At 69.6% G+C, this 230,686-nt stretch carries 192 protein-coding genes, 2 tRNA genes and 4 pseudogenes (2 of these 198 only partly in view); 82 read left to right on the plus strand and 116 right to left on the minus strand.

Going from position 1 to position 230,686, the window contains the following annotated elements; genetic code table 11:
* Both ACZ69M_RS13215 and ACZ69M_RS13220 read right to left on the minus strand, forming a co-directional pair.
* A protein-coding gene (locus ACZ69M_RS13215; protein WP_470049443.1) for a hypothetical protein crosses the window boundary here: on the minus strand, window positions 1-47 show its start. The gene continues 1,447 nt to the left of window position 1, outside the view; only the first 47 of its 1,494 coding nucleotides appear in the window; it begins with the start codon at window positions 45-47; the stop codon falls past the left edge of the window.
* Window positions 48-306: 259 nt separating this feature from the next.
* Window positions 307-1,437, minus strand: a complete 1,131-nt coding sequence (locus ACZ69M_RS13220; RefSeq protein ID WP_470049445.1) for an alpha/beta hydrolase — start codon at window positions 1,435-1,437, stop codon at window positions 307-309.
* A 223-nt stretch (window positions 1,438-1,660) separates the two neighbouring features.
* Between ACZ69M_RS13220 and ACZ69M_RS13225 the strand changes: the two genes are divergently transcribed.
* From ACZ69M_RS13225 to ACZ69M_RS13250, 6 genes are all read left to right on the plus strand, one after another.
* The gene (locus ACZ69M_RS13225) at window positions 1,661-3,466 is read left to right on the plus strand and encodes a phosphatidylglycerol lysyltransferase domain-containing protein (protein ID WP_470049447.1); all 1,806 of its coding nucleotides are present in this window, start codon (window positions 1,661-1,663) and stop codon (window positions 3,464-3,466) included.
* 148 nt (window positions 3,467-3,614) lie between these two features.
* Window positions 3,615-4,475, plus strand: coding sequence for a dihydropteroate synthase (folP, locus tag ACZ69M_RS13230; protein ID WP_470049449.1), 861 nt, complete (start codon window positions 3,615-3,617; stop codon window positions 4,473-4,475).
* A complete protein-coding gene (locus ACZ69M_RS13235) occupies window positions 4,472-4,966 on the plus strand; it encodes a nuclear transport factor 2 family protein (protein WP_470049451.1) in 495 nt (164 codons plus the stop codon). Before folP ends, ACZ69M_RS13235 begins: the two co-directional genes overlap by 4 nt.
* A gap of 292 nt (window positions 4,967-5,258) precedes the next feature.
* A complete protein-coding gene (gene folB / locus ACZ69M_RS13240) occupies window positions 5,259-5,618 on the plus strand; it encodes a dihydroneopterin aldolase (protein ID WP_470049453.1) in 360 nt (119 codons plus the stop codon).
* The gene (gene folK, locus ACZ69M_RS13245; RefSeq protein ID WP_470049455.1) at window positions 5,615-6,226 is read left to right on the plus strand and encodes a 2-amino-4-hydroxy-6-hydroxymethyldihydropteridine diphosphokinase; all 612 of its coding nucleotides are present in this window, start codon (window positions 5,615-5,617) and stop codon (window positions 6,224-6,226) included. Before folB ends, folK begins: the two co-directional genes overlap by 4 nt.
* Before the next feature lie 55 nt (window positions 6,227-6,281).
* Entirely contained in the window at window positions 6,282-6,770 is a 489-nt protein-coding gene (locus tag ACZ69M_RS13250; protein ID WP_101399891.1) for a DUF3180 domain-containing protein, read from the plus strand.
* A gap of 37 nt (window positions 6,771-6,807) precedes the next feature.
* Here ACZ69M_RS13250 and folE read toward each other — a convergent pair whose 3' ends face one another.
* From folE to dacB, 6 genes are all read right to left on the minus strand, one after another.
* Window positions 6,808-7,413 carry a GTP cyclohydrolase I FolE gene (folE, locus tag ACZ69M_RS13255; RefSeq protein WP_054237481.1) on the minus strand — a complete coding sequence of 202 codons (606 nt, stop codon included), beginning with the start codon at window positions 7,411-7,413 and terminating at the stop codon, window positions 6,808-6,810.
* Window positions 7,414-7,557: 144 nt separating this feature from the next.
* Entirely contained in the window at window positions 7,558-9,585 is a 2,028-nt protein-coding gene (gene ftsH, locus ACZ69M_RS13260) for an ATP-dependent zinc metalloprotease FtsH (protein WP_075032448.1), read from the minus strand.
* A gap of 198 nt (window positions 9,586-9,783) precedes the next feature.
* Window positions 9,784-10,344: a hypoxanthine phosphoribosyltransferase gene (hpt, locus tag ACZ69M_RS13265; RefSeq protein ID WP_054237479.1), complete on the minus strand. Its 561-nt coding sequence runs from the start codon at window positions 10,342-10,344 to the stop codon at window positions 9,784-9,786.
* A 158-nt stretch (window positions 10,345-10,502) separates the two neighbouring features.
* Entirely contained in the window at window positions 10,503-11,510 is a 1,008-nt protein-coding gene (gene tilS, locus ACZ69M_RS13270) for a tRNA lysidine(34) synthetase TilS (protein WP_067373722.1), read from the minus strand.
* A 192-nt stretch (window positions 11,511-11,702) separates the two neighbouring features.
* Complete coding sequence (locus ACZ69M_RS13275; protein ID WP_470049458.1) at window positions 11,703-12,827, minus strand: zinc-dependent metalloprotease; 1,125 nt, start codon at window positions 12,825-12,827, stop codon at window positions 11,703-11,705.
* Window positions 12,828-12,947: 120 nt separating this feature from the next.
* A complete protein-coding gene (gene dacB, locus ACZ69M_RS13280; protein ID WP_470049459.1) occupies window positions 12,948-14,561 on the minus strand; it encodes a D-alanyl-D-alanine carboxypeptidase/D-alanyl-D-alanine endopeptidase in 1,614 nt (537 codons plus the stop codon).
* 79 nt (window positions 14,562-14,640) lie between these two features.
* Between dacB and ACZ69M_RS13285 the strand changes: the two genes are divergently transcribed.
* Entirely contained in the window at window positions 14,641-15,132 is a 492-nt protein-coding gene (locus ACZ69M_RS13285) for an inorganic diphosphatase (protein WP_054237475.1), read from the plus strand.
* Window positions 15,133-15,250: 118 nt separating this feature from the next.
* A complete protein-coding gene (locus tag ACZ69M_RS13290; RefSeq protein ID WP_470049461.1) occupies window positions 15,251-16,891 on the plus strand; it encodes a threonine/serine exporter family protein in 1,641 nt (546 codons plus the stop codon).
* 96 nt (window positions 16,892-16,987) lie between these two features.
* Here ACZ69M_RS13290 and ACZ69M_RS13295 read toward each other — a convergent pair whose 3' ends face one another.
* A complete protein-coding gene (locus ACZ69M_RS13295; protein WP_470049462.1) occupies window positions 16,988-18,022 on the minus strand; it encodes a DedA family protein in 1,035 nt (344 codons plus the stop codon).
* A gap of 166 nt (window positions 18,023-18,188) precedes the next feature.
* Here ACZ69M_RS13295 and ACZ69M_RS13300 point away from each other — a divergent pair.
* A pseudogene (locus ACZ69M_RS13300) lies at window positions 18,189-18,553 on the plus strand (YbjQ family protein).
* A 73-nt stretch (window positions 18,554-18,626) separates the two neighbouring features.
* Here the strand turns inward: ACZ69M_RS13300 and ACZ69M_RS13305 are convergent.
* The gene (locus tag ACZ69M_RS13305; RefSeq protein ID WP_470049463.1) at window positions 18,627-19,394 is read right to left on the minus strand and encodes a MerR family transcriptional regulator; all 768 of its coding nucleotides are present in this window, start codon (window positions 19,392-19,394) and stop codon (window positions 18,627-18,629) included.
* Between the two features lie 129 nt (window positions 19,395-19,523).
* Here ACZ69M_RS13305 and ACZ69M_RS13310 point away from each other — a divergent pair, with 129 nt between their 5' ends.
* Complete coding sequence (locus ACZ69M_RS13310) at window positions 19,524-20,789, plus strand: ion channel protein (RefSeq protein WP_470049465.1); 1,266 nt, start codon at window positions 19,524-19,526, stop codon at window positions 20,787-20,789.
* A gap of 137 nt (window positions 20,790-20,926) precedes the next feature.
* Entirely contained in the window at window positions 20,927-22,333 is a 1,407-nt protein-coding gene (locus ACZ69M_RS13315; protein ID WP_470049467.1) for a glutamate decarboxylase, read from the plus strand.
* 210 nt (window positions 22,334-22,543) lie between these two features.
* Here ACZ69M_RS13315 and ACZ69M_RS13320 read toward each other — a convergent pair whose 3' ends face one another.
* Complete coding sequence (locus tag ACZ69M_RS13320; protein ID WP_470049469.1) at window positions 22,544-23,185, minus strand: PadR family transcriptional regulator; 642 nt, start codon at window positions 23,183-23,185, stop codon at window positions 22,544-22,546.
* A 36-nt stretch (window positions 23,186-23,221) separates the two neighbouring features.
* The gene (locus ACZ69M_RS13325) at window positions 23,222-23,758 is read right to left on the minus strand and encodes a DinB family protein (RefSeq protein WP_470049471.1); all 537 of its coding nucleotides are present in this window, start codon (window positions 23,756-23,758) and stop codon (window positions 23,222-23,224) included.
* Window positions 23,759-24,123: 365 nt separating this feature from the next.
* Between ACZ69M_RS13325 and ACZ69M_RS13330 the strand changes: the two genes are divergently transcribed.
* From ACZ69M_RS13330 to ACZ69M_RS13350, 5 genes are all read left to right on the plus strand, one after another.
* Window positions 24,124-24,798 (plus strand): Abi family protein, encoded by a 675-nt coding sequence (locus tag ACZ69M_RS13330; RefSeq protein WP_470049473.1) that lies wholly within the window; start codon window positions 24,124-24,126, stop codon window positions 24,796-24,798.
* Between the two features lie 32 nt (window positions 24,799-24,830).
* Entirely contained in the window at window positions 24,831-26,990 is a 2,160-nt protein-coding gene (locus ACZ69M_RS13335) for a DNA methyltransferase family protein (RefSeq protein WP_470049475.1), read from the plus strand.
* A 98-nt stretch (window positions 26,991-27,088) separates the two neighbouring features.
* Window positions 27,089-28,729 carry a class I SAM-dependent DNA methyltransferase gene (locus ACZ69M_RS13340; RefSeq protein ID WP_470049477.1) on the plus strand — a complete coding sequence of 547 codons (1,641 nt, stop codon included), beginning with the start codon at window positions 27,089-27,091 and terminating at the stop codon, window positions 28,727-28,729.
* On the plus strand, window positions 28,726-29,871 hold the full coding sequence (locus ACZ69M_RS13345; protein ID WP_470049478.1) for a restriction endonuclease subunit S: 1,146 nt from the start codon (window positions 28,726-28,728) through the stop codon (window positions 29,869-29,871). Before ACZ69M_RS13340 ends, ACZ69M_RS13345 begins: the two co-directional genes overlap by 4 nt.
* On the plus strand, window positions 29,868-33,122 hold the full coding sequence (locus ACZ69M_RS13350; RefSeq protein WP_470049479.1) for a type I restriction endonuclease subunit R: 3,255 nt from the start codon (window positions 29,868-29,870) through the stop codon (window positions 33,120-33,122). Before ACZ69M_RS13345 ends, ACZ69M_RS13350 begins: the two co-directional genes overlap by 4 nt.
* Before the next feature lie 31 nt (window positions 33,123-33,153).
* On the opposite strand, the gene ACZ69M_RS13355 is transcribed toward ACZ69M_RS13350, so the two are convergent.
* Window positions 33,154-33,393 carry a hypothetical protein gene (locus tag ACZ69M_RS13355; RefSeq protein WP_470049480.1) on the minus strand — a complete coding sequence of 80 codons (240 nt, stop codon included), beginning with the start codon at window positions 33,391-33,393 and terminating at the stop codon, window positions 33,154-33,156.
* Window positions 33,394-33,513: 120 nt separating this feature from the next.
* Between ACZ69M_RS13355 and ACZ69M_RS13360 the strand changes: the two genes are divergently transcribed.
* From ACZ69M_RS13360 to ACZ69M_RS13380, 5 genes are all read left to right on the plus strand, one after another.
* Window positions 33,514-34,431, plus strand: coding sequence for a helix-turn-helix domain-containing protein (locus ACZ69M_RS13360; protein WP_470049481.1), 918 nt, complete (start codon window positions 33,514-33,516; stop codon window positions 34,429-34,431).
* Window positions 34,350-34,550 carry a DUF397 domain-containing protein gene (locus ACZ69M_RS13365; RefSeq protein WP_470049482.1) on the plus strand — a complete coding sequence of 67 codons (201 nt, stop codon included), beginning with the start codon at window positions 34,350-34,352 and terminating at the stop codon, window positions 34,548-34,550. The genes ACZ69M_RS13360 and ACZ69M_RS13365 overlap by 82 nt, the downstream gene beginning before the upstream one ends.
* 77 nt (window positions 34,551-34,627) lie before the next feature.
* Window positions 34,628-36,001, plus strand: coding sequence for an AAA family ATPase (locus tag ACZ69M_RS13370; RefSeq protein WP_470049483.1), 1,374 nt, complete (start codon window positions 34,628-34,630; stop codon window positions 35,999-36,001).
* A gap of 5 nt (window positions 36,002-36,006) precedes the next feature.
* On the plus strand, window positions 36,007-36,720 hold the full coding sequence (locus ACZ69M_RS13375) for an HNH endonuclease family protein (RefSeq protein ID WP_470049484.1): 714 nt from the start codon (window positions 36,007-36,009) through the stop codon (window positions 36,718-36,720).
* Between the two features lie 128 nt (window positions 36,721-36,848).
* Window positions 36,849-37,478 (plus strand): Uma2 family endonuclease, encoded by a 630-nt coding sequence (locus tag ACZ69M_RS13380; RefSeq protein ID WP_470049485.1) that lies wholly within the window; start codon window positions 36,849-36,851, stop codon window positions 37,476-37,478.
* A 39-nt stretch (window positions 37,479-37,517) separates the two neighbouring features.
* Here ACZ69M_RS13380 and ACZ69M_RS13385 read toward each other — a convergent pair whose 3' ends face one another.
* From ACZ69M_RS13385 to ACZ69M_RS13395, 3 genes are all read right to left on the minus strand, one after another.
* Complete coding sequence (locus ACZ69M_RS13385; RefSeq protein WP_470049486.1) at window positions 37,518-37,781, minus strand: type II toxin-antitoxin system prevent-host-death family antitoxin; 264 nt, start codon at window positions 37,779-37,781, stop codon at window positions 37,518-37,520.
* 50 nt (window positions 37,782-37,831) lie between these two features.
* Complete coding sequence (locus ACZ69M_RS13390; protein ID WP_403691828.1) at window positions 37,832-39,292, minus strand: aldehyde dehydrogenase family protein; 1,461 nt, start codon at window positions 39,290-39,292, stop codon at window positions 37,832-37,834.
* Between the two features lie 188 nt (window positions 39,293-39,480).
* Window positions 39,481-40,305: a helix-turn-helix domain-containing protein gene (locus ACZ69M_RS13395; protein WP_054237466.1), complete on the minus strand. Its 825-nt coding sequence runs from the start codon at window positions 40,303-40,305 to the stop codon at window positions 39,481-39,483.
* Between the two features lie 337 nt (window positions 40,306-40,642).
* Here ACZ69M_RS13395 and ACZ69M_RS13400 point away from each other — a divergent pair, with 337 nt between their 5' ends.
* Window positions 40,643-41,161 carry an ATP-binding protein gene (locus tag ACZ69M_RS13400; protein WP_054237522.1) on the plus strand — a complete coding sequence of 173 codons (519 nt, stop codon included), beginning with the start codon at window positions 40,643-40,645 and terminating at the stop codon, window positions 41,159-41,161.
* Window positions 41,162-41,285: 124 nt separating this feature from the next.
* Here ACZ69M_RS13400 and ACZ69M_RS13405 read toward each other — a convergent pair whose 3' ends face one another.
* From ACZ69M_RS13405 to rpmG, 3 genes are all read right to left on the minus strand, one after another.
* Window positions 41,286-41,555, minus strand: coding sequence for a DUF397 domain-containing protein (locus tag ACZ69M_RS13405; RefSeq protein WP_060896084.1), 270 nt, complete (start codon window positions 41,553-41,555; stop codon window positions 41,286-41,288).
* 850 nt (window positions 41,556-42,405) lie between these two features.
* A complete protein-coding gene (locus ACZ69M_RS13410; protein ID WP_470049487.1) occupies window positions 42,406-42,729 on the minus strand; it encodes a type B 50S ribosomal protein L31 in 324 nt (107 codons plus the stop codon).
* 5 nt (window positions 42,730-42,734) lie between these two features.
* Entirely contained in the window at window positions 42,735-42,899 is a 165-nt protein-coding gene (gene rpmG, locus ACZ69M_RS13415) for a 50S ribosomal protein L33 (RefSeq protein WP_030846000.1), read from the minus strand.
* Between the two features lie 96 nt (window positions 42,900-42,995).
* On the opposite strand from rpmG, the pseudogene ACZ69M_RS13420 reads away from it, so the two are divergent.
* The 3 genes and pseudogenes from ACZ69M_RS13420 to ACZ69M_RS13430 form a co-directional block, all read left to right on the plus strand.
* Window positions 42,996-43,159, plus strand: a pseudogene (locus ACZ69M_RS13420) (uS14 family ribosomal protein); the annotation flags it as partial.
* A 178-nt stretch (window positions 43,160-43,337) separates the two neighbouring features.
* Entirely contained in the window at window positions 43,338-43,802 is a 465-nt protein-coding gene (locus ACZ69M_RS13425) for a hypothetical protein (RefSeq protein ID WP_470049488.1), read from the plus strand.
* Between the two features lie 259 nt (window positions 43,803-44,061).
* Complete coding sequence (locus ACZ69M_RS13430; RefSeq protein WP_470049489.1) at window positions 44,062-44,610, plus strand: DUF4232 domain-containing protein; 549 nt, start codon at window positions 44,062-44,064, stop codon at window positions 44,608-44,610.
* A 24-nt stretch (window positions 44,611-44,634) separates the two neighbouring features.
* Here ACZ69M_RS13430 and ACZ69M_RS13435 read toward each other — a convergent pair whose 3' ends face one another.
* Window positions 44,635-45,783, minus strand: a complete 1,149-nt coding sequence (locus tag ACZ69M_RS13435; RefSeq protein WP_470049490.1) for a DUF2786 domain-containing protein — start codon at window positions 45,781-45,783, stop codon at window positions 44,635-44,637.
* A 126-nt stretch (window positions 45,784-45,909) separates the two neighbouring features.
* Here ACZ69M_RS13435 and ACZ69M_RS13440 point away from each other — a divergent pair, with 126 nt between their 5' ends.
* Both ACZ69M_RS13440 and ACZ69M_RS13445 read left to right on the plus strand, forming a co-directional pair.
* Entirely contained in the window at window positions 45,910-46,683 is a 774-nt protein-coding gene (locus tag ACZ69M_RS13440; protein WP_470049491.1) for a Clp protease N-terminal domain-containing protein, read from the plus strand.
* A 47-nt stretch (window positions 46,684-46,730) separates the two neighbouring features.
* The gene (locus tag ACZ69M_RS13445; protein WP_470049492.1) at window positions 46,731-48,422 is read left to right on the plus strand and encodes a bifunctional 3'-5' exonuclease/DNA polymerase; all 1,692 of its coding nucleotides are present in this window, start codon (window positions 46,731-46,733) and stop codon (window positions 48,420-48,422) included.
* 68 nt (window positions 48,423-48,490) lie between these two features.
* Here ACZ69M_RS13445 and ACZ69M_RS13450 read toward each other — a convergent pair whose 3' ends face one another.
* The 6 genes from ACZ69M_RS13450 to ACZ69M_RS13475 form a co-directional block, all read right to left on the minus strand.
* Window positions 48,491-51,724 carry an AfsR/SARP family transcriptional regulator gene (locus tag ACZ69M_RS13450; protein ID WP_470049493.1) on the minus strand — a complete coding sequence of 1,078 codons (3,234 nt, stop codon included), beginning with the start codon at window positions 51,722-51,724 and terminating at the stop codon, window positions 48,491-48,493.
* Window positions 51,725-52,061: 337 nt separating this feature from the next.
* On the minus strand, window positions 52,062-52,919 hold the full coding sequence (locus tag ACZ69M_RS13455; protein WP_470050155.1) for a glycosyltransferase family 2 protein: 858 nt from the start codon (window positions 52,917-52,919) through the stop codon (window positions 52,062-52,064).
* Window positions 52,920-53,060: 141 nt separating this feature from the next.
* Complete coding sequence (locus ACZ69M_RS13460; protein ID WP_470049494.1) at window positions 53,061-53,210, minus strand: hypothetical protein; 150 nt, start codon at window positions 53,208-53,210, stop codon at window positions 53,061-53,063.
* A gap of 94 nt (window positions 53,211-53,304) precedes the next feature.
* Entirely contained in the window at window positions 53,305-53,601 is a 297-nt protein-coding gene (locus ACZ69M_RS13465; protein WP_470049496.1) for a hypothetical protein, read from the minus strand.
* A gap of 127 nt (window positions 53,602-53,728) precedes the next feature.
* Window positions 53,729-54,484: an NPP1 family protein gene (locus tag ACZ69M_RS13470; protein ID WP_470049497.1), complete on the minus strand. Its 756-nt coding sequence runs from the start codon at window positions 54,482-54,484 to the stop codon at window positions 53,729-53,731.
* Between the two features lie 679 nt (window positions 54,485-55,163).
* Window positions 55,164-55,622: a MarR family winged helix-turn-helix transcriptional regulator gene (locus ACZ69M_RS13475; protein WP_470049498.1), complete on the minus strand. Its 459-nt coding sequence runs from the start codon at window positions 55,620-55,622 to the stop codon at window positions 55,164-55,166.
* Window positions 55,623-55,860: 238 nt separating this feature from the next.
* Between ACZ69M_RS13475 and ACZ69M_RS13480 the strand changes: the two genes are divergently transcribed.
* Window positions 55,861-57,324 (plus strand): MFS transporter, encoded by a 1,464-nt coding sequence (locus ACZ69M_RS13480; protein WP_470049499.1) that lies wholly within the window; start codon window positions 55,861-55,863, stop codon window positions 57,322-57,324.
* A gap of 100 nt (window positions 57,325-57,424) precedes the next feature.
* Here the strand turns inward: ACZ69M_RS13480 and ACZ69M_RS13485 are convergent, their stop codons facing one another.
* The 10 genes and pseudogenes from ACZ69M_RS13485 to ACZ69M_RS13530 all read right to left on the minus strand — a co-directional run bounded on the left by ACZ69M_RS13485 (window position 57,425) and on the right by ACZ69M_RS13530 (window position 65,667).
* A complete protein-coding gene (locus tag ACZ69M_RS13485; RefSeq protein ID WP_470049501.1) occupies window positions 57,425-58,105 on the minus strand; it encodes a DUF998 domain-containing protein in 681 nt (226 codons plus the stop codon).
* A gap of 99 nt (window positions 58,106-58,204) precedes the next feature.
* On the minus strand, window positions 58,205-58,834 hold the full coding sequence (locus ACZ69M_RS13490; protein ID WP_470049503.1) for a DedA family protein: 630 nt from the start codon (window positions 58,832-58,834) through the stop codon (window positions 58,205-58,207).
* 4 nt (window positions 58,835-58,838) lie between these two features.
* On the minus strand, window positions 58,839-60,452 hold the full coding sequence (locus ACZ69M_RS13495) for an ABC transporter permease (RefSeq protein WP_470049505.1): 1,614 nt from the start codon (window positions 60,450-60,452) through the stop codon (window positions 58,839-58,841).
* Window positions 60,452-61,366 (minus strand): ABC transporter ATP-binding protein, encoded by a 915-nt coding sequence (locus tag ACZ69M_RS13500; protein ID WP_470049507.1) that lies wholly within the window; start codon window positions 61,364-61,366, stop codon window positions 60,452-60,454. The genes ACZ69M_RS13495 and ACZ69M_RS13500 overlap by 1 nt, the downstream gene beginning before the upstream one ends.
* An 11-nt stretch (window positions 61,367-61,377) precedes the next feature.
* Entirely contained in the window at window positions 61,378-61,755 is a 378-nt protein-coding gene (locus ACZ69M_RS13505; RefSeq protein WP_470049509.1) for a hypothetical protein, read from the minus strand.
* A 176-nt stretch (window positions 61,756-61,931) separates the two neighbouring features.
* Complete coding sequence (locus ACZ69M_RS13510; protein ID WP_470049511.1) at window positions 61,932-63,137, minus strand: sensor histidine kinase; 1,206 nt, start codon at window positions 63,135-63,137, stop codon at window positions 61,932-61,934.
* A 96-nt stretch (window positions 63,138-63,233) separates the two neighbouring features.
* Window positions 63,234-64,106 (minus strand): acyltransferase family protein, encoded by an 873-nt coding sequence (locus ACZ69M_RS13515; RefSeq protein WP_470049513.1) that lies wholly within the window; start codon window positions 64,104-64,106, stop codon window positions 63,234-63,236.
* Window positions 64,107-64,216: 110 nt separating this feature from the next.
* Window positions 64,217-64,831, minus strand: coding sequence for a LuxR C-terminal-related transcriptional regulator (locus tag ACZ69M_RS13520; RefSeq protein WP_470049515.1), 615 nt, complete (start codon window positions 64,829-64,831; stop codon window positions 64,217-64,219).
* A 139-nt stretch (window positions 64,832-64,970) separates the two neighbouring features.
* Window positions 64,971-65,156, minus strand: a pseudogene (locus ACZ69M_RS13525) (MbtH family protein); the annotation flags it as partial.
* Between the two features lie 91 nt (window positions 65,157-65,247).
* Window positions 65,248-65,667 carry an ArsR/SmtB family transcription factor gene (locus tag ACZ69M_RS13530; RefSeq protein WP_470049517.1) on the minus strand — a complete coding sequence of 140 codons (420 nt, stop codon included), beginning with the start codon at window positions 65,665-65,667 and terminating at the stop codon, window positions 65,248-65,250.
* A gap of 121 nt (window positions 65,668-65,788) precedes the next feature.
* On the opposite strand from ACZ69M_RS13530, the gene ACZ69M_RS13535 reads away from it, so the two are divergent.
* The gene (locus ACZ69M_RS13535) at window positions 65,789-66,133 is read left to right on the plus strand and encodes an amidohydrolase family protein (RefSeq protein WP_470049518.1); all 345 of its coding nucleotides are present in this window, start codon (window positions 65,789-65,791) and stop codon (window positions 66,131-66,133) included.
* 33 nt (window positions 66,134-66,166) lie between these two features.
* Window positions 66,167-66,505 (plus strand): DUF4333 domain-containing protein, encoded by a 339-nt coding sequence (locus tag ACZ69M_RS13540; protein WP_470049520.1) that lies wholly within the window; start codon window positions 66,167-66,169, stop codon window positions 66,503-66,505.
* A gap of 108 nt (window positions 66,506-66,613) precedes the next feature.
* Here the strand turns inward: ACZ69M_RS13540 and ACZ69M_RS13545 are convergent, their stop codons facing one another.
* Window positions 66,614-67,336 (minus strand): response regulator, encoded by a 723-nt coding sequence (locus tag ACZ69M_RS13545; protein WP_470049521.1) that lies wholly within the window; start codon window positions 67,334-67,336, stop codon window positions 66,614-66,616.
* Window positions 67,333-68,595: a sensor histidine kinase gene (locus tag ACZ69M_RS13550; RefSeq protein ID WP_470049523.1), complete on the minus strand. Its 1,263-nt coding sequence runs from the start codon at window positions 68,593-68,595 to the stop codon at window positions 67,333-67,335. Before ACZ69M_RS13550 ends, ACZ69M_RS13545 begins: the two co-directional genes overlap by 4 nt.
* Before the next feature lie 188 nt (window positions 68,596-68,783).
* Between ACZ69M_RS13550 and ACZ69M_RS13555 the strand changes: the two genes are divergently transcribed.
* Both ACZ69M_RS13555 and ACZ69M_RS13560 read left to right on the plus strand, forming a co-directional pair.
* Window positions 68,784-69,521, plus strand: a complete 738-nt coding sequence (locus ACZ69M_RS13555) for an ABC transporter ATP-binding protein (RefSeq protein WP_470049524.1) — start codon at window positions 68,784-68,786, stop codon at window positions 69,519-69,521.
* The gene (locus ACZ69M_RS13560) at window positions 69,518-71,539 is read left to right on the plus strand and encodes an FtsX-like permease family protein (protein ID WP_470049526.1); all 2,022 of its coding nucleotides are present in this window, start codon (window positions 69,518-69,520) and stop codon (window positions 71,537-71,539) included. Before ACZ69M_RS13555 ends, ACZ69M_RS13560 begins: the two co-directional genes overlap by 4 nt.
* 131 nt (window positions 71,540-71,670) lie before the next feature.
* Here the strand turns inward: ACZ69M_RS13560 and ACZ69M_RS13565 are convergent, their stop codons facing one another.
* From ACZ69M_RS13565 to bldG, 13 genes are all read right to left on the minus strand, one after another.
* A complete protein-coding gene (locus ACZ69M_RS13565) occupies window positions 71,671-73,539 on the minus strand; it encodes a hypothetical protein (protein ID WP_470049528.1) in 1,869 nt (622 codons plus the stop codon).
* Window positions 73,540-74,137: 598 nt separating this feature from the next.
* Window positions 74,138-74,211, minus strand: a tRNA-Thr gene (locus tag ACZ69M_RS13570).
* A gap of 107 nt (window positions 74,212-74,318) precedes the next feature.
* Window positions 74,319-75,878 carry an alpha/beta hydrolase gene (locus ACZ69M_RS13575; RefSeq protein WP_470049530.1) on the minus strand — a complete coding sequence of 520 codons (1,560 nt, stop codon included), beginning with the start codon at window positions 75,876-75,878 and terminating at the stop codon, window positions 74,319-74,321.
* 316 nt (window positions 75,879-76,194) lie between these two features.
* Window positions 76,195-77,400, minus strand: a complete 1,206-nt coding sequence (locus ACZ69M_RS13580) for a DNA polymerase III subunit delta' (RefSeq protein ID WP_352052541.1) — start codon at window positions 77,398-77,400, stop codon at window positions 76,195-76,197.
* A gap of 77 nt (window positions 77,401-77,477) precedes the next feature.
* Window positions 77,478-80,819 (minus strand): dTMP kinase, encoded by a 3,342-nt coding sequence (tmk, locus tag ACZ69M_RS13585; RefSeq protein WP_470049532.1) that lies wholly within the window; start codon window positions 80,817-80,819, stop codon window positions 77,478-77,480.
* Between the two features lie 179 nt (window positions 80,820-80,998).
* On the minus strand, window positions 80,999-83,812 hold the full coding sequence (gene topA, locus ACZ69M_RS13590) for a type I DNA topoisomerase (RefSeq protein WP_470049534.1): 2,814 nt from the start codon (window positions 83,810-83,812) through the stop codon (window positions 80,999-81,001).
* A gap of 237 nt (window positions 83,813-84,049) precedes the next feature.
* Window positions 84,050-84,247 (minus strand): hypothetical protein, encoded by a 198-nt coding sequence (locus ACZ69M_RS13595; protein WP_470049536.1) that lies wholly within the window; start codon window positions 84,245-84,247, stop codon window positions 84,050-84,052.
* A gap of 108 nt (window positions 84,248-84,355) precedes the next feature.
* Window positions 84,356-86,959: a serine/threonine-protein kinase gene (locus tag ACZ69M_RS13600; protein ID WP_470049538.1), complete on the minus strand. Its 2,604-nt coding sequence runs from the start codon at window positions 86,957-86,959 to the stop codon at window positions 84,356-84,358.
* Window positions 86,960-87,115: 156 nt separating this feature from the next.
* On the minus strand, window positions 87,116-88,636 hold the full coding sequence (locus tag ACZ69M_RS13605; RefSeq protein ID WP_470049540.1) for a DUF7059 domain-containing protein: 1,521 nt from the start codon (window positions 88,634-88,636) through the stop codon (window positions 87,116-87,118).
* Between the two features lie 290 nt (window positions 88,637-88,926).
* Window positions 88,927-89,511: a small secreted protein gene (locus ACZ69M_RS13610; RefSeq protein WP_470049542.1), complete on the minus strand. Its 585-nt coding sequence runs from the start codon at window positions 89,509-89,511 to the stop codon at window positions 88,927-88,929.
* Between the two features lie 212 nt (window positions 89,512-89,723).
* Window positions 89,724-92,129, minus strand: coding sequence for a sodium-translocating pyrophosphatase (locus tag ACZ69M_RS13615; RefSeq protein ID WP_470049544.1), 2,406 nt, complete (start codon window positions 92,127-92,129; stop codon window positions 89,724-89,726).
* A 298-nt stretch (window positions 92,130-92,427) separates the two neighbouring features.
* Window positions 92,428-92,862: an ATP-binding protein gene (locus tag ACZ69M_RS13620; protein ID WP_470049545.1), complete on the minus strand. Its 435-nt coding sequence runs from the start codon at window positions 92,860-92,862 to the stop codon at window positions 92,428-92,430.
* A 117-nt stretch (window positions 92,863-92,979) separates the two neighbouring features.
* Window positions 92,980-93,321: an anti-sigma factor antagonist BldG gene (bldG, locus tag ACZ69M_RS13625; RefSeq protein WP_010986038.1), complete on the minus strand. Its 342-nt coding sequence runs from the start codon at window positions 93,319-93,321 to the stop codon at window positions 92,980-92,982.
* A gap of 80 nt (window positions 93,322-93,401) precedes the next feature.
* Between bldG and ACZ69M_RS13630 the strand changes: the two genes are divergently transcribed.
* On the plus strand, window positions 93,402-95,855 hold the full coding sequence (locus tag ACZ69M_RS13630) for a DEAD/DEAH box helicase (RefSeq protein ID WP_470049547.1): 2,454 nt from the start codon (window positions 93,402-93,404) through the stop codon (window positions 95,853-95,855).
* On the opposite strand, the gene ACZ69M_RS13635 is transcribed toward ACZ69M_RS13630, so the two are convergent.
* The 7 genes from ACZ69M_RS13635 to ssd all read right to left on the minus strand — a co-directional run bounded on the left by ACZ69M_RS13635 (window position 95,821) and on the right by ssd (window position 100,869).
* Window positions 95,821-96,267 carry an Rv3654c family TadE-like protein gene (locus tag ACZ69M_RS13635; protein WP_470049549.1) on the minus strand — a complete coding sequence of 149 codons (447 nt, stop codon included), beginning with the start codon at window positions 96,265-96,267 and terminating at the stop codon, window positions 95,821-95,823. The genes ACZ69M_RS13630 and ACZ69M_RS13635 overlap by 35 nt on opposite strands.
* Window positions 96,264-96,677: a TadE family type IV pilus minor pilin gene (locus ACZ69M_RS13640; protein ID WP_470049550.1), complete on the minus strand. Its 414-nt coding sequence runs from the start codon at window positions 96,675-96,677 to the stop codon at window positions 96,264-96,266. The genes ACZ69M_RS13635 and ACZ69M_RS13640 overlap by 4 nt, the downstream gene beginning before the upstream one ends.
* Window positions 96,664-96,870, minus strand: a complete 207-nt coding sequence (locus ACZ69M_RS13645) for a DUF4244 domain-containing protein (protein WP_470049552.1) — start codon at window positions 96,868-96,870, stop codon at window positions 96,664-96,666. The genes ACZ69M_RS13640 and ACZ69M_RS13645 overlap by 14 nt, the downstream gene beginning before the upstream one ends.
* A 72-nt stretch (window positions 96,871-96,942) precedes the next feature.
* Window positions 96,943-97,725 carry a type II secretion system F family protein gene (locus ACZ69M_RS13650; RefSeq protein ID WP_470049554.1) on the minus strand — a complete coding sequence of 261 codons (783 nt, stop codon included), beginning with the start codon at window positions 97,723-97,725 and terminating at the stop codon, window positions 96,943-96,945.
* Window positions 97,722-98,591 (minus strand): type II secretion system F family protein, encoded by an 870-nt coding sequence (locus ACZ69M_RS13655; protein WP_470049556.1) that lies wholly within the window; start codon window positions 98,589-98,591, stop codon window positions 97,722-97,724. Before ACZ69M_RS13655 ends, ACZ69M_RS13650 begins: the two co-directional genes overlap by 4 nt.
* Window positions 98,591-99,778, minus strand: a complete 1,188-nt coding sequence (locus ACZ69M_RS13660) for a TadA family conjugal transfer-associated ATPase (protein ID WP_470049558.1) — start codon at window positions 99,776-99,778, stop codon at window positions 98,591-98,593. The genes ACZ69M_RS13655 and ACZ69M_RS13660 overlap by 1 nt, the downstream gene beginning before the upstream one ends.
* Entirely contained in the window at window positions 99,775-100,869 is a 1,095-nt protein-coding gene (gene ssd, locus ACZ69M_RS13665) for a septum site-determining protein Ssd (RefSeq protein ID WP_470049560.1), read from the minus strand. The genes ACZ69M_RS13660 and ssd overlap by 4 nt, the downstream gene beginning before the upstream one ends.
* 596 nt (window positions 100,870-101,465) lie before the next feature.
* On the opposite strand from ssd, the gene ACZ69M_RS13670 reads away from it, so the two are divergent.
* A complete protein-coding gene (locus tag ACZ69M_RS13670; RefSeq protein WP_470049562.1) occupies window positions 101,466-102,299 on the plus strand; it encodes an HAD family hydrolase in 834 nt (277 codons plus the stop codon).
* Between the two features lie 359 nt (window positions 102,300-102,658).
* Here ACZ69M_RS13670 and ACZ69M_RS13675 read toward each other — a convergent pair whose 3' ends face one another.
* A complete protein-coding gene (locus ACZ69M_RS13675; RefSeq protein WP_470049564.1) occupies window positions 102,659-103,483 on the minus strand; it encodes a Fic family protein in 825 nt (274 codons plus the stop codon).
* Window positions 103,484-103,584: 101 nt separating this feature from the next.
* On the opposite strand from ACZ69M_RS13675, the gene ACZ69M_RS13680 reads away from it, so the two are divergent.
* The gene (locus ACZ69M_RS13680; protein ID WP_470049566.1) at window positions 103,585-104,565 is read left to right on the plus strand and encodes an ATP-binding protein; all 981 of its coding nucleotides are present in this window, start codon (window positions 103,585-103,587) and stop codon (window positions 104,563-104,565) included.
* On the opposite strand, the gene ACZ69M_RS13685 is transcribed toward ACZ69M_RS13680, so the two are convergent.
* A complete protein-coding gene (locus ACZ69M_RS13685; RefSeq protein WP_470049568.1) occupies window positions 104,555-105,817 on the minus strand; it encodes a polysaccharide deacetylase family protein in 1,263 nt (420 codons plus the stop codon). The genes ACZ69M_RS13680 and ACZ69M_RS13685 overlap by 11 nt on opposite strands.
* Window positions 105,818-106,151: 334 nt before the next feature.
* Between ACZ69M_RS13685 and ACZ69M_RS13690 the strand changes: the two genes are divergently transcribed.
* The 6 genes from ACZ69M_RS13690 to ACZ69M_RS13715 all read left to right on the plus strand — a co-directional run bounded on the left by ACZ69M_RS13690 (window position 106,152) and on the right by ACZ69M_RS13715 (window position 115,217).
* Complete coding sequence (locus ACZ69M_RS13690; RefSeq protein ID WP_470049570.1) at window positions 106,152-108,575, plus strand: bifunctional SulP family inorganic anion transporter/carbonic anhydrase; 2,424 nt, start codon at window positions 106,152-106,154, stop codon at window positions 108,573-108,575.
* 469 nt (window positions 108,576-109,044) lie between these two features.
* Window positions 109,045-111,045 (plus strand): acetate--CoA ligase, encoded by a 2,001-nt coding sequence (gene acs, locus ACZ69M_RS13695; protein ID WP_470049572.1) that lies wholly within the window; start codon window positions 109,045-109,047, stop codon window positions 111,043-111,045.
* 900 nt (window positions 111,046-111,945) lie between these two features.
* Window positions 111,946-113,346, plus strand: a complete 1,401-nt coding sequence (nhaA, locus tag ACZ69M_RS13700) for a Na+/H+ antiporter NhaA (RefSeq protein ID WP_470049574.1) — start codon at window positions 111,946-111,948, stop codon at window positions 113,344-113,346.
* Between the two features lie 117 nt (window positions 113,347-113,463).
* On the plus strand, window positions 113,464-113,940 hold the full coding sequence (locus ACZ69M_RS13705) for a phage holin family protein (protein ID WP_095853381.1): 477 nt from the start codon (window positions 113,464-113,466) through the stop codon (window positions 113,938-113,940).
* Complete coding sequence (locus ACZ69M_RS13710; protein ID WP_470049576.1) at window positions 113,937-114,887, plus strand: alpha/beta fold hydrolase; 951 nt, start codon at window positions 113,937-113,939, stop codon at window positions 114,885-114,887. Before ACZ69M_RS13705 ends, ACZ69M_RS13710 begins: the two co-directional genes overlap by 4 nt.
* A 150-nt stretch (window positions 114,888-115,037) precedes the next feature.
* A complete protein-coding gene (locus ACZ69M_RS13715; protein WP_079065266.1) occupies window positions 115,038-115,217 on the plus strand; it encodes a hypothetical protein in 180 nt (59 codons plus the stop codon).
* 34 nt (window positions 115,218-115,251) lie between these two features.
* Here ACZ69M_RS13715 and ACZ69M_RS13720 read toward each other — a convergent pair whose 3' ends face one another.
* The 3 genes from ACZ69M_RS13720 to nth form a co-directional block, all read right to left on the minus strand.
* Window positions 115,252-116,451 (minus strand): MarP family serine protease, encoded by a 1,200-nt coding sequence (locus ACZ69M_RS13720; protein WP_470049578.1) that lies wholly within the window; start codon window positions 116,449-116,451, stop codon window positions 115,252-115,254.
* A gap of 13 nt (window positions 116,452-116,464) precedes the next feature.
* Window positions 116,465-117,124 carry an NUDIX hydrolase gene (locus ACZ69M_RS13725; protein WP_470050156.1) on the minus strand — a complete coding sequence of 220 codons (660 nt, stop codon included), beginning with the start codon at window positions 117,122-117,124 and terminating at the stop codon, window positions 116,465-116,467.
* 253 nt (window positions 117,125-117,377) lie between these two features.
* Window positions 117,378-118,505 carry an endonuclease III gene (nth, locus tag ACZ69M_RS13730; RefSeq protein WP_470049580.1) on the minus strand — a complete coding sequence of 376 codons (1,128 nt, stop codon included), beginning with the start codon at window positions 118,503-118,505 and terminating at the stop codon, window positions 117,378-117,380.
* Window positions 118,506-118,808: 303 nt separating this feature from the next.
* Here nth and ACZ69M_RS13735 point away from each other — a divergent pair, with 303 nt between their 5' ends.
* On the plus strand, window positions 118,809-119,483 hold the full coding sequence (locus tag ACZ69M_RS13735; protein ID WP_006382668.1) for a Crp/Fnr family transcriptional regulator: 675 nt from the start codon (window positions 118,809-118,811) through the stop codon (window positions 119,481-119,483).
* Between the two features lie 140 nt (window positions 119,484-119,623).
* On the opposite strand, the gene ACZ69M_RS13740 is transcribed toward ACZ69M_RS13735, so the two are convergent.
* The 4 genes from ACZ69M_RS13740 to ACZ69M_RS13755 all read right to left on the minus strand — a co-directional run bounded on the left by ACZ69M_RS13740 (window position 119,624) and on the right by ACZ69M_RS13755 (window position 122,080).
* On the minus strand, window positions 119,624-120,454 hold the full coding sequence (locus tag ACZ69M_RS13740; protein ID WP_352051317.1) for an MBL fold metallo-hydrolase: 831 nt from the start codon (window positions 120,452-120,454) through the stop codon (window positions 119,624-119,626).
* On the minus strand, window positions 120,451-121,320 hold the full coding sequence (locus ACZ69M_RS13745) for an NUDIX hydrolase (RefSeq protein ID WP_470049582.1): 870 nt from the start codon (window positions 121,318-121,320) through the stop codon (window positions 120,451-120,453). Before ACZ69M_RS13745 ends, ACZ69M_RS13740 begins: the two co-directional genes overlap by 4 nt.
* A 131-nt stretch (window positions 121,321-121,451) precedes the next feature.
* A complete protein-coding gene (locus ACZ69M_RS13750) occupies window positions 121,452-121,922 on the minus strand; it encodes a RidA family protein (protein WP_470049584.1) in 471 nt (156 codons plus the stop codon).
* Complete coding sequence (locus tag ACZ69M_RS13755; RefSeq protein WP_075033571.1) at window positions 121,919-122,080, minus strand: DUF4177 domain-containing protein; 162 nt, start codon at window positions 122,078-122,080, stop codon at window positions 121,919-121,921. Before ACZ69M_RS13755 ends, ACZ69M_RS13750 begins: the two co-directional genes overlap by 4 nt.
* A 95-nt stretch (window positions 122,081-122,175) precedes the next feature.
* Here ACZ69M_RS13755 and bagA point away from each other — a divergent pair, with 95 nt between their 5' ends.
* Both bagA and bagB read left to right on the plus strand, forming a co-directional pair.
* Window positions 122,176-123,153, plus strand: a complete 978-nt coding sequence (gene bagA / locus ACZ69M_RS13760; protein ID WP_470049586.1) for an ATPase BagA — start codon at window positions 122,176-122,178, stop codon at window positions 123,151-123,153.
* The gene (gene bagB / locus ACZ69M_RS13765) at window positions 123,150-124,583 is read left to right on the plus strand and encodes an ATPase BagB (protein ID WP_470049588.1); all 1,434 of its coding nucleotides are present in this window, start codon (window positions 123,150-123,152) and stop codon (window positions 124,581-124,583) included. Before bagA ends, bagB begins: the two co-directional genes overlap by 4 nt.
* A 184-nt stretch (window positions 124,584-124,767) precedes the next feature.
* Here bagB and wblA read toward each other — a convergent pair whose 3' ends face one another.
* A complete protein-coding gene (gene wblA / locus ACZ69M_RS13770; protein ID WP_028799159.1) occupies window positions 124,768-125,106 on the minus strand; it encodes a transcriptional regulator WblA in 339 nt (112 codons plus the stop codon).
* Window positions 125,107-125,514: 408 nt separating this feature from the next.
* Between wblA and ACZ69M_RS13775 the strand changes: the two genes are divergently transcribed.
* Complete coding sequence (locus ACZ69M_RS13775) at window positions 125,515-127,821, plus strand: transglycosylase domain-containing protein (protein WP_470049589.1); 2,307 nt, start codon at window positions 125,515-125,517, stop codon at window positions 127,819-127,821.
* Window positions 127,822-128,076: 255 nt separating this feature from the next.
* Here ACZ69M_RS13775 and ACZ69M_RS13780 read toward each other — a convergent pair whose 3' ends face one another.
* Window positions 128,077-128,541 (minus strand): GatB/YqeY domain-containing protein, encoded by a 465-nt coding sequence (locus ACZ69M_RS13780; RefSeq protein WP_168494112.1) that lies wholly within the window; start codon window positions 128,539-128,541, stop codon window positions 128,077-128,079.
* A 153-nt stretch (window positions 128,542-128,694) separates the two neighbouring features.
* On the opposite strand from ACZ69M_RS13780, the gene ACZ69M_RS13785 reads away from it, so the two are divergent.
* From ACZ69M_RS13785 to ACZ69M_RS13800, 4 genes are all read left to right on the plus strand, one after another.
* Window positions 128,695-129,621, plus strand: a complete 927-nt coding sequence (locus ACZ69M_RS13785; protein ID WP_470049591.1) for a metallophosphoesterase — start codon at window positions 128,695-128,697, stop codon at window positions 129,619-129,621.
* Between the two features lie 168 nt (window positions 129,622-129,789).
* Complete coding sequence (locus tag ACZ69M_RS13790) at window positions 129,790-130,590, plus strand: Pr6Pr family membrane protein (protein WP_470049593.1); 801 nt, start codon at window positions 129,790-129,792, stop codon at window positions 130,588-130,590.
* Window positions 130,591-130,618: 28 nt separating this feature from the next.
* Window positions 130,619-130,692: transfer RNA gene (locus tag ACZ69M_RS13795), tRNA-Pro, on the plus strand.
* A 775-nt stretch (window positions 130,693-131,467) separates the two neighbouring features.
* Entirely contained in the window at window positions 131,468-132,547 is a 1,080-nt protein-coding gene (locus ACZ69M_RS13800) for a hypothetical protein (protein WP_470049595.1), read from the plus strand.
* Here the strand turns inward: ACZ69M_RS13800 and ACZ69M_RS13805 are convergent.
* Window positions 132,477-133,319, minus strand: coding sequence for a PE-PGRS family protein (locus tag ACZ69M_RS13805; protein ID WP_470049597.1), 843 nt, complete (start codon window positions 133,317-133,319; stop codon window positions 132,477-132,479). The genes ACZ69M_RS13800 and ACZ69M_RS13805 overlap by 71 nt on opposite strands.
* Before the next feature lie 713 nt (window positions 133,320-134,032).
* Here ACZ69M_RS13805 and ACZ69M_RS13810 point away from each other — a divergent pair.
* Complete coding sequence (locus tag ACZ69M_RS13810; RefSeq protein WP_470049599.1) at window positions 134,033-135,424, plus strand: SNIPE associated domain-containing protein; 1,392 nt, start codon at window positions 134,033-134,035, stop codon at window positions 135,422-135,424.
* 31 nt (window positions 135,425-135,455) lie between these two features.
* Window positions 135,456-136,349 carry a phosphorothioated DNA-binding restriction endonuclease gene (locus tag ACZ69M_RS13815; protein WP_470049601.1) on the plus strand — a complete coding sequence of 298 codons (894 nt, stop codon included), beginning with the start codon at window positions 135,456-135,458 and terminating at the stop codon, window positions 136,347-136,349.
* A 113-nt stretch (window positions 136,350-136,462) separates the two neighbouring features.
* Here the strand turns inward: ACZ69M_RS13815 and ACZ69M_RS13820 are convergent, their stop codons facing one another.
* The 3 genes from ACZ69M_RS13820 to ACZ69M_RS13830 form a co-directional block, all read right to left on the minus strand.
* Window positions 136,463-137,980, minus strand: a complete 1,518-nt coding sequence (locus ACZ69M_RS13820) for a LacI family DNA-binding transcriptional regulator (protein ID WP_470049603.1) — start codon at window positions 137,978-137,980, stop codon at window positions 136,463-136,465.
* Between the two features lie 48 nt (window positions 137,981-138,028).
* On the minus strand, window positions 138,029-138,394 hold the full coding sequence (locus ACZ69M_RS13825; RefSeq protein ID WP_470049605.1) for a helix-turn-helix domain-containing protein: 366 nt from the start codon (window positions 138,392-138,394) through the stop codon (window positions 138,029-138,031).
* Between the two features lie 89 nt (window positions 138,395-138,483).
* A complete protein-coding gene (locus tag ACZ69M_RS13830) occupies window positions 138,484-138,741 on the minus strand; it encodes a helix-turn-helix domain-containing protein (protein ID WP_470049606.1) in 258 nt (85 codons plus the stop codon).
* 487 nt (window positions 138,742-139,228) lie between these two features.
* Between ACZ69M_RS13830 and ACZ69M_RS13835 the strand changes: the two genes are divergently transcribed.
* The 7 genes from ACZ69M_RS13835 (at window position 139,229) to ACZ69M_RS13865 (ending at window position 145,605) form a co-directional block, all read left to right on the plus strand.
* Window positions 139,229-140,152, plus strand: a complete 924-nt coding sequence (locus ACZ69M_RS13835; RefSeq protein ID WP_470049608.1) for a hypothetical protein — start codon at window positions 139,229-139,231, stop codon at window positions 140,150-140,152.
* On the plus strand, window positions 140,149-140,844 hold the full coding sequence (locus tag ACZ69M_RS13840) for an ATP-binding protein (protein ID WP_470050157.1): 696 nt from the start codon (window positions 140,149-140,151) through the stop codon (window positions 140,842-140,844). The genes ACZ69M_RS13835 and ACZ69M_RS13840 overlap by 4 nt, the downstream gene beginning before the upstream one ends.
* Window positions 140,845-140,928: 84 nt before the next feature.
* Window positions 140,929-142,227, plus strand: a complete 1,299-nt coding sequence (locus ACZ69M_RS13845) for a hypothetical protein (RefSeq protein ID WP_470049610.1) — start codon at window positions 140,929-140,931, stop codon at window positions 142,225-142,227.
* Window positions 142,228-142,276: 49 nt separating this feature from the next.
* The gene (locus tag ACZ69M_RS13850; protein ID WP_470049612.1) at window positions 142,277-142,723 is read left to right on the plus strand and encodes a hypothetical protein; all 447 of its coding nucleotides are present in this window, start codon (window positions 142,277-142,279) and stop codon (window positions 142,721-142,723) included.
* Window positions 142,724-142,891: 168 nt separating this feature from the next.
* Window positions 142,892-143,410 carry a MobC family plasmid mobilization relaxosome protein gene (locus ACZ69M_RS13855; RefSeq protein ID WP_470049614.1) on the plus strand — a complete coding sequence of 173 codons (519 nt, stop codon included), beginning with the start codon at window positions 142,892-142,894 and terminating at the stop codon, window positions 143,408-143,410.
* On the plus strand, window positions 143,407-145,119 hold the full coding sequence (locus tag ACZ69M_RS13860; protein WP_470049616.1) for a relaxase/mobilization nuclease domain-containing protein: 1,713 nt from the start codon (window positions 143,407-143,409) through the stop codon (window positions 145,117-145,119). The genes ACZ69M_RS13855 and ACZ69M_RS13860 overlap by 4 nt, the downstream gene beginning before the upstream one ends.
* 63 nt (window positions 145,120-145,182) lie before the next feature.
* A complete protein-coding gene (locus ACZ69M_RS13865; protein ID WP_470049618.1) occupies window positions 145,183-145,605 on the plus strand; it encodes a hypothetical protein in 423 nt (140 codons plus the stop codon).
* Window positions 145,606-145,697: 92 nt separating this feature from the next.
* Here the strand turns inward: ACZ69M_RS13865 and ACZ69M_RS13870 are convergent, their stop codons facing one another.
* From ACZ69M_RS13870 to ACZ69M_RS13915, 10 genes are all read right to left on the minus strand, one after another.
* Window positions 145,698-146,396: a hypothetical protein gene (locus ACZ69M_RS13870; protein ID WP_470049620.1), complete on the minus strand. Its 699-nt coding sequence runs from the start codon at window positions 146,394-146,396 to the stop codon at window positions 145,698-145,700.
* A gap of 91 nt (window positions 146,397-146,487) precedes the next feature.
* Window positions 146,488-146,790: a hypothetical protein gene (locus ACZ69M_RS13875; RefSeq protein WP_470049622.1), complete on the minus strand. Its 303-nt coding sequence runs from the start codon at window positions 146,788-146,790 to the stop codon at window positions 146,488-146,490.
* 246 nt (window positions 146,791-147,036) lie between these two features.
* Entirely contained in the window at window positions 147,037-147,723 is a 687-nt protein-coding gene (locus ACZ69M_RS13880; RefSeq protein ID WP_470049624.1) for an SPDY domain-containing protein, read from the minus strand.
* A gap of 694 nt (window positions 147,724-148,417) precedes the next feature.
* Window positions 148,418-149,020: a hypothetical protein gene (locus ACZ69M_RS13885; protein WP_470049626.1), complete on the minus strand. Its 603-nt coding sequence runs from the start codon at window positions 149,018-149,020 to the stop codon at window positions 148,418-148,420.
* 386 nt (window positions 149,021-149,406) lie between these two features.
* Window positions 149,407-150,429, minus strand: coding sequence for a glycosyltransferase (locus tag ACZ69M_RS13890; protein ID WP_470049628.1), 1,023 nt, complete (start codon window positions 150,427-150,429; stop codon window positions 149,407-149,409).
* Window positions 150,429-151,721, minus strand: coding sequence for a serine--tRNA ligase (serS, locus tag ACZ69M_RS13895; RefSeq protein ID WP_470049629.1), 1,293 nt, complete (start codon window positions 151,719-151,721; stop codon window positions 150,429-150,431). The genes ACZ69M_RS13890 and serS overlap by 1 nt, the downstream gene beginning before the upstream one ends.
* Window positions 151,714-152,424 (minus strand): histidine phosphatase family protein, encoded by a 711-nt coding sequence (locus ACZ69M_RS13900; RefSeq protein WP_470049631.1) that lies wholly within the window; start codon window positions 152,422-152,424, stop codon window positions 151,714-151,716. Before ACZ69M_RS13900 ends, serS begins: the two co-directional genes overlap by 8 nt.
* Entirely contained in the window at window positions 152,421-153,347 is a 927-nt protein-coding gene (locus ACZ69M_RS13905) for an aminoglycoside phosphotransferase family protein (RefSeq protein ID WP_470049633.1), read from the minus strand. Before ACZ69M_RS13905 ends, ACZ69M_RS13900 begins: the two co-directional genes overlap by 4 nt.
* The gene (locus tag ACZ69M_RS13910) at window positions 153,347-154,597 is read right to left on the minus strand and encodes a methionine adenosyltransferase (protein ID WP_470049635.1); all 1,251 of its coding nucleotides are present in this window, start codon (window positions 154,595-154,597) and stop codon (window positions 153,347-153,349) included. The genes ACZ69M_RS13905 and ACZ69M_RS13910 overlap by 1 nt, the downstream gene beginning before the upstream one ends.
* A gap of 80 nt (window positions 154,598-154,677) precedes the next feature.
* Window positions 154,678-155,571 carry an aminoglycoside phosphotransferase family protein gene (locus ACZ69M_RS13915; RefSeq protein WP_470049637.1) on the minus strand — a complete coding sequence of 298 codons (894 nt, stop codon included), beginning with the start codon at window positions 155,569-155,571 and terminating at the stop codon, window positions 154,678-154,680.
* 215 nt (window positions 155,572-155,786) lie between these two features.
* Here ACZ69M_RS13915 and ACZ69M_RS13920 point away from each other — a divergent pair, with 215 nt between their 5' ends.
* Both ACZ69M_RS13920 and ACZ69M_RS13925 read left to right on the plus strand, forming a co-directional pair.
* Complete coding sequence (locus ACZ69M_RS13920; RefSeq protein WP_470049639.1) at window positions 155,787-157,007, plus strand: helix-turn-helix domain-containing protein; 1,221 nt, start codon at window positions 155,787-155,789, stop codon at window positions 157,005-157,007.
* A 10-nt stretch (window positions 157,008-157,017) separates the two neighbouring features.
* Entirely contained in the window at window positions 157,018-157,500 is a 483-nt protein-coding gene (locus tag ACZ69M_RS13925) for an NUDIX domain-containing protein (protein WP_470049641.1), read from the plus strand.
* A gap of 138 nt (window positions 157,501-157,638) precedes the next feature.
* On the opposite strand, the gene ACZ69M_RS13930 is transcribed toward ACZ69M_RS13925, so the two are convergent.
* The 5 genes from ACZ69M_RS13930 to pglX form a co-directional block, all read right to left on the minus strand.
* Window positions 157,639-159,774 (minus strand): DEAD/DEAH box helicase, encoded by a 2,136-nt coding sequence (locus ACZ69M_RS13930; RefSeq protein ID WP_470049643.1) that lies wholly within the window; start codon window positions 159,772-159,774, stop codon window positions 157,639-157,641.
* Window positions 159,771-161,102, minus strand: coding sequence for a BREX system ATP-binding protein BrxD (gene brxD, locus ACZ69M_RS13935; protein WP_383035811.1), 1,332 nt, complete (start codon window positions 161,100-161,102; stop codon window positions 159,771-159,773). Before brxD ends, ACZ69M_RS13930 begins: the two co-directional genes overlap by 4 nt.
* A complete protein-coding gene (gene pglZ / locus ACZ69M_RS13940; protein WP_470049645.1) occupies window positions 161,099-163,942 on the minus strand; it encodes a BREX-2 system phosphatase PglZ in 2,844 nt (947 codons plus the stop codon). Before pglZ ends, brxD begins: the two co-directional genes overlap by 4 nt.
* A complete protein-coding gene (locus ACZ69M_RS13945; protein WP_470049647.1) occupies window positions 163,942-167,907 on the minus strand; it encodes a BREX-2 system ATPase PglY family protein in 3,966 nt (1,321 codons plus the stop codon). The genes pglZ and ACZ69M_RS13945 overlap by 1 nt, the downstream gene beginning before the upstream one ends.
* A gap of 487 nt (window positions 167,908-168,394) precedes the next feature.
* Entirely contained in the window at window positions 168,395-172,156 is a 3,762-nt protein-coding gene (gene pglX, locus ACZ69M_RS13950; protein WP_470049648.1) for a BREX-2 system adenine-specific DNA-methyltransferase PglX, read from the minus strand.
* Window positions 172,157-172,318: 162 nt separating this feature from the next.
* Here pglX and ACZ69M_RS13955 point away from each other — a divergent pair, with 162 nt between their 5' ends.
* From ACZ69M_RS13955 to ACZ69M_RS13965, 3 genes are read left to right on the plus strand one after another with little or no spacing between them, the layout of a single operon-like run.
* On the plus strand, window positions 172,319-172,840 hold the full coding sequence (locus tag ACZ69M_RS13955; protein ID WP_387045989.1) for a hypothetical protein: 522 nt from the start codon (window positions 172,319-172,321) through the stop codon (window positions 172,838-172,840).
* On the plus strand, window positions 172,837-174,258 hold the full coding sequence (locus ACZ69M_RS13960) for a KGGVGR-motif variant AAA ATPase (RefSeq protein ID WP_470049650.1): 1,422 nt from the start codon (window positions 172,837-172,839) through the stop codon (window positions 174,256-174,258). Before ACZ69M_RS13955 ends, ACZ69M_RS13960 begins: the two co-directional genes overlap by 4 nt.
* The gene (locus tag ACZ69M_RS13965) at window positions 174,255-175,745 is read left to right on the plus strand and encodes a hypothetical protein (protein ID WP_470049652.1); all 1,491 of its coding nucleotides are present in this window, start codon (window positions 174,255-174,257) and stop codon (window positions 175,743-175,745) included. The genes ACZ69M_RS13960 and ACZ69M_RS13965 overlap by 4 nt, the downstream gene beginning before the upstream one ends.
* A 23-nt stretch (window positions 175,746-175,768) precedes the next feature.
* Here the strand turns inward: ACZ69M_RS13965 and pglW are convergent, their stop codons facing one another.
* The 5 genes from pglW to ACZ69M_RS13990 all read right to left on the minus strand — a co-directional run bounded on the left by pglW (window position 175,769) and on the right by ACZ69M_RS13990 (window position 185,393).
* On the minus strand, window positions 175,769-180,202 hold the full coding sequence (gene pglW, locus ACZ69M_RS13970; RefSeq protein ID WP_470049654.1) for a BREX system serine/threonine kinase PglW: 4,434 nt from the start codon (window positions 180,200-180,202) through the stop codon (window positions 175,769-175,771).
* A gap of 313 nt (window positions 180,203-180,515) precedes the next feature.
* Window positions 180,516-182,723 (minus strand): caspase, EACC1-associated type, encoded by a 2,208-nt coding sequence (locus ACZ69M_RS13975; protein WP_470049656.1) that lies wholly within the window; start codon window positions 182,721-182,723, stop codon window positions 180,516-180,518.
* Window positions 182,723-183,136 carry an effector-associated constant component EACC1 gene (locus ACZ69M_RS13980; protein ID WP_470049658.1) on the minus strand — a complete coding sequence of 138 codons (414 nt, stop codon included), beginning with the start codon at window positions 183,134-183,136 and terminating at the stop codon, window positions 182,723-182,725. Before ACZ69M_RS13980 ends, ACZ69M_RS13975 begins: the two co-directional genes overlap by 1 nt.
* Before the next feature lie 152 nt (window positions 183,137-183,288).
* The gene (locus tag ACZ69M_RS13985) at window positions 183,289-184,611 is read right to left on the minus strand and encodes a 7-cyano-7-deazaguanine synthase (RefSeq protein ID WP_470049660.1); all 1,323 of its coding nucleotides are present in this window, start codon (window positions 184,609-184,611) and stop codon (window positions 183,289-183,291) included.
* Window positions 184,608-185,393, minus strand: a complete 786-nt coding sequence (locus tag ACZ69M_RS13990; RefSeq protein ID WP_470049662.1) for a hypothetical protein — start codon at window positions 185,391-185,393, stop codon at window positions 184,608-184,610. Before ACZ69M_RS13990 ends, ACZ69M_RS13985 begins: the two co-directional genes overlap by 4 nt.
* A 445-nt stretch (window positions 185,394-185,838) precedes the next feature.
* On the opposite strand from ACZ69M_RS13990, the gene ACZ69M_RS13995 reads away from it, so the two are divergent.
* On the plus strand, window positions 185,839-187,920 hold the full coding sequence (locus ACZ69M_RS13995; protein ID WP_470049664.1) for a GNAT family N-acetyltransferase: 2,082 nt from the start codon (window positions 185,839-185,841) through the stop codon (window positions 187,918-187,920).
* Complete coding sequence (locus tag ACZ69M_RS14000; RefSeq protein WP_470049666.1) at window positions 187,917-188,486, plus strand: ASCH domain-containing protein; 570 nt, start codon at window positions 187,917-187,919, stop codon at window positions 188,484-188,486. The genes ACZ69M_RS13995 and ACZ69M_RS14000 overlap by 4 nt, the downstream gene beginning before the upstream one ends.
* A gap of 305 nt (window positions 188,487-188,791) precedes the next feature.
* Here the strand turns inward: ACZ69M_RS14000 and ACZ69M_RS14005 are convergent.
* Window positions 188,792-188,954, minus strand: a pseudogene (locus ACZ69M_RS14005) (site-specific integrase); the annotation flags it as partial.
* A gap of 477 nt (window positions 188,955-189,431) precedes the next feature.
* On the opposite strand from ACZ69M_RS14005, the gene ACZ69M_RS14010 reads away from it, so the two are divergent.
* Window positions 189,432-189,902: a GNAT family N-acetyltransferase gene (locus tag ACZ69M_RS14010; protein ID WP_470049668.1), complete on the plus strand. Its 471-nt coding sequence runs from the start codon at window positions 189,432-189,434 to the stop codon at window positions 189,900-189,902.
* A gap of 163 nt (window positions 189,903-190,065) precedes the next feature.
* Here ACZ69M_RS14010 and ACZ69M_RS14015 read toward each other — a convergent pair whose 3' ends face one another.
* The gene (locus tag ACZ69M_RS14015; RefSeq protein ID WP_099504217.1) at window positions 190,066-190,140 is read right to left on the minus strand and encodes a 50S ribosomal protein bL37; all 75 of its coding nucleotides are present in this window, start codon (window positions 190,138-190,140) and stop codon (window positions 190,066-190,068) included.
* 319 nt (window positions 190,141-190,459) lie between these two features.
* Between ACZ69M_RS14015 and ACZ69M_RS14020 the strand changes: the two genes are divergently transcribed.
* Both ACZ69M_RS14020 and ACZ69M_RS14025 read left to right on the plus strand, forming a co-directional pair.
* Window positions 190,460-190,735, plus strand: a complete 276-nt coding sequence (locus tag ACZ69M_RS14020) for a hypothetical protein (RefSeq protein WP_470049670.1) — start codon at window positions 190,460-190,462, stop codon at window positions 190,733-190,735.
* Between the two features lie 163 nt (window positions 190,736-190,898).
* Window positions 190,899-191,246 (plus strand): hypothetical protein, encoded by a 348-nt coding sequence (locus ACZ69M_RS14025; protein ID WP_470049671.1) that lies wholly within the window; start codon window positions 190,899-190,901, stop codon window positions 191,244-191,246.
* Window positions 191,247-191,304: 58 nt separating this feature from the next.
* Here the strand turns inward: ACZ69M_RS14025 and ACZ69M_RS14030 are convergent, their stop codons facing one another.
* Window positions 191,305-192,579, minus strand: a complete 1,275-nt coding sequence (locus ACZ69M_RS14030; RefSeq protein WP_470049673.1) for a glycoside hydrolase family 3 N-terminal domain-containing protein — start codon at window positions 192,577-192,579, stop codon at window positions 191,305-191,307.
* Between the two features lie 611 nt (window positions 192,580-193,190).
* Between ACZ69M_RS14030 and ACZ69M_RS14035 the strand changes: the two genes are divergently transcribed.
* Window positions 193,191-193,622 (plus strand): (2Fe-2S) ferredoxin domain-containing protein, encoded by a 432-nt coding sequence (locus ACZ69M_RS14035; RefSeq protein WP_470049675.1) that lies wholly within the window; start codon window positions 193,191-193,193, stop codon window positions 193,620-193,622.
* 111 nt (window positions 193,623-193,733) lie between these two features.
* Window positions 193,734-195,680: an NAD-binding protein gene (locus tag ACZ69M_RS14040; protein WP_470050159.1), complete on the plus strand. Its 1,947-nt coding sequence runs from the start codon at window positions 193,734-193,736 to the stop codon at window positions 195,678-195,680.
* A gap of 223 nt (window positions 195,681-195,903) precedes the next feature.
* Here ACZ69M_RS14040 and ACZ69M_RS14045 read toward each other — a convergent pair whose 3' ends face one another.
* Window positions 195,904-197,772, minus strand: a complete 1,869-nt coding sequence (locus ACZ69M_RS14045; RefSeq protein ID WP_470049677.1) for a S9 family peptidase — start codon at window positions 197,770-197,772, stop codon at window positions 195,904-195,906.
* A 153-nt stretch (window positions 197,773-197,925) separates the two neighbouring features.
* Here ACZ69M_RS14045 and ACZ69M_RS14050 point away from each other — a divergent pair, with 153 nt between their 5' ends.
* Window positions 197,926-198,777 carry an SURF1 family protein gene (locus tag ACZ69M_RS14050; protein WP_470049678.1) on the plus strand — a complete coding sequence of 284 codons (852 nt, stop codon included), beginning with the start codon at window positions 197,926-197,928 and terminating at the stop codon, window positions 198,775-198,777.
* On the opposite strand, the gene ACZ69M_RS14055 is transcribed toward ACZ69M_RS14050, so the two are convergent.
* The 4 genes from ACZ69M_RS14055 to ACZ69M_RS14070 form a co-directional block, all read right to left on the minus strand.
* Window positions 198,747-199,994, minus strand: a complete 1,248-nt coding sequence (locus ACZ69M_RS14055) for a hypothetical protein (RefSeq protein WP_470049680.1) — start codon at window positions 199,992-199,994, stop codon at window positions 198,747-198,749. The two genes, ACZ69M_RS14050 and ACZ69M_RS14055, sit on opposite strands and share 31 nt — an antisense overlap.
* On the minus strand, window positions 199,991-200,659 hold the full coding sequence (locus ACZ69M_RS14060) for a SigE family RNA polymerase sigma factor (protein WP_079065272.1): 669 nt from the start codon (window positions 200,657-200,659) through the stop codon (window positions 199,991-199,993). Before ACZ69M_RS14060 ends, ACZ69M_RS14055 begins: the two co-directional genes overlap by 4 nt.
* A gap of 600 nt (window positions 200,660-201,259) precedes the next feature.
* Entirely contained in the window at window positions 201,260-202,318 is a 1,059-nt protein-coding gene (locus tag ACZ69M_RS14065; RefSeq protein ID WP_470049682.1) for an aspartate-semialdehyde dehydrogenase, read from the minus strand.
* A gap of 34 nt (window positions 202,319-202,352) precedes the next feature.
* Complete coding sequence (locus tag ACZ69M_RS14070; protein ID WP_470049684.1) at window positions 202,353-203,630, minus strand: aspartate kinase; 1,278 nt, start codon at window positions 203,628-203,630, stop codon at window positions 202,353-202,355.
* Between the two features lie 298 nt (window positions 203,631-203,928).
* Between ACZ69M_RS14070 and ACZ69M_RS14075 the strand changes: the two genes are divergently transcribed.
* Both ACZ69M_RS14075 and ACZ69M_RS14080 read left to right on the plus strand, forming a co-directional pair.
* Window positions 203,929-204,660 (plus strand): response regulator transcription factor, encoded by a 732-nt coding sequence (locus ACZ69M_RS14075; RefSeq protein ID WP_470049686.1) that lies wholly within the window; start codon window positions 203,929-203,931, stop codon window positions 204,658-204,660.
* Window positions 204,657-205,952 carry a sensor histidine kinase gene (locus ACZ69M_RS14080; RefSeq protein ID WP_470049688.1) on the plus strand — a complete coding sequence of 432 codons (1,296 nt, stop codon included), beginning with the start codon at window positions 204,657-204,659 and terminating at the stop codon, window positions 205,950-205,952. The genes ACZ69M_RS14075 and ACZ69M_RS14080 overlap by 4 nt, the downstream gene beginning before the upstream one ends.
* Here the strand turns inward: ACZ69M_RS14080 and ACZ69M_RS14085 are convergent.
* On the minus strand, window positions 205,918-206,418 hold the full coding sequence (locus ACZ69M_RS14085) for an SgcJ/EcaC family oxidoreductase (protein ID WP_470049689.1): 501 nt from the start codon (window positions 206,416-206,418) through the stop codon (window positions 205,918-205,920). The two genes, ACZ69M_RS14080 and ACZ69M_RS14085, sit on opposite strands and share 35 nt — an antisense overlap.
* A 189-nt stretch (window positions 206,419-206,607) precedes the next feature.
* On the opposite strand from ACZ69M_RS14085, the gene ACZ69M_RS14090 reads away from it, so the two are divergent.
* Window positions 206,608-207,330, plus strand: a complete 723-nt coding sequence (locus tag ACZ69M_RS14090) for a TSUP family transporter (RefSeq protein ID WP_470049691.1) — start codon at window positions 206,608-206,610, stop codon at window positions 207,328-207,330.
* 267 nt (window positions 207,331-207,597) lie between these two features.
* Here the strand turns inward: ACZ69M_RS14090 and ACZ69M_RS14095 are convergent, their stop codons facing one another.
* The 3 genes from ACZ69M_RS14095 to ACZ69M_RS14105 are packed head-to-tail and all read right to left on the minus strand — an operon-like array spanning window position 207,598 to window position 209,248.
* Entirely contained in the window at window positions 207,598-208,257 is a 660-nt protein-coding gene (locus ACZ69M_RS14095; protein WP_402039237.1) for a DUF5063 domain-containing protein, read from the minus strand.
* Window positions 208,250-208,849, minus strand: coding sequence for a recombination mediator RecR (gene recR, locus ACZ69M_RS14100; RefSeq protein WP_055613476.1), 600 nt, complete (start codon window positions 208,847-208,849; stop codon window positions 208,250-208,252). The genes ACZ69M_RS14095 and recR overlap by 8 nt, the downstream gene beginning before the upstream one ends.
* A 57-nt stretch (window positions 208,850-208,906) precedes the next feature.
* Complete coding sequence (locus tag ACZ69M_RS14105; RefSeq protein WP_075033091.1) at window positions 208,907-209,248, minus strand: YbaB/EbfC family nucleoid-associated protein; 342 nt, start codon at window positions 209,246-209,248, stop codon at window positions 208,907-208,909.
* A gap of 316 nt (window positions 209,249-209,564) precedes the next feature.
* Here ACZ69M_RS14105 and ACZ69M_RS14110 point away from each other — a divergent pair, with 316 nt between their 5' ends.
* A complete protein-coding gene (locus ACZ69M_RS14110) occupies window positions 209,565-210,305 on the plus strand; it encodes an SLATT domain-containing protein (RefSeq protein ID WP_470049694.1) in 741 nt (246 codons plus the stop codon).
* 743 nt (window positions 210,306-211,048) lie between these two features.
* Here ACZ69M_RS14110 and ACZ69M_RS14115 read toward each other — a convergent pair.
* The 4 genes from ACZ69M_RS14115 to ACZ69M_RS14130 form a co-directional block, all read right to left on the minus strand.
* The gene (locus ACZ69M_RS14115; RefSeq protein WP_470049696.1) at window positions 211,049-212,578 is read right to left on the minus strand and encodes a substrate-binding domain-containing protein; all 1,530 of its coding nucleotides are present in this window, start codon (window positions 212,576-212,578) and stop codon (window positions 211,049-211,051) included.
* A 110-nt stretch (window positions 212,579-212,688) separates the two neighbouring features.
* Window positions 212,689-214,638, minus strand: a complete 1,950-nt coding sequence (locus ACZ69M_RS14120; protein ID WP_470049698.1) for a serine/threonine-protein kinase — start codon at window positions 214,636-214,638, stop codon at window positions 212,689-212,691.
* Between the two features lie 84 nt (window positions 214,639-214,722).
* Window positions 214,723-215,238 carry a MarR family winged helix-turn-helix transcriptional regulator gene (locus ACZ69M_RS14125; RefSeq protein ID WP_470049700.1) on the minus strand — a complete coding sequence of 172 codons (516 nt, stop codon included), beginning with the start codon at window positions 215,236-215,238 and terminating at the stop codon, window positions 214,723-214,725.
* Window positions 215,235-215,888, minus strand: coding sequence for a DJ-1/PfpI family protein (locus ACZ69M_RS14130; protein ID WP_470049702.1), 654 nt, complete (start codon window positions 215,886-215,888; stop codon window positions 215,235-215,237). The genes ACZ69M_RS14125 and ACZ69M_RS14130 overlap by 4 nt, the downstream gene beginning before the upstream one ends.
* Window positions 215,889-216,071: 183 nt before the next feature.
* On the opposite strand from ACZ69M_RS14130, the gene ACZ69M_RS14135 reads away from it, so the two are divergent.
* From ACZ69M_RS14135 to ACZ69M_RS14145, 3 genes are all read left to right on the plus strand, one after another.
* Window positions 216,072-217,427 (plus strand): aminotransferase class III-fold pyridoxal phosphate-dependent enzyme, encoded by a 1,356-nt coding sequence (locus ACZ69M_RS14135; protein ID WP_470049704.1) that lies wholly within the window; start codon window positions 216,072-216,074, stop codon window positions 217,425-217,427.
* Between the two features lie 232 nt (window positions 217,428-217,659).
* On the plus strand, window positions 217,660-218,355 hold the full coding sequence (locus ACZ69M_RS14140) for a GntR family transcriptional regulator (RefSeq protein WP_470050161.1): 696 nt from the start codon (window positions 217,660-217,662) through the stop codon (window positions 218,353-218,355).
* 158 nt (window positions 218,356-218,513) lie between these two features.
* The gene (locus ACZ69M_RS14145) at window positions 218,514-219,164 is read left to right on the plus strand and encodes a hypothetical protein (RefSeq protein ID WP_470049706.1); all 651 of its coding nucleotides are present in this window, start codon (window positions 218,514-218,516) and stop codon (window positions 219,162-219,164) included.
* A 100-nt stretch (window positions 219,165-219,264) separates the two neighbouring features.
* Here the strand turns inward: ACZ69M_RS14145 and ACZ69M_RS14150 are convergent, their stop codons facing one another.
* The 5 genes from ACZ69M_RS14150 to ACZ69M_RS14170 form a co-directional block, all read right to left on the minus strand.
* Entirely contained in the window at window positions 219,265-220,158 is an 894-nt protein-coding gene (locus tag ACZ69M_RS14150) for an esterase/lipase family protein (protein WP_470049708.1), read from the minus strand.
* Between the two features lie 256 nt (window positions 220,159-220,414).
* Window positions 220,415-222,247: a bifunctional metallophosphatase/5'-nucleotidase gene (locus ACZ69M_RS14155; protein WP_470049709.1), complete on the minus strand. Its 1,833-nt coding sequence runs from the start codon at window positions 222,245-222,247 to the stop codon at window positions 220,415-220,417.
* A gap of 288 nt (window positions 222,248-222,535) precedes the next feature.
* Window positions 222,536-222,751 (minus strand): cold-shock protein, encoded by a 216-nt coding sequence (locus tag ACZ69M_RS14160; RefSeq protein ID WP_470049711.1) that lies wholly within the window; start codon window positions 222,749-222,751, stop codon window positions 222,536-222,538.
* Window positions 222,752-222,769: 18 nt separating this feature from the next.
* Window positions 222,770-223,222 carry a hypothetical protein gene (locus ACZ69M_RS14165; protein WP_470049713.1) on the minus strand — a complete coding sequence of 151 codons (453 nt, stop codon included), beginning with the start codon at window positions 223,220-223,222 and terminating at the stop codon, window positions 222,770-222,772.
* A gap of 231 nt (window positions 223,223-223,453) precedes the next feature.
* Entirely contained in the window at window positions 223,454-224,737 is a 1,284-nt protein-coding gene (locus ACZ69M_RS14170) for an adenylosuccinate synthase (RefSeq protein WP_067374072.1), read from the minus strand.
* Between the two features lie 191 nt (window positions 224,738-224,928).
* Between ACZ69M_RS14170 and ACZ69M_RS14175 the strand changes: the two genes are divergently transcribed.
* A complete protein-coding gene (locus ACZ69M_RS14175) occupies window positions 224,929-225,888 on the plus strand; it encodes a diacylglycerol kinase (protein WP_470049715.1) in 960 nt (319 codons plus the stop codon).
* 143 nt (window positions 225,889-226,031) lie between these two features.
* On the opposite strand, the gene ACZ69M_RS14180 is transcribed toward ACZ69M_RS14175, so the two are convergent.
* A complete protein-coding gene (locus ACZ69M_RS14180) occupies window positions 226,032-226,559 on the minus strand; it encodes a GbsR/MarR family transcriptional regulator (RefSeq protein WP_470049717.1) in 528 nt (175 codons plus the stop codon).
* Between the two features lie 98 nt (window positions 226,560-226,657).
* Between ACZ69M_RS14180 and ACZ69M_RS14185 the strand changes: the two genes are divergently transcribed.
* The 3 genes from ACZ69M_RS14185 (at window position 226,658) to ACZ69M_RS14195 (ending at window position 229,497) form a co-directional block, all read left to right on the plus strand.
* The gene (locus tag ACZ69M_RS14185) at window positions 226,658-227,575 is read left to right on the plus strand and encodes an ABC transporter ATP-binding protein (protein WP_470050163.1); all 918 of its coding nucleotides are present in this window, start codon (window positions 226,658-226,660) and stop codon (window positions 227,573-227,575) included.
* Window positions 227,572-229,188: an ABC transporter permease gene (locus ACZ69M_RS14190; protein WP_470049719.1), complete on the plus strand. Its 1,617-nt coding sequence runs from the start codon at window positions 227,572-227,574 to the stop codon at window positions 229,186-229,188. The genes ACZ69M_RS14185 and ACZ69M_RS14190 overlap by 4 nt, the downstream gene beginning before the upstream one ends.
* Window positions 229,189-229,257: 69 nt before the next feature.
* Complete coding sequence (locus ACZ69M_RS14195; protein ID WP_470049721.1) at window positions 229,258-229,497, plus strand: hypothetical protein; 240 nt, start codon at window positions 229,258-229,260, stop codon at window positions 229,495-229,497.
* Here the strand turns inward: ACZ69M_RS14195 and ACZ69M_RS14200 are convergent.
* Window positions 229,481-230,686, minus strand: the 3' portion of a protein-coding gene (locus ACZ69M_RS14200; protein ID WP_470049723.1) for a cytochrome P450. The gene runs 69 nt beyond the window's last position; only the last 1,206 of its 1,275 coding nucleotides appear in the window; its start codon lies off the right edge, out of view — the gene reads right to left on this strand; it ends in the stop codon at window positions 229,481-229,483. The two genes, ACZ69M_RS14195 and ACZ69M_RS14200, sit on opposite strands and share 17 nt — an antisense overlap.

Consider the following 230,686-nt stretch of genomic DNA (forward strand, 5'->3'; position numbering starts at 1 on the left):
AGCAACCGGTGCAGAGGTGGGGAATGGCGGTGACGTCCACGTGGCATGGCCAGAAACTTACCGCGCGTAGGCGAATCTTGGAGCCCCGCCCGGTAAAAACACGGCTACCCCAGGGGCTTCACACCGCCTCAGCCGCCTATAGGGGCAACTCCTTGTCCCACAAGGGCTCCCGCTCGCCCCGCAAGGCGGCTACTTGTTGATCAATTCCCTTGAGTTCGCGTGATTCGAGAGATTCGAGGGACTCCATGAATTCCAGGAGGCTCGGCGCGGATCACAAGGGCGTCGCCACGTATTCGGGGACGACGGTCAGCGGTCGCTCAGCCGCCCGCTGAGCCACTGAAGCGTCGGCGGGATCTCCCGCCGCCACGTGTTGAAGTTGTGGCCGCCGCTGTCGAGGATGATCGACGCGATCCGGGTGCGTTGCTTGGACTGCACGAGGCTGATGAACTTGAGGGTCTCCTTGTAGTTGTGCTCACCCACCTTGCTGCTGGTGACCAGCAGCGATGTGTCGGGGGCGGGCTTGTGCTGCATGAACCAGCGCAGGTCCGCGCTGTTGCGCAGCTCCTTGTTCCCGTGGAAGAGGTCGCCCGTCGTGGGGTCGATCGGCGCCTTGTAGTACGGCGACAGTCCCGCGCCGGCGGCGTACGCCTCGGGGTGGTGAAGGGCCAGTTTCAGCGCGCAGTAGCCGCCCGTGGAGTCACCGACGATGCCCCAGCTTCCGGGCTTTTTGCCCACCCTGTAGTGAGCCGACACGGCATCGGGGAGGTCCTTGGCGAAGAACTTCTCGGTCTGCGGGCCGCCCGGGATGTCCACGCACTCCGTGTCCCGCGGCGGCGCGACCGTCGGCCTCATCATGACGAGGATCATCGGCTGCATCTCCCCGTTCTTGGACAACTCGTGGGCCGTCTGCGGATAGTGCAGACCCTTGATGAGCGCCGCGGCGGTGCCCGGGTAGCCGGTGAGGATCGTGACCGCCGGGAAAGTGCGCGTGCGGTAGCGCGACTGGAAGTACTCGGGGGGAAGGTAGACGAACGCGGGCGTGGCGATGTGCGTCGTACGGCCGACGATGTCGACCTTCTGGATCTGGCCGCCGATCTGCGGCCGGGTCCCGCCCGACACGCTCACCGGCTGGGTGCCGACCACTTGGAGAGGCCCGCCGCTGGAGCCGCCCCGGCCGCCGTGGTCGACGACCACGCCCTGGCCGTTCTCCTGACCGAAGAGGTCCGCCCAGCTCGCGTAGAACCCGAACGCCTGGTTGGCGAACAGGCCGATCGAAGCGAAGATCGCCACCTGGGTGACCAGAAGCAGCCCGATCCGCCCGCTGACGGCCCGCCAGTTCTGCCGCGCCAGCCGCGGCCACCACCACACCGTGCCGACGAACAGCAGTACGGCGAACAGAACCGCCAACACCAGCACCTTGTTGCTCGTGAGACCCATGAGCTGCCCTGCCTGCGCTTTCCGCCCCTGGCCGCCCTGCTGCTTCGCGAGGCCTTGCCCTGGACTTTCCTTGCCTTTTGAACCGGCTTTCCGCTGGGGAGTGAACCTGACCCCCCAAGACACCGTCCTAGAGGGCGCAATGTCGCCGGATGCCGGAATGGCGCCGGATTCAAGGTCTCTCGCAGAACTACGGGATGCGATGTCTGTCAGGATAGATGGGGAAATGTCGGGCGAGGTTCCAGACCGAACGGGCAGGACGCGACGCATACTCCGTGGTCCACGCCCGGATGCCGTTCCCGCCCTCGTCGCCAGGGCCTGCACCCTCGTAGGGGTCCTGGACATCGCCGCGGGGGTCTTCCCCCGTTTCCGGCGCAGTCGTATGCACGCCATCGCCGAGGTGCTGCCCGGCTCGTTCGGCCCCTTCGCCGCCGCGCTGTCGCTCAGTGCGGGCGTGCTCCTGCTCCTGCTCGCTCATGGGCTGCGGCGCCGCAAGCGCCGGGCGTGGCGGGCCGCCGTGGCCCTGCTGCCGGCGGGTGCCGTCGCCCAGTTCGCGTACCGCCATTCGATCATCGGCGTCGTCATCTCCCTCGCGCTGCTCGCACCACTGCTGCGCCACCGGAGCGAGTTCGCCGCCCTGCCCGATCCGCGCAGCCGCTGGCGCGCGCTCGCCAACTTCGTCCTCATGGGTGCCGGTTCCCTCGCCCTCGGACTGGTCATCGTCAGCGCCCACCAGAACCGGATGGTCGGCGACCCGAGCCTGGCCGACCGCATCACACACGTCCTGTACGGCCTGGTCGGCTTCGAAGGCCCCGTCGACTACGCCGGATCCACGTCCTGGACGGTCGCCTTCTCGCTCGGCGCGCTCGGCTGGCTGACCGCCGTCACCACGATCTATCTGGCCTTCCGGCCCGAACACCCCGCCGCCCGCCTCACGGAGGACGACGAGACCCGGCTGCGGGCCCTGCTGGACAAGCACGGCGGTCGTGACTCGCTCGGCCACTTCGCGCTCCGCCGCGACAAGGCCGTCGTCTTCTCCCCCAGCGGCAAGGCGGCCGTCACCTACCGCGTCGTCTCCGGCGTGATGCTCGCCAGCGGCGACCCCATCGGCGACGTCGAGGCCTGGCCCGGCGCCATCGAACGCTTCATGGACGAGGCCAAGGCCCACTCCTGGACCCCCGCCGTCATGGGCTGCTCGGAGACGGGCGGCGAGGTGTGGACCCGCGAGACCGGCCTCGACGCCCTCGAGCTGGGTGACGAGGCGGTGGTGGACGTCGCGGATTTCTCCCTGTCCGGACGCGCGATGCGCAACGTGCGTCAAATGGTGAAGCGCATCGAACGGGCTGGCTACGAGACCCGGGTGCGGCGCATCCGTGACCTCAGCGAGGGCGAGCTGGAGCGGATACGACGGGCGGCGGAGGCCTGGCGCGGCACGGACACCGAACGCGGCTTCTCCATGGCGCTCGGCCGCATCGGCGACCCGTCCGACGGCGACTGTCTGATCGCCACCGCCCACAAGGCGGACGACGCGCTCGGCCCGTACGGCGATCTGAAGGCCGTCCTGCACTTCGTCCCCTGGGGCACGGACGGTGTCTCCCTCGACCTCATGCGCCGCGACCGCTCGGCCGACCCCGGCATGAACGAGCTCCTCATCGTGGCGGCGCTCGAGGCGTCCCCGCGCCTGGACATCAAGCGGATCTCGCTCAACTTCGCGATGTTCCGCTCGGCGCTGGCGCGCGGCGAGAAGATCGGCGCGGGGCCGGTGCTGCGGGCCTGGCGTGGCCTGCTCGTCTTCCTCTCGCGCTGGTTCCAGATCGAGTCCCTGTACAAGTTCAACGCGAAGTTCCGCCCCCGCTGGGAGCCCCGCTTCGTCGTCTACCGCTCCTCCCGCGACCTCCCGCGCATCGGCATCGCCGCCATGCAGGCCGAGGGCTTCGTCAACCTGGCCCTCCCGAGCCTGCTGCGCCGCCGCACACCGGCTCCGCGCCCCTGCGCCCACGGCGTGGCGGAACGCGGGGTCAGGGCGGCGTAGTCCCCCTGAACAGGCCCGAGCGAGGGCCCCTACCCCAGCCCTGGGGACCCTCGCTCGGGCCGCGGCCCGCCGCGAAGCGGCCAAGAGACTCCCGCCGGAGCGAACCCGCAGACGATTCGGCCCCCCGCCGGAGGCCTAGGCTGGACGTATGAACTCCGAGCGCCGCCGCGGCCACGTCGCGGGACTGCCGACCTGGGACCGCTGCGCGGTCATGGGGGTCGTCAACGTGACCCCCGATTCCTTCTCCGACGGCGGCCGCTGGTTCGACACGACGGCCGCCGTCAAACACGGCCTCCACCTGGTCACCGAGGGCGCCGACCTGGTGGACGTCGGCGGCGAGTCCACCCGCCCCGGCGCGACCCGCGTCGACGAGGCGGAAGAGCTCAAGCGCGTCATCCCGGTCGTCCGCGGCCTCGCCTCCGAGGGCGTCACCGTCTCCGTCGACACCATGCGCGCATCCGTCGCCGAGCAGTCGCTCGCCGCGGGCGCCTCCCTCGTCAACGACGTGAGCGGCGGGCTCGCCGACCCCGCGATGATCCCCGCCGTCGCCGCGGCCGGCGCACCCTTCGTGGTCATGCACTGGCGCGGCTTCCTCGATGGCGGCAACGTGAGGGGGACGTACGCGGACGTCGTCTCCGAAGTCGTCGACGAGCTGCACGCACGTGTGGAGGCCGTTCTGGCGGGCGGCATCGCCCCCGACCGCGTCGTCGTCGACCCGGGCCTCGGCTTCTCCAAGGACTCCGAGCACGACCTGTCACTGCTCGCCCACCTCGACCGGCTGGGCGAACTCGGCCACCCCCTGCTCGTCGCCGCCTCCCGCAAGCGGTTCCTGGGCCGCGTACTGGCGGGCCCCGAGGGCGCCCCGCCGCCGGCCCGCGAGCGGGACGCCGCCACCGCCGCCGTCTCCGCGCTCGCCGCCCACCAGGGTGCCTGGGCGGTCCGGGTCCACGAGGTACGGGCCACCGCCGACGCCGTACGAGTCGCCCGGGCCGTAGAGGGAGCCCAGTGAGCGCACCCCGCACCGACATCGAGCAGGTCGAACGCGCCAACACCGCCTTCTACGAGGCACTCGAGCAGGGTGACTTCGAAGAGCTGTCGTCCCTGTGGCTGGCTCCCGTGGACACCGCCGACGACGACATCGAGGGCGACGGCGTGGTGATCTCCTGCGTCCACCCCGGCTGGCCGGTCCTCAACGGCCGCGGTGAGGTCCTGCGCTCGTACGCGCTGATCATGGCGAACACGGAGTACATCCAGTTCTTCCTCACGGACGTGCACGTCTCCGTCACGGGCGACACCGCGCTGGTGACCTGCACCGAGAACATCCTCAGCGGCGGCCCCGCCCCCGACGACAGCGACGAGCTCGGCCCGCTCGTCGGCCAGCTGGTCGTCGCCACGAACGTGTTCCGACGCACGGCCGACGGCTGGAAGCTCTGGTCGCACCACGCCTCACCCGTACTCGCCGAATCGGGCGAGGAGGAGGACGAGGACACCCCCGGCTGAGGACGGGAAACACCCCCGATGAGCCCCTGGACACCCCCGGTCGGGTGGGCAGGCGGTCCACCGGCACCAAGGAGTGGTTGGAATCACGAACCGCTGGGTAGGGGCGGCTACCAACCCGTGAGCCACCGTGTTCCCCAGGGGAAACGCCCGATGAAGCCTCGTGCCCATCATGTGGGCGCGTGTCCCCGTGGGCGAGCTCTGTCAGTGCCCGCAGGTAGATTCGTTTGAGGCCGGTGCGCCGACCGCACCCGGTGGACATCGGCCGCTACCGACGATTGCAGGAGTGATTCGCGTGGATCGTGTCGCGCTGCGCGGCCTCAAGGCCCGCGGGCACCACGGTGTCTTCCAGAAGGAACGCGAGGAAGGCCAGACCTTCATCGTGGACCTGACACTGGGCCTGGACACCCGGCCGGCCGCGGCCGAGGACGACCTGTCGAAGACCGTGCACTACGGCATCGTGGCGGAGGAGGTCGTGGCCGTCGTCGAGGGCGAGCCCGTCAACCTCATCGAGACCCTCGCCGAGCGCATCGCCCAGACCTGCCTGAAGCACGACGGGGTCCAGAAGGTCGAGGTCTGCGTGCACAAACCGGACGCGCCGATCACGGTGCCCTTCGACGACGTGACCGTCATGATCACCCGGAGCCGAGTATGACCGCCTACTTCACCGAGGGTCAGAGCGACCCGACCGTACAGCCGGTGCCCGCCTCCGTGGTGGAGCGGGTGGACGCCGCCGACACGACCCTGCAGAACCCGAAACGGGCGGTGCTCTCCCTCGGCTCGAACCTGGGCAACCGCCTGGAGACCCTCCAGGGCGCCATCGACGCCCTGGAGGACACCCCTGGCGTGCGCGTCAAGGCGGTCTCCCCCGTCTATGAGACCGAGCCCTGGGGCGTCGAACCGGGCAGCCAGCCGACGTATTTCAACGCGATCGTGGTCCTCAAGACCACCCTCCCGCCGTCCTCGCTCCTGGAGCGGGCACACGCGATCGAGGAGGCCTTCCACCGCGTACGGGACGAGCGCTGGGGCCCGCGCACGATCGACGTGGACATCGTGGCGTACGCCGATGTCGTCTCCGGCGACCCGGTCCTGACCCTCCCTCACCCGCGCGCCCACGAACGGGCCTTCGTGCTGGCTCCCTGGCACGACGTGGAGCCCGAGGCCCAGCTGCCCGGCCGCGGCCCCGTGGACCACCTGCTCACCGCCGTCACCCGGGAAGGTGTCCTGCCCCGGCCCGACCTGGAACTCCGGCTGCCCGAGTAGTCGTTAAGGTCAGGACGACCAAGACGGCTTACAAGAGGGGCAAAGGGACAACAACGTGAAACAGCTGCGCATCAGGACGCTGGCAGCCGTGTTCGTGGTGGCCGGTGTGCTGTCCTGGGCGGGCGCGCGCCTGTGGAGCGCGGTGGGGACCCTCCCGCGGGTCCCGCTGGCCGCCCCCATCGTCCTGGCCCTGATCGCCGTCGTCCTGCTGTCCACGGCGCTCTCGCTGCGCGCCCGCCTCAAGGCCCAGCGTGAACGCCGCCCCGGCGCCAAGGGCGTCGACCCCCTGATGGCGGCCCGCGCGGTCGTCTTCGGCCAGGCGAGCGCCCTGGTCGCCGCCCTGGTGTCGGGCATGTACGGCGGTACGGGCGCGTTCCTGCTCGAGTCCCTGGACATCCCCGCCCGTCGCGACCAGGCCATCTACGCCGGTTTCTCGGTCCTCGCCGGCATCGCCGTGATAGCGGCCGCCTTCTTCCTGGAGCGCGTCTGCAAGCTCCCGGAGGACGACGACAACGAACACGGCGGCGCGGCCCCCGTCGCCTGACGGACGGGGCGCGCAGCGGGGCGTCCGGGCCGGGGCGCTAACGCGCCATGATCAGGCTCATCGCCTCGTTGCGGGTGGCGGGATCGCGCAGCTGGCCGCGCACGGCCGAGGTGATGGTCTTCGCGCCGGGCTTGCGCACCCCGCGCATCGACATGCACATGTGCTCGCACTCCACGACGACGATCACCCCGCGCGGCTCCAGGATCTCCATCAGGGAGTCGGCGATCTGCGTGGTGAGACGTTCCTGCACCTGTGGCCGCCGGGCGTAGACGTCCACGAGCCGGGCCAGCTTCGACAGGCCCGTGATCTTGCCGTCCGTGGACGGGATGTAGCCGACATGGGCCACGCCGACGAACGGCACCAGGTGGTGCTCACAGCTGCTGAGGACCTCGATGTCCTTCACGAGCACCATCTCGTCGTGTCCGAGGTCGAAGGTGGTCGTCAGCACGTCCTCGGGCTTCTGCCACAGCCCCGCGAATATCTCCCTGTACGCCCTGGCGACCCGCCCGGGCGTCTCGCGCAGTCCCTCGCGGTCCGGATCCTCGCCGACCGCGATGAGAAGCTCTCGTACGGCGTTCTCCGCGCGCTTCTCGTCGAACTCGCCGATCACACCTTCGCCGTCCAGCGTCACGGGGTCGGTCATGTGGTCCTCGTTCCTGTGGATCTTGTGCGTGCTGGTCGACGCGTCCAAAACACGCGGTCGTGCAAAAATGCCGCGCCCCCCAGGCTAAAACACCTGGGGGGCGCGGCATTCATTCCGGGCCTGGTAGGGCCACCGGGAGCTGGGTCAGCTCTCGGAGCGGTCCTCCGGAGCCACTTCCTTCGCCGGGACGGACTCCGTCACATTGGCGATGGCCGGCGTCGATCCGTTCGCCCCGTTCGTCAGCGACAGCTCCTTGGGGGAGAGCACCGGCGGGCGGGTGGACGGGGTGCGCCGGGAGGAGCCGGTCCACGCGGGGCGGGCCGGGCGCTTGTGGATCGGAGCGAAGATCTCGGCGATCTGCTCCTTGCTCAGCGTCTCCTTCTCCAGCAGCTGGAGCACCAGCTGGTCGAGGACGTCGCGGTTCTCGACCAGGATCTCCCAGGCCTCGTTGTGCGCGTTCTCGATGAGCTTCTTGACCTCTTCGTCGACGAGCGCGGCGACCTCTTCCGAGTAGTCACGCGGGTGCGACATCTCCCGGCCCAGGAAGGGCTCGGTGTTGTCGCCGCCGAACTTGATCGCGCCCAGCCGCTCGGTCATGCCGTACTGCGTGACCATCGCGCGGGCCGTTGCGGTGGCCTTCTCGATGTCGTTCGCAGCGCCCGTGGTCGGGTCGTGGAAGACGAGCTCCTCGGCCGCGCGGCCGCCCAGCATGTAGGCCAGCTGGTCCAGCATCTCGTTGCGCGTCGTGGAGTACTTGTCCTCGTCCGGCAGGACCATCGTGTAGCCGAGAGCACGGCCACGCGACAGGATCGTGATCTTGTGGACCGGGTCGGAGTTCGGAGACGCCGCCGCGACCAGGGCGTGGCCGCCCTCGTGGTACGCGGTGATCTTCTTCTCCTTGTCCGACATGATCCGGGTCCGCTTCTGCGGTCCCGCGACCACGCGGTCGATCGCCTCGTCCAGCATGGAGTTGTCGATCAGCTTCATGTCGCTGCGAGCCGTCAGAAGCGCGGCCTCGTTCAGCACGTTGGCGAGATCGGCACCCGTGAAGCCGGGGGTGCGACGGGCGACGGCCGAGAGGTCGACGTCCTGCGCGACCGGCTTGCCCTTCTGGTGAACCTTGAGGATCTCCAGACGGCCCTGCATGTCCGGGCGGTCGACCGCGATCTGGCGGTCGAAGCGGCCGGGACGCAGCAGCGCCGGGTCGAGGATGTCGGGCCGGTTCGTGGCGGCGATGAGAATCACACCGCCCTTCACGTCGAAGCCGTCCATCTCGACGAGCAGCTGGTTCAGCGTCTGCTCGCGCTCGTCGTGACCACCGCCGAGGCCGGCGCCGCGGTGGCGGCCGACCGCGTCGATCTCGTCGACGAAGACGATCGCCGGAGCGTTCGCCTTGGCCTGCTCGAACAGGTCACGGACTCGGGAGGCACCGACACCGACGAACATCTCGACGAAGTCGGAACCCGAGATCGAGTAGAAGGGGACGCCCGCTTCGCCCGCGACAGCGCGTGCGAGCAGCGTCTTACCGGTTCCAGGAGGCCCGTACAGGAGCACACCCTTGGGGATCTTCGCCCCGACGGCCTGGAACTTCGCCGGCTCCTGGAGGAACTCCTTGATCTCCTGGAGCTCCTCGACCGCCTCGTCCGAGCCCGCGACGTCCGAGAACGTCGTCTTCGGGGTGTCCTTGGTGATGAGCTTCGCCTTGGACTTCCCGAAGTTCATGACCCGGGAGCCGCCGCCCTGCATCTGGTTCATCAGGAACAGGAAGACGACGACGATGAGGACGAAGGGAAGCAGAGACAGCAGGATGCCGAGGAACGGGTTCTGCTTGGACGGCGAGACCGTGTAGCCGTCCGGAATCTGCTTGTTCTGGAACTTGTCCTGGAGTGTGTTGGCGAGGTTGACGCCCTGGTCACCGATGTAGCTCGCCTGGATCTTGGAGCTGCCGGAGACCTTCTGGCCATCCTTGAGCTGCACCTTGATGACCTGCTCGTCACCGGTGGTCAGCTTGGCCTCTTGGACCTTGTTGTCATTGATCGCCTGGACGACCTGGCCGGTGTCCACTGTCTTGTAGCCGCCGGACGAGCCGACGACCTGCATCAACACGACCACGGCAAGGACGGCCAGCACGATCCACATGACCGGCCCACGGAAGTATCGCTTCACGTCCATCCATACGGAGCGGTGCCGCCCCGTCCCTCCTGCCATAGTGAGTTTGATAAAGACTTATAAAGACTGTTCTTCGGACGGTACCCCAGCATTGTCACCCGAAGCTGCAGGGGACGACTGGGAATCCCTCCCACGCATGCTCCAACGGCGCGAAACCCGCTGGGGTTCCCGATCGTCTTACGAGGACTGGGACCCGGAGGTTCAGCCGCCGTAGACGTGAGGCGCGAGCGTACCGACGAACGGGAGGTTGCGGTACTTCTCCGCGTAGTCGAGGCCGTAGCCGATCACGAACTCGTTCGGGATGTCGAAGCCGACCCACTCCACGTCGATCGCGACCTTGGCCGCCTCCGGCTTGCGCAGCAGCGTGCACACCTTGAGGGAGGCCGGCTCGCGGGAGCCGAGGTTGGAGATCAGCCAGGACAGGGTCAGCCCGGAGTCGATGATGTCCTCGACGATCAGGACGTGCTTGCCCTTGATGTCGGTGTCGAGGTCCTTGAGGATCCGCACCACACCCGAGGACTGGGTACCCGCGCCGTACGACGACACCGCCATCCAGTCCATCGTGACGGGGGTGGACAGCGCACGCGCGAGGTCCGCCATGACCATGACGGCGCCCTTGAGGACACCGACGATCAGCAGGTCCTTGCCCACGTACTCCGCGTCGATCTTCGCAGCCAGCTCAGCCAGCTTGGCGTCGATCTCTTCCTTGGTGATGAGCACCGACTTGAGGTCGGTGCCCATGTCTTTCGCGTCCACCCGCATCACTTTCGGTCGTCCGTCCCACTTTTCTCGGGCTCGTTCACCTACGGGGCGCCGATGTCGCTCCCCTTCGGCTCACTCGCTCCGCCGCCCGGACCGCCCGCGACCCGAGTCAGGGGTCCCGGAGAGCCGCGTGAGCGGTCCCGATGGAGGGTCCGGTTTCAGCCTTGCCGAATCACCAGTCTGCCACCCTGTCGCTGAGCGACGACTTTGCCCGGGAGATTGATGGCTCCCTGACCGCGCCAGCCGGTGATCAGCCGGTCGACTTCTTCGATGTGGCGGGCGAACAGCGAACCGGCCGGGGCGCCCGCCTCGATGGCGGCGCGGCGCAGGATGCGGCGACGTACGGCGGGCGGCAGGGCGTAGAGCTTCGCGCACTCCAGGAGGCCCGCCGTGTCGCGTACGGAGGCCTCGGCCTGGCGGGCCCAGGCGTCGAGGGCGTCGGCGTCGTCACGGGACAGCTGCGCCGTCCTGGCGAGGGCCTCGACGACTCCTTTGCCGAGCGCCTTCTCCAGGGCGGGCAGGCCCTCGTGGCGCAGCCGGGAGCGGGTGTAGGCCGGGTCGGCGTTGTGCGGGTCGTCCCAGACGGGCAGCGACTGGACCATGCAGGCCTTGCGGGCGGTCTGCCGGTCCAGGTGCAGGAACGGTCGGCGGTAACGGCCGCCGGCCCCCGAGACCGCGGCCATGCCGGACAGGGAGCGGATGCCGGAGCCGCGGGCGAGGCCCAGCAGAACCGTCTCGGCCTGGTCGTCACGGGTGTGGCCGAGCAGGACGGCGGAGGCGCCGTGGCGCTCGGCGGCGGCGTCCAGGGCGGCGTACCTGGCGTCGCGGGCGGCGGCCTCGGGGCCGCCGTCGCGGCCCACGGTGACGGCGAGGGACTCGACGGGGGTCATGCCGAGCTCGACGAGGCGGGAGACGACGTCGTCGGCGCGCAGATCGGAGCCGGGCTGCAGACCGTGGTCCACGGTGATGCCACCGGCGCGGATGCCGAGTTTGGGGGCTTCGAAGGCGAGAGCCGAGGCGAGCGCCATGGAGTCGGCGCCGCCGGAGCAGGCGACGAGGACGAGCGGGGAGGACTCGCCTGGGGGACGGGTGTGGTCGGTGAGGACGTCGTGGAGTACGCGGCGGACCGCCAGGCGTATCGCCGCGACCGCAGGATGGGGACCCATGTCCGGTTCCCTTCATGAAGTTTTCGGGGGGTGAGCCCGAGTCTGGTCACACAGAGTGTGTAGATGGTGACAGAAACGGGCCGTTCCCCGAGCATTGCACGCCTACCGTTGGCTCACGGTCCCTCGGACGGGTGATTGGAGGGGCGTTCACCTGCCGTCGGCCGAATTCGTTTCACGACCTTGCCGTAGGGTTCACGACTCCGTCTTGCGGTGCACCCGTGCGACCCAGTCCGCCGGTTTGGCGATCTCCGTCTTGGTCGGGAGGGTGTTCGGGGAAGTCCACACACGGTTGAAGCCGTCCATGCCCACCTGGTCGACGACCGCACGCACGAACCGCTCACCATCCCTGTACTGCTTCAGTTTGGCATCCAAACCGAGCAGCTTGCGCAGGGCGAGGTCGAGCCGCGAGGCCCCCTTGGCCCGGCGCTGCTGGAACTTCTCGCGGATCTCGCCCACGGACGGGACCACGTCCGGACCCACGCCGTCCATCACGAAGTCGGCGTGGCCTTCCAGGAGGGACATCACGGCGGTGAGGCGGCCGAGGATCTCCCGCTGGGCCGGCGTCTGCACGATCTCGACCAGGGACCGGCCCCCGTCGTCCTCCTCGCCCTCGGGACGGCCGCCCGCGAGCGACTGGGCCGCCTCCCTGATGCGCTCCAGGACCGTCATGGGGTCGACCTCGGTCTCACCCAAGAAAGACTGGATTTCGCCCTCCAGGTGGTCGCGCAGCCAGGGCACGGCCGTGAACTGCGTACGGTGCGTCTCCTCGTGCAGACACACCCACAGGCGGAAGTCGTGGGGCTCCACGTCGAGTTCGCGCTCCACGTGGACGATGTTCGGCGCGACGAGAAGGAGCCTGCCGCCGCCGTTCTCACCCGCCGGGAGTTCCCTCGTCGCCGGGGCGAAGGTCTCGTACTGCCCAAGGACACGCGACGACAGGAACGACAGGAGCATGCCCAGCTCCACGCCGGTGACCTTGCCGCCGACGGCGCCGAGGACGGCCCCGCCCGGGGTGGTCCCCCGCCGTTCCTGCATCTTGTCCAGCAGGGGCTTCAGGAGTTCCCGGAACCCCGCGACGTTCGCCCGGACCCAGCCCGGGCGGTCCACCACCAGGATGGGGGTGTCGTGGAGGTCGTCCGTGCCCATACGAGTGAAGCCCCGGACATGTTCCTCCGAGGCCTTCGCATGCCGGCGCAGCTCCGCGACGACCTCTCGGGCCTCGTCGCGGCTCACCTCGGGGCCAGGCCGCACAAGCCGTGTCGCGGTCGCCACCGCGAGATTCCAGTCGACCATCTCGGCACCACCGATGCTCGTCATGCGTCAACCGTACGTGAGCGGGTCCAAGTGCGGTGAGGGGTAAGGCGCTGGATGCGCCCGTGCTCCGGGGCGCACGGGGCTCGTGGTACGAGTGGTGCCCAGGACCTGGCCGGGCAGGCCCTAACGGCAGCCGCAGCCCGCCAGTGCCGAGGCCGTGCGGTCCAGGGCCGACTGGGCCGCCGACGGGTCGGTCGTGTCGGAGGCCAGGAAGGCGAAGGCCAGCAGGCGGCCGTCGGCGTCGACGACCGTGCCCGCCAGGGTGTTCACCCCGGTCAGCGTGCCGGTCTTGGCGCGTACGAGACCGGTGCCAGAAGCGTCGTCGGCGTAACGGTCGCTGAGGGTGCCCGTGAAGCCCGCGACCGGCAGACCGGTGAGGATGGGCCGGAGTTCGGGATGGGCGGGGTCACCGGCCTTGACCAGGAGGGCCGTGAGCAGGTCCGCCGTCAGTCTGTCGTCCCGGTTCAGACCGCTGCCGTCCGTGAAGTGCGCGCCGGACAACGGGAGTCCGAGCTTCTTCAGCTCGGCGTCGATCGCCGCCGCGCCGCCCGCGAAGTCGGCCGGTCGGCCGGTGGCGAGGGCGACTTGGCGGGCCATGGCCTCCGCGATGTCGTTGTCGCTGTTCGTCAGCATCCGCTCGATGAGGGCGGACAGCGGCGGCGAGGAGACCGAGGCGAGGGACTGTGAGCGGTTCGTCGCCCTGGAGGGGCCCGGGGTCGTCGTCTTGATGCCCTTGGCCTCCAGCAGCCCCGCGAACTTCACGGCCGCGTCCGCCGCCGGGTCCGCGGCGCGATTGACCGGGCCGCTGACCGAGTCGTCGGTGCGGGCCTCGTCGACCATCAGGGCGCTGACCGGCGCGAGGTTGGGGTTGGTGCCGATGGGGTGCAGGGCGGAGCCGGTGTAGAGCGAGGTGTCGTACGAGAGCGTCACCTGGTTCAGATGACGGGCCTTCAGGGCGGTCGCCGTCTCGTCGGCCAGGGTGCGCAGGCTCGCCCAGCCCGCCGCCTCCTTGCGGACGGTCAGCGTGGGGTCGCCGCCGCCGACGAGCACGACCTCCTTGGTGCCGGGCTCCAGGACCGCGCGGGTCTCGATGCGGTGGTCGGCGCCCGCCGCGGAGAGCGCGGCGACCGCGGTGGCGATCTTCGTGGTGGAGGCAGGGGTCTGCGCGTCATCGGCGCCCTTGCCGTACAGCCGCTCGCCGGTCGCCACGTCGACGACCACGGCCGTGCGCCGCCCGCCGAGCGCGGGGTCGCCCAGGAGCCGGTCCAGGGTGCTCGTGAGGGCCTTCTGGGTGGGCGCGGGCACCGAGACGGTGGAGCCGCCTAGACCGGTCAGCACGGAGGCGGCGCTGGGCGCGGGCTTCGGCGCCGTGGGGGACGTATCGGAACTACGTCCGTGATCTGCGCCACCCTCCCCTTCTCGCGATGCGGCCCAGTCACGCTCGGCCGTACGCTGGCCGGAGGAGTCCCAGGGGCCGGCGAAGGCCACCGCCCCGGCCGCGAGTGCCAGGCCCGCGGTGGCGGCGACGGCTGTGAGCCACGGGGTCGTGAACTTCACGGAACGCGGCCGCACGGCTTGAGCAGCCCGCACCACATGCGGTCGCACGGACTGCGCAGCCCTCGTCGCACGCGGCTGCACGGCCTGCGCGACCCGCGTCACGTGCGGCTGCACGGTCCGCTTGATCCGCACCACATGCGGTCTCGCGGCCCGCCAAGCCCTCAGCTCTGGCACGACCACCAGCCCCTTTCGCGATCACACACCTGCGTGAGGGACACTTAACCACCAGAACTATGTGTTGATCATGGAGGAGCCACCGGTGGAGTTCGACGTCACGATCGAGATTCCGAAGGGTTCGCGGAACAAGTACGAGGTGGACCACGAGACCGGTCGGATCCGCTTGGACCGTCGACTCTTCACCTCGACCAGCTACCCGGCCGACTACGGCTTCGTCGAGAACACCCTCGGCGAGGACGGCGACCCGCTGGACGCGCTGGTCATCCTGGACGAGCCGACCTTCCCGGGCTGCCTCATCCAGTGCCGCGCGATCGGCATGTTCCGTATGACGGACGAGGCCGGCGGCGACGACAAGCTGCTGTGCGTCCCGGCGCACGACCCGCGTGTGGAGCACCTGCGGGACATCCACCACGTGTCGGAGTTCGACCGCCTGGAGATCCAGCACTTCTTCGAGGTCTACAAGGACCTCGAGCCCGGCAAGTCCGTCGAGGGCGCCAACTGGGTCGGCCGCGCGGAGGCCGAGGCCGAGATCGAGCGTTCCTACAAGCGCTTGAAGGAGCAGGGCGGTCACTGATCCCTCCTGAGCCCCGCGGGCCGCGTGACCCCTCCCGGGGTGGCGCGGCCCGTTCGCGTATCCGTGCGCATACTGGGGCGTACGGGAGGTGCACGGTCGGCAACAGCGGGAGTGGTGGGTGACGGAGGCGGAGGACCGCAAACCGCAGTCGGACGAGGCGAGGAGTGCCTTCGCACAGCCGGACGGCGTGGCACCGGCGGTCGAGGACGAATCGGGGACCACGTCGGAGTTCGCGGTCCCCAGAGGGCTCGTGCCGCCCGAGACGGCCGGCACCGAGTCCGAGGGGTCGGCGTTCAGCACCCCGCGCACCTACAGCGCGAAGCACGCCCCGCCCGCCTTCACACCGGCGACCGGCATCCCCGTGGTCAGCCTGACCAAGGACGTGCCCTGGCAGGACCGGATGCGCACGATGCTGCGCATGCCGGTGGCCGAGCGCCCGGCACCCGAACTCCAGCACAAGGAGGACGAGGCCGGCCCGGCCGTCCCCCGCGTGCTCGACCTGACGCTGCGCATCGGCGAGTTGCTGCTCGCGGGCGGTGAGGGCGCCGAGGACGTGGAGACGGCGATGTTCGCCGTCTGCCGCTCGTTCGGCCTGGACCGCTGCGAGCCGAACGTCACCTTCACCCTGTTGTCCATCTCGCACCAGCCGTCCCTGGTGGACGATCCCGTGACGGCCTCCCGGACCGTACGCCGCCGGGGCACCGACTACACGCGGCTCGCGGCCGTCTACCGGCTCGTCGACGACCTGAGCGACCCGGAGACCGCGTTCTCCCTGGAGGAGGCCTACCGGCGCCTCGCGGAGATGCGGCGCAACCGGCACCCGTATCCCGGCTGGGTGCTGACCGGCTGCACCGGGCTGCTGGCGGGTGCGGCCTCGGTGCTCGTGGGCGGTGACGCGATCGTGTTCGTCGCGGCGGCGCTCGGCGCGATGCTGGGCGACCGGCTGGCCTGGCTCTGCGCGGGGCGCGGGCTGCCGGAGTTCTACCAGTTCACGGTGGCCGCGATGCCGCCGGCCGCGATAGGTGTCGCGCTCCAGCTCGCGCACGTCGACGCGAACTCGTCCGCGGTGATCACCGGTGGACTGTTCGCGCTGCTGCCCGGGCGGGCGCTCGTCGCGGGGGTCCAGGACGGACTGACCGGCTTCTACATCACCGCGTCCGCGCGCCTTCTGGAGGTCATGTACCTCTTCGTCGGCATCATCGTCGGCGTCCTCATCGTGCTCTATTTCGGCGTGAAGTTCGGCGCCGCGCTCAATCCGGACCAGGCGCTCAGCATCTCCAAGCGGCCCCTGGTGCAGATCGCCGCCGCCATGCTGCTGTCCCTGACCTTCGCCGTCCTGCTCCAGCAGGAACGATCCACTGTGCTCGCGGTGACCCTCAACGGAGGCGTCGCCTGGTCGGTGTACGGGGCGATGCACTACCCGGGGGGCATCTCGCCGGTCGCCTCCACCGCCGTCGCGGCGGGCCTGGTGGGCCTCTTCGGGCAGCTGCTGTCCCGCTACCGGTTCGCGTCCGCGCTGCCGTACACGACCGCCGCGATAGGGCCCCTGCTCCCGGGGTCGGCCACTTACTTCGGGCTGCTGTCGATCGCCCAGAGCAACGTCGACAAGGGCCTGGTGTCGCTCTCCAAGGCCGCGGCGCTCGCCATGGCCATCGCCATCGGTGTGAACCTGGGATCGGAGATCTCCCGGCTGTTCCTGCGGGTGCCGGGGGGCTCCGCCGGGGAGCGCCGGGCCGCGAAGCGAACACGGGGGTTCTGAGCGCCGGGCGCCCACAGGCTCGACGCGTGGTGCCGGGAGGCGGCTGCGGGTTCGTCGTGGCTGATCGCGCGGTTCCCCGCGCCCCTTTCGGGGCGCTCAGTTGCCGTACGGGTATTGCTGGTAGCTCTGGTCCTGGTTGCCGTAAGGCTGCTGGGGCTGCTGCTGCGGGTAGCCCTGCGGGTGCTGCTGGGGCGGGTAGGTCTGGCCTTGGCCCTGGTCGTAGTTCGGGTCGTAGTTCGGGTCGAAGTTCTGACCGTAGTTCTGGTCGTAGCCCTGGCCCTGGCCCTGGTAGTAGCCCTGGTCCTGGCTGGCGTACGGCTGCTGGGGCTGCTGCTGCGGGTAGCCCTGGGCGTACTGGTCCTGCTGGTGCCGGTCCTGCTGGTACGGGTCATGGCTCTGCTGCGGCTGGTGCATGCGCAGCGGGCGCGTCGCGTCGTCCATGGCGGGGGGCATGGACTGCTGCTGGTAGGCGGCCGGGCCCTGGGGGGTCTCCGGCGCCGGCGGGTTCTTCTTGGCCTTGGAACGCGCCCGCAGGAACTCGATGGCGATCGGGACCACCGAGACGAGGACGATCAGGATCAGGATCGCCTCGATGTTGTTCTTGACGAAGTCGATCTTGCCGAGCCAGGAGCCGAGCAGCGTGACGCCCGCGCCCCACAGGACACCACCGATGACGTTGAAGGTGATGAAGGAGCGGTACTTCATGCCGCTGACGCCCGCGATGATCGGCGTGAAGGTGCGCACGATGGGCACGAAGCGGGCGAGGACCAGGGACTTGGGCCCGTACTTCTCGAAGAACTCGTGGGCCTTGACCACGTTCTCCTGCTTGAAGAGGCGGGAGTCCGGGCGGGTGAAGAGCGAGGGGCCGACCTTCTTGCCGAACAGGTAACCCGCTTGGTCGCCCAGGACCGCGGCGACGCAGATCAGGGCGACGGCCCCCCACAGCGGGAAGTCCAGCTGGTTCGACGTGATCAGCAGACCGCAGGTGAACAGCAGCGAGTCACCCGGCAGGAAGAAGCCGATCAGCAGGCCGGACTCGGCGAAGACGATGAGCAGCAGGCCCCAGATGCCGAAGTTGTCCAGGAGCGTGTTCGGATCCAGCCAGCTTGGACCAAGGGCAAGCGTCGTCACGGTTCCGGGCTCCTGAGGGGTGAAGGAAGAGTACGGCGGTCCTGGGACGGCAGTACGGCAGTACATCAGTACTGTCGGCCAAAGCTATCAACGCACAGTGTCCGTGCCAGGTTCCACCAGTGCCCCCAGGATGCACTGTGCGCCCACTGGGACAAAGCTGTGGACCATGGGCATCGATGAGTACGGAGGCGGCCAGGGACCCCAGTCGGACGTCCTGGTCGTGACGACGAACGACGCGCCCGGTTACCGCGTCCAGCAGGTCATCGGCGAGGTCTTCGGCCTCACCGTGCGGTCCCGGCATCTGGGCAGCCAGATCGGCGCGGGTCTGAAGTCGATGATCGGCGGCGAGCTCAAGGGGCTCACCAAGACCCTCGTGGAGACCCGCAACCAGGCCATGGAACGACTCGTCGAGCAGGCACGGGGCGAGGGGCGAACGCGGTGCTGATGATGCGGTTCGACGTGACCGAGGCGGCGGATGTGGGCACGGAGGTGTGCGCGTACGGCACCGCGGTGGTCCTGGTGAAGGAGTAGGGCACGACCGGCCGCAGAACCGGAATCCGGTAAGGGGCACCCGCCCCTGCGGGTGCCCCTTACCGGATCGCTGTCAGGCTTCCTGGGAGTGCCGGGCCGCGTTCGCCGTGATCGCGTCCCTGAGGTGCTCGGCGAGACCCGGGCGCATGGAGTCGTAGTACGCCTTGAAGCGCTCGTCGGACACGTACATCGCGCCGAGGCAGCCGTGGAGCTCGTACGAGCAGTCGTAGTACCACTTGCCGATGTGCCGCCGGTGTTCCTCGGCCATGTCCATGGCCCGCTCGCCGGTCGCGGGTTCGCCCGCTTCCATGAGGGCGTCGTAGCGCTCGCCCCAGGAGGCGACCTCGGCCTGGATGCGCTGCCAGTCGTCCTTGGTGTAGCGGGCGGCGCGGCGCTGTGACTCGGCGTACTCCGCCGTGCCGCCCCACCGCCGTTCGGCCTCCTCCGCGTGCTCCTCGGGATCCTTGTCCCCGAAGACCTCGAACTTCTCCTCGGGCGTGAGGTTGATGCCCATCGTGCGTGCCTCCATGGCGTGCTCCACGGCCGCGGCCATCTTCTGCAGCTTCTCGATCCGGGCGGTCAGCAGCTCGTGCTGGCGGCGCAGGTGCGCGCGCGGGTCCGCGTCCGGGTCGTCGAGCAGGGCCGCGACCTCGTCGAGCGGGAAGCCCAGCTCCCGGTAGAACAGGATCTGTTGCAGCCGGTCGAGGTCGGCGTCGCTGTAGCGCCGGTGCCCCGCGTGGTTGCGCTCGCTCGGGACGAGCAGGCCGATCTCGTCGTAGTGGTGCAGGGTGCGCACCGTGACCCCGGCGAAACCGGCGACCTGGCCCACTGAGTAGCCCACTTCCGCTCCTTCCTCGGTACGCGTCCCACCATCAGCCCTCACGCCACGTGAGGTGCAAGCCGGAATTCCCGGGCGCCGGAGCGCATCTTTCGGGATGTTTCGCGGCTTTTGCCCGCTTAGGGTGTGGCCGTGAGCACCGATGCGTCCACGTCGACCCCCTTACGGCGCCTGCTGCCGTTGATCGTGCCCTCCGTGGTGGTCGGTGTGGCCGCGGCGCTCGTCCTGCTGGGCGTCAGCCTGCTCGCCGACCGGTTCAAGGACGTCCTGTGGGAGACCCTTCCGGACGCACTGGGCGTGGGCCGCTACTCCGTGCTGCGGATGGTCGTGATGCTCACGGCGACCGGCATCGCGGCGGGTCTGGTGGTGTGGAAGGTACCGGGGCACGCGGGGCCGGATCCGGCGACCACGGGCCTGGTCGACGCTCCCCTGCCGCCCCGCGTTCTGCCCGGGCTGCTCGTCGCCACCGTGCTGACGCTGGCGGGCGGGGTGAGCCTGGGCCCCGAGAACCCGATCACGGCCGTCAACGTGGCCCTCGCCTACTGGCTCGGCACCCGCGTGGTCCCGGGCTCCGCCGTGGGGCTGTGGGTGGGCCTGGCGGTCGCGGGCACGATCGGCGCCCTGTTCGGTACACCGGTGGCCGCCGCGCTGGTCTTCTCCGAGGTACTGGCCGGACAGCCGGGGACCGGCGCCCTCTGGGACCGGCTGCTGCCGCCGCTGCTCGCGGGCGGCACGGGCGCGCTGACCATGGCCCTGCTGGAGCACCCGAGCTTCGACCTCGCGCTGCCCGCCTACGCGGGCCCCCACTGGGGCGACCTGCTGAGCGCTCTGGTGGTCGCCTCGTCGGCCGCGGCGGTCGGGATGACCGCGGTGTACGCCCTCCCTTACGTCCACGGCGCCTTCTCGCGGCTCAGGCACCCCATGGTGGCGCTTCCCGCGGGCGGTCTCGTCCTGGGGCTGCTGGGGGCGCTGGGCGGGCCTCTGACGCTCTTCAAGGGCCTGGACGAGGTGAAGACCCTCGCGGCGAACCCGGAGGGCTGGTCGGCGGGACGGTTCGCGCTGATGTTCGCGGTGAAGCTGGCCGCGCTTCTCGTCGCCACCTCGTGCGGCTTCCGGGGCGGCCGGATCTTTCCCTCCGTGTTCGCCGGGGTAGCTCTCGGGCTGTGCGCGCACGCGTTGGTACCGCAGGTGAATCCCACGCTCGCCGTGGTGTGCGCGGTCCTGGGTGTGCTCCTGGCCGTCACCCGGCAGGGCTGGATCAGTCTGTTCACGGCGTCCGTCCTGGTGGCCCAGCCTGCCGTGCTGCCCGTGCTGGTGCTGGCCTCGGTACCGGCCTGGCTGATCGTCACCGGACGCCCGCAGATGCAGTTGCGCGCCGACGGGAGCTCGATCCGGTGAACCGACAGGCCCCTCCGATCCGATGAACCAGTGGGAACCCGATCCGATGAACCAGTAGGACCCCCGATCCGCTCAACCAATAGGAACCTCCGGCCAACCAGCAGGACCGTCCGACCGCCGACTCGATGGGAGATCCCATGCCGCTCCACCTAGGTCCCGAGAAGCCAGACGAACAACCGGTGTCCGTCAACCCCTTCTTCGGGGAGGCGAATCCGGTCGGGGGCATGACCGAGGCCCCGCCCAAGCACCGGCTTCCGGACGGGCCGCTGCCACCCAACACCGCGTATCAGGTCGTCCACGACGATCTGATGCTGGACGGGAACGCGCGGCTGAACCTCGCCACCTTCGTCACCACCTGGATGGAACCGCAGGCCGGGGTGCTGATGGGCGAGTGCCGGGACAAGAACATGATCGACAAGGACGAGTACCCGCGCACCGCCGAGCTGGAGCGGCGCTGCGTGGCGATGCTCGCGGACTTGTGGAACGCGCCGGATCCGGCATCCACCGTCGGCTGTTCGACGACCGGATCGAGCGAGGCGTGCATGCTCGCCGGCATGGCGCTGAAGCGGCGCTGGATGCAGCGGAACGCGGATCGCTACCCCGGAGCACGCCCCAATCTCGTGATGGGGGTGAACGTCCAGGTGTGCTGGGAGAAGTTCTGCAACTTCTGGGAGGTCGAGGCACGCCAGGTGCCCATGGAGGGCGACCGGTTCCATCTCGACCCACAGGCGGCGGCCGAGCTGTGCGACGAGAACACGATCGGGGTCGTCGGCATCCTCGGCTCCACCTTCGACGGGTCCTACGAGCCGATCGCCGAGCTGTGCGCGGCCCTCGACCAGCTCCAGGAGCGTACGGGCCTGGACATCCCCGTCCATGTCGACGGCGCGTCCGGCGCGATGATCGCGCCCTTCCTCGACCCGGACCTGGTCTGGGACTTCAGGCTGCCGCGGGTGTCCTCGATCAACACCTCGGGCCACAAGTACGGGCTGGTCTACCCGGGCGTCGGCTGGGCGCTGTGGCGGACCGCCGCCGAGCTGCCCGAGGAGCTCGTCTTCCGGGTCAACTACTTGGGCGGCAACATGCCGACCTTCGCCCTCAACTTCTCCCGTCCGGGCGCGCAGGTCGTGGCGCAGTACTACACGTTCCTACGGCTGGGCCGGGAGGGCTTCCGGGCCGTTCAGCAGACGACCAGAGACCTGGCCCGCGGGCTCGCCGCGCGGATCGAGGCGCTGGAGGACTTCCGACTCCTCACCCGGGGCGACGAGTTGCCCGTCTTCGCCTTCACCACGGCACCCCATGTGACCGCGTACGACGTCTTCGACGTGTCCCGGCGCATGCGGGAGAGCGGCTGGCTGGTGCCCGCGTACACCTTCCCGGCCAACCGGGAGGACCTGTCCGTCCTGCGTGTGGTGTGCCGCAACGGCTTCTCGGTGGATCTCGCCGACCTGTTCATCGAGGACCTGACCCGGCTGGTGCCCCAACTGCGCAGGCTGCCGCACCCCCTGACCCAGGACAAGGAGGCGGCGACGGGCTTCCATCACTAGGGCCTGTCCGGCGGATCAAGTCGCAGGAAACCGGCGGTGCTTCATCGACGCTGGTGAGCGGGGCTTGGTGCGTCCAGCTGCAAGGCGGAGGAGGGCGACGACGCGGAGCGTCGGCAACCGACGACAACGCCGCAGACGGGCGTGCCAAGCCCCGCGTCTGCGGCATGATCCGCCGGACAGGCCCTAGGGCCTGTCCGGCGGAGGGCGTGGCTACTCCTGGTCGCCGGGGTGCGGGGATCCCGTGGCGTACGGGTTCTCCTCGCCGTCGACCAGGACGCCGACGAAGGGTTCGCCCTCTCCGGCGAAGGTGTACGCGCCGCCCTGGATGCGCTCGATCAGGCCCCGGGTCCACTGTGCGCCGAAGTCGGCGGAGTGGACCCAGAAGTTCATGATCTCGCCGATGTGGCCGAGCTGCCCGGGGCCGTCCTCGGGGGTGTAGTACCCGGTGACGGACTCGCGCCACTCCTCGATGGCGCGCACCCGCTCCTGGAGGAGTGCGAGGGTCTCCGCACGGCGGAGGTCGACCATGAAGCCGAGCGCGGCCGAGAGGATGTCCGGTTTCTGGTCGTACGCGGTCAGCGACCGGCGCAGCAGCGTGAAGTACTCCTCGGTGCCCTGGTCCGTGATCTCATACTCGGTGCGCGGCGGGCCGCCCGCCGTGGACGGGGCGATCTCGTGGGCGTTTAGCAGTCCCTGTTTCGCCATCTGCTTGAGCGCGTGGTAGATCGAGCCGGGCTTGGCGTTGGACCACTCGTGCGCGCCCCAGTACTCGAGGTCGTTGCGCACCTGGTAGCCGTGGGCCCGCCCGTGCTGGCGGACGGCACCCAGCACCAGGAGACGGATCGCTGACATGGGGTCCAGGTTATGGGGCAGATGAGGGCGCGGAAGTCAACGTTCCTTCGCGCGGGCGACCAGCTCGAAGGCGGTGGCGCCGTCCAGGGACTCGCGGATGATGTCGGCGTGGCCGGCGTGCCGGGCCGTCTCGCGGATCAGGTGGAGCGCCACCCAGCGCATCGAGACCCGTTCCCGGGGGAACCAGGGGGCTTCGGGCAGCGCGAAGGTCTCGTCGAGGCTGGATGCCGAGCGGATGAACGCCTCCGTCTCGGCGGCGACCTTCTCCCAGTACCCGAGCTGCGACTCGACGGTCTCGTCGCCGACGAGCGTGAAGCACTCGTGCCAGGTCGACTCGTCCCGCTCGACGGCCGGCGACTCGCCCTTGGCGCGGGCGATCCAGGCCTGCTCGGTCTCGGCGACGTGCTTGAGCAGTCCGGCCAGGGACAGTTCGCTCGCGCTCGGCCGACTCGTGGCCTGTTCCGGCGTCAGACCGATCAGGGCCCGTCGGATCCCGCCGCGCTCGGCCTCCAGGAAGGAGAGCAGCGCTCCGCGCTCGTCGCCGGGAGCCCCTGCCGAAACGTGAGTAACCATGATCGCCGCCTTTCGTCGGTCCACCTGCCTGGCATCCCCTGCCTGGCACCGACGAACGTACGGGCCCTTGCGGTCAGCTTCTGTCCGGAACTGACACCCTTGCGGAAACAAATTCAGAGACCCAATCACTCATGAGCTTGCTGAGAAGCCGGGTTCTCAGCAATCACGTTGCGCGAGAAACCTCGCACGGTCTAATGTGATCAGGACTGAAGGTGAGGCCGCAGTCAGGTCACCGCGCGGCTGGCGTACGCCCACTCACCGGACTCCGGAAAGAGCTGTGCCCCGGGCTGTGTGCAATGCAGTGACAGTACTCCGGGGCGCACAAATCTGAGGCTAACACGGAAGCTTTCATTCAGGGGGCAGCGGTGACTGAGGACGAGGCCAAGCGGATCGTCGACGCAATCTCGGCCGAGCGGTTCCAGCCGTTTCTCGACGAGTGCGGCGGCGATGTCGTCCTGGCCCTGCGCCTGTACTGCTGGGACGGCGAGATCTCCCGGGCCTTCCTCGGCATCCTGCGGGATTTTGAGGTTGCCATGCGCAACTCGTTCCACGCCAAGTTAAGCGGGCGGTACGGGCGTACCGACTGGTGGCATTCGCCGCGTGTCCAGCTCACCACCAAGGGCAATGAGCAGGTACGCAGCGCACAGCAATCCCTCCAGCGTGAGTACGGTGCCGGATACAGCGCCGACGACATGGTGGCCCAGCTGACCCTCGGCTTCTGGGTGGGTCTGACCGGTCGCGGCGTCAACTACGAGATGCAGTTCTGGAACCCTGCCCTCCGCCATACCTTCCGTGGCTACCGAGGCCGCCGCGGCGCGCTCCAACAGCAGCTGGACTACATACGCAAGTTCCGCAACCGCATCGGCCACCACGAGCGCATCTGCCACCGCCACCTGCCGCAGGACTTCGACACACTTCTGCGGCTCATGCAGTACGTTTCGCCGGAGAAGGCCGAACTGCACCGACAGCACAGCCAGGTCCCGGCCGTCCTCGACCGCAAGGCGGACGTGCTCGCCGGCAGCGAGCCGGTGAGAGTCTGATGCCCCAGGCGAACCAGTCAGCGCAGCCGACCATGTCTGCTCCTTACGCGCCCGTCACACTCGGCGAGATCAAGGAACTCGCCGAAGTCGGACGCCCGACGGTCAGCAACTGGCGGCGCCGGTTCTCCCCCGCCGCCCTGGCTGCCACTAACGACCGGCGCCCCCCCTTCCCCGAACCGACCGGCGGCAGCGAGAGCAAGCCCCTCTTCGACGCGTTGGAGATCGCGGACTGGCTGGACCTGCGTCCCGTCCCCGACACGGAACCGGATGAGAACGGCAAGATCCCCACGTACGGGGACCGGTTCAGGCGAGGTCTGAGACTGCGGGGCCTGGTGGGGCTCAAGCATCGTCTGGGCTCGGCGGAGACGCTGATCGCGCGGGCCCTGGCGACCATCGCCATGTGGGCCGAGGGCCAGAATCTCCTGCCCGAGTACCTGCCGGAGTGCCTGCAGACCGACTATGACGCGGCCGGCCCCGATGTCCGGCAGGCCGTCTTGGCCCTCACTCACGAGATCGGCTCACCGGGCAAGGCGGCGGACGCGATTCTCGGCATCGACGAGGACGTGGAACTCGCCAAGCGTCTCGAATCCGACCTCGTCATGGACACCGTCCCCCGGGAGATCGTGGCTCTAGTCGCCTCGCTCATCGGGCCGAACGGGGGAGGTCCCGGCCAGCGTTCCACCATCAGCCTGTGCGCGGGCCTGGGCGAACTGCTCCTCGGCATGGACGGCGGCCCGCGTGGCAGGCTCCGCGGCCACGGCGAGCTGGTGGCGGTCGAGCCCGACCCGCTGCGGCGAAAGCTCCTGGAGTACCGGCTCCTTAGCCATGAGATGTACACGGACGTCTGCCCTCACCCTTCAGACCTGGACACCCCGCGCTGGTGGGGAGGGGCGCCGGGCGACGAACCCTGGACCTTTTCCACCGCAGACATCGTGCTGGCCTCACCCCCGTACGCCTCAGGGGAGCGGGAGCGGGACGAGAAAGGTCCGATGTGGTGGGCGCAGGAAGCGGCCCGGCGTCTCAACCGTGGCGGGCAGGGCTACGCCGTCGTACCGGCCTGGGCTCTGACACGTACGCGGGGTGCGTCGCCCGCGCCGACGGTCGACGCGCGCGAGCAGTTGCTGGCCATGGGAAGCGTCGCGGCGATCGTCCAACTCCCCCGCCGTATCCACCCGTTCCGTACGGGTGCCGAGTACGCGCTGTTCGTCCTGCGGTCACCGGCGCACAACCCCGCCGAACGTCAGGTCCTGCTCATCGACGCCGACCGCATCGCGCGGCGGACGGGCGGTCGGAAGTGGATCGGCGACGTGGCGCAGTTGATGCTCGGGGAGAGCGAACCGAACCCACAGGACGCGCGCTCATTTCCCCTACGATCCACGCGTCCGGGCGAGGAACAGCTGCTGGACGGCCGCTCGCTCCTGCCCGCGCACCGGCTCGCGGCACCCGAGGCCGACGTCGACCATTTCGAGGAGACCGTCACCGCGCGGCGGACCACCATGGCCGCGATGCCGCAACTGCGCGACTGGCTGGGCGACATGGGCATCGCGAAACGTCGTACGCCGATACGGCACCGGAAGCTGGACGAGCCCCTCACGGCAGGCCAGCTGAAGTCGTTCACCGGACACCGCATCAAGGACTCCGACATCTCGGACGCCGGCCTTCCGGTCATCGGCCGCGAGGAGATGCTGGGCGAGTTGCCGGTCGGGCAACGGCGAATCGATCCGGAAACGCTGGCGGCATACTCCTCCGCCAAGGTCACCGAGCGGGGAGATGTCATCGTGCTGGCCGAGCACGGGGTGCGGTGCCAGGTCGACCAAGCAGGAGGCTGCGTACTGCTGTCGCCTGTGCAAGGGCTACGGATCGCCAAGTACCGCGAGTACCTGGTGGCGGTGGCCAAGAGCGAGCCCATCCGCCCGGATGCCCTGTGGATGCGTCCGTACTCGCTGGCCCATCTGATCCAGGCCCCGCGCAACCAACATCGCGGCAGCGGCTCGCTCGTACGACGCGTCAGCGTCCGCGACCTGGACCTGCCGCAGCTGCCCCCTGAGGAGATCACCGAACTGGAGGCCATCCTGACGGAGACGGAACGGCTGCGAGCCGACGTACGCAGACAGCTGGAAGCGCTGGACCGCCTCGCCGCGCGCATCTCGGCCGGTGTCGCCGACGGCGACCTGGCGTTGCGGCGGCGCTAACTGGCATCGGCTGTAGGACAGTTCCCAGTACACAGCGCACGGCCGTAGGCGCCGCGCACTCGCCCCCCCCTCGACGCAGAAGAGAAGTGAGAACTCCCGTGCCCCCACGGAAGAAGAAGGAAACCAAGCCGGAGCCCATGAAGGCGATCCTCTGGAAGTCCGCGGACAAACTGCGCGGGACGTTGGACGCCGCCGAGTACAAACACTTCGTCCTCGGTCTCGTCTTCCTGAAGTACGTCTCGGTGGCCATGGCCGAGAAACGGGCACAGCTGGAGGCGGAGCTGAGGGACGGCAGCATGCTCGCGGAACTCGGCCTGGAAGGCCGGGCGTCGGAGGAGCTGATCCTCAGGACCGTGGAGGACCGCAGGCAGTACACGGGCGCCGGGCTCTTCTACGTGCCCCCGACCGCCCGCTGGGGAGAGGTGATGGAACGAGCCAGGGGGACCCTGGACGGCCCCTCCCTCGGTGAGGTCATTAACACCGCGATGGAGACCATCGAGAAGGCCAACCCCACCCTCAGGGACACCCTGCCCGACAACTACAACAGCCAGCGCGTCAACGAGACGACACTCGCCGGCCTGGTGCAGCTCCTCGACCGGCTGGAATTCCAGTCCCAGGTCGCCAAGGACGGCAGGCGTACCGGGGCACGGGACCTGATGGGCGAGGTGTACGAGTACTTCCTCGCGCAGTTCGCGATCGCCGAGGGGCGCAAGGGCGGGGAGTTCTTCACCCCGGAGTCCATCGTACGGCTGCTTGTGGAGATGCTGGAGCCGCAGGAGGGAGAACGGGTCCTGGACCCGGCGTGCGGCTCGGGCGGGATGTTCGTCCAGACCGAGAAGTTCATCGACACGCACGACGGCAACCGCTTCAACGTCTCCGTCTATGGGCAGGAACGCAACCTCACCACATGGCGCCTGGCGAAGATGAACCTCGCCATCCACGGCATCGAGGCCAACCTCGGGGAAGAGCCTGCCGATTCCTTCCACGAGGATCAGCACCCCGACCTGAAGGCCGACGTGGTGCTCGCCAACCCGCCGTTCAACATCTCCGACTGGGGCGGTGAACGGCTCGGTATCGACGACCGCTGGGTCTACGGCGTTCCCCCAGTCGGCAACGCCAACTTCGCGTGGATCCAGCTCATGGTCAGCAAGCTGCGCCCCGGCGGCCGGGCGGGCATCGTCCTGGCCAACGGCTCGATGAGCGGCAAGTCGGGCGGCGAGGGCGACATCCGGCGCGCGATGGTCGAGGACGACCTGGTGGCCTGCATGGTCGCCCTGCCGAGCCAGTTGTTCCGTTCCACACAGATCCCGGCATGCCTGTGGTTCCTCGCGGAGGGCAAGGGGCGGCGGCACGCGGAGTGGGTGCGTGAGCGGAAGGGCGAGGTGCTCTTCATCGACGCGAGCGGGCTCGGCGAGATGGTCGGGCGTACGTTGCGGGAGCTGTCGGGGGCAGACATCGAGCGGGTCGCTTCGACGTTCCGGGCGTGGAGGGGCGTGGAGGGAGCGGGGGCGTACGAGGACGTGTCCGGGTTCTGCCGGAGCGCTTCGCTGGAGGAGGTGCGGGAGAACGACTTCATGCTGACGCCGGGGCGGTATGTGGGGGTCGCGGAGGTGACGGAGAGCCCGGACGCGGAGACGGTGGAGGCGAAGGTGGAGAGGCTGACGAAGGAGTTGTTCAGCCTGTTCGAGGAGTCGGGGCGGCTGGAGACTGTAGTGCGGGAGCAGGTGGGGAGGCTGTGACGGGGCAGAAGAACCGCTTGAAAGACCTCTGCGAGCTGATTGTCGACTGCAAGAACCGCACGCCTCCGGTCGCGAGTAACGCAGAGGAAGCAGTTGCGCATGCGATTGGCACACCCGACATCCTCAACGGCAGAATCATCGTCGACGACGGCAAACGGGTAAGCCAGGAAACGTACAGCATCTGGACCCAGCGTGCGGTGCCCCAAGCGGGGGATGTCGTACTGACACGGGAAGCACCAGTTGGCCGAGTTGGACTCGTCGAGTCCAATATGAAGGTCTGCCTGGGACAGCGAACGATGCTACTCAGGGCAGATAGGGAGCGGGCCAACTCGCGCTATCTTAAATACCTTTTGATGGGTCCCCAGGTGCAGAGCGAACTGCACTCGCGGGCCTCTGGATCTACCGTCTCACACCTGCGCGTGGCACAAGTGCGAGAGCTTCCCTTGCCAGACGTACCATCCCTACCCGAACAGCGAGCCATCGCCGAAGTCCTGGGCGCCCTCGACGACAAGATCGCCGTCAACGAGCGGATCGCCTCTACGAGCCTCGCCCTCGGACATGCTCTCCTTGAGCAGGCCGCCCAGCAAGATCCCCTGAATACCGCCGTCGGCAACATCGCCGAACTCGTCTATGGGAAGGCTTTGCCCGAGCCCAAGCGGCGGGCTGGGGACACTCCCGTCTTCGGCTGCACTGGCCAAGTTGGCTGGCACGACACACCTTTGACCCCATCACGTGGTCCTGTAGTCGGCCGCAAGGGAGCAAACGCCGGGCACGTCTCCTGGATGTCCCAGCCCGGCTGGGTCATCGACACTGCCTTCTATGCTCGCCCGGTGGCAACAGACATGACGGTCGAGGCGCTCTACTTCGTACTCGCATCCGCGGGGCTCAAGTCACTGATCGGGGACTCAGCGGTACCCGGTGTTAATCGAGACCTGGCACTCAGGCATCGCATTCGTATTCCCGGCACGCGGTTTATGCAGCGGTTCTGCGACCAAGCAGGCAGTTTGCTGAATACCTCTGTGCACGTTGAGGCAGAGAACCGCACCCTCGCCAACCTCCGAGACACCCTGCTCCCCCAACTCGTCACCGGAAAGATCCGCGTCAAGGACGCCGAGCGCGTCATGGAGGATGCCACGTCATGACTGCCGAAAGTGCTGCCAATCCCCCGGAGTCCGAGGGTCATCCCACCGGCCGCCCCTCCGATGGTTCTTCCGAGCGAGACTGGGAGCTGCTCGCCCTGGATCAGCTCGCCGAGTTCGGGTGGCAGCACTTTCCCGGCAGGGAGCTCAATCCGAAGAGCGGGCACCGGAACGACTGGGGTGACCTGATCCTCTACCCCCGGTTGCGTACCGCCATCGCCACCCGCCACCCACAACTACCCGCCCACGCCGTGGAAGAGGCGATCGCGGAACTGCTGCGGCAAACGCCCGGCAGCGACGTGCGCAAGAACTGGCAGTTCTACAAGAAGCTCACCGGTGATCTGAAGGTCGAGTACAGGGACCCGCTCACCGACAAGACGCACAGCGTCACCGTCCGCCCGATCGACTTCACCGACCCGCACGGAAACGATCTCGTCGCCGCTTCGCAGGTCCGCATAGTCGCGGCCAGTGAGCGGGCGTTCGTCTTCGACATCGTGCTGTACGTCAACGGAATCCCGCTCGGCGTCATCGAGTTGAAAAAGGCGAGCGGGCGTGACGACTCGCGCGCGGCGTACGACCAGATCCAGAACTACCGGCGTGAGCTGAGGAGCGACGGTACGTTCCGCACCTTGTGCGTCGCTGTCGCCTCCGATGCGGTGACCGCCCGCCTCGGTACACCGTTCACGCCCTGGGAGCACATGGCGCCCTGGCACGCCGAGGACGGTGTCCTGCTGAAGCGGGAGGAGGAGCGGGAGGACGGCCGTGCGCTGGAGCGGATGATCGCCGGGGCGCTGGAGCCCGATCGCTTCCTGGACCTGGTCGCGAACTTCCTCTCGTACTCCGCCGAGGGCACCGGCGGGAACGTGGACACGGTGAAGCTCGCCAAGGCCCACCAGTACCTCGCCGTGAACACGGCACTGGCCGCCACCGGGTCCGCCGTCGCCACGGACGGCAGGGCAGGCGTCATCTGGCACACGCAAGGTGCGGGCAAGAGTGAGGAGATGCTCTTCTACACCGGCAAGGTGACCCGCATCCCCGAGCTGTCCAATCCGACCGTCGTCCTCGTCACCGACCGGATCGACCTCGACGACCAGCTCTCGAACACCTTCGCCGCCAGTCACAGCCTGCACCGGGTGATCGCCGGGGTGCCCGAAAAGGCCCGTAATAGCGCCGAGTTGAAAGATCTCCTCACCCGGCGTGAGGGCGGCGGCGGTGTCATCTTCACGACCCTGCAGAAGTTCCGTATCAGCAAGGCCGAGAAGGAAGCGGGGGCCAGACATCCGCTGCTCTCGGACCGCCGGGACATCATTCTCATCGTCGACGAGGCCCACCGCAGCCACTACGACTTCGAGGACGGCTTCGCCCGTCATCTGCGCGACGCCCTGCCCAACGCCACGTTCCTCGCCTTCACCGGTACCCCGATCGACAACAGGACCGGTAATACCCTCGCCGTCTTCGGGCCGACGATCCACACGTACGACCACACGCAGGCCGTCAACGACGGTGCCACCGTCCGTGTCTTCTACCAGCCCATCCTCCACAAGGTCGAGCTGCCCGAGAACGCCGACCTGGACGAGATGGACGCCCAGGCCGAGGGACTCGTCGAGGGACTGAGCGAGGCCGAGCAGGCCCGTGCACGCGCGGAGTTCGCCACTTTCGAGAGTGTGATCGGTTCACCGAAGCGCATAGGGAAACTCGCCGATACTGTGCTGTCCCACTGGGACGACCGCAGCCGGGAGATGACCAAGCTGACCGGCAACCCCGGCAAGGGAATGATCGTCTGCTCCTCGCGTCGGATCGCCGCCCGCCTGTTCAACGCACTCGCCGCGCGCCGCCCGGAGTGGACTGGTGAGCCCGACGAGAACACGGGGCTGCTGCCCGACGACAGCGGCAAGATCCGGGTGGTCTTCACCGGCAACCCCGGCAAGGACGTCGACGAGGTCGCACCGTACGTACGCAGCCCCGAGAAGCTCAAGCGCATCCAGGAACGTCTCACGAAGCCGAACGACGAGCTGGAACTCGTCATCGTCCAGTCTCTGTGGCTGACCGGCTTCGACGCGCCGCCACTGCACACCCTCTACCTCGACCGCCGGATGCGCGGGGCCGCCCTGATGCAGGCCATAGCCCGGGTCAACCGCACCTGGGGCGAGAAGCCGTCGGGCCTGGTCGTCGACTTCCTGGGGGTGACCCAGCACCTCACCGACGCCCTCGCCGAGTACACCTCGGACGACGACCAGAACGAGGGGATCCTCGGTGTGGACATCTCCGAAGCCGTCAAGACGGTACGGGAGATGCACGAGCGGATCCTCAAAGTGCTCGCCGACTGCCCGTGGCGCGAGACCCTCGACTCGGACGGCTATCAGGAGGCCCTGTACACCGTCCTGGAGTTCCTGAAGGAGGGCGAGCCCGATCTCCAGCCCGGCAAGTCCACGCGTCGGCAGCTCTTCATGCACTACGGCAAGCTGCTGGCCCAGGCGTTCTCGCTCTGCCCGACCCACCCGGGCGTGCAGGATCTCCTCCCGGACATCCAGTTCTTCGCCACCGTGCGCACCTCGCGCGAAAAGCTCGACGTGGACGGTCTCAAAGAGCAGGGCCTGGCCACCGCCGCCGACAAGCGCCGCCTCATCGAGCAGCTAAACGCCGAGGCCGTCGTCGCGGCCGATGTCGTCGACATCTACGACGCCGCCGGCCTGACCAAGCCCGATCTGTCGCACCTGGACGAGGAGTTCGTGGCCTCGCTCAAAGCGAGCCGCCACCCCAACCTCGCCCTCGAAGCCCTGCGCCGCTCGCTGATGAAGGAGATCCGCGACGCCAACCCCGGCAACGTCACCCGCCAGCGCGCCTTCACGGAGCGGATGCAGGAGACGATGAACCGGTACCACAACGGCCTGGTCAGCACCGCTCAGACTATGGACATCCTCGTCGAGTTCGCTCGCGAAGTCTCCGCCAGTCGCGCTCGCGCGGTCGAACTCGGCCTGAGCGAGGACGAGTTGGCGTTCTACGACGCGGTCGCCGCCAACCCCTCCTCGCTGGAGATGGGGCAGGGTGTCCTCAGCGACATCGCCCGCAGGCTGTGCGAACTCGTCCGTAAGGACGTCACCGTCGACTGGCGGGTCAAGAGCCAGGCCCAGGACCGTATCCGGGCCAGGGTCCAGTTCCTGCTGGACTTCTTCGGCTACCCGCCGGACAAGGCGCCGGACGCGATCGACCGCGTACTGAAGCAGACCGACGTTATGGCGGAGGAGTGGGCATGAGCGGCCTCCAGCCCACTCCTCCCGCCCGCTATCAAGGCCGGCGCGCCGGAGTCGGCCGACAGGCCGGCGCCTCGGCTTCGCCGAGCGCGTAGCACAGCTCGGCGTGCAGTTGTTCCGCCTCGGCCGGGCTGAGGCGGATCACGGTGTCGGCCTCGTGCTCACCGTCGTACAGCAGCCAGAGCGGGAGCCGCACACCCTCTTCGGTTGCCGTCACACGCTTGCCTGGGATGCGGTCGATTCGCCATCCCTTGGCGGGGTTTGAAGCACTCACGTGCACCTTCCTTTCGTTACGCGGAGTTGCCGAATGCCACTCCAGCGTGACGGGCGGCGGGCTACTCTCGGTAGTGGAGGGGCGTAGGCCCGCACGTCAGGACCACAGGGGGCGCGAGCGATGCCGCCACGCAAGGCCAATCCGAGCCGCAGTAACCATCACAACGGGTCAGCAAGGCTGGTGCTGGCCAAGGAACTCGCGCGGTTGCGCGAGCAGTCCGGCAAGTCGCTGAGCGACCTCGCCGGCGAGACGACGTACGACCGCACATATCTGCACAAGCTGGAGACGGGGGTGAAGCTGGGGTCTCCGGAGGTTATGGAGGCGCTGGACAAGGTGTACGGGACGGGAGAACACCTCATTGATCTCTGGGAGTTGGCGAGAAACGACGTCATCAAAGACAAGTACAAGCACTTCATGGACCGCGAGAAGGAAGCGACCATGCGGTACGAGTACGCCTGCTCTACGATCCCTGGCCTGTTGCAGACCGAACCGTACATTCGTGAGCAACTGCGGACCGCACGCCCCAAGGACGAGAGCGAACTGGACGAACAAGTAGCAGCCCGCCTGGGTCGGCAGGTTCTGTTGCACGGCGCCGACGCCATGGAGTTCCGAGCAGTACTGGACGAGTCCGCCGTACGACGCGCTCTGCGTGATCCTGCCCAGTGGAAGCAGCAGTTGGAGCGCCTTCTGGAGCTGGCTGAACTTCCGACCATCACGCTTCAGGTGTTGCCCTTCTCCGCCGGTCTACAGCACATTCTCGGTGGTTCGCTCACGCTGCTATGGCTGCCGGACGGAAGGAACATCGCGTACACCGAAGGCGCATACTCGGGACACCTCGTCGAGGATCCGACTGATGTGGAACAGCTCAGACTGTCCTACGATCTATTGCGAGACTCGGCGCTCTCGCCACGGCAGTCCGTGGCACTGATCCGAACAATCTTGGAGGCCAGCACATCATGCACCCCCCTCGACTCGACCTCAGCGGAGCCGTGTGGCGTAAGTCGAGCTACAGCAATGCCGACGGGGGCAACTGCGTAGAGGTAGCCGACAACTACCCCACCCTCACCCCCATCCGCGACAGCAAGCGCCCCGAAGCCCCCGCCCTGGTCGTCACCACCTCCGCCTGGACGGCCTTCATCGCCCACCTCAAGGACTGAAGCCACCGCACCTCCCCCGTGTCAGCCCCTCATGAGAGGCTGACCCCGCCCAGCGCACGAGGGCGAGGGGAGGACAGGTGTACGTATCCGCAATCGGCTTCTCGAACGTCAGAGGCTTCACCGCCGAGCGTGCCGTGGACGAACTCCGGCTGCCCATACCGCAGGACGGTGGCAGCTGGACCGTACTCGCCGGACGCAACGGCTCTGGCAAGTCCACGCTCCTCCGCGCCCTCGCGCTCGCCGTCGCCGGCCCCCAGGTGGCCCGCACCCTCGTGCAGGACTTCAGCGGCTGGATCACCAGCGGTGAGCAGTCGGCATGGGCGCAGGTGCACGTCCAGCCCGACTACGCCGTCGACCGACTCACCGGACGTGGCAGGGCACCCGACGGCCGCATCGTCCTCGGCCTCGACTGGGCAATCCCCGAGAACCAGACGGACGGGCCGCGCTACGGGGCACCACCGCAGCCCCAGCTGTCTCCCTTCGACGGTGAGGACTACGGCTGGAGAGGCGCCGCACGCGGTCCCTGGGCAACCAACCCACAAGGCTGGTTCTGCGCCGCCTACGGACCGTTCCGGCGGCTGGCGGGCGGAAGCGGCGAGGCGCAGCGGCTGATGCTCGCGCCCGGTCCCGCGGGACGTATGGCCTCCCTCTTCCACGAGGACGCGTCCCTGGCCGAAGGCGTCGCCTGGCTCAAGGAGCTGAGGCATCGGAGCCTGGAGGAGCAGCAGGACGCCGCCGAGTTGTTGGAGACCATCCTGGAGCTGCTCTCCGACGAACTGCTGCCCGACGGCTACCGCGCGCTGCGTGTGACCTCCGACGGGCTGTGGGTGGCCCCGGACGGAGATCCCGAACGCGCCTACCCCCTCCGGGAGATGAGCGACGGCTTCCGTACCGTCGCCTCCCTGGTCCTGGACATCGTGCGGCAGTTGCAGAACGCCTACGGAACGCTCGACGCGGGCAAGGACGACGAGGGGCACCCCGTGGTCCGGATGCCCGGTGTGGTGATCATCGACGAGGTGGACGCCCATCTCCACGTCACCTGGCAGCGGCGGATAGGCGGCTGGCTGCGCCTGCACTTCCCGCGGATCCAGTTCATCGTCACCAGCCACAGTCCGTACATCTGCCAGGCGGCCGACCCGGGCGGGCTGATCCGCCTGCCGGGGCCGGAGGAACGGCGTGGCCCCGAGGTCGTCGACGAGGCGCTGTACCGGCGCGTCGTGTACGGAAGCGGTGACGACGCCGTGCTGTCCGAGCTGTTCGGCCTGGAGACGCCGTACTCCAACGAGGCCGAGAAGCAGCGTGGCCGGCTCGTAGAGCTGGAGCGGAAGGTATTCCGTGACCAAGCCGACGAAGCGGAGCTGCGCGAGTACCGGGAACTGACCGAGCTGCTCACCAGCTCCCTGTCTGCGCGCGTTGACGAGGTGGCGGCGAGGCTCGGAGGCGGCCGGTGATCCCGGTGACGCGTCTGCCTGCCCCGCAGGAGTTACTGAAGCTGCTCGCGAGCGGCACCGACCGGGTCGTGAAGAAGGGGGCCGACAGTGCAGCCGCGGACTCTGTGTGGGGCAGCAGCCGCGCGGCCAAGCGCGAGATACGCGTCCTGCTCCACCTCATGGCCCCCGCCATCCAGCGCTGCATGTACTGCCTGGACAGCCAGGGCACCGACATCGACCACTTCCAGCCCAAGGCCCTCGCTCCGCTGCGTACCTTCGACTGGCTGAACCACCTGCTGGCCTGCTCGTACTGCAACAGCAACGCGAAGCGCGAGGCGTACCCCTGCGACGCGCACACCGGGGAGCGCCTGCTGCTGGATCCCAGCACCGACGATCCGGCCGACCATCTGGCGCTGCTGCCCGCGTCGGGGACGTACGACGGTCTGACGGCGAAGGGCCGGGAGTCGATCACCGTTTTCGACCTCAACCGAGAGGTCCTGAGACGCGGTCGGGTCCGTGCCTACCGGCTTTACCGTGATCTGCTGCCGGTGTGGCACGCGAAGGTGCTCCGGGGTGACCTGGAAGGAGCGGCCGAGACCGCCTTGGCCTTGCTTGAGGAGCCCTTCGGCGATGTGCTGCGCACCCTGTGCCTACGGGCCCGCACTGCCACCGTCGCGGAGCTGACGTATGGCCGGGAGCTGGGCCAGGCACTCGTGGCGTGGCGACAGGCCCAGCAGTGAGGCCGTGGCCGACTACCCACCACTAAGGCATCCGGCAAGGCCGCAGGAACGTTGCCCCCTCACTCGGGCGAGTGACGCTACCGTCGTACGGGGAACAGCTGAGAGCACCACCGCTCACGATCTCCTTCATGGGAGCAGTCATGGCCGCACAGGCACACACCGGGCAGGACCCGCGAGCTACTCCTGAGAACTGGATGTTCCCGCCCGAGGAGGGCTGGACATGGGACCAGGTCAAGGAGCTGGACGTCCCGTTCTACTGGGAACTCTTGGATGGGAACATCGTGGTACGTGGGGCGACGACATGGTGGCACGACCGGGTGCGGAACGAGCTGTACTTCCAGCTGAGGAGCGCACAGCGCCCGCCGTACGGCACCGAAGTCGAGCGCTGGACCCAGTTCGACGACAACAACGTCCCCAAGCCGGACATCGTTGTATACGACAAGACCGGGATCGACATCCGCACCCTGGACTGCACGCCGGTCGCCTGCGTGGTCCTTGCCGTTGAGGTGGTCTCCCCCGGGTCTCGCGGCATGGACCGTTTCCGCAAACCCGGCATGTACGCCGAGGCCGAAATTACCCATTACTGGCGAGTCGAGCGCGGCGCGGACGATGTTCCGGTGGTGCACCAGTTCTGGCGCGACGAGGACAGTGGGGTCTTCATCCCCCGGCCCGACCGGCCCGTTCACACCGACAAGCTCACCACTGTGGTCCCCTTCCCCGTCGACATCGACCTCCGCGCGCTGATCGAACTTGATTAGCACGCATCCCACGGACGAGGCTGACGCAGACCCGTCAGGTCAATCGCCTCTCCGGGCCGCTTCGAGCAGCGCGCGGCACGCCGCGTTGTGCGGGACGGGCGCCTCCGTACGTCCGAGGGCCCGGTCACGCTCTAGGCGGGCAAGGGCCAAGGCGTCCTCAAGTCCGTCAAACTCTGCGCAGGACATCAGAACAGCGACCGGAGCACCCTCGTCATTCAGAGTGATGTGCTCGTGCAGGGCAGCCCGGCGCACGAGATCGTCCAGCTTGCCCCTCGCCTCAGCGAGGGAATACGTGGCAGACATGCACCCTGTCTACACCTGGATGCATGTCTGCCGACGTCGAAACCGACGGCTCAGAACGGGAAGAAGCTTCGGCCGTGCTGGACCGAGATCCACTTCTGGGTGGTGAAGGCGTCGACGGTCGTCTCGCCGTTCAGGCGGCCGATGCCGGAGTGCTTCTCGCCGCCGAAGGGGACCAGCGGCTCGTCGTGGACGGTGCCGTCGTTGACGTGGAACATGCCGGTGTCGATCTGCTTGGCGAAGGCGACACCGCGCTCGACGTCGGCGGTGTGCACGGCGCCGCTGAGCCCGTACGGGGTGTCGTTGACGATGCGGACGGCCTCCTCCTCACCGTCGAAGGTGACGAGGAGCGCGACCGGGCCGAAGATCTCCTGCCGGAGGATGGCGGAGTCGGCGGGCAGGTCCGTCAGGACGGTCGGCTCGACGAGGTTGTCGGTGGTGGCGCCGCGCACCAGGGCCGTGGCGCCCTCGGCGATCGCCTGGTCGACCGCGCCGGTGAGCGAGTCCGCCTGGGAGGAGTTGATGACCGGGCCGATGATCGTCTGGGGGTCGCTCGGGTCGCCGACCTTCAGCGTCTTCACCTTGGCGACGAACTTCTCGGTGAACTCGTCCGCGATCGAGCGGTCCACGAGAACGCGGTTGGCGGCCATGCAGACCTGGCCCTGGTGGACGTAGCGGCTGAAGACCGCCGCGTCGACGGCGTAGTCGATGTCCGCGTCGTCGAGGACCACCAGGGCGCTGTTGCCGCCGAGCTCCAGCACCGCGCTCTTGAAGTGCGAGGCGCAGACGGTGGCGACATGGCGGCCGACCTTGTCGGAGCCGGTGAAGGAGATGACCTTCGGCACGGGGTGCTCGATGAAGGCGTCGCCGATCTCGGCGATGTCGGTGATGACGACGTTGAGCAGACCGCCGGGCAGGCCCGCGTCCTCGAAGATCTTCGCCACCAGGGAGCCGCCGACGATCGGGGTGTTCTGGTGCGGCTTGAGGACCACGCCGTTGCCGAGCGCCAGGGCCGGCGCGACGGACTTCAGGGAGAGCAGGAAGGGGAAGTTGAAGGGGCTGATCACGCCGACGACACCGACGGGGACGCGGTAGAGGCGGTTCTCCTTGCCGTCGATCGGCGAGGGGAGGATCTTGCCCTCGGGGCGCAGCGCCAGCTGGATCGACTCGCGCAGGAACTCCTTGGCGAGGTGGAGCTCGAAGCCCGCCTTGAGGTGGGTGCCGCCGAGCTCGGCGATGATCACCTCGGTGATCTCGGCCTCGCGCTCCTCGATGAGGCGCAGGGCCTTCTCGAAGACGGCACGACGGGCGTACGGGTTGGTCGCGGCCCATTCCTTCTGGGCGCGCCGGGCGGCGAGGTAGGCCTCGTCGACCTCGTCGACCGTGGCTATCGTGATCGACGCCAGTTTCTCGCCGTTGTACGGGTTGAAATCGATGATGTCCCAGGAGCCGGTGCCCTGGCGCCACTCGCCGTCGATGTACTGCTGGGCCAAGTCGGTGAAGTAGGACGACATGTGCTCCCTCAATCCCCTTGCTGCCGAGGCAGACATCCGAGTCTGAGTCAGCAGACACATCCGATCAACGTCTGATCAGACGTCATCGTACTTGCGTCCAAAGGGAGTTGGAGAGCACCTCCGAAGAGTCCACGAAGACTCACAGGCGAACAGACTGTGAAGACTCACCGGAGGTGGCGGGGAGAAGGTCAGGAGAGCTGGAGCAGTCCCCGCAGCAGATCGCGGCTCTCGGAGGGCCCGGGGCTGTCCTGCTGCAACTGCTTGAGCGCGCCTTCGTACTGGGTGACGTCCTCGCGTTTGTCCAGGTAGAGCGCGCTGGTGAGCTGCTCCAGATAGACGACGTCCGACAGGTCGGACTCGGGGAAGCTCAGGATGGTGAAGGAACCGCTCTCGCCCGAGTGGCCGCCGAAGCTGAACGGCATGACCTGAAGTCGTACGTTGGGGCGCTCCGACACCTCGATCAGATGCTGGAGTTGCCCGCGCATCACCTCGCGGTCGCCGTAAGGGCGGCGCAGCGCGGCCTCGTCGAGGACGATGTGGAACTCCGGGGCCTTCTCGGAGACGAGGTACTTCTGCCGCTCCAGGCGCAGCGCGACGCGCCGCTCGATGTCGGCGGGCGAGGCGCCCCGCATGCCGCGCGCGACGACCGCGTGGGCGTAGGCCTCCGTCTGCAACAGGCCGTGCACGAACTGGACTTCGTACGACCGGATCAGATGGGCCGCGCCCTCCAGGCCGACGTAGGTCGGGAACCAGCTGGGCAGGACGTCCGAGTAACTGTGCCACCAACCCGCGACGTTGGCCTCCTTGGCGAGGGAGACGAGCGACGTGCGCTCGGCCTCGTCGGTGATGCCGTACAGCGTCAGCAGGTCCTCGACGTCGCGCGTCTTGAAGCTCACCCGTCCCAACTCCATGCGGCTGATCTTCGATTCGGAGGCACGGATCGAGTAACCGGCCGCTTCCCGGGTGATTCCGCGCGACTCCCGCAGGCGCCGCAGATGTGATCCCAGCAGCATGCGCCGCACCACCGAGCCGCTCGACTCACCAGCGCTCACGTTCGTCCGCCTCCCCAACCGTCTTCAAGGGCCGAAGTCTGCCACTAAAACACTTCAAGCAGTACTCGTTCAGTTACAGAAACGGAAAGAGTCCAAAGGGGCCACACAGGAAAAGATCACTAGAGGGTCAACAAGCGGGAAGAAGGTGACAGAAGAAATGACCAAGAAAGGGTGGAGGAAGGTCCAATTCGGGCGCGTGCACGTGCATCTGCCCTTGCATCTGCTGTACGCATTCGGAACCATGGTCCTCGCGCCACCGCTGCATCGCAACGACCGCGAACACCCGGGAGTGCCTCGCATGGGGACGAATGGATCGACCATGCTCGAGCCCTTACGGCAGGGACTTCCGCCGCTCGACCCCGCGGCCGTGTCCAGCGCCGCTTCCTGCGCCCTGCCGGCGCGCTACGAAGCGGTGCGCGAAGCTCGGCAGTTCACCCGCAGAACGCTGGACCAGTGGGACATCGGCGAGCGCTTCGACGATGTCTGCCTGGTGGTCTCCGAGCTCGTGACCAACGCCCTGCGGCACGCCCTGCCCTCGGACACGCCCCGTTCGGACGACCAAGGCCCGCCCGTGCGGCTGCACTTGATGCGGTGGACCTCACGTCTGGTGTGCGCGGTGCGCGACCCCAGTCACGACAGTCCGGTCGCGGGCGACTCGGAGGACTTCTCGGCGGAGTCGGGCCGGGGCCTGTTCCTGGTCGACTCGTTCGCCGACAGCTGGGGCTGGCACCCGCTCGCGGGAACGCTCAGCGGCAAGGTCGTGTGGGCGCTCTTCAGACTTCCGCAGCCGGCCGCCGGCGGGGTTTCGGCCGAATAGAGAACCGCGGCGCTTTTTGGCGCCGCGGTTCTACGCGCGTTACGCGCCGCGAGAGGGTCGTTGCCGTCAGTTACGCCGGTTGCCCCGCCCGAAGGCGCGCCCGGGTGTGCGGCACCGACTCATGTCAGCCGGCGATCAGGTGGTCGAACTCGCCGTCCTTGATGCCCAGGAGCATGGCTTCGATCTCGGCGCGGGTGTAGACGAGCGCGGGCCCTTCCGGGAACCGCGAGTTCCGCACCGCCACGTCACCTCCGGGCAGCCTCGCGAACTCCACGCAGGAGCCCTGCGAGTTGCTGTGCCTGCTCTTCTGCCAGGCCACCCCGGTCAGCTCGGTCGCAGCCATGCCGTTGTACACGTCGTCCAGGTCATCCACGTCGTACACGTCGTGGTCCACAAGTCGCTCCCCGGTCGTGCAGTGGCCGATGTGGCCATTGATGCAGTGGCCAACTGCCCCGGATCATAGCTCTGTTCATGTGCAGATGCATGGGCAGATGCACGTGCACGGGGGGTGGTCCCACGGTTACAGCTTTTACCGCCATTTGACTACCGAGTGTTGACCGCCCGACTACTGCCTGGTACTCGCCGGGCCGCATCTGGTTCAGCGTCTGCCCCGGGGAACGCATGACATGCGCCCCCCGGCCCCCGTGCATGATCTTCCACGCCATCATCCGCGCTGGGTCGTCCGGGTCGAATCCCTCATGCAATAAGAAGAGACGCGTACCGGGCCCTTCGAGTTTCAACGTTCACGTAATGGCCCAATCCGGAGGGGTCACGGGATCGTTGTCGGCCCACCGGACGCGCGGCATCCGTTCCGGCTCGTGCGCGGGAATCCGCACGTCGACGGTGCCGGCGAAGCGGATCGCCCCTCCGGAGCGTGGGGCGGGGCTCTGTCCGGACGGGATTCACGACTTGCCGCCGCCTGGTTCAGTCTCAGCCTCGGTCCCGGCTTCGGCTTCAGTACCCATGTGGTCGAAGAGTTCGCCGAGACCCTTGGGACGGTCGCGCCGGAAGCGTTCGTACGGCGGAGCCCGTTCCGTTCGTGGGCGAGCGGGCGCTTCCCCTCCGCCTCTCCACGGAGTGGAGTGTGTCGGCCGGGTGGGATCAGCGGCCGGTACCGGAGTACGGCAGCAGCGCCATCTCGCGCGCGTTCTTGATCGCGCGAGCGAGCAGCCGCGCGTCGGCGGCCCGCCGCGCTTCCGCGTGCAGGCCGCCGACGGTCACGACGCAGAGGTGCGAGGACGGTGTCAGCCGACACCGCCGCGCTCGGCGCCCGCCTTACCGCCCGCCTCGCCACGCGCCCTGCCGAGCGCGTCGCCGGCCGCTCCGTAGCGGCGCTCGAAGCGTTCCACGCGGCCCGCGGTGTCCAGCACCCGCGCGTTGCCCGTGTAGAAGGGGTGGCTCACGTTCGAGATCTCGACGTCCACCACGGGGTAGGTGTGGCCGTCCTGCCATTCGATCGTCTTCTCGCCCGCCGTGGCGGCGAGCGTCGAGCGGGTGAGAAAGGCGTGGTTCGCGGCGCGGTCGCGGAAGACGACAGGGCCGTACTCCGGGTGGATTCCCTCGCGCATGACGGTCAGCGCTCCTCTCGGAAGTCGACGTGCCGGCCGGCGACCGGGTCGAACTTGCGCAGGGTCATCCGGTCCGGGTCGTTGCGCCGGTTCTTGCGGGTGACGTACGTGAAGCCGGTCCCGGCCGTGGACCGGAGCTTGATGACGGGACGGAGTTCGTTGCGTGCCATGGCTGGCATGTTAATGAAAATGACTCCCATTTCCAAGACGTTTCGGAGAGAGGTGCGTCACGTGCGGCTGCACGGCGGGCCGAACCGAAGGAGATCCTCCGCCGGCCGCGCGACGCGAGCGCCACCCTCGTCCGCGACAGCGACAGCGTGGACGGTCGTCGCCCCGTGGCTACCTGCGCGCCTTCGGGGTGTCCCGGGTGAATCTGCGGGAGCAGGCGTACGCCGGATTCCTGCCGGGTGTCCGCAAGTCGTCCTGGTAGACGGCTCCCTCAGAAGATTCGTAAGTTCTCCCGATGTCTCGCTCAGGGTGTTCGTGAGTGTGGCTGATAGCTTGCTGCGGTCGTTCCGGCGACCCCAGCCACACCATCACCCTTGGGGGCTTCAGTGACATCGGCGACTTCGGCGACTCTTCCGCGTCGGCGGACCCGGGGCGCGGCCATGGCCTTGGCCGCCGGTCTGGCGGGCACGCTCGCGCTCACCGGGTGCAGCAGCGACTCGGGATCCGGGGACGGGTCCGCGAGTCCCGGCGCGTCCGCCTCGGGGACGGCCGGCACGGGCGGCGACTCGGGCACCCCGTCGGCCGCCACCAGCAAGCTGGAGGGCAGTTGGGTGGCCACGACCGGCGGCAAGGCCGTGGCGCTGGTGATCACCGGCAAGCAGGCCGGGCTCTTCACGACGGGCGGCACCGTGTGCACCGGGACCGCCGGTGACGAGGCGGGCATGCAGATGATCCACCTCAAGTGCACGGACGGGAACAAGGACCGCGCGACGGGCATGGTCGACTCCGTGAACAGCGCGACGCTGAAGGTCACCTGGTCGGGGAACCTCGGCAAGGAGTCGTACACGAAGGCCGAGGGCGGTCAGCTCCCGTCGGGACTGCCGACGGCGAGCCTGGGCTCCTGACCGGCCCGACCCCTCCCTGACCTGCCCTGACCTGCACCGATCCACCCCAGTCGGCTCTTGGCGGCGGGCCGCGGAGTCCCTGGGACTCCGCGGCCCGTTCGTGTGTCCGTCGCTCATACCGGCGACGCGGGGCGGCCTTCGGGTCACATTCGGGATATATGCGGCACGGGAGAGGCGTGTGACAGGGGGGCCGCGCAACGCGCGCCCACCGGTCTGCGTGATGATCCATGAGCACCTTCACGAACCCAGGGGGAAACCCATGCGCGCCCTTCCGATCGCCGTCGTCGCCGCCGCGGCGGCACTCACCCTCACCGCCTGCGACAGCGGCGGCAGCAGCAGCGGCAGTGACGGCGGCAAGAAGGCCTCGACCGCCTCCGCCGCCGCCTCCACGGCCTGCAAGATCGACCAGATCGGCATCCAGGTCGGCCCCGCCAACGCCGCCCCGGCCGCCGGCGACACCGGCAACGTGCCCGTCACGCTCACCAACAAGGGCGCCGAGTGCACCCTTCAGGGCTTCCCCGCCGTCAAGGTGCTGGACGGGGGCACGGGTACCGACGTACCCGAGGAGAAGTCCGCGACCCCGCCGAAGCTGACGTTGGCGGCGAGCGGTACCGCCTCCTTCACGATCACCTACGTACGGGGCACGGCGGGCGACGGGAAGAGCCTCGCCGCGACCACGCTGAAGATCGGCCTGCCCGGCGCCGCCACCACCCAGAGCTTCAAGTGGTCGTACGGTCCCCTCGCGGGCAAGACCGGCCCCAACGACCCGAACGCCACCGTGAGCTCGTTCCAGCCCGCGGGCGACTGAGCGGCTCCCGGCGCAAGCCGGGCGTCAGCGAAGTGGCGGACGCGCCCTGACCTGGGCGCGGTCCGCCGCCGCGGCCCCTTCCTGCCATCCGGCCGCGTCGTTGACCCCGCGCAGCCGGGTGGTGACGGTGTCCGGGAACATCCGCTCCATGTGGTCGTTGACCGCCACGTCACGGGCCGCCAGGACGGGCAGCAGCTCCGCCACCGGGGCCTGCGACGCGGCCTCCCCCTCGGCCCCCTCGGCGGCGGTCGCCAGCCGGTCGCCGATCCGGTGCGCGTACGCGGCCAGGAACGACTGCCGGAAGCTCTTCGTCCGCTTCCTTCCCCCGGCCCGCTGGGCCGCCTCCGCCTTCGTCATCGCGGCCGTGGCCTGCACGAGCAGCGAGGTGTAGAGGAGTTCGACGGCCTCCAGGTCGGGTTCGAAGCCGACGACGGTCGAGAATCCGAGCGACTCGTTCCACACAGCGCGACAGCGGTTCGTGTCGGCCACCGCGTCCAGCAGCACCGCCTTGGCCGTCTCGTACGGCGGCTCGACACCGATGCGGCAGGCGCCGGGCGCGTCCTTGGCGTGCGTACGGGCCGCGAGCAGCGCCTCGTCGATGCTGTGCCGGGCCATCAGCTCCTGGGCCTTGGCGCTCAGCGCCTCCGCCTCCTCCGGGAATCCGGTCGCCTCGGCCTTGGCGAGCAGGGCGCGGATACGGGTGAGCATGCGGGATTCCTGCGGGGCGGCCGGGTGCCGTGACGCGCCGTCGGACAGGTGCGTGTCGAGGGGTTCGAGAGTGGGGAGGCGGAGCAGCAGCCGGTAGAGCTCCAGCGCGGCGGTCGCGAGCGAGAAGCGGTCGGTGCGCGGGGCGCGGGCGTCCAGCTCATCGAGCTGCGCCGCCCAGCGCGGGCCCCGGGGCCGCCGGTCCCGGCCGGCCTCCGCGCGCACCAGCTCCGACACCAGCTGCAGGTGCACCTCGTCCAGTTCGCGCCGCACGATCCGTACGACATCGGCGGGCTGCCAGCCGCGACGCCACGCCGAGGCGACGAACTCCTCGCCGCGGCGGGCGAGTTCGGCGTCGGAAGCGGGGTCGGCGGCGAGCAACGAGGCGCCCGTGTCGAGGGCCGCGTCGCTGTCGGCGTAGAGCGCGGTCTCGAAGGCGCGCTCCACGGCGCTGGGCGTACTGCTCATGCGTCGATCGTGTCACGCCCGCCGAAGCGGGCCGTCCACACCCTGTGGACAGAGAAGCGTGGACGGGAACCCGGAGAGTGTCAACTTCGGGTTGACACTCTCCACCTGTCAACCTACGGTTGACACATGACGACGAACCCACCTGTCAAGGCATCCGTACGTCTCGACGACCTCATCGAGGCCATCAAGAAGGTCCACACCGACGCGCTCGACCAGCTCCAGGACGCGGTGATCGCGGCGGACCACCTCGGCGACGTGGCCGACCACCTGATCGGCCACTTCGTGGACCAGGCCCGGCGTTCGGGCGCGTCCTGGACGGACATCGGCAAGAGCATGGGGGTCACCCGGCAGGCGGCGCAGAAGCGCTTCGTCCCCAAGGCCGAGTCGGACCTCGACCCCAGCCAGGGCTTCGGCCGCTACACGCCCCGCGCCCGGAACGCGGTCATGGCCGCGCACAACGAGGCGAAGGCCGCGGGCAACGCGGAGGGACTCACCGAGCACCTCGTCCTCGGCCTCCTCTCCGAGCCCGAGGGGCTCGCCGCGAAGGCGATCACCGCGCAGGGCGTGCCCCTGGACGCCGTCCGCGAGGCCGCGACCGCGGCGCTCCCGCCGGCGGCCGAGGAGGTCCCGGAACTCATCCCGTACGGCCCCGCCGCCAAGAAGGCCCTGGAACTCACCTTCCGCGAGGCCCTGCGCCTCGGCCACAACTACATCGGCACCGAACACATCCTCCTGGCCCTCCTGGAGTACGAGAACGGCAACGGCGTCCTCAGTGGCCTCGGCATCGACAAGACAGCGGCGGAGACCTACCTCGCGCGCGTGCTGGAGGTCATCGCGGTGGGGGGACAGCAGCAGGACCAGCAGCAGGACCCCCAGAAGGACCAGCGAGAAGATCAGTAGGGTCGCGTCCGCGGCCGTTGTCAGACCCCCCTGCGAGACTCGGAACCATGAGCGACCGGTGGGCTCTCGGGCCGGCCGAGGACGGTGGTGCGGAGGTCGCCCCCCTCGGCTCCGACGGGCTGCCCGCGGGGCCGGTGCGCAGGGAGGCGGACCTGGTCGAGGCCGTGCGGGGGCGACCCGACGTGGTCCGGTGGGTCTGGCGGTCCACGGCCGAGGTCTATCCGCGTCTGCTCGCCGCCGGGGTGCGAGTGGAGCGGTGTTACGACATCGAGGCCGCCGAGACACTGCTGCTCGGCCACGAGGGCCGGCTCGGCGAACCCCGGTCGGCGGCCGCCGCGCTGGCGAGGCTGCGCGGCGGCCCCGTACCGCCGGATCCCCCGCAGCGCTCCGCCGAGCCCGGCTCGCAGTCGTCCCTCTTCGAGCCGCGCCCGGTCCACGTACCCCTGGAAGACCTCCTGGCGGTGTACGCCGATCAGCGCCGCCGGCACGACACGACCGCGCACCCGGAGCGCATGCACCTGCTGACCACGGCCGAGTCCGCGGGCATGCTGGTGGCGGCCGAGATGAACCGCACCGGGCTGCCGTGGCGCGCGGACGTCCACCGCGAGGTTCTGCACGAGCTGCTCGGCGAGCGGTACGCGGGCGGCGGCGAGCCCAGACGCCTCGCCGAGCTCACGGACGAGGTGTCGGCCGCCTTCGGCAGACGCGTCCGCCCCGACCTGCCCGCCGACGTCGTCAAGGCCTTCGCACAGGCCGGAATCAAGATCAAGTCCACCCGGCGGTGGGAGATCGAGACCATCGAGCACCCTGCCGTGAAACCGCTGCTGGAATACAAGAAGCTGTACCGGATCTGGGTGGCGCACGGCTGGTCCTGGCTCCAGGACTGGGTGCGCGACGGACGCTTCCGGCCCGAGTACCTGCCCGGCGGGACCGTCACCGGCCGCTGGGTGACCAACGGCGGCGGCGCCCTGCAGATCCCCAAGGTGATCCGGCGTGCCGTCGTCGCCGACCCGGGCTGGCGGCTCGTGGTGGCCGACGCCGACCAGATGGAACCGCGGGTGCTGGCCGCGATCTCGCGCGACCCCGGCCTGATGGAGGTCGCGGGCCGGGAGAGCGACCTGTACCAGTCGGTGTCGGACCGGGCGTTCGCCGGCGACCGGGCACAGGCCAAACTCGCCGTGCTCGGCGCGGTGTACGGGCAGACGTCCGGCGACGGCCTGAAGAACCTGGCCGCGCTGAGAAGACGCTTCCCCCGCGCCGTCGCCTACGTGGACGACGCGGCGCGGGCCGGCGAGGAGGGCCGACTCGTACGGACGTGGCTGGGGCGGACGAGCCCCCCGGCGGCCGGTGCGTCGGACGCCTCCTCGGAGGAGGCGGGCATCCCGCAGGACGAACCCGCCGAGCCCCTCGGAGACCAGGGCTGGGTGCCGGGCTACGCCTCCTCCAACTCCCGTGCCCGAGGCCGCTTCGCACGCAACTTCGTCGTCCAGGGCAGCGCCGCCGACTGGGCGCTGCTGCTGCTCGCCGCCCTCCGGCGCACCTGCGCGGACCTCGCCGCAGAGCTGGTCTTCTTCCAGCACGACGAGGTGATCGTGCACTGTCCGGCCGACGAGGCGGACGCGGTCGTGGCCGCGATCCGGGAGGCGGCGGAGCTGGCGGGACGGCTGACGTTCGGCGAGAGCCCGGTCCACTTCCCGTTCACGACGGCGGTGGTGGAGTGCTACGCGGACGCGAAGTGACCCGGACGACGGCCCGCGTCTCACGCCCCCAGGTGACCGGCTCCTCCAGCCGGCCTCCTCCAGGCGGCCTACTCCTCCTCCAGGAGTTCCCTCAGCGCTCCCACCACCGAGGTGTCCGTCCCGTCCAGCGCCGCGAGCGCCGACTTCCACAGCTCGTGCGCCCCTCCGGCATCCCCCTGCGCATGCAGCAGCAGCCCCAGCTGATGCCGGGCGAGCCCGCCGGTGTACCGGTCGGCGCGCTGATCGGCGCGGGAGAGCAGCAGGTCGCACTCGCGCGTGGCCCGTTCGGCATGCCCCACCCCGCGCAGCGCGCGCACCAGCCCGAGCCGCGTCTGCGACTCCCCGTGCCAGTCTCCGTGACCGCCGAGGATGCGCAGGCTCTCCTCGAAGTGCGGTACGGCGGCGGCCGGTTCGCCGAGCGTCAGGTGGGCGTAGCCGATGTTGCAGTGCGCGGAGTGCCGGATGATCACGTCGTCCATCGCGTCGCCGATCGCCAGGCTGCGCTTGTGGTGGTCGATGGCGGCCCGGGGGTCCGTGTGCTCGTACAGATTGCCGAGGTGGCTGTAGGTGATGGCCTCGGTGTGCGGGTCGCCCAGCTCCCGGGAGAGTTCGAGGCTCTGCAGCAGCGCCTCGCTGGACTCGGCATGGCGGCCCAGCCCCTCCAGGAGCATGCCGCGGTTGTTCAGACCGCGCCGGATCCACGACAGCACCCCGAGCCGCCGCCAGATCGCCAGCGCCTCGTCGTTCAGCGTGAGCGCCTCGCTCGCGCGGCCCGTCATGAAGTGCAGCCCCGCGAGGTCCCCGAGCGCGTACGCCTGCGCGGCCTCGTCCCCGAGCCGCCGCGCCGCGCCCAGCGCGGCCCGCAGGAGCACCTCCGACTCCGGGACGCGCCCGCTGCGCTGGAGATAGGGGTTGAGCAGCCGCACCAGCACGGGAACGTACGCGGAGGTGTCCGCGTACCGCTCCACCAGCGCCACCACGTTCTCCAGTTCCAGGTCACCCCAGGTGAAGGCATCCCTGGCGGTGCAGAACGGCGGCGTGGCCGCGGCGTCCACCGTGTGCGCGCCCGGTTGCGCGGCGGTCGGCCGGCTGCGGTCCTCGCGGTCGAGGCCCGGCTCGACGATCGCTTCGAGGGAGCGGGCGGCGACACCGGCGTACCAGCGCAACGCCCGCTCGGACACGTGGATGCCCGCGCCCCCGTCCCCGGGCTCCCCGTCCGTCTCGCCCGCGATCTCCCGGGCGAAGTCGCGGACGAGGTCGTGGGGCGCGTAGCGGCCGTACGCCGTCTCCTCCAGGAGCGCGACGTCGACGAGGCGGTCGAGGGCGGCCTCGGCACGGAACTCGGCGACGCCGGAGAGCCGGGCGAGCAGGGGCGCCCCGTACACGGGGAGGTCGAGCGCGCCGATGCCGCGCAGCACGAGCGCCGCGTCCTGGTCGGCCTCACGCTCCGAGGCACGCAGCGCGTCGAGCGCGACGGCCAGCGATCTGCGGACACTCAGGTCGTCGTACTCCAGATGATGCAACCTCCCTTCGGTGGCGGTCAGTTGACTGGCGAGGACGTCCGGCGTGAGCGCGCGGCGCGCGGCGAGGCGGGCCGCGACCACACGCAGGGCGAGCGGGAGCCGACCGGTGAGCTCGACGAGGGGGTGCGCACTGTCGAGGCCGTCCACCCGCCCGGACACCGCGCGCAGCAGCGCCGCGCTGTCCTCCACCGAGAGCGGCGCGAGCGGGAAGCGCCGCGCGCCGTCCAGCGCGGTGAGCGGTGAACGGCTCGTCACGATCACCGCGCACCCTGCGCCCGCGGGCAGCAGCGGCCGTACCTGAGCGGCGTGCGCGGCGTCGTCGAGCACCATCAGGGTGCGCGTCGGAGCCAGCATCGAGCGGAGCAACGCGGCGGCCGCGTCCGGGTGTTCGGGGATCCGGCGCGGCTCGGCACCGAGGTCACGCAACAGCGCGGCGAGCGCCTGGCCGGGGGTGAGGGGCGTCATTCCGGGCGTGGCGCCGTGCAGGTTGACGTACAGCTGGCCGTCGGGGAAACGTTCCCGCAGGCCGTGTGCCACATGCAGCGCCAGGGCGCTCTTGCCGACTCCGGCCATCCCGCTGATGACGGCGACGGCCGGAGCGGCGGGGCTGGGGCGCCGGGCCGTGTCGAGGGCCACGTTCAGTTCCCGGCGTACGTCGGCGCGGCCGGTGAAGTGCCCGGGCGGAGGCGGGAGCTGGGCGGGCCGGGGCGGGGCCGGTACCGCCGGGGCGGCCTGCTCCGCACGGTCTGCGCCCGCGCCCTCGTTCCCGTCCCGGTCGGGTGCGGACGCATCGCTCTCCCCCGCCCGCTCACGCAGGATCTCCAGATGCGCCGCGCGCACCGCGGGCCCGGGCTCGACACCGAGTTCCTCCACCAGGCGAGCCCGTAGGTCGCGGTGGACGGCCAGGGCCTCGGCCTGACGTCCGGTGCGGTGCAGTACGAGCATCAGCAGCCGGTGGAAGGCCTCACGCAGGGGGTGCTCGGCGACCAGTGCGGACAACTCGGGTGCGAGGGCGGCGAGTCGGGTGACGCCGGGGGCGTTGGAGGTGTTGGAGGTGTTGGAGGTGTTGGAGGTGTTGGGAGCACCGGTGGCTTCCGTTGCTTTTGCGTCGGCGGAGACTCCGCTGGCCCCGGCGTCACCGCGGTCCCCGGTGTCACCGAAAACCCAGCCGACCCCGGTACCACCGGCGCCCCCGGCGTGCGCGGTGTCACCGGCGGCGCCCTCACCCGCAAAGGTCCCCCCGGCCCCCGGCCCCGCAAGCCGCAACTCGGCCTCGTACCGGCACTCAAGGACGAGCAGCCGCGCCTCCTCCAGGCGCTGGACGAGCGCGTGTCCGCCGAGTTCGGGCGGGACCCCGCCGAGCGGTGTGCCGCGCCACAGCACAAGCGCCGCCAGCGCCTCACGCAGCGCCCGCTCCCAGTCGCGCCCGGCGTGCGCGGCGCGCGCCGCCGTGACGTGGGACTCGAAGACGCGCACGTCCAACTCGCCCTCGCCGACCCGCAGGAGATACCCGGGCGGCATGGCCCGCAGCCGCTCCGGATCGTCGAGGAGCCGCCGCAGCCGGGTGACGTGGTTCTGCAACGAGGCCTGCGCTGACGCGGGCGGCGCCCCGCCCCACAGCGCGTCCTTGAGCGCGTCCACCGAGACGACCCGGCCCGGCTCCAGGAGCAGCGCGACCAGCAGGGCGCGCATCTTGCCGCCGCCGATCGAGCGGACCTCGCCGTCGGCGTCGTACAACACCGGAGGCCCCAGCAGCCCGAACCGCAGCCCGTACCGCATAGCCCGCCCCACTGCCTTTCCGTGCGACCGGCCCGACCGGTTCAGACCGGTACCGACCACACCCATGGCGACTTCGCGCCTTCTTGCGACGACTTCACGCCGACCGACTTCCGGTTTCCGGGTTTCCGGATGGAAACCCGTTGGCGACATGTTAGCGATCCGTTGGCGCGGGCTGATGGGATCACTGCATCGGATCTGGCCCGACGGTGCGCGCGTACGACGCGTAACTCGGGGGAGTGTCGCCGCCGTGGCCGGATCCGGGGACAGAGAGGGCCCCGGTCGTCGGAGGTGAGCGACCGGGGCCCTCGTCCGCTCCCGGCCGTCCTGCCGCTCGCCGTCAGATGACGGGCGGGCGTCCCAGCCGCGTGAGCCGCCACACCGTCCGCCACCGCATCGGCCGCCGCTCGCCGCCCGACTGCCGCAGGCCCTCCGCGAAGCCGCCGAACCAGGCCCGCAGTCCGCCGAGCGACCGCGTCCGTGCGAGCGTCAGCAGCATCCAGATCCCCAGGTGCACGGGGATGAGCGGGAGGGGCAGCCTGCGACGGGTGAGCCAGACCCGGTTGCGGGCGGTGACCCGGTAGTAGATGGCGTGCCGGGCGGGCGAGGTCTTGGGGTGCTGGAGCAGCAGTTCGGGCTCGTAGAGCACGGTCCACCCGTCGTCGATGGCCCGCCAGGCCATGTCCGTCTCCTCGTGTGCGAAGAAGAACTCGGCGGGCCAGTCCCCGATCCGGGCGAGCATGGGCATGGACAGCGCGTGTCCGCCGCCGAGGAACCCGGTGACCGGACCGCCCCGCATCGGGTCCTTGGCCCCGACCCGGGGCACATGCCGGCGCTGGGTCTCCCCGTGCTCGTCGGCGATGCGGAAGCCGACGATGCCCAGGCGCGGATCGGCGGTGTACAGGTCCCGCACCTTGCGCAGCACATCCGCGTCGACCAGCAGCCCGTCGTCGTCCAGCTCGACGACGACGTCCACGTCGGCGAACTCCCTGAGCCGGGCGAGGCCCACGTTGCGCCCGCCCGGGCAGCCGCGGTTCTCGTCGACCTCGATGCCGGTCACCTCACCGGGCAGTCCCAGCCGCTCGGCGAACTCGGGCAGTGGACAGCCGTTTCCCACGATCACGATCCGCGTGGGCGCGACGTCCTGCTTGGCCACCGAGGTGAGCAGCGCGTCGACCTCGTCGGGCCGGTTCCCCATGGTCACGACGGCAACGGCGATCCGAGGACCCTCCGACACGACACCACTCCATCCCAGGCCGACAACTCTGCCCGCGATGCTAGCCGTTCACCCGGAGTCTCCCTCGCGTACGCCGCGCTTCCCCGTGCTCTCCGCGTTTACTCACGTCGTACGAAGCTCTGTGCGCCGTACGAACTTCAGTCCCGACCAGTCCTCCCCCAGCGCGGCCACCTTCACGTCGACCACCCCGAGCGGCAGGAAGATCTCACGCAGGGCGTTCTCGAAACCTACTCGGCGCGGGGGCCACGGCATGGGTACGCGCCCGGAGCAGCGTCGACTCTCACCGACTCCTGCCGGTTCTTACCGTCTCTTCTCGACTCTTACCGGACACACACCCGCGCGACCCTCAAGCGGCGTAGGCGCCCCGCACCTCGAAGCGCTCGGCGGACGGCGGGGCGGCCAGCCAGTCCTTCAGGCCCGCCTGGAACTCACGGAACTCCTGGATCGCGGAGAGCGGATTCTCGGTCCCGTCCGCGATCTCCAGTTCCGCGAGGTAGGTGACTCCGTCGGGGAGCCGGTACGAGGCGTAGCGCACGCCCTCGGGCCGCGCGGCCTCGATCGCGGCGAACATCTTCCGCAGCGCCGCTTCGAGCGCGTCGACGCACTCGGGCCTCACCGTGGCACGCACCATCAGAACAGCCATGTCGTGATCTCCTTCTCGTCCCTGTCACACCTGTCACACCGCTACCGGGCCACGCGGGTGGCGCCATCTCCCTGACGCGCCCGGAGGCGCAGATGTGACAGGGACGCAGAAGAAAATCCCCGGGCGGTCAGGCGTTGGGGTCGAACGAGATGCCCGCCGGCATGGCCTTCGTGAGGTGGGCGGCGAAGTTGGCGTCCTTGAGTCCGAAGTTGGCGCTGCCGAAGTCGTAGGCGCTCAGCTTGTCGCGCAGACCCGCCGGGTAGCCGTTCCAGCCGACCAGGGCCGGGTACTGCCAGGTGTGGTAGCCGTTCTCCGGCGGCTCGTCGCCCGAGTTCGCGAGCCGGAAGTCGTGGGTGCTCAGACCGTCCTTGTGGTAGACGATCTTGGGGTGCGTGCCGTCCCACAGGACCTGGTCGGCGCTGTAGACGTTGAAGTCGCCGTGCGCGGACGTGGAGACGTACTTGGCCTGGTTGTTCTGCACCCAGACCGCCACGTGCTCCCAGTCGTGGCGGTGCCCGCCGATCGTGGCCTGGTCCTTCTCGAAGTAGAGGCCGTAGAGGATCACGCACCAGCCGTTGTTGCACTTCTCGCGCGAGTAGCCGTTGGTGTTGTCGAGGTCCGAGGTGTCGTGGCACTCGCCGCTGGGTGAACCCGAGGGCTTGAGGCCGCCGTTGATGGTCCCGTCGGGGCCGATGGCGGGCGTGGGGTAGCAGCCGTCCGTGTCGTAGTCGTACGCCGGCTGCCAGGTCTTCTCCAGGTCGTCCGCGTTGGCGGGCAGGGCCTTGGGCGGGGCGGCGAGCGCGCTGCTGGGGAAGGCGACGACCAGCGCGACGGCGCTGCCGAGGATGAAAGAGGCCCTGCGTACGCGCGAGGTCTTCTGCACTGCGTCCTCCTGAGGGACCGCGAGGGGGGTGGGGCAAGCGGTTTCATTGGCATGCCCGGATCACCCTCACCCGACTCGTTGAGCGCTCAAGTGGTGCGGGATGTCCCGAGGGTGAAGGATCAACCAACAAAGGGGACGGGGGAGTTGACGTCGATCTCGACCGACACCTCGGCCGAGACCCCTAGGCGGACACCCTGGTCTGCCAGGCGGACGCCCTGGCCTGTCGGGCGGACACCCCCGCCGGTGCCCCGGACACCCCCGCCGGCGTCACTGACACCGCCGTCGGCACCACTGACATCCCGGTCGGCGCCGCTGACACCCCGCTCCGCGCCCCGGGCACCCCGGTCGGCACCCCGGACACCCCGGTCGGCGCCCTGAAAACCCCGGTCGGCGCCCCGGACACCCCGCTACGCGCCCCAAACACCCCGGTCGGTGCCCCGGATACCCCGGTCGGCACCCCGAAAACCCCGGTCGGCACCCCGGACACCCCGCTCCGCGCCCCAAACACCCCGGTCGGTGCCCCGGACACCCCGGTCGGCGTCCCGGACACCCGGGGGTTCGGCCGCCGGTCCCTGGGGACGGCGCTCGCCGTCGCGGCTCTCGTCGCGCTGCTGCGAACCACACCGGGGCGGGCCGGTTCTCCGGCCCGCCCCGAGTCCCCGCCCTCCCCTTCACCCGCTCAACCGCGCGGCCAGGGACGCCCGTCGAGACGCTCGATGTCGCGGTTGAAACGGCTGAGATAGGCGGCGAACTCGGCCACGTCCTCGGGATCCCAGTCGGTCATGATCTTCTCCAGACCGTCCAGGTTCTCGGCGCGGTGGGCCTCCAGTCGGCGCCCGCCCTCCGCGGTGATGGCGAACTTCCGGGCGATGCCCCCCTCGGGGTCCGGCATGCGCTCGACGACCCCGGCCCGCAGCATCGCGGCGGTCTGCCGGTTGAGGGTGGAGGCGTCCAGGCCGAAGGCCTCTCTGAGCTCACCGATGGACATCGGGCCTTGCACCTGAATGCGGCTGAGCAGGACGTACGCGCTGCGGTCCAGCCGCTCCTCACTCACCCCGCGCCCCCGCGGGTTGAGCATGTGCATATGGCGCCCGAGCAGCATGGTCTCGAATTCCAGCAGGTCAAGTGGCTTGTCCACGCGAGGCATCCTTCGGCTCCCGGCTCGCTTCCCCTACAGGAAAGCTACCTCCCGCCAGGTATATCACCGCGATGTGTATGATGCATTAGGCGTGCATGATGCACATCGCATGCAGCATGCACCTCATGTGCGCCTTGCCCGCGACGCGGCGGGCCCGCAGACGCGGCAGGCCCGGATCCCCCGCGGGCCCGGATGCGCGGCACAGCGACAAGCCCGGAATGAGCAACAGGGAGTACCCGTGGACAGTTCCCAGCCCGCAGCCCGCTCCGGCGGTGTTGTCGGCATCCTCGCCTTCGGCGGCATCGTGGCCGCGATCACCCAGACACTGGTGGTGCCGCTGATCGGGGAACTCCCGACCCTCTTCGACACCACCGCCTCGAACGCCTCCTGGGTCGTCACCGCCACGCTGCTCGCGGCGGCCGTGATCACCCCCGTCTCCGGCCGCCTCGGTGACATGTACGGCAAGAAGCGCATGCTTCTGGCCTCCCTGGTCCCGCTGATCCTGGGCTCCGTGGTCTGCGCCCTGTCCTCCTCGATCGTCCCGATGATCGCCGGACGCGGTCTGCAGGGCCTCGGCATGGGCGTGGTGCCCCTCGGCATCAGCCTGCTGCGGGACGTCGTACCGGCGGAGAAGCTCGGCTCGTCCATCGCGTTGATGAGCGCGTCCATGGGTGTGGGCGGCGCGCTCGGCCTGCCGTTCTCCGCGGCGATCGCCGAGAACGCCAGCTGGCGCGTGCTGTTCTGGGTCGTCGCCGCACTGACCCTCGCGGTCGCCACGCTGATCTGGTTCTTCGTGCCCGCGGGCCGCGAGAACACCGCCTCGGGCAGCTTCGACCTGCTCGGCGCCATCGGCCTGGGCATCGCCCTGGTCTGCCTGCTCCTCGGCGTCTCCAAGGGCGCGGACTGGGGCTGGGGCAGCGTCACCACGCTCGGCCTGCTCGCCGCCGCGATCGTCCTGCTGCTGGCCTGGGGCTGGTGGGAGCTGCGCAGCTCCGAGCCGCTGGTCGACCTGCGGGTGACCGCACGTCCGCAGGTGCTGATGACGAACGCCGCCTCGATCCTGGTCGGCTTCGCGATGTACTCCCAGTCCCTCGTGATCCCCCAGCTGCTGCAGCTGCCCAAGGAGACCGGCTACGGCCTCGGCGAGTCGATGCTGGCCATGGGCCTGTGGATGGCGCCGGCCGGCCTCATGATGATGATCATTTCCCCGATCGGCGCCAAGCTGTCCGCCGCCAAGGGCCCCCGGATCACCCTGACCGTCGGCGCCCTGGTCATCGCCCTCGGCTACGGCATCTCCCTGCCGCTCATCGGAAACGGCTCCGCCGTGGGCCTGCTCGCCGTGACCATCGTCTGCAGCACGGGCGTCGGTTTCGCCTACGGTGCGATGCCCGCGCTCATCATGGGCGCGGTGCCCCAGTCGGAGACCGCCTCGGCCAACAGCTTCAACACGCTGATGCGCTCGATCGGCAGTTCCGTCTCGGCCGCCGTGATGGCCGTGGTCCTGGCCCAGATGACCACGAAGTTCGGCCCGGTCTCCCTGCCGTCCGAAAGCGGCTTCCGTGTCGCCATGCTGATCGGCTCCTGCGTCGGCATCGCCGCCGCGATCGTCGCCTTCCTCATCCCGGTCCGCCCCACGACCACCCGGCCGCAGGCCGAACCCGCCCAGGGCGCGGCCCCCGAGGCGGTCGAGGCCAAGGCCTGACCCTCACGGAACCAGAGAAACCGCAGGTCGGACTCCTGACCTGCGGTTTCTTGTTTCCCCAGGTCAGGGCCTCGGGACGGCTCCGCGCGGCCCTGGGACGTCAGACTCCCCGGGCCACCCGCGGCATGTCCGGCTCCAGCGACGCCGCACCGGTACGAGCCCGGTGGAGCAGTCCCAGGGCTCCGGCCGTGAGGGTCCACAGGAGAAGGGGCAGTGCCGCCACCCGTTCCATGCCTCCTATGCCGAATCCGGGATAGCGGTGGGACAGGAACAGGCACAGAGCGGTGAGCGCGAGGGCTCCCAGCAGGCCGGCCGACCACCGGAGTCCGGCCGCGACCTCACGCGACAGGCCCGCACCCGCCAGCAGGAGGCCGAGGTTGCCGGTGCCCATGACGAGCAGGGCCCCCAGGACGTGTCGGCTCTCGTAGACGTCGGCAGGAGCGAGCCCCACCATGACGAAGCCGATGCCGGCCCCCACGAGGAGCGTCCGGGCCACCGTCGCGGTCCGGTTTCCGCGCCAGAGGAAACCACCGAAGGCGGCGCCGACACCGAGGAGTGTTCCCAGCAGAACGAACGAGAGGTTCATGACATCGTGCGCCGGCGAGCAGACGTACCGTGGCTCGGGTTGCGCCTGCACGGTGCAGTACACATTGCCGAGGTCGCTGATGTTGTTCCGTGCCCAGCTGTACGGTCTCGGCCAGGCGGTCTCGACGATGGCGTGCGTCCAGAAGAACTGCAGGGTGCCCGCGATCCATGCGATGCAGCCGATCCGCTCCTTCAACTACCGCTCCTCTTCCCTTCGGTGTTCGGCTCATTGCCCCCAGGAAAAGTCCCGGCCCGGCCACCGCGGGGGATCGGTTCATGGCCGGGCGGGGACGACTCACCCCGTCCCGGGGTCCTCCGCTGTCGGACCACCGGTTCGGGCGTCCTCACGCGCGCCGTCGGGCGACGGGTGCGGGCGGTTCCGGCGACGCGTCGTCGACCGGGCCACCAGCACTCCCACCGCGATGAACGCGGAGACCGCGGGACCCACGGCGACAGCCGCGTATCCGTTCGCCGAGACACTTCCGCCGAAGTATCCGATCCCGACGACACACAGGACGAACACGGCTTCCGCCGTGCGCATGGCGGCTGCGTAGCGCCACATGGCGAAGCGGGTGAGGCCCGCCACCAGGCCTCCGAACAGCCGCCCACCGGGGACGAAACGGACAGCGATCAGGGCTGCGACGCCGTGCCGCCGTACATGACCCGCCGTCCGCTGGACGGACGTGTGCCGGCGGCGGTGCCGGAAGACCCTGCTCATCAGCCTCGGGCTGCCACGACGCCCGACGGCGTAGACGAGCAGGTCGCCGGCGAAGGCGCCCACGAGCGGAACTGCCATGACCAGTACGAGATTCAGACGGCCCGTCGCGGCGAAGGCCCCTGCCGTGGCCAGTGGGGCGGAGTTGGGGACCAGCGGCAGCACGGTGATGACGCCCAGCAGGGGATAGATCCACAGCGAGTCGCCCATGTGGTCACGCCGCTGCGCGACGTGCCGCGCTCGACAGGAAGACGGTGGCGAGCATCACGCCCACACTGACGATGAGGAACGCCGGTGACATGCCGGCCGGGGTGCCGTCGTCGGCCCGGATCGCGCCCATGAAGTCGACCGGTGCGATCCCGTTGACCGTGCCGTACCACAGGGGCAGATAGGCGAACTGGAACAGGCGGTGGGTCCGGCTGAGCGTGCCGAGGACGAGCGCGAAGGACGAGATGAACAGCGCCCCGAGGAACCAGTGGACCAGGCCCTGGGTGTCGGATCCGGTGACCATGCGCACCGCGGGACCGATGCCCGCGACCACCGTGAGCAGGAAGCCGGCTCCCCATTCCGCGGCCATCCGGCTGCGCGCCGCGGGATAGGCGCCGAGGATGGCTTCGACTCCGTACTCATGGCGCTGGGTACCCAGACGGGACCAGATGAGAACCGGCCAGATCCAGGCCAGTGGAAGCAGGAAGCGCGTGACGCCGGTCGCGGGCGTGACCATCTGGGCGACGAGCGTGAGGAGGAGGACACCGGCCCACCACCACAAGGGGGTGCCCTGGAGGAGGATACGGATCTCTCCGACCAGGAGACGCAGTCCCGGATTTCCGTACTTCACGGAAGCGCGGGGCAGATTCGTGAACCCGGCGGAACGCCCCACCGTCTGGTCGTCCCGCATGACCACGGCGGGTGTCCCGGATCCGTCCGGCGTGGTGGCGGTGTCCGTTCCCGGGGCCACGAGGCCCGCGGACCGGGCCGGGTCGAACCGGGGGAACCACAGGGCGGGAAGCAGCGCGAGCGCCACGGCGATCGCGAGGAGCGCGTACCGGCTGAGCAGAAACGCGGGGCTCGGGTCGAAGCCGTGCCACACGAAGGTTTTCAGGGGCTTGTGCACCAACGTCAGCCCCAGGCTGAACTCGCCCACGTTGTCGGGGTCGATGCCCTGCGCCTTCATGCCCGCACCCAGCGACTGGACGACGCTGTGGACACCGATGCCGCCGAGCGGGGCGTTGGGGGACTGGCCGCCGATCGCGATGAACGCCCAGATGAAGAACCACAGGACGTTGCCGAGCCCCGCCCTCAGCAGCGGGATGGCCTCGCAGAGCAGAGCCGCGGCCGCGGTGAACGCCATCAGCGGCAGCGCGATCACCACGAAGGGACTCAGCAGTTCCACGGGGTTGACCGTCATGGTCTCCCCGCGCGCCAGCTGCATGACCACCGCGGTGATCACGAGGACGCCCAGCATGGAGGCCAGCACCAGCACACTGCTGAGGAACTTGGCGAGCAGATACGCCCAGGTCCGCAGCGGCGTCGCCGCCAGGAGCCTGCCCACACCGGTGGCCTCGTCGCGCGAGATCGCGTTGCGCACGACGTAGAACCCGCCGAGCGAGAGCCAGACCGTGCCCGCGAGAGCGACGACCATGCCGATGTACGCGCTGTTGTAGGTGCCGCGGTAGGCACCCACCTGCATGACCACCCAGCCGGATTCCTTGGCCGGCGTGGCGAGATAGCCCAGCCCGACCGCGGCGATCAGGATGACGGCGTACGCCGGCCGGCGCACCCGGTCCCAGAAGTCGCCGATCGCAAGCCTGACGAGTACTTCCAGCATCACTGCCATCCCGTGGGCTCGGCGGGAGCGGCCAGCGGCGCGGACGGCTGCGCGGCCTGGTTCACGATGGCCAGGTAGGCGTCCTCGAGATCGGGGTCGACCCGCTCGGCGGTGGCGTACGGCGGTACGTGGGTCAGCAGACGTACCCGGACGCCGCTCGAGGTGCGGATCATCCTGCTGACGATCTGCCGCTTCTGGATGACGGGGACGTCCGCGGGGTCGACGAGGACCTCCCACACCCGCCCCTCGACCGCTGCGAGGAGGTCCTCCGGGGATCCTCGGCGCTGCAGCCGTCCGTTCGCGACCACCGCGATGTCCGAGGCCACCGACTCGACGTCGGAAACGATGTGGGTGGACAGCATGACGACCCGCTCCGCGGCAAGATCGCTCAACAGGTTCCGGAAACGGACCCGTTCCTCGGGGTCGAGACCGGCGGTGGGCTCGTCCACGATGATCACCTTCGGATCGGCGAGCAGCGCCTGGGCGATGCCCACGCGCCGCATCATGCCGCCGGAGTACTTGCCGAGGGGGCGCTTGACCGCCTCGGTGAGGTTGACCAGTTCCAGCAGCTCGTCGATGCGGGCGCGGGACGAGCGGGCCGAAAGGCCCTTGGCGGCCGCGAGGTAGGAGAGGAACTCCCGCGAGGTGAGGTTCGGGTACACGCCGAAGTCCTGCGGGAGGTAGCCGAGGGTGCGGCGCAGCACGTCGGGCTTGGCCACCACATCGGTGCCGTCGAAGAGAACCTGGCCGCTGGTCGGCCGGGTCACGGTCGAGGCGATCCGCATGAGCGACGACTTGCCGGCTCCGTTCGGGCCCAGCAGCCCGAGCATTCCGGTCTCCAGCCGCATGGTCATCCCGTCCACGGCCCGCTTGCCGCCCCGGTAGGTCTTGGTGATGTCAATGAGTTCCAGCATGATGTCTCCCCCTACGCCCCGAAGTCCCTGACACCGGCCGGCGGCGCCGAGACAGCCGCCCGCGCGCCTTTCAACTTCGTGGCGCGACCGTTGCGCAGCACCTTCACGGACTTCGGTACCTCGACCCGGAAGCGCACATCGCAGTTGGCGAACCGTGCGCAGCCCGCCTGGAGGTCCAGGGTGCCGTCCGTGAGCTTCCAGCTGGAGTGCGGCTTGGCCCCGGGCTGAACGTCGAACCACCGAGTGACCCTCACGTCCCCGCGGTCGCTCACGACGAGGTCGGTGGGAATGCCATGAGAGCGCACGTCGAGCGTCTTCCCGTCGAACGAGAAGGTCTTCTTCTCGGGTGTCGCATCGTCGGCATTGGCGCAGCCCGTGACAACGGCCACCGATATCAGGGCAATGGCTGCCAGGACGCTCCTTGATAAACCACGAGAGAACACGCGAACCTCCGGATAGCTCAGTAGACCTCTCAAGCATGGTTTTTCTGAGCCCGGCAGACATCTGCCGTTCGGCAGATATTCGGTGACCAGGACCGCGCGGGGGCCGTGACCGACCGGGTGGTTCAGCGGCCCGCCACGGTACCGGCGGGCAGCGGCAGGATTCCCGTGACCTGCCAGCCGTCGCCGAAGGAGCCGGCCGCGAGTGTCCCGCCGAGGACCCGGAAGCGCTCGTCCAGCCCGACCAGCCCCGTGCCACCGCCCTCGCGGTGGGGGTGCAGCGGCTTGCCGCTCCCGCCGTCGTTCGTGACGGACACCCGCAGCCGGGCGTCGTCCGTATGCCCGACGGTCACCCTGACCAGGCGGGCCGAGGCGGCATGGCGCCGGACGTTGGTCAAGGATTCCAGCACCAGGCTGTACGCGGTCTCGTCGACTTCTCGCGGGAGCGTCCCGACGGGCTTCTCGGCGAGGTCCAGTTCGGTGGCGACCGAGCTGGATTCGGCGAACCTGCGGACCAGGTCGGGCACGTCCGCCAGGCCGTACACCCGGGTCGGCGGCTGAGCGGGTTCCTGTCCCGGTGCGCCCTCGTGCACCTCCTCCGCCTCGCGCAAGGTCTGCAGGGTGCGGTCCATCGAGTCCAGGGCGCGCAGACCTGCCTGCTCCACCCGGCTCAGCAGCGCCTGGTGCTGAGCCGGTTCGTAGGCCGACGCCTGCGCGGCCTGCACCTCCAGCACCATGCCCGTCACCTCGTGGGCGACGAAGTCGTGCAGGACTCTGGCCATGTGGAGGCGCTGCTCCCGGCGGGCCTGCAGCACCGCCCGTCGTCGGCGGTGGTCCGTGGCGCGCAGATAGCCGCCGATGCCGACGGCGCAGGCCGTCGGCACCAGCGTGACCAACACCATGATCACCGAACCGTTCGTTCCCGACTGCGGGTTGCGCAGGGTGAAGCGCAGCGGCAGCGCGATCGTCGTGAGGGCGGCCACGAGTCCGGCGGGGACGACGTACCGAGGCCCCGACCGCCGGATGAGACGCCCGGTGAGGACCAGCAGCCCGACCAGTTCGAAGGGCATCCACAGCAGGGTCAGGCCCTGCTTGCCGACGTACCCGACGTCCACGAGGAGGGAGACCGCCATGACGACCAGTGCGGCGGTGTTCTCGGTGACCCTTCCCCACGGCCATCGAAGCAGCGGCACCGACACCGCCACGACGGCCGACACGGCGGGGAGCAGCGCGCTGGGCGGACCGAGCAGGGCCGGCAGTCCCAGACACAGGACCGCCACCAGTAACGATGAGCTCCGCCAACGTCCCAGTGCCGCGCTGCTCGTTGCCATGACCATCAGCCTATGCAGGCACCTGGGCCGACGCGGTCTTCGTCGTCCGGCGCCGGGCCCAGCGACGCACCGCCGGCTGTTCGACGCACACGTTCATCACCCAGGCCAGCGCCAGGGAGACCGTGAGGGCACCGGCCAGGAAGGTGAGGCCTCCGACGGTCCCCCAGACCTTTCCCTTGGGCATGCCGCCGTCCATCCGAGCGAGGCGGTCAGCAGCGCCACGGGGACCGCGATCAGTGCGGCGTACCGGTAGAGGAAGGGCAGTTGCTGGGCGATCGTGTACACCGCCACCAGCAGGGCCGCGGCGGGCAGCGGGCGCAGGCCGATCCACCGGCCGGTGACGACGATGCGGGCCATCAACATGCCCAGCGCGCACTCCATCATGCGCGAGAGGGGGAAGAAGTACACGAACCAGTACCGGCTCTCCGAGGTGTTCCACAGCGGCGTGGGCGGGGTGTCCGGCAGGAAGACATTGGCGGCCACGGGAATCAGCGCGATGACCACGGCGATGCCGCCGACGACGTACCACAGCCGCTCCGGCTTGATCCGGCGTACCAACGGCAGCAACAGCGGGAACAAGGCGTAGAAACCGATGTCCACGGACAGCGACCAGGTCGCGCTGTTGCCGACGTCGGTGAATTCGGGCGAGGGGAACCAGGACTGGATGAGCAGCAGCTGAGTCAGCAGGGGGAACAGACGCGGCAGTTGGGTCAGTGCCGCGATCAGGATCACGGTGAAGACGAGGGCGACTACGTGGTTGGGAAAGACCCTGACGACGCGTCGGCGCCAGAAGGCGCGGGCGGTGTCGTTCTCACGCCATGTCCACGTGAGAACGAAACCTGACAGGACGAAGAAGAACGAGACCGCTGTCTGGCCCGAGGTTCCTACGCCCTCGAGATAGGCCAGGCCCAAGTCGTAGGACTTGAAGACGATTTCGAAGGAACCGTGGACGGTGAAGACCAGAACCATGCCGATGACGCGCAGGCTGGTCAGGGAATTGAGCTGCGGCGTCTTTCACCAAGCTCGGAGGATATGTCTCCGACGGCCATGATGCCTCTTCCGGGTATGACGATGTGTGGCTAGCATTTCGTTGCGTATCCCATCTCCCACGCCCGTACGGCGATTCCGACCCTGTTCCGCACGCCGAGTTTTCGCTGAATGCTGGCCACGTGTGTTTTGACCGTGCCCGGTGAAATGAACATCTCCGTCGCGATATCGGCGTTCGTCAGCCCTTCGGCGACCTTCCCGGCGATTTCGATCTCCCTCTTGGTGAGGGGGTCGACGGGAGTCTCGCGCCGGGCCGGCGCACCGGAGCCGGGGCCGGTGACGTGCCTGAGCAGCCGTACCGTGACGGACGGGCTGATCAGGCTGTCACCGGCGACCGCGGCACGCACGGCCTCCACGAGCAGCGTCGGTCCGGACCGCTTGAGCAGAAAGCCCGAGGCGCCGTAGCGCAGTGCCGGATACACGTACTCGTCCAGGTCGAAGGTCGTCACGATGACGACCTTGCCCTGGAACCCGGTTGCCGGGGCGAGCAGGTTGCGCGTGACCTCGAGTCCGTCCATGCGTGGCATGCGGACGTCCAGGAGAGCTACGTCGGGTCGCAGCAGCTTGGCCGTCTCCAATGCATCCGCACCGTCGGCGGCCTCGCCGATCACCTCGATGTCGGCCTGGCTCTCGAGAATGCGCCGCATACCGCGGCGAACCATCTCCTGATCGTCAGCGATGAGCACACGAATCGTCACGGTCGGCCATTCTTACAGGCGAAGGGCGGTGGGAATCCGCGGACAGGGTGCCGGACCTGCTAGTTCCCGGCCATCCTTCGGCCGGCCGTCGAGGCCTCATGTCGGTCCAGTGCTCGTTGACGTAGGCGAGCGCCGACTGACGGTCCGTCGCCTCCAGGACAGTCAGCCAGCCGGCGGGAACCTCGGCGAAGGACGGCCACAGGGAGTGCTGGTGCTCGTCGTTGACCAGGACCAGGAACGTGCCGTCCGGGTCGTCGAACGGGTTGGTGCTCACGGTGTCTCCTCCATGGGATCGGACGGGAAATCGGGGTTCGGGTGGAATTCGGATGGAGGGCGGGAACCCGGATCCGGGCAGGAAACCGGATTCAGGCAGGAATCCGGACGGGCTTGAGCAGCGCGGGCCTTCGTGTGTCAGGCGTGCGGCTGTCGAGCAGGGCCACGCCGAGCGGGGTGAGGGTGTGCAGGGCGGTGTTCCTGCTTCTCGTCGTCATGATCAGGCCGACCCGGCGCAGTATGGAGGCGTGCTTGCTCGCTCCGGCCAACGAGAGGTTGAGCCGTTTCGCCAGTTCGCTGGTGGTGCAGCCTTCGGTCAGCACCTGGAGCGCCGCAGCCCGGGTGTGCCCCACGAGCGCGCCGAGTGCCTCCGCGTCACCGGCGCACTGCCTGCTGAACTCCGCCTTGGCCGGATTGTTGACCGGGAAGAGCACCGCCGGTCGTCCGTCGGCGCCTGCCGCCTCCACGAACAGGCAGGTCTGTTCGGGCAGGAAGAACGAGGGGCTGAGCACCAGCCCGCGGCCGGCCGGATAGACGTCGCGGTCCGGGCCGCGGTGCAGTTCCAGGACCGGGGCCTGCCAGCGGAGCCTTGGGTGCAGACTGCCGGGAGCGAAGTTCGGCGACTACGTCGGCATGCTCGGGTTCTTCGCGTCGCTCGGCTTCGACCACGCCGAGATCATCGACATGGCCACCGTCAACCCCGCCCATGCCCTCGGCCTGACCGACACCGGTGTCCTCAGCCCCGGCATGCGCGCCGACGTCATCGTCGTCGACGGCGACCCTTTGAGCGATCTGGACGCCCTGCGCCGGGTCAGGCAGTCTTCACGCCAGGCCACGGCGCGGCCTGAGCCGTGTCCTTCTGAGCCGTGCTCTTCTGAGCCGTCGTTCTTTCGGCCGAGGCCGGGGCTCGCAACCGGCCTTTGTGCCGAGGCGGCGGAGGTGGACGCGGGAGGAGGCTCTGAGGACAGCAGCCGGTAGGGACCGGCCACCACACGAACCGAGGAGCACCCCATGAAGCGCATCGTCATCGCCCTGGCCGTGGCCGCAGTACTGGCGGGAGGCGTCGTGGTGGCATGGCGCGTGTTCGACAACTCCTCGGTCGCCACCGCGAGCGGAACGGATCACACGGTGCCGCGCACCGAGGTCGAGAAGCTGGCCAAGGAGAACTACGCCATCCCCTTCGTCCAGGACGGCCCGCAGTCCGTGAGCTGCCCGCGGGGGCTGCGCCCGAAGATGGACGACACCGTGGCGTGCACCGCTGTCTTCAAGGGCGAGAGCAAGACGATGCTGATCTCCGTGACCGGAGTGAAGGGCGACAGGGTGAGCTTCGACTACGGCCTGTCGAAGTAGAACAGGATCGAAGCAGGACAAGGGGCGAAGCAGGACAACGGTCGAAGCAGAAGAAGGTCGAAGCAGAACAAGTGGGAGACCGAGAAGCGGCGTGGCGCGGGGACCGGATCAGCGGTCGCCGACCACGCCGCAGCGCCATGCCCAGGCGGCGATCTCCACGCGGTTCCGCAGCTTCAACTTGGCCTGGATGCTCGCCATATGGGTCTTGACCGTGGAGAGCGAGACGAAGAGCTCCTCGCAGATCTCCTGGTTGGTCCGCCCGTCGGCGACCAGCCGGACCACATCAAGTTCCCGGCTGGTCAACGGACTTGAGGACACATCCGCTCGGGCGGCAGCGGGCCGCTGCTCCCCGATCCGCTCCAGAAGCCGTACGGTCACGGCGGGCGAGACCAGCGCGTCGCCGCGCGACGCCGCGCGTACGGCCTCCACCAGCAGCCCGGGGCCCGCGTCCTTCAGCAGAAACCCGCAGGCACCGCCGTGCAGCGCCCCGTAGACGTAGTCGTCCTGGTCGAAGGTGGTCACGACCACCACCCGCAACGGGTCGACGGCCTTCGGGCCCGCGAGCAGCCGGGTCACCTCAAGGCCGTCGAGTTTCGGCATCCGGATGTCGACGAGACACACGTCGGGGCGCAGCTTCCTGGCCAGCTCCACACACTCCGCACCGTCGGCCGCCTCGCCCACGACCTCGATGTCGGGCTGTGTCTGGAGAATCAGCCGGAAGCCCGTGCGCACCATTTCCTGGTCGTCGGCTATCAAGACCCGGATACGTCTCGCTGAACCGCTGGATCCGCTGGATCCGCTGGATCCGCTGGATCCGCTGGCGTCGGTCATGCGGGTGATCCTGTCACAGCGCCACGCAGGGGGAACTCCGCCGTCAGCCTCCACCCCCCGTCCTCGGCCCGGCTCGCGTGCAGAGTTCCGCCGACGGCCTCCGTACGTTCGGTCAGCCCGACGAGGCCGAGCCCACCACGTCCGCCGAGAGGTTCGGCGTTCGGCGGCGTCTGCCGTGGCGACGGCGCGTTGTGCACCTCCACCCGAAGCCGCCGGGCCCCTGCCCCCGCCTCGCCGCCCGACAGGCCGACCCGCACGGAGACGGACGGTGAACCCGAGGCGTGACGGCGTACGTTCGTCAGCCCCTCGCGCACGACGTTCCGCACGGAGGTCTCCACCTCGGGGTCGGGCCGCGCCTGCCGGGCCTCGGCCGCGACCTGGAGGGTGGCGGGGGCGTCGCGTTCGGCGAACGCGGCGACCAGTTCGCCCAGTTCGGCGAAGAGATCCCCAGGACGTACCGCCCGTGCGTCGTCCTCGCGCAGCACACGGACGAGCTTGCGCATCGACTGCAGGGTCTCGGACCCGGCCTGCTCGATGCTGCGCAGCAGCGGGTCCACCTGCTCGGGCGCGATGTCGCGGATCGCACGGGCGGCCTGGGCCTGGACGACGATGCCCGTGACGTGGTGGGCGACGAAGTCGTGCAGTTCGCGGGCGAGTTCGAGGCGTTCGCTCTGGCGGGTGTCGGCGACGGCGCGCCTTCTGCGCTCGTCGAGGCTGCGCAGATAGCAGCCGAGGCCGACGGCGCCGCCCGTGGGGAAGGTCAGGAGGAAGGAGAAGACGACGCCGCCCTCGTCCAGCCGCATCGGTGCCGCGATCACGGCGACGCCGAGTGCGGTGCTCAACGCGGCGGCCGGCCAGAGCCGCGGTATGTCCTTCGCCGCGCGTGCCAGCAGGAGCAGCAGGCACAGCGTCTCCAGCAGACCCCAGCCGGCGAACGTCGGCGTCACGGACGAGAGGAGGGCCAGTGTCGTCACCCAGGAGGCGAGCACCGCGGCACCCGCGCCCCAGGTCAGCGCCGAGGGGCTGCCCGGCAGCAGCAGCGCGACGGCTGCCACGAGGCCCGGGACCGCCCTCCACCAGACACTGTTCCCTTCGAGCCCGGCGGTGCCCTCGATACCAACCGCGTCGAGCAGCCACAGCAGCGCCATGACCACCGTCAGCGCGCTGAGGGCGGTGCGGCGGGACAGCCGGGAAAGAGGCGTCTGATCGTCTCGATCTCGCAGGTCTCGTACGTCTCGCAGGTCTCGTACGTCTCTCACATCTCGTACGTCTCTCACGTCTCGTACGTCTCTCACGTCTCGTACGTCTTTCAGGTCTCGGTCTCGCACAACTGGCAGCGTAGGGGCGGCTCTTGCCGCACGGCCTCGGCCGAAAGAACGACGCGGCGGTGGCGAACCGGTCGGTCGGCCGAGGCGACGCCCTTTGCCAGGGCCCCATGTTGGAGGGCATGAACCCCACAACGTCTCCGCCGCCCGTGCTGAACGGCATCGGGCTGTCCAAGTCCTTCGGATCCACCCGCGCGCTCGACGCGGTGGACATCGCCGTCGGCGCGGGCGAGTCCGTGGCCGTCATGGGCCCCTCGGGGTCGGGCAAGTCGACGCTGCTGCACTGCCTCGCGAACATCGAGCGCCCGGACAGCGGCCAGGTCCTGCTGGACGGCGAGCGCATAGACCAGTTGCGCGAGCCGGACCGCAGCGAGCTGCGCCGTACCCGCTTCGGATTCGTCTTCCAGTTCGGACAGTTGCTGCCCGAACTGCCGGCGGTGGAGAACGTGGCCCTCCCGCTGATGCTCGGCGGGATGACCCGCCGCGAAGCCGAGCGGACCGCACGCCAGTGGTTCGCGCCGCTGGGCCTGGAGGGCAAGGAGCACAGCCGCCCCGGCGAACTGTCCGGCGGCCAGGCCCAGCGGGTGGCGATCGCACGGGCGCTGGTCGGGGGCGCCCAGGTCGTCTTCGCCGACGAACCGACGGGCGCCCTCGACCAGACGACGGGGCAGGAGGTGATCCGGATGCTGGTGGAGGTCACCAGGGCGCAGAACGCCGCGCTGGTCGTGGTCACCCACGACCAGTCGGTCGCCCGCTGGTGCGACCGCACGGTGCAGGTACGGGACGGGCGGATCGTACGAGAGACGGGCCCGTCCGTCTCCGGCTCCGTCGGCGCCGGTACCGCCGGAGTCACGCGATGAGGCCGACGAGAACGATGAGGCCGACGCGGATTCTGGACCGCACGACCTGGACCCTGACCTGGCGACTGCTGCGGGGCGGCGGGCGGCACGGCCATCTCGGCGTGGGACTCTCCGTCGCCGCCTCGGCACTCTGCACCACGCTGCTGTTCCTGTGCGTCGGTGCCAACCTCGGCTTCGGCGAACGCGCCGCGCACACCGACTGGCGCACTCCCGCCAAGGCCGGGCTCTCGAGCGCGGTGGCCGTAGAAGCGGTAGGCACCACCTTCATCGAGGGTGAGCCCGTGACCGTCGTCGACATCGCCGCGCTGCCGGGCAGGCAAGCCGAGGCACCCGCCCCTCCCGGCATGCCGCGCTTCCCCGAGCCCGGCGAAGTATGGACCTCACCGGCGCTCGGCAGACTGCCGGGCAGCGCCGCCACCACGGGCACCCTCGGCCGCGCCGCACTGGCCAGGCCCGGCGAGAAGGTGGCAGTCGTCGGACACCGGGCGGACGACCCGGCGATGACGACGAACCGCGGTACCGACCCGCGCCGCCCGGGAGACATCATGTCCCCCACGCCCGTCGCGGACTTCACGGGAAGGCGCACGACGGACGGTGTCGCCTCCCAGTACCAGGACCTGACGAAGCTCGCCACGGTCCTGGTGATCGTGCCGCTGCTGGTACTCGGCGCCTCGTCCGCCCGCCTGTCCGTCTCCCGCCGCGACTCGAGGCTGGCCATGCTGCGGTTGGTGGGTGCCGCGCCGGGGCGGATCGCGGGGATGGCGGCGGCCGAGGCGGCGCTGACCGGTGCGGCCGGGGCCCTCGCGGGCACGCTCGGCTACGCGGTGCTGCTGCCGCTCGCGGCCAAGGTACCCGTGGCAGGAGGCAGTTGGTACGCCTCCGACCTGTGGGTGGGCGCGCCCGTGCTGCTCACCGTGCTCGCCGGCGTGGTGCTGATGGTGACGGTCAGCGCGCTGGCCGGACTGCGGCAGGTGGTCGTGGGCCCGCTCGGGGTCGTACGCCGATCCCGCGCTCCCCGCATCAGAGCCGTACGCGCGCTCCTGTTCGTCGCCGTGCTGATCGGCTACTGGCAGATCTCCACGGACAAGGGGGCGGACATCAACACGGTGGTGTACTGCTGCGCCGCCGTCTTCGCCGCGCTGTCCGTCATCGGCCCCTGGGCGGTAGGTGTGCTCGGCGGTCTCGTCACCGGTCTGGCACGGCGCCCCACAACGCTCCTGGCGGGGCGCCGACTGCTCGACGACCCCAAGTCCGTGTGGCGTGCGGTCTCCGGGCTGACCCTGGCGGGCTTCGTGGCCGGTTTCTTCGCCCTGTTCAGCATCGCCGGCGCCTCGCCCTGGAGCAGCCCCGACCAACTCTCGCTGTCCGTACCGAAGGAGCGAGTCGCCGCCGTACGGCAACTGGCCGACGCCCGCCTGAAGCACGCGCACATCGACGCCATCGTCGGCACGAACACCAACTGGGTCGCCACCGGCACAGGCACCGGGGCCGAACGCCAGGTCACCGCGACGATCACGGACCCGGCCCGGCTCGACGCGGCACGCGCCGCGCTCACCGGCCTCGTACCCGGCCAGTACCCGATCACCGGCACGGACGTCGACTGGCAGTCACGGCAGTTCGACCACGACTTCCACCTCTCGACGCTGGCCGTGCTCGGCGCGAGCTTCACCATCGCCATCGCCTCGACGGGCATCACGGCCGCCTCGTCCGTCCTGGACCGCCGCCGCGCCTACGGCCTGTTGCATCTGGCGGGCACCCCGCTGCGGGTCCTGGACGCGGCCCGGCGTACGGAGTCGGTGCTGCCCGGCGCGGTGCTCGCGGGCGGCGCGGTAGTCACCGGCCTGTTCTGCGCGGCACCCCTGACATTCGCCGGGGGCGCCCCCCACCTGGACGCCCGCGGCGTCACCCTCCTCGCCGCCTGCCTGGCCCTGGGCTTCACCGGCCTGGCCGCCGCGAGCGCGGCAAGCCGCCCGCTGCTCCGCGAGGTGACGCGAGACGCGGGCCCACGCCCGGACTGACAGGACGAGATCGCCAGAGCGTTGCCCCGCCGTTCCCTGGTCGTCCCCTTTTTGCTCATCCATGCAGGTAGGTGAAGGGCGCCCCGGAGGTTCCCGGGGCGCCCTTCGTGGTGATCGTCAGAAAAGGCTGCTCAGCGCACGTCCACGTAGTCGTGGTAGCTCTCGGCGTCCACGTAGGAGCCGGACGCGAGGTAGACCCCGACCCAGGTGCCGTCCTGCTTCGCGGTGAAGCGGGCGGTGAAGCGGCCGTGCGAGTCGGCCTTGACGGAGCCCATCTGCGTCCAGGACTTCTTTCCCTTGGCCTGGAAGAGGATGTAGACGCGCTGCTTGCCGAACGCCACCCACTTCGTGCCGCTCAGCCGCTGCAAGGTGCCGGTGGTGGTCACGGTGTGGCCCTTGCGCACCGGCTCGGGACCGGCGTTGAAGCCGGTGATCCGGGTGGCGGTGCGGTTGAAGTGCACGGAGTTGGAGTAGCCGGACTGGTAGTCCGACGACCCCGCCGAGTACAGCCGCCAGTAGCCCTTCGGCACCGCGACATACCCGGCGAGGTTGAAGGTGCCGTCGGACTTCGTGTTGAACCAACCGAGCGACTTCCAGCCGGTCTTGCCGTCGGCCGACTGCTGGAGGTACAGCTTCCGGTTCGGCGGCACCTTGCCGTTGCTGCTGCTCATGCTGCCCTGGATGTGCAGGTCGGAGTACTCGTCGAGCCAGCTCGAACAGAAGCAGATGTTCGTCTGGTTGATGACGTCGACCTTGAACTGCGTGTGCGAGGCGGTCAGATACGGGTCGGCCAGGTAGCTGTCGCGGCTGGTCTCGACCGTGTACGTGCTGTCGTCGTACGGGATGTACGGGTAGGTGAGCGTGAAGCGCCCGCCGGCACCGCTGGTCGCCTTGGCGTAGTAGTCCATTTCGAGCGCGACACCCTTGGCCGGGCGCCAGGTGCCGTCGTACAGGTACTCCACGACACCGGACGAGGACGCCTTGGCACCGAACTTGATCTTCACGCTGGAGTGGTCCAGCCGAATCCGGCTCGGGCTGACCACGACCGGCAGGGTCTTCGTGTCGACGAGCACATAGGTGCTCGTGCCGTCGGGGTTGGCGATCCAGAAGGAGAGCGAGACCGGCACGGACGTGGCGTTGTCGCCGTTCAACTTCGGCGCCACGTCGACCGCGTAGCTGCCGTCGGCGGCGGTGACGGTGCTGAAGGCGTTCTCGGCGATCACGCTCAGTTGCTTGCCGGCCAGCGGCGAGGTGTCGCCGGTGATCGGGTCGAAGAGCGAGACGCGGCCGCTGAGCTGGACGTGCGTGTGCTCCACGTCCAGCACGGCGGGGCTGATGCTGCGATCGGCGAAGACCGGCTTCGGCTCGACGTCCACGGTGGTGGCGTGCGCCGACGAGGTGCTGTCGCCGTCGCTGTCCTGGGCGCTGACCGTCACGTCGTAGCTGCCGTACGACGGCAGTTGCGACATGCGCGGCGAGCGCCAGACGCCGTCCTGCGGCGTGCCGGAGACGAGCGTGAAGCCGGTGACCGCGACGGTCGCCGGGTTCGCGCCGCGCATCTCGGTCAGGTCGGCGGACACCTCGGTGATCGCCGAATCGGAGGAGACGGCGACCGTCAGGTAGCCGGCGTCGGAAGAGTCGGAGCCGACGCTGCCGAACACCGGGGCGCCGGTGCCGTCGGCGGGCGCGCTGCTGCTCGGGGTGGGCGTCGGGTCGCCGGAGGGCGGGTCGGACGGGGTCGGATCGGACGGGGTCGGGGTGTCCGACGGTTCGCCGGTGGGCGGGTCGGACGGGTTCGGGGTGTCCGAAGGAGTGCCGGACGGGGCGGTGGTGGGCGTGTCCGTCGACGTCGGATCTGCCGTCGGGTTCGTGGTCGCGGTGGCCGCCGGGTCCTGCCCGGGCGTGTCACCGTCGGCCGCGTACGCCAGCGACGGCGCGGCGAGGAGCGCGGCGCCCAGTGCGGCGGACACGGCCGCCGACACCAAAGAGCGTGTTCTCACTGCTGGATTCCCCCCACGGGAATGACGCGGCCTCGCTGCCCCGGATATCCGGAGGCCGGCCGCGCTCTTTGTACGGTTGCTGTGAACATCACGCAACGCATCGGACTCTAGCGCCTGCCCCCGACACGGGAGCAAGGGGGTTTACGGAACCGCCCGAGGACCTCAACTGCCGCCGCCCGCAGCGCTGTTAAGAGTCCCGCCCAGAGCAGTCCGCCGGTGTCAGGGCGACCCGACGACGACCGCTCGGGCCCAGCCGAACGGTGCGTCCGGTACGCGGTCAGGATCGTCCTCGATCCGAGACCGGCGCCAGCCCTCGACGAGAACGTCGAGCCCTACCGCGAGCGGAGCCGCCACACCGCCGACACGATCCTGAACGCGTTGAGCGTCGGCACGCCCCGGCGCGAAGGACTTCGTGATCCCTCTCGTACTCGCTGTGACCGGGTCAGCCGCGACTCGGCCGGGAACGGTTCACGAGCGCGGCGCGAGAGGAGCGGTGTGAGAGGCGCTCGGCAAGAATTCGGCACCGTACCCCACCACCAGCTCCGAAAAAAGCAAAAGCCCCAGGTCACGGCGAGTGAGAATCCTGGGGCTTCCACAGAGCCGCCTTCGGGATTCGAACCCGAGACCTACGCATTACGAGTGCGTTGCTCTGGCCATCTGAGCTAAGGCGGCGCGCTGTCCGCACTATGGTGCGATCAGCAACGTCGGTAAGTCTACACAGTTTCCGGGGGTGCTCCGTACACGCCCCGGGAGGACTGGTTCCGGGGCGTGCGGGAGGGCTATGCGCAGCGCTTTCCCTTCGCGGGAGGGGTGCCCTGGAGGAGGTAGCGGTCGATCGTGGAGTCGATGCAGACGCTGCCCCGGCCGTACGCGGTGTGGCCGTCACCGACGTAGGTGAGGAGGACGCCGGAGGAGAGCTGGGAGGCGAGGGCCTTGGCCCAGGCGTAGGGGGTGGCCGGGTCCCGGGTGGTGCCGACCACGAGGATCGGGCCCGCGCCCTTCGCCTCGATGCGGTGCGGCTCGCCGGTGGGCCGCACGGGCCAGTACGCGCAGTTCAGGGAGGACCATGCCAGGCCGTCGCCGAAGACGGGGGACGCCTTCTCGAACGCGGGAAGGCTCTTCTCCACCTGGTCGGGCGAGGAGAAGGCGGGCGGGAGGTCGAGGCAGTTCACAGCCGCGTTGGCGAACATGAGGTTCGCGTACTTGCCGTCGGCGTCGCGCTCGTAATAGCTGTCCGAGAGGGCGAGCAGGCCCGCGCCGTCCTTGTCCTTCATCGCCGCGGTGAGCGCCTGGCGCAGCTGCGGCCACGCCGCCTGGTCGTACATCGCCGCGATCACACCCGTGGTCGCGAGCGCCTCGCCGAGCTTGCGGCCGCCCGCGTCGCCTGTCGGGATCGGCTTCGCGTCGAGCCGCTTGAAGAAGGCGCTGAGGTTCTTGCCGACCTGGTCCGGGCTCGTGCCCGGGCCGCCCAGCGGGCAGTCGCTCTGACGCACGCAGTCCTTCGCGAAGGACTGGAACGCCGTCTCGAAGCCCGCCGTCTGGTCCTGGTTGAGCTTGCGTGCGGACAGGGACGGATCCATCGCGCCGTCCAGGACCATGCGGCCCACCCGGTCCGGGAACAGGCCCGCGTACGTCGCCCCGAGGAGCGTCCCGTACGACGCCCCCACATAGTTCAGCTTCTGGTCGCCCAGGACCGCGCGCAAAATGTCCATGTCCCGGGCCGCCTCGACCGTGGACACGTGCCGCAGCAGGTTCGGCGAGTGTCGGCCACAGCCCTCGGCGAACTTCTTGTACGCGTCGACCAGTTCACCCGTCTCCTTCTTGTCGTCGGGGGTGACGTCCGTCTCCGTGTACGTGTCCATCTGGCGGCCGGTGAGGCACTCGACGGGCTCGCTGCGGGCCACCCCGCGCGGGTCGACCGCGACCATGTCGTAGCGGGCGCGGACCTCCGCCGGATAGCCGATCCCCGCGTACGACTGCAGATAGCCCACCGCCGAGCCGCCCGGCCCGCCCGGGTTGACCAGCAGCGAGCCGATGCGCTTGCCGGGGCCGGTCGCCTTCTTGCGGGCCACGGCCAGTTTGACGTCGCCCGAGGCCGGTTTCGCGTAGTCGAGCGGCGCCTTCATCGTGGCGCACTCGAAGCCGGAGACGCCGCAGCTGCGCCAGGTCAGCTTCTGGTTGTAGTACGACGACAGCGTGGAGGGTGTGGCGCGGGGCAGTGCGGCCAGCACCGCGTCCGCCGACGTCGTGGCCGTCCTGGTCGAACTCCCCGTGGAGCAGGCGGACACGAGCAGCGTGGTGGCGGCGAGCAGTACGCCGCCCGCACGGACGGTACGCATCGCGCGGATCGCACCGCGGGGTCGGTTCGGCCGACGGGACCGGGGTGGCCGAGGGGTGCGCCTGAAGTACCTGGAGTACATCTCGCGAGCGTAACCCTGCGCGACGCCGTGATCACCAACAGTCGTGGATGTGCCTCGTACGAGTGATGACGTCAACACGGCGACTCAACTCCTGCTCCCCACACCTCGCCTCAGCTCCTCACTCCAGCTCCTCGGCACGGCCCCGGCTGCCGGCCGGTCGCGGCCGCTGTCGGCTGTTCGCCGGTCGCGGTCGGCTCCGGGTCCTCGGCCCGACCGCGCCTTCGAGCCTCTCGGCTCAGCCCGCCCGCAGCGCCATCGTCATCGCCTCCACCGCCAGGAGCGGGGCCACATTGCGGTCCAGCGCCTCGCGGCACGCGGCGATCGCGTCGATCCGGCGGAGGGTCGCCTCCGGCGAGCTGCCGCGGGCGAGGCGCTCGAGTACATCCTCGGCCTCGGTGTTGGCGAGGGCCACCCGGGAGCCGAGCTGGAGGGCGAGGACGTCGCGGTAGAAGCCGGTGAGGTCGATGAGGGCCAGGTCCAGGCTGTCGCGCTGCGTACGCGTCCTCCGGCGCTTCTGCCGGTCCTCCAGCTCCTTCATGACGCCCGCGGTGCCACGCGGCATACGGCCGCCCTGCGACGCGCCGAGGGCCGCCTTCAGGTCTTCGGTCTCCTTGACGTCGACTTCCTCGGCGAGCTGCTTCGCGTCCTCCGAGGCCGTGTCGATCAGCTCCTGGGCCGCCTTGAGACATCCGCCGATGTCGTCGACCCGCAGCGGGAGCTTGAGGACGGCGGCCCGGCGCTCACGGGCACGCTGGTCCGTGGCGAGACGGCGGGCGCGCCCGATGTGCCCCTGTGTCGCGCGGGCCGCGGCCGCCGCGACAGCGGGCTCGATACCGTCACGGCGGACAAGGATGTCGGCGACCGCGTCCACCGGCGGGGTGCGCAGCGTGAGCAGGCGGCAGCGGGAGCGGATGGTGGGCAGGACGTCCTCGATGGAGGGCGCGCAGAGCAGCCAGACCGTACGGGGGGCCGGTTCCTCGACGGCCTTCAGAAGGACATTGCCCGCGCCCTCCGTGAGGCGGTCCGCGTCCTCCAGGACGATGACCTGCCAGCGGCCGGTCGCCGGGGACATCTGGGCGCGCCGGACCAGGTCGCGGGTCTCCTTCACACCGATGGAGAGGAGGTCGGTGCGGACGATCTGCACATCGGCGTGCGTCCCGATCAGGCTGGTGTGGCAGCCGTCGCAGAAGCCGCAGCCGGGGACTCCGCCCAGCGCGCGGTCGGGGCTCACGCACTGGAGCGCCGCCGCGAAGGCCCGCGCCGCGGTGGAACGCCCGGAGCCGGGCGGACCGGTGAACAGCCAGGCGTGCGTCATCTTGGACGCCTCGGGGAGCGGGGTGTCCGCGGCGACCGCCGAGACGAGGGCGTCGGCGTCACGAGCGGCGGCGGCGAGCTGCTCGCTCACCTTGTCCTGGCCCACCAGGTCGTCCCATACCGGCACGGGGCACCGCCCTTTCGTCGCACTTTGCCTTGCCGCGTCCATTGTGCGGGTCGCCACTGACAACGGGGCCCCGGACCTCAGCGACGGCGGCGACCGCCCCGTCCCTCGCGCCCGTCGTCCTGCTCGTCGTCGTCACGCGGGCCCAGCAGTTCGTCCGCCAGGGTCGGGAGGTCGTCGAGCGGGGTCTCCTCCGCCCAGTCGGAACGGGGGCGGCGGCGCGGTGCACCCTCGGCATTGACCTGGGGCAGCTCGCGCGTGCGGTCACCGGCTCTCTCGGGCCTGGCCTCGGCCCGCTCGTCCCGGAAGAAGCCCGGCGGCACCCGGTTCGCGGGATCACCCGCACCGGCATCCGGGGCGGCACCCGCGCCCCCGTCGCGTACCGGAGGAAGCACCGCCGTCTCGTCGGCCGCGCCCGGCGCCACCGGCGGCAGCACGGTGGTCTCGTCCGCGGCCCCCGGAACCACCGGCGGGAGCACGGCCGTCCTCTCGGCCGCCTCCTCGGGCACGGGCGGCTTCGGCAGCTTGGCCGTCTCCTCCGAGTCGGAGCGGGAACCCTCGCGGCTCTCTCCGGAGCGCACGGGCCGCAGCACCGTCGTCTCGTCCACCGAGCCGCCCGAGGTGCTCGGGGGCGTCACGACCGGCGTGGGCACCGTCGTCTCGTTGTCGGCCACGGGACCCGCGGCCGCCGGCTCACCAGAACCCACCGGCGCCGAAGCGGAAGCGGGAGCCGACGTAGACGTAGGCGACGAAGCAGAAGCCGCAGTCGAAGGAGAAGCAGACGTCGAAGGAGAAGCAGACGTCGAAGCTGCCGTGGCCGCAGCCGCAGCCGCAGCCGCTGCCGCCGTCTCCGTCGCCGCCCGTCGCGCCTCCTCCGCCCGCAGCAACGCCTCCTCGGCCTTGCGCTGTTTCTCCAGGCGGCGCTCCTCGGCCTCGGCCCGCAGCCGTGCCTGCTCCTCGGCCAGCCTGCGCAGCCGGTCGTTCTCGGCGGCCTGGGCCTGCTCCTGGGCCAGCAGCCGCGCCCGCTCCTCCTCGGCCCGGCGGCGGGCCTCCTCGGCGCGCTGTCGGGCCTCCTCCGCCTGGCGCTCGGCCTCGCGCCGCTGCGCCTCCTCCAGCTCGCGCTGCTTGCGCTCCTCTTCCTCCGCACGCAGCCGGGCGAGCTGTTCCTGGCGCTCGCGCTCCAGTCGCTCCTCCTCGGCCTTGCGGGCGGCCTCTTCCTCGGCCTTGCGCCGGGCCTCCTCCTCGGCCGCCTTGCGTGCCTCCTCCTGGGCCTTCACCTCGGCCTCGGAGAGGGGCAGCATCACGTCGAGCCGGTGCCGGACGACGGTGGTGACCGCCTCGGGCTCCTGGGCGGCGTCGACGACCAGGTACCGGCCCGGGTCGGCGGCGGCCAGCGTCAGGAAACCGGACCGCACGCGCGTGTGGAACTCCACCGGCTCCGACTCCAGCCGGTCGGGCGCCTCCGTGAAGCGCTCGCGCGCCGCCTCCGGGGAGACGTCGAGGAGCACCGTCAGATGCGGCACCAGTCCGTTGGTCGCCCATCGGTTGATGCGGGCGATCTCGGTCGGGGACAGGTCCCGGCCGGCCCCCTGGTAGGCCACCGACGAGTCGATGTAGCGGTCGGAGATGACGACGGCACCCCGCTCCAGCGCGGGCCGCACCACCGTGTCGACGTGCTCGGCGCGGTCGGCGGCGTACAGCAGCGCCTCCGCGCGGTGCGACAGGCCCGCCGACGACACGTCCAGCAGGATCGACCGCAGCCGCTTGCCGACCGGCGTGGCGCCCGGCTCGCGGGTCACCACGACCTCGTGGCCCTTGGCGCGGATCCACTCCGCGAGCGCTTCCGCCTGCGTCGACTTCCCGGCCCCGTCGCCGCCCTCCAGGGCGATGAAGAACCCGTTCGCGGTGGAATTCTGCACCGGGTCGTCGCCGCCGCGCAGCGCGTCCAGCAGGTCGTGCCGCAGCGGCACTCCGGAGCGGTCGTCGACCTTGGCGAGCACCAGGGCGGCGACCGGCAGCAACAGGGCGCCCACCAGCATCAGGGTGAAGGCGGCGCCTCCGTGCGCGAACACGAACTTGCCGTTCTCGAGCCGGTGCGGGCCGATCGCCGCGGCCACCACGGGCGCCAGCAGGGCGCCGAGCGCCACGCAGACCCGTACGACCGCGTGCAGGTGTTCCGTCGTACGCGCCCGCCGGTACTCCTCGGTCTCCTGGTCGAGCAGTGCGTGCCCGGTGTTCGCGGCGACGCCCGCGCCGATGCCCGCGAGGCCGGCGATCAGCAGCTCCGTGGTGACGTCCGGGACCAGACCGGCGGCCAGCAGCGCGATCCCGGTGAAGGCGATCGCCAGCGAGAGCAGCCTGCGCCGCGACAGAGACGGCAGCACGGAGGGGGCTGTCCGGATGCCGATGACGACACCCCCGGTCAGCGCCAGCACCAGCAGGCCGTACGTGACCGGTCCGCCGCCCAGGTCCTTGGCCTGCAGCACGGAGACGGCGACAGCGGCGGCGATCGCCGCGGCGACGGCCGCGCAGGCGAGCACCAGGAGCGGGATCGCGCCGGTACGGCCGTTGTCGACGCCCGTGCCCGTCCTGGGGCGGCGCAGGCCCTCCAGGGGCGAGCGCGCACGCGGGGTGCGGGTGTCGGGCAGTTCGAGGGACGTGAGCACGGAGAGCGAGGCGGCGAACAGTCCGGCGGCGACGTACGAGGCGAGCGCCCCCTGGTGCTGGTCGAACCAGGCGATCCCGGCACCCAGCAGGTTGCTGACGAGTGACACCACGACGAGCGTGGCGGCCGCGATCGGCACCGCCACGAAGGCCGTACGCAGTGACAGGCGCCGCAGCGCGTCCAGGTGGTCCGGCAGCGGGCGCACGGTGGCGCCCTCCAGCGGCGGCGCGGGCAGCAGCGCGGGCGCCGCGCTCTCCCGGCACACCGTCCAGAAGCGCTCGGCGACGCCGGTCACGAAGGCGAGGACGAGAAGGGCGGCGAGTGCGTTGTCCGGGGTCCAGTCGATCCACAGGGGCGCGATGAGCATGAGCACGGCGCGCAGTCCGTCGGCTCCGACCATGGTCCAGCGCCGGTCGAGGGGCCCCTCCTGGGACGTCAGCGAGGTGAGCGGCCCGAGGAGTATGGCTCCGAAGAGCAGCGTGGCCAGGATGCGTGCCCCGAAGACGGCCGCCACGGCGAGGGCGACCCCGCGGTAGCCACCGCCGAAGGAACCCTCCGCGATCGCCGCCTGGAGGACGAGGATGACCAGCACGAGCAGGGCCAGGGCGTCACCGACACTGCCCACCAGGTGGGCGCTCCACAACCGTTTCAGCTGGGGTCGGCGCAGCAGCGCGCGGACGGCGCGCTCGCGGGAATCCGCGACCAGGGCGTCGTCGGGGGCCGGAGTGTGGGCCGTTGGCTGCTCGGCTCGCGTCATCCTGCAAGCCTATCCGGCCCCACTGACTGCCCGTAGGGGTGCCCGAACATGTGGACGCCCCCACACCGAAAGGTGTAGGGGCGTCCACATCTGCATCTGTCTGACAGAGGCCGCCACCTGGCAGGAACCGCGAGACCTGACGGAGGCCGCGAGACTGACGGAGGCCGCGAGCCCGGACCTCAGTTCTCCGAAGCCGCCGTCTTCTTGGCAACGGCCTTCTTGGCCGGAGCCTTCTTGGCAGCCGTCTTCGAAGTCGTCGTCTTCTTTGCGGCCGTCTTCTTGGCAGGGGCCTTCTTGGCCGGAGCCTTCTTGGCGGCCGCCTTCTTCGCGGTCTTCTTGGCGGGGGCCTTGGCGCGCTTCTCCGCCAGCAGCTCGTAGCCGCGCTCCGGAGTGATCTCTTCGACGCTGTCGGCGGAGCGCAGGGTCGCGTTGGTCTCGCCGTCGGTCACATACGGCCCGAAACGGCCGTCCTTGACCACGACGGGCTTCCCGCTGACCGGGTCCTCGCCCAGCTCCTTGAGCGGCGGCTTGGCGGCCGCGCGCCCGCGCTGCTTGGGCTGGGAGTAGATCTCCAGCGCCTCTTCGAGGGTGATGGTGAAGAGCTGGTCCTCGGACTGCAGGGAGCGCGAGTCCGTGCCCTTCTTCAGGTACGGCCCGTAGCGCCCGTTCTGCGCGGTGATCTCCACGCCCTCGGCGTCCTTGCCGACGACGCGCGGCAGGGACATCAGTTTGAGGGCGTCGCCGAGCGTCACCGTGTCGAGCGACATCGACTTGAAGAGTGAGGCGGTACGCGGCTTGACGGCGTTCTTGCCCGTCTTCGGGGTGCCCTCGGGGAGCACCTCGGTGACGTACGGGCCGTAGCGGCCGTCCCTGGCGATGATCTGGTGGCCCGACTCCGGGTCCGTACCGAGCTCGAAGTCGCCGCTCGGCTTGGCGAGCAGCTCCTCCGCGAGCTCGATGCTCAGCTCGTCCGGGGCCAGGTCCTCGGGCACGTCCGCGCGCTGGTGGTTCTCGGAGTCCTTCTCGCCGCGCTCGATGTACGGGCCGTAGCGGCCCACACGCAGCACGATGCCCTCGCCGACCGGGAAGGACGACACCTCACGGGCGTCGATGGCGCCCAGGTCGGTGACGAGCTCCTTGAGGCCGCCCAGGTGGTCCCCGTCGCCGTTGCCGGCCTCGGCGGCGCCCGTGGCGTCGCCCTCGCCGAAGTAGAACCGCTTGAGCCACGGCACGGCCTGCGCCTCGCCCCGCGCGATGCGGTCGAGGTCGTCCTCCATCTTGGCCGTGAAGTCGTAGTCGACGAGCCGCCCGAAGTGCTTCTCCAGGAGGTTGACCACGGCGAAGGACAGGAAGGACGGCACGAGTGCCGTGCCCTTCTTGAACACGTATCCGCGGTCGAGGATCGTGCCGATGATCGACGCGTACGTCGACGGGCGGCCGATCTCGCGCTCTTCGAGCTCCTTGACCAGCGACGCCTCGGTGTAGCGGGCCGGGGGCTTGGTGGCGTGCCCGTCGACCGTGATCTCCTCGGCGGACAGCGGGTCGCCCTCGTTGACCTGCGGGAGACGGCGCTCGCGGTCGTCGAGCTCGGCGTTCGGGTCGTCCGCGCCCTCGACGTACGCCTTCAGGAAGCCGTGGAAGGTGATCGTCTTGCCGGACGCGCTGAACTCGGCGTCGCGGCCGTCGGAGGCCGTGCCCGCGATCTTGACCGTGACGGAGTTGCCGACGGCGTCCTTCATCTGGGAGGCGACGGTCCGCTTCCAGATCAGCTCGTACAGCTTGAACTGGTCGCCGGTCAGGCCCGTCTCGGCCGGGGTGCGGAAACGATCACCCGAGGGACGGATCGCCTCGTGCGCCTCCTGCGCGTTCTTGACCTTCCCGGCGTACGTCCGCGGCTGGGCCGGCAGGTAGTCGGCGCCGTAGAGCTGCGTGACCTGGGCGCGGGCGGCGGAGATCGCCGTTTCCGAGAGGGTCGTGGAGTCCGTACGCATGTACGTGATGAAGCCGTTCTCGTACAGCTTCTGGGCCACCTGCATGGTGGCCTTCGCGCCGAAGCCGAGCTTGCGCGAGGCCTCCTGCTGGAGGGTCGTCGTGCGGAACGGCGCGTACGGCGAGCGGCGGTACGGCTTGGACTCGACCGAGCGGACCGCGAAGTTCGTGTCCTGGAGGGCGGCGGCGAGCGCACGGGCGTTCGTCTCGTCCAGGTGGAGCGTGTTCGCGCCCTTGATCTGGCCCAGCGAGTCGAAGTCGCGACCCTGGGCGATGCGCTTTCCGTCGACCGCGGCCAGCCGGGCGACCAGGTTGGACGGGTCGCTGGCGTCACCGGCGCGACCGGTGCCGAAGGTGCCGGTCAGGTCCCAGTACTCGGCGGAGCGGAAGGCGATGCGCTCGCGCTCCCGCTCGACGACGAGCCGGGTCGCCACGGACTGCACGCGGCCCGCCGACAGCCGCGGCATGACCTTCTTCCACAGAACCGGCGAGACCTCGTAGCCGTAGAGGCGGTCGAGGATGCGGCGGGTCTCCTGGGCGTCGACGAGCTTCTGGTTGAGCTCGCGCGGGTTGGCGACGGCGGCCTGGATCGCGGCCTTGGTGATCTCGTGGAAGACCATCCGCTTGACCGGGACCTTGGGCTTGAGCACTTCCTGGAGGTGCCACGCGATGGCCTCGCCCTCGCGGTCCTCATCGGTGGCGAGGTAGAGCTCGTCGGAGTCGCGCAGCAGGTCCTTGAGCTTCTTGACCTGGGCCTTCTTGTCGGCGTTGACCACATAGATGGGCTGGAAGTCGTGCTCGACGTCCACGCCGAGGCGGCGCACCTCGCCGGTGTACTCCTCCGGCACCTCCGCGGCGCCGTTGGGGAGGTCGCGGATGTGCCCGACGCTCGCTTCGACGACATAGCCGGGGCCGAGATAGCCCTTGATCGTCTTCGCCTTGGCAGGCGACTCGACGATGACGAGTCGGCGGCCGCCGTGTGCGGTGTCGCTGGTCGGGGACAACTTCGCTCTTCTCTCCGGTCGACGCAGGGGGTCTCCCCCAGGCCTTGGTCCCGGGGGTCGGGTCATGCTGACGCTGCGGAGTGTGACGGTACATCCCGCCCCCGTGTCAAACGGGAAAAGCCCGCAACGGCCACTCGAACGGTAACCCGACTACCGCCATTCCTGCCGCCCGGAGTGTCCAGCAGCCCTTTCGGGCCTATCCGGAGCGTGACCTCCCAGTTACCGGAGAGCCGCCTCTCACGCGCGCGTAAAACACCACATCCCGAGCGCCAGCGCACCAGCTCCGGCGACGCCTGCGAGCGTCGCCGATGCGACGCGGTTCACACCGACCGCGACGGGCTCGCCCTGCCGCACCCGCGCCGCGGTCCAGACCAGCAGTCCGCCTCCGAACAGGACGAACACCGTCCCCACGAAGATCGCCGGTCCGCTTTCCATTGATATGTCCTTCCACCCCGGAGCCCCAGGGTGGGGAGGCTGCCACCCCCCGGAAGCCGACGTACGAACCTGCGGTGAACGCGGGGGAGACGACGCCCCATGGACCGCTCAGACCGTGGCGGGATCGGGTATCCGCTCGCTCGTCCGCGTTCCGTCGGCCCGTCTCACGGTGCACAGGACTTTGTTGAATCCTTGATTCCACTCCTCCTCACTGGCCAGCCACCCGGAGACGGTGTGCTCGGTGTCGGACGCCCAACTCGACGCGAACTTGTTGGTACAGAGCTTGCCTCCCTGGGCGAGGGCCTTCTTGTAGTCCATGCCCGCCGCGGCCTGCGCGGTGCCGATCACCTGATCGGTGTGCGGCTCACCACAGTCCGCCAGGTGAGCATCGAAGCTCTTGCCCTTCTCCGCGTAGCTCCAGCAGTCCCCGACTCCCATCTGAGTGGGCCACAGATTCACCCCCGCGTCCCGGAACCGCCCCACTTCGCCGCCTATCGCGACATGGCGTCCGAGCACGAGACATGCCGTACCGCCCTTGGCCGCGTCGAACCCGTCCTTCGTCGGTGCGACGGCGTAGACACCCGCGTCGGGCAGGGCGTCGGCCGTCGCCGTGCTCTGGCTGGTGCAGCGCTGCGCGCCGTGGGCGAGGGCGTCGGCGTAGTCGTCGGCCGTGTCGACGGCCACGACCTGGCCGTCCGGCCAGTCCTTGGCGCAGTTCACGACGCCCAGGTTGACCGCCGACTTGAAGGCGGGTCCCGACCAGACCGCCTTCACGCAGTCACCGGCCTGCAACGGCTTGGTGAGGCCGACCTGTTCGCCGTACGGGAACGCCGGTCCCGTCGGTCCCGCCGACGGGCTCCCTGTGGGGCGCTTCTTCGCGGTCGCGTCCTTCCTGCCACCGTCGTCGCCGGTGAGTGAGACGGCGGCCCAGGTGCCGCCGACGACCACCAGAAAGACGCCCACGACGAGGGCGACGACGGGGACCAGGGGCCTCCTGCGGCGCGCCGGCGACAGGGGCGGACCGGCCGTGGACCGGGTGGGCGCACCGGTCCCGGCGTACGGATTCCACTCGTACGCGCCACTGGGAGTCGACGGACGCCAGGGGCCGTACGCAGGCGGGGTCCCGGAGGCCGGTCCGAACGGACCACCGGGGGCGGCCGGGCCGCCTGGTGGAGTGTGCGGGGTGTTGGGGTTGTGCGGGGCGTTGGGGTTGTGCGGGGTGTACGGAGTGTTCGGGGTGTACGGAGTGTTCGGGGTCGGGGGCGCGCCTGAGGTCTGTGGGACGCCGGGGGTTTGCGGGATGCCTGAGGTCTGCGGGACGCCGGGGGCTTGCGGAACGGCTGGAGCCTGCGGAGTGCCGGGAGCCTGCGGGACGCCTGGGATTTGCGGGACGGCTGGAACCTGCGGAGTGCCGGGAACCTGCGGGACTCCAGGGATTTGCGGGACGGCTGGAGCCTGCGGAGTGCCGGGAACCTGCGGGACTCCAGGGATTTGCGGGACGGCTGGAGCCTGCGGAGTGCCGGGAACCTGCGGGACGCCTGGGATTTGCGGGACGGCTGGAGCCTGCGGAGTGCCGGGAACCTGCGGGACTCCAGGGATCTGTGGAACCCCGGGTGTCTGCGGAACGCCGGGGAGTTGCGGGGTTCCCGGGGGCGAGCCCGTGACATGCCCGGGCGGTGCCCCGGCAAGGAACCCGGGCGGCGCTCCGGCGGCATACCCGGGTGACGGACCGGCGGCATACCCGGGTGACGGTCCCGCGGCAGACCCGGGCGACGGTCCCGCGACGTACCCCGGCGGTAGCCCCGCGGGATACCCCGGCGGGGGCCCGAACGCCCCGCCCGCCGCCGCCCGCTCCACCCGCTCGAGCCCCCGTGCGACCGCCTCCGACGACGACCGCCGCATGGGGTCCTTGACGAGCAGTCCGTGCAGCACGGAGGTCAGTTCACCCGCTCGGACGGGCGGGGTGGGTTCCTCGCCGAGCAGGGCCGTCAGAGTCGCGTACTGACCAGGCCGGTCGAAGGGGCCACGGCCCTCGACGGCGGCGTACAACGTGGCGCCGAGGGAGAAGAGGTCCGCGGCCGGGGTGGGCGGCTCGCCGCGGGCGCGCTCGGGGGCGAGATAGCCGGGCGTGCCGAGGATGCCGGCGGTGGCGGTGAGCCGGGGCTCGCGGGACTCGGGCTGGAGCGCGATCCCATAGTCGGTGAGCAGTACCCGCGCGTAGGGATCACCCGAAGAGTCGGGCGCCAGAAGGATATTGGCCGGTTTCACATCCCTGTGGAGGATCCCGATCCGGTGTCCGGCGGAGAGCGCGTCGAGGACGGCCAGCCCGATCCGGGCGGCCCGAGCGGGCGACAGCGGCCCCGACTGCCGTACGACCGCCTGCAGATCGACCGCGTCCGGCACGTACTCCATGACGATCCACGGCAGTCCCTCGTGCACCACCACGTCGTGCACGGTGACCACATGGGGATGCCCGCGCAGCCGCGCCGCATGCCGGGCCTCGCTGCGCGCCCGGGCCACGCGCTGCCCATGCTCCGCCGCGTCCATCGGCACGTCCGGCAGCGCGATCTCCTTCATGGAGACCTCGCAGGCCAACTCCGCGTCGTACGCGAGCCACACCCTCCCCATGCCGCCCGCGCCGAGCGTCCGCAGCAGCCGGTACCGGCCGCCGATGATCCTGCCCTCGCCCTGATCCGGCGTCTCCCCCGCCATGGCGCCTCCCCCGAGACAGCGCGCCTCCCCCGAGGACGCATGGAGCTTGTCTCTTGAAGGTAGCTTCGCACGCACCACTGACAGGAGCCCTTTTACCGACCAATCCTGATCAATATTGCGCAATCCCGTCAGAACAGGCACATGCGACTCAGCCCTTCACTCCGCGGGCTCGAGGAACCCCTGCTCCACCAGCAGCCGGATCTGCGCGGGCGTCCGGTCACGCAGCAACACCGGATCCTCGCCGACCAATTGGGCGATGGCGTCCAGAATCCGCCCGGCGCTCAGCGTGCCGTCGCACACACCCGCGAAGCCCGCGCCGACCGTGTCCACCTTGGTGGCCCGGCGCATCCCGCGGTGCTGGCGCAGCACCACGTGCTCCGGGTCCTCGGCACCGGGCAGCCCGACCTGCTCCTGGACGACCTCGGCCACGAGCCTGAAGTGCCCTGCGAGCAGGGCAGCGTCGTCGCTCGCCCGCAGGTAGTCGACGCGGTCGAAGTGCGCGCGCACGGTCTCGCCGAGCGGCTGCTCGATGGAGTGCGGCCACTCCTCGACCGTGATCGAGGGTTCGGCGGCCGCCGTTCTGCGCAGCGTGATCCATCCGAAGCCGACGGCCTTGACCTTGCGGGCCTCGAACTCGTCCAGCCAGGCGTCGTACCGCGCCTGGTACTCGGCGGGGTCGTCGCGGTGGTCGCCCGCGTCGCGCAGCCACAACTCCGCGTACTGCGTGACGTCCTGCACCTCGCGCTGCACGATCCAGGCGTCACAGCCGCGCGGCACCCAGGAGCGCAGCCGGTCCTGCCAGTCCTCGCCCTCCACGTGCTGCCAGTTGGCCAGGAACTGCGCATACCCCCCGTCGTTGAGCCGGTCCCCCGCCTGCTGAACGAGAGTGCGGCACAGATCGTCCCCGCCCATCCCGCCGTCGCGGTAGGTGAGCCGGGCGCCGGGCGAGATCACGAAGGGCGGGTTCGAGACGATCAGGTCGTACGTCTCGTCGTCCGCGATCGGTCCGAAGAGGGAGCCCTGTCGCAGATCGGCCGCCGGGGCACCGGAGAGCGCCAGGGTGAGCGCGGTGATGTGCAGGGCGCGCGGGTTGAGGTCGGTCGCGGTCACGCGCGTGGCGTGCTGCGCGGCGTGCAGGGCCTGGATCCCGGAGCCGGTACCGAGGTCGAGCGCTGCGGAGACGGGCGTACGGACGGTGATGCCGGCCAGGGTCGTGGACGCGCCGCCCACGCCCAGGACGACGCCCTCCTCGCGGCTGCCGATGCCGCCCGCGCCGCCGACGGCGCACCCCAGGTCGGACACGATGAACCAGTCCTCGCCGCCGGGCCCGCCGTACGGCCGGATGTCCACGGTCGCGGCGACCTCGTCCGCGCCCGCCCGGGTGAGCCAGCCGCTCTCCAGGCAGTCCCCCACCGGCAGCACGTCCGCCACGCGCGCGTGCGGCACGGGCTGCTGGAGCAGGAACAGCCGTACGAGCGTCTCCAGCGGTGTGTCTCCGCGGGTCGCCCGGAGCGCGGGCACGGTCTCGCTGCGCGCCAGCGCCGCGTACGCGGGGGCGCCGAGCAGATCGAGCAGGCCGTCGGCGGTGAACGAGGCGCCGAGCAGGGCGTCCCGCAGCCGAGCGGCGACGTCGACGCGGTCGGACGAGGGCAACGGTGACAGGCTGGTGTGACTCACGTACCCCATTGTGTCCGTTCCCGCCGAAAGGGACGTACACCTGTGGACAGAGCCCGTGCGAATGTGGACAAGCCCGCACGAGGAGTCCTGGGGCTTTGTACGGGGAACCCTGGGGGCGCTTGTGCCGGGAGCCATGGGCCATGCGTCGCCGAGAGCCGTGGGCTGTGCCGGGAGCCGTAGGGCACGCGCCACGGGCCCGGTACGCGCGCGTACCGGGCTCTTTCCGGGTGCCGGACCGAATCCCGCTCTACGGCCGCTCTGCGGTCGCTCTCAGGGCGCTCCTCGGCGGCTCAGCCCTGGGTGGTCGCCGGCGAGGCGGACGCGGAGGCGGACTTGCAGCTCACCTGCTTGGCCATCGCCTTGCCGACGTCGCCCGCTTCGAGCTGCCTCAGGGCGTCGGTCCCGGTCTTGCTGAGCTTCTCCAGCTGCTTGGCGACGCCGTCGAGACCGTCCGCGAACTTCGCCTGGTCCTTCGTGTTCAGCGCGTCTGACTGCTTCCCCAGATCGGCGTAGGAGGCGGAGAGGGCGTTGAGCTCCTTGACCGCGTTCTCCTGCTTGGTCTTGCCGCTGTCCACGTCCGGCGGGCCGGCCTTCTCGATGGCGGCCGCCATCGCCTTGTAGGCGTCGGAGATGTCCTGGAAGCCCTTGGAGTCGGCCTTCTGCACGTCCGCCGGTGCGCTCTGGTCCGTGGTCTCCTTCTGGATCGCGGTGTTGGCCGCCGCGATCTTCTGGACCTGCGGCTGCACCGCGTCACAGACCTGCTTGGCCCAGGGGTCCAGCTTGTCGTCCTTGCTGCTGCCACCGCTGCTGCATGCCGACAGCGCCAGCACCAGTACCGCACCGCCGGACAGTGCGGCCGTGAGCTTCTTGTTCACCGGATTGGTCCCTTCCGTGGCTCTCGGCCCCGGAACTTACACGCCGCATGGACGCCGCCCCTATGGCGAATTTCCGATTTAGTCTCTATTGCAGCCATTTGCTCCATACGAGAGAAGGCTCACGGCACAGGTCTGGACACACATGAACGACGGGCGGGCGGCACGTCGCTGCGTGCCGCCCGCCCGTGGGGACCTGCCCAAAGACCCGAACGCTACGAAACCACCGCGGCGTCGTGAGACTTGGACACTCGTTCCGCGTTGCCTTCGTCACCCACGGCGATCCCGCGCCGCTTGGAGATGTACACCGCGCCCACGATCACGAGGATCGAGAGCGCCGCGATCAGGATGCGCATACCGAGGTTCTTGTCATCGCCGTACGAGAACTTCACGACCGCGGGTGCGATCAGCAGCGCCACCAGGTTCATCACCTTGAGGAGCGGGTTGATCGCGGGGCCCGCGGTGTCCTTGAAGGGGTCGCCGACGGTGTCGCCGATCACCGTGGCGGCGTGGGCCTCGCTGCCCTTGCCGCCGTGGTGGCCGTCCTCGACGAGTTTCTTCGCGTTGTCCCACGCACCGCCGGAGTTGGCGAGGAAGACCGCCATCAGCGTGCCGGTGCCGATCGCGCCCGCCAGATACGAACCGAGCGCGCCGACGCCGAGCGTGAAGCCGATGGCGATGGGCGCCAGGACGGCGAGCAGACCCGGAGTGGCCAGCTCCCGCAGCGCGTCCTTGGTGCAGATGTCGACGACCCGTCCGTACTCCGGCTTCTCCGTGTAGTCCATGATCCCGGGGTGCTCGCGGAACTGCCGCCGCACCTCGTAGACCACGGCCCCCGCGGACCGGGACACCGCGTTGATCGCGAGGCCCGAGAACAGGAAGACGACCGCCGCGCCCGCGATCAGGCCCACGAGATTGTTGGGCTGCGAGATGTCCATCATCAGGTTCAGCGGCGCGCCAGAACCGGAGACCTTCTCGCCCACGTCGTTCGCGGCCGTGAGGATCGCGTCCCGGTACGAGCCGAAGAGCGCCGAGGCCGCGAGGACGGCCGTGGCGATGGCGATGCCCTTGGTGATGGCCTTGGTGGTGTTGCCCACGGCGTCCAGGTCGGTGAGCACCTGGGCGCCCGCGCCCGTGACGTCGCCGGACATCTCGGCGATGCCCTGCGCGTTGTCGGAGACCGGACCGAAGGTGTCCATGGCGACGATGACGCCGACCGTGGTGAGCAGGCCGGTTCCGGCCAGCGCCACCGCGAACAGCGCGAGGATGATCGACGTGCCGCCGAGCAGGAAGGCCCCGTAGACGCCGAGGCCGATCAGCAGGGCGGTGTAGACGGCCGATTCCAGACCGATGGAGATACCGGCCAGGACGACGGTGGCCGCGCCGGTGAGCGAGCTCTTGCCGATGTCCCGTACGGGACGACGGGTCGTCTCGGTGAAGTAGCCGGTCAGCTGCTGGATGAGCGCGGCCAGCACGATGCCGATGGCCACCGCGATGAGCGCCAGGATCCGCGGATCGCCGTCCTTCGCCTTGATCGCCGCGTCCGTGACGCCGTCGAGGTCGGCGTACTTCGACGGCAGGTAGACGAAGACGGCCACCGCCACCAGCACCAACGAGATCACCGCGGAGATGAAGAAGCCGCGGTTGATCGCGGACATGCCGCTGCGGTCGGAGCGTCGGGGTGCCACCGCGAAGATGCCGACCATCGCGGTGAGAACGCCGATCGCGGGCACGATCAGCGGGAAGGCGAGCCCGGAGTCGCCGAACGCCGCCTTGCCGAGGATCAGCGCGGCGACGAGCGTGACGGCATACGACTCGAAGAGGTCCGCGGCCATGCCGGCGCAGTCGCCGACGTTGTCGCCCACGTTGTCGGCGATGGTCGCGGCATTGCGCGGATCGTCCTCCGGAATGCCCTGCTCGACCTTGCCGACCAGGTCGGCGCCGACGTCGGCGGCCTTGGTGAAGATGCCGCCGCCGACACGCATGAACATGGCGATCAGCGCCGCGCCGAGACCGAAGCCCTCCAGGACCTTCGGCGCGTCGGCCGCGTACACCAGCACCACACAGGAGGCGCCCAGCAGACCGAGCCCCACCGTGAACATGCCGACGACGCCGCCGGTACGGAAAGCGATCTTCATGGCTTTGTGCGAGACGGCGGTGAGATCCTTTTCGGGTTCGCCCTTGGCGGGAGTCGCTTCCCTTGCCGCGGCGGCCACACGGACGTTGCTTCGTACGGCGAGCCACATACCGGTATAACCGGTGGTCGCCGAGAACACCGCGCCGATCAAGAAGAAGATCGATCGTCCGGCGCGCTGATTCCAGTCGTCCGCGGGCAGCAGCATGAGCAGGAAGAACACCACGACGGCGAATACACCGAGCGTGCGCATCTGCCGCCCCAGGTAGGCGTTCGCGCCTTCCTGGACCGCCGCCGCGATCTTCTTCATGCTGTCGGTGCCCTCGCCGGCCGCGAGCACTTGCCGTACCAGCACCCCGGCGACCGCTAGGGCCGCCAGGGCCACGGCACCGATGACCATCACGATCAAGCGATTGTCATTGGTCAGTACTGCGGCTGCGAAGGTTGTGGGATGGTCAAACTGATGAGGGGTAGAAAGCCCCGCCATTCGTCCTCCTTGACGCTTGGGCTGAGCTCAAGATGTGGACGGATTGTAGGTACCGGAACCTGATCAAAACAGTGCCCGGTAAACGGAATTCGCCTTCACATGCCCATCAGCAAATGATCGACGGGCCTCCATGGAACCCAAAAGAAGTAATGCCCCAAAAGCGTTGACGCTTGATCCAATAATCGCGTGATTGATCGTGAATGAATTCACGAAAGGCGGGGGCGGGACCCGGCCTGGAGCGGGCATACAAAAAGGGCCCTGCTGAGCAGGGCCCTTCGAGTGTGTTGCGGGGGTGCGATCAGGGAACGAGCACGGCCGGCGGCGTGGTCGGCCAGCTCATCTTGATCACTCCACCATGCTCACCGGCGGTGACTTCGACATCGTCGACGAGGCCACTGATGACCGCGAGGCCCATCTCGTCCTCCTCGGCATCCATGTCCGGATCACCCGTGGCACCGGGTGCCGTCTCACCGGGCGCCGAACGCGGCGCCTCGTCGCCGACCTCGATGGAGAACTGCTTCTCCTCCTCGATCAACGTCACCCGCACCGGCGCCGAGATGCCGCTGCTCTGGTGCAGTCCGACGGCACGAGTACAGGCCTCGCCTACGGCGAGTCTGAGCTCGTCGAGGACCGCCTCGTCCACTCCGGCCCTGCGCGCCACCGCTGCCGCCACCAGTCGGGCGGTCCTGACGTGCTCGGGCAGCGCGCTGAAGCGGAGTTCAACGGTGGCCATGCATCCCCCTCAACTACGGGCGTGCTGTCAGGGGACCGGGCCGCCGAGACCCAGTCCCCCGTCCATTGCTTCTACCGTCTCGGACACCACATCACTCGTGACGCCCAGGAGACGGGGTCAGTCGGTGGCCGCTACCGCTTCCTCGACCGAGGTGTGGATGGGGAACACCTTGGTGAGACCGGTGATGCGGAAGATCTTCAGAATGCGCTCCTGGTTGCAGACCAGTCGCAGCGAACCCTCATGGGCACGCACACGCTTCAGGCCGCCCACCAGCACGCCGAGCCCGGTGGAGTCGAGGAAGTCCACGCCCTCCATGTCGACGACAAGGTGAAAATTGCCGTCGTTCACCAGCTCGACCAGCTGCTCGCGCAGCTTGGGCGCGGTATATACATCGATTTCGCCACCGACCTCGACGACCGTACGATCGCCGACGGTACGGGTCGACAGGGACAGGTCCACGGATCCTCCAGCACCTTGCTATCGAGCGGTCATCCCAAGGGACACCTCGGCAGAGCCCCCGGGACGGTTCGCCAGCCGCGATGGCATTCAATCACTTACCGGCAGGCGTGCACGACGCCTTGGCCCCATTGTCCGTCACGCCAGTGACACACTCGGTGCCGATGGCCAAGAATCATCGATCCGATCGACCCTCGACGGACACCGCTTCCCGCCCCGATCCGGGCACTGTCCTGGACCGGCTCGCCTCGGGACCGAGCCGGGCTTCGCGCATCACTCATACGGAGCACTTGCCCCCGCGGGCGGGTCGCCATGCCGTGTGGCCCGACCGGATCCGTCCGGAGGTCATCGCCGCGGTACAGGCAGCGGGCGTCGAACACCCCTGGGCACACCAGGCGCTGGCCGCCGAGCACGCCCTGGACGGCGACTCCGTGATCGTCGCCACCGGCACCGCCTCGGGAAAGTCCCTGGCGTACCTCACACCGGTCCTGACGGCCCTCCTGGACGGCTCCGAGGCTCCGAACGGCCGCGGGGCCACCGCGCTCTATCTGGCCCCCACAAAGGCCCTTGCAGCCGATCAGCGCCGTTCGGTGAAGGAACTTTCACAACCTTTGGGCAATGCGGTTCGCCCAGCCGTGTACGACGGCGATACTCCGTTCGAGGAACGCGAGTGGGTACGGCAGTACGCCAACTACGTCCTGACCAACCCCGACATGCTGCACCGCGGGATATTGCCCTCCCACCCCCGCTGGTCCTCCTTCCTCCGCGCCCTGAAGTACGTCGTCATCGACGAGGTCCACACCTACCGCGGCGTCTTCGGCTCCCACGTGGCCCAGGTACTGCGCAGGCTGCGCCGCCTGTGCGCCCGCTACGGTTCCTCCCCCGTCTTCCTGCTGGCCTCCGCGACCGCCGCGGAGCCCTCGGTCGCCGCCCGCCGGCTGACCGGCCTCCCGGTCGTCGAGATCGCCGACGACGCCTCCCCTCGCGGCGAACTCGTGTTCGCCCTCTGGGAGCCCCCGCTCACCGAACTGCACGGCGAGAAAGGAGCACCCGTTCGGCGTACCGCCACCGCCGAGACGGCCGACCTCCTCACCGACCTGACCCTCCAGGGCGTGCGCTCCGTCGCCTTCGTACGATCCCGCCGCGGCGCCGAGCTGATCGCGGTGATCGCCCAGGAGCGCCTCGCCGAGATCGACCGCTCACTGGCCCGGCGCGTGGCCGCCTACCGCGGGGGCTACCTCCCCGAGGAACGCCGCGCCCTGGAGCGCGCCCTGCACTCCGGCGACCTCCTCGGCCTCGCCGCCACCACCGCCCTCGAACTCGGCATCGACGTCTCGGGCCTGGACGCCGTCGTCATCGCGGGCTACCCGGGCACCCGGGCCTCCCTGTGGCAGCAGGCGGGCCGCGCCGGCCGCTCGGGGCAGGGCGCACTCGCCGTCCTCGTCGCCCGCGACGACCCGCTGGACACCTTCCTCGTGCACCACCCCGAGGCCCTGTTCGACCAGCCGGTGGAATCCACCGTCCTCGACCCCGACAACCCGTACGTCCTCGCCCCGCACCTGTGCGCCGCCGCCTCCGAGATTCCCCTCACCGAAGAGGACCTGGAACTCTTCGGCCCGGCCGCCGCGGATCTGCTGCCACAGCTGGAGGCCGCGAAGCTGCTGCGCCGGCGAACGACGGCGTGGCACTGGACCCGTCGGGAGCGGGCCGCCGACCTGACCGACATCCGCGGCGAGGGCGGCAGTCCGGTACAGATCGTCGAGGCCGGGACCGGGCGGCTGCTCGGCACGGTCGACGCGGGCTCCGCGCACACCACGGTCCACGAGGGCGCGGTCCACCTCCACCAGGGCCGTACGTACCTGGTGAAGCACCTGGACCTCGAGGACTCCGTCGCCCTGGTCGAGGAGGCCAACCCGCCGTATTCGACGGTCGCCCGCGACACAACCTCCATCTCCGTCCTGGAGACGGACATCGAAGTCCCCTGGGGCGAGGGCCGGTTGTGCTACGGCTCCGTAGAAGTCACCAACCAGGTCGTCTCCTTCCTGCGTCGTCGTGTCATCACCGGTGAAGTGCTGGGCGAGTCGAAACTCGACCTCCCTCCTCGTACGCTCCGCACGCGCGCCGTGTGGTGGACGGTCACCGAGGACCAGCTGGACGCGGCCCGGATCGGCCCGGAGATCCTCGGCGGCGCCCTGCACGCCGCCGAGCACGCGTCGATCGGCATGCTCCCGCTGTTCGCCACCTGCGACCGCTGGGACATCGGCGGCGTGTCCATCCCGCTGCACCCCGACACGCTCCTGCCCACGGTCTTCGTCTACGACGGCCACCCGGGCGGCGCGGGGTTCGCGGAGCGCGCCTTCCACACCGCCCGCGCCTGGCTCACCGCCACCCGGCAGGCCATCGCGTCCTGCGAATGCGAGGCCGGCTGCCCGTCCTGCATCCAGTCCCCCAAGTGCGGCAACGGGAACGAGCCGCTGCACAAACGGGGCGCCGTGCGGCTGCTCACGGAGCTGCTGCGGGGGGCGCCGGAGGTCTAGGCGCCGGCTCCTGTGGTCTCGCGGGACCGGCTCTGGACCTGACCTCCACGTCGAACGGGCCGGCGCCCGACGCGGCCGTGACGTCCGAGATCTCGCCCTCCACGGCGCACCGCACCAGCCGGGCACGCTGGGCCCGCACCACCCGGTCCGCCTGGGCGCAGGCCGCCGTGCCGCCGTCCGCCCAGTGGTCCGCCGCGGCGAGCGCGGCCAGGTCGGCCGCCCCCGCCGCACGGTGCCGGACCACGACCGCCTGTCCCATGGCCAGGACGGCCCCGAACACGACACACAGCACGGCGATCGCCCCGACGGTCCAGACGGTGGCCGATCCTCTGTCCGGGCAACGGATCCGATAGGTGTGCCATCTGTTCCAAGCGGCCGTCCGCGCGACGTGACCGCGGCTGCGGACCCTCATCCCCTCACCACCCCCACCGTCTCCTCCGCCAGCGCCACGGCCTCGTCGCTGAGCTCCGGCGACAGTCCGTCCGGTCCCGGCGCACTCGCCTTGACCGTGACCCGGACGAGGTCGCCCTCCCGGGTCACCGTGACCCTGGCGCCGCGCGGTGCCGCGCGGCGGGTCGTCGCCAGCACCGTGTCCGGCGGGTCCTGGCGAGCCGCCGCGCGGGCGCCCGCCCTGGCCGCGTCCACGCACTGGATCTGCGCCGACGCGGCGAGCAGGGCCCAGACCAGCGCCATTCCGACGAGCACCAGCGAGGGCAGCACCACGGCGGCCTCGGCGGTCACGAATCCCCGGTCCCGACTCCGACTCCGGCCGCGGCTGCGATCCCGGTCCCGGCCCGCCGTCCCGCGTTCACATCGGCGCATTGAGCGCCCGCCCCACGATGCCCTGCAACTCCGCGCCTACCTGGCCGCTCGTCACCACCTTGTAGAGCACCGCCGCGAAGGCCACCGCCGCGAGGACCCCCACCGCGTACTCGGAGGTGACCATTCCCGCGTCCCTGCGCGCCGCCAGACCCAGCAGCCACGCCCGCATCCGTACGCCCACCGTCTTGTCCATCTCAACCCCCGTAAGGTTCGAACCTGTTGGTCGTCATTTGGTCGTCAGTCGTTCACCGCACGTCGCCGCCCGTCATCCGCCACCCCCTCCCAACACCCCGTCCGCCAGCCCGATCACCACGGGCAGGACGCCCATCGCGAGGAACGCGGGAAGAAAGCACAGCCCGACGGGCGCGGTGACCATGACGGCCGCCCGGCGCGCCCGCGCTGTCGCGGCGCGGCCCCGCTCGGCGCGGGCCTCCATGGCGAGCCGCCCGACCGGCACGGCCGCCGGTACGCCCGACTCCCCCGCCCGTTCCAGCAGCCGCGCCAGCGCCCCCGCGCCCGGGAGCGACGCCAACCTCCGCCATGCCTCGACCGGTTCGCCCCCGAGCCGCACCTCCGCCGCGCCCCGCGCCAGCCGCTCCCCCACCGGTCCGCCCAGGGTCTCGCCCACCGCCCGCGCCGCGACCACGGGGTCCGCCCCCGCCGCGATACAGGCCGCGACCAGGTCAGCTGCCAGGGGGAGTTGCCGGGCGGCCAGCGCCACGTCGTACTCCTCCACCGGCCCCGGTCTGCGTCGCTGCCGCCACCGCCAGGCCCCGATCCCGGCCAACAGCCCCACCACAACCCCGGCAAGACCCCCGACCAGCACCCAGCCGGCGCACACCGCGCCCGCCACCGGCAGCCACCGCCGCACGACGTCCCGGACCGCGAAGTGCCGCCTCTCGGGCGTCCTCTCCAGAGCCAGCAGCTCGGTCAGCCTTCCGCGCGCCCTTCGCTCACGCCGCGCCGCGCCGAGCGCTCGCGGCAGCCACCCCAGCGCCAGCGCCCCGCACATGAGCGCCCCCAGCCTGTGGACAACTTCCGTGCTCATGCCGCCTCCGCCCCTCTCACGATGCGCAGCGCCCACCACAGCCCCACGCCCTCCAGCACCCCGCCGACCACCAGGCAGCCCAGGCCCGGCCCGCTGTGCAGCAGCACGTGCAGCGGGTCGGCGCCCAGCGCGGTACCGAGCAGAAGGCCCAGAACGGGCAGCCCCGCGAGCATCACCGCCGTGGATCGAGATCCCGCCAATTGGGCTCGCAGATCGGCCCGTTGGTCCCGCTCCGCGCACAGGGCCCCTTCCAGGCGGTCGAGTCCCGTCGCCAGGCCCGCACCCCGGTCCACCGCCACCCGCCAACACGCGGCGAGCCCTACCAGGCCGTCGGCCCCCGGCTGCCGTGCGGCATCGGTGAGCGCGCCCGGCACATCACCGCCGAACCGCGCCGCCGCCAGCACCACCGCCTGCGCCTCGCCGAGCCCGCCCGAGTGGCGCGCGGCTCTCCGCAGTGCCTCACCCGGCTGATGCCCGGCCCGCACCTCGCCGGCCAGCGCCCCGCACAGGGCGATCACCGCCTCACCCCGGCGCTCCCCCGCGCGCCGCGCCTCCCCGGCCCGCCGTACTCGGCGGAGCAGCGGCATCCCGGCCGCCCCGAGGAACAGCGGCACCACGGACGCGCCCAGTACCGCGATCACCAGCCCGGCGACCAGTGACCACCCCTCGGGACGCAACCGCCCGCGCAGCCGCCGCCACTCGGCCTGTGCCCGCTCCCGCGCCGGCGGTCCGGTGGCGACCACCCCGACACCCGCGCACAGCAGCCGCGCCCTGCGTGCCCCTGCGTCCCAGCCGCCCATCAGCCAGGCCGCCGCCCCGGCACACGCCATGGCCGCTCCCACCGAGATGTCACCGGCCCCCGTCATCACAGCCCACTCCCCTCGGTCCCGTCCCGGAGCAGCCCCCGCAGCCGCTCCCACCCCCGCTCGTACGCGAACGCCTCCTCGTCCCACCGCAGCGCGGGCACCGTCACCACCCATCCCGTCGCATCGCGCTCCAGGACATGCACCTCGGCGATCCGCCGCCGCCCGGACCGGTCGCGTACGAGATGCAGGACCACGGACAGCGCCGCCGCCAACTGGCTGTGCAGCGCGGCCCTGTCGAGCCCTGCCGCGGTGCCCAGGGCCTCCAGACGGGCCGGCACCTGCGCCGCCGCGTTCGCGTGCACCGTTCCGCAGCCGCCCTCGTGGCCGGTGTTGAGCGCCGCCAGGAGCGACACGACCTCCGGTCCGCGCACCTCGCCGACCACCAGCCGGTCCGGTCGCATGCGCAGGGCCTGACGGACCAGGTCCTGCAGCGCCACGAGTCCGACGCCCTCCTGGTTGGCGGGCCGCCCCTCCAGGCGCACCACATGGGGATGGTCGGGCCGCAGTTCCGCCGAGTCCTCGGCCAGCACGATCCGCTCCCCGGCACCGACCAGCCCCAGCAGCGCGCTCAGCAGGGTCGTCTTGCCGCTTCCGGTGCCACCGCTGATCAGGAACGACAGCCGGGCGTCCAGCAGGGCTCTGAGTACCCGGTCCCCGCCGGGCGGGACTGTCCCCGCCGCCACCAACTCGTCGAGGGTGAACGCGCGCGGCCGTACGACCCGCAGCGACAGGCAGGTGGAGCCGACGGCCACCGGGGGCAGCACCGCGTGCAGGCGGGTGCCGTCCGGAAGCCGGGCATCGACCCAGGGGCGGGCGTCGTCGAGCCTTCGCCCGGCCACGGCCGCGAGGCGCTGCGCGAGGCGTCGTACGGCTGCCGCGTCCGGAAAGGAGACGGTCGTCAGTTCCAGGCCACCGCCCCGGTCCACCCACACCCGGTCCGGCGCGGACACCAGGACGTCGGTCACCGACGGGTCGGCGAGCAGCGGCTCCAGCGGCCCACTGCCGACCAGCTCGGAGCGCAACCGCTCGGCGGCGCCGAGGACTTCGGCGTCTCCGAGCACTCGTCCCTGCTCGCGCAGGGCCTGTGCCACGCGCGCGGGAGTCGGCTCCGATCCGCTCTCGGCGAGCCACTGCCGTACGCCGTCCAGCAGTCCCGTGCCGGTCCCTGTGCCCGACTGCCGGCTCATACGCCCCCGCCTTCCACCGGAACCCGCTGCCAGAAGGCCGTGCAGAACCGGGCGAGCGGCCCCCGCGACGCTCCCCCGGGTGGCACACGGGCGTCCAGCGGCGCGGACTCCGCGGGCACTTCGCCGACCAGTGGCAGTCCGAGCAGGCGAGCCACCTCACGGTCGTCGAGACCCGGCGCGTAGGGGCCGCGGACCGCGACGCGCAGATCGCGCAGGACCATGCCGACCACGGATGCCACCCGTTTGGCCGCCGCGACGGCGCGCAGATCGGCGGGGACGACCAGCAGCCCGAGGTCGAGCTGGGCGAGGGCTTCCGCGACTCCGTCGTCGACGCGGCGGGGCAGGTCGACGACCACGGTGCCGCCGCGCCGTCTGGCGGCGGCCAGGACCGCGCGGACGGCCTGCGCCGGGATGGTGACGGAGTCGCCGCGGTCCCAGCTGAGGACGCGCAGCGCGTGCAGTTCGGGAAGGGACTCCTCCAGGGCGCCGCCGCCGACCCTGCCGCGGGAGGCGGCGAACGCCGGCCAGCGCAGTCCTTCGGCGGCCTCTCCGCCCAGGAGTACGTCGAGTCCGCCACCCAGGGGATCCGCGTCCACGAGGAGGGTGCGGCGTCCCTCGCGCGCGGAGGTGACGGCGAGCGCGCAGGCCAGCGTGGAGGCTCCGGCCCCGCCGCGGCCGCCGATCACGCCGACGGTGAGCGCGGGTCGGCCCACTCCCTCGGCCACGTCGGCGATGCGGTCGACGAGCCACTGCTCGCCGTCCGGAAGCATCAGGACGTGGTCGGCTCCGATCTCGACAGCCCGTTTCCAGACGCCGGAGTCGTCCTGGTCCCGGCCGACCAGCACGACTCCGCGTCGGCGAGCTGCTCCGCGTACGCGCCGCGCCGCGTCGTCGCCGACCAGGACGAGTGGTGCCGCCTCCCAGCTGCCGCGGCCCTCAGGCACCCCGTGGTGGACTTCCGGCCTCGCACCCGCCGCGGCGCACAGGCGCAGCAGGTCGTCGAGGAGTTCGGCGTCCTCCGTGACGATCAGTGGTCCGCCCTGCCGCCCGTCGGCGGCGGGCGGCAGGTCGTGTGTGATGGCTCCCGCCACGATCTCCAGCCCCCTTCGCTGCTCCCTGCGCGGAGCTCGCAAGGTCCTCTGCGGACCCGCGATTCCCGCTCGTGTGAAGAACCGGCATGCGGCCTCCATATGAACGGCCGATACGAACCGGCCAAACGCGTCCGACAAACGGAACCCGCCATGAACTTGCCGCGAGGAACTCGCCGCGAGCGGGACGCGCTGGAATCACGGTGCAGCGATCCAGAAAATCGTGTGGATCTTGGTCGATAACTGTGGACAACTCAGTGGTTGTGAATATCGCCTTCACCCATACCGGTGAGTCGCCTGTGACTTCCACAGCGCAGCCTCACGGATACGTAGAGTGACGAATCATGAGTGCACGGAAGGGGCGGCCACAGCGGTGACAACCGGGGCCCGGGGCCGCGCGAAAGAGGGCAAAAACCCATCCGGACATGCGACGACCCCCGCCGGGGGGGAGAGCGGGGGTCGTCCCCACGGCCGACTCGGGGGGGGAGGAGTCGGACCGGGTTAGCACGGTCGCGAACGATCCGTGACTTCCATGGTGTACCCGAGAGCCTTCTCAGGCAAACCCACGCGCCCCACACTAGCCCGAATGGTGGGCGCATATGCTCGAGCCCGTGGAAAACCACTCCTTGCCTCGCACGGCAGCCTTCTTTGACCTGGACAAGACGGTCATTGCGAAGTCGAGCACGCTCACGTTCAGCAAGTCGTTCTACCAAGGCGGGCTGATCAACCGAAGGGCCGTGTTGCGCACCGCATACGCCCAGTTCGTGTTCATGGCGGGCGGCGCGGACCACGATCAGATGGAGCGGATGCGCGCATACCTGTCCGCGCTGTGCCGGGGCTGGAACGTCCAGCAGGTCAAGGAGATCGTCGCCGAGACGCTGCACGACCTGATCGACCCGATCATTTACGACGAGGCCGCCTCCCTCATCGAGGAGCACCACACCGCCGGGCGCGATGTCGTGATCGTCTCCACGTCCGGGGCGGAGGTGGTCGAGCCGATCGGAGAGCTGCTCGGCGCGGACCGGGTGGTGGCCACGCGCATGGTCGTCGGCGAGGACGGCTGCTTCACCGGAGAAGTGGAGTACTACGCGTACGGGCCGACGAAGGCCGAGGCGGTCAAGGAGCTGGCCGCGTCCGAGGGGTACGATCTCGCGCGCTGCTACGCCTACAGCGACTCCGCGACCGACGTTCCGATGCTGGAGGCCGTCGGCCATCCCCACGCGGTGAATCCGGACCGTGCGCTGCGACGCGAGGCGGTTGCCCGCTCGTGGCCGATTCTGGACTTCCACCGGCCGGTCCGGCTCAAGCAGCGGCTGCCCGCGCTGTCGGTGCCGCCACGTCCGGCGCTCGTCGCGGCGGCCGCGATAGGAGCGGCGGCGGCCACGGCGGGACTCGTCTGGTACGCGAGCAAACGGCGCGCGACGGTGATGTGAGCGCGTCACGCGAACGCATGCGGCATATCTACGTCCCGATTCACTCCCATTTGAACCTAAAAGTAAAGAAGTACAGCCAGGGGTTCCGCTTCCTCTGGACCAGGAGTAGAAAGGGTTTAACGGCCCGCGAGACCAAGGACATCCGAAAGGATCACCTTCAAACGCAACCAAGGCCCCACGGACCGCGCATGGACATCGAGCACCCACGCGACGTCGACCCGTCGATTACGGGCCAGCCGCACCAGGTGACGGGCAGGAGTTCCCGACCTGATGGGCAACATATCGAGGACGCTTGGTAACCCGGTGAGCATGCCAGCGGCGGTACGAAAACTCGTACCGCCGCAACCCTGTCCGGGGACTTACGCCGCGCCGCGCTGAAGCGCCTCGCAGACGGCTGTCGACTCCCTGGCTCCCAGTTCAATCGCCCTGCCGCAGTGGGCGATCCAGGTCGCCATGCCCTCCGGGGTGCCGGAGACATACCCTTCCAGCGCCGCCAGATAAGCCGCGCGGCCCGGCTCGGCGTGACCGACCTCCGCCGGGCAGACCGATTTGGGGTCGAGGCCGCTGCCGACCAGGACGATGCGCTCGGCCGCGCGTGCCACCAGGCCGTTGTGGGTGCCGAAGGGGCGCAGGGCGAGCAGTTCGCCGTGCACGACGGCAGCCGTCACCAGGGCGGGCGCCGAACCACCCGCGATGATCAGCTGCGAGAGCCCTTCGAGTCGGCCGGCCACCTCGGCCGCGTCCGGCAGGGGCAGCTCGATGAGCGGCTCGTCGACCGGTTCGCCGTCCTGGCGGGGCCTGCCGACGGTGTCCTCATGGCCCGCAGCCGCGACGAGGTGCAGCCGGGCCAGCACCCGGAGGGGCGACTGTCGCCAGATGGACAGGAGTTGGCCCGCCTCGGCGGTCAGCCGCAGGGCCGCGCCGACCGTCTGGGCCTCGTCGTCACCGCTGAAGTCGGTGCGGCGGCGTACCTCTTCGAGGGCCCAGTCGGCGCCGGACAGCGCCGCGGAACCACGGGCGCCACGCAGTGCGGCCTCGGAAGTGATCTCGTTGCTGCGGCGCCGCATGATCCGGTGTCCGTAGACCCGGTCCACCGCCTTGCGGACGGACTCGACGGATGCGGCCACGCCGGGCAGCGAGCCCAGGGCCGCGAGCGGATCGGCGGTCGCGCCTGTCGTACTCATGAGTACGACCCTACGCACCCCGGTGGCCCACCCCACGAAGGAGTGGTCTTCTTCACGTCACCTGGGCACTGTAAGCAATCACACCACTACCCTTGGTGAACATGAAAATTGCTTTCGTAGGGAAGGGCGGCAGCGGCAAGACGACCCTGTCCTCCCTCTTCATCCGCCACCTCGCGGCCTCGGGATCGCCGGTCGTCGCGGTGGACGCCGACATCAACCAACACCTGGGGACCGCCCTCGGCCTCGACGAGCCGGTGGCCGCCGGGCTGCCCGCAATGGGCCCGCGGCTAAAGCTGATCAAGGACTACCTGCGCGGCTCCAATCCGCGCATCACGTCCGCCGAGACGATGATCAAGACGACCCCGCCCGGTGAGGGGTCCCGACTGCTGCGGGTGCGCGAGAACAATCCGGTGTACGACGCCTGTGCGCGGCCGGTGGAACTCGACGGCGGCGCCGTCCGTTTGATGGTCACCGGCCCGTTCAGCGAGGCCGATCTGGGAGTGGCTTGCTACCACTCCAAGACCGGTGCAGTGGAGCTCTGCCTGAACCATCTCGTCGACGGCCAGAGCGAGTACGTCGTCGTCGACATGACGGCGGGCTCCGACTCCTTCGCGTCCGGCATGTTCACCCGCTTCGACATCACGTTCCTGGTCGCCGAGCCGACCCGGAAGGGGGTCTCCGTCTATCGGCAGTACAAGGAGTACGCCCGCGACTTCGGAGTCATCCTGAAGGTCGTCGGCAACAAGGTGCAGGGCCAGGACGACATCGACTTCCTCCGCGCCGAGGTCGGTGACGACCTCCTGGTCACCGTCGGGCACTCGGACTGGGTGCGGGCCGTGGAGAAGGGCCGCCCACCCCGGTTCGAGCTCCTGGAGGACGCCAACCGCCGCTCCCTGCGCACCTTGCAGACCGCCGCCGACGCCACGTACGAGCTGCGGGACTGGGAGCGCTACACGCGCCAGATGGTGCACTTCCACCTGAAGAACGCGGGCAGCTGGGGCAACGAGAGGACCGGGGCCGACCTGGCGGCGCAGGTCGACCCCGGCTTCGTGCTGGGAGAAGGGCTGGTGGCTACGGCTTGAGGGCCGGCGCCCCGGGGATGCCCTTCGGAGCCGGGGCGGGGCGGCCCGACAGGAAGGACGCCCAGCCCTGCTTCGGGACCTCTCCGACGTTGAGGCCGCGCAGCCTGTCCAGCGTGGCCGGGTCCTGGGCGTCGAGCCAGTCGGCGAGTTGCCGGAAGGAGACGCAGCGGACGTCGGGCTTGTTGCAGACGTTCTCCACGACCTGGTCGATGGCACGCATGTAGGTGCCGCCGTTCCAGGACTCGAAGTGGTTGCCGATGATCAGCGGCGCGCGGTTGCCGTCATAGGCGCGGTCGAAGCCCTTGAGCAGGCCGTCACGCATCTGGTTGCCCCAGTACTCCTGCTTGTCGGGGTCGCCCTGGGTCCGTGTGCCCGACTGGTTGACCATGAAGTTGTAGTCCATGGTGAGCTGCTCGAAGGTGTGCCCGGGGAAGGGGACCAACTGCATCGACAGATCCCACAGGCCGTTCTTCTTCTTGGGCCAGACCTGGTTGTTGACGCCGCTGGTGTCATAGCGGAAGCCCAGCTGCCGGGCCGCCTTCATGAAGTTCTTCTGGCCCTCCAGGCAGGGCGTGCGGGCGCCGATGAGCTCCTTGTCGTAGTCGAAGGGCAGCGGAGCCGCGTTCTTCATGGCCGCGTTGGTCTTCCAGGACTTCACGAACGCCTTCGCCTGGGCGATCTCGCTCTTCCACTCCGCGACCGACCACTCGCCGACACCGCCGTCCGCACCACAGAAGTGGCCATTGAAGTGCGTGCCGATCTCGTTGCCCTCCAGCCACGCACCGCGTAGCTGCTCGACGGTGTCCTTGATGCCCTTCTCGTCGTTGAAGCCGATCTCCGAGCTTCCCGGCGAGTGCTCCGGCGGCTTGTACAGCTCGCGCTTGTCCTCCGGCAGCAGGTACACGCCGCTCAGGAAGTAGGTCATCGTCGCCCCGTTGTCCTTGGCGACCTTGCGGAAGTGCGAAAAGAGCTTCTGGCTGTCCTCGCCGGCGCCGTCCCAGGAGAAGACCACGAACTGCGGGGGCTTCTGACCGGGCTTCAACCGCTCGGGCTTGGGCAGATGCGGCTGCGCTCCGGTGTACGCGGTGGAGCCGTCACCGATCGGGCGGACCGCACTCTGGGGCGCCGGGGCCCCCGCCTCCTCGTTCGCGCCGTGCGTGCCTTCCTTGGAGCCGGTGGCGCAACCGGCGAGCGCCGTGGCGCAGGCCGCGGCGACTGCTACGCCCGCGGCGATCCTCTGGGTGGCAGCCATCTCCGCCCACCTTCTTCCTTCTGTCAGAGCAACGCCGCTTTGGGCGTTCTAGGGTGTTGTGCGGCTAAAAGCCGACAGCGCCGCCAAGGTCGCATGAGGCCGAGGTCGAATAAATACGACAAGCCGATAAAAAGCCCGCTTCACCCACGCGAGTGATTTACTGCCCCATTTGCCACTAAAGTCCGCATGAGAGCTTTACTCTGGATTACGATCCATTTACCGAGCGTTGAAAGTCCCGCCGCTGCACGCCGTGACCCACGGCCGCGATCCGCCCCCGTCCTCCCTGGACGGGGACCACCTGTTCCGCGACCGCGCTGCCCCGGAGGAGACGGGAATGTCTGCCTGCGTCCCCACCCGCGCCGCCGACTCGACTCGGCCCAGGCGCACCCACCAACCCCACAGCCCCCCGCCGACCCCGCCCCGCCGATTCCGTATCGCGGGCGCCGATCTGTCGGCCTCGATCGCGGTCTTCCTGATCGCCCTGCCCCTGTCCCTCGGCATCGCGCTCGCCACGGGCGCGCCGCTCCAGTCGGGCCTCGTCGCCGCCGCCGTGGGCGGGATCGTCGCGGCCCGGATCGGCGGCTCACCGCTCCAGGTGAGCGGGCCCGCCGCCGGGCTCACGGTCGTCACCGCCGACCTCATCCACCGCTACGGATGGCGTGCGACCTGCGCCATCACCGTCCTCGCCGGAGTCGCCCAGCTGGGCCTGGGATGCCTGCGCGTGGCCCGCACGGCGCTCGCCGTCAGCCCCGCGATCGTGCACGGCATGCTCGCCGGCATCGGTGTGACCATCGCGGTCGCCCAGTTGCACATCGTGCTGGGCGGCACCCCGCAGAGCTCCGTGCTCGACAACCTGCGCGCGCTACCCAACCAGTTGGCGCACGTTCACCCCGCGGCAGTCTCGATGAGCGCGCTGACACTGACGCTCCTCTTCGCCTGGCCACGGATTCCCGGACGGGTCGGGCAGGTCCTGCGCACCGTGCCGGCCGCGCTCGTCGCCGTCGCAGGGGCCACCCTGACCGCCTCACTCACCGGGCTGGTCCTGCCCAAGGTCGACCTGCCGTCCTGGAGCAGTCACGCGCTGGCCGGTCTGCCCGAGGGGCCGGTGCTCGGGATCGCCGCCGCCGTCCTCACCGTCACGCTGGTGTGCAGTGTGCAGTCGCTGCTCGGCGCCGTGGCCGTGGACAAGCTGGTGGCGAGGCGGCCCGCGCAGCAAGCCCGGGTGGGCCGCTCCGACCTGAACCGGGAGTTGCTCGGTCAGGGCGCCGCCAATGTCGTCTCCGGCGCGCTCGGCGGGCTGCCCGTCGCCGGGGTCGCCGTGCGCAGTTCGGCGAATGTGCAAGCCGGTGCCGTGAGCCGGAACTCCACGATGCTGCACGGCGTTTTCGTAGTAGTTGCCGCGCTGCTGATGGTCCCGATCCTGGAGCTGATCCCCCTCGCATCGCTCGCCGCCCTGGTGATGGCCGTCGGCATCCAGATGGTGTCCCTGCACCACATCCGCACGGTCACCCGCCACCGCGAAGTGCTGGTGTACGTCGTCACCACGCTCGGCGTCGTGTGCCTCGGTGTTCTCGAGGGCGTGGTGCTGGGGGTCTCCGTCGGCGTCGCCGTCGCCCTGCACCGCCTCGCCCGCACGTGCATCACGCATGAAGAGAGAGGAGGAGTCCATCACGTACGAGTAAGAGGGCAGCTGACGTTTCTCGCGGTGCCTCGGCTCAGCCGCGCCCTGCACCTGGTACCTCAAGGGGCGCATGTGGTCCTGGAGTTGGACGGATCGTTCATGGACCACGCGGCATACGAGTCCCTTCAGGACTGGCAGAACGCGCATGTCGCGCGAGGCGGCACGGTCGAGTTGACCGGGCGGACCGGCACCCGGATCGCCGAGCCCGCGGGCCCCTCCCACTGCCGCTGCCGCCCCTGGACGCCATGGCGCAACCACCACTGCGAACCCTCCGCCGGTCCGCAGCCCGCATCCGCCGACGACCGGTCGGGTGAGGCGGGCCCGGAAGACGGGTCGCAGGGGCCGGACGACGCGGACGGCGCATCCGGTGCCGCCGGGCGCGATGGCCGCAGCGGGCAGAGCGGGCATCAACTGGCGCGTGGAATCAGCGCGTTCCAGCGCAACACCGCGCCCCTGGTGCGGGGTGAGCTGGCACGACTGGCGCGGGAAGGACAGCGGCCGTCGCAGCTGTTCCTGACCTGTGCCGACTCGCGGCTCGTCACGTCGATGATCACCTCCAGCGGACCGGGCGACCTGTTCGTCGTACGCAACGTCGGCAACCTCGTGCCGAAGCCCGGAGAGGAGAGCGGGGACGACTCGGTGGCCGCGGCGATCGAGTACGCGGTGGACGTGCTGCATGTGCGATCCATCACGGTGTGCGGGCACTCCGGGTGCGGGGCCATGCAGGCGCTGTTGAACGCGGAGCCCGGCGGCGCGCAGACCCCGCTGAGGCGGTGGCTGCGGCACGGGGTGCCCAGTCTGGAGCGGATGGCCGCCAAGAACCGTCCCTGGGCCCGGCTCGCCGGGCGGGCGCCGGCCGACGCGGTGGAGCAGCTGTGTCTGACCAACGTGGTGCAGCAGTTGGAGCATCTGCGGGCGCACGAGTCCGTGGCACGGGCCCTGCGGGAGGGTGCGCTCGAGCTGCACGGGATGTACTTCCACGTCGGGGAGGCGCAGGCGTATCTGCTGGTCGAACGCGACGACGGCGAGCTGTTCGATCACGTGGGGGCGACGGAGGATCTGCGGCACCCCGCCTGACCTCGCCACCCGTGTGACCTAGGCGTGGTGCGCGGCCCCGCTCGGCGGGGGTGCGCGCCACGCCGTGTGTAGGGGTGTGGCGGGTGTGTATGGGTGCGGCAGGTGGATGGGCGCGGGGCACCCTTGCGGGCCCCGCCGGGGCCTCTTGCCGGGGTCGGGTGCGGGGGCCGGGCGTGCAGGCCAGGTGTGCGGACCCAGGCGCGGAGGGGCCGGGCGTCGAGGGGCGGACGTGGAAGGGGCGGACGTAGAGGGGGCGCGACACGCCCGGGGGTCGCACGTGTCATGGCATCCGCATGGGGGCGGCGGCGGGAATGGTTGCCGGGTGAACCCGCGCGCCTGTCCGTACGTGGCTCGGAGTGCGTACCCCATGCGTGCCTGGTGCGTAGTTCTGAAGGGACCTCAGTTCCTCGATAGGTCTAAACCAATTTGAGGTCGGCCCTTGTCATCGAGGCCCCCGGTCTGATGAGCTGTGGCCTGGGACACAACGGACACCCTGGGAAAGGGAGATGTCGTGAGCAACGAAAGCCTGGCCAACCTGCTGAAGGAAGAGCGCAGGTTCGCGCCGCCCGCCGACCTGGCGGCGAACGCCAATGTCACCGCGGAGGCGTATGAGCAGGCCAAGGCTGACAGGCTCGGCTTCTGGGCCGAGCAGGCCCGCCGGCTGACCTGGGCCACCGAGCCGACCGAAACGCTGGACTGGTCGAACCCGCCGTTCGCGAAGTGGTTCGCCGACGGGAAGCTGAACGTCGCGTACAACTGCGTCGACCGGCATGTGGAGGCGGGGCACGGAGACCGTGTCGCCATCCACTTCGAGGGCGAGCCCGGTGACAGCCGGGCGATCACCTACGCCGAGCTCAAGGACGAGGTGAGCAAGGCCGCCAACGCACTGATCGAGCTGGGCGTCGGGAAGGGCGACCGGGTCGCCGTCTATCTGCCGATGATCCCCGAGGCCGTCGTCGCGATGCTGGCGTGTGCACGGATCGGCGCGGCGCATTCGGTCGTCTTCGGCGGATTCTCCGCGGACGCGATCGCCACGCGCATCCAGGACGCGGACGCCAAGCTGGTCATCACCTCCGACGGCGGTTACCGGCGCGGCAAGCCGTCCGCGCTCAAGCCGGCCGTCGACGACGCGGTGAACCGGGTCGACGGGGTCGACAAGGTGCTGGTGGTCCGCCGTACCGGCCAGGAGGTCGACTGGACCGAGGGCCGCGACGTGTGGTGGCACGAGATCGTCGAGCGGCAGTCCGCCGAGCACACGCCGGAGGCTTTCGACGCCGAGCAGCCGCTGTTCATCCTCTACACCTCCGGGACCACGGGGAAGCCGAAGGGCATCCTGCACACCTCGGGCGGCTACCTCACGCAGGCCTCGTACACCCACCACGCCGTCTTCGACCTCAAGCCGGAGACCGACGTGTACTGGTGCACGGCCGACATCGGCTGGGTCACCGGGCACTCGTACATCACGTACGGGCCGCTTTCGAACGGTGCGACACAGGTGATGTACGAGGGGACGCCGGACACGCCGCACCAGGGGCGGTTCTGGGAGATCGTGCAGAAGTACGGGGTGACGATTCTCTACACGGCGCCCACCGCGATCCGTACGTTCATGAAGTGGGGGGACGACATCCCCGCGAAGTTCGATCTCAGCAGCCTTCGGGTGCTGGGGTCCGTGGGTGAGCCGATCAACCCCGAGGCATGGGTCTGGTACCGCAAGCACATCGGCGGTGACCGGACGCCCATCGTGGACACGTGGTGGCAGACCGAGACCGGCGCGATGATGATCTCGCCGCTGCCGGGGGTCACCGAGACCAAGCCGGGATCGGCGCAGCGGCCGTTGCCGGGGATCTCGGCGACCGTGGTCGACGACGAGGCGCGGGAGGTTCCCAACGGGGGTGGCGGGTACCTGGTGCTCACCGAGCCGTGGCCGTCGATGCTGCGCACGATCTGGCGCGACGATCAGCGGTTCCTCGACACGTACTGGTCGCGGTTCGAGGGGAAGTACTTCGCCGGGGACGGCGCGAAGAAGGACGACGACGGGGACATCTGGCTCCTCGGGCGGGTCGACGACGTGATGCTCGTGTCCGGGCACAACATCTCGACGACCGAGGTCGAGTCGGCGCTCGTCTCCCACCCGGCGGTCGCCGAGGCGGCGGTCGTGGGCGCGGCGGACGAGACCACCGGCCAGGCCATCGTCGCCTTCGTCATCCTGCGCGGGACGGCTTCGGCCGAGGACGCCGGTCTGGTGGCGGAGCTGCGCAACCACGTGGGCACCACGCTCGGTCCGATCGCCAAGCCGAAGCGGGTGCTGCCGGTGGCCGAGCTTCCCAAGACCCGGTCCGGGAAGATCATGCGGCGGTTGTTGCGTGACGTGGCGGAGAACCGGGAGCTGGGGGATGTCACGACGTTGACGGACTCCACGGTGATGGATCTCATCCAGGCGAAGCTGCCGGCGGCGGCGAGCGAGGACTGAGGGTTCCCCCACCCACCCGCCCCTTCGGGGTGTGGGGGCCCTACGCGCCCCCACACCCCCACCTCGCGGGGCTCCGCCCCGCACCCCCCAACGCCGCGGTGCCGCCATCGCCGGGCCCCGCGCCCGCGCCCCACGCGGGGCTCCTCCCTTGTCCCCACAAGGCCGCCGCGCCTCATCGCTGGGACCCCGTGCCCCGACATCACGGGGCCCGCCCCGCGCCCGCAACCCGCCCGGGGATCCACCGCAGCACCCACAACTCCGCCGTACCCCCGGCGCCGGGCCCCCGTCGGCACCTCATCGCTGGGACCCCGTGCCCCCCGACGTCGCTGGAGCTCGCCCTGCGCCCGCAACCCACCCGGGGGCTCCGCCCCGGCACCCCCGGCGGGGACCGCACCCCCTGACCACCCCGCGCTTGCGTGGCCCCGTTGAGGTCTGGTGTCCGGCCTCGGCCGTGTTCCCCGCGGCGGCGAAGTAGTGGGAGGTCTCCTCCTGAGGCGTGCTGGGGCTGGAGGCTTGTGAGGTCTCCGTCGAGTCGGATACCGCCGCTCCGGCCTCCGTGCCCGGTGAGGCCCCGCCCCGCGTGGCCTCGCGTCGCGGCCGCCACCCGGCCATGGGTTCGCCCCCACGCCGTGTCCCGGTCAGGCTCTCGCAGGTCCGTGCGGCGCGGCCGTGCGCCGTCACGTCCAGCCCAGCCCACGTTGGCGCCGGGGCGCGCCCCGGCACATCCGCGCGACCACCCACCCCCTTGCGCACCATATGTCCGTAACGCGAAATATCTCGCTGTAATGGCAAGGTAAAGTAGTGGCCTCAGGGTGTGCCGGGAAGTCTGGTCGGCGGTGTCGTCAGCGATCCCGTGTGGCGGCCGTCAGTAAACAGCCGTAACGACCCGGAGGTCCCGCCGTGGCGACGACGCCCAGCGCCAACAACCGCAAGCTCCTCGGACGCCTGTCCCTGCCCGAGCGGAACTTCGTCGCGGATGCGTTGCGGACCGAGACCGTCGGTGGGGTGCTGTTGCTCGTCGCGGCGGTTGCCGCGCTGGTGTGGGCCAACACGCCGCTGCGGGACAGTTACGCGAGCGTCAGTCACTTCCATCTCGGGCCCTCCGCGCTCGGGCTGAACCTGTCCGTTCAGCACTGGGCGGCGGACGGACTGCTGGCCGTGTTCTTCTTCGTCGCCGGTATCGAGCTCAAGCGCGAGCTGGTGGCAGGGGATCTGCGCGACCCGAAGGCCGCGATACTGCCCGTCGTCGCGGCCGTGTGCGGAATGGCCGTACCCGCGCTGGTCTACACCCTCACCAATGCGATCGGGGGCGGATCCCTCCGCGGGTGGGCCGTACCCACCGCCACCGACATCGCCTTCGCCCTCGCCGTACTCGCCGTGATCGGCACCTCCCTGCCGTCCGCCCTGCGCGCCTTCCTGCTCACCCTCGCCGTCGTCGACGACCTGTTCGCGATTCTCATCATCGCGATCTTCTTCACCGACCACATCGACTTCGGCGCGCTGGGCGGGGCCGTCGTCGGGCTCGGCGTGTTCTGGGTACTGCTGCGCAAGGGCGTACGCGGGTGGTACGTGTATGTGCCGCTCGCTCTCATCATCTGGGGGCTGATGTACAACAGCGGCGTCCACGCCACCATCTCCGGCGTAGCGATGGGGCTGATGCTGCGCTGTCACCCGCACGAGGGCGAGGAGCACTCACCCGGGGAGCACATCGAGCATCTCGTACGGCCCCTTTCCGCCGGGCTCGCCGTGCCGCTGTTCGCGCTCTTCAGTGCCGGGGTCGCCGTCTCCGGCGGGGCGATCGGTGACGTGTTCACGCGGCCCGAGACACTCGGTGTCGTGCTGGGGCTCGTCGTCGGGAAGGCCGTGGGCATTTTCGGGGGGACCTGGCTGGCCGCCCGGTTCACCAGGGCCTCGCTCAGCGAGGACCTCGTCTGGCCTGATGTCTTCGCCGTCGCCTCCCTCGCCGGAATCGGCTTCACCGTCTCCCTCCTCATCGACGAACTCGCCTTCAAGAACGACCCGGTACTCACCGACGAGGTCAAGGCCGCCGTACTGATCGGCTCGCTCATAGCCGCCGTACTCGCCACGGCGCTGCTGAAGGTACGCAACGCCAAGTACCGTGCGCTGTACGAGGCCGAGGAGCTCGACGAGGACAGCGACGGCATCCCCGACATCTACGAGCAGAACAACCCGGCGTACCACCTGCGGATGGCCGAGATCCACGAACGGAAGGCCGCCGAGCACCGCAGGCTTGCCGAAGTGGCGGGCGGGGCAAGCGAGGAGAACGACGGTCCGGCATGATCTGAGCAGAACGGGATGGTCAGGGCCGGATGGTCGGGACCGTGCCGGCACCGTTGGCAGCCGGACCGTACAGAGCAGCCCGTACAGAGCAGGCACATACAGAAGAGGGAGTCCGCGATGAGCGCACCCGACGGCAGCCCGGTCGGCGCCGAACGCAGCATCGGCCAGTTGTTCGCCTCGGCGACGACCGAGATGTCCGCACTGGTGCACGACGAGATCGCACTGGCGAAGGCGCAGCTCAAGCGGGACGTCAAGCGCGGCGCGGTCAGCGGCGGCGCGTTCTCCGCTGCCGGAGCGGTGCTGATCTTCTCCCTCCCGATGCTGAACTTCGCCCTGGCATACGGCATCCGGACCTGGAGCCACTGGAATCTCGCGATCTGTTTCGTCCTGTCGTTCGCCGCGAACGTGCTGGTCGCCGGCGCCCTCGCGCTGATCGGCCTGGTCTTCGCGAAGAAGGCGAAAAAGGGCAAGGGCCCGCAGAAGGTCGCCGCCTCGGTCAAGGAGACCGCGGGTGTGCTCCAGAACGCCAAACCCCACCCCCGGACCGCCCCTGTGAGTGACGCGGTCGAGGTTGTGGCACGCTCGACGTCATGACGGACCCCGCCACACCTTCGGCGCAACCCACCTCAGTCGTGCGGCTCGACATCCCCGGCGGGAGAGAAGTGACCCACCGGGACGTCGCCGCCAACGGCGCGCGCTTCCACATCGCCGAGATGGGCGACGGGCCGCTCGTCCTGCTGCTGCACGGCTTCCCGCAGTTCTGGTGGACCTGGCGCCGGCAGATGGTGGCGCTCGCGGACGCGGGCTTCCGGGCCGTGGCCATGGATCTGCGCGGCGTCGGCGGCAGCGACCGCACGCCGCGCGGTTACGACCCCGCCAACCTCGCGCTCGACATCACCGGGGTCGTACGGTCCCTGGGTGAGCCCGACGCCGCGCTGGTCGGACACGACCTGGGCGGCTATCTGGCGTGGACGGCGGCCGTGATGCGCCCCAAGCTCGTCCGCCGGCTCGCCGTGTCGTCCATGCCGCACCCGCGGCGCTGGCGCTCGGCCATGCTCTCCGACGTCAAGCAGTCGGCGGCGGGTTCGTACATCTGGGGGTTCCAGCGGCCCTGGATCCCGGAGCGCCAACTCGTCGCCGACGACGGCGCCCTGGTGGGTCGTCTGGTACGGGACTGGTCGGGGCCGCGACAGCCGGACGACGAGGCCGTGGAGACGTACCGCCGCGCCATGTGCATCCCGTCGACGGCGCATTGTTCGATCGAGCCCTATCGGTGGATGGTCCGTTCGATGGCACGACCGGACGGGATCCAGTTCAACCGGCGCATGAAGCGGCCGGTCCGGGTGCCGACGCTGCATCTGCACGGATCGCTCGATCCGGTGATGCGGACGCGGAGTGCGGCGGGTTCCGGGGAGTACGTCGAAGCGCCGTACCGTTGGCGGCTGTTCGACGGTCTCGGGCACTTCCCCCACGAAGAGGACCCGGCGGCGTTTTCGACCGAATTGGTCAACTGGCTGAAGGATCCCGAGCCTGACCGGTGACCCGTCGGTGACTGTCCGATTGCGGCCCGTGGCCCGCCCGGTATCCGGACACGAACGCGTGTCCTACGAACAGCCAAATGCCTCGCGCATAGGCCAATTGGGGGGCTCGGGCGAGGTTATCGACCTTGGGGCAGGGGCAGACGTCGAGGTATGGGCTGGACGCACGACTACAGTGACGCACCACGCAACCGCCGCTCGGCGACGGGCCTGAGCTCCCATCAGAGGGGCACCCCGCAGTTGCCGGGCGCGGACCCCCACGTGGGGATCCCGCGCATTTTGCGCCGCCGGGCCCGCTGGGTTTCGGTACGGCTGCGTCACCCACGAGGCTGAGGCCCCGCACGCCGCCGCCCGTCACCCTTCGCTCTCAGAGCGCGCAGCTGTCGCTGTCCACCTGCTGACCGGCCGTACGGCCCTTGGTGGCGTCCGGCTGGACCTCGTCCGCGGTGAGCGCGTACCCGGTGTTGGCGTCGTCGAGGGACTTCGCGAAGACCACTCCGTACACCTTGCCGTCGGGCGTGAGCAGCGGGCCGCCCGAGTTGCCCTGGCGCACGGTCGCGTAGAGCGAGTAGACGTCGCGGCGCACGGTTCCGCGGTGGTAGATGTCCGGGCCGTTGGCCGTGATGCGGCCGCGCACGCGCGCGGGCTGGACGTTGTACGCGCCGTTCTGCGGGAAGCCGGCGACGATCGCGTTGTTGCCGCTCGCCGCGTCCTTGGCGGTGAACTGGAGCGCGGGCGCGGTCAGGTTCGGTACGTCGAGTACGGCGATGTCGCGCTCCCAGTCGTACAGGACGACCTTGGCGTCGTACTTCCTGCCCTCGCCGCCGATCTGGACGGTGGGCTCGTCGACCCCGCCGACCACGTGCGCGTTGGTCATCACGCGGCGGTCGCCGAAGACGAAGCCGCTGCCCTCCAGGACCTTGCCGCAGCTCTGCGCGGTGCCCATCACCTTGACGATGGACTTCTGGGCGCGCAGGGTGACGGGGCTGTTCGCGAGCGCCGGGTCGGGGGGCCTGACGTCGGTGATGGGTTCGTTGGCGAACGGGCTGAAGACCTGCGGGAAGCCGTTCTGCGCGAGGACCGAGGAGAAGTCGGCGAACCAGGTGTCGGCCTGGGAGGGCAGGGCGCTGGAGACGCCGTGGAGCACCCTGGAGCCGCGGACCTCCTTGCCCAGCGTCGGCAGCGTCGTGCCCGCGAGGGCCGAACCGATCAGCCAGGCGACCAGGAGCATCGCGACGACGTTGACGAGGGCGCCGCCGGTGGCGTCCAGGGCGCGGGCCGGGGACCAGGTGATGTACCGGCGCAGCTTGTTGCCCAGGTGGGTGGTGAGGGCCTGGCCGACGGAGGCGCAGACGATCACGACGATCACCGCGACCACGGCGGCGGTCGTACTCACTTTGGAGTCGTCTGTCAGGGCACCCCAGATGACGGGGAGCAGATAGACGGCGACGAGGCCGCCGCCCAGGAAGCCGATCACCGACAGGATGCCGACGACGAAGCCCTGGCGGTAGCCCACGATCGCGAACCACACGGCGGCGACCAGCAACAGGATGTCCAGCACGTTCACGGGGGCCACCCTGTCATGCGCGCCAGTCGAGCGGGACCTGCTTCTCGCGGTCCCAGGGCTGCTCCCAGCCCGCGTAGTGCAGCAGACGGTCGATGATCCCCGCGGTGAAACCCCAGACCAGGGCCGATTCGACCAGAAATGCCGGACCTCGGTGACCGCTGGGGTGCACGGTCGTCGCACGGTGGGCGGGGTTCGTGAGATCCGCCACGGGGACCGTGAAGACCCGGGCCGTCTCGGCCGGATCGACCACGCCGACCGGGGTCGGCTCGCGCCACCAGCCCAGGACCGGGGTGACCACGAAGCCGCTCACCGGGATGTAGAGCTTCGGCAGCACGCCGAAGAGCTGGACACCGCTCGGGTCGAGCCCGGTCTCCTCCTCGGCCTCCCGCAGCGCGGCCCGCAGCGGCCCGTCGGCCTTCGGGTCACCGTCCTGCGGGTCGAGGGCGCCGCCGGGGAAGGAGGGCTGCCCCGCGTGCGAGCGCAGGGAGCTGGCACGCTCCATCAGCAGCAGCTCGGGCCCGCGGGCGCCCTCCCCGAAGAGGATGAGCACGGCGGACTGGCGCCCCGCGCCGTTCGCCGGCGGCAGGAAGCGGCTCAGCTGGAGCGGTTCCACGGTCTCCACGGCGTGCACCACCGGGTCGAGCCAGGCGGGCAGGCCGTCCTTGGTCACCACGACCCGGCCGTTGGGCGAGTCGGGGCCTTCGTGTGCGCGGTGGTGCGCGCCGGGACCGTCGTATGTGCGGTGAGAGCCCTGCTCGTTCTGTGTGCCGTGCGTGCCCGTTTCGTTCTGCGTGCTGTGCCTGCCCGTCTCGTTCTGCGTGCGGTGTGTGTCCGGCTCGTCGTGCCTGCTGTGCGTGTTGCTCGCGTGCGTCATCGCCACCCCCGTTCTGCTCTCCCCAACGCCGGGCGGCGCCGTGTTCGTTCCGTCATCCGGCGCCCAGTGGGGGTGCCGGGATGCCGCCCGCGTCCAGGTAGGACTGCGGCGGGTTGAGGCGCTGGCCGGGGAAGCCGCCCTTCTCGTATTTCAGGAGCTTGCGCGCCTTCTCCGGGTCCGTCTCGCCCTCCCCGTAGGCGGGGCAGAGCGGGGCGATGGGGCAGGCGCCGCACGCGGGCTTACGGGCGTGGCAGATGCGGCGGCCGTGGAAGATCACGTGGTGCGAGAGCATCGTCCACTCACTCTTCGGGAAGAGCGCGCCGACGGCGGCCTCGACCTTGTCCGGGTCGGTCTCGTCGGTCCACTGCCAGCGACGCACGAGCCGGCCGAAGTGGGTGTCCACGGTGATGCCGGGGCGCCCGAAGGCGTTGCCCAGGACGACGAAGGCGGTCTTGCGGCCTACGCCGGGGAGCTTGACGAGGTCTTCGAGGCGGCCGGGGACCTCGCCCCCGAAGTCCTCCACCAGGGCCTTGGAGAGCCCTATCACCGACTTGGTCTTGGCCCGGAAGAAACCGGTCGGACGGAGAATCTCCTCGACCTCCTCCGGATTCGCCGCGGCGAGGTCCTCGGGCGTGGGGTACTTGGCGAAGAGCCCCGGAGTCGTCTGGTTCACCCGCAGGTCGGTCGTCTGCGCCGACAGGACCGTGGCGATCACCAGCTGGAAGGGGTTCTCGAAGTCCAGCTCCGGGTGGGCGTACGGGTACACCTCGGCGAGCTCGCGGTTGATGCGGCGGGCGCGGCGCACGAGAGCGGCGTGGGACTCGACGCTCGCCTTCTTGGGGGCGGCTTGGGCCGGGGCAGCCTTCTTGGCCACGCTCTTGGCAGCCGCCGTCTTCTTGGCGGCCGTCTTGGCAGGCACCGTCTTCTTGGCGGCCGTCTTGGCAGGCACCGCCTTCTTGGCAGCAGCGGTCTTGGCCGGCGCCGTCTTCTTGGCAGCAGCCGTCTTGGCCGGAGCCGCCTTCTTGGAAGCAGCCGCCGCCTTCGTGATCGTGGCCGTCGCCTTCTTGGTCACGCCTGTCGTCTTCCCGGTCGTGGCTGTCGCCTTTTTGGCAGCCTTCTTCGCGGCCTTCTTCGCGACCGGCTTCACCAGCGTCGATTTTGTCGCTTTTGTCGTTTTCATACTTTCGGCGGAACTCTGTTCGCCCACAGCGGAATCGCGACGTACAACCACCCGCCCAGCCCCCTTGGCCTGTGCTCTCACCGGCGATTTGGACACCCGGCCAGCCTAAAGCCCCCCACCGACATCCGCCCCGGACCCAGAAGATCAGCCCCCAATTGGCCCCCTGCCGCACTGCCCGGCACGCCAGTGCGGCAGACTTGTGACTGATCACACTGTTTGGACCGTCCAGCAAGATGGGGAACACGCTCCCCTGGTATCACGGGGGAGCAAGATCCCCTGAGCAGGTCGACAAGGAGAGAACTCGTGGACGACGTTCTGCGGCGCGCCCCGCTCTTCGCGGCGCTCGATGATGAGCAGGCCGCGGAGCTCCGCGCCTCCATGAGTGAGGTGACCCTCGCACGCGGCGACGCTCTCTTCCACGAGGGCGACCCCGGTGACCGCCTGTACGTGGTCACCGAGGGCAAGGTGAAGCTCCACCGCACCTCACCCGACGGCCGCGAGAACATGCTGGCCGTCCTGGGCCCCGGTGAGCTCATCGGCGAACTGTCGCTGTTCGACCCGGGCCCGCGCACGGCGACCGCCACCGCGCTGACCGAGGTCAAGCTGCTCGGCCTCGGCCACGGCGACCTACAGCCCTGGCTGAACGCGCGGCCCGAGGTGGCCGCCGCGCTGCTGCGCGCCGTCGCCCGGCGCCTGCGCAAGACCAACGACCAGATGTCCGACCTGGTCTTCTCGGACGTGCCCGGCCGCGTGGCCCGCGCGCTCCTCGACCTCTCCCGCCGCTTCGGCGTGCAGTCGGAGGAGGGCATCCACGTCGTGCACGACCTCACGCAGGAGGAGCTGGCCCAGTTGGTCGGCGCGTCCCGCGAGACGGTCAACAAGGCCCTGGCCGACTTCGCGGGCCGCGGCTGGCTCCGGCTGGAGGCCCGCGCGGTCATCCTGCTGGACGTGGAGCGCCTCGCGAAGCGCTCGCGCTGACCGCACCGCGCTCCGGCTTTCGACGCACCTGAAGGGCCTCGCTGCACAGCGGGGCCCTTCTCGTATCCCCCGGTATCGCACCGACCCCCACCGGCCGCCCGGACGCTCCCCGGCACCAAGATCCGGACGCTCCCCGGCACCTAGATGAGGCCGTGTTCCCGGAGATAGTCCATCTGCGCCCGGACCGACAGCTCCGCCGCCGGCCACAACGAGCGGTCCACGTCCGCGTACACGTGCGCGACGACCTCGGCCGGCGACCGGTAGCCGCTCTCGACCGCCGTCTCGACCTGGGCCAGGCGGTGAGCGCGGTGGGCGAGGTAGAACTCGACGGCGCCCTGGGCGTCCTCCAGGACGGGCCCGTGCCCCGGCAGCACGGTGTGCACGCCGTCGTCCACGGTCAGGGACCTGAGGCGCCGCAGCGAGTCCAGATAGTCGCCCAGACGGCCGTCGGGGTGGGCCACGACGGTCGTACCGCGGCCGAGGATGGTGTCACCCGTCAGGACGGCCCGATCGGCCGGGAGATGGAAGCACAGCGAGTCGGCGGTGTGGCCCGGGGTCGGTACGACACGCAGTTCGAGCCCGCCCACGGCGATGACGTCCCCGTGCGCCAGCCCCTCGTCCCCGAGCCGCAGCGCCGGATCCAGCGCCCGCACCTTCGTGTCCGTCAGTTCCGCGAACCGCCCGGCGCCCTCGGCGTGATCGGGGTGCCCGTGCGTCAGCAGGGTCAGCGCCACCCGCTTGCCCGCCTTCTCGGCGGTGTCCACGACATTGCGCAGATGTACGTCGTCCAGGGGGCCTGGGTCGATCACCACCGCGAGATCGGAGTCCGGCTCGGAGACGATCCAGGTGTTGGTGCCGTCCAGGGTCATCGCGGACGCGTTGGGCGCGAGCACGTTGACGGCGCGCGGGGTGGCAGAGCCGGAGAGGACCCCGCCTCGCGGCTGGCCTGGGAGGGCTGCGGCGTCGGTCATGCGGGGGCTCCACCGGTCGGGATGTGCTTGGTGAACTCGTCGTGGCCCGGCCAGGCGAGGACGACTTCGCCGTTCTCCAGGCGGGCCTTGGCCAGGACGGGGGTCAGATCACGGGCGGGCGCGGCGGCGAGGACGTCGGCGGCGCTGTCGTACGGGATGAGCTGACGCAGGGTCGCGACGGTGGGCGGCATCATCAGGAGCTCGCCCTTGTCGTACCCGTCCGCCGCGTCCGCGGGGCGGATCCAGACCGTGCGGTCGGCCTCCGTGGAGGCGTTGCGGGTGCGCTGGCCCTCCGGGAGGGCGGCCACGAAGAACCAGGTGTCGTAGCGGCGGCTTTCGAACTCCGGGGTGATCCAGCGGGTCCAGACGCCCAGGAGGTCGGACCTGAGCACGAGTCCGCGGCGGTCGAGGAACTCGGCGAAGGAGAGGTCGCGGGCGACCAGGGCCGCGCGGTCCGCCTCCCAGTCCTCGCCGGTGGTGTCGCCGACCACGGTGTCCGGGGTGGGCCCGGCGAGCAGGACTCCGGCCTCCTCGTACGTCTCGCGGACCGCCGCGCAGACGACGGCCTGGGCGGACGTCTCGTCGGTGCCGAGCCTGTTCGCCCACCACGCGCGCGTGGGGCCCGCCCAGCGGATCTGGTGCTCGTCGTCGCGTGGGTCCACGCCGCCGCCCGGATACGCGTACGCGCCTCCGGCGAAGGCCATGGAGGCGCGTCTGCGCAGCATGTGCACGACGGGGGTGGTGGGGGTGTCCTTGAGCAGCATGACGGTGGCCGCGCGCCTGGGCGCTACCGGGATCAGCGTGCCCTCCGCGAGCGCGCGGATCCGCTCGGGCCACTCCGGTGGATACCACTGCCCATTCGCCATGGCCGGAGGCTATCCCGAGCCGGGCGAATGTTCGAGGGGCCCAGGGGATCCCCGGGCCGGGGGTGGGGCGGCGGGGGCGAAGAAAACCGCCGCCGGTCCCGACCGCCCAGGCCTCCGTCAGCGCCGACCGCCTACGCCTCCGTCAGCTCCACCTGGATCTCGACCTCGACCGGGGCGTCCAGCGGGAGGACGGCCACGCCGACCGCGCTGCGGGCGTGGACGCCCTTGTCGCCCAGGGCCGCGCCCAGGAGCTCGCTCGCGCCGTTCAGGACACCCGGCTGGCCGGTGAAGTCCGAGGCCGAGGCCACGAAGCCGACGACCTTCACGACACGCGCGATGCGGTCGAGGTCGCCCACGACGGACTTGACCGCGGCCAGCGCGTTCAGCGCGCAGATGCGGGCCAGGTCCTTGGCCTCCTCGGCCGTGACCTCCGCACCCACCTTGCCGGTGAGCGGAAGCTTGCCGTCCACCATCGGCAGCTGCCCCGCGGTGAAGACGTACACGCCGGACTGCACGGCGGGCTGATAGGCGGCCAGCGGCGGAACGACGCCCGGCAGCGTCAGACCGAGCTCCGCGAGCTTCGCCTCGACGGCGCCGCTCATGCCGACTTCTCGCGCTTCAGGTAGGCCACCAGCTGCTCGGGGTTGTTCGGCCCGGGCACGACCTGGACGAGCTCCCAGCCGTCCTCGCCCCAGGTGTCCAGAATCTGCTTCGTGGCATGGACGAGCAGCGGCACGGTTGCGTATTCCCACTTGGTCATGTCGCCGACTGTAGTCGTTGCCGCGGGGGGCCTCGCGCGCACGTTGTCCACAGCCTCCTGCGTAGTACGGCGGCGGACTGGTTAGGCTCGAAGACGTGAGCAGGCTCCAGGTCGTCAGCGGCAAGGGCGGTACCGGCAAGACCACGGTAGCCGCGGCCCTCGCGCTCGCCCTCGCGACCGAGGGCAAGCGCACCCTCCTCGTCGAGGTCGAGGGCAGACAGGGCATCGCGCAGCTCTTCGAAACAGAAGCGCTGCCCTACGAGGAGCGGAAGATCGCCGTCGCTCCGGGGGGCGGGGAGGTGTACGCCCTCGCCATCGACCCCGAACTGGCCCTTCTGGACTACCTCCAGATGTTCTACAAACTGGGCGGCGCCGGCCGGGCCCTGAAGAAGCTCGGCGCCATCGACTTCGCGACCACCATCGCGCCCGGTCTCAGGGACGTGCTCCTCACGGGGAAGGCATGCGAGGCCGTCCGCAGGAAGGACAAGAGCGGGCGGTTCGCGTACGACTACGTCGTCATGGACGCGCCACCCACGGGCCGCATCACCCGCTTCCTGAACGTCAACGACGAGGTCGCGGGGCTCGCCAAGATCGGGCCGATACACAATCAGGCGCAGGCCGTGATGCGCGTCCTGAAGTCGCCGGAGACGGCGGTGCACATGGTGACGCTGCTGGAGGAGATGCCCGTCCAGGAGACCGCGGACGGCATCGCCGAGCTGCGGGCGGCGAAGCTGCCGGTGGGACGGATCATCGTGAACATGGTGCGGCCCGCGCTCCTGGACGACGTCGACCTGGAGCTCACGGGCGCCGTCACGCGCAGCGCCGTCGCCAAGTCGCTCTCGGCGGCGGGGCTCGGCGGCGCCCGCCGCGGCGGGAACGCCGAGCGGCTCGTCGGGCCCCTCCTGGAACAGGCCGAGGAGTACGCCGAACGGCACACCCTGGAGCGCGAACAGCGGGCCGTCCTGACCGAGCAGGACCTCCCGCTGCACGAACTCCCCCTGCTCGCCGAGGGAATGGACCTGGCGGGCCTGTACGAGCTCGCTACGGAACTGCGCACTCAAGGGATCTCATGAGTCTGGACCCGGCCCGCGTACTCGACCTCGACCCACTGCTCGACGACCCCGACACCCGCATCGTGGTGTGCTGCGGCTCGGGCGGCGTCGGCAAGACGACCACGGCGGCGGCCCTGGGGCTGCGCGCCGCCGAGCGGGGCCGCAAGGTGGTCGTTCTCACCATCGACCCGGCGCGCCGCCTCGCCCAGTCGATGGGCATCGACTCCCTCGACAACGTCCCACGCCGGGTGAAGGGCATCGACGACTCCGCGGGCGGCGAGCTGCACGCCATGATGCTCGACATGAAGCGCACGTTCGACGAGATCGTCGAGGCGCACGCGGACGGCGAGCGGGCGGCCGTGATCCTGAACAACCCCTTCTACCAGTCGCTTTCGGCGGGCTTCGCGGGCACGCAGGAGTACATGGCGATGGAGAAGCTGGGGCAGCTGCGGGCCCGGGACGAGTGGGACCTGATCGTCGTCGACACTCCGCCGTCCCGCTCGGCGCTCGACTTCCTGGACGCGCCCAAGCGGCTCGGGTCGTTCCTCGACGGACGTCTGATCCGGCTCCTGACGGCGCCGGCGAAGCTGGGCGGGCGCGCGGGAATGAAGTTCCTGAACGTCGGGATGTCGATGATGACCGGCACCCTGGGGAAGCTGCTGGGGGGACAACTCCTGAAGGACGTGCAGACGTTCGTGGCGGCGATGGACACGACGTTCGGGGGCTTCCGTACGCGCGCGGACGCCACGTACAAGCTACTCCAGGCGCCCGGGACGGCGTTCCTGGTGGTGGCGGCCCCGGAGCGGGACGCGCTGCGCGAGGCCGCGTACTTCGTGGAGCGGCTGGCGGCCGAGGACATGCCGTTCGCCGGTCTCGTACTCAACCGGGTGCACGGCAGCGGTGCCGCCCACCTCTCCGCCGAGCGGGCGCTGGCGGCCGCCGAGAACCTCGATGCCGAGGCTGCGGAAGATCTTGAATCCACAGCTGTAGAAAATCTTGACGACGCCCGCATTGTGGATCAGGAGGGCGGGAAAGCTGGACTTCGTAACTCTCCCGACACGTACGGCAGTTCAGAATCTCCCGCTTCCGAGACATCAGCTCCCGACGGCTCCGAAGGTCCAGCCGGCTCCGACGGTTCCGATGAAGGCTCCCCCGCCGCCACGGACAGCACAGACGCCACGGACAGGGCCGCCGCACCGACCGACACGCCGCCGCACGGACACCGGACCGTCGAACAATTCACCGCAGGCCTGCTGAGACTGCACGCCGAGCGCATGCAGCTGCTCTCCCGCGAGCAACGCACGCGTGACCGCTTCGCCGCGCTCCACCCGGAGGTGGCGGTTGCCGAAGTGGCCGCCCTGCCCGGCGACGTACACGATCTCGCAGGACTGCGGGACATCGGAGACCGGCTCGCGGCCAACCAGCCGGAGCTGCCTGAAACCGACGCCTGAGCGGCGCCGTCCACGGACCCGGGGCCAGGTCTGAGTCAGAGCTCGTGACCGACCCGGGATGGCCTGAGGCGGCAAGCCCGAAATGGCCTGACACAAGTGGGGCCGAGGCGGTGAGTGGGTCTGAGGCGGCGGGTGGGTCCGGCGCGGGCCGAGGTGGCCCCGCGGGATGCCCTCCGTGGCGCCCTCAGCCCACCGCCGCGTAGCGCTCGTACACCTCTTCCTCGTCGAGGGGCAGCAGGCCCGCACCGCGCTCGTACTCCGTACGCGCGGTCTCCAGCAGGCGACGCCACGAGGTGACGGTGGGACGCCTGCGCAGCAACGCGCGACGCTCCCGCTCCGTCATGCCACCCCACACGCCGAATTCGACGCGGTTGTCGAGCGCATCGGCGAGGCACTCCGTGCGTACCGGACATCCGGTGCACACTGCCTTCGCCCTGTTCTGCGCTGCTCCTTGAACGAACAGTTCATCCGGATCGGTAGTGCGGCAGGCCGCCTGCGCACTCCAGTCGGTTACCCAGCCCATACCGGCGCCGTCCTCTCCCGAATCGAGGCTCCCCCACGGCGGCAGCGGCATATTCACCGCCGCCAGTTGAGGACGTTACGGAAGGCAGGCACAGCGCAACACCCCCTGCGGGCCCAATCTTGAATGGCCCGAACGGACTATGCGTAAGCGGCAGATCACCCGGGGGAGTGAGCGGCGGACATACGTGAGTATCCCGGCAAAGCGGGACAGTTCAGTTGAGTCACAACGGACGCCAGGTGACGCATGAGGCTGATTCGGACACGACCTCCCCAAAAAAGTTGGGGAACCTCCGGAACGATTCGGGGTCGCCGGACGTATTGATACGTGGCCATACTGCTGTGACAGTTGAGAGCAGCTTAGGCCAAGGCATATACGCGTGTCCGGCGAATGAGAACGTAGGCTGCCCCTATGCCAAAGAAGCGCTCGGGCGGTGGTCTGTCGCCAACGCAACAGGCCGCCAAGTTCCTCGGTGTCAGCGTGCTCGCTGGAGCAGTCATGGCCGGAATCGCGCTGCCCGCTGCGGGCGCGCTCGGTCTCGCGGCCAAGGGTTCCGTCCAGGGGTTCGACGAGATTCCCGACAACCTGAAGAGTCCCGCGCTGAGTCAGCGCACCACCATCCTGGACAACAAGGGCGGTCAGATCGCGACGGTCTACTCGCGCGACCGCACGGTGGTCGACCTCAAGGACATCTCGCCGTACATGCAGAAGGCGATCGTCGCGATCGAGGACTCCCGCTTCTACCAGCACGGCGCGATCGACCTGAAGGGCGTCCTGCGCGCCCTGAACCAGAACGCGCAGAACGGCGGGGTCGCCCAGGGCGCCTCCACGCTCACCCAGCAGCTGGTGAAGAACTACTTCGTGGAGGAGGCCGGCGACGACCCGACGAAGGTCGCCCAGGCCACCCAGCAGACCCTCGGCCGCAAGGTCCGCGAGCTCAAGTACGCGATCCAGCTGGAAGAGAAGCTCGGCAAGAAGAAGATCCTCGAGAACTACCTGAACATCACGTTCTTCGGCGAGCAGGCCTACGGCATCGAGGCCGCCGCCCAGCGTTACTTCTCCAAGCCCGCCAAGGACCTGAACCTCCAGGAGTCCGCGCTGCTCGCGGGCATCGTCCAGTCGCCCAGCCGGTACGACCCGGTGAACGACGAGGCGGAGGCCACCAAGCGCCGCAACACCGTGCTGCAGCGCATGGCCGAGGTGCACGACATCTCCCAGCAGGAGGCCGACAAGGCCAAGGAGGCGAAGCTCGGCCTGAAGGTCAGCCAGCCGAAGAACGGCTGCATCACGGCGGTCAAGGGCGCGAGCTTCTTCTGCAAGTACGTGGAGAACGTGTTCCTCACCGACCCGGTCTTCGGCAAGACCAAGGAGGCCCGGGCGAAGCTCTGGAACCAGGGCGGCCTGACCATCCGTACGACGCTCGACCCGCAGGCGCAGCAGTCGGTGCAGTCCTCGATCAAGTCCCACGTCAACAAGTCGGACTCGGTCGCCACGGCGGCCACCCTGGTCGAGCCGGGCACCGGGAAGATCGTCGGCATGGGCCAGTCGAGGCCGTACGGCTACGGGAAGAACGAGACGGAGTACAACTACTCGGTCGACCGTGACATGGGCGGTTCGAACTACGGCTTCCCGACCGGTTCGACCTTCAAGCCGTTCGTGGCCGCGGCCGCGCTGGAGGAGGGTCGGCCGGCGACCCAGCAGTACCCGTCGCCGTACGAGATGGCCTACCCCAGCCCCGTACAGACGTGCAGCAGCAAGCCCTGGACCAACCTGACCGGCGAGAAGCTGTCGAACGAGAGCACCGAGGAGAAGGGCCCGTACGCACTGAAGACGGCGATGGCCAAGTCGGTCAACACCTACTTCGTGCAGATGATCTCGGACATCGGCATCTGCCCCGTGGTGAAGCTGACCGACAAGCTGCACGTCGTGCAGGGCAACGGCGACAAGCTGCCCGAGGTGCCCGCCATCACCCTCGGCTCCAAGGGCATCTCCCCGCTGACCATGGCGAGCGCCTACGCCACCTTCGCCTCTCGGGGCATGTACTGCACGCCGATCGCCATCGAGTCGATCACCCAGAAGGCCGACGGCCGGGAGAAGTCGCTCGAGGTCCCGAAGTCGACCTGCTCTCGGGCCATGTCCGAGAAGACCGCGGACACCGTCAACACCCTGCTCCAGGGCGTGATCGACTCCGGTACGGGTCAGCAGGCCGGCCTCTCCGACCGCGACAACGCCGGTAAGACGGGTACGACGGACGAGCGCAAGAACGCCTGGTTCGTCGGGTACACGCCGAACCTGTCGGGCGCGGTCTGGGTCGGCAGCCCCAAGCAGAACGTCAAGATGACGGGCATCCGCATCGGCGGCGTCTACCACGACCTCGTCTACGGCGGTCAGGTGCCGGGCCCCATCTGGAAGGACGCCATGACCGGCGCCCTCTCGGGCAAGGACTCCCCGTCCTTCAACCTCGTCGACATTCCCGACGAGAAGCCCAAGGACGACGGCCATGGCCCGACCGACGGGAACAACGGCAGCAATAACGGCAACAACGGCAACAACAACGGTGGAAACACCATCAACGGGAACACGATCAGCGGCAACACCATCAGTGGCGCCAACGGCGGCACAGGTAACACGAACGGTGGCGGGTTCCCGACACCCACGTTCTCGATCCCCTCGGGCTTCATTCAGGGTCAGAACGGCAACGGGGGTCGTCACGGGTAACCCACCCCGTCACGGCCGCTGACAGAGAACGGCACAGCACAGCCGTCGGCCTCGGCGCTTTCCCTATCGGGAGCGCCGAGGCCGACGGCTTTTGGTGGGCGGGGTGGTGTGGGTACGGGTACGGGTGGAGGTACTCGTACGGATTCGCACGGGCACAGGCACAGGCACAGGCACAGGCACAGGTGCTCGTACGGCTCATACGGCTCGTACGGGTCCCGGTTCTGCGTCTGCTACTGGTTGCGGTCCCTCTCGGACTCAGCCCGCGAGCAGCTTCTTGACCACGGCGGCGACACGACCGCCCTCGGCCTGCCCCGCGACCTTCGGGTTCACGATCTTCATGACCTGCCCCATGGCGCGCGGCCCCTCGGCACCCGCCGCCCTGGCCTCCTCGACGGCCTGCCCGACGATCTGCTGGAGCTCCTCGTCGGACAGCTGCTTGGGCAGGTACGCGGCGAGGACCTCCCCCTCCGCCTTCTCCCGCTCGGCCGACTCGGGACGCCCGCCCTGCGCGAAGGCGTCCGCGGCCTCGCGGCGCTTCTTCGCCTCGCGGGTGATCACCTTCTGTACTTCGTCGTCGGAGAGCTCGCGCTTCGTCTTGCCCGCGACCTCCTCCTTGGTGATCGCGGCGAGGGTCAGCCGGAGCGTCGCGGAGCGGAGCTCGTCGCGCTCCTTGATGGCGGCGTTGAGGTCTTCCTGCAGCTTCGACTTGAGCGTGGTCATGCCGTTGATTGTCGCAGGTGTGATGCGGCGGTCGCCTGCTGATTTCATTGCCGTACCCCGGGACGCGCCGTCGGTGAGCACGAGACTGTCCACAGATTCGGGGTTGTCCACAGGGCGGCAAGCGGGGCTGTCGGGGTCTGACACGATGGACTTATGCGCGCGCGATACGGAGTACCCCTGGGAATCACGGCGGTGGGCGCCGCCGGACTGTTGTACGCGGCGGGTTTCGAGGCCCGCTCGTTCCGCCTCCGACGGGTGACGGTCCCGGTTCTGCCACCAGGCATGCGGCCGCTCCGCGTCCTCCAGGTCTCCGACATCCACATGGTGAGCGGTCAGCGTAAGAAGCAGCGCTGGCTGCGCTCCCTGGCCGGGCTGCGCCCCGACTTCGTCATCAACACCGGGGACAACCTCTCCGACCAGGAGGGCGTCCCCGAAGTCCTGGACTCCCTCGGCCCGTTGATGGAGTTCCCCGGTGCGTACGTCTTCGGTTCGAACGACTACTACGGCCCCAGACTCCGCAACCCCGCCCTGTACTTGCTGGAGAAGTCCCAGGGCCGCCACGGTCTGAACGGCAACAAGCCGGCCGTGGGCGTCATCCACAACCCGTGGGAGGACCTGCGCGACGGCTTCGACGCGGCGGGCTGGCTGAACCTGACGAACACCCGGGGGACGCTCAAGATAGAAGGCGCCGAGATCGAGCTGACCGGCCTCGACGACCCGCACATCAAGCGGGACCGGTACGCGCGCGTGGCCGGCGGCCCGTCGGAGTCGGCCGACTTCTCGATGGGCGTGGTCCACGCCCCGTACCTGCGTACGCTCGACGCGTTCACAGCGGACGGCTACCCCCTGATCCTGGCCGGCCACACCCACGGCGGCCAGCTGTGCCTCCCCTTCTACGGCGCCTTCGTCACCAACTGCGACCTGGACGCGGACCGCGTGAAGGGCCTGTCCAAGCACACGGCGGAGGGGCAGACGTCATACATGCACGTCTCGGCGGGCTGCGGTACGAACCGCTACACGCCGGTACGGTTCGCGTGCCCGCCGGAGGCGTCACTGCTGACGCTGGTCGCTCGGGAGTAGGTCGCTCGGCAGCAGGTCGGACGGCGGTGAACGGGACGGATGCGGGTCGATCAGAGCGTCGATGTCGATGCTGATGTCGATGCTGGTGGGGAGCGGGTCCGCGTTCGGCCGTCACCCACCCGGGTGAACCATATCGCCCGATTCGCCCCACATGCTTAGCGTGGGGACATGATCGCCCCGATCCCCAGGGACATACCCGACCTGCCCGCGATACCGGGCATCCCCCCGCCGAACCCCTTCGTCGTCCCGGCAACGGCAGTGGTAGCCCCCGTGCGCCGCCCCGTGGTGGCCGTCTTCCGCCTCCTGGTCGCCTTCGTCGCGACCGTGGGCGTGGCCATCGAGATGCGCCTGGGCAGTCCGCTCCACGTGCTCAGCTACTTCACCATCCAGGCCAACCTGCTGGTGGCGGTGGTCTTCGTCACCTCGGCCCGGCGGGCACGGGCGGCGCGTCGCCCGCTGCCCGCGGTCCTCATGGGCGGCACGTTGCTCTACATCTCGATCACGGGCCTGGTCTACCACCTGATCCTGGCGGACCCGTCCAGCGGCTTCTCCATGATCGGGGGTATCACCCGGCACGCCGGCCGGCAGGCGGTGTCGAACCAGATCCTGCACACGGTGATCCCCATCGCCGCGTTGATCGACTGGCTCCTGCTGACCCGCCCGGTGCCGTTCGCGGTCCGGCATGCGACGACGTGGCTTGCCTACCCTCTCGCCTACCTGGCCTTTTCCCTCGTCCGCGGAGAGATGCTGCCGCCAGGCACCCCGGCGCGCTACCTCTACCCCTTCGTGGACGTCGACCGGCACGGTTACGTGGGCATCCTCGGCAACACCGCGATCCTCGGCGTCGCCTTCTACGCCCTCGCCCTCCTCGTCATCGCCCTGGACCACGTCCGCCCCGACCCGTTCCGCCGCCGCGGCCGACGCCCCAGAAACCGGATTTCGTCTCCGGCCACCGGTGGGCTAAAGTAAACGACGTCGCCGCGAGAGCAGCGACAATCGGGGTGTAGCGCAGCTTGGCAGCGCGCTTCGTTCGGGACGAAGAGGTCGTGGGTTCAAATCCCGCCACCCCGACAGCCGAAACAGCAGTTCAGGCCCGGTACTGAGAGATCAGTACCGGGCCTGATTTGCTTTGCGGGCCCATTCTGGGAGCCATTTGGGAGCCGACTTCGGGGAGCGGCTCCCCGGCGGCTCCCAGCGAGAGGTGTTCCGCCTCCGAGTGCACCGTGCGCTCCGCAAGAGTCACCCCACGGCTTGTGCCGAGGAGACAACAGACGGTACGACGATCGACATGCACCGATGGTCTCCGTTAAATGACCGGCAGCTCGCACTCCTCACCCGCATCGGGGACGGAGCCGACCCCGTCACGTCGGACAGCCCCGAGTTCGCTCTCACCGCCCGCGCGCTCAAGGAGCGGCGCCTGATCACCATGCCCAAGCAGGATGGGAAGTGGCAGGCGGAGATCACTGACGCGGGGCGCTTCTACCTGGAACACGGCCATCACCCGGACCGGCCGGAACCAGCTCAGCGCAAGCAGCGGTCAACAGGTTCCGACCAACGGACACGGCCGGCCCCTCCGCCGCAAAAGAAAGTCACAGCCCCGTCCCCGACGAAGCCGGCGCCGCAGCGCGCCGCCAAGTCCCCACAGCCGTCGCCGGCGGAAGTCGGAGCCGCCTTGATCGCGGAGGTACAGCAGGCTGGTCGGTTCCTTCGGATCCCGAACCTCAGCGACGAGGAGCGAGCCCGCTACCGCAGGGCCTTCGACGCGGCCCGGCAGTGTGCCCCCGAGGGATACAGCCTGAAGTACAGCGGGCGGGCGAAGGGGGACTTCTTCCTCGGCCTGCTCCGGGTGACCGGCGAGGACGAGACCGAGTGGAACCGGATCCGGCTGGCGCGCAGCCGTGTGATCACCGATGTCGAGGACGTGATCGCCGCAGTCAGCACGGATCACAGCGCCTTCGAGATCTCGGAGGCGGTCCTCCCCCGGGTGCTCTCGCTGCTCCGGCTCCTCGCCGAGGAAGCCCTCGCACGCCACGGCGAGATCGCGGTGTCGAAGAAGCGCAGACAGCCGAGGCCGCTGCTCACCGTCCACGGCAGGACGTACGAGGTCAGCTTCCGCGAACGGCAGAAGCCGGTCCGGTACGTCCCCAAGCAGCCGGGCCGCCGTACCTACGACTGGCAGCGTGTCACTCCGGCCCAGAAGTTCGAGCCGTCCGGCGAACTGGAGCTGCTGGTCAGCCAGCAATCGGGCTACAGCTACGGCTGGAAGAAGGAATGGGCTGACACGGCTAGGAAACCATTGGAGGAGCAGGTCGGTTCAGTCTTCCGGGCGTTGAAGGCGCGCGCGGAGGAGCAGGAGCGGGCTCGACTGGAACATGAAGCCGAGCAGCAGCGCCTGCGGGAGGAGCGGGAGCGGCAGGAGGCCGAGCGCCGACGTCTGGAAGCGGAGCGAGAGGAGCGCGAGCAGCGGGAGTGGGAGTCCGCCGTCAGCGTGGCTTCGATCAAGGCGGTTCACGCAGTACGGGCCGAGCGCTTCGGCACGGCCCTTGAGCAGTGGCAGGCCGCAGGGGAGATCCGAATGTTCTGTGCCGCTCTGGATGATGCCGCCGCGGCGTCGGAAGACGCCCTAGAAGCCGAGAGGCTGCGAGAGTGGTCGGCTTGGGGGAAGGCGGAGGCCGACCGGCTTGACCCCACTCTTAGCGGCAAGGGCTTGGCTTCTCTCAACTTCCATACGGAGCCGACGGGAGATCAACTGCGGCCGTTCCTCGACGGCTGGCACCCACACCGGCCGGAGAAGGAAAAGAAGCCCGCTGTTCAGCCGGCGCCGCCCAAGGTGGAGCCAGATCCGTGGCGCGGTCTCATCGACGCACGTCAGGATCAAGGCTGGAGATATGGACACCCAGGTCGCGCTCAATGGTGGAGGCGATGACGCCGTGGCCGCGGTCACGTAGGGCCTTGACCGCCTTCTCGACCAGCTCTCCGAGCCGGATGACCTCGGCGCGCAGGGCAACCAACTCGTCGTAGCGGTCGGCCTTGTCCTGGCCGCACCACGCCCGGACGGTTCGGAGGACTGCCGCCTCCGCGTCCAGCTTGCGTTCGTCACGCCGGCTGTAGGAGTACCAGGAGGGCTGGGCACGCTCCTGCTCGATGTCCTGCTGCTTGCGGTCCACCTCCGGAAGGATCTCGTCGGCGAGGCGTCCGGCCACGTGGCGGGCGATGCGCTCGGTGACCGGCCACCCGGCCAGGCACATTCCGCGGTGGTTCTCGAACACCATGGTGTCGCCGCGTAGTTCGGCGGCGTCCATCCCGATGAGCGGTGCAGTCTCGTCGAGGCGGCTCAGCTCCAGAACGCCTGCGTCCGCCACCGTTCGGCGCAGTCGCAACCTGTTCTTCGGGCGAACGAATCCGAGGATCATGCGGGCGGCCTCGAATTCCGTGCTGCCCCGGACGTGGCGCGAGGACTCCACCAGTGCCAACTCCGCCGCGTCGTCTGCGCGGAACGTATCGACTTCCGCCCACGGTGCTACGAGAGAGCCGGAATTGACCCACTCTTGCAGGCCGGCGGCATCGCCTTCGAGAAACCGTACGTGGACCCAGCCAGACCTGCCAGGGCCGCCCACGCGAACGACCTCCACCTGGCGAACCGCACCGCCCAGCTCCTTCGGCCTCGCGCGGTAGGCCCAATGCTCGCCAATCTCCATGTGCCTATTGAGCCAGGTCTGTTGGACCCATCACTGGGCGTTTGCCATAACTACCGGCGCGAACTCCTCATCACCAGGTTGACGCCGCTCTGCGAAGCATCGCGCGAAACAGCTTCACCCCGGCAGCGACCGCAAAGAGGCACAGCAGCACGTCCGGACATCCGCACTGTCCCTCGCAGCGTTCCTCACCGGACGACGCTCCCTCCACGTACGAGGCCCAGTGGCTGGTCGACGAGTTCACCGGTCGGGGACTTCGTAGCGTTCCGCCTGGAACCCGTGGCCCTCCCCTAGAAAGATCCTCACGCATAGTTACAGGATGGTCACAAGGTGGAATATGCGGGTGATCAAGTGGCTGATCACCAAGAAAATGTCACTCTACGTTTGCCGGGAATATCCGGCGACCTGTGTGCTGGGGAGCCTCAGGGGCGAGGGGGTGGGGAATGACTACTTACCGTTTCAATCCGCCGCCGGGTTGGCCTGTGCCGCCCGCGGGATGGGTGCCGCCGCTGGACTGGCGGCCCGACCCCACGTGGCCCCCGATGCCGACGGGATGGCAGTTGTGGGTTCCTGAGGCCGAGTCCACCAGCGACTCCCTCGGTGTCGGCCCTGCCACAGGAGCCTCTGCGGTGCCGGTCACGGCCGCTGCCGGGGGCACGACTGCGGTGCCAGCGCCTCGGAAGGGAGGGCTGTTCGGGCGTCGGCGTTCGGATGCCGTGTCCGAGGTCGAAGAACTTCGGGCGTGGATCGCGAGGACACAGGGGCTGGATGCCGCGCGGGTCGCCGGTCTTGTGCGGCAGGTCGAGGGGGAGGCCGCTGAACTGCGTGAGCGGACGTCCGCCGAAGCCGCCGAGGAGGCCGAGGGGATCCTCAAGGACGCGCGGGAGACGGCGAAGGAGATTCTCGCCGACGCGCGCCGGACGGCGAAGGAGACCGAGCGGGTCCGCAAGGAGGCCGACCGGCACCGCAAGGACGTCTTCGACGCCGAGCGGCGACTTGCCGAACTGCAGGGCCGGATCGTCAACGCCGACGAGACCGCCATGCTGCAGGAGGCCGGGATCTATGCCTACCGGCACGCACTGCACGACGCGATCGCCTACCGCAGCCGGCTCGACACACTGCAGAACGAGATCAAGGCGCTCGCCCGTGCGGGCCGCGCCGTACAGGCGGCCACGGACTGGACGGTCAACGGCTCCAAGCGCGAGGGCCAGAAGATGGTCCGCGACTTCTCCAAGCTCATGCTGCGCGCCTACAACGCCGAAGCCGACTACGCCGTGCGGTCCATGCGACCGCACCGGCTGAGCTCCCTCGTCGACCGGCTCTACAAGAGCCGCGAAACGATCGCCCGACTCGGTGCCACCATGCACATCCGGATCACCGACGACTACCACAACGCGCGCGTACGGGAGTTGGAACTCACCGCCGACTTCCTGCAGAAGAAGGAAGAGGAGAAGGAGGCCCAGCGCGAAGTACGCGCCCGGGAGCGTGAGGAGGCCGCGGTCCAGCGGGAACTCGACCGGCAGCGCGAGAAGCTGAACAAGGAACTCGGCCACTACCAGTCAGCACTCGACCGCCTGCGCGAGCGCGGTGACGAGGCGGGTGTGGCGGAGATGGAGGCCAAACTGGCCGAGATCGAGAACGCTCTGCAGGACGTCGAGACCCGCGCGGCGAACGTCCGCGCCGGATATGTGTACGTCATCTCGAACATCGGCGCCTTCGGCGACCGTATGGTGAAGATCGGCATGACGCGTCGACTCGAACCTCTGGAGCGTGTCTACGAGTTGAGTGGTGCGGCCGTACCCTTCCGGTTCGACGTGCACGCACTGATCTTCAGCAAGGACGCGGTCGGCCTGGAGACGGAACTCCACCGGCAGTTCGCCTCGCAGCGGGTCAACCAGGTCAACAGCCGGAAGGAGTTCTTCTATGCCACCCCGGCGGAGGTGCGCGATGCGCTGCAACGGTTCGCCGGACAGCATCTGATCGAGTTCACCGAGGAACCCCAGGCGCTGGAGTGGCGGGCCGGCAGGCGCATGGGCGAGACCGGTGCGCCCGTCGCAGGCGTAGGCGCAGGTGCAGGTGCAGGAGGAGTTGGGGACCGCACAGCATGACGTGCGACCGGGCATCACTACGATCACCGTCATGGACTGGCTGGAGCGGGCCGCGAAGTTGAGGCAGTGGAGTCGGGACGGGGTGCGGGCGCCGCACAAGCCGTTGCTGCTGCTGTACGCGCTGGGCCGCTTTCAGGCGGATGCCGCGGACGAGCTGCCGTACAGCGCGGTGGAGGCGGATCTGAAGCAGCTGCTGGCGGAGTACGGTCCGCCACGCGGGACCACGCCCGCCTATCCCTTCCACCATCTGGTCAGCGACGGAGTGTGGGAGGTGCGGACCGAGCACGGCGCCGGCAGCCCGGGCACCGGCGTGCGGGAACTGCGCGCCAGCCGGGCCACCGGGCGGCTGGTCCCGGACCTGCAGGTGGCGCTCCAGCGGGAACCGTCGCTGCTGGGCCGCATGGCGAGGGTGCTGCTGGATCTGCACTTCCCGGCGTCACTGCACCAGGACCTGTGCGACGCGGTGGGCCTGGAACTGGAACTCGCGGAGACCGACGCTCTGGCGGCGCCCGGGAGGCGACAGCGGGACCGCCGGATACGGGAGATGGTGCTGACCGCCTACGAGTACCAGTGCGCCTTCTGCGGCTACGACGGCATGATCGGCACGGCGCCCGTTGGGCTGGAGGCCGCGCATGTGCGCTGGTGGGCGTTCGACGGCCCGGACGACGTCGACAACGGACTGTGCCTGTGCTCGCTGCACCACAAGCTCCTCGACAAGGGCGTCCTCGGCATAGGCGGCGGCCACCGCATCCTCGTCTCGCAGCAATTCATCGGCCGCAGTCAGGCTGCCCGCGAGCATGTCACCGCACTCGCGGGCCGTCCGCTCATAGGCCCTCAACCCGGCCTGCCGCCCATCTCGGCAGCCCACCGTTCCTGGCACACCACCCAGGTATTCCACGGCAGCCCACGCCCCACCGCCGCGTGACCCGGTGTTCAATGCGGGATTTCAAGGGGCTGCTGGAAATTCACGCTCGACAAGGTCTCGATCGTGTTCTGGTCGAGGTCCTGTCACCGCATCGCGTGCCCCCTAATCCCCGGCTATTTCACTGCTTCACGGCGCGCTCGCAATAGCGCGTCAAGGACACTCACCGGCGAGCGAGGGCTCATCGACAGGCGAACATCGAGCGCCGCCTCCCACTGCTCGGTCAGTCCGAGCATAAGCCGCTTGCGCATGCCGAGGGTGACGTGGGCGTAACGCGCCGAGACAGATCCGTCGATGTGGCCCATGCGGTCGTCCATGAGGACCTTCTCGGTGCCGAGGTCCTCCATCACGGTCCGGTGGGTGTGGCGAAGACCGTGGGGTGTGAGGCCCTTGGCAATCGGAAGCCAGCAGGCGTCAGCTCGGCCGCTGGCGCCGCGTCCTCGGGCTGGGACGCCAGGCCACGGCTCGCCGAGTAGGGGTACCGGGCGAGCCTCCTGTGGTGCCTTCTTCGGGTACCAGCCGGAGACCGCCGGGGTAAACAGCCACGTCGCAAAGCCGTTTCGGCGCCAGTGGGCGGCGTGCTCCGACACCACGCCGCCTCGCACGAACCCCAGGTCCGCGATGGCCTGCTCCACCCTCACCCGCTTTACTTCGGCGACGCGGTCGGGGTGATTGAGGACGTTGGACACCGTGCCCGTGGAGACTTCAGCACGGCGCGCGACATCGATGAGCTTCGCGCCCAGGTGGCCGCCGGTGCGGGCCGCGCCTTGGCCCCGGAAGACGTAGGTCTTGCCGTGACACGGGCAGGGTGTCGGCTTCGTGCGGGCGACGTGGTTGGCGACCAGGGCCGACAGCCAGTTCATCGCGTCGATGGTGCGGTAGCTGTCGTCTTTGGGTGGGCAGCGCACCAGCTCGCCGGTGTCGAGTTCGTACAGCTGCCATTCGACGCGGACGGAGCCAGCACGGGCAAACTCTGTCTCCAAGCCGACGATTTCGCCCCAGCGCATGCCGGTGTACCCCTTGAGGACGACGGCGACGAACTCGTCGTCACGGCCGGAGAGCAGGGCGGCGCGCTCGGCGGTGAGCAGGATACCGAGCGGGTCGGTGACGACCTTCTCCGGGCCGCGGTCGCGGGAGCGGCCGGCGCGCTTGCCGCGTCCGCGTCGCCTGGCAGCCGGGTTGGACGTGATCAGACCCTCGTCGATCGCGTCCTCGAAGATCAGGTGGAGCGTCGAGCGCCAGGTCTTGGCGCTGGAGGCCGCGTAGACGGCCTTCTCCTTCTTCTCCCACAGGTCGACGTCCGTGCGCAGGATGCCGGCGAGCGCCTTGTCCTCGAAGTCGGGGAGCAGGTGCTCCTCGATGTGGCGCTTGTAGTTCTGCATAGTCGAGGCGGCCAGGTCCTGGGCCTCGTACCAGCGGTTCGCGTACTCGCCGAAGGTCTCCTGGCCGAGTGCAGGGTCGCGCCAGTCGCCGCGCCGGTACTTGTTCTCGGCCTCGCTCGCGGCGCGCTGGGCCTCACCCTTGGTGGCGAACCGGACCGCTTTCCCGTTGTCGTCGACCACCGTGAGGTGCTTGCCTGGCGCGGTCTTGTACCGGCCGCGCCAGTAGTTTCCGCGCTTCTCCGCGAAACCCAACTTCCGTCTTCCTCCCCTGCTCTCGGCTTGTGACTGGGCGCGGGCGTGCTACGCGACGGTCTCGTACTGGGTACGGCGCGGCGGTCGGGCCCGCAGACGCCCTGTCGTCGGAGCCGTAGTCGGCCCAGTAGGCTGGGCGGCACTCGTTCGTGCAGCGGGAGGTCTTGTTGCCGCCGGGCTGCCCGGCGCGCTGCTGACGGATCGCCTCGGTCGTTCTTCGTGGAGGCGGACGATCTCGGCGAGGTGTGTGGCGGTGAAGCGGTAGGCGCGGCCGACGCGGGTGTGCGGGATGAGTCCGCGTCGGGCCCGGTCCTTGACCCACCAGGCGGAACAGCCGAGGGCTTCGGCGATTTCCTCGGGGCGGTAGAGACGGGGCAATGGGGCTCCGCCCTCGGTGCCGGGAAGGTGTCGCACGAGGGCAGGGGGTATGTCGGAGTGGTGCAAGAAGGGCGGGTCCTTACTGGGTCGGAGCGTGCTCTGTCAGCGGCGCTGGGCGGGCCTCGTCACGTGGCGGTCGGCCTCTGCAGCAGCACGAGAGGCGAGACGAGGAGGGCTTCGGCGATCACGACGAGGTCGTCGGCATCACATCGTCGTTGGGCGCGTTCGATGCGGGACAGCATGGTGTTAGACATCGGGTGGCCGAGGGCGGTCACTCGGACGGCCAACTGCCGTTGTGACAAGCCTCGTTCGGTCCGGAGGATTCCGATGGTGCGGGCCGCCTGTATTCCAGCGGGTCCGACTTCCAATGAGCGTGGGGGCATGACTCCAATTGAAAGGCCCAATCGCCGGTTTTGGTAACCGGCGATCGTCGGCTATGTTGCGCTCGCGCGGTTCGCCGCGAAGTGGTTCCCGAGGGACCGGGAACGGCTTGGAGCGGGGCGTCGATCATGGATCTGACGTGGGGTGTTGTGTTGTAGCTTCCCTGCCGGCGGCGCGTCAACGGCTTGCCGATGTGATGCTTCTGGCTGTGCGGTCCGGGCAACTATTTGGTCAACAGCGGATCGTGCCTTACGGTTTTCCTCCCGCCTCCCACCCAGCCCCATTTCTCGCAGCCTTTCTGCCGTGAGAGATTGCGCCGGATAGGGCTGGACTTGCGCGACGGGGGTGTGGCTATGTTGACGACACCCCCGGAAACGCAATCGCTTCCCGGCGCGCGTCCGCGCCAACGTCCCCCGCTCGAATCCCGCCCCGACCGACGGTGAGCCGTGCTGTCCACGCACAGGCCACCGAGTGAGGACCGCCCCGCACTTGGCACGAATCCGCACCATCAAGCCCGAAGCCTTCGTCTCCGAGTCCTTGGCCGCCGTCTCCCTGACCGCCGAGCGCACCTTCCTCGGCCTGCTCACCCAGGCCGACGACCAGGGCCGACACCGCGACCACGCCGCGATCATCGCCGGACAGTTGTGGGTCCTGCGCCCGGAGCACACCCCGTCCGATGTCGAGACGGACCTCGCCCAACTCGCCGACGCCGGGCTGATCTGCCGCTACAAGGCGCCGGATCACAAGCGGTACCTGCACATCGTCACCTGGGGCCTCCATCAGAAGATCAACCGGCCCAGCAAGAGCCGCCTCCCTGCATGCCCGCATCACGAGGTTCCGGCCGGAGTCACACCGGGCCCAGCCGAGGCCGGATTCACGGAGCCCTCACTGCCGTCTCACGGAGCCCTCCGCGAGGACACAAGGGGAATGCGCGAGCCCGCAGCGAATCCGGGTACCGCATGCGAAACCGCAGGTCAGGACGGATTCATGGAGGACTCCCTGAGGACTCATGGAGTCCTCCCGGAGCCGTCGGTGAACCCTCACTGCCCGGATCTAGGACCTAGGACCATGGATCTAGGAGATACCCCTTCGGGGGGCGCAAGCGCCCACGCGCCCGACACCGTCTCGGCCAAGCAGCTCCTCGGCGAGTACATCGCGGCGTGCAACCACCGCCCGCCGGACGCCTTCCTGAACCATCTCGGCGGACAGGTGCGCAAGCTGCTCGACGAGGGCATCGCCCCCGCCCACCTCCGGGCCGCCCTCGAACGCCACCGGACCAAGGGGCTGTCCCCGAGCGTCCTGCCCAGCCTCGTCCACGAGGTCATGAACGCCACCTCCCCCGCCACGCCCGCCGCCCACCGGGCATGGACGAACCCCACCGACGTCGTCGCCGCCTACGGAGATGAACTCTGACCGCCACCCTCACCCGCGCACCCCAGCGCGTCGGCCCGCTCGCCGACCGGCTCAACACGATTCTCGCCAAGCGCGGCATCGACTCCGCCGCGGCCACCCAGGAGCCAGCGCCCGAGACCGTCACCGCCCTGGAACTCGCCGACGCCCGCATCCCCGCCCGCTACCGCCGCGCCCTGGCCGACCACCCCCAGATCACCACCTGGGCCGACCAGATCGCCCGCGCCGGACGACCCGGCCCGACCGGACCCGGCATCGCCGAGGGCCCCTCGCTGCTGATCGCCGGCCCCACCGGCACCGGCAAGACCTACCAGGCATACGGCGCCGTACGCGCCCTCCTCACCCGAGGTGTCCGCCTGCGCTGGGAGGCCACCACGTCCGCCGACTTCCACGCGCGGCTCCGCCCCCGCGCCGGCCACGACGGCGAACGCGAGCTCCAGACGCTGTCCCGCAGCCCGCTGCTGCTCCTGGACGACCTCGGCGCGGCCAAGACCAGCGAGTGGACCGAGGAGCTGACCTACCGGCTGATCAACCACCGGTACGAGCACATGCTCCCCACCCTCATCACCACCAACCTCCCGACCGCCGAGCTGCGCATCGCGCTCGGCGACCGCGTCGCCTCCCGTCTCGCCGAGATGACCGAGCGGGTCATCCTCACCGGCCCCGACCGACGCCGCACCGCACCCGCCGTCTGACGGGTACGCGCTCCCTCCTCACCGCCCCGCCCGCCCTCGCTTCCGCCTGCCCTCGAACGCGCAGGCCCCATGGAGAGCCTCTGCATGACACCTGGCACCACCACTCTCATCAGCGCCGAAAGCATCGGCATGCCCGTCCTGCCGCACTGGATCCCTGTGCCTGCGGCCATCGCGGTCCTGCTCATCACCCTCGCCTTGGTCACTCGATGGCTGTGGCAGCGCGCCCGCAAGCGCGGCGACGGGAAGCGGCGTAGCAGCGCCGCCGTCCGGGTCGCCGCTGTCGCCGCGATCGGCTGCACCGCCTACAGCGCGGACACCAGCTGGCGCTTCGCCGCCGACTACCTCGGCATGGGCAGCACCGTCGAGCGCGCCTTCATGTTCGCCATCGCTGAACTGGCCTTGTTCGCAATGGCGTTGATGGCGCGCCAGAACCTGAAGGGCCGCAGGCAGGCGCCGGGACCGCCTGGCGTCCTGGTATGGGTGATCACCGGAGGCCAGATCGTCCCCGCCTACGCCGAGTCCGGTCCCGTCGGTGGCACGGTCCGCGCGCTGATCGGCCCGGTCATGGCCGCAGTCCTCTGGCACCTGGCCATGGGAATCGAGCTACGCCACCACACCCCCGAGGCCGCCTCGCGCAGCCTGCTCGCGATCCTCGGCCGACAGGCACGCGAGCGACTGCTGGCGCGCCTGGGCATCCACGACCAGGACGCCGATGCCGCACGACTCATCCGCGAACGCGCCCTGAGCCGGGCCGTCACGTTGATCCTCCGCATCGAAGCGATGCCCGAAGCGAAGCGCAACAAGGGACGTGGCCGGCGTGCGACTCGGCGCCTGCACGAGGCGCTGGAGAGGGCCGACGTCGACGGTGATCTCCGCCAGGACGAGCTGCTGCTGCGAAAACTCGGGACCCGACAGCAGGCCACACGGCTGGCCTCGCTCCCGCTGCCCGAACGGTGGGAGACGCCCGGAAACCGAGTCAGCCAGCCCCGCACTGCCGCGGCGAAGCGGGCAAGGCCCGAGCGCCCGGAGGCCGTACCGAATACGGGCGAAGGCGTACACCGGTCGGACCGCCCGGAATCCATCGGCCGCCCTCAACCCGCTACAGATGCAGCCGCGGAGGTGAGTACGGGCAGAGACGCGGGTGCCGAGCCTGGCGAGAAGCCGGAGCCGATACGCCCGGGTCGCAAGCCCGACCTGCCTCGGGATGCCCTCATCGCGTACGCGGAGCGCATCTACCGCGAGACGGGTCGCCTCTCACGTGACTCCCTCAAGGCAGCCGTCCGCGCCGACGGCCACCAGGTCGGCACCGACCTTGCCCAGAGCATCGTCAACGCGGTCAAGGCCGAGCAACAGGACTCAGCCCGTACCGGCCACCCCCACTGAACTCTCCCCCGCACCTCTAACCACACATCGCTGAAAGGGCCCTTCCGCCATGCCCCGCTCGACCACGCCCGCCTGGGACTGCCACAACTGGTCCTGCCCCATCTGCACCGCGCCTGGGCGCGACGAGATGACCCTGCTGCGCTGCGCCATCCTCACTCTGCTGGAACACGGACGATGGATGGCCCAGGACGAGATCTGCCTTCCCGACATCCTCTCTGCCGGCGGCCACTACCTGAGCCGACTCAGGATCGGCCCCCTGGGCCAGATCGATGACGACACCCCGGTGCCCGCCATCGAGCAGTGGACTTGGCTGGAGGCCGAGCTGCGCCTGGTTGTCGCCCGCGCCGCCGGACTGGATGCCGTGAGCGCCCTCGACCCGCGCATCGACGGCGTCCTGGCCTCCGCGGCTCGCCTCCCGGAGCGGCGCCTGGTGGATCTGCTCGACCTCGCAGCCGAGCAGTTCGCCGAGCTCAACACGCAACCGCACGCCGCCTGACCCACCACCCCCGCAACCCCGACACAAGGACATCCCGTCATACGCGACCAGTACCCCGAACTCCCCATCCCCCAAAAGCAGATGGCCACCACTCCCGTCACACGCGCAGCAAGCAATGGCGATGGACCGTCCATAGGCCGGTCCATCGCGAACTCCTCCGCCCCGGGGGTGGCAGAGGAGCTGCTCCGGCACGAGGGCGTGCCGGAGCAGGAGCGGGTGGGGGCTGGCGAACAGCCGACCGCCCCTGCCGCTGGGGCCAAGCAGCGCGTGCCGCACCGTCGCGCGAACCTCGACGCCCAGCGCTCCGAGCACGTCACAGCCCGCTTCGCACCGTACGAGAAGCACGACATCCAGTCGGCGGCGAAGACCGCTCACGTGACCATGGCCCGCTACATTGCCGACGCCACCATGGCCCGCGTCCGTGGTGAGATCAGCGTCGCTGCCGAGCGCACGGTCTACGACGATGCGGTCGACGAGTTCGCCGCTATGAGGGCGCAGATCGCCCGGATCGGCAACAACGTCAACCAGATCGCCCGCCGCCTCAACTCGGGCGGCGATCCACACCCTGTGGACGCTGCGATCCTGCAGCGGACTGAGCGCCTGCTCGCCACCGCCCACGACACGGTCCGGGCGATCGACGACGCGGCCTTTCGGGCAGCCGGGCAGAAGGCGGGCGGCCTGAGGTGATCGCGAACATCGTCAAGCCGGGCAACCACACCCGCGGCGTGCTGGCGTACCTCTTCGACCAGGGCCACGCCAACGAACACACCGAACAGCACATCGTCGCCTCCTGGGACAACTTCATTCCTGACCCCGGCCCGTACGACAGCCCCGACCACAAGCAGCGACTCGGCCAGCTCACCAAGGCCCTGGACCTGCGAGTCAAGCAGGCCGGCGCCAAGGCACCCGAGGGGCATGTGTGGCACTGCTCGATCCGCGCCGCGCCCGAGGACCGCATCCTCACTGACGTCGAGTGGGCCACCATCGCCCGGCGCGTGCTGCACGCGACCGGCATCGCACCCGATGGCGATCCGGACGGCTGCCGGTGGGTTGCCGTGCGTCACGCGGAGGACCACATCCACATCGTCGCCACCAAGGTGCGCGGTGATCTGCGCCCGCCGCGGAACTGGAACGACTACCACCGCGCCATGACCGAACTCGCAGCGATCGAGAAGGACTTCGGCCTTACCCAGGTTTCGCGCGGCCCGGAAGCCGTCGTCGGCACCCCTGCCGCGAAGCACCCCACCCGCGCCGAGCAGGAGAAGGCCAAACGGCAAGGCCGCGACATGACAGCGCGCGAGCGGCTGCGGCACACCGTGCGCGCCGCGCTCTCCCACGCGACGAGCCTGGACGAGTTCTTCAACCTGCTTGCCGACGCCGGGCTCCAGGTCGAAACCCGAACCCTGCCCTCCGGCGACCTCCAGGGCTACAAGGTCGCCCTGCCCGACGACGGCCCACCCATCTGGTACTCCGGCTCCAGCCTCGCCACCGATCTGTCCCTCCCTCAGATCCGCCAGCGACTGGCCGCGGCCGAAACGCACACAATCCCCTCAGCCTCAACGGCTGGGCGTCGCCGTCCCAGTCCGTGGCACCAGGCCACCGCGGCCGCAGAACGTATCCCCCACCACCTCGACCACGCCGACGACCACATCGCCCAGGCTCACCTGACGGTCTTCAGCGAAGTCCTCTATGCCCTGCCCGCCCATGCGCCCCTCCACCTCAGGGGCGAACTCCAGCGGGCCGCGCTCGCCTTCGAACACGCCGCTCACACCCGCGCTCGTGCCGACCACCAGCAGGCTCGCGCCCTGCGCGGCGCTTTGAAGGGCATGCGCTATCAGCCCGCAGACCACACCGGCCTGGCCATGCTCCTGGACGTCGCCATCCTCGTCGTCGTCGCCGCCCAGCGCCGCAGCGCACTGCGCCACCACGACCGGCAGGTGGCCGCCGCCCGCCAAGCCCTCGTCCACCTGCAGGCTGCGTACGACCAGATCGCCCCGAACAGTCTCGCCGCACTGGCCCGGCACCGCCCCACCGACGGCACAGTCCACCGCTACGCCCGCACCCTGCACGAGGTCCTGCCCTCCTATGCCGAGCGGATCCTCGCCGAGACCGCCTGGCCCGCGCTCGCTGCAGCCCTCGCCACCGCCGAGGCCGCCGGCCACGACCCGGCCACGGTCCTCCACCAAGCTGCCCAACAACGCCCCATGGACGACGCCAAGTCAGGATCCGAAGTCCTCGTCTGGCGCATCCAACGCCTCGGCGAACGACACGTACCCGGCCCTGGCGCACGAGCCGCGCAGGCCCGCAGTCCACACACTCAGACCGCCCCACAGACCGGCGCCGGGGTCCCAGCCACGTACACGCCGCCGCCATCCCGCACTGGTCAGTCCCGGTAAGCGGGCGACGGATCGTAGCCGCACATCCCCGGTTACCGAACCCGGAGATTCTCCGGGCCCTTCGTGTTGCCCCACCGCACCAACCCGCCTATAAGGAGCACCCGCATTCCCCGCAACGAACCCCGCCGCCACGTAGTCGCCCAACTGGCCGGCGCGTACTTCAAATATCACTTCGGCACCAATGCCTGGCACCACCACGATGGAGGCCCCTTCACCAGGAAGGAACAGGCCGCCGCCCTCGCACCAACCACCGACGAGGTCGCAGAGGCGAGAGAGCAGATAGACCGGTACCACGCGTACCTGCAGACGTGGCTCGAAGCCCCGGAGGCCCTGGACCGCTTCCTCGCCCCGTTCATGGGGCAGCTTGCCGAGAAGTCCTTCGGCAACGCCATCGACATCATGAACCTGGACGAGCGGGCAGAGCTTCAGCGGCTGGTCAACGCCGCGGCCGAACCTGTCCGTCCGTTCACCCCGTACGCCTTCTGACCAACAGCAGCAGCGCCTGCATTTCCAGATGAGAAGGGGGCCGGTGGCCGGGATGCTTTCCCGGCCACCTGCCCCCTTTCGCGTACCCGAGGTCACTGTGTGCGCTGCGCCTTGTCAACGGCCTTCGCCACGTGAGTATCGACAAGTCCGGGACTTCCGGAGACGACGACCACCACCGTCCCGGTGCGGACGGCCGTCTGCTTGACGATGCTGCTGCGCCCGCCGGCGGAGAAGGTCAGCAGCTGGCTCCACCGCTCGTCGCCCAGCCGGGCCGCGGTCACCTTCTGAGTCGTGACCGTGACGGAAGTACTGCCGGTGAGGACCTGATAGGTGGGGCACGAGGTCATCGCGTCAAAGATCCGGCCCACGCTCCGGGAGAGCTTGTCCTCGGCATCGCTGTACAGCTCCTCGGCCACCTCGGAGTCGCTGCCGCCCGCATAGGTGAAGGACGCCTTCGCCTTGTGCGGGAAGTCGAAGCTGCCGCCGATCGCTGCCTCGCTGCCGAGCTTCTCCAACGCCGGACAGCCGATCACGGTCGCGTCGTCGTGCTGCGCGGCGCGCTGCGGCGTGCGGGTGTAGCCCTCGCCCAGATCGTTCTCGTCCAGGAGCCACTTGGCCAGTGCGGCCGAGGAAAGCGGAGCGGACGCCGGAGCACTCTCGCCGTCCGGGTGCGCCGAGACGGTCGTCGACGACGATGGGGCGCTGGAATCAGCATTGCCGGTCGAACAGCCGGTCAGGGCAAGGATGGCAAGGGCGCTGAGGCTGAGGACGGTCGTGGTGTGAAAGCGCATGCGAACCCCTGGTGGTCTGCGAAGCGGACAGGTTGACCAGGCCGGTCCTCCGGGCGCCGGCAATGCGAAGAGATGGAGGGGCTTCGGGGGCTCAGTGGCCGAGGTGGCGCAGGCCCTCTTCGAGAGTGGGGTGGAACCTGTCGACGGGACCGGAGTTGCGGTTGTACCAGGCCGCGTCCAGACGAGGCTCGTTCGTCTCGTGGCCGACGCGGCAGTGCAGCCAGATCGAGTCGTCACGCAGGCAGAAGACGATCCAGTCCCGGTACGCGCCGCACCCGGAGCATGTACGGACCTCTCCGTCGATCACGAGCGGCTGCTTCCAGGGCATCATCAGTCCCGCCACCTCCTGCCGGGATGGCACCCGCAAGTCCGGCGGCAGGAAGTCTGGCGCCACCGCTTCCTCCTCAGCCGGAGCGGGAGCGTTCTGCTCGGGGGTATCGGGCCACGGCTGCGTGGCCTGCAGTTGCAGGAGCAGCACAAAGCCCGCACGCTGCGCCTCACGAAATGCGCGGTCCTCGCGAGCGCGTCGAAAGAACAAGATCTCTTCCTCTCTGTTATGTGGCGGGCACGGGAAACGTGCGGCTGCTGGGAGAGACTGGCGAACGAGCTGCACACCAACGGCTCCAATGGGGCGGAGTCGTCAGCTGCGGCGAACGACCGTGAGTCGCCCCTCGGCGCTCTCGGGCACAGTGCGGCGAGGCACCGGAACCGGCGAGGCGAGCGAGGAAGCGAAGGCGGCAACCAGGCCGTGAGGGACGCTGGCGCTGAAGCTGGCGCACCACAGATACGGGACACCAGGTACGGGTTCCGCCCACGCCTGCCAGCCCACCAGGTCGGGGCGCGGGTCTGCGTCCTCAATGAGCGGTGGCAGCATCTCCAGGGACACGCTTGAGGAGAACCCGGGGTCCACCGCAGTCGTGCGAGGCCGATCCACGTCGCGGATCCAGCCACGGGCACAGAGCGCGTTGAGGACGGTCTCGGGCCCTTCAAAGCCCACGTCGGGCGTCTTGTGGCTGTCGATCTCCATGAGGAGGTCGGCAAGCGCCTCGTACGGGACGCCGGTGGTGAAGTACGCGTTCCACTCCGGCATCACGGAGGTGGGATGCGGGCGGGCGCTCAGCTGCCAGGCCACCGGCAGTCCGCCCAGCTCGAACGGGTAGGCCGCGAGGATCCATTCGGCGCCGCACAGCCCATCCGGGCTGACGTACAGCAGGGTGTGGCGGGCGGTGGGCCACATGCGCCAGCCGAGGCCGGCCAAGGTGTCGCCGATCCGCTCGGCGAGCGCGTCGTCGTCGCCAGCCAAGTGGCGCGGGGTGACCCAGTACACGGGGTCCGGGAAGTCAGGATGAGAGGGTTCGCTGGGACGGTGCGGATGCAGGGGCGCCTCCTGGACTCGGGGGTAGTTACCAGCAGCGTTGTACGTTGACATGGCTTGCCGCCGGGCACCAGCCCTTCAGGGGGTCTTTCCTGTCTGCCCCCGGCGAACTTGTCCTTTGATAAGTGATCTTGACCGTTTGCCAGGTGCGTTTGATCGCCATGTTTCCGTTCCCTGGATCTGCAACCGCCAACCCATGCGCGTTGGCTACCGTCACCTAATGAAGTCACAGGTCGCCGAAACCACCGAGGCTTGTAGGTGCCTCGCGAAGGACAACGTCTGTCAGGACTGCAAAGGCGAAGGGTGGGTGACGCCGCTGCCTGAAGACGGGCGTCGGCGAGACGCCACCGGCCGCTGCACTTCGTGCGCTGGGCGGGGAGGCCACCGCTTGCCGCACGAGCCGACGTGCCCCGTGATGCAGAAGCATCCTCGGCTCGAATACTTCGCACCGCAGCTCATCAGTGACTCGGGTGACATCACGTTCTTCAGTACCAGCGACGCACTCGCTCGACCAGAGGTACGCCAGCGTCTTGCGCAGATGCTGTTCGGGCCGCGTCCCTGACGACCGGAGCCGCACCGTGAGCAGAGTCCTCTGACAACCGGTCAACAGCGCTTGTCAGAGGACAGAACTGATACCGGGCGCGCCCTACAGGCGCATCTCTTCTTCGATGGCCCGAGCGACCTCTGGCCACGGTGCGCGCAGGATGCCGAAGAGCGACCAGTAGCCGTACATGTCCCGGACCAGGGCCCCGGCGCCAAGGCGTGCGGCGTCTCGGTCGATGGCGCCGATGACTCTCCGGGTGATGCCTCCCGCTCCTCGGGCAGCTGGGGTGATCCCGTGTCCAAGGAGGAGCGTGGCCGTACGGATGGCATCCAGCGTGGCCGGCGACGCAGTCCCGGCGAAGCTGCCGTAGATCAGCTGGTGCCAGCGCTCCTGGGTGCGAGCCCATGCCAGACGTTCCAGTCCGCTGCCGAGGTCTACGGCCATCCGGCCTGGGTGTTCGGTGTTCCACAGGAGGACGATGTCGCCCAAGGTGTGGTCCAGATGGCGGAAGCGCAGCGTGATCCCTTCCACCTGACGCCGGCGCCACGAGGTCAGGTCGCCGTTGATGCTCAAGTGCCTTGCGTGGAAGCCGAGTTGGGATAGGACTGTTAGCCAGCCGTCGAGAATGGCGCCGTACTCGTCCAGGCTGCTTATGGGTTGGACCCGGGATACGTTGACGAAGGAGGTCAGGAAGCCGTCCTTCAAGTGGCCGGTGGCGTCGCGCTGGCCTGTGAAGCGGACGACTGGCTGGGGAAGGAACCCGCTTCGGTGCGTGCGGAGTTGGCCGTCTTTGAGGAGTGGGTCAAGTGCCTGGACCGCGGAGATGGTCAGTTCGGTCTCCCGCCCCCAGCGGAGGGGAAGGCAGGCATCGCGTGGGGCCCCAACTCGGGCGAAGCCAGTCTCCAGGGAATCGAGCAGTTCCCTCCATGAGGGCGGTCTGTGCGGCGGCCTGTAGGGGGTACCGCGCTTCGGGTGACGGACCTGGATGTGACGGCCGTCGACCGTGAACTCCCAGTGAGGGCCTAACGCAGCATGCAATACGCCGGGTATCTGCTGGGCCAGGTCATCCCCAAGCACGCGGTTCGCGCGGGTCAGCACGATCGCGTCGCCATCGCCTGGAAGTGGCGGACCGGGTCGAAACGCTGCATCCCGATCGCCTGGACCCGGCGGTGGTCGAGGTCTTCCACCTGCTGAATCGAGTCGGCGAGCCTTCGCGCCGCTGTCTCGTCGTCCTCCAGCGGGTCAGCGATGGCGACGCCACCGGTCTCGTTGCACAGGGCCGCCTGGGCGCATGTCCCTTCCCGCCAGGTCAGAGCCGCCATGGGGGTGCCGGCGCGAAGAGATTCACCGAAGACAGCGGCACCGGCCTCCACGTACTCGCGGGCGTACGTATAGACGAAGACAGACGCCTCGGTGATCGCGGCCGTCTTGGCGGTGCCACCGAGTTCCCCGACCCACTCCACGTGTTCGGCCCCGAGGAGGTCCTCGTGGCGGCGCACATATTCCTTGTCGAAAACCGGACCGACGATTCGGATCCGGCGGCCGAGGATCTGTGCCGCCCGCACCGCGATGTGCGGCGCCTTGTCCTCGTCGATCCGGCCGAGCCAGACGAGGTCGGTGCCGGCGGTGGCCGGAGGTTCCTCCTCGTGGAGGCCCAGGTGAACAGCGAGTTCGGGTATCGGCCGGTGGCCGGCGTAGCGCTCGGTCATCTCAGGCGAGTAGCAGTAGAGCCGCGACCGCTGGCCGTCGAAGGCGGTGGCGGTGTGCTGGAAGACCGGCGAGTGCTGGAACGTGGCGACGTCGCAGTCCAGCTCGCTCCATGTGCGGGTCCAGGCCGGAAGGGACGGGTACTCGTGACCCACGACCAGGAGGTCGTAGCCGCTGTCGCGCAGCTCTCGCTCGGAGAGGGTTCCGGGCTTGATGTCCTCCAGGCGGACCGGCTTGCGGACCCAGTCGTGTTCCAGGTCCGTGAGCCAGCCCGGCCCCAGGAGGTGTACGTCGGCGCCTGCGGCTCGGGCGCCTGTGGCGACCGCCCATAGCCATCGTTCGATTCCGCCGTATCCGGCGGGTGGAAATGCGTAGCTACCAGGGAAGTCGCAGACGCCGACGAGCACTATGCCTCCGGTGTTCCGTCCGCCGAGATCCGGCGGAAGCCCAGGTATGGGACGAGAGATTCGGGCAGGAGGATGGAACCGTCCTGCTGCTGGTACTGCTCAAGGAGAGCGGCCAGAGTGCGGCCGATAGGCAGACCGGAGCCGTTGAGCGTGGCGACGAGCTTGGGCTTGCCGTCCTCGCCACGGGTCCGGATGTTGGCCCGGCGGGCCTGGAAGGTGCCGAAGTTGGAGACCGAGGAGATCTCGCGGTATGTGCTCTGGCTCGGGATCCAGACCTCGATGTCGTAGGTGAGCTGGGCGGAGAAGCCCGTGTCGCCGGCGGCCAGCTTGACGACTCGGTAGGCGAGGCCGAGTTCCTTCAGGCATGCCTCGGCGTGGCTGACCATCGTCTCCAGCGTGGCGTCCGCGTCCGCCGGGTCGACCATCTGGACGATCTCTACCTTGGCGAACTGGTGCTGACGGATCAGGCCCCGGGTGTCGCGACCGTACGACCCGGCTTCGGACCGGAAGCACGGCGTGTGCGCGGTGAGCGCCAGCGGCAGCTCGGCCGGGGGGATGATCTCGTCCGCGTAGAGGTTGGTCAGCGGCACCTCGGCCGTCGGGATCAGGAACAGCTCGCGGTCGGCGACGCCGGTCTTGAACAGGTCTTCCTCGAACTTCGGCAGCTGCCCCGTGCCGGTCATCGTCTTGCGGGTGACCAGGTACGGGACCGCGTGCTCGACGTATCCGTGGCGACGGGTGTGCAGGTCGAGGAAGAGCGTGGCCAGGGCACGCTCCAGCGCCGCTCCGGCGCCGCGCGAGACCGCGAAGCGCGGGCCGGACAGCTTCGTCGCCCGAGCGAAGTCGAGGATGCCGATGGCCTCACCGAGGTCGACGTGGTCCTTCGGCTCGAACGGGAAGGCCGGCGGAGTGCCGACCCGCCGGATCTCGACCGCGAAGTCCTCGGAGTCGCCGTCCGGGGCCGCGTCGTCCGGCAGGTTCGGGATGCTGAGGAGGAGGTCGCGGAGCTGCTCCTCGACCTGCACCTGCCCGACCTCGATGTCCCGGATCTGGTCCTTCAGCTCGCGGGCACGCTCCTTCAGCTTGGAGATGTCGCCGCCCTGCTTGGCCGTCTGCTGGACCTCACTCGCCACCCGCTTGGACTCAGCCCGCAGCTCGTCGGCCGAGCGGATGTTCTGGTTGCGCCGAGACTGGAGGGACTCCAGCTCGGGCAGGTCCAGAGAGTAACCGCGACGAGCGAGCCGACGAACCGCTTCGGCACCCATTTCGATTAGGGCGCGGGCATCATGCATGAGGAAGATCCTTTTGATCCGGCTGGTGGGATACGGACTCGACGGTAGCAACCGCCGGGCCCTCACCGATCCGGAATATGTCCGCGCCACCGCGGTCGGCGCGACCTCCGGGAACGTCCCTGTCGAGATCACGCATCAGCGCCGTGATCCAGTCCGGTAGCTCGTCGTCGGGTATGGCGATCGGCTCGACGTACGGCGCCTCCGCGAAGAAGACCGGCATGGCCTCCTTCGGAGATCGGCTCTGATGCCAGAGGAGCACGGAGGCCAAAAGGCCGTGGCCTACGAGAACGCGGGGTCCGGGTCGCTCCAGGGTGGCGAGCAATCCGGTGAGCATCCTCCGGATGCCAGCGCGCTGGGACTCGGTGCCACCCGCAGGCCGCTCGTTCGGACCCTGGCCGTCAAGCCAGACCGCGTACTCCAGGAACGGGCGGCCCTCGAACTCTCCGTAGTCGAGTTCATTCAGGCGAGGGTCGATGACCAGCTCCGCCGCCGGCACGCCCATCAGCAGAGAAGCCGTCTGCTGGGCACGCGGGAATTCGCTGGTCAGCCACGTCCGCACGGTGTGGAGAGGGAGGGTGGACCAGCCCAGGCTCAGCGATTGCCGACCCTCCTCGGTCAGGTGGATGGGTTGGGACGGGTCGCCGTTGACGACGTACCGCTTGCTGTAGTTCGTCTGGCCGTGGCGGAGGACGTAGGTGGTCACGAGCCCCTCCTCGGGGTCGATGCGGAAAGGCCGGCGAGCACTTCCGCCATCTGCGGTGCTCTCGGGTCCCCGGCCTCCAGGTAGTAGAGGAGTCCGTCGAGGGCCAGCGCTCTGCACCACGGCGCGAGTACGGGAATGGGGATCCGCGAGATCCGGGCGGCAGCGGCCAGCCGCCCGTCGGTCCCGTGCCCAAGGTCGTAGTAGACGGTCCAGAAGGCCCAGTCGAATGCCGCGTCGCCCAGCATGGGCAGCGGATCGAGTAGGCGAGGGTGCCCCAGCCAGTCGAATGGCACGTTCTCCCGATACAAGTCCGCGTGCAGGACAGTTGTCCTGCCTGGGTCTTCCTGCAGTCCGGCGAGCGCCGGGAGCGCGGTGTCGACAAGGAGGTGCCATGCGTCGAGGTCGAGCGTATCCATCCGTCGCCGGATCCGCGGCAGCATCTCCGTGCCGAGGTGGTCGGTGAGCAGCGGGAAGCTGTTCGGTCGCCTTCGGTGCTGGCCGAGGGTGTGCAGCCCCTGAAGGGCAGCCGCCACCATCTGAACCTCGCGCTCTGGCCGCTCGGCACCACCAGGGCGCCCTCCCACCAGCTCCAGGGCGGCCACTGCCAGGTCGTCAGCGGCCTCGATGACGTCCACCGTCGGCCCGCCGGCCCACAGCCGCAGTGCACTCACTTCGTGGCGATACCGGGTGGGGTCGGTCCATGCCTTGAGGAGTAACGGACGCCCGTCGAGGGTGGTCGCTGTCGCGATCACCGAGGCGTGTCCGGCGTCGTGGTAGTCGCCGAGGGACAGCCTCCAGCGTTCGGCGGCCTGTTCCAGCAGGGTTGGCGCTGTGTCCAGCCACTCCTGGGCTTCCGGCCCGTAGTGCGCGAGTAGCCGCCGCTGGCACCCTGCGGGAACCTCTCCGAGCGTCCGCGTCGCCATCAGCTCAGCACGATCCCGTCGGAGACCAGCTCGTCCGTCAGGGCCGGGAACTCGCCGAGAGCCTCGGTGACCAGGGCCTGCACCTTGTCCACCTCGGCGTGGGGAGAGGACAGGCGGACGAGGATGCGCCAGGGCTGGTCGAGTCGCTGCCCGGTCGTGCTCACCAGGTGAACCTCGGCGTGCCCCTCGGTCGCCTCGTGGAGCCGGGTGGCGAGTCGCTGCGCGGCGACGTTGTACAGCTTGCCGACGTGGTAGACGGGGTTCTTGCCGTTGGCGCCCTCAAGGTTCATCGGCCTCAAGGGTGTGATCAGCCCGTTGACCCGGTTTCCTCGCCCCACAACGCCTTCGTCACCGGACTCGATCGAACTGCCGGTGTAGGTGAGGTACAGCTCGTCCTTCTCCGGAACGTCGCGAGCATTCAGCCGGAAGCGTGCCTCCGCTCCAGGCAGCCGGAGGCCAGCGAGGCGGTAGCACTCGGCGAGGACGGTCTCCGCGTTGCGGACGTACTCCGCTCGGCTGGCGACGTGACGCGACTTCTGGGGGACGCACAACACGATGTCGGCCTGGGCTCCGTCCCAGTAGCCCATGAGTTTGACGTCAGAGCCGCACCAGGCGTGGGCGAGCGTGAAATCGCTCTTCCCGGAGAAGTGGTCCACCAGTTCCCGTACGAACGACTCGAACGGGTTCTCCGGCGCCCAGCCGGTGCCGAGGGACGTGTCGTTGGAGAGCCGTACCCGCCGCTCGCGGAGATCCTCGACGGAGCGCGGGTTGAACCAGCGGGTGCGGTCGGGCACCCCGTCGCCGGTGAGGACAGCGCCCGGGCTCGAATTGCTGGTGATGTTGAAGACGATGTCGAGGTGGGCCGAGACCTCGGGCAGTCGCTCGGCGAAGAACGCCCGGACCTCGGCCTCCACGATGTCCTCGACCGGGATCGGCTCGCCACCGCACAACGGCGCGGCCCTCCCATTGACCAGGACCCGCACCGGCGATGTCATCCGGCCGGCCCCGTACCGCACTTCGCTGGCTCCCCCGAGGAGGGCGAGCTTGTCGAAGTTGTGGTGCAGTACGGCGCCGAAGTGCTGAACGGTGTAGCGGCTGTAGGCGCGGGACAACCGCTCGGCGAGATGGTCGGCCAGGGTGTCCGGATGGCCGAGGCCCTTGCGTTCCACGATGGTCGTCGCGTCCGGCTGGGCCATGCCGGTGTCGATGACGATGTGGGTGTTGTCGATGGTCGTGCTCGTACGAGGCATTACGAACTCCCGTTCACGGGTGGATAGAAGGGGATGAAGGCAGGCGTCAGCACGCCTGGGCGAGCGGTGGAGCGGAGGAGTCAGCGAGGGACGCCGGCAGCGCGGAGGAGCGCGACCGACTGAGCAAGCGACCGGTACGCGGAGGCAGCCTGTTCCTCGGCAGCGAGTCGATAGACGTCGTCGGCGGTGATGAGGTCGATGTCCCGCGTCCGACGGCGATCGAGCCAGAGGAGGAGGCGCCAGGCCAGGACCGGCCCGCTGAACGGCAACCGGGTCAGGAGATCGACCGGGATGCGTCCGGGCGGCACGCCCCGGTACAGCAGGTCGCGTACGAGGTGGAACACCACGTCGGTGTAGTCGAGTACGGCCGGTCCGCAGGCGCTCGCCTCCCAGTCGACGACGTGCAGGCGCTCGCCGTCCACGAGGAGGTGCTCAGGCTTGAGGTCGCCATGCAGGTGAACGACCGGATGGGAATCGATCGGCTGGAGCGCCTCACTCAGCGCCGTCCACCAGGGCAGCGACCGGCAGCGAGGAGAGAACTGATCGAGCAGGAACTGGTGCGAGGAAGCGACACTTGCTTGCCGTGCTTCCCAGCCGGAGCCGGGAGCGGCGCCAGCGGTAGGCCGGTGCAGCCTGCCGCTCACAGCCACGACGTGACCGATGTACTCCTCAATCGCTGAGCGCGTGCTTACCGAGCACGGCGACCCATCCACCGTTCGGAATGCCGTCCAAGACCCGGCCCCATCGTTTCCCGTGGCCAGGACCGCCGGGACCGAGATACCCCACAGGGCAGCGCGCTCGACCGTCGCGACCTCACGCTGGCGCCGCCCCTCGGGGTCGATGCCCACGTAGATCTTCAGCAAGGCACTGCCGTCCGTGGCTAACCGCGTTCTGGAGTACGGCTTGAGAGCTGCCGGTCCGAACGGGCCGAGACCCTGCTCGATCCACGGCTCCGCCGTATTCGTGCTGCGCACCCTCCACACCCCCAGTCCGTATCAGCGAGCCGTGCCCTGCTCCCATTTGAGAAGCAGGACCGATCACCAAAGCCAGCCGAAGCAGAGGGAGTTGACCACATTGCCCGGCGGCTTTTTCGATCTACTGCGACAGTAGGTACGGCACCCCGCAGCACCCCGGAAAATCCTTCCGGGGTCGATTCCGGCCACGAGGTGATGCTCAGGACATGCGAGGGATGACAGAGAACCTGACCATCGGCGAGCGCGTCGCCTGGTACCGGCGCCGACGCGGCCTTTCCCAAGAAGTCCTGGCCGGCCTTGTCGGGCGGACCACGGACTGGCTGAGCAAAGCGGAGAACAATCGGATCGAGCTCGACCGGCTATCGGTGATCACCTCACTCGCCGATGCCCTCGACGTCTCCCTCGGAGACCTGCTCGCCGAACCGACCCTCATCGAGTGGTCGAACGACAGCGGCCGCCGCACGGTCCCCGCCCTGCGCGAGGCCCTCATGGACTACAAGCAGCTCACGCCTTTGCTGGGAGCCCCACCTGACGACGAACCACCCACCTTGGCGGACCTGCGGGCCAATGTGAAAGAAGTTCTCGACGCCTACCAGGTATCGCGCTATGGCTTCGCCACTCAACGGCTGCCCCTCGTCCTGGCCGATGCCCTTGCCGCGTCCCGCGCGTACTCAGGCCGGGATGGAGAGGAGGCCCATACCCAACTCGCCTTGGCTTACCACGGTGCGGCAATGGTGCTGGGCAAGGTCGGGGAGTCGGAACTGGCGTGGATCGCCGCCGACCGCGGCCTGGCAGCCGCGCAACAGAGCGGCCAGAACACGGTGACGGGCTCGCTCTTTCGAGCGGTCACACACTGTCTGATGGCCACCGGCCGCTTCACTGCGGCAATCCAGCTGGTGAACGACGCGGCGGCCGTCATGGAGCCTGGCCTGGGCACCGCGAACGACGAGTACCTCTCGGTCTACGGCACGCTCTTCCTCGCTGGCGCTATGGCGGCCGCCCGAGCAGAGGACCGGGCGACGACGCAGACCTTCCTCCGGGAAGCCGACGAAGCCGCGCAGCGGCTGGGCGCCGACGCCAATCACCTGTGGACGGCCTTCGGCCCGACCAACGTGGCCATTCACTGCGTCGCCACCGCCGGAGAGCTCGGAGACATCCAGATTGCCGCGGACCTCGGGCAACGCATCGACACCAGCGACCTGCCTGTGGAAAGACGTGTAAGGCACAGCCTGGAAGTCGCCAGAGCACTCAGCGCCTGGAACCGAACCGACGAAGCCCTGGCCACCCTGCTGGACGCCGAGCAGGCTGCACCGGAACAGGTGCGCCACCACTACCTCAGCCGCGAGCTGGTCATTGGCTGGATCCGCGGTACCCGCGGCCGGCCGTCCCAGCCTGTAGCTGACCTGGCCCGGAGGCTTCGCGTCGTCGGCAGCTAGAGTCCATCCTGTGAGCGAAAACGAGCACGAGGCGAAGATGGCCCACCCCCGTATGGCGGCCGGCGCTCTCTTCTTCGACGACGCCGACCGAGTCCTGCTCGTCGAACCCTCATACAAGGACTACCGCGACATCCCCGGCGGATACGTCGAGCAGGGGGAGTCTCCCCGACAAGCCTGCCTGCGTGAAGTCCACGAGGAGCTGGCCATCAAGCCACACATCGGCCGCCTGCTCGTCGTGGACTGGGCGCCGAATCCAGGGGAGGGAGATAAGGTCCTCTACCTCTTCGACGGCGGCCGTCTCAGCGCGGACCAGCGCCAGAAAATCGCGTTGCAGGCCGACGAGCTCCGCAGCTACGACTTCCACGACGCCGAGCAGCTGCCAGAGCTCACTATCCCCCGCCTCGTACGCCGGATCACCGCCGGGCTCCAAGCTCGCGCGGCCGGCCTGACCGCCTACCTGGAACAAGGGGTGCCGCCAGAAACTGGGACTTGAGCGGCGAACCTGCACCTCGATCTTCAAACCACATCATCGGAAGAGCTGGCGATCTGCGTGTGCCCTCGCTGATCAAAGCGCTTCGAAGATCGCTGGTGCAGTGGCAGCTGCTGACCTTGTCGTCGCAATGCCAAGAGCCTACGAGACCTCGTAGACGAATCGCACAGGTTCGGCGAGTACTGCCGCAGCAGAGTCCAGATCCGCCAATCGGGCCGACAGCGTCGCCTCTGCGAGCCGAGGCGGCAGCGCGTCCCCGAATTTCAGTCCTCGCACCGCTCGTTCGTCGACAGCGGGAAGGCAGAGCCGATCGGGGGCATCGCTCAGGGCTTCTTTCCACACTGGTGGGGTGAGGTCTTCCCGTAGACGGATCCAGTGATCATTGATCCGCTGGGCCGGCACCGCTACCCCCTCCAGCGTGGCGGACAGAGTGGCGTTCGCCCGGTTACCTGCCCAGGTCCACCAACGCAGTTGTCCTCCGTCCCCCCGCACGATCAGCGTGCCGCCCGGGTGGACCTTCTCTAGGAAGACGTCGCGTGCCTCCTTGAGTGAAGTGATGGCGCGTTGGGTCAGGGCAACGGGCGGATCCGCCCCCAGCAGTACCTCGCGCACGGCTCGGGTGATCTCGAAGGAGGCGCCCTGGCCGAATCCCGTGCCGCTCCACTTCGCCTTGCCTCCGCCGTCGACCGGTTCGACGAAGCAGCGCTTACGTCGCCAGTCGATGTAGGTGACCTGCCAGTTTCGGCCAGCGAGAAGGAGGCGGCGGGGGCCGATGACCTGCTCTGTGAGCAGGGCGGGATCTGTACGGCCGATCTCGGTGCGGCCCTGGAGGACGGTGAACTGCGGGGGTGCGGTGAAGACGGCGGTGAGGTTCATGAAGTGGCGGTGGCCGAAGCGTCGTTCGGCTTCAGGACCGATGAACAGCATGCCGCCGTCCTGGTCCAGGTATCCCTGGTCGACCAGATGCCGGACGATCGGTTCCGCCGACCCGCCGAACGGTCCCAGGCCGTTCCACCACTCCTGCCAGAGCCGGTCTCCGACACGGTGTTCCTGAAGGCAGAGGGCGAGCAACTGCTGGGCGACGATGTGCCGTGGCTCAGGCGGTGCGGTCACCGGTTCCACCCAGCCTCGCGACCATTGCAGAAGCAGTCCCGCGGCGGCCAGGAGCCCGCCTTGATCGAGGGTGAGGAAGAGGCAGTTGCGGGTTGTTCCGGCGCGGCGCCCGGTACGCCCCAGGCGTTGGAGGAAGGAGGCGACGGAAGCGGGCGCGTCGATCTGGATGACCCGGTCGAGGTCACCGACGTCGATGCCCAGCTCCAGGGTGCTCGTGGAGATGATGACGCAGTCGCGTGCTTCTGCGAAGGCGGTCTCCGCGCGTCTGCGTTCGTCGAGGGACAGCGAGGCGTGCGACAGGAAGGTGGTCACACCCTTGGCGCGCAGTTTGGCGCCCAGTTCTTCGACAAGACGTCGTGACTCGCAGAAGACAAGACGCTTCTCGCCTCGGTGGAGGGCACTGATGACCGTGGCCGCGTTGTCGAGCGAGCCGACGTAGTCGAGCTGGATGTCACCGGGCGGCACGGAGGTCGGCGCGGTTTGCTGCGCGGGCTGCGCCTCGGTCAAGTGAGGCGCTACCACGCGGCCGGGGCATTTTCCGGCACCCGAACCCTGGAGCCAGGTGAGCAGTCCTTCGGGGTTGCCCACGGTCGCGGAGAGGCCGACGCGCTGTACGGAGCGGCCCACGACTCGCTGGAGGCGTTCCAGAACTGCCAGCAGGTGCCAGCCGCGGTCGTCGTCGGCGAAGGCGTGGACCTCGTCGACCACCACGGTTCGCAATCCGGAGAAGAAGGAGGCGTGGTCGACGTTGACGCTGACCAGCATGGCTTCCAGCGACTCGGGCGTGGTGAGCAGTACGTCGGGCCTGGCCGCAAGGATGCGCCGTCTGGCACCGGCCGGTGTGTCGCCGTGCCAGAGAGCCGCCGTCCGGCCGAGCCAAGCAGTGTACGTCTCCAGCCGCGGCAGCAGGTTGTTCAGCAGTGCCTTGAGCGGGCACACGTACAGCACCGACGTGCCGGACCAGCCCTGGGCGTGCATCCGGGAGAGCAGCGGGAAACAGGCCGCTTCCGTCTTCCCGCCCGCCGTCGGTGCCAGCAGCAGGGCGTCCTCACCCGCGGTCAGCGGCGCGACAGCGGCCTCCTGGAGCGGGCGCAGTCCCTTCCAGCCCAGGGTGTTCACGATGTGGTGGACGAGCGCCGGTTCCAGGGCCTCGGCGGCGCTCATGGCAGTTCCAGCTCGATGGCGTCCGCCCGGTCAGCGGCTGCGTTGCGTTCGATGTCGGTGAGTTCACCGGACGAGACGGTGAGCTGGTAGTGCTCACGCGGGTCGAAGTCCGCGAACTCGTCGACGCGGTCGAGGACGTCGGCGACGAGCTTGCGGAGAAAGACCCGGGGGGCGATCCCAACGTTGCCACCCAGTCCTCCGGTGACGGCGGTCGCCAGTTCACTGACGTAGGCGTCGTCGACCCGCGCGGCGACCCGGTCGGGATGATGTGCGGCTCCCCGGTAGAGGTCGCGCGTCTTCCGGCCGAGTTCGTCCAGTCGCGGCAGGTCGAAGCCGGGCAGTCGCAGCTGGACAGCCCTGGGCGAGTCGAAGCGGGCGTCGGTCGTGAAGTCGGTGGCGAGCCGCTGGGCCAGGGGCGGGAGCCGCTGGACGCCTTGCTGCCCGTCGTAGAACGCAGGGGTTCCCGTGATGACGAGGAAGAGTCCGGGAAAGCGTCCGGCGTCGATCTCGTCCAGGAGCTGGCGCAGCGCGTTGAGGCCCTTCTCCCGGACGTCACCGCGGACGCGTTGCAGGGTCTCCGTCTCGTCGAGCACGAGGAGCAGTCCGGGATGACCGCAGTCGCGCAGCACGGTCAGCAGTCCCTGGAGGAACCCGAGCGCGGCGAAGTGGTCCAGGTCTCCGCGCACACCGGCGGCCCGGCGTGCGGAGGCGGCCACGGACTTCTGGCCGCCGAGCCAGGCGATCAGGGCCTCCGCGGTCGCGCCGTCCCCGGCTACGACGGCCTGACGGTAGCCGCGCAGGGCGGCGGCGAACGCGGGTGTGGTGCGAGCGACGTCGGCGAGCCGACGCTCCATCAGGGTGTCCACGGCCGCAGCGAGGGCTTCCTCGTCGTCCTCGTCGATCTCCGAGCCGTCGAGGACCTCCTCCTCCAGGGTGTAGAACCACGAGTCGACAACGGCGCGCAACGCGCTGGGCTGGTGGGTCCCGGTGGCGAGCCGTTCGGTGAGTCTGCGGTAGACGGTCTCCAGCCGGTGCAGCGGTGTCTCGGTTTCGGAGATCTGCACTTCCGAGGTGGCGAGTCCCGCGCGCTTGGCCCGCTCGGCCAGCCACCGGGCGAAGAAGGTCTTGCCCGAACCGTAGTCGCCACGCACGGCGTGGAAGGCCGCGCCACCGCGCGTGACGGTGGCCAGATCGTCGTCCAGGGCGGCTTCGAACCGGTCCAGTCCCACGGCGAACAGGTCGAGACCGGACTGCGGGACCGTGCCACGACGTAGGGCGTCGATGACCTCGCGGCGGCGGACCGCGCTCACGGAGGCGGAGTCGGTCATGCCGTCTCCTCCCGCTTCCCGCCCTCGGCCATGTCTCCGTTCTCCCCGTCCTTCTGCTTCGGCAGGAACTGCTCACGCAGGAGGGGCACGTCGAGTTTCACGGCGTGCCCGCCGTCGATGACCCCCAGGACGGGGTAGCCCTCGACGTTGAGCAGCCGTTGCACCGTGGCGATGAACCCCTCGATGTTACGGCGGACCCGTCCGGTCGCGGAGATCGCCGCGGCGAGCGCGGCCGGGGACATGGTCCCGCCCGCGCTGACAAGTGCGTCGATGACCGCGGACACCACGTTCGCCTCGGGCGCCTTGCGGACGTACTCCTTCTGTGCCGAGTACACCTCGCTGGTCACCACCGTCGCTCCCAGCGACCCGGCGGCCCGGCGGCCGGCTTCCGGTCCTGTGGACGGCCGTGCCTCGGTGGCGGGTGCGTCCTGCGAATGCGACGCTGGTTGCGCGGGCCGCTCGGGGGCAACAGGTGGCGCCTGGCCGGTCGCCACGGCGGCAGAGGCCGCGGCGGCACCGGCAGCCGGTGTCCGCCACCATCCCGGCGTCGACAGCTCGCGCGGCAGCGGCACCCAGTCCTTCGGGGCCTCCTCCCCGGCCGGGAACAGGACGAGTACCGGGACGGTGACCTCGGCCAGCGACGCGCCACCGTGATACCCGGCTCGGCGTCCGGTGTAGCGGATGTCCTCGCGCCACGGCAGGATCACCGCCCCCGAGCCCTCCCGCACGCGCCGGCCGTGGACGGCGACCTCCCCCTCGCCCGCCGAGCCACCGGTGCGCCAGCGGGCGGCGTCCGCACCGTCGGCCTCGACCGTCGGGGTGTCGTCGCGGCTGCCGCGCTCCAGGACGTGTCCGTGGTCGGAGACGATGACGACGGGACGGCCGTAGCTGCGGGCAGCGGCGAGCAGTTCGCGCAGGTGGGTGACGTCGGTGAGAGACCAGGTGGTGCCACGGCCCTGCCGGCCGTTGTCCAGGGCGTCGTCGATGGTGTTGAGGACCACGCCCACCACCGCGTCCGAGGCGAGCGCGATCAGAAGTTCGTGGGAGAGGGCGTGGCCCGCTTCGCCGCCGATGGCGGCCTTGTGGAAGAGGACTGCCGCCTTGCGTCGCCGCTTCCACAGGGCGTTGAAGCCCGCAGTCTCGGCGGACTGGCCTCCTTCGGTCGCCTGGCCCGCCAGCAGCGATGCGCGGCTGACCCTGGTGATCGAGGGCAGCATGGAAACGGCCGCGAGGCGTGCCGGGGCCTCTCCCGTCTCCGGGCGGGGCACGATCTCGCGCCAGCCGTCGCGTTCGGCTTCCTCGCCGAGCTGGGCGGCTACGGCACTGCTCATGCCGTCGAGGACGAGGAGGAGCGGTGCGGTCCGGCCCGCCAGCGGGCGTACGACGGTGTCCAGCACGTTCTCGATGACGAGGCAGCCGTCGGGGTGCTCGGCGGTGGCGTGCACGGCCCAGGCGGCGAGCCGCGCGGCGAACTGTTCGTCGAGGCGCTGTCTGCGTTCGCGTGCCTGCTCGTACAGGGCGTTCAGGTCACGGCCGGTTTCCAGGTCACCGTCGGGGTCACCCGCCCACAGCACGGTGAGCGCGCGGTCGGCCCAGCCCCAGTCGCAGACGTGGGCCCGTACCCCGGCGGCCACGGTGGGGACGGTGGGTTCGGGGCCGCTGAGCCAGCGTGCGACCCGTACGGCCGTCTCGGCGGCCTGGATGTGGTCCGGGCGCAGGACGGCCAGGCTGTGTCCAAGCAGGTCGTCCAGCGCGGCCTCGCCCGCAGCCGGGGAGACGCGGGCGTCCGCGACGGTCCTGCGGAGCTGTGCGGTGAAGCTGGACGGGAGGAAGCGGCTTGCGGCGAGCCCCGGGGTGAGGCCGGCCGTGTCGGCCAGTTCGTCGGCCCGTTCGAGTACGGCGACGACCCTCCGACGGGCGTCCTCGCTGGTCCGGGCATCGGCGATCCAGCGGGTGAGGGTTCCCTCCACGGCGTCGGTGAACGCGGCGAGTTCCGACCGGCGTGGCATGACCTGCCCGAACAGGCCGCCGAGCGCGAGCACCGTGTCGGGTTCGACGGACGGGTCCCGCAGTACCGCGCCGAGCAGGCCGAGCGCCAGGGCATCGTGCCCGAGCCCGGTCTCGGCGAGGGACAGCAGGACGGGGACGGCGGGCCCGGCGACCTCCGCGAGCCACTTCTTCAGCTCGGTCCGCTCGGTGGCGCCCAGCTCTGCGAACCGCCGAGGACCGGCGGGCGTGCGCGACCAGGCGAGGAGTGTGTCAGCGTCGAGGGTGGCCTGCCCGACCTGGCCGGTGGAACCGCCCGCCGTGCGCAGGCCGAGCCGTTCGACGGTCAGCGCGCGCAGTGCCGCGTCCCGGGTCAGCACACCGCCGACCCGGGGCCAGCCGCTGTCAGCGGGCTCGGCTTCGACAAGGGCGTCAAGAAGCCATCGCTCGCGGTACATGCGCGGGTCCAGGGCAGTGGCGCCAAAACGCTGGAGGACGACCTCGGCGTTCTCGACGGTCAGGGTCTTGCGCCGTACAGCCCTGCCGCGCACGTCCCAGCCGAGCTGCTCGTCGTCGACGCCCGTCGTGACCACTAGTACGTCAGCAGAGGAAGCGGAGGCAGAGGCCGTGCTCCGGTGCTCGTGCAGGGCGGTGAGGACACCGAGGACGGAGGCTTCGTCCCGTACCTGGACGCGGCGCGCCTCGCCGTCCAGGGTGACGGTGAACCGCAGCGGGGCGCCTGGCGCGTACTGGCCGTGGACGAGCACGAGGGTACGCTCGCGCAGCGCCTCGGTGTTCGCGGCGAGCAGGGCCTCGACGGTACGACGGCCCACCCGGGGCAGGGCCGGGGGCATCAGTCGGTGTTCCCGTCGCCCGGTTCCGTGACGGGTCCGTTCAAGCCCTCGGGCTCGGTGTCGGTGACCGGGTGCCAGGAGACCTTGATGCGGGTGCCGGGATGGGCGGCGACGTAGGCGCGGATCTCCGTGCCGAGCTCGGCGACCGTGCTGGCCAGCGACGTCTCCAGCTGGGTGGGCTCGATGAGGTGGACGGCGCGCGGGCGGGCGTTCTGCGCGTCGCCCCCGTTCCGGGGCGTGTCGTCGGGCTCCGGCGCGGAAGGCTGCGTGGGGGTGGGCGTCGAGGGGACAGGGGGCTCACCGTGAGTGGTGAAGCTGATGTCCTCGGCGGTCGGCTGAGGCGTGACCGGCGGAGCGGTCGGCTGGGCGGGCTGCGCTCCCTGAGTGAGGCGGGTGGCCTCCCGCATCAACGCCATGACGGTGTCGGGGAGCCGGTCCAGAACGGGCACGAGCGAAACGGCCTGCTCGTGCTCGCGGGCGGTGCGGTGCACCTCGTCGCGGAACCTGGCAGCCCGTTCGCCGACGCTGTCCTCGCGTCCGGCGAGGTCGCGTACGGTCTCCGCCAGCAGGGACCACTCGGTGCGGCGCAGCGCGGCGGCGACCTCCGGAGCGTACCGGAGGGCCGCGGCGATCTCCTCGTCCGTCACGTCGTACGCGGCGGCGGCCAGCTCCCGCACGAACGGGGCCGGTTCAGTGGTGCGCAGCAACCTGGCGACGAGGTCGGCCGCGGCCTTGGTGGACTTCATGCGGGGCGCGTCGGCGCCGTCCGGTCCGGTCAGTCCGAGGTGAGCAGCGTTCTCCGTCAGCAGGGTGCGTGTCTCGCCGAGGGCCACGCGGTGTTCCTCCGCGACCGCGCGCACGCCTTCGGCGAGCCGGGCGACATTGCGGGCGAACAGGACCCGCGAGACGGTCTTGCCGAAGATGGTCCCGGCGCGGCCGAGCGCGGTGTGGAACTCGTCCTCGGTGGGCAGCTCGACCGCCCGCAGCCCGTATCCGGAAGCGATCCGTTCCAACTCCGGGGCTTTGGGCAGGGGCGAGATCTGGTAGACCCACGTACGGTCGTCGAGCAGGGCGTACGTGGCGATGATCAGATTGCTGACGTGGCGGTCCAGGCCGGTGTAGCCGAGGTCCTCGATCCAGCGACGGATGTCATCGACGGACAGGTCCGGACCGGCGTCCGGGGTTTCCGCCGCCTTCTTGTTAATGCGCAGGCGCCAGTCGGTGGTGACGTTAAGCGGCCCGTCGTGGACCTCGCCCAGGCCGAGGGCGTGCACGATCTTGCGGACCATCGGGATCTGCTGGCTGTCGACCACGACGCGCCGGGAGCCGTCCTCCATCGCCCTCGTGATCCATTCGAGCGTGGTCTTCAGCTCTCGCGTAGTGATGGCTTTGCGGGTGAGTCGCGGGTCGAAGTCGGGGTGCTTGGGGTGCAGGGCGCCGAGGAGCCCGTCGGCGAGCAGGAAGAGGTTCTCCTCGAAGCCGACCGCCGGTTCGGGTCTGGTACGGGTGAAGCCCGGCTGGAGCGAGATCAGGTGGTGCCCCTCGGGCACTTCCGCGCCGGCGGTCCCGGGCTCGGTGCGGGCGATTCCGTAGAGCTGGAGCAGCGCCTCGGTGAGCTGGCTGGTCAGGCTGTCGCGGGACGCCTTGAGCTGGTTGCGGATCTGGACGCGTTCCTCGGCGGGGCGGGTCGCCGTGTGGTCGTCGAGCCGGTCGCGCTCCAGCAGATAGTTGATCTTCAGCAGGCGGCCGAGGTTGCGGGCCTTCTGCTCGGACAGGAAGTGCGGCAGCCAGACGATCGTCGGTGCCGTCCTCCCGGCCCGCTTCATCCGCTCCACCCGCTGGACGTCGTCCATCGGTGAGCGGCCGTGGTCGTCGAAGGGGTAGTCGAAGACGAACCGGATGTTGCCCTCGCTCTGCGGCGCGAACTCCGCGTCAGGCAGGTGCGGATCGCGTACGTTGCCGAAGACGAACTCGACGGTGCGCTTGGTGCCACGCCAGACGACCGTCCGCTCGCAGACGAACGCCTGGGCGTCGGAGATGCCGAGCGCCGCCCACAGCTGGTCCTTGATCCACTGACGGCGGTAGCCGTCCTGGTCGGCGACGCCCTGCACCTCCTCCAGCAGCGGCTCCACGTCCAGGTCGGACAGGTGAAGATGGAAGACCGGGTCGGCGGAGTCGCCCTCACTGCGCAGCTCGCCGTCGAACCCCTCGGCCTGGAGCTCCTGAAGACGCTTGACGGCGACGGCCCCGGCGTCCCCCACCCGCGTCCTGATGGTCCCGTGGTTCAGCGCGGCGAGCCGGCCGCCGGTAAGCCGGGTCAGGGCGGGCACGTTGGGCGCGAGGGAGGCCAGCAGCAGCGTCTTCACCAGCCGGTCGTCGGTCTGGAAGCGCTTGTCGTCCTCGGAACCGTATTTGGTCAGCAGGTGGTCGCGGACGCGGCCGTGGAAACGGTGAGCGATCTCCGACTCCTTGCGGAGTTTCGCGGTGAACGCCTCACCAGTCCGCGCGGCGATGACATCCCACAGGTCGCCTATCGGGACGAGCTGGCCGAGCCGCAGGTCGTCGCGCCGTCGACGCAGCAGCTCCTGCACGAGCTTGAGACCGGTCCGCTCGCGCTGGAGAGCCCCGGAGAGGTCAACCAGCACGTTGAGCAGGGCCGGCGAGAGCGGGTACAGGGTGCGGAAGTCGTCCCAGCCGGCCTCGGTGCGCCCCTGCGCGTCGAGCAGCACCTGCCGCACCTCGTCCCGCGACGACTCCACGATCTTGAAAGCGTCATCACGTGCCTGCTCCATGCCCGGACGGGGAGCGAGCACCCGGTGCTTGATGATCTCGACGAGGTTGCTGTCCTCCAGCTCCACGACGTCGATCCGGCCGGCGAGGTAGTCGACCTGCTGCTCCAGGTTCTGTACATCCGCGCCCGCCACATCGGAGCCGATCAGCTGGGACAGGTCACGCTGGCGGGACACGAAGGACACGATCGGCACGGGCCGGCCACTGTCTGCGGACTCGATCAGCTTGACCAGCCGCTGCACCTGGTCGCGGACGAAGTCCTGGTCACCCATGTGCGCCTGGAGCCACAGGATCAGCTCGTCGAGGAAGAGGACGACGCCGTCGTAGCCAAGCGACTGGGCGTGCCGGGAGATGACCTTGAGGCCGTTCTCCAACGGGATGAAGGAGCGGGCGTCGCCGCGGGCGGCCTGGGTGTAGGCGGCCATGGGCCCGGTCAGCAGCGCCGACACCAGCCGCTCACGGTCCTCGCTGCCGGGCGGCGCGGCGAAGGCGCGGTCCAGTTCTACCGTGCTCCAACCGCCCGCGCCGGACAGGTCCACGCTGCCGTCGATGCCCGGCAGGTCGTCCTCGTCGTCCGCTCCGGACCCCCCGCCCCCGTTAGACGCGGTCGCGTCCGCGCCAGCCCCGAGCCACTGCCGGAACTTGTCGTCATCACCGAGGAACGTCCGCTGCCGGTCCGCATCGGCGAGCAGCGCGTCCGCCCGGTAGACGGCAGGGGTCGACTCGTCCGGGTGCAGCTCCCGCACGGTGTGCACGTAGCCGCCGAGCAGCGCCGAGTCGAGGTCGGTCGACCCGACGAGGTGGTACGGGACCATCAGGAACCGCTTGCGGCCCAGCCAGTCGCCGTGCTCGGCGACGGCCTCCTTCAGCCCCGGCTTGTTCAGAGCCCCCTCATGGCCGTTCAGCACGGCGTGCAGCACGGTCAGGAAGTGGCTCTTACCGGCACCGAACGAACCGTGCAGGTAAGCGGCGTGCGAGTCGCCGGTGCGTACGGCCTTCGCGACGAGGCCGAGCGCCGCACGGAACGCCCTCTGCAACTGCTCGGTGACGACGTACTCCGCCACCCGTTCATCGGCCTCGTGGAAGCCCTGGGAAAGGTCGACCTTGAAATCGCCCGCGTGGACGTCCTCCTTGATGTCGATGACATCGCGGAGGAACAGCTCTGTGGTCGACATCAGGTGATCAATCCCTCACTGTGCTGGCGGCTGGCCGGACAGCGCCCCCCTCGGTGCGGCGCACGGTCCATCTTGCCAGGTGGGTCCGACGGCGGGAGAGGAGATCGCAACGGGTTTCATGGCAGGGAATCACGGTGAGTGACGGGACTGGGATGGATCGCCCGGTATGACTACCCGGGGCACCTGGCAGCGGCCCAGTGGGGAGGTGCACCGCCGCCCAGTCTGGCGCGGTCGGCGGTGCGCCAGCGGGAGGACTGTGCGCCGAGCAAGGGCAGGCTCCGGCCCATGGCTGCGGCTCCGTGACATGACCGCGGCGGACTACGCCAGCAGGACGGGGCGCGTGTCAGGTGCTTCGACGTATACCAGCGCGGCAGGATGTGGAGGAGCCCGTGGCGCGAAGCTCGCCGGGCGCGATCCATCGATGACCCTGTCGATCCCGCTGCAGGCAGCTCAGGGGAGAGCGAGACCCTTCTCCCCTTACACGGCCCTACGCGTCGTCCAACACGGGCTGTTCAACCTGCTCACTGGGCTGCGCCGCCTTCCGACCGCGCGCCTTCCGCACCGGACGCCAGTCCTTCATCTGCCCCTCACTCACCGCGTGCGTCCGCAACATGCGCCGGAACTCCGCCTCCAGTTCCTCTGCCGGTGAGCCGCCCTCCCACTCGTCGTCGGGCGCGCTATACCACTGGTGCACCCACGGCATGACCTCACGCAGTCCCGCGAGCATCGGAACGAGACGGTCAGCGCCCCAGGCGTCATTCCTGACACGCGCCTCGATGAGCTGCGTGACGGCCACCGCCTGATCCTTGTGGTCCCAGCCGGCCCAGCCGAGCATCAGCGTGGAGTCGCTGTCCGGTCCTGCCTCCGGGTAGGAGATGAACCGTTCCTTGGGAACGTCGAGTTTGCCGCGGTGGGTCCAGTAGGACGGCCTGAGGAAGTCGGAGGACTTGTACTTCGTCGGCGGGTCGATGTCGAGCCGCGTGCCGGTACGGTCCTCCTCGCGCTGCTTGTCCCAGACCTTCTCCCACTCCTTGCGGGTACGCAGGCCCGAGTCCTTGTAGCGCATGGCCGCGAGGTAGGGCACGTGCTCATCGGCGACGACCTCGTTGAGGATCTGCGCGAGGGGGAGGTCCGGCTTCTTAAGGTGATCGGTGGCGTAGAGGGCGGCGACGGAGGTGAAGTCGGGGTCCGAACTGAGCCTGTCAGCAAGGTTGTTGACGGTCAGGGTCCGGGGGCGACGCAGGCCGTCACGTACCTCGAACCACAGGCCCTTGTCCTCGCAGCGGTCGAGCAGCCAGTTCCGCAGCGCGGTTCGTTCCTTCTTCTCCCAGGGGTCGGCGGACCAGCGTCGCTTGCACTCGGGGCGCTCAATGAGGGCGATGTCTTTGCGGCTGGTGATGAGGTCGATGCGGGTTTGGACGATCTTCCGGTACCAGTCGGGCCAGTGGGCGGGGATCTCGGTGACAGGGGTCGAGTTGTGGCGGGTGAACCACGCGGTCTCCGCCTCTCCGGACTCGACCTTGCGTGCGAGGACGATCTCGAAGGCGCGCTCGCCGAGCTTGACCTCGGGGATGGTGTCGGGTTCGCGCGACAACGTCACAGTTCGGGTGGCCTCGGCGTTGTTGAGCAGCCCGTAGAGGCCGTAGACCTGCCAGTCCAGTTCCTCTTGGAGGGCGATCATGCGCCGACGGGCTTTGGCCTGGTCAACCTCCGCTTCATCCAGCGCCTGCCGGGTGGGCGCGTCAGTCGCGGCCACGACCGACGGCTCGAAACCGGCGAGCCTTTGTGCCTGAGCGTCGAGGACGCGACCTAGGTGAAGCGGGAGTTCCGCTGGAAGGGGGAACTCTTGCAGCTTCGTGCCTGTGAACTCGTAGAACCGTTCCCATTCCTGCGACTTGAAACCCTCGTTTACTCCCTGACTACCCTTGTCGTGGCTGACCTGCTTAAGCCAAAAACAAGCCGCCGAAGAATTTAGCACCCCCAGCAACTCCAGGTGACCGTCCTCCCCTGCCCCATCAGGCAGCTTGATCACAGGAGCAGTTCGAATGAAGGCTTCGCCAGCTCGACGCAAGGAGAAATGGTTATGAGTAGAAACGAACGCGAAGGAAATCAGCAGATCTGCCCAGTAGCGCCGCGGCGAGAAGCTCGAGTACTCGAACCATTCCAGCCCCTGCTCTTCCTGCGTACCGGACAATGCACGTCGGAGCTTAAGCGGAGTCCTACTTTTCCAAAGGACCCTTTCCGCCGCTGCATCAATTTCAGCCGTCTTCCGCATGGAGGAGTACGGGAAGATGGATTCGACACCACTACCGAGCCCCCACTCCCTGACTTCCGATCCGCCGAGAAGGGAGCGGATGTGCTGGTCACTTATGCCGCTCCGTCGACCAAACCCATGACCAACCATATATGCGTCATCTTCTCTGGTGACGGCACAGAAACCGATACTTTCCACCAGTTCGGCCAGGCGCCTTCCGCTTCCGCGTACCAGAGCTTGAACAACGTCGCCGGCACCGCCACCACTCAACGACCACGGAAAGTCAGCCAGTCGGGTCCGGGGCAAATCCTCAACGGTTACCCACTCAGATCCGCTGCCCGGACGATGCACCAGCTTCAGGATCGACTGCCAAACCCTTCCCTCTGCCGCGACTTTGGGCTCAGAAGGCTCACCTCTCACCCCGAGGACAGCGCGCACTTTCCTGGAATCGCTTGGCACTCGATTTCGACCCACAAGAATCACCGTCGGAGTGCCATGCCCCGGAATAAATGCCCCGGATGTGTCGATCACATGCGATAGCTCGACCCGCTGATGGAAGAACCCCTGGATCAACGCCTTGCCGAACTCCCTCTTCATGAACGAGTTCGCAGTGATCTGACCGACGAATCCCCCGCCTCCTGAAGTTCCGCCAGCCCCCTTAATCGCCAGCTCAAAGAGCCGCTGAGCAAAAGGAACAGACAGTGCATACTGCCCGACACATGCGTCGTAACTCCTCTTATAGTTCTCCTTCTCCTGCTTGTCCTTCACCGTGATATACGGCGGATTCCCCACCACCACGTGATACGACCCCCGCCCCAGCAGGTCGACCCTCTTCGCGTACTCCCACACATCTTCCGTGGCATACGCGTAAGCCCCCTCCTCACGTCCCACGACCGCCTCCGCGAACAGCGTGTCCAGGTCGGTCTGGATGCCCGCCGCGTCCCGGCCGTGCAGCAGCGAGTCACCCACAGCCACGTTGATCGGGAACGGCGGCGCGTCCGCCAACCGCCGAGCGCCCGCCGCGCGCATCGCGGCGACCAGGAGTCGGAAGCGGGCGATGCTCGCCGCGAAGGGGTTCTTGTCGCAGCCGTGCACCGACTCCAGGACGCGGCGGACCAACGTCCAGTCGTCCGTGCCGGGTTCCGCCCGGCGCCACTTGTCCAACAGACGGTGGAAGATACCGAGCAGGAAGTGGCCGGAGCCGCAGGCCGGGTCGATGGTGCGCAGGCCGCGGCGCTCCTTGCCGTCGGGGCCGGTCCAGACGGGGTTGAGGCCGAAGCCCTGCCCGTCGTCGGCGACCGCCGGTTCCAGGGCCAGGTCGAGGATGAACTCCTCTACGAACTCCGGGGTTTGCAGCAGCGCGTACGTCTTGCGGGCGTGTTCGCTGAGGTCCTGGTAGAGGTCGCCGAGGAAGCGTGTGTCCCACTCGGGGTCGGTGAAGTCGTAGCGGATCTCGCCGTCCGCGCCCCAGCGGCGCCAGAACGTCAGGAGTTCCGTGGCCGCTTCGTAGCTGGGGGTGAGGCCCCAGAGCGGGTTGCGGGCCTCGTCGAAGAGGCCGGCGGCCGTCTCGTTCGTGCTCGCCAGGTGGCGGAACGCCGTGATGAGCCAGTCGCGGTTGTTGTGGTGCGGGTACGTGCGGAAGTGCGCCTCGTGCCTCGCCTCCGCCTCGGCCAGGCGTTCGCCGGGGCCGGCGAGGAACGGTTCGTCGATGAGGCCGTTGTCCTCGCAGAAGCGGACGAAGACGCAGCCGAGCACCCAGGCCACCGCCGCCTGGGTCACCCGCTCGTCGCGCCAGGCGGGGTAGGAGAGTGCGGTGCGCTGGGCCTCCTTGGCCTCGCGCCACTCGTGGTCCAGACGGGTGCGGAACTCCTCCTCGGACCCGCTGCGGGCCCGCAGGTCGTCCTCCAACTCGACGACCAGCTTCTTCAGGTCCTTGAGCAGGGCCACCTTGTCCACACCCTGCGCACGCTCGGCACCCTCAGTCGTCACCGTCACTCTTCGCTTCCTTCTCCGTGCACCGCGTCAGCACCCCACCGCGTCCCCTCGGACCGGACCTCCCATCCTGCCGCACCCGCTCCCCCGCACGAGGGTTCAGGGCCGTCGCGATATGGGAAAAGCCCCCGCAACTCCCTTGACCAGCTCGTTAAAGTGATCGTCGTGACGGCCTCGACACCCTCCGCAGCCACCGCGGCACAGCCGCCCGCCTTCGCGGCGGCGAGCAGGAACCACTATCGCGCGGCCACGCTGGCCTCCACGAAGGACCTGCGGATATCCGCCGACCACCTGGCCGGGCTGGCGGCGGAGTGTGCCGTCAAGGCCATCCTCGCCGACTTTCTCGGCTCCCGGCTCAACGCGAGGAATCGGCTGGAGAACGCGGAGGTCGCGACCGTCAAGGGAGCCCCCGGCAACCGGACGAGGAAGCCCCAGGAACACGGCCACCTCCCCGAACTCTGGGAACACCTCACCGCCGTCGCCCACCGCCGCCGAGGCGGCGGCTCGGGTGCGCTGTTCACACAGCTCATCTGGGAGAACCCGTTCGCCGACTGGGACGTCGGAGACCGCTACTGCGACGGCACTGCAATCACCGACACCGTCCTCGGCCGGCACCTGAAGGCCGCGTACGACCTCATCGCCGCCCATGAGCAGGCCGGCATCCTGGGAACGAGGACCCGCGCATGAGCCGTACCCCCGTGCGGTTCGACACCGCCTGGCAGGCCGCCCTCGACCACGCCCGGCAGGCCGCCGCGCAGTTCGGCATGGATGTCGTCGTGACCCGGGACGTGCTGGGCCGGGCCTGTCTCCTCATCGACGACCGGGGAAACCCCCTCCCGCACGACGACACGCGGGTGGTGGCGCTCCGGGACGCGTTCACGGCCGCCACGAGCCCCTTCACCGGACTCGAACCGCTCCTGTACGGCGACAAGTTGTTCGCCCCCGAGCTGTACTTCGACGCTGACGACCGCGTCGAGATCAGCCTCCCGCAGGGCTCCGGCACCGGTCCCGGTTCCGCGCCCGGCAGTGTGCACGCGCTGGAGCGGACCGTCATCGGCACCGACTGGGCCCGTAACACCCCTTCGCCCTCCCCCGGGACCGCCGGGCGCCGGGACCGGCGGGTGGCGATGTACGGCTTCAAGGGCGGCGTAGGACGCACCACCGCGACCGCCGTCCTCGCCCGGCACCTGGCCGGACAGGGCCGCTGCGTGCTCGTGGTCGACCTCGACCTGGAGTCACCGGGCATCTCCAACCTGCTGGAGGACCCCGCCGGAATCCCACGCCACGGCATCGTCGACCACCTGATAGAGGCCGGCGTCGGGAACTCCGAGGGGCTGGAACTGGTGGCGCGCAGCACCACGTTGCGTTTCAAGGAAGGCAACGGGGAGGTGTGGCTCGCGCCCGCCGGTGGCTCTCCGCTAGTGGGAGAGTCATACGACTATCTCGCCAAGCTCAACCGCATCTACAGCGACCTCGCCGGGCTCAACCCCGGTGACGGCGAACGCCCCTTCTCTCTGCGGCTGGAGCAGGCGATCGCCGCCTGCGAGGACCAGGTGACGGAGCTGTCGCGGCCACCGGACGTCGTCCTGCTGGACAGCAGGGCCGGTATGCACGACATCGCGGCGGTCACCCTGACCCATCTCAGCGGGCTCGCGCTGCTGTTCGCGGTGGACAACCCCTCTACCTGGGAGGGATACCGGATGCTGTTCGCCCAGTGGCAGCATCGCCCTGTCCTGGCCCGGGAGTTGCGCGAGCGGCTGCGGATCGTGGCGGCTATGTTCCACTCCGCCGGGGACGCGAAGCGGCTGCCCGCCCTGCGTGACCGCGCCCAGCAGCTGTTCGCCTCGACGCTCTACGACCAACTCGACACGGACACCACCGACAGCGGGGACGAGGACGAGGAGCCGTACCACCCTCCGCTGGAGGACGACGACGCGCCGCACTCCCCCATTCCCATCCTCTTCGGCAACGACCTGGTGGGTCTCGACCCCCTGCGCAGCCGGGACTGGCCCGAGCTGCCGTTCGTCGAGGCCGCGTACCGGACGTTCACGGCTACGGTGGAGCGTCTGCTGCCGGAACCACACCCCGCCCCGGAGTCCTCATGACCGCCGTCCCGACCACCGACGAGTACCGCACCCTGATCAACAGGGCCCTCGGTGTCGCGCTCGACGCGGACACGGAGGGTCCCGACCTGCGGCGGCTGTTCACCCCGTCCAGCCATCGCCTCGCCCTGGACCCCGACGTGACCGTGGTCCGTGGGGCGCGTGGCACGGGCAAGACGTACTGGGCGAAGGCGTTGACCGACCCTGACCTGCGGGACGTTGCCGCGAGGTCGTACATGATGCCGCGGCTGCGACGGGTCCGGGTCAGCATCGGGTTCACGACCGGGGGCGGAAGCGACACCCCTTACCCGAGCAAGCGCAAGATCGCCAGGCTGCTGCGCAGCGTGACCGATCCCGAGGTCTTCGAAATCTTCTGGCAGACGGTCGTGATGATGGCACTCGGCGTACCGGAGGTCGCTCGCATCCCCGATTGGGCCGACCGTATCCGGTGGGCCGAGGAGAACGAGGACGCGTTCGACGACGCGCTGCGTCGGGCGGACCGGGAGGCCCGGGACAGCGGTGAGACGCGCGTGTTGCTCTTCGACGCCCTGGACCACCTGCACGGGGACCGTAAGACCGCCGACCGGCTGGTGTCGGCGCTGTTCCAGGTGGCGCTGGAGCTGCGGCTGACCACGGGGGCACTGCGCGCCAAGATCTTCGTACGTCCCGACATGTACGACAGCGCGCCCAAGACGTTCCCCGACGCGTCCAAACTGGGTGCCAACGCAACCGACCTGTCGTGGAGCCGGGAGAACCTCTACGGGCTGCTCTTCCACCAGCTGGGCAACCACCAGAGCCCGGAGGCGGAGAAGTTCCGCGCGCGGCACGGCGAGTGGCAGGCGGAGGGCGAGGGACGGTTCATCGCGCCGGTCGACGTCATCGCCGACGAGAAGCGCCAGGAGCAGGTCTTCGTCACGCTGGCCGGGCCCTACATGGGGACCGACCGGCGCAAGGGCCACACGTTCACCTGGGTGCCGAACCACCTCCAGGACGGCAAGGGGCGCGTGAGCCCGAGAACCTGGCTGCTCGCCCTGCGCACCGCCGCGACCGTGACTGCCGAACGACACGCCGGGCACTCCTACCCGCTGCACTACGAGGCGATCCGGGACAGCCTGCACGCCGCTTCGGAAACGCGGGTGGCCGAACTGAAGGACGACATCGGCTGGGCCGCCGCCGCGATCGAACAGTTCGAGGGCGTGCAGGTGCCGATGGAGCCGTCCCAGGTCCGCTTTCTGTGGGAGCGGGGCGGCCTCGCCGACATTCTGCGGGACATGGCCGAAGTCGACGAAGGCGCTGAGGGGCCGGAAGACGAGGAGGAACCCGAAGGCGGTAGCGGCCCCCGTGACCCCGATGACCCCTTCGCGCTGATAGAGGAACTGGTGGCCCTCGGCGTGCTCACCGAACGCGCCAACGGTGCCCTTGACCTGCCCGACGTGTACCGGCTGGCGTTCAACATCGGCCGCAAGGGCGGGGTCCCGCGCAGGTCGTGAGCCCCACCGTCCGGTGTCGGCGCTCACCGCCGTAGCAGCTCCAGCGACTCCAGGAATTCCCCGTCCAGGTGCTCCTTTTCGCCGTCCCCGGGAATCACCTCAACCGTGCGGCCGTCGAGTGCCGCGCCCTGGGCACGGTTCTCGACCGGGCATAGCAGCCACAGGCCGTGCGGCGTGTCGGCCGGGCGACGGGCCGCGTTCTGGAGCCGGACCAGGAAGGCGTGACCGCCCTCGTCCCAATAACGGGCGATCAGTCCCGCGTCGTGGAGGAACAGGACAGTGCGCGGCGCGTCGGCCCGTGCGAGCACCGTCTGCTCCACGCGCTGCCAGACCACCCGCACGAAGGACGCCAGTCCCGGCTTGATGCCACCGGGAGTGGAGAGGCTGTCGGCGCGCAGGACCTTCTCCCAGTCCTGCCCCTTCTCGACGGCCAAGGCACGGAAGGCGGTGAGGAACACGGCCGACAGGTCGACCGCCTCGACCGGGAAGGCGGCGGCCACCGCCTCCGCCGCTCCCGCGAACGACGTTCCCTTCACGGTGAGGGCGAGGAACCCGCCCCGCTCCGCCAGCCCGGTGAGCCGGTCGCGTAGCGGGCCGTGCGGGTCCTCGCGGTCGGCGCGGGTGCGGGGGGTGGGCGGCTGGTAGCTGGTGAGGGCGCCGGTGGAGCTCCACGGACCTACCGACTCCGGCGGCCTGGGGAAGAACTTCTCGGCCTCGTCGTCGTAAACAAGGTCGAAGCGCGCGCCTTCCAAGGCGTCCAGCAGCTCCACGTGGGTGGGTTCCTGTCCACCCGACAGCAGGTCCAGGGCGGGGAAGCGTGCGCGCAGGCGGGCCACGAGCTCGCCGACGGTGATCCCCCGGTCGCGGCGGATGCCCGCGCCCGCCTGGGAGATCCGCAGTGCCCGTTCCAGGCTCAGGTCACGCGGATACAGCTCCAGCCGGGGGGTGGCCGCGACGCCTGGAGCCGTCGCGGCCGCCAGGGAAACCAACCGGGTGTCGGCGAGCGGGGCCAGTCCGTCGGGCGCGGGCACGGACCGCAGGATGCGCAGGACCTCGCCGCGGCCGGGCAGGGGGTCCTGTCCGGCAAGCCGCTCGGCCGTCTGGCCAAGCAGCGCCGCGTAGTCCGCCAGCTCGCGCGGGCTGGGATCGTCTGCCCCCGGCAAGGACTCAGAGGCGAGCAGGACCGTGTCGCCACGCCGGTGCACGGCGAACCTGGGCTCGTGCTGCTCGGCGGCGTCCTCGTCCTGGCGCTCGGCGGTCTCCGCGTCGGCCGCGGCCCGTACGACGGCCAAGGCGCCGGCGAAGGTCCGCTCGGCCGTGTCGGACCCGGCGCCGTGCCGGGCCCGCAGTTCGACCGCGGCCTCGTCAGCGGTCATCACCCGGCCGACAGACTGGATGATATCGGTCAGTTCGGTGCGGACCGGCGCCAGCCAGTGCGTCTCCGCCCATTTCCTGATCTCGATGCGGTGGTGCCGGGAGACGGATGTCTGTTTGATGCCCAGGTGATCGGCGATCCGGGCCTGCACGGGCCAGAAGCCGAGGGGGGAGAGTCCGCCGTCTTCGGGCGGCAGCCCCAGGGTGAGGCGTACGACCTCAGCGCGGTGCGAGCCCTTGCGGCCGGGCTCGGGAGCGAGGAAGGCAGCCATGTCGTCTATCGACAGGATGCGGACCTCTTCGGAACCGGGGATCGGGGGCGTGGGAGCAGTGTCGTCGGGTGTGCGCCGAGGGGGTGCGTGGGGCGCCGCCGGGCGCAGCGCGGACGCCCACTGCTTGCGGCGCCGGTTGAGTTCCTTGCGGACCAGGGCTCCCGCGCCCCGAGCCTTCGAGATCGCGTACGGCTGGATGTCCAGCAGCTGCCCGACCGTGGTGGCGCCCAGGCCGCCGGCCACCGACACGGCTCGCGGGGACAGGCCGGCGGCCTCCAACGGCGTCGTCAGTTCGGCCGCCGCGGCGGCGCGGTCGCGGGCCTCCTCCGGGTCGTCGGACGACGTGCCGACGGTGGAGGGAGTCGTGGCGGGCGCGGTCGCATCGGCCGCCCGAAACACGGCCCGCCAGGTGTCCCACATCTGCCGCAGAGTGTCGAAGCGGTACTCGGTATCCCGGTGCAGCGCACGCTGGAAGAAGGCGGTGAGTCCGTCGCGCAGTGCGGGCTCAAACAGCTCGGTGGCGATGTGCAGTTGGGCCGACTCGTTGGTCAGCGGGTCGAGTTGTCCCTCGCCCCACAAGGGGCGCTCGCCGCTCGCCATCTCGTGGAGGGTGATGGCCGCGGCGTACCGTTCTGCGTGGTCGTCGTAGTGGGCGCGGCGCATCGAGCCGAGGAACGGATCGAGATAGCCGCGCGTACCGGCCTTCACGTCCCGGTCGGAGGCGTCGGTCAGGGAGAAGTCGAACAGCTTGAGCTGCCAGGTGCGGTCCTTGCGGCGCTGGATGCCGAGGTTGTCCGGCTTGATGTCGCGGTGGCGTACGCCCTGCGCAGCGAGCTGGTCGAGGGCGTGGAACAGGTCGTCGGAGAAGCGCTCCAGTTCGTGGTAAGTCAGCCGCCCCTTACCGCGCAGGCGTGCGCCGAGCGACTGCTCGCCGGCATACTCCAACTCCAGGACGGTCCGCCCGCCGAGTTCCCGCAGCCCCTCTCCACGCAGCTGGACGACGGAGCCGCCGCCGACCTTGCGCAGCGCCCGTTCCTCGGCGCGCAGCCGCCCGGCCTTCTCCTCGTCGAGGGCGACCTTGAAGACGTGCTCGTCGATCTGGGTGCGGCCGTCCTCGTCCTCGGTGGCCCGCTCCACAAGCAGGGCGCGGGCGGTGGCGCCGGTGCCCAGGACACGACGTACCGACCATTCCGCGTCGAGTGACTGTCCGGGCACCGCTTCCAGCGGGTCGACACAAGCCGCTGCCGGCGAGTCCGGGAGGATACTGGCGCGTTCCGCCTGGTCGAGCAGGTCCAGGAACGCCTCGGCCGATCCGAGCCTTTCGTTGACGTCGGCTCGGGTCGCCCGGAAGACCAGGTCGTCGAGTGCCTCGGGCAGGCCATCGGTCACCGCGAACAGGTGGAGCCCCGCGTCCGTGCGGAGCCGCTCGGCCAGGCCGCTGCGCTGGGTGGCCGGGGGCTGGCCGGTGAGAATCAGGTAGGCAACCGCACCGAGGCCGAAGATGTCCAGATCGGCCGGGTCCGCGTACGGCTGGTCCGACTCGGGGGCGAGATAGACGCGGGCCGCGTCCTCGATCAGGGCGGCATCGAGGGCGGAGCCTCCGATGGAGCGGAAGAACGTGGCGTTGCTGTCGAAGTCCCGGGCCGCGGTCTGCCAGTCGGTGATCCGCAGCTCGGGGCCCGCACCGTCGGCCCGGAACGACACATAGACGGAGCGTGCCGCGAGGGCCCGGTGGTAGAGCGAGCGGTTGTGCGCGTAACGGACCGCCTCGGCGAGCTGCCTAACCAGGTCCAGACGGATCTCGGGCGTGAGCCTGCCACCATAAGTGTCCAGGTACTGGTCAAGGCGGAGATCACCGTGGCGGTGCCGGAAGAGGATCGCCGGTCCGCCCTGGTGCTCGCGGTAGTCGAGGGCGTCGACGATGCCGCGGTGCGTGATGCCCTGCAGCACCTGGTATTCGCGTCGTGCGGCCCGTTCCGTGGCTCTGCGGGCCGCTTCCGTCGCCATCTGGCTCACCAGATAGATACGGACGCGGCCCTCCTCCTGGACGAGCCCGTCGTCCCGGGTGGCCAGACGGTCCTCCCAGGACGGTCCCGCGTCGAGCGGGTGCGGCTCCATCTTCCAGGCATCGCCGAAACGGAGGTGGGCCGTGGACTGGCGGATGCCGATCGCCTTGAGCAGCTGCGGCAGCGTGTGCCGCGAGAACTCCGGGGTGACGCGTCGCTCGGGACGGTCCGGGGGCAGGCCGAGGAAGTCCTGCCAGATCCGCTTCAGGCCGCTGCCGCCGTCGTCACGGCCGTAGACCTTGATCCGCTGGACCTCGTCCAGATGGCTTTCCAGGTCGGGCGATGACAGGAACACTGCGGGCTCGACGCGCGGTACCGCCCGCTCGGAGATACCCAGCTTGCGCGCCGCCCACTGGAGCTGGCTCTTCAGCTCCTTGGACTTCAGGTCGGTCAGGTGCAGGGGGTTGTTGATGGTCCGCATGCGGTCGGACCCCTGGAAGTTCCAGGTCGAGCCGGTGTTACGGAGCTGCCCCGGGTGCCCCTTGATTTCGACGAGGAACAGGCCGGCGGGAACGGCGATCAGCAGGTCGCACTCATTGACCCGACCGGACATGGCGGTGAAGGAGAACGTGGCCCAGGCACGGTAGGGCTCGGCCTGCGGCATCAGCGCGCGCACCTGGTCCAGTGCGTCCTGCTCCCACGGATAAGGCGAGGGGCGCTCCTGGAACCACTGACGCGCAGGGCGCGGCGGACCCGGCTTGGGCGCACCGGCCCCCGGTGCCGACCTGCCTCCCTGAGCTGTCACCGTCCGGCCTCCCCAGGCTTTCCTCACGGACCACTGTGCAAAGTGCCTGGTCGAGCCTATCGCGCGCGGAGCCGGCCGAGACCGGTTTGTGGACGGAGGACGAGCCCTCGTCAGGCGCGGGTCCATGCCGTCTCGGCCACGCACTGGCGGTGACCGCATGCGCCGTACGACCACGCGGGTCAGTTGCATCCTGGCGCGGCATCGGAAGCATGTGAGGACGATGCGTGCAGCGGCAGGAGCGAACGCACGCGCGCCCCCGCCACGAAGCCGGAGAGACTGGGCCCGGACCGCAAGGGGGTGTCCAGGCTCGTCGCTACCTGGGGTAGCGGCAGACCCGCGGGAGCCGTGATGCCTTCAGAAGGCTCTCCAGCGACGGGATCGCTTCATCGTGAAACGCCGAGCCCGATGCGCCTGGCAGGAGCCGGCGCAGGGCACGAGTTGCGATGTCGGCAAGGACGGCTCCGGTGTCGCCGCCTATGTCGATGGGCAACGTGCCGATGAGCTTGACCTCGTGGTAGTCCCACTCGTCGATGTGTTCCGTAACGAAATCCACCGTCACCGACTGTCGGCGGGCAAGAAGGAGCAGTTCACAGGCGTGTATGGCGTCGAGGAGATCGAAGCCGAGACGCGCTGTGACGCGCGAGGGTCCAGGGCCGGGCTCCTGGCAGGTGATGACGACCTCGTCGGCGTCACGACTCTTCGCGGTGACGCTCATCTGCATGCCGCCGCGGGCAAGCAGTTCCTGCGCCGCCGACTGTTCGCGCTCGCCGTGCAGGGCGATCGACCACCATGGAAGGGGGCCCCACATTCCGTGTGCGGTCACGTGCTCGGGGAAAGGGTCGAAGGATCGGTACCGCCCCCGCAGATGCTGTTGGAAGGTGACGAGACACCTGTCCTGGAAGTGCTCGTCCCGGCTGCGCTCGCGCAGCAGCTCGTACTCGATGGCGCTCATACCCTCCACTGCCAGGGCGATGTGCTCCAACTGCTCCTGAATGATCTTTTCAGCCCGCTCAAGAACACCGCTGAACTCATCGCCGGGAGGAGCCTGATCGAGAAGACGCCCGAGAGCACGCTGCGCGGCCTGGCAGCGGGCGAGATCTCCGCCGAGGCGGACCAGGTGGCGCGCCTTGAGAATGCTCCAGGTACGGGTGGACATCCATCGATCCCAGGCACGGTCGCCGCCACCACGCTGCCCGAGCACCATGGCTCCTACGTTTCCGACACGGAAGTCGGGCTCGTCTTTCAGTCTCTCCCACACGTCGGGGTATGCCTCCAGCGGGGAAGACGGCAACGCCGAGAGTGCCTCGTGAACACGCGTGTCCGTGCTGTCCCACAACTCCCTGAGTTCACGCTCCACGCGTGTGCGGAACACCGTACGTCCTCGCTGGGCAGTCCAGTATTCGAGGAGGAGCATGTCCGTGCTCTCCGGACTCCAGGGGATCAGTCCCAGGCCGTCGAGGACCGCCACGGTGGTGGCCAGCCCGTCGTGCTCGAAGCCGGACTGGACTTTGGCGATGAGTTCGGTGAACTCATCGCGGTCGGGGCCAGGCGCAGTGAAAAACGGGCTGTCGGCGAGCGCATCACGGATATGCGCCGTGCTCTCACCCCGAGCGAGCTGGGCGGCGATTCGCACGACCAGCAGGGACCCGATGAGATCGGGCGCGCCCAAGTCGGTACGCAGTCGGCCCTTGCCAAGCGCCGGAACATTCCTGACATGCCAGAGCAGCCCTTCTTGGATCGCACGGAACCACTCTTCGCGCAGTGCCGCGAGCGTGGGCTTCTCCTGAGGCCGCCTCCACCTGTTTCGGAACAGTGCGATGGTGTGGCCCTGGTCACCGGCGCGTTGCTGAGGTTTGGGCATGCCCTTTGACGACAGTTCGCGGCTGACGTGCCGGTAGAGGGAGTTCATGTCGAGTGGGCCGAGCACGTCTGGGATGCCCTCGGAAATGGCTTTCACGAGTTCACCTGTGAACGCGGTGTAGCGCTCGCCCAGCGGCGCCATGGCAGCCTGCGTCGCGGCTGAGGCGGTCATGACACAAGTGCCCTCGATTGCGGTCTGGTCCGCGAACTCGTCTGCCCCGCCCATGTAGCCCTCCAGCGCAGCACCGCTGTAGCAGCAGTCGAGGATCACGACCTTTCTGGGCGCCGTACTTTCCAGCACTGCGGCGCGGAGATGGCTGAACGCCACCGACTTGTACAGCTTCCGGCCTTGCTCGGAATAGCCCAGTGCGAGATGGAGAAGGCCATCGGGCGATCTCATACCGTGGCCGGCGAAGTACACCACCAGCGTGTCCGTCGCCTCGCTCGCGGCCTGGTGGACGACGTCGAGTACCTCCTCGTAATCGGCAGGATTACACACCGTCACGCAATGTCTCGCGGGTAGACCTCCTACGTCCGAGGACCTGAACAGCTCTGCCAGCCTGGCGAGGTTGTTACTCACCGCCGGCAGGTCGGGGAAGTTCTGGTACTCGTCCGCGCCGATCAGCACCACACGCGTTGCGTCGGGGTCGGGCAGCCCCATCACCGATTCCCTGAAACTGACGTGGCGGACGGCTGTCCCGGACCAGTGAGCTCAGGGTTCCCACGGTAGGGCTCAGGAGCCAACAGCACCGCGACTCGGCGCAAGGTTTCGTCCGACGTATCGTGCACAGTCACTGTCATGCCCCCGTGTTCGAAAGTCACGGCCCCCGGCGGCGAAGGACGGGCCGCTCTCCAGGCGACCACGATGTTCACCAACAAGCTCGCAGCGGCGATGCCGTTGCTGACGAAGATGTTGATGGTCTCGCCCGCGCTCATCCGGTCAGAGACTTCGGGGGCTTGTACCAGTTGGATCTCCGTGTGGCGCCGGAGTTCGTGATCCTGGCGGAGCCAGTGGTACAGATCATGCGCCGCTGCGTCGTCGCCCTGCGCATCGACGGTGATCTGGATCTCCACGACGTCTCCCCCTGTTGCCTCTGCTGCCCGGCGCTCACGGCAGGGAACGGATACAGAACCGTCATTCCTGCCGCAGCTCTCAGTCCAGAGAGAAGAGTACGTCCCAACTGGCCTTCGCAAATGCGCTGTTGGCTCTCACTCCACGTTGCCGCCTACGCCGCGTCAACGCCCCCGGCGACAGCCGCGATGCGAAGCAAGCGCTCCAGCTCCTCCCTCCCCCGCCTGATCAAGTCGAAGGCAACCACCGGGTCCATGTCCTGCGGCAGCGGAGTATCGGTGAGGACATCCGTAAGGGTGTACTGGCCCAGCAGCCACCGCTGCAACGCCCGCCAGTCAGCACCCCGATCAAGCGGTAGACCGTCCGTCCACGGCAATGCCTCGTACCGGGTGCCGTCAATGCCGTTGGCGTGGAGCAGTCCGGAGCGGCGCACGAGACACGGAAAGCAGACGCCGCAGTTGGCGATGGGAGGGCCGCCGCTGCGGCGGGTTGGCGGCTTGCCGCAGCTCAGGGTGGACTCCAGGTCGGACGAGGTGAGGCCCGCATCGCGTCCGGCTTTGCACACCTCGCCTTTCGTGAGCTGCGCCAAGGGATTGACCACTTTCACCGCGCTCCCCGTGTCGCTGACGGCAGTTGCCAAGGCGTTCAGACTGGCCAGCGTGCGTGGGTGCACGGAACGCGTGGAACAAGCGGCCGAACGCGCTGGCGTCAGGGGCGGATTGAGGGCGAGCTGGCCGTTCTCGGGGATGTGCACGGTGTCCACCCCGTGCGCGGTGGCGGCGCGGATCGCGCCCGCCGCGTACAGCAGACCACGGGTGCGGGAGGAGGTTTCCAAGCGCAGGCCAGAGCCGTCGCCCGCTGGGGTCTGGCTCATCGGTAACAGCAGCACCGGCCGTACTCCGTCCAGCCGCTCCACGGCCTTGTACACCCGCTGCTGGAGACGCAGAAGACCGATCTCTCGAAACATCACGAGCAGCAGCGGTCGGGGGTTGTCGGCGCGCGAACGGGTGGCGGCCCAGCTGAGGGAATCCAGTCCGCCGGAGAACAGCGCGACTTCTGAGGCTCGCGGTTCTTCGGGAGAGACCAGCGCCTCCTGGACGTAGTGACTGGTGAGGGGCCGGAATTCCACGTTCCAGAGGTCCCCGGTGAGGACTTGGAGGAGCGCGATGAGGTGAGTACGGACAGCTGCGCTTCCCCACCGCTCGTGTTCCGTGACAGGCACAGCGAGGTTGATGCGGCGAGTCCACCGGTCCCGTACTCCGGTCCGGCGTACGTACTTGTCGGCGATGAAGGCAGCCCTGGCGACGCGGAACAGATCCTCGGCCCAGTCGGGGACGGGACCGGGGAGGTGGTGCCGGTCGGTGATGCGGCGCTCCATTTCCTGGAAGGCTTCCACACCGATCTCCGTCCAGCGGTCGCCGTCGGGTCGGTCACCTCGGGGGCCGCGCCACCACAGGAAGTGGTCGGAATCGGTCACGCCACAGCCCCCTCTTCTCCGATGATCTCCTCAGTAATCAGGCCGAGCACCTTTCCGACCGCCCGCGGTACCAGCAACTCGGCGATCTTGGGCAGTGCGGCCGACGGATCCTGCACAGCGCCCACCACCGACTGCGCGGTTTCCACAGCCTGTGCGAGATCCGTCGCTTCGGCGGACTCCTCGCAGGGATTCGGCACCAGGTCCACCACCTTCTCCGCGACCCAGTCGGCGATCCTGCCTTCCGGATCAGCCGCGATGAGCACCGGGACCGCCAGCTTGACGTGCTCGGCGACAACGGACTTGAGGAACTCCCCCACCATGTCGGCGAAGAACACCTGGTAGAGATCGCACAGGATGTCCCAGGTAAAGCCGCCGCCGGTGCCTCCGCCCCTGGCGTCGTCCAACTCGGGATGCCTGCTCCGGACATCGCGGACCGCTGCGGCCATCCCTCTGCGTACCGCGGCGTCGGCAAGTGTGCCGCCGTCCCCACCTACCTCCGAGACGAGACGTGCGACGAGCACGTCCTCCGACTCCGCGCCATCGGCGGCCAGCGCACCCAGGGCGCCGGCGAGCCGTTCACCCGCCGCGCAAGCCGTGTCATACAACCCGAATGCCGATCGATCAGCACGGAGCGTCTCGTGCAGGGCACTCAGGTGATCTGCAGCGATCTCCTCCAGCTGCTGATCCGCGTTGCGCGAGTCATCCCGCCAGCGCGCCAGCCGCCTCCCAGCGGAGTTCCACCGATCGCCGTTCGGTCCCTTCCATCGCGTGGATGTCCCCACATCGCCCCCAACGATGGTGCCCCAACCTGCACTTCGTCCATGGCATCAGACCGGACGATCCCCAGGTAGAGCGGGACTCGGCCAGGGTCCCGCGGACCGGCCAGGTCCTTGAACAGCCAGGGATATCACTTCCCGTGACGTCTACACCTAGACGCGTGACCAGCCGTAGCGCTGAGTCACAGGCACCAAGCGAGTCCCTGCTCAGGACACGTGACGAACTGGCAAGATTGCCCCTTGCGTCATATGCCCTGTGGTTCATGCCCTCCACAGAGGGGCTCGCTGACGGCGTATCAATTCAGCATCCTCCGGATGCCCGCATCAGACGACATCAGTCGCCTCAAGGCCGCTTGCAATCCAAGTCCGATCACAAGTGCCGCTGAGACGTCATACCAAGGTTGATCGAAAAACCTGCGCATCGCAACACAGAAGCCGCAAGACTGGTCCCATGCAGAAGCCGAAGCCTTCCCACGCAACAGAGGTACTCATCAAGCTCGTTGGAGCCCGTGACGAGGAGCTCCTGGCAGCGATTGTGGAACTCGGCGACCGCTTCAACAAGAGGCTGGGTTTTATGCCGCCTGCCGCTTACGAGCAGGCGGCTGCGGAGAAGCGATTGCTTGCCGCGATGGTCGGCCGAAAGCTCGTCGGCTATACCCTCTTCTCCCTGCCACGGCAGCAGATCCGTCTCACCCATCTGTGCGTGGACCCTGATTCCCGAGGACAGAGCATCGCCCGCCGCCTCGTGGACGAGATCTCCGCTCGCCACCACGACCGGTCCGGCATCGTGCTCAAGTGCCGCAAGGACTACGACTACGACGCGATGTGGCGGAAACTCGGCTTCGAGGCCCGAAACGAGGTCGACGGTCGCGGCAAAGACCGCAAACCTCTTGTCGTCTGGTCACGCGATCACGACCATCCACATCTGTTCTCCGACCTGGAGTCGACCGCACTCCTGACCGTGGCGATGGACTGCAACGTCTTCGCAGACCTGCATTCGTCCGGAGATCGACACGGAGCCGAGGAGTCCCGAACACTCACCTCGGACTGGCTGGCCGGCTTGGTAGACCTTGCCGTTCTGCCTCAGCTCAAAGCCGAGATCGGCAAGATCACCAACCCTACGGAGCGGCGGAGGCAACTCCAAGCGACCCACAGCTACGCCGAGCCCAGTGTGAGCCGGAGCGACGCGAACCGGGTGTTCGAGGAGCTTCGGTTCGCAGTCCAGACGCACATCGGCGACAAGCGGCAACTCTCTCAAAATGATCTCCGTGACCTGCGCTACGTAGCCGAGAGCAGTGCCAGCGGCACCTTGTTCCTGGTGACCCGGGACGAGTTTCTCACTTCCCTGTCCGACATTGCGATGTCGGTTTGTCAGGTACGAATCCTTAGGCCCTCGGATATCGTCCTGCACGTGGACGAGCTCACCAGAGCCCAGGTCTACCAGCCGGGCGATCTTCTCGGCACGTCACTCACGGTCCAGGCCGTGCCCCCCGGGCAGGAGCAAGGACAGCTCGCCTTTCTCAATAAGGCAGCTGGGGAGCGTCGGAATGACTTCGTCGCGGAGCTCCGTCGACTCGCGGCACATCCGGCCCGGTGGGTCCGCCAGCAGGTAGTTGACGCAGAAGGCACCGTCGCCGCCGTCTACAGCTACGGAGTACGTGACGGTCAGTTGGTCGTGCCACTGCTCCGAGTACTTGACGGCCACACCATGCACCAAACGCTGGCCCGTCAGATTCTCTTTCGGCTGCGTGATCACTGCCGCCGATCGGACGTTCGCGTGCTGTCTCTCACTGACAAGCGACTCCAGCCGTCCGTACGCATCGCAGCCGGCGAGGACGGCTTTCGAGAGCACGATGGGACGCTTGTCACCCTTGTCCTGGACGTCTGCGCGGATGCCCGGACCGTAGACGACCAGGCCCAGTCCGCAGCCGCCCTCATAGGTCTCCAGATCCCAGCCGTACCAGCGGCTATGCCGGCAGCGGCCGCTGCCGCACTTGAGCGCGCCTGGTGGCCTGCGAAGATCACTGATTCCCAGCTGCCGTGCTTCCTCGTCCCCATCCAGCCGTTGTGGTCAAGCGATCTCTTCGGCGTCCCCAGTGCCCTCACTCCCCGAGCCGATCACCTGGGCATCAGCCGCGAGCACGTCTACTACCGAGCTGCGCGCTCCCGAGGCGAGAAGGTCCCAGCTCGGATCCTCTGGTACGCCAGCTCGGACAAGAACCAGTCCGTATCCGCTGTGATCGCTTGCTCCCGCTTCGACGCCACCGTGGTCGACACCGGTCGCTCCTTGTACAACCGCTTCAGACACCTGGGAGTGTGGGGGCTTGATGACATCCTGCGCGCGTGCGGTGATCGGGGCGAGGCACGCGCTCTACTGTTTTCTGACACAGAGATCTTCCCTCGACCGGTGGGATTGCACAAAGTGCAGTCCCTGGCCGCACAGCGCCAACACCCGCTCGGCGTGCAGTCGGTCTTCGAGATCACTCCCGACCTGTTCAGCGCCATCTATCAGGAAGGCCAGCCAGCCCAGTGACCGAGCACGAACGCTCACTCCTGATGTCCCTCCATCCCCGCTATGCCTCGGCCATCCTGGACGGGAGAAAGTCCGTCGAACTTCGCCGCCAACGCGTCGCCGTGCCGCCGGGAACGAAGGTCATCCTGTACGCCACATCCCCCGTGATGGCCTTGGTGGGCACCGCAATCGTCACTGCCGTGCAAGTCGGCACACCCTCCGAGATCTGGAAGGCACACAAGGAGTACGGCGCTATCAGCCGCCGTGACTACCTCGCCTACATGGAAGGCGCGGAACAGGCGTCAGCTCTGCTCCTCGATGCCGCCAGACCGTTCTCTGATCCGGTTCCGCTGGCCCACCTCCGCACTGGAGGCTCGTTCCACCCGCCCCAGAGCTACCGCTACGTCGACCCTGACACGCTGCGCGGCTGGGTCCAGGGGCACCCGACAGCGGAAGAAGTACTTCGAGAAACCAGCACCCGGCCAGCAGCCGGTGAGACCAAGCGCTCAGGAGAGAAGCAGGCCCAGCGAGGTACAAGCTCACCGCTCGGCGGCAACATGGTTCTTGCGCAGCATGTAGCGGCCTAGCGTTGGCCGAGCCCTCAGGAGGCGCGAGGCCCGCGAGGCCCTTCCCGGTTGAGGGTTGAGCGCCGGTATTGGGAGCCGACTGGGAGCCGACCCTCTCCCCCAGCCCGTTCCACACCCCCCGAGACCCTCCCACTCCAACACCCTGACCAGGCAAAACACCAAACCACCCGGTGTCGATCTTGGCGGAACCTCATTCGGGACGAAGAGGTCGTGGGTTCAAATCCCGCCACCCCGACAGCTGAATAGCAGTTCAGAGGGCCTTTACCGGATCGGTAAGGGCCCTCTGGCGTTGTTGCGGGTCTTTGCCGGATCTGCTTCCGGTACGCCTGCTCGGTCACGGGCGTGCCGGAGTGGCGGACGAGTCGGGAGATCTCTTCCAGCGGGACGCCGCGGTCGGAGAAGCAGGGACACGAAGCCGTGTCGGAGCACCCGAGGCGTCCACTCGTCGGCGCTGATGCCGTCGTTGTCCTGAGAACCGGGCCGGTGACGGGGGGAGCGCCGCGAGGGGGATGATCCGGTCATGTGCATACGACGAGAGGTCCGCTGGGTCTTGTGGGGGCTGTGGATCGCGTGTCTGGTGTTCTGCATCTGGTTCTTCGCGGAAGTGGTCACGCTGTTCCTGGAGGCCGAGTCCTGGTGACGCGGGCGGGGTGATAGACGGTTCGGGCGCGGCCGGTGTCAGGATCGGACTCGCGGCTCGGCGTCTTGCCAGGTCAGGCCCAGCGCGGTTACTCGATCTTCCGAACGGGTGCGGTGTCCCACCCGCGGCAGGGGCCATCGGACGCGGTCACAGTCCGGCGTGCCAGTCCCGCTCCAGATCGCCCGTGTCGCATACGCTGCGAAAACGTCCAACCTGGCGTCCCTGATAACGGTGGCGGCTCTTCACGTCGGTTCGGATCAGTCGGTTCGGATGGCGTGGCTGCCGGTCTGCGGAAGGGGTGTGGCATGAGGTCCCCAGGTGTGCACCTACGGGAGATCACCGAAGCGAACCGGGATGCCGTACGCGCCCTCCGGGTCCGACATGATCAGAAGCAGTTCGTCGCTTCCGTGTCCAGGTCGCTCAAGGACGCGGCAAGGAAACCGGAGGCCAATCCCTGGTATCGCGCCGTGTACCGAGGCGACGAGCCGGTCGGTTTCGTGATGCTGTCGTGGAAGCCGCCGTCCGGTCATTTCAAAGGGCGGCACTTCCTCTGGCGACTCCTCGTCGACAAGCGGTACCAGGGACGAGGGATCGGCCGAGAGGCGCTCACGGAGATCGCCGCCCTGGTTCGCGCGGACGGCGCCACCGAGCTGCTGACCAGCTACGAGCCCGGCGACGGCGAACCGTGGCCCTTCTACCAGAAGTTCGGGTTCGAGCCCACCGGGGAGATGGACGACGGCGAGATCGTTCTGCGGCTCGCCTTCCCCGCTCAGTGAGCTGACACGGGAAACCGCGGAAAGACACCCAGTTCTCAAGAGCCGGCCTCGGTCTCGCCGGGTCCGGCTCTTTGCCGTGCTCCCGCACCGCTGCGGATCCCAGTCCTTGACCTCAATCCGGGCGGCGAGGACATGGGACCCCGCGGCTCTCCGCCCGGTCGGCTCAGGCGTTGGGACGCTTGCCGTGATTGGCCTTCTTCTTCTTGCGGCCGCGTCGCTTGTTCCCTCGCTTAGCCATGGTTCATATCTCCCTAATCCAGTACTTTCTACGCCCTCGCCAGTCTAGATTTGGACCGGGATGTCCGCATCAGCGGTGCCGGACAAGGGCGACGCACACGCAATCCAAAAGGGCGCCGCCAACGTACTGATAAGAGAGCCGCAGCCCGGGGATACGCCCCGGTCGGCCGGTTCCCGTGCAGAGGGGATCTTGGCTGCACGACGTGCTCCCGTCTGTGCGAGGCGAGGCCTGCGACCGTGTCGCTCCTCCCTTTCGGCCGCGGCTGTCCCTCTCGTGCCGCTGAGAGCTGCGCGAGACGATGGAGGAAGGTGCATCCATCATGCGAGTACGACGCACGAGGCGTCTCGCCGCGGTGTCCGCGGTCGGCATTCTGATGGCCGGCGGCGCTGCGATCGGTACGGCAGGCACGGCCGCAGCAGCAGCCCCTGCCGTGCACACTCAGGCGACCACAAACTGGTGCGGAGGCCAGGACGACTGGGGCGGGCACTGCTTCGACCACCGCTTCGACAACGACCACGGGTTCCGCTTCGACCACCGCTTCGACAACGACCACCGCTTCTTCAACGACGGAGGTTTCGTGATCATCGTGCCCTGACACTCCCCTGTCGCTTCAGTACCTGCTCAATTTCGCCCAGCCCGGGTGAAGATCACGCCAACAACCGCCGCTGTCCATTCCCGTCGTATGACTGGCCTGCCATGCTCTCCACGCTGCTGGAGCGAGCCGCAGAGCCGACGTGGTGAGGGATGGGTTTTCGGTCATGGACACCTTTGAATGGGCAGCGGCGATCCTGGCCCTGACGATCTGCTTCGGCCCCGGCCTGGCTGCCGTGACAACGGCCTGGCTGTTCCCCTGGCTCAGAGGCTCGATTGCACGGCCGCGCCTTTGGGGCTGGGGCCAGCTGATGCTCGGCCTCTTCTTCGCCATGCAGCTCATGGACCAAACGATCATTTTCACCCCCCACAGCGGCGACGTGCTCTTCTACGGAGGATTGCCATTCGGCATCGGCGGCCTGTATCTGATGATGCTCGCCCGGAGTCCGGGCACGGCTCCTGAGGTGCCGGTGCAGCCGTACGGCAGCGAAGTGCGGCTGCCTCCCGGGCCGTAGCCCGCGTCCGACCAACCCCAGACCCACCTCCGCAGCAGGAAGCAAGCTTCGGTCGGGCTCAGGAGCAGAGCTTCACGTGACGGACGGCCAGGACGTGGCCCGCCGCGTCGATGAGGCGGCTGCGGGAGAGGTGTCCGCTGCTCACCGCATTGGTGATCGCCGTGGCGATCGAGGACGTCTGGGAGCTGACGTTGCCCCCCAGGTCGAACATGACCATGTCGGCGCCCGAGCGCAGGGCCTGGACGGCAGCGGCGGGGATGCTGAAGCCGGCGGCGGAGATCGCCTTGGCGCTGAGCGAGTCGGTGACCACCAGCCCCTTGAATCCCATCTTGCCGCGCAGCTCGGAGCTGATGGCGGTGGGTGACAGGCTCGCCGGATTGGTGCCAAGGCCCGGCACGATGTTGTTGGAGACCATGATGGCCGGGGCACCGGCCTTGATGGCCGCTGTGAACGGCGGGATGCCCACCTTCTGCAAGGTGGACCACGGCAGGGTGCGGGCGGGGCCGAAGTCGGAGTTGTAGGTGGAGCCGCCGAGGCCCGGGAAGTGCTTGACGACGGGTATCACGCCTCCGGCGCGCAACCCGTTCATGTACGCGACACCGGCCTTGGAGACCACCGAGGTGTTGCCGCTGAAGGACCGCCATCCGTCGGGGTTGGTCTTGCTGGGGGCCACGTTCCTGCCGTCGACGTCGACCACCGGCGCGAGGTCCATGTTCACCTGGGCGGCCGCCATCTTTTTGGCGACCTTCGTGACGTTCTGCTGGATCTGGGCCGGGGTCCAGTGCGCACCCATGTACGCGGGCCAGGGCAGGGACCCTACGAGGTTCGACATGCGCTGGATGCCGCCGCCCTCCTCGTCGGTCATCACCAACAGGCCCAAGTGGCCGGGCACATGAGACTTCAGGGTGGTCAGCCGGGACCCGAGGTCGGACGGCGCCTTGCTGCCGAACAGCAGCACACCGCCCGCACCGGCGCTCACCTCGGACGTGACGCCGGACACCGAGGTCTCCGACACCGGGACGGCGATGGTCAGCATGGCCAGCCGACGGTTCGACCACCCGGCCAGCTTCGTGCTGTTGGTACACGCGGTGGCGGCGGAGGTGAGGGCCGGCGCGAAGGTCGAAGAGGAGGGGGAACGCGCGGCGGACGGGGCGAGAGACACGCCGGGACCACTGGAGTGCGGGGACGCCTTGGGGGTGCCCGTGTCACAGCCCACCAGGAGCATCGCCGCCACGGCCGCGGCAGCGCTCAGTCGTCGTGTGTTCCTGGCCCGGCCGGGGAGCCGCGGCGGTGCTGTCGCTCTTCTGTGGTCACGGTACGGCGGGAGATTCATCGCCCGGCCTCCTTCGGGAAGGCGCGACGGTACCCGCCGCGCTGAGGGCCGTATGACCATGAAGTGGGCTTTACGACGCGTGAGAGGCGCACCAGCCCGCCTTTGTTCGCTGGTCCACGGTCGGTAGTACCAGGATCTCGCGCCTCGGAGCGGGACGAAAGTCCAGCGGCCGTGAGTCAGGGCTTGCCCGGGGAATTCGGCTTCGGAGGGTATGGGGAGACAGTGGCGTCCTGAGGCTCGTGCCCCAGCGCGGTCAGGGGGTCCGGCAGCGCGCCGCTGTTGCTGACGGCGACGCTCGAGTCGCTCCGCGCGACACCGAGCCCGGCGTCGATCAGCAGGCGGCGGCAGGAGTGGGAGAGTGGTGCGCGGTCGGCGCTGGCAGGTTGCCTCCTGGCCATCGACGAAGCCCGACCGTCGGTTGGGTCCCGGACGAATCTCCGGGCCGCCCCCGGACAGGCCGGGGATGCAACCATTCACTACAGAGCTGGAACCCCCGGAAGCCGACCGCGCGTGAGAGACCATAACCGCGGGCACTGACAACGGACCCCGCGACGGATCGTCAACTATCGTCTGCGGCTGTAGACATACGTTCGACAAGGAGAGCCGATCCGTTGAACCGAGCCTCGGCCGGCAGGTCTCGTACGGTGGCGATCGGTGCCGCCGCGTCGCGGCCCTGCACGCTGGTCGTCTGCCGTGGGTGTTGTTGCGGCGATCCGCGGAAGTACCCCGACGACGATCACGCCTGGCAGCTGGAGCGGTTGCGGGCCGGGGCCGAGGCGTCCGGGGGGCGGTTCGTGGTGCGGACCGTGGACTGTCTCGGACCCTGCGACCAGGCCAATGTCGTGGTCGTGCAGCCTTCGGGGGACGCGCGGCGCCGGGGTGCGCGGGCGACCTGGATCGGGTTCGCGATGGGGGACGACTGCACCGAGGAGCTGGTGAGTTGGGCGTCCGCCGGAGGGCCGGGGGTCGCCGAACCCCCGGTCGCGCTGGAGTTGCAGTTCGTCCGGCCGCCGCGCGAGGCACGGGCCCGTACCCGTCGCTGAGGCGAGCCGGTTCGCCGGCCGCCCTCTGGAACCACACCTCCCGGTGCGGCACTCTTCTCCCTCGTGGGGACCCTTCCGTATCAAAGCCCGTCGCCCGACACGACCGCGCACATGGTGGTGGCCGGTGACGACGCCCTGGCACACCGGCTGGCCGCCGAACTGCGGGGTGTCTACGGCGAACGGGTGACCCTCGTCGTGCCGCCCGCCCAGCGCCGTGTGCGACCGCCGGTGGTCGGGCGGGCGCGGGCCTCGACTCTGTTCGACCGGATGTCCGCGGCGGTGAACCGGGCCGCGGGCAACGGGGAGGGGCCGCCCACCCGGACGGCCGAACCCGCCGGTTCCGAGCGGGTGTTGGAGGCCACCGAACTCACCGAGTCCGTACTCGCCGAGGCGGGTGTCGAACGGGCCGCCGCCCTCGCGCTCGTCCATGACGACGACGAGACCAACATCCGGGCCGCGCTCACCGCGCGCCGCCTCAATCCGCGGCTGCGGCTCGTCATACGGCTCTACAACCGGCGCCTCGGTCAGCACATCGAGGAACTCCTCGATCAGGCCTCGGCGTTGGCCATGGCCGTGGCCGATGGTGAGGGAGACGGTGGCGGCGGGAGCGGGGGACTCGGGTTCGACGCCTCCACCACCGTGTTGTCCGACGCCGACACCGCCGCGCCCGCGCTCGCCGCGACCGCCGTCGCCGGGACCAGCAAGGTCGTCCAGACCGATGGGTTGATGCTGCGGGCGGTGGAGCGGCCGCCGCCGGGGCCCGGCGAGGTCGCCGATCCCGGGCTGTGCACGCTCGCGCTGCTGTCCGCGACCACCAACGACCCTGCCGGGGCCGACGGTTCGGAGAGCAGCGGATCGCAGGGGCCTCGGCTGCTGCCCGACGAGCGGGCCGTGGCGGCGGCCACCGGGCGCGGGACCGTCGTCCTGGAGACGGTGTCGTACGCCGCGTCCGCGCCGTCCGCCGGGCGCAGTGTCGTGCCCTTCGGCACGCTGCTGTCGCGGCGGCTGCGCTGGTCGTTCGCCGGGCTGGTGGGGTGCGTGGTCGGGCTGGCGGTCGCGTCGATGGTCGTCACCGGGGAGCCCCCGCTGCAGGCGACCTATCTGACGCTGCTCGATCTCTTCGCCATCAACAATCCCGCCATCGGTGAGCCCATCGGGCGGCAGATTCTGCAGCTCTTCTCCGGGCTTGTCGGGTTGTTGCTGCTGCCTGTGCTGCTCGCCGCCGTGCTGGAGGCACTGGGTACGTTCCGCAGCGGGTCCGCGTTGCGCAAGCCGCCGCGGGGACTGTCCGGGCATGTGGTGCTGCTCGGGGTCGGGAAGATCGGGACGCGGGTGCTGACGCGGCTGCGGGAGCTGAACATTCCGGTCGTGTGCGTCGAGGCCGATCCGGAGGCGCGGGGGCTGGCGCTGGCGCGGCGGTTGCGGGTGCCGGTGGTGTTGGGGGATGTGACTCAGGAGGGTGTGCTCGAAGCCGCGAAGATTCATCGGGCGCATGCGCTGCTCGCGTTGACCAGTGCGGACACGACGAATCTGGAGGCCGCGTTGTACGCCCGTAGCGTGCGGCCCGATCTTCGGGTCGTGCTGCGGTTGTACGACGACGACTTCGCCACCGCCGTGTACCGGACCCTGCGGGCGGCGCATCCGCAGGCGCTGACCCGGAGTCGTAGCGTGTCGCATCTGGCGGCGCCCGCGTTTGCCGGGGCCATGATGGGGCGGCAGATCCTCGGGGCGATTCCGGTGGAGCGGCGGGTGTTGCTGTTCGCGGCGATCGTGGTGGGTGGGCATCCGCAGTTGGAAGGGCGGACCGTGGGGGAGGCGTTTCGGGCGGGGGCGTGGCGGGTGCTTGCGTTGGATACGGCTGCGTCGGGGGGACGGCGGGGTGGTGAACCGGTGTCCGCCGCGGGGGGTGGCGGGGGCGAGCGGGGTGGTTCCGGGCTGGTCTGGGATCTGCCCTCTACGTATGTGCTTCGGGCGGAGGATCGGGTGGTACTGGCTGCGACTCGGAGGGGGCTGGCGGAGTTGTTGGGGCGGCGGCGACGGGAATCGGCGGGTACGTAGGTTCTTTGACTCGGGGGTGTTTGGTGCCGGTTCTGGTTCGGGCGTGGGGTGGGGGGCGCGGGGCTCCGCCCCTGCACCCCGCTAGAAGACGCCGCCCCAGACGCCTGTAGGACTCCGCCCCAGAACCCGCCCGAAGGACGCCCCCGAGGGGTCGTCCTCGGGGCTCTGGGGGCTGCGTCCGTGCCTCTCAGGGCCCCCGGGGGCTGTCGCTGTCGGGGGTGGGTTACTGAGGTAGGTGCCTGGTGGCGAAGTCGAGTTCGAGTTTTACCTGTTTGATGCGTTCGTCGACGACCAGGGAGCCGTGGCCCGCGTCGTAGCGGTAGACCTCGTGGAGGGCGCTGCGGGCGGTGAGGCGGGCTACGTAGTTGTCGATCTGGCGGATGGGGCAGCGGGGGTCGTTGACACCGGCCGAGATGTAGACGGGAGCCTTGACCGCGTCGACGTAGGTGAGGGGGGAGGACGCCTCGAAACGTTCGGGGACCTCCTCGGGGGTGCCGCCGAGGAGGGTGCGGTCCATCGCCTTCAGGGCTTCCATCTCGTCGTGGTACGCCGTCACGTAGTCGGCGACCGGGACGGCGGCGATGCCGAGGGTCCACGCGTCCGGCTGCGTGCCGAGGCCCAGGAGGGTGAGGTAGCCGCCCCAGGAGCCGCCGGTGAGGATCAGGCGGGCGGGGTCGGCCAGGCCCGACGTCACCGCCCATTCCCGGACCGCCGCGATGTCTTCGAGTTCGATCAGGCCGACTCGGTGCTTGAGGGCGTCCGTCCACTCGCGGCCGTAGCCCGTGGAGCCCCGGTAGTTGATCCGGACCACCGCGTACCCGTGGTCCACCCAGGCCGCCGGGCCCGCCGCGAAGGAGTCGCTGTCGTGCCAGGTCGGGCCGCCGTGGATGTCGAAGACGGTGGGCAGGGGGCCCGTCGTGCCCGCAGGCTTCTGGATGAGCGCGTGGACACGGCCGCCGGGGCCCTCCACCCACACGTCCTCCACGGGGACCGAGCCCGGGGACTTCAGGCCGGGGGGATCGAGGACGATCTCGCCCGTCGTCGAGCGGACCACGGACGGCTCGGCCGCCGAGGACCACAGGTACTCCACGGTTCCGTCGGGGCGGGCCGTCGCCCCGGAGACGGTGCCCTGCGGGGTGGGCACCTGGACCAGCTCGCGGGATGCCAGGTCGTAGCGCCACAGGTCGCTGCGGGCCTCGAAGCTGTGGGCGATGAGGAGGGCCGAACCGTCGGGGTACCACTCCGCCGCCACGTCGCCCGGGAGGTCCAGGGCCAGGTCCGTCTCCTCCCCCGTCGCCACGTCCCACACCAGCGGCTCCCAACGGCCGCGCCGCTGATGGCCGATGAGGAGGCGGGTGTCGCCATCGACGGGGGCGAAGCCGAGCACTTCCAGGCCCAGCTCGACCGTGCCGCCCTTGGTGTCGTCCAGCTCGGTGACCGTCGAGCCGTCCGGGCGCAGCACCCGCAGCGCCGAGTGCATCGCGTCGCCGTGCTCGGTGTGCTCGACGGCGATCAGGGAGCCGTCGTGCGAGAGGTCGCCGACGCCCGCCGACTCCCGGTGGCGGTAGATCTCCACCGGCTCCTCGCCGAGGCGGACCAGGTGGATCGTCGAGCCGTCCTCGTCCGTCGAGCGGCCCACGACCGACGTCCGGCCGTCCCTGCCGATGGCCAGGCCCCCGGGGTAGGAGGGCTCCAGGCCCGGAGCGGCGGGGGCGTCGGCCTCAGCAAGACCGTCACCGGCACCGGGGTCGCCGTCGACGGGATCCGTGCTCTTGGGAGCGGTGAAGCGTTGGCGGCGCCAGATGCCGAACTCGTCCCCGTCCTTGTCGTCGAACCACCAGATCCACTCGCCGTCCGGGGAGAGCACCCCGTCCGTCGTACCGTTCGCCCGGTTCGTGACCTGGCGCTGCTCCCCCGTCCCGCGGTCCCACGCGTACAGCTCGTACGTCCCTGTCGCGTTGGAGACGAACAGCGCGCGGTGCGGGGCGTCCTCCGCCCAGTCGGGCAGCGACACCCGCGGCGCCCGGAAGCGCTTCTCCCAGTCGGGCATGGCTGCCTGCTGCTGCTCGATGGACCCGTTGCTCTCAGTCATGGCCCCATAGTGCCTGGCCCGACCGACCCCGCGCTGGCGAGGTCCCCAGCCTGTGGATAAGTTCGCCGATCGCGTCGAACGAACTTCGAAAGAGCACCGGCAGGAGGGGCCCCGAGGCCTCGGCGTCGTGCGCGGCACCGTACCTTTGAGGTCGTGTACCGGTTCCTGCTGACGCCCCGCTGGTGGGGGATCAACGTCTTCGTGCTGTTGGCCATCCCCTTCTGCATCTTCATGGGTTCGTGGCAGTTGAGCCGGTTCGAGGCTCGGGTGCAGGATCACCGCGCGGCCGGTGAGCAGGCCGCCGCGGCCAGGACGGAGGCGGCCCGTCCGCTCGCCCGGCTGCTGCCCGTGAGCACGGAGACCTCCGGGAAGCAGGCCACCGCGACCGGCCGGTACGGCAAGCAGCTCCTCGTGCCGGGGCGCGAGCTCGACGGCGAGCGCGGGTTCTACGTGCTGACGCTGCTGCGCGTCGACGGCGGCAAGGCCCTGCCCGTCGTGCGGGGCTGGCTGCCCGGAACCGCCGACCCGGCGAAGGCGCCCGCCGCCCCGACCGGTGAGGTCACCGTCACGGGCGCGCTCCAGGCCTCCGAGAGCCCGGGGGCGAACGGCGTCACCGCCGCCGGGGGTCTGCCCGCGGGACAGACCGGCGCGATCAGCTCGGCGTCACTGGTGAACCTGGTGCCGTACGAGGTGTACGACGCCTGGATCACCCTCGCGAAGGCCGACAGCGGGATGCGTGCGGTGCCCGCGACCGAGCCTCAGGGCACCGGCCTGGACCTGAAGGCGTTCCAGAACCTCGGTTACACCGGTGAGTGGTTCGTCTTCGCGGGCTTCGTGGTCTTCATGTGGTTCCGGCTGCTGCGCCGCGAGGCGGAGTTCGCCCGGGACGCGGAGTTGGGACTCGTCCCGGACCATGACGAAGAAGAAGCCACGGTCACCGAAGCCACCACCCGAGCCGATGCCGCCGACGCCCCTCAGGACGCCGACAACATCCCCGTCCGGTAGATCGTCCCGGCGCACGCGTTGGGCACGGTCGTCGTGGCCGTCGCCGCGCCCGTCTCGGCCGTGTACGACACGGCGACGCTGCCGTCGGCCAGTCCGCCGTCCTCCGTCACCAGCTGAGTAGAGGCGCCGGTGCCACCGGTGTCCGTGGCGGTGCCGCCCGTGCTGGTGGCGCCGTCCGTGGTGGTGGTCGGGGTCGGCGAGGGCTGACCGCCGCCGGTGGTCGGGCAGGTCTCCGAGGGCACCCAGGCGAACTTCACGACGTACGAGGCGCTCGGCTTCAGCACCACCGAGGCGACCTCCGTGGTGGGGTCGGGCAGCCCGGTGGCCGCGTCGCCCGCCACATGCGTCACCACGCTGATCTTGGCCGAGTCCGCGGCGCCCTGCGCGAGGGTGCCGAGCGTGCCCGCGCCGCTGACGGTGCAGCTGGTGGCGGAGACGTTCGAGAGGGTGAAGGAGCCGTAGACCACGCCGGTGGCGTCCGGGGTGCCGACGGTACTGGTGGCTCCGCCGAGCTGCGCCGGTGTGCACGCGGGTGAGATCGCGGCCGAGGCCGAGGGATCGGGGCCACCCGTGGCCGACCCGGTGTTCGTCCCCTTGCCCTTGTCGGGCGTGCCGGTCTGGGTGCCGCCCTTGCCCTTGTCCTTGGACGTGCCTGAGCTGCCGCCCACGGAGCTCTCGCCGCCGTCGGGGCCCTTGCCCTGGCTGGTGCCGCCCTGGGCCTGTGAGCTGTTGCCCGCTATGGACGGGTCGGCGTTCGACCCGGAGGCGTTCGAGACGTGCACGAGGGCGGGGACGGCGGTGCCGATGAAGAGCGCGGCGGCGGCCACGCCGACGATGGCCTGACGCTTGCGGGCCCGTCGTGCGGGGACCGCGCGGCGCAGGTGTTCCAGCGTGCCGTCGGTGGGTTCGATCTCCTGGACGGCCTGGTGCAGCAGCCGGCGCAGCGCCAGCTCGTCCGAACCGAACCCGTCGGGGCCCGGCTCGTCCGAACCGGACCCGTCCGGGCCGAGTGTGTCGGGGCCCGGTGCGTGCGGGCCCTGTGCGTCCGGGCCCTGCGGGTGGGGGCCGTTTGACTCGGGGCCGTGGTTCACAGTTCCGTTCCCAGCTTGCTGCTCGTGCTCTTGCTCGTGCTCGTCTTCGGCGGGCGTGGGCCGGTGTGTCGGCTCATGCCCCTCGAAGGGATCGTGTCGGTCGTGGTTGTCGCGTCGCTGGCTCATGCCGGGGCCTCCATGGCGACACGGAGCGCCGCGATGCCGCGCGAACCGTACGCCTTGACCGACCCGAGCGATATCCCGAGAGTCTCGGCGACCTGGGCCTCGGTCATGTCCGCGAAGTAGCGCAGGACGAGGACCTCGCGCTGACGGCGCTGCAGGCCCTTCATCGCCTTGATCAGGGCGTCGCGCTCCAGCTGGTCGTACGCGCCCTCCTCCGCGCTCGCCATGTCGGGCATCGGCTTCGACAGGAGCTTGAGGCCGAGGATGCGCCGGCGCAGCGCGGAGCGCGAGAGGTTGACGACGGTCTGACGCAGATACGCGAGCGTCTTCTCGGGGTCACGGACGCGTTTGCGCGCCGAGTGCACACGGATGAAGGCCTCCTGGACGACGTCCTCGCAGGAGGCGGTGTCGTCGAGCAGGAGTGCCGCGAGGCCCAGCAGCGACCGGTAGTGGGCGCGGTAGGTCTCGGTGAGATGGTCGACCGTGGTGCCGGCGGCCATGCTGTCTTCAGCGCCGTCGCGCTGACTCGGTATGCGGGCGGGCCGCGCTGCGGGCATGGGCGCGATCACCGGCATGCCGCCGGGCACGCCGGGGCTGCGGAGTCGGCGGGGTGGACGCAGGGGTGTGCCCCTGGTCTGTACCGCGGTGAATTCGAGAACCTCTGCCACGCCAGTTGGACACGCTGACCCCCGTCAGGGTTGTACGCGACAGGCATCACATTCGCTCCAGGGTTCACACCGGCCGAAGGGACCGCTCCCACGCGCCCCACGGCACCCGTCCCCACGCACCTCACGACACCCGTCCCCACACACCGCACAACGCCCGCCCCCACGCGCTCCACAAGACCCGCCCCCACGCACCTCGCAACGCCCGCCGGACCAGGTGCCGGAACGCCCGCCGACGCGATCCGTAGCGCACCTGGCAGTGCATTGAATGCCCTCATGCGTACTAGCTCATCCCCTATGCCCCGTTATGCCGTGCCGTCCCCGGACACCCGTTCAGGGCGACCGCAAAGACGCTCCCCGCCCTCCGCGCGGTTGCGGAGAACGGGGAGGGAAATCTTCGAACGCCAAGCGGGTCCTGGACAAGTGGTCCGGACCATTATTCCGGCCACACAACTGACACAGATCCTACAAACGAATCCGGACATGACCAGGGAGATTTTTCCCCCCGGACACCCTGAGCAGGGAAACCCACCGGCCATGCAGGACGACACCCGGAGCCGCGCCACCGAAATCGCCTCACGGCTACGGCAGTGACGCGACTGTCTAGGACAGCTCCGCCGCCACCAGTTCCGCGATCTGGGCCGTGTTGAGGGCGGCGCCCTTGCGGAGGTTGTCGCCGCAGACGAAGAGTTCGAGGGCGGTCGGGTCGTCGAGGGCCCGGCGGACGCGGCCCACCCAGGTCGGGTCGGTGCCGACGACATCCGCGGGAGTGGGGAACTCGCCGGCGGCCGGGTTGTCGAACAGGACGACTCCGGGCGCGGTGGCCAGGATCTCGCGGGCCTTGGTCACGGTGACCTTGCCCTCGAAGCGGGCGTGCACGGTGAGGGAGTGCGTGGTCACGACCGGGACGCGGACGCAGGTCACGGCAACGGGCAGGTCCGGCAGCCCGAGGATCTTGCGGGACTCGTCCCGCACCTTCATCTCCTCCGAGGACCAGCCGTCCTCGCGCAGCGACCCGGCCCACGGGACGACGTTCAGCGCCACCGGCTCCGGGAAGGGGCCCGTGTTGTCGCCCACGGCCCGGCGTACGTCACCGGGGCTGGTCCCCAGTTCCGTACCGGCGACGAGGGACAGCTGCTGGCGCAGGGTGTCGACGCCCGCGCGCCCGGCGCCGCTCACCGCCTGGTACGAGGAGACCACCAGCTCGCGCAGGCCGAACTCGGCGTGCAGCGCGCCGAGCGCCACGATCATGGAGAGGGTGGTGCAGTTCGGGTTGGAGATGATCCCGCGCGGGCGCACGCGTGCGGCGTGCGGATTCACCTCGGGGACGACCAGCGGCACGTCCGGGTCCATCCGGAACGCGCCCGAGTTGTCGACCACGATGACGCCCTTGGCCGCGGCGATCGGCGCCCACTGCGCGGCCACCTCGTCGGGGACGTCGAACATCGCGACGTCGACCCCGTCGAAGGCGGCCTCACTGAGCGCCACCACCTCGACCTCCTCGCCGCGCACGGCCAGCTTGCGGCCGGCCGAGCGCGGGGAGGCGAGCAGACGGATCTCGCCCCAGATGTCCGCGTGCTGGGACAGGATCTGGAGCATGACCGTGCCGACGGCCCCGGTCGCGCCCACGACCGCCAGCGTCGGTCCTGCCGGCCTGGTCATCAGCGGCGACCAGCGCCGCCGTACGGGAGGACGGTCATCGTCCGGTGCCTCCGTAGACGACGGCCTCGTCGCTGTCGGAGTCGAGCCCGAAGGCGGTGTGCACCGCGCGGACGGCCTCGGGGACGTCGTCGGCACGCGTGACCACCGAGATGCGGATCTCGGAGGTGGAGATCAGCTCGATGTTCACCCCCGCCTCGGACAGCGCCTCGAAGAAGCCGGCCGTGACACCCGGGTTCGTCTTCATGCCCGCGCCGACGAGCGAGATCTTGCCGATCTGGTCGTCGTAGCGCAGCGAGTCGAAGCCGATCACGTTCTTCGCCTTCTCCAGGGCGTCGATGGCCTTGCGGCCCTCGGTCTTGGGGAGGGTGAAGGAGATGTCCGTCAGGCCGGTGGAGGCGGCGGACACGTTCTGCACGACCATGTCGATGTTGATCTCGGCATCGGCGATGGCGCGGAAGATCGAGGCGGCCTCGCCCGGCTTGTCCGGGACACCGACGACCGTGACCTTGGCCTCGGAGGTGTCGTGAGCGACACCGGAAATGATGGCCTGCTCCACCTTCTGGTCCCCTTGCTTGATCGGTGCGCTGCTGACCCAGGTGCCCTGGAGCCCGCTGAAGGACGAGCGCACGTGGATCGGGATGTTGTAGCGGCGGGCGTACTCCACACAGCGGTGGAGCAGCACCTTGGAGCCGGAGGCGGCGAGCTCCAGCATGTCCTCGAAGGCGATCCAGTCGATCTTCTTCGCCTTCTTCACCACCCGCGGGTCGGCGGTGAACACACCGTCCACGTCGGTGTAGATCTCGCAGACCTCGGCGTCCAGCGCCGCGGCGAGCGCGACGGCCGTGGTGTCGGACCCGCCACGCCCGAGCGTGGTGATGTCCTTCTTGTCCTGCGAGACGCCCTGGAAGCCGGCGACGATGGCGATGTTGCCCTCGTCGAGCGCCGTCCGGATACGGCCCGGCGTGACGTCGATGATCCGCGCTTTGTTGTGGACCGAGTCGGTGATGACGCCTGCCTGGCTGCCGGTGAAGCTCTGGGCGCTGTGGCCCAGGTTTTTGATCGCCATCGCCAGCAGGGCCATGGAGATCCGCTCTCCGGCGGTCAGCAGCATGTCGAACTCTCGCCCGCTGGGCATCGGAGATACCTGCTCGGCGAGATCGATCAGCTCGTCCGTCGTGTCGCCCATCGCGGAAACGACCACGACCACCTGGTGGCCGTTCTTCTTCGCTTCCACGATTCGCTTGGCGACGCGCTTGATGCCCTCGGCATCGGCTACGGAGGAGCCTCCGTACTTCTGCACGACAAGGCCCACGTGCGCTCCTCGCTCAATCCGTCTCTGTACCGCACAACTGCGGTCGGCTCAGTCTAACGAGCGGCCGGATTTCCCTTCCGGAGTGTCGAATCGTGAGATGTCCCGCCCACGACGTGATCACTCCGGACCGTCAAGGTCCACCGGGAGTCCACCGGAGTCGTCAGATCCACCGGTTTCGGCAGGGTCCCTCCGGCCGCTCCGAGCGGCACCTGCCCGCCCGCACGCCCCGCCACTCCGGAAAGTGCCCCGTGTCACACGACACCGCCGTGTCTTAACTCTCAAGCACTAAGGTTCGGCTGTGCGCGTACTCCTGGTGGAAGACGATGAGCCGGTCGCCGAGTCACTGCGTCGGGGACTGCTGCGCTACGGCTTCCAGGTCGAGTGGGTCACGACCGGCCACGCGGCGCTGGCCCACCAGGGCCCGTACGACGTCGTCCTCCTCGATCTCGGCCTGCCCGACACCGACGGCCTCGACGTCTGCAAGGCGCTGCGGACCCGCGGTGACGTGCCGATCATCGTGATCAGCGCGCGCAGCGACGAGACCGACCGGGTGGTGGGCCTGGAGATAGGCGCCGACGACTACGTCTCCAAGCCCTTCGGCGTACGGGAGGTCATCGCGCGAATAAGGGCGGTGATGCGGCGCGTGCGGCCCCCTACGGAGAGGTCGGCGGGCCCCGACCGCTACGGGTCCCGGCTCACCGTCGACCGCAAGGCCGCCCGGGTCCGCCTCGACGGCGTCGAGGTGGCGCTCGCGCCCAAGGAGTACGACCTGCTCGCGTTCCTCACCGAGGAGCCCGGCGCGCTGATGTCACGCGAACAGATCATGGAAGCGGTCTGGGACGCGAACTGGTTCGGCCCGACGAAGACGCTCGACGTCCATGTCGCCGCACTGCGGCGCAAGCTCGCGGGGGCGATCACCATCGAGGCGGTACGGGGGGTCGGGTTCCGTCTGGAGGTCGTACGGGATCCGGTGCCGGACTCGATCCCCGGTTCGGCCCCCGCTCCGGAACAGGGCGCGCCCGGCTCATGATCCGGCAGCTCATCGTCAGTTACGTCCTGCTGGTGGCCGTCGCACTGACCGCGTTCACCGTGCCGGTGGCCTTCACGCTGACCTCGCAGCTGCGCGGCGACACCGAGGCCTCGGTGCGCCGGGAAGCGAACACGATGGCGCTGATGCTGGCGCAGGGCGACCCCGCCTCACGGGCCGCGCTGAACCGGCTGGCGACGGCGTACGCCGACCGGACGCCCGGCCACGTGGACGTGCTCCCGGCCTCCGGCACGGACGGGACGGACACGGCGCGCTGGGGCGACGGCGCGCTGCGGGTGACGGTTCCGGCGATCAGGGACCACCGCATCGTGGGCGCGGTGCGCGTCACGTACCCGACCTCCGATCTGACCGCCCGGCTGTGGCGGATCTGGGGCTTCCGGGCGATCCTCGCCGTCGGTGTGCTGGCGGTGGCCGCCGGGCTCGGCGCGCTGGTGGCACGCCGGCTGACCCGGCCGCTGCGGCAGCTCAACGAGATGGCCAGCAGGTTCGGCGACGGGGATCTGACCGCGCGCTCGCCGGTCACCGGACCGCCGGAGACCCAGCGCCTGGCCCGCACCCTCAACTCGGGCGCGGAACGCCTGGACACCCTCATCGACTCCCAGCGGATCTTCGTCGCCGACGCCTCCCACCAGCTCCGTACCCCGCTCACGGCGTTGCGCCTGTCCCTCGACAACATCGCGGACGGGGTCGAGGACGCGTTCGTGCGCGAGGACGTGGACCAGGCCACCGCCGAGGTCGTCCGGATGAGCCGACTGGTGAACGGACTGCTCGTGCTCGCCCGTGCCGAGGCGAAGGTCTCGGCGGCCGAGGCGCTGTCGCTGCGGGAGTTGGTGGACGACCGGCTCGCGGTGTGGCGGCCGGCCGCCGAGGAGCGCGGGGTGACCATCGCGCAGGAGGGGGAACTCGGCGGCCGGTCGCTCGTGCTGGCCAGTCCCGGGCACCTCGACCAGGTACTGGACAACATCCTGTCGAACGCCCTGGAGGTCTCCCCGGACGGTTCGGTGATCACCGTGAAGGTGGCGGTCCGCCCCGACGAGGTGGTGCTCTCGGTGCTGGACCAGGGGCCCGGCATGTCCGACGCAGAGAAGGCCCGCGCCTTCGACCGCTTCTGGCGCGGCCAGGGCCTGACCGGGCGCTCCGGCTCCGGGCTCGGCCTCGCCATCGTCAAACAGCTGGTGGCGGACGACGGCGGGACCGTGGCCCTGCGCGACGCACCCGGCGGCGGGCTGTGGGTGGCCGTCAGCCTTCGGGCATCACCGAGGAGTGGTGGTTGACGATCAGCCACTTGCCACCGCGCTTCTCGTACTCGTACGTGTAGCGGGCCTCGACCGTACGCTTGGCGCCGGTGTCCGGGTCGGTGAGCGTGAACGCGTACAGGCCGGTGTCGATGGCGGAGTTCTCGTCGAGGACGTTGACGATCGTCTCGGTCTTCTTGCCGACCGGCTTGTTCTCGAGGAAGTGCTCGAAGTAGTCGACGATCTCGGCGTGCGTGTCGCGGATCTTGTTGGAGACGGTGGGCAGCAGGACGGCGTCGGAGGCGTAGCGGTCGGCCACCTTCTCCGGGTCGCCGGTCTTCAGCGCGGCGTTCCAGCCGTCGAACAGCGCGGCGATCTGTGCCTTGGTGGGCGGCTTCTGCGGGGCCGCGCCGGCCGATGTGCTGACGCCGAGGCCCACGGCGGTCGCGGCGGCGAGGGTGGAGGCGGTGATGACGGCGGCGCGCTTGCGTATCCGGCGCTTCATGGGAACTCCAGTGCGGTGGGGGTACTTGCGGGTCGCTCCACTTGCTGTGGGAGCGACTCCAGCCTCTCTTCGCGCTGGTTAGGAGCCGTCCAGCGGACGTGCAGGGCCGATCCAACTCCCGGCCAACTCACGCTGTGCGAGGGGATGGTGACGGGCGTGCAGGTGTGCCGGGTGGGGTAAGGGGCGTGGATGACGGGCGAGTTGATGCTGGGTGGAATCGTGCTGCTGGGGTCCTGTGTGCAGTGGCTGACCGGGATGGGCTTCGCGCTCGTCGCCGTGCCGGCGCTGGTGCTGCTGATCGGGCCGGCCCAGGGTGTCGTCCTCGCGAACTGCGCCGCCGGGGCGATCTGCGTCGTGGGGCTGGCCGGTGGGTGGCGGCGGGTGCGGCCGCGCGCGATGGTGCCGTTGTGTCTGGCGGCGGCGCTCACCGTGCCGGTGGGCAGCTGGGTCGCACGGCGGCTGCCGCCCGCCGAGCTGCTCGTTTTCATGGGCGCGCTGGTGACGGTGGCCGTGGTCGTGGTCATGCGGGGCGCCCGGCTGCCCGCGCTGCGGGGCACGCGGGGTGCGGTGGCCGCGGGGGCGGCGGGCGGGTTCATGAACTCCGCGGCGGGGGTGGGGGGTCCGCCGGTCTCTCTGTACGCGCTCAACGCGGGGTGGACGGTACGGGAGTTCGTGCCGAACGCGCTGTTCTACGGGGTGGTGGTGAACGCCTTCTCGGTGGCCTCGAACGGCGTTCCGCATCTTGGGCCGGCGCGGTGGGGGGTCGTGGTGACGGGGATGGTGGTGGGGGCCTCGGCCGGGAGGGTGCTTGCCGAACGGGTGCCGGAGCAGCGGGCGCGGATGCTGGTGCTGCTGCTGGCGTTGATCGGCGGGCTCACCACGTTGGGGAAGGGGGTGTGGGGGCTGGGGTGACCTGTGGTGGGGCGGTCTTCTCGACCTGACGGGGCTCGCGCCCCTGCTCATCCAGGTCGGTTCGCACGAGATCCTGCCGGACGACGCCGTACGACTGGCCGCCCGCGCGGCCGGGCACGAGGAGGCGGTCGAGCTCCAGGTATGACCCCGGGTCCCGCACGTCTTCCACGGGGTTCGCCGCGCTGCTCGACGACGCCGACGCCGCGCCGGCCTCCGCCGCCGCCCTCACCCGGGCGCACTGGCCCGCCGTCTGACCCCGGAGCGGGGCTACTTGGCCGACCTGATGCCGAGCGGTCCGCCGATCTCCTCGGCCATGACCCGGCCCGCCTCCTCCGCGAGGACCTCCTCGCCGAGGTCCTGGTCGGTGTCGAGGCCGTTGAGGTCGTCCAGGGGCTGGTTCAGGCGGACGTGGGCCACCAGGGACTGGAGGGCGCGCAGAGCCGCCGAGGTGGTGGACCCCCAGTTGGAGAAGTAGGAGAACTGCCACCACCACAGGGCCTCGGTGGTGCGGCCCGCGCGGTAGTGGGCCATGCCGTGGCGCAGATCGGTGATGACGTCCGCGAGGTCGTCCGAGATGCGGCAGGCCACCGGGGCCTTGCGCGGTTCGTACGGGTCGAACACCTCGGAGTAGACGTCGATCGGGTCCAGCATGACCGCGAGGCGCTCACGCAGGTCGTCGACGTCCGGCTCCGGACCGAGGTCCGGCTCGTAGCGCTCGTCGGGGACGATGTCCTCGTGCGCGCCGAGACGGCCGCCGGCCAGCAGCAGCTGGGACACCTCCAGGAGGAGGAAAGGCACGGCGGAGTCCGGCTCGTCGCCCTTCGCCACTTCGGTGACGGCGACGATGAAGCTCTCGACCTGGTCCGCGATCTGGACCACGAAGTCGTCGGGGTCCTGGCTGGTCGCGTGCAGCGTGGCGTCAGACATCTAGGAGTCGTCTCCCCTCGAAGGCGCGGCCGAGTGTGACCTCGTCCGCGTATTCCAGGTCGCCACCCACCGGGAGGCCGCTGGCCAGGCGGGTGACCCTGAGGCCCATGGGCTTGATCATGCGGGCGAGGTACGTGGCCGTCGCCTCGCCCTCCAGGTTCGGGTCCGTGGCGAGGATGAGCTCCGTGACCGTGCCGTCGGCGAGACGGGCGAGGAGTTCCCTTATCCGGAGGTCGTCGGGGCCGACACCCTCGATCGGGCTGATCGCGCCGCCCAGCACGTGGTACTTGCCCCGGAACTCGCGCGTGCGCTCGATCGCGACGACGTCCTTGGGCTCCTCGACCACGCAGATGACGGTCAGATCCCGACGCGGGTCGCGGCAGATGTTGCACAGTTCCTCCTGCGCCACATTGCCGCAGGTCGCGCAGAAGCGGACCTTCGCCTTGACCTCCATGAGGCACTGCGCGAGCCGCCGGACGTCCGTCGGCTCGGCCTGCAGGATGTGGAAGGCGATCCGCTGCGCGCTCTTGGGACCGACGCCGGGCAGCCGCCCCAACTCGTCGATGAGGTCCTGGACCACGCCTTCGTACACGGACTGCCGCCCTTCCTGGAATCTTTCAGTATGTACGGTAGTTGGCCGCCGCCGGTCTTAGAAAGGCAGGCCGGGGATGCCACTGCCGCCGAGGCCCTGGGCGAGCGGGCCGAGCTTCTGCTGCTGGAGCGCCTGGGCGTTCTCGTTGGCCGCCTGGACCGCCGCGACGACGAGGTCGGCGAGGGTCTCGGTGTCCTCGGGGTCCACGGCCTTCGGGTCGATGACCAGGGCGCGCAGCTCACCCGAGCCCGTCACCGTCGCCGTCACCAGACCGCCACCCGCCTGGCCTTCGACCTCGGTGCGCGCGAGTTCCTCCTGCGCGTTGGCGAGGTCCTGCTGCATCTTCTGGGCCTGCTGGAGCAGCTGCTGCATATTGGGCTGGCCACCACCGGGAATCACGATCAGCTCCTGGTTCGTACGGCTGTCTGGACGGGGTTTTCCCGTTCAGCATGAGCCTACGTGGTTGGCGGGGCCGTCGCCCAAGCACTCTTTCGAGTGAGACGATCTCGAAGCCTATACCTGATCAAGACCCTCTTCCGGGCGGAAAAGCGGCGAAACCCGGGCCATCGCCACCCATTGGGCGGTAGGAAGGGAGCGGCGCTTCGGCACCACGCGTCACTTGACATCACACAACGTCACCAGACACAACGTCACCAGCGACATCCAACATCACCAGCTTCGTCCTTCGTCGTCCTTCGCCAGTAGGGAGTGCCGGGTGAGCCAGCCGGAGATGCAGCCCGAGGGGCCGCCCCAGGACGGTCGGGACGACGGGGCCGCGGGGACCCGGCCGGGTGATCTGACCGGCCGCGCGTTTCCGCTCGGGGACTGGGGGGAGCCGGCCGAGCGGCTCCATGAGCTGTACCGGTGGGTGGAGCAGGGGGCGCTCGACACGGCGTCCTGGTATCTCGCGGACCGGGTGTGGAAGCGGCGGGGGGCGCGGGTGCTGAGGGGTGGGGCGGCGGTGGGGGCGGTGGCCGGGGCCGCGCTTCCCCTGCTGGACCTCACCGGAGTGGTCGGCGGGGTCGCCCCCTGGGGGTATCTCGCGCTGCTGCTCGGGGTCGCGTGTGTGGCCGGGGACCGGTTCTTCGGGGTGACCTCCGGGTGGATAAGGGACGTGGCGACCGCGCAGGCCGTGCAGCGGCGGTTGCAGGTGTTGCAGTTCGACTGGGCGTCGGAGAGTGTGCGGGAGGTTTTGGGGCCGACGGAGGGGACCGCCAGCGAGGCGGCGGATCGGTGTCTGGGGGTGTTGCGCCGGTTTTCGGAGGACATGACGGAGTTGGTGCGGGTGGAGACGGCGGACTGGATGGTGGAGTTCCGGACCGGGCCCGCGCCGCTGGGGATCCAGTCGTCGTTGGCCGGGGTTTCTCGGGCGGAGGGGGCGTCGGCTGGGCGGCTGCCGTTGCCTCCGGGCACCCGCCCGAACATGCCTCGCCAGCGTCCCCCGGAGCCGCGCTAGCGTTCCCTCGCCCCCGCCGCCCCTACCCGTCCCATCCCAGGGGCTCCGCCCCTACAACCCCGAACCCCCACGGGGCTGCCGCCCGCCGGGGGGCTCCGCCCCCGAACCCCACCGGTGGCACGCCCCCGAACCCCCCGCGGGGCTCCGCCCCTGCACCCCACCAGGGGCTCCGCCCCCCGAACCCCCGCGGGGGGGCCGCCCCTGCACCCCGCCAGGAACACGCCCCCGCACCCCTGACGGGGCTCCCCCCCCCGAATCCCCAGCGGGGCTCCACCCCTGCACCCCACCAGGGGCTCCGCCCCCGAACCCCCGCGGGGGGGCCGCCCCTGCACCCCGCCAGGAACACGCCCCCGCACCCCTGACGGGGCTCCCCCCCCGAATCCCCAGCGGGGCTCCGCCCCTGTACCCCACCGGGGGCTCCGCCCCCTGGACCCCCATGGGGCTCCGCCCCCTGGACTGTGGGGCTTCGCCCCCGAACCCCCGCATCACCCCTGCCCCCCCGCATCGGCCGGACCTGCCTCACCCTCAAACGCCGGACGGGCTGGAGGTTTTCAGGGGCGCGGGGAACTGCGCGACCAGCCCCCACCGGCCGACAGCCGAACGAATTCGGGCGGACGGGGGACGCGGGGCGAAGCCCCCGCCTTCAGGGGCGCGGGGAACTGCGCGGCCAGCCCCCACCCACCCGCAGCCAAACGAACCGGACGGGCGGGGGTGGTCGAGCGACGCACCCGGGGTCGAAGGAGTCAGTTGGTGCCGCAGATTTTCAGGCCCACCGGGGTCCCGCACGGTAGGTGGCCGTGGGTGCGGATGACGTCCTGGCCGTTGCCGCGGCTGATGTAGGTGAGGAAGCTGGAGGCGAGGGAGTCGGCGGGCGGCTGGCCGTAGGTGTAGGCGTACTCGATCTCCCGGTACGGGTAGGAGGACGTGCCGTGTTCCAGGTCCTCCACGGACGCGGTGTGTCCGTCGAGGGTGAGCTGGTGCAGGCCCTTGTATCCGGTGGCGAGGTTCAGTTCGCTGTAGCCGATCGCCCCGGGCAACCCGGCCACGCTGTTCAGCACCTGCCCGGTGGAATCGAGCTCGCACCGCACCACGGGCGCCGTCGCGTCGTCCTTGTGGACGCAGTCCAGGGACGAGTTGGCGATTTCGCCCCGCCCCAGCACCCGGCGCTGAAAGACCTGGCGGGTACCGGAGTTGGCGTCCCGGCTGACGAGGAGCACGGGGCGGTCGGGACCGCCGAGCTGCTTCCAGTTCTTGATCTCGCCGAGGTAGAGGCGGCGTACGTCGGCGAGGGACAGGTTCCGCACGGGCAGGTCGTCGTTCACGACCAGGACGAAGACCGAGACCGCGACCCGGTTCTCGCGCAGTTGCGGGAACCCGCTCGGCTTCGGCCCGTCCGAGAGGGCGATGACGGGCGGCGCGCCCTTCGAGGACTTGCCGGCTTCGCCGAGTTCACGCACCCCCGCCGTGCTCCCGTGCGCGTCGACCACGATGTCGGCGCCCTCGCAGTCCTGCTCGTACTTCTTCGCCAGCTCGCTCATCACGGGCGCGAAGGCGGTCGAGCCGGTGACGGTGAGCGTGCCCTTCTCGCAGCCCATCGGCGACGGTGAGTCGTCCCGCAGCACGACGATCAGCGCGAGCGTGACGACACACACGGTCAGCAGCACGGTGATCAGCCGGGCCGCACGGCTGAAGAGGGGCGGCTGGTCGTCCGGTGTCGTACTGCGGTTGGGGCTGACCTCGCCGTCCCGCAGCCCGCCGATCAGCCGTATCTCGCGCCCCACGTCCCCGCCCGACAGCAGCACGAGGAGCTTGAAGTGCTCGCCCCGGTTGAGCGGGACGCGCGGGATGCGCAGGACGCCGTCCTCGTAACTGAGCCCCGCGGCGGGGGTGAAGTGGTCCATGAGGTGGTCGGTGCCGGGCGGCTGGGTGACGGACACACCGCGGATGGTGCGGTCGGTGAACACCGCTGTCAGACCGTGGCGTTCACGGCTCGTGTAGTCGTCACCGGCGATGCTCTGCGAACCGTCGTTCTCGATCCGCAGCAGCACGAGGGTGGCGTCCGTCATGCCCGGCGTCTCGTCGAACAGCCCGAGCCGTACGTTGGCGCGCCCCGAACGCACGTCGTCGCCTATCGGGTTGTCCATCTGCACCCGGTAGCCGATCCGCTTGCGCCGCGGCACCCGGCGTTCGTACCAGACCATCACCGCGGAGGCGACGACACCGATCACGGCGGTCCCCACGGCCACAATGTTCTCTGCGCTCAGCCACTCCATCGCGAGCCACTCCCCCGACCCCAAGGTGCGGTCACCGTACGGCTCGAGGCGGGAACACCCGGCGTACGCCGGGTGAAGTTCAGCGGCCGTTCACCCGAACTGACGCTTCGTCAGCCGCTTTTCGTGTAAGTCAGCGACTCGCCCGAGCCCGTGTTCACCCGGCGCAGCCGGCCGTCGGACAGAAGGGTGATCTCGGAGGCGGCGCCCGGGGAGCAGGAGGAGATCGGTGCGCCGCCGGTGACTTCGGAGGGGCCGATCACCAGGGGGCCGCCGGTGCCGGGGGCGGCGGTCAGTTCGGCCTGGAAGACGCAGTGGTAGGTGCTGCTGCCGGACGGACCGTCCGCGACGAGCGAGAGGACCTTGTCGCCCACCGCGCCCTGCTGGATGGTCAGTCGGCGGGTGTTGCGGCCCGTCGCGTTGTCGATGGAGGCGTCCCAGGTGCCGAGGAACCCCTCCGGGATCGTGCCGCCCTGGGATGCCTGGGGCGAGGGGGAATCGGAAGGGGAGGAGGGGGAGGAGGGAGTGGAGGGGGAGGGCGAGTCGGGGGCGGTCGGGCTCGTGGACGCGGCCGAGGACGCCTTCGCGTCGTCGGTGCCCTTGGCCGTGCCGCCCTGCATCAGCGCGTAGACGGAACCGCCCGCGCCGAGCGCGACGACCAGCGCCACGACGATCAGGGCGGCGGTGGAGCGGCCGCTTCTGCGCGGCGGCTCGGGCTCGGGGATGCCCGCGGGGCCGTACGGCGTGGTGGGCATGCCCGGTCCGTACGACGGCGTGGGGCCGTACGAGCCGGGCGCGCCCCAGCCGCCCTGCGGATGGCCGTACGCGGGCGGGCCCGTGGGGCTGGGGTGCTGCTGCGGATGGCCGTACGCCGGGTGCACGGCGGGCGGCGCGGCCGACGGGGGCGTCTGGTCGGCGCCCGCGATCAGCGTTTGGATGTGGTCCGTCGAGGCCGGTCCTCCCGGCGGGGGCGGGGTGGCGGCGTGCTCCGGGGCGACCTCGGGGACGGGAGCGGGGGCAGGGGTGGGTGCGGCCGAGGGCTTGGACAGGTCCAGGGCCGCCGGGGCGGATCCCGGAGCCGGTTCCTGAGCGGGGGCGGCGGCCTGAGGCGTGGGCGGCGCCGGAGCCGGTGCGGGGCGCTCGTCCGGGTTCTCCGTGTCCAGCAACCGCACGGCGTGCCGCCCGAGTTGGGCCACCAGCGCGCTGGGCAGCCACGGGTCGCGGGAGCGTCCTTCCACGACGGTGTCCTCCGCGCCGATGCGCTCCAGGATCTCGTCGAGGCCGGGGCGGGCGGCGGGGTCCTTGCGCAGACAGTGCCGTACGAGGTCGGCGAGGCCCTCCGGTACGCCGTCCAGGTCGGGATCCTCCTGCGCGATGCGGAACATCGTCGCGTGCACCCCGCTGTTCGCCGCCCCGAAGGGCAGGGCGCCGGTGGCGGCGTACGAGAGGACCGAGCCCAGGCAGAAGACGTCGCACGCGGGCGTGAGGCGGTCGCCGCGGACCTGCTCGGGCGCCATGAACCCGGGCGAGCCGACGAGGGCGCCGGTGCGGGTGAGGCCGCCGTCGGTGACGGTCTCCAGGGCGCGCGCGATCCCGAAGTCGATGACGCGCGGGCCGTCGATGGTCACGAGGACGTTGGAGGGCTTGAGGTCGCGGTGGATGAGTCCGGCGGCGTGGATGTCCTTGAGGGCGTGGGCGAGTCCGGCCGCGAGGATGCGGACGGAACGTTCCGGTAGCGCTCCGTGGTCGCGGCCCACGACCGTCTGGAGGGAGGGTCCGGCGACATATCCGGTCGCGACCCACGGAACGGCGGCCTCGGTGTCCGCGTCGAGGACCGGGGCGGTCCAGAGGCCGCCGACGCGGCGCGCGGCCTGCACCTCCTGGCGGAAGCGGGCCCGGAACTCCTCCTGCGCGGCGAGTTCCTCGCGCACCAGCTTCACCGCGACGGTACGGCCCCGGTCGGAGCGGGCCAGATAGACGCGTCCCATGCCACCGGCACCGAGCCGCGCGAGCAGTCGGTAGGCCCCGATCCGCTGCGGTTCCCCCGCCCCCAGCTTCTCCATCGTCGTGCCGCCCTCCCCCGCACCTGTGCAACCGCCCGAGGCCGAGGATAGTGCGGCCCTACCGGGAGGTGGGTGGGGCGGTGTCTACGGTTCAGTAACAGCACCTGGCGTTTTCGTGACGTCCGTCGCGGCCCCGTCGATCTCGTCGATCTCGTCGATCTCGTCGATCTCGTCGAGAACCGCCGACAGTCGCTCCAGGATCCGTACGGTCTCGGCGAAGCCTTCCTCCCCGAGCGCCCGCGCCAGCCGGTCGGCGAGGGTCGCGTGGCCGGGGCCGATCGCGGCGACCGCGGCGCGGCCGGCGGCGGTCGGGGAGAGCAGTTTGGCGCGGCGGTGGGCGGGGTTGGGCAGGTATTCGGCGAGGCCCTTGCCGACCAGCAGATCGGCGACGCGCTGCACGCTCTGCCGGGTGATGCCCATGGCGCGGGCGATCCCGGCGACGGGGAGCGGCTCGGGGAGCACCGCGCCCAGCACCTGCCACCAGGCGGCGGTCAGCCCCGCGGGGCGGGCCAGTTCGTCCGCCACGGAGAGGAACTGGCCGTTGAGCCGGAAGACACCGAGGGCGGCGCGGCTGAGGAGGTTCTGCCGTTCCCGGCTCATCGGGCGGCCTTCTCGGCGGCCCCTGAGGCCTTCTCCAGTACGGCGTACGCGGATGCGTCGGAGTCGTGGAACAGGCGGTACCAGGCGTCCAGGACCTCCCCCTCGTACACCCCGAGAAGCCGCAGGACCTCCCGGGCGAAGGCGACGGGCTCGGTCGGCCCGGCGGTGACGAGGTTGCCGTCGGTGACGGCGTCGGTGTCGACGTACCGCCCGCCGCCCCGGTAGCCGGTGGCGGCGAGGTAGAAGGGCGCGGCACTGGTGTGGTCCCGGTCGTCGAGGAGCCCCTCACGGGCGAGCCCGGCCGTCGCCCCGCAGATCGCGGCCACCGGCACGCCCGCGTCGAGGAAGGCACGGGCCTTGCGGGCGAAGGGGGCGAGGTCGTGGCACCCCGCCGCGGCAGCGGCTGATGTCTCGGTCCAGAGGTCGGCGCCGGTGAGGATCAGCAGGGAACTGTCGTCGGGGCAGAGTTCGTCGAGCGCGAGGTCGGGCTGGATCCGGAGACCGCCGATCGTCGTCACGGGCTCCCGGGTGGGGCCGACGGTCCGGATCTCGCGGCCGGCGCGGGCGAGATACGCGGTGGTGTGACCGGTCTCCCAGTCGGCGTAGGTGTCGTAGACGGCGAGGTGGACGGGACTGGCGTGGTCGTTCATCGCTCTCTCCTCGCATGGGTCGTGAGGGCGCCTGTGCGCCATGTCAGCATGCTGTCGTTTCGACAGGATGCTGTCAATGGCCTGTTGTCCGCGGCCAAGCCCGACAGACTGTCGTGGAAAGCCCCCGGTCACAGACAGGACGCCGATGTCGCGCCCCCTCCGGCGACATTTACGCTTCGGCGCATGACCCCTCAGCCCAACCCCCAGGTCGGCGCCGCCGTGAAGGCCGCGGACCGCGCGCACGTGTTCCACTCCTGGTCCGCTCAGGAGCTCATCGACCCGCTCGCCGTCGCCGGCGCGGAGGGGTCGTACTTCTGGGACTACGAAGGCAAGCGGTATCTGGACTTCACCAGCGGGCTCGTCTTCACCAACATCGGCTACCAGCACCCGAAGGTCGTCGCCGCGATCCAGGAACAGGCCGCGACCCTGTCCACGTTCGCGCCCGCCTTCGCCGTTCAGGCCCGTTCGGAGGCGGCCCGGCTGATCGCCGAGCGGACCCCGGGCGACCTGGACAAGATCTTCTTCACCAACGGTGGCGCGGAGGCCGTCGAGAACGCCACGCGGATGGCCCGGCTGCACACCGGCCGTCCGAAGGTGCTCTCCGCGTACCGCTCGTACCACGGGGCCACCTCCACGGCGATCAACCTCACCGGTGACCCGCGGCGTTGGCCGAACGACAGCGGCGCGGCGGGCGTCGTCCACTTCTGGGCGCCGTTCCTCTACCGCTCCCCCTTCCACTCCGACAGTGAGCAGCAGGAGTGCGAGCGGGCGCTTCAGCACCTGGAGGACACGATCGCCTTCGAGGGGCCGGGGACCGTCGCGGCCATCATCCTCGAGACGATTCCGGGGACCGCGGGGATCATGACGCCGCCTCCGGGCTATCTCGCCGGGGTGCGGGCGCTCTGCGACCAGTACGGGATCGTCTTCATCCTGGACGAGGTCATGGCGGGGTTCGGGCGTACCGGGAAGTGGTTCGCGGCGGACCACTACGACGTGACGCCGGACCTCATGACCTTCGCGAAGGGCGTGAACTCGGGCTACGTCCCGCTCGGCGGTGTCGCGATCTCCTCGGCGATCGCGGAGACCTTCGCCCGGCGGCCCTACCCCGGGGGGCTCACGTACTCCGGGCATCCGCTGGCCTGTGCCGCCGCCGTCGCCACCATCAACGTGATGGAGGAGGAGGGCATCGTCGAGCAGGCCGCGCGGATCGGGGAGACGGTGCTCGAGCCCGGGCTGCGGGAGCTGGCCGCGCGGCATCCCAGTGTGGGTGAGGTGCGCGGTACGGGGGTGTTCTGGGCGCTGGAGCTGGTCAAGGACCGGGAGACCCGGGAGCCGCTGGTGCCGTACAACGCCGCCGGTGAGGCCAATGGGCCGATGGCCGCGTTCGGGGCCGCGGCGAAGGCGCGGGGGCTGTGGCCCTTCATCAACATGAACCGGACTCATGTGGTGCCGCCGTGCAATGTCTCCGAGGGAGAGGCCAAGGAGGGGCTCGCGGTGTTGGACGAGGCGTTGTCCGTGGCGGACGAATACACCGTGTGACGCGCGGGGGCGTGTGGGTCGGCTGCGGGTGGGCTGCGGGTGGGTGGGGGCTGGGCGCGCAGTTCCCCGCGCCCCTGAGAGCGGGGCTGTGCCCCGTATGTGCCGCGTGCCTGGGGGCGGGGCTGGGCCCCGCCTCCTGCAGCCCCTGAGGGGCTCGCGTCCGCGTAAGGTGACCGTGCTTGCAGACAAGCGCACGCACGTGCACCCGTACGCGACGAGGGAGCGAGAGACCATGCCCGGCACCGGCGGCAACGGCGCCGTAACCCGCAGCACCCTGCGGCAGCAGATCGCGGACGCGCTCCGCGACGAGGTGCTGGCAGGCCGGCTCCGGCCCGGGCAGGCGTTCACGGTGAAGGAGATCGCCGAGCAGTACGGCGTCTCCGCGACCCCCGTCCGCGAGGCCCTCGTCGATCTGTCGGCCCAGGGCCTCCTGGAGGCGGACCAGCACCGCGGCTTCCGCGTGCACGAGTACTCACTGGACGACTACCGCGGCATGATCGAGGCCCGGAGTCTCGTCACCGACGGGATGTTCAAGAGTCTCCTCGACTCGGGCATGACGCAGGCCGACGATCCACGCGCCCTCGCCGCCCTCACCGGGGTCCGCCGCCGCGGCGAGGAGGCCCAGCGCGCCGCGACCGCCGGCGACCTGAACATCCTCATCGGCTACGACCTGCGCTTCTGGCGCGAGCTGAGCGCCCTGTTCGGCAACGCCTACCTCGCCGACTTCCTGCACCGGCTGCGCGTCCAGTCCTGGGTGTGCACGGTGCAGCACCTGCGCCGGGTGGAGGATCTGAAGGGCCACCTGTGGGCGGGCCACACGGAGCTCGTGGACGCGCTGGCCCGCCGCGACCCGGGCGCGGCGCACGCGATCGTCGCCGCGTACAACGAGCACTCCCTCGCCCTCATCGAGCGCCTGGCCGACGGATGAGCGCGACGTGAGGTCGTGGCGGGAGGCGTGTGCGCCGGTGCGACAGGTGGGCGCTCGGGGTGTGGGTACGGGATCCGCACGAGGGGGACTGAGGACGGGTCCCACCCATTACGCTTCCCTGACCACCGTGCTTCCCAAGGAGCTAGAGGAGCCGTCTGTTGGCATGTGACCTGTGGCTGGTCCCGCTCGTCGACGTGTTGTGCCACACCCCCGACAATCCCTTCGCCGAGGAGCTCGCGCTCTACGACAAAGCGCTGGGCGAGGCCGGACTTCCGCCGGTCCCGGTGTACGCGTACATGCCGGGGCTTTCCGGCGACGTGGCCCCGGTCGCCGGTTTCGACTACGACGCGCTGCACTTCCTGCGCCGGGCGTATCTGCTCCAGATGTGCGGCCTCGCGGTGACCCCGGTGGACGAACTGGGCGGCGACTACGAGCAGTTGCTGGAGATGTTCGAGACGAACGCCCAGCAGTCGCACCTCGTGTGGCACTACGACCACGCGGGCGCGTACGTCCCGGTCGACTTCCCGCACCCGCTCGCCAATGACGAACTCCTCGCCGGGGGCGGCCCCCTGGGCTCCTCCCAGGCGCTGCTGCGCGAGCTGGAGTTCGTGGCCCCGACGATCGGTATCGACCCGGCGAACCCGCCGGCCGCCCCGCAGCCGCCCATGGCTCCCACGGAGCTGGAGGAACCGGCCGCGCCCGCCCCGTACGACGCGAGTCCGTTCGCGCGCGAGCGGCATGTGTGGCTCGGCCTGCACGCGGCGGCGACCCGCAGCCTCGCCCAGGGGTCGATGATCATCTTCAGCTGAGGCGCCCGCGGCCCGAAGGAAGGCCCAGGCCCCACCGGAGTCGGTGGGACCTGGGCCGCCTTCGTGTGCCGGTCGCCGGGCGACGACCGGCTGGTACCGGTTACCAGGCCGTGGGGGCCCTCATGGCCTCGTAGGCGTAGCGGACCGGGGCGTGACGGTCGCGGACCGGCCCCCAGGTTCTGCCGTTGTCGTCGGAGAACTTGTAGGACCAGAGTCCGTTGCCGCCGGCGTTCTTGATGGTGCTGTGTTCGAGCCCCTGGCCGCTGTTGTAGACGACCTTGTGCTTGGCCTTCATGCCGGTGGCGGAGCCGGACGTGACGGCGTCGTCGTCACCGGCGCCGATGAGGGTCCAGTCCGTCTTCATCTTGGACTGCGGGTTCTGTCCGGCCCAGGAGAGGAAGCCGCTGCCCGGCCGCAGGTCGCTGCACTGCTTGTAGGTGTAGGCGGCCGTGCACGCCGTCGCCCAGTTGGAGCCCGTGAACGGGCTGCTGAAGGTGACCGCGTCCTCGACGTAGATGTAGTCCGGCCACTGCGACGACGTCCGGCCGTACTTGTTCACGCCGGTGATCGCCGCGCGGATGACCTGACCGCCCATGGAGTGGCCGACCACGTCGACCTTCTTGCCGTGCTTGGAGTAGTTGTTGTAGATGTCCCAGGCGAGCCGCCGGCCGAGTTCCTGGATCCGGGTCTGCAGGTCGCCGTTGACCTTGCGGGTGCAGTTGACGTCGTTCTTGTAGTAGCCCCAGGTGACGAACTTGCCCGTCCAGCCCTTCGTCCGAAGGTCGGACATGGCCTTGCCCCAGACCGACTTGCAGTCCTGCTTGGCGTGGTACGGGCTCCCGTGCTTCCAGTCGATGCCGTGGATGAAGTACACGGCATTGCTCACACCCGCCTGCCGGGGCGGGGTGGCGGCGCTGGCCGGCCCCGCCGCCAGCGCCACCATGACTCCCGCGGTCGCCATGGCGACCAGAGCCCGAATGATCCGGTTGTTCAACAAGACTCCTCATGGAGTGACCGCCGCGGCGCGACGGTCGACCGAAGGCCGGACCTGCCGGGGGTGAGAGCTACGGGTCCGGCGCGCCGTTTTGACGCGGGATCATCTTGTTGAACACGCCATGACAGCGACATCAGTCGCCCTACTCGTCACCGTTGAGTACACATACTCATGCACATCCGTGACACCCATGACCGGATTTCTGCATTCAACTTGTCATTCAACTAGCCCTGAACCAGAACCTTTTGACTGTCTGTCAGCTGGCTGTGAACACCGGCGTCCCGTCCTGTGTCAGCTTCCAGTTGGTGACCGCGAAGTCGGCCGGGTCGAGGGTGCCCTTGGACGTGACGTAGTCGATCATCAGCTGGCGGATCTCGTTGGTGGAGCTGTACGCGATGTCGGCGGCCGCGATGTGCGGGTAGCCGCTGCCGCCGTTGGCGCGGTAGTTGTTGACGGCGACGACGAAGACCTGGTCGTCGGCGACCGCCACGCCCTTGTAGGTGAGGTTCTTGATGCGGGAGCCCTCGGCCTGCGCGATGTCGATGTCGTACTCGACCCCGGCGGCGGTGTCGTACATGTAGTCCCAGAAGCTGTTGGCGTTGGTGAGGGTGGCCGTGTCCACCTTCGTGCCGGACGGAACCCTGTAGTAGTACTTCGCCGCGTACTCGAGGTAGTCCTTGAGCTGGGCGCCCGTGAGCTTCTTGCCGTACAGGGTGTTGTCGTAGATGTAGAGCCCGGCCACGTCGCGGATGGTGACGTTGCCCGCCGGGATGTCGGCGGTGCGGCTGAAGGGCGCCGCGACGGAGATCAGGGGGAGGGCGGCGTCGGCGGTGGACAGGCCGGAGGCCACCGTCGCCATCTGGACCTGGTGGATGAAGTCCATCACCGGGACGTCCTTCCAGCAGGCCTCGGCCCCGGAGAGGTCCGCGGTGCAGGTACCCACCGGAGTGTTGACGTACTTCACGACCAGGTCGTGGTCGGCCTTGAGGAGCCTGGTGATCTCCGGGTCCTCCTCGACCGTGTTGCTGTTGAGGGTCTGCGCCTTGGTGCTCGTCACCTTCCACTGGCCGTGGTGGAGTTCGAGCTCGAAGTCGAAGACGGTCAGGCGCATGCCCCAGCAGTACGGCTCGGAGAGGACGACGTCCTTGCCGGTCTCCTCGTTCTTCACCGTGTACGACGAGACCTCGACGTGCGTGTGACCGACGAGGATCGCGTCGATGCCGGGGACCTGCTGGGCGACGAGGTTCGAGGCGTTCTCGATGTACGGCAGCTCACTGCCGTACGACGAACTGCCGTCCAGGCCCGAGTGGTCGGTGAGGAACACGACGTCGCAGCCGAGGGCGCGCATCCGCGGGACGTACTTCTTCGCCTGCTCGACGAGCCCGGTGAACGCCATCTTCCCGGAGACGTTGTCCTTGTCCCACAGGGCGATGCCCGGATTGGTGAGGCCGAGGATGCCGACCTTGATGTCCGGGGCGCCGGGGACACAGATGCGCTTCACGGTGTACGGCTGGAAGGCCGGGCGCAGGGTCTTGGCGTCCAGCGCGTTGGCGCCGAGCAGCGGGAAGTGACACTGCTCCTCGAACTTGCGCAGGGTCTCGATGCCGTAGTTGAACTCGTGGTTGCCGAGGGCGGCGGCGTCGTAGCGCATGTGGTTCATGGCGACGGCCATGGGGTGCACGGGGGCACGCTTGCCCTTGGCGGCGACGATGGGGTCCACGCGGGCGTAGTAGTACGCCAGCGAGGTGCCCTGGATGATGTCGCCCGCGTCGACGAGCAGGACGTGCTTCTCGCCCTTGGCGGCGCGCTGCTGCTTGATGAGGGTGGCGACGCGCGCAACGCCCACGGAGTTGCCCTTGCTGTCCTTGTACGCCGCGTCCGTGTAGTAGTCCCAGTCGAAGACGTGACTGTGCAGGTCGGTGGTGCCCAGGATGGAGAAGGACCAGGTACGGGGCGCCTGTTCGGGCTTGTGATCCGAGGTCTGGGCCTGGGCCGGCGTCGCGGCGACAGCCCCCGCGACCGTGACGGCCGCCCCGGTGACGGCCGACTTCTTCACGAACTCCCGGCGGTTCATGGGATTGACGGGCATACGTGTCTCCTGGGACTGGCTGGGACTTGGCTGACGGGAGCAACTGCGCGAGTCGTGCGGGGACTTCGGGCACTGCGGATGCGCTGGGTGCGCTACGTGCGCTGCGCGCACTCAGTGCACTACACGCGTAGATCGTCGTCGGGTCCCGGTCGGTCGGGAACCAGGAACAGACCATGTCCAGGTCAATTAACGGTCAGCTCGCCCTGCCTGACGGTCACTCCGTGCCATGACGACGCCCCCGGTCCTGCCGAAGCCGCGCCGGGGGCGCCCTCGTCGGGGGACCGCGTCCTAATCGACGGCGACAATCCGGGTGGCCCGGTATTGATAACCGTCCTGCTCGCCCTCTTCCCACTCCATGGTGACTTTCCGACCCGGTGTGAGAGAGCGGAAGCCGGACATCTCGATCACGGAGAAGTGCGCCCAGCAACCGCCGGGCGTCTCATTGGAATCGAGGACTCCCCAGCCCTCTTCGTCGTCCCATTCACGAACCGTCGCCAGCGTCATGCGGAGATCCTACTTCCGCTATACGAGGGTGACGATGAACGGGAAGTCGAGGTCGACCGTCCGCGTTCCGCGCGCAATGGGGAAGGTCTCGTGAATCTTCAGATCCCAATTGCAGGACGTCATGTGGCTGCCCAGCGCCGCGGACGCATGGACGAAGTACCGCGGAGAGACACCGGGGTGGCTGTCGTGAGCGACCCTGCGGCCGTTGCAGGTGAGGTCGGCGGTCTCGTTCATGAGACCGGTGGCGGGTGCCGCGGTGGCGGCGCTGAGCTGCCACCCCCACTGGAGCTTGCCGTTGCTGTATTTTATTTGAGCGCTGAAATTCCCCCGGGGGTCATTACCGTTGTAGGACGGGTGCTGCGGAGTGAAAACGTGCTCCCCCGCGGCGGACGACGGCGCGGAGCCGAGCCCCACGGCGAGTGCCGATGTAGCGGCCAGAATCGCCGCCCGCTTCACAAAGCGCGAAAACATGGTGAACCTCTTTCAGGTCAGTGGGTTCGCCTGCGAAGCTAATCGGTCAAGAACGGCACTCACAACGGACCTCGGGCAAAGAACACACCAACTGACACAGTGTGATGAGACACGGGTCGGCGACACATTTCCCGGTGAACGCGAAGGCCGCCGCCCCCAGTTGGGGACGACGGCCTCTCACTGCATCCGAACGGTCTCAACGACCCGAACGGTCTGAACGATCCGGACGGATCAGATGAACGAGTTGATCTCGATCGTCTCGTCGCGGCCCGGGCCGACGCCGATCGCGGAGATCCGGGCGCCGGACATGTCCTCCAGCGCCTTGACGTACGCCTGGGCGTTCTTCGGGAGGTCGGAGAAGGACTTCGCCTTGGTGATGTCCTCGGACCAGCCCGGGAGGTTCTCGTAGATCGGCTTCGCGTGGTGGAAGTCGGTCTGGGAGTACGGGAGTTCCTCGACGCGCTTGCCGTCGATCTCGTACGCCACGCAGACCGGGATCTCCTCCCAGCCGGTCAGGACGTCCAGCTTGGTGAGGAAGAAGTCGGTCAGACCGTTCACCCGGGTCGCGTAGCGGGCGATGACCGCGTCGAACCAGCCGCAGCGGCGGTCACGGCCGGTGGTGACACCGCGCTCGCCACCGATGCGGCGCAGCGCCTCGCCGTCCTCGTCGAGAAGCTCGGTCGGGAACGGGCCCGAGCCGACACGGGTCGTGTACGCCTTGAGGATGCCGATGACCCGGCTGATCTTCGTCGGGCCGACACCCGAACCGGTGCAGGCACCGCCGGCCGTCGGGTTCGACGACGTCACGAAGGGGTACGTGCCGTGGTCGATGTCCAGGAGCGTGCCCTGGCCGCCCTCGAAGAGCACGACCTTGTCCTGCTCCAGCGCCTGGTTCAGGATCAGAACCGTGTCCGCGACGTACGGCTTGAGCCGGTCCGCGTAGCTCAGCAGCTCCTCGACGACCTGCCCGGCCTCGATGGCACGGCGGTTGTAGAGCTTGGTCAGCAGCTGGTTCTTGACCTCGAGGGCCGCCTCGACCTTCTGGGTCAGGATCGACTCGTCGTAGAGGTCCTGGATACGGATGCCGACGCGGTTGATCTTGTCCGCGTAGGTGGGCCCGATGCCACGCCCGGTCGTACCGATCTTCCGCTTCCCGAGGAAGCGTTCCGTCACCTTGTCGACGGTGACGTTGTACGGCGTGATGATGTGAGCGTTTCCGCTGATCAGAAGCTTGGAGGTGTCGACGCCGCGCTCGTTCAGTCCGTTCAGCTCGGAGAACAGGACCGACGGGTCGACGACGACTCCGTTTCCGATCACCGGAGTGCACTCCGGTGTGAGGATTCCGGAAGGGAGGAGGTGGAGGGCGTACTTCTGATCGCCCACGACTACCGTGTGGCCGGCGTTGTTGCCGCCCTGGTAGCGCACCACATAGTCCACGGATCCACCGAGCAGGTCGGTGGCCTTTCCCTTGCCTTCGTCACCCCACTGAGCACCGAGCAGCACAAGTGCGGGCACAGGCGTACACCCCTTCCGGGCGGGGCATGTCCAAGGTCGGGGACGTACGCGGCTGGTTTTCGATACGGCTGCGTACGCCGGCGACCTCCTTTGGCCGCGACCGTCGGACCGGATGCCCCGGAATAGACGAAGCCCCTGGCGCAATAGCGCAAGGGGCTCTTGCACAAAGATGCTACCCGAGGAAGCGAGGCATGACCGAGGTGGCGGCTTCCGACCAGCTCCTGGTGGTCATCGACCCGGTCGCCCGTCGGACGGACGGCGAGTCTGTACGGATCGCAAAAGACGTGCTCAGCGCGGGTGCGGCGACAAAAGTATGCCTGCCGGAAGGGCCCGAGGAATTTGCCCGGGCGCTGGCCCGGAGAGGTTCCCGGCGGCCGGTCGTGGTGGGCGACGACCGTGCCCTCTTGCGTGCTGTGTCCCTTTTGCACCGACAGCGGGAGCTGGCCGGATGTGGGGTGTCGTTGGTGCCGGTGGGAGGTGTACTGGCGCTGGCGCGGGCGCTCGGGGTGCCCGTCGGGGCCGTCGCGGCGGCCCGGGCCGTGCTCGAAGGGGTCGAGCGACGGCTCGATCTGCTGGTCGACGAGAGTGACGGCGTGGTGCTGGGGACGTTGCGGATTCCGCCGGTGGGGGCGGGTGGGGGAATGAGGGGTGCCGAGGAGGTCGACATGGGGAGTGTCGGCGGTTTCGACGGTTTCGGGGAATCCGGGAGTTCTGGGGGTTCTGGGGGTTCCGGGGGTTCCGGGGCGTTCGGGGGTTTCGGGGGTGGTGCTTCCGGGCTTGGGGGGCATGCGTGGCTGCGGACCTGTCAGTCACTGGTCCGTACGCTCGCGGCGCGACCCGCGCGTGTGGCGTCCGTGCCGGGGCCCGGGCCCTCGCGGCTGCGGGTCGAGGTCGACGGGGTCACCCTGGTCGATCTGGATCAGCCGGTCGAGGCGATGTCCGTGACGCCCGGCGTTGCCGGGGGTGCGGCGGTGGAGGTTCGGCCGGTTTCCGTGGGGGCGGAGGCTTCGCCGTTGCGGGTGGTGGGGCGGCGGGTGACGGTGTCCGGGGCGGACTTCCGGTATCGGGCGGATTCTTTGGTGTCCGGACCTGTGCGGACACGGACGTGGACGGTTCGGGAAGGGGGGTGGGGGCTGACGCTGCCGAGCTGAGCCCCCAGGGGCTCCGCCCCTTCGCCCGCCCTGCTCGGGCGGACGGTTCTGGAGGAGACCCAGGAGCGGCAGGAACCGTGGAGCGGTAGCCGCTACGGGCACGGTCGGAGCGCCACTTGACCCCATTCCCCCGGCGAGGGCCCTCAGCCCTCGCCGAAGTGCTGCTCCCGGTGGACCCGCCAGCGGTCCATCATCGACTCCAGCTCGCCCTCCATGAACTCGAAGAAGGCAAGGGTCTCCGCGAGCCGGCCGCCCGCCGGGGTGTCCGCGCCCAGGCTGGCGACGCCTTCGCGCAGCGCGTCCTCCCAGCGCTTGATGATCGCCTCACGATTGGTGAGCGCCTCGTACCACTGGTCGCTGTGCACGCGGTACCGCTCCCGGCGCGAACCGGGTTCCCGCTCGCGCGACACCATGTGCACCTGCGCCAGATAGCGCACCGCACCGGAGACCGCCGCGGGGCTGATCCGCAGTTGCTCGCCCAGTTCGACCGAGGTCAGAGCGCCGGTGTCCGAGGCGAGCAGCGCCCCGAAGACCCGGGACGGCATCCGGGGCATCCCCGCCTCCACGAGTTGCGCTGCGAAGTGCTCGACGAACCGCGAGACCGCCTCCGCGTCCCGGCCCACCGCGCCTACTGCGCCTACTGCGCCTTCCGCCCCCACCGCCTCCGCCATCCTTCGATTGTATCCGAGCGTTTATACAATTCGTTAACTTCACAAATTTCTGAAAGAAGCGTACGTTCTGAAGCATGACGAAGGGCAGGGCCAAGGGAATGACGAAGGCGATCACCGTCTCCGGGCTGCACAAGTCGTTCGGCGGGACACACGCACTGGACGGTCTCGACCTGGACGTCGAGGCCGGCGAGGTGCACGGCTTCCTCGGTCCGAACGGCTCCGGGAAGTCCACCACGATCCGGGTCCTGCTGGGCCTGCTGCGCGCCGACGCGGGCGCGGCGCAGCTGCTCGGCCGGGACCCCTGGGCGGACGCGGTGGAGCTGCACCGCCGGGTCGCCTACGTTCCCGGTGACGTCACCCTGTGGCGCAACCTCTCCGGTGGTGAGGTCATCGACCTGTACGGGCGGCTGCGCGGGGGGCTCGACCGGGCGCGCCGGGCGGAACTGATCGAACGCTTCGAACTCGACCCCACCAAGAAGGGACGCACCTACTCCAAGGGCAACCGGCAGAAGGTCGCCCTCGTCGCCGCCTTCGCCTCGGACGTCGACCTGCTGATCCTCGACGAGCCCACGTCGGGTCTCGACCCGCTGATGGAGGAGGTCTTCCAGCGGTGCGTCGAGGAGGAACGCGACCGTGGCCGGACCGTCCTGCTCTCCTCGCACATCCTCAGCGAGGTGGAGGAGCTGTGCGACCGCGTCAGCATCATCCGCAAGGGCCGCACCGTCGAGAGCGGCACCCTCGCCGGCCTGCGCCATCTGACCCGTACCAGCGTCACCGCCGAACTCGCGGGACCGCCCAACGGGCTGGCGCACCTGCCCGGTGTGCACGACCTGGACATCCAGGGCCACCGGGTCAGGCTCCAGGTCGAGACGGACAAGCTCGACGCCGTACTGCGCTCGCTCACCGGCTCGGGCGTACGGTCGCTGACCTCGACGCCACCGACCCTGGAGGAACTGTTCCTGCGGCACTACCAGGACGACGTCCGGGTGAACGGCGAAGGGACGATGGCGCGATGACCACCGCGACCGCTGCCGTACGGGGTGCGGTGCGGGCCCGGAGTTCCCGCCAACTCGCCGGGACCGGCACGCTGTTGAGGTTCTCCCTGCGCCGCGACCGGCTGATGATGCCGCTGTGGGTCGGCGTGATCGGCCTGCTGGTGCTGTCCATGCCGAACTCCCTGAAGTCCGTCTACGGCACCGCCGCCGAACGCGCCGAGCTCGCCCGCCAGATGCTCACCAACAGCTCCCTGCGTGCCACGTACGGGCCGGTGTTCGACGACTCGCTCGGCGGACTCACCGCCTGGCGCATCGGCGGCTACGCCGGTCTGTTCGCCGGGATCATGAGCCTGCTCATCGTCGTACGGCACACCCGCGAGGAGGAGGAGAGCGGGCGCCAGGAACTCCTCTCGTCGGCGATGGTGGGGCGCCGGGCCCCGCTGACGGCGGCGCTGCTGGCCGCCCTCGTCGCCAACGGCGTGCTCACGCTGCTCATCGCGGGCGGGCTGGCAGGGCAGGGCGGTGCCGGGGCGCTGGCCCTCGGGCTCGGCGTCGGGGGCGTCGGCATGGTCTTCGCCACCATGGCGGCGATCGTCGCCCAGCTCACCGAGAGCGCGCGGCTCGCCAAGGGGCTGACGGGCGGGCTGCTCGGCGCGGCGTTCGTGCTGCGGGCGGCGGGCGACTCGTCGACGAGCGACGGTTCCTCCGTACTGACCTGGGTGTCGCCGCTGGGGTGGCTGGAGAACGAACGCCCCTTCGCGCAGGAGCGGTGGTGGGTGCTGCCCCTGTTCGTCGCGGCCGTGGTGATCCAGGGCGCGGTCGCCTACGAACTCGCCGGGCGGCGCGACGTCGGGATGAGCTTCCTGCCGACCCGGCCGGGGCCCGCGCGGGGGCGGCTCGGGTCGGCGGGGGCGCTGGCCTGGCGGCTGCAGCGGGGTGCCGTGCTGGGGTGGAGCCTCGGGTTCCTCGCCGCGGGGGCCGCGTTCGGCGGGATCACGAAGGGGGCCGCCGATCTCGTCGGGAGCAACGACAAGACCCGGCAGATCATCGAGCGGATGGGCGGGCAGTCCGGGATCACGGACGCGTTCCTCGCGGCCATGGTCGGCATGCTCGGGATGGTGGCCGCGCTGTACATCGTCTCTTCGGTGCTGCGGCTGCACGGTGAGGAGACCTCGCAGCGGGCGGAACCGGTGCTGGCGAACGCGGTGGGGCGGCTGCGGTGGGCCTGCGGCCATCTGGTCGTCGCCTTCGGCGGCGCGGCGCTCATCATGGCGCTGGGCGGGCTCGGCCTCGGACTCGGCTACGGCCATGAGCTCCGGCCCGTGCTCGGCGCCTGCCTCGTCCAGGTCGCGGCGGTCTGGACGCTGGGCGGGCTCGCGGTCCTTCTCTACGGGGTCTCGCCCCAGCTGGCCCCCGGCGCCTGGGGCGCGGCCGGAGTGGCCCTCCTGCTGGGCTGGATCGGCCCCGCCCTGAACGTCCCCCAGGCCGCCATGGACCTCTCCCCCTTCGGCCACCTCCCCAAGCTGCCGGGCGGGGAGATGGCATGGACACCGGTACTGATCCTGACGGCGATCGCGCTGGCCCTGACCGCCACGGGTCTGGCGGTGTTGCGGCGAAGGGACATGAGCACCTGAGGGCGGGCGCACGCGTGCCTGGTGCGGGGGCCGGGAACCCCGGGCCCCCGCACCCCGTCCATGAGGGGCATGGGGCAGAGGATGCAGGCCGCGGGCGGATGTCTGATCGCTGTCGTCGGCGCGGGGGCGGGGCCGGCGGTCTGGGCCGTCAACAGCCGCGGCCGGTTCCAGCGGTTCGAGCAGGGGCCCGACCGGAGCGTGCTCTATGCCGAGCTGCCCCTGATGGTCCTCGGCGGGACGGCCGCCGCGCTGGGGCTCCGGGCCCTGGGATTCCGGGCCCTCGGCCGACGGGTCAGAGCACGACGCTGAGCCCCTCGAGCCCGCGGATCACGAAGTTCGGCTTGCGCTCCGGCTCCGCGGCGAGGGCCAGCGTCGGCGCCTTCTCCAGCAGAGCGCCCAAGGACGCCGCCAGTTCGAGGCGGGCCAGCGGGGCGCCGATGCAGTAGTGGATGCCGGCGCTGAAGGAGATGTGGGGGTTGTCGGCGCGGGAGAGATCCAGGCTCTCCGGGGACGCGAAGACCTCCGGGTCGTGGTTGGCGGAGCCGAAGAGCAGGGCGATCTCCGCCCCCCGGGGAACGGTCGTGCCGTCGATCTCGATGTCCTCCAGAACCCACCGTTCGAAGAGCTGGAGCGGGGTGTCGTAGCGCATCAGCTCCTCCACCGCCGTGGGGATCAGCGAACGGTCACCGCGCAGGGCCGCCAACTGGTCGGGGTTGCGGAACAGCGCCCACCACCCGTTCACCGTGGCGTTCACCGTCGCCTCGTGGCCCGCGTTCAGCAGCAGGACACAGGTGGAGATCATCTCCTGTTCGGTCAGGCGGTCGCCCTCGTCGTGCGCGGCGATGAGGCCCGAGATCAGGTCGCCGCCCGGCTCCTTGCGGCGCGCGGCGATCAGCTCCCGGAGGTACTCGGTGAACTCCACCGACGCCCGGACCGCCTTCTCCGCCGTCTCCTCGGAAGGGTTCAGCTCGTACATCCCGCAGATGTCCGCCGACCACGGCCTGAGCGGTGCCCGGTCCGGCTCCGGGATGCCCAGCATCTCGGCGATCACGGCGACCGGGAGCGGCTCGGCGACATCGGTGAGCAGATCACCGCCGCCGGCCGCCACCAGGCCGGCGACCAGCTCGTTCGCCAGCCGGTCCACATACGGCCTGAGCTGCTCGACCGTGCGCGGTGTGAACGCCTTGGAGACCAGCCGTCGGATCCGCGTGTGGTCCGGCGGCTCCAGGTCCAGCATTCCGTGGTCGTTGAGAACGTGGAACGGCTCGTGCTCGGGCGGAGGTGCCGTCCGGCCGAAGTCCTCGTGCGTGTAACGGTGCTGATAGGTCCGGCCCAGCCGCCGCTCCCGCAGCAGCGCCGACACGTCCGCGTGGTGCGGGACCAGCCACTGGTCGGTGGGCTCGTAGTAGTGGACCCGGCCGCGCTCACGCAGCTCCGCGTACGCGGGGTACGGGTTCGCCACGAACTCCGGGCTCCAGGGATCGAAGGCCGACGGTGT

It is taken from the genome of Streptomyces sp. NPDC107454, assembly GCF_055582885.1.

Excerpts from the sequence above, each read along its gene's own strand:
- ACZ69M_RS13220 (WP_470049445.1), bottom strand. The coding sequence starts at position 1,437 with ATGGGTCTCACGAGCAACAAGGTGCTGGTGTTGGCGGTTCTGTTCGCC.
- ACZ69M_RS13225 (WP_470049447.1), top strand. The coding sequence starts at position 1,661 with ATGTCGGGCGAGGTTCCAGACCGAACGGGCAGGACGCGACGCATACTC.
- folP (WP_470049449.1), top strand. The coding sequence starts at position 3,615 with ATGAACTCCGAGCGCCGCCGCGGCCACGTCGCGGGACTGCCGACCTGG.
- folK (WP_470049455.1), top strand. The coding sequence starts at position 5,615 with ATGACCGCCTACTTCACCGAGGGTCAGAGCGACCCGACCGTACAGCCG.
- folE (WP_054237481.1), bottom strand. The coding sequence starts at position 7,413 with ATGACCGACCCCGTGACGCTGGACGGCGAAGGTGTGATCGGCGAGTTC.
- ftsH (WP_075032448.1), bottom strand. The coding sequence starts at position 9,585 with ATGGACGTGAAGCGATACTTCCGTGGGCCGGTCATGTGGATCGTGCTG.
- hpt (WP_054237479.1), bottom strand. The coding sequence starts at position 10,344 with ATGCGGGTGGACGCGAAAGACATGGGCACCGACCTCAAGTCGGTGCTC.
- tilS (WP_067373722.1), bottom strand. The coding sequence starts at position 11,510 with ATGGGTCCCCATCCTGCGGTCGCGGCGATACGCCTGGCGGTCCGCCGC.
- ACZ69M_RS13275 (WP_470049458.1), bottom strand. The coding sequence starts at position 12,827 with ATGACGAGCATCGGTGGTGCCGAGATGGTCGACTGGAATCTCGCGGTG.
- ACZ69M_RS13315 (WP_470049467.1), top strand. The coding sequence starts at position 20,927 with ATGCCGCTCCACCTAGGTCCCGAGAAGCCAGACGAACAACCGGTGTCC.
- ACZ69M_RS13320 (WP_470049469.1), bottom strand. The coding sequence starts at position 23,185 with ATGTCAGCGATCCGTCTCCTGGTGCTGGGTGCCGTCCGCCAGCACGGG.
- ACZ69M_RS13325 (WP_470049471.1), bottom strand. The coding sequence starts at position 23,758 with ATGGTTACTCACGTTTCGGCAGGGGCTCCCGGCGACGAGCGCGGAGCG.
- ACZ69M_RS13335 (WP_470049475.1), top strand. The coding sequence starts at position 24,831 with ATGTCTGCTCCTTACGCGCCCGTCACACTCGGCGAGATCAAGGAACTC.
- ACZ69M_RS13350 (WP_470049479.1), top strand. The coding sequence starts at position 29,868 with ATGACTGCCGAAAGTGCTGCCAATCCCCCGGAGTCCGAGGGTCATCCC.
- ACZ69M_RS13360 (WP_470049481.1), top strand. The coding sequence starts at position 33,514 with ATGCCGCCACGCAAGGCCAATCCGAGCCGCAGTAACCATCACAACGGG.
- ACZ69M_RS13365 (WP_470049482.1), top strand. The coding sequence starts at position 34,350 with ATGCACCCCCCTCGACTCGACCTCAGCGGAGCCGTGTGGCGTAAGTCG.
- ACZ69M_RS13380 (WP_470049485.1), top strand. The coding sequence starts at position 36,849 with ATGGGAGCAGTCATGGCCGCACAGGCACACACCGGGCAGGACCCGCGA.
- ACZ69M_RS13385 (WP_470049486.1), bottom strand. The coding sequence starts at position 37,781 with ATGTCTGCCACGTATTCCCTCGCTGAGGCGAGGGGCAAGCTGGACGAT.
- ACZ69M_RS13390 (WP_403691828.1), bottom strand. The coding sequence starts at position 39,292 with ATGTCGTCCTACTTCACCGACTTGGCCCAGCAGTACATCGACGGCGAG.
- ACZ69M_RS13395 (WP_054237466.1), bottom strand. The coding sequence starts at position 40,305 with ATGCTGCTGGGATCACATCTGCGGCGCCTGCGGGAGTCGCGCGGAATC.
- ACZ69M_RS13400 (WP_054237522.1), top strand. The coding sequence starts at position 40,643 with ATGGGGACGAATGGATCGACCATGCTCGAGCCCTTACGGCAGGGACTT.
- ACZ69M_RS13410 (WP_470049487.1), bottom strand. The coding sequence starts at position 42,729 with ATGCGCGAGGGAATCCACCCGGAGTACGGCCCTGTCGTCTTCCGCGAC.
- rpmG (WP_030846000.1), bottom strand. The coding sequence starts at position 42,899 with ATGGCACGCAACGAACTCCGTCCCGTCATCAAGCTCCGGTCCACGGCC.
- ACZ69M_RS13425 (WP_470049488.1), top strand. The coding sequence starts at position 43,338 with ATGGCCTTGGCCGCCGGTCTGGCGGGCACGCTCGCGCTCACCGGGTGC.
- ACZ69M_RS13430 (WP_470049489.1), top strand. The coding sequence starts at position 44,062 with ATGCGCGCCCTTCCGATCGCCGTCGTCGCCGCCGCGGCGGCACTCACC.
- ACZ69M_RS13435 (WP_470049490.1), bottom strand. The coding sequence starts at position 45,783 with ATGAGCAGTACGCCCAGCGCCGTGGAGCGCGCCTTCGAGACCGCGCTC.
- ACZ69M_RS13440 (WP_470049491.1), top strand. The coding sequence starts at position 45,910 with ATGACGACGAACCCACCTGTCAAGGCATCCGTACGTCTCGACGACCTC.
- ACZ69M_RS13445 (WP_470049492.1), top strand. The coding sequence starts at position 46,731 with ATGAGCGACCGGTGGGCTCTCGGGCCGGCCGAGGACGGTGGTGCGGAG.
- ACZ69M_RS13450 (WP_470049493.1), bottom strand. The coding sequence starts at position 51,724 with ATGCGGTACGGGCTGCGGTTCGGGCTGCTGGGGCCTCCGGTGTTGTAC.
- ACZ69M_RS13455 (WP_470050155.1), bottom strand. The coding sequence starts at position 52,919 with ATGGGGAACCGGCCCGACGAGGTCGACGCGCTGCTCACCTCGGTGGCC.
- ACZ69M_RS13460 (WP_470049494.1), bottom strand. The coding sequence starts at position 53,210 with ATGCCGTGGCCCCCGCGCCGAGTAGGTTTCGAGAACGCCCTGCGTGAG.
- ACZ69M_RS13465 (WP_470049496.1), bottom strand. The coding sequence starts at position 53,601 with ATGGCTGTTCTGATGGTGCGTGCCACGGTGAGGCCCGAGTGCGTCGAC.
- ACZ69M_RS13490 (WP_470049503.1), bottom strand. The coding sequence starts at position 58,834 with ATGGGCGACTCGCTGTGGATCTATCCCCTGCTGGGCGTCATCACCGTG.
- ACZ69M_RS13495 (WP_470049505.1), bottom strand. The coding sequence starts at position 60,452 with ATGCTGGAAGTACTCGTCAGGCTTGCGATCGGCGACTTCTGGGACCGG.
- ACZ69M_RS13500 (WP_470049507.1), bottom strand. The coding sequence starts at position 61,366 with ATGCTGGAACTCATTGACATCACCAAGACCTACCGGGGCGGCAAGCGG.
- ACZ69M_RS13510 (WP_470049511.1), bottom strand. The coding sequence starts at position 63,137 with ATGGCAACGAGCAGCGCGGCACTGGGACGTTGGCGGAGCTCATCGTTA.
- ACZ69M_RS13515 (WP_470049513.1), bottom strand. The coding sequence starts at position 64,106 with ATGGTTCTGGTCTTCACCGTCCACGGTTCCTTCGAAATCGTCTTCAAG.
- ACZ69M_RS13520 (WP_470049515.1), bottom strand. The coding sequence starts at position 64,831 with ATGCGGCGCATTCTCGAGAGCCAGGCCGACATCGAGGTGATCGGCGAG.
- ACZ69M_RS13535 (WP_470049518.1), top strand. The coding sequence starts at position 65,789 with ATGCTCGGGTTCTTCGCGTCGCTCGGCTTCGACCACGCCGAGATCATC.
- ACZ69M_RS13540 (WP_470049520.1), top strand. The coding sequence starts at position 66,167 with ATGAAGCGCATCGTCATCGCCCTGGCCGTGGCCGCAGTACTGGCGGGA.
- ACZ69M_RS13545 (WP_470049521.1), bottom strand. The coding sequence starts at position 67,336 with ATGACCGACGCCAGCGGATCCAGCGGATCCAGCGGATCCAGCGGATCC.
- ACZ69M_RS13555 (WP_470049524.1), top strand. The coding sequence starts at position 68,784 with ATGAACCCCACAACGTCTCCGCCGCCCGTGCTGAACGGCATCGGGCTG.
- ACZ69M_RS13560 (WP_470049526.1), top strand. The coding sequence starts at position 69,518 with ATGAGGCCGACGAGAACGATGAGGCCGACGCGGATTCTGGACCGCACG.
- ACZ69M_RS13575 (WP_470049530.1), bottom strand. The coding sequence starts at position 75,878 with ATGCGTACCGTCCGTGCGGGCGGCGTACTGCTCGCCGCCACCACGCTG.
- tmk (WP_470049532.1), bottom strand. The coding sequence starts at position 80,819 with ATGACGCGAGCCGAGCAGCCAACGGCCCACACTCCGGCCCCCGACGAC.
- ACZ69M_RS13595 (WP_470049536.1), bottom strand. The coding sequence starts at position 84,247 with ATGGAAAGCGGACCGGCGATCTTCGTGGGGACGGTGTTCGTCCTGTTC.
- ACZ69M_RS13600 (WP_470049538.1), bottom strand. The coding sequence starts at position 86,959 with ATGGCGGGGGAGACGCCGGATCAGGGCGAGGGCAGGATCATCGGCGGC.
- ACZ69M_RS13615 (WP_470049544.1), bottom strand. The coding sequence starts at position 92,129 with ATGGCGGGGCTTTCTACCCCTCATCAGTTTGACCATCCCACAACCTTC.
- ACZ69M_RS13620 (WP_470049545.1), bottom strand. The coding sequence starts at position 92,862 with ATGGCCACCGTTGAACTCCGCTTCAGCGCGCTGCCCGAGCACGTCAGG.
- ACZ69M_RS13630 (WP_470049547.1), top strand. The coding sequence starts at position 93,402 with ATGGCATTCAATCACTTACCGGCAGGCGTGCACGACGCCTTGGCCCCA.
- ACZ69M_RS13635 (WP_470049549.1), bottom strand. The coding sequence starts at position 96,267 with ATGAGGGTCCGCAGCCGCGGTCACGTCGCGCGGACGGCCGCTTGGAAC.
- ACZ69M_RS13640 (WP_470049550.1), bottom strand. The coding sequence starts at position 96,677 with ATGCGCCGATGTGAACGCGGGACGGCGGGCCGGGACCGGGATCGCAGC.
- ACZ69M_RS13645 (WP_470049552.1), bottom strand. The coding sequence starts at position 96,870 with ATGGACAAGACGGTGGGCGTACGGATGCGGGCGTGGCTGCTGGGTCTG.
- ACZ69M_RS13650 (WP_470049554.1), bottom strand. The coding sequence starts at position 97,725 with ATGAGCACGGAAGTTGTCCACAGGCTGGGGGCGCTCATGTGCGGGGCG.
- ACZ69M_RS13655 (WP_470049556.1), bottom strand. The coding sequence starts at position 98,591 with ATGACGGGGGCCGGTGACATCTCGGTGGGAGCGGCCATGGCGTGTGCC.
- ACZ69M_RS13660 (WP_470049558.1), bottom strand. The coding sequence starts at position 99,778 with ATGAGCCGGCAGTCGGGCACAGGGACCGGCACGGGACTGCTGGACGGC.
- ACZ69M_RS13670 (WP_470049562.1), top strand. The coding sequence starts at position 101,466 with ATGCTCGAGCCCGTGGAAAACCACTCCTTGCCTCGCACGGCAGCCTTC.
- ACZ69M_RS13675 (WP_470049564.1), bottom strand. The coding sequence starts at position 103,483 with ATGAGTACGACAGGCGCGACCGCCGATCCGCTCGCGGCCCTGGGCTCG.
- ACZ69M_RS13680 (WP_470049566.1), top strand. The coding sequence starts at position 103,585 with ATGAAAATTGCTTTCGTAGGGAAGGGCGGCAGCGGCAAGACGACCCTG.
- ACZ69M_RS13685 (WP_470049568.1), bottom strand. The coding sequence starts at position 105,817 with ATGGCTGCCACCCAGAGGATCGCCGCGGGCGTAGCAGTCGCCGCGGCC.
- ACZ69M_RS13690 (WP_470049570.1), top strand. The coding sequence starts at position 106,152 with ATGTCTGCCTGCGTCCCCACCCGCGCCGCCGACTCGACTCGGCCCAGG.
- ACZ69M_RS13705 (WP_095853381.1), top strand. The coding sequence starts at position 113,464 with ATGAGCGCACCCGACGGCAGCCCGGTCGGCGCCGAACGCAGCATCGGC.
- ACZ69M_RS13710 (WP_470049576.1), top strand. The coding sequence starts at position 113,937 with ATGACGGACCCCGCCACACCTTCGGCGCAACCCACCTCAGTCGTGCGG.
- ACZ69M_RS13715 (WP_079065266.1), top strand. The coding sequence starts at position 115,038 with ATGGGCTGGACGCACGACTACAGTGACGCACCACGCAACCGCCGCTCG.
- nth (WP_470049580.1), bottom strand. The coding sequence starts at position 118,505 with ATGAAAACGACAAAAGCGACAAAATCGACGCTGGTGAAGCCGGTCGCG.
- ACZ69M_RS13740 (WP_352051317.1), bottom strand. The coding sequence starts at position 120,454 with ATGACCGACGCCGCAGCCCTCCCAGGCCAGCCGCGAGGCGGGGTCCTC.
- ACZ69M_RS13745 (WP_470049582.1), bottom strand. The coding sequence starts at position 121,320 with ATGGCGAATGGGCAGTGGTATCCACCGGAGTGGCCCGAGCGGATCCGC.
- ACZ69M_RS13750 (WP_470049584.1), bottom strand. The coding sequence starts at position 121,922 with ATGAGCGGCGCCGTCGAGGCGAAGCTCGCGGAGCTCGGTCTGACGCTG.
- ACZ69M_RS13755 (WP_075033571.1), bottom strand. The coding sequence starts at position 122,080 with ATGACCAAGTGGGAATACGCAACCGTGCCGCTGCTCGTCCATGCCACG.
- bagB (WP_470049588.1), top strand. The coding sequence starts at position 123,150 with ATGAGTCTGGACCCGGCCCGCGTACTCGACCTCGACCCACTGCTCGAC.
- wblA (WP_028799159.1), bottom strand. The coding sequence starts at position 125,106 with ATGGGCTGGGTAACCGACTGGAGTGCGCAGGCGGCCTGCCGCACTACC.
- ACZ69M_RS13775 (WP_470049589.1), top strand. The coding sequence starts at position 125,515 with ATGCCAAAGAAGCGCTCGGGCGGTGGTCTGTCGCCAACGCAACAGGCC.
- ACZ69M_RS13780 (WP_168494112.1), bottom strand. The coding sequence starts at position 128,541 with ATGACCACGCTCAAGTCGAAGCTGCAGGAAGACCTCAACGCCGCCATC.
- ACZ69M_RS13785 (WP_470049591.1), top strand. The coding sequence starts at position 128,695 with ATGCGCGCGCGATACGGAGTACCCCTGGGAATCACGGCGGTGGGCGCC.
- ACZ69M_RS13790 (WP_470049593.1), top strand. The coding sequence starts at position 129,790 with ATGATCGCCCCGATCCCCAGGGACATACCCGACCTGCCCGCGATACCG.
- ACZ69M_RS13805 (WP_470049597.1), bottom strand. The coding sequence starts at position 133,319 with ATGGAGATTGGCGAGCATTGGGCCTACCGCGCGAGGCCGAAGGAGCTG.
- ACZ69M_RS13815 (WP_470049601.1), top strand. The coding sequence starts at position 135,456 with ATGGACTGGCTGGAGCGGGCCGCGAAGTTGAGGCAGTGGAGTCGGGAC.
- ACZ69M_RS13830 (WP_470049606.1), bottom strand. The coding sequence starts at position 138,741 with ATGCCCCCACGCTCATTGGAAGTCGGACCCGCTGGAATACAGGCGGCC.
- ACZ69M_RS13845 (WP_470049610.1), top strand. The coding sequence starts at position 140,929 with ATGACACCTGGCACCACCACTCTCATCAGCGCCGAAAGCATCGGCATG.
- ACZ69M_RS13850 (WP_470049612.1), top strand. The coding sequence starts at position 142,277 with ATGCCCCGCTCGACCACGCCCGCCTGGGACTGCCACAACTGGTCCTGC.
- ACZ69M_RS13870 (WP_470049620.1), bottom strand. The coding sequence starts at position 146,396 with ATGCGCTTTCACACCACGACCGTCCTCAGCCTCAGCGCCCTTGCCATC.
- serS (WP_470049629.1), bottom strand. The coding sequence starts at position 151,721 with ATGCATGATGCCCGCGCCCTAATCGAAATGGGTGCCGAAGCGGTTCGT.
- ACZ69M_RS13905 (WP_470049633.1), bottom strand. The coding sequence starts at position 153,347 with ATGGCGACGCGGACGCTCGGAGAGGTTCCCGCAGGGTGCCAGCGGCGG.
- ACZ69M_RS13910 (WP_470049635.1), bottom strand. The coding sequence starts at position 154,597 with ATGCCTCGTACGAGCACGACCATCGACAACACCCACATCGTCATCGAC.
- ACZ69M_RS13920 (WP_470049639.1), top strand. The coding sequence starts at position 155,787 with ATGACAGAGAACCTGACCATCGGCGAGCGCGTCGCCTGGTACCGGCGC.
- ACZ69M_RS13930 (WP_470049643.1), bottom strand. The coding sequence starts at position 159,774 with ATGAGCGCCGCCGAGGCCCTGGAACCGGCGCTCGTCCACCACATCGTG.
- brxD (WP_383035811.1), bottom strand. The coding sequence starts at position 161,102 with ATGACCGACTCCGCCTCCGTGAGCGCGGTCCGCCGCCGCGAGGTCATC.
- pglZ (WP_470049645.1), bottom strand. The coding sequence starts at position 163,942 with ATGCCCCCGGCCCTGCCCCGGGTGGGCCGTCGTACCGTCGAGGCCCTG.
- ACZ69M_RS13945 (WP_470049647.1), bottom strand. The coding sequence starts at position 167,907 with ATGTCGACCACAGAGCTGTTCCTCCGCGATGTCATCGACATCAAGGAG.
- ACZ69M_RS13960 (WP_470049650.1), top strand. The coding sequence starts at position 172,837 with ATGAGCCGTACCCCCGTGCGGTTCGACACCGCCTGGCAGGCCGCCCTC.
- ACZ69M_RS13965 (WP_470049652.1), top strand. The coding sequence starts at position 174,255 with ATGACCGCCGTCCCGACCACCGACGAGTACCGCACCCTGATCAACAGG.
- ACZ69M_RS13975 (WP_470049656.1), bottom strand. The coding sequence starts at position 182,723 with ATGGGGCTGCCCGACCCCGACGCAACGCGTGTGGTGCTGATCGGCGCG.
- ACZ69M_RS13995 (WP_470049664.1), top strand. The coding sequence starts at position 185,839 with ATGCAGAAGCCGAAGCCTTCCCACGCAACAGAGGTACTCATCAAGCTC.
- ACZ69M_RS14010 (WP_470049668.1), top strand. The coding sequence starts at position 189,432 with ATGAGGTCCCCAGGTGTGCACCTACGGGAGATCACCGAAGCGAACCGG.
- ACZ69M_RS14020 (WP_470049670.1), top strand. The coding sequence starts at position 190,460 with ATGCGAGTACGACGCACGAGGCGTCTCGCCGCGGTGTCCGCGGTCGGC.
- ACZ69M_RS14025 (WP_470049671.1), top strand. The coding sequence starts at position 190,899 with ATGGACACCTTTGAATGGGCAGCGGCGATCCTGGCCCTGACGATCTGC.
- ACZ69M_RS14030 (WP_470049673.1), bottom strand. The coding sequence starts at position 192,579 with ATGAATCTCCCGCCGTACCGTGACCACAGAAGAGCGACAGCACCGCCG.
- ACZ69M_RS14040 (WP_470050159.1), top strand. The coding sequence starts at position 193,734 with ATGGTGGTGGCCGGTGACGACGCCCTGGCACACCGGCTGGCCGCCGAA.
- ACZ69M_RS14045 (WP_470049677.1), bottom strand. The coding sequence starts at position 197,772 with ATGACTGAGAGCAACGGGTCCATCGAGCAGCAGCAGGCAGCCATGCCC.
- ACZ69M_RS14055 (WP_470049680.1), bottom strand. The coding sequence starts at position 199,994 with ATGAGCCAGCGACGCGACAACCACGACCGACACGATCCCTTCGAGGGG.
- ACZ69M_RS14065 (WP_470049682.1), bottom strand. The coding sequence starts at position 202,318 with ATGACCAGGCCGGCAGGACCGACGCTGGCGGTCGTGGGCGCGACCGGG.
- ACZ69M_RS14080 (WP_470049688.1), top strand. The coding sequence starts at position 204,657 with ATGATCCGGCAGCTCATCGTCAGTTACGTCCTGCTGGTGGCCGTCGCA.
- ACZ69M_RS14085 (WP_470049689.1), bottom strand. The coding sequence starts at position 206,418 with ATGAAGCGCCGGATACGCAAGCGCGCCGCCGTCATCACCGCCTCCACC.
- ACZ69M_RS14090 (WP_470049691.1), top strand. The coding sequence starts at position 206,608 with ATGACGGGCGAGTTGATGCTGGGTGGAATCGTGCTGCTGGGGTCCTGT.
- ACZ69M_RS14095 (WP_402039237.1), bottom strand. The coding sequence starts at position 208,257 with ATGTCTGACGCCACGCTGCACGCGACCAGCCAGGACCCCGACGACTTC.
- ACZ69M_RS14115 (WP_470049696.1), bottom strand. The coding sequence starts at position 212,578 with ATGGAGTGGCTGAGCGCAGAGAACATTGTGGCCGTGGGGACCGCCGTG.
- ACZ69M_RS14120 (WP_470049698.1), bottom strand. The coding sequence starts at position 214,638 with ATGGAGAAGCTGGGGGCGGGGGAACCGCAGCGGATCGGGGCCTACCGA.
- ACZ69M_RS14125 (WP_470049700.1), bottom strand. The coding sequence starts at position 215,238 with ATGAGCCGGGAACGGCAGAACCTCCTCAGCCGCGCCGCCCTCGGTGTC.
- ACZ69M_RS14130 (WP_470049702.1), bottom strand. The coding sequence starts at position 215,888 with ATGAACGACCACGCCAGTCCCGTCCACCTCGCCGTCTACGACACCTAC.
- ACZ69M_RS14135 (WP_470049704.1), top strand. The coding sequence starts at position 216,072 with ATGACCCCTCAGCCCAACCCCCAGGTCGGCGCCGCCGTGAAGGCCGCG.
- ACZ69M_RS14140 (WP_470050161.1), top strand. The coding sequence starts at position 217,660 with ATGCCCGGCACCGGCGGCAACGGCGCCGTAACCCGCAGCACCCTGCGG.
- ACZ69M_RS14155 (WP_470049709.1), bottom strand. The coding sequence starts at position 222,247 with ATGCCCGTCAATCCCATGAACCGCCGGGAGTTCGTGAAGAAGTCGGCC.
- ACZ69M_RS14160 (WP_470049711.1), bottom strand. The coding sequence starts at position 222,751 with ATGACGCTGGCGACGGTTCGTGAATGGGACGACGAAGAGGGCTGGGGA.
- ACZ69M_RS14165 (WP_470049713.1), bottom strand. The coding sequence starts at position 223,222 with ATGTTTTCGCGCTTTGTGAAGCGGGCGGCGATTCTGGCCGCTACATCG.
- ACZ69M_RS14175 (WP_470049715.1), top strand. The coding sequence starts at position 224,929 with ATGACCGAGGTGGCGGCTTCCGACCAGCTCCTGGTGGTCATCGACCCG.
- ACZ69M_RS14180 (WP_470049717.1), bottom strand. The coding sequence starts at position 226,559 with ATGGCGGAGGCGGTGGGGGCGGAAGGCGCAGTAGGCGCAGTAGGCGCG.
- ACZ69M_RS14185 (WP_470050163.1), top strand. The coding sequence starts at position 226,658 with ATGACGAAGGCGATCACCGTCTCCGGGCTGCACAAGTCGTTCGGCGGG.
- ACZ69M_RS14190 (WP_470049719.1), top strand. The coding sequence starts at position 227,572 with ATGACCACCGCGACCGCTGCCGTACGGGGTGCGGTGCGGGCCCGGAGT.
- ACZ69M_RS14195 (WP_470049721.1), top strand. The coding sequence starts at position 229,258 with ATGGGGCAGAGGATGCAGGCCGCGGGCGGATGTCTGATCGCTGTCGTC.